Genomic DNA, 230686 nt, shown 5'->3' with positions numbered 1-230686 from the left:
TCGTGCAACTCGATCGGTGCTACGATCGTACCGGTGCTGGTCGGCTACCTGATGGGCGACGTATACAGCGCCTCGATCAGCAAGGCCAACCCGGCGCTTTTCCTGGCGATGGGAATTTTCGCGCTGGCGTTTATCGTACTTTCGTTCGTGAAGATTCCGGAACCGCATCTGGTGACCGCGAAAAAGGAAAAAGAGAAACACAGTCCGTTTTCGTTCCGCCATTTCGTTCTCGGAACGCTGGCGATTTTCTTTTACGTGGGCGTCGAAGTAGGGATCGCCAACTTTGCGAACCTGTTTATGACGCAGAGCGTCGATAAGGGCGGTCTCGCTATCGATACGACGGTCGCCGGGACGATCGCCGGAACCTACTGGTTCCTGATGCTGATCGGCCGTTTGACCGGCGCGTCGCTGGGTGCGAAATTTTCCAGCAAATCCATGCTGACGTTCGTTTCTTCGCTGGGCATCCTGCTGATCCTGCTGGCGATCTTCCTGCCGCTGTCGACGACGGTCAACATGCCGGTGTTCAAATCCGATATCTCGTTCGGTCTGGCTGAAGTGCCGATCGGTATCATGTTGATGATCCTTTGCGGGTTGTGCACCTCGGTGATGTGGGGTAATATTTTCAACCTGGCCGTCGAGGGGCTGGGTAAATATACGGCCGCCGCGTCCGGCATTTTCATGGTGATGGTATGCGGCGGTGGTGTTCTGCCGTTGATCCAGGGCGCCGTTGCAGACGGTTTCGGTTACCTGGCCAGTTTCTGGGTGATTATCGTCGCTCTGGCTTACATCCTGTATTACGCCCAAGTCGGTTCCAGAAACGTGAACAAGGACATTCCGGTCGAATAATTCCGCTGTCCGGAGATATTTAAAAAAAGTAAAATCGGGAGGGCGGCCATAGCCGCCCTCCGCTATTTTCGAGAACGATGAGAAAATTATTTTTTATAAGTATCGTGGCGGCCGCTCTGGTTTTTTGGTCGGAAAGGTCGTCCGCACAGGCGGTCGAGAGCGACCAGTGGGCCGCGACGGACGGTCTCGGCCGCGCTTTGCCCGGGCGGGAACAGACCCGCGCCCGCAGAGACGACCGCAAAGTGGCGATGTTTTACTGGACGTGGCACACCAGTCCGATTACCGACTACCGGCGGATCGGCAACATTACGCAGATTCTCCGCGAACATCCCGAGGCGATCGACGATTACGACCACCCCGCCTGGGATATCGGCGGAAATTCTTATTTCTGGGACGAGCCGCTGCTGGGGTATTACAAGACGACCGACCCGTGGGTGCTGCGCAAACATGCCGAAATGCTGGCCGATGCCGGTGTGGACGTCGTGTTTTTCGACTGTACGAACGCTTCCCTTACCTGGAAATCTTCGTACGACGTATTGATCGACGTCTGGACGAAGGCGCAGGGGGACGGCGTGAATGTGCCGAAGATTGCGTTCATGCTGCCGTTCGGGCCTGTGGATTGGTCGCTCGTTTCGCTGCGCCAGCTTTATGAGGATATTTACAAGCCGGGCCGGGCCGAAAACCTTTGGTTTTACCTGCACGGCAAACCCTGTATCATGGCTTATCCGGACAACCTGACCGATTCGCCCGAAGACCGGGCGATCCGCGATTTTTTCACGTTCCGTCCCGGTCAACCCGACATCGTGGACGGCCCCGGGCGTCCCGACCAGTGGGGTTGGCTCGAAACCTATCCGCAGCATAAGTTTGTCGAACGTCCGGACGGCGGCTGCGAAGAGATGGTGGTCTGCGTGGCGCAAAATGCGAACGATGCCAGCGGCGGCCACTGCTGTGCTTTCAATGCGCCGGGAACTTACGGGCGCAGTTATACCCAACAGCGCGGGCAGGATACCCGCGAGGATGCCTACCTGTACGGATTGAATATCCAGGAGCAGTGGGATTATGCGCTGCAGTGCGATCCCGACCTGATTTTCGTTACCGGCTGGAACGAATTCATCGCCGGGAAGCACATCGGCTGGCATCCCGCCCGCCCCTATTATCCGTTTGCATTCCCCGATCAGTTCGACTGGGAACGCAGCCGCGATATCGAACCGGTCAAGGCGTGGGGCGATAAGGGCGATGCCTATTACATCCAGTTGGTCGACAATATCCGCCGTTACAAGGGCGTTTCGGAGTCGCAGGCGGTGTCGCAGCCCCGGAGCTTCCGGATCGGCCGTTTCGACGGTTGGGACGGCGTATCGCCCGATTTCAGGCATTATCCGGGCAATACGATGCACCGGAATCACAAAGGTCATGCGAACATGTTTTATACCAATACGACCGGGCGCAACGACATCGTGGACGCGAAAGTGGCCCGCGATCGCAGGTACGTTTATTTTTACGTCGAAACCGCCGATAAGCTGACCCCGTCGACCGACCGCAACTGGATGATGCTGTTCATTGACGTCGACCGTGACAAAGCGACCGGATGGGAGGGGTACGATTTCGTGCTGAACTACGAAAAGCCGCAGGACGGCAAATCCGTATTGTCCCGCCATAGCGGCGACGGCTGGAATTGGGAGCGCGCCGCGGAGGCGGATTATGCCGTCGACGGCAACCGGATGGAGATTCGGATACCGCGTTCGTTGCTCGGTGAGTTCGGAAAGTCGCTGAACATCGAATTCAAATGGAGCGACAACATGCAGGAAGAGGGGAATATCATGGATTTTTACGTGAACGGCGATGCGGCCCCGGGCGGCCGGTTCAATTTTGTTTACGACGAGCGTGCCGGGCAGAATCGCTAACGGTTTTCGTAAAGCGTGTTCCATTAAAAAACCGGGTCGGACTGAAGTCCGACCCGGTTTTTAATTCCGGAAACGATTATCCGGCAGTGTTCCGTCTATTTTTCGTAGGTAACGCTCTCGATAACGACGGGGCCCATCAAACCTGCCTTTTGCAGCGGGGAATCCGCTGTCCACGGGCTGCACGGCGTCCATGTCGTGCGTTGTGCTTCGGGCAGTTTTTGGTCGCCGATCAGGCGATTCACCCAAGTGTTTACCACTTCGATTTCCAGTTCGTTGTCGCCTTCTTTGACAAAGTCGGTGATGTCCAGTTCATACGGAGCCGTCCATACGCCGCCGGCATCCTGTCCGTTGACCTTCACGCGGGCCATGGCCACGAAGTCGTTCAGGTTGATCAGGATGTTCTCGTCGGTCGGGGCTTTGTCCAGTTTGAAGTTGGTCTTATAGGTGGCCGTACCGGAGTAATATTTGATCTTGTCGTCGGCGTTGGTCGACCAGTCGGTCAGCGATTCGAATACGACCGGTTCTTGCGGGCCGCGTACCTTGTCGGCGAAATCGACCGTCCACGGGCCTTTCAGATCGGCGATCTGGGCCGGAACCGGGAAGTTGGCTGCCACGTCGGTCGACGAAGCGGCACCCGCTTTGTCCTTGAACACGATGAACATGCTTTCGTACGGAGCCATTTCGAGCGGAACGGCCGTAGCGCCCTGTTTCTGCTCGTAAGCGGGCAGTTTGCGTATCACGCCGGTGGTCGGGGCCCACAGTTCGGGCTGCATACCGGTTACGCGGAATTCCGGCGTAACGACGATCGTTTCGTCGCTCTGGTTGCTTACGAAATAAATTTCGGCATTGTCCAGCGTGCGGTGTCCGTAGTGTACCGGCGCGCCTTCCGGAATGTTGAGGTCGGGGATGCAGTCGATCGTGGCGAAGGCTTCTTCCATCGTCATGCCGTTTAGGATCATGCCTTTGCCCAGTTTGCGCGATTTGACGTTCACGCCGTCCACGTCGCCCCAGATTTCGGCGGCCATCGCTTTCACCTGCTGGTCGGCGGCCGGCTGATTCTGCAGGCTCGGCGAGCGGCTTGGGGCCGGACCCATCACGACGGCGCCTTTCTCGATCAGTTCTTTGATCTTGGCCAGCAGTTCCGGACGCATCGTTTCGAGTTTCGGCAGCACCAGGATGCGGTATTGCGTACCGTGCGGCAACGTGATCTTACCGTCTTTCACGTCCATGTACTTTTCGATCACTTCGGCGTTCATGTAATCGAACTGGTAGCCGGTCGGAAGGGCCGGGTCGACGATGCCGGTCATCTTCGGAGCATCTTCGCCGATGAAATAGGCTGCGTCGGCTACGTTCAGACCCTGTTGCAGCATGAAGTTCGCGCGCTTGAGGTACGTGAGGTAGTTGTCGATCTGCGAGAACCAGGTGTTGTGGCGGTTGAATTCGTTGCCGAACCAGGCGTTGACGCCCGGGAGCCGGTCGTCCGGCTGCGTGATGTAGACGTGCAGCAGCGTGTTGTTGATACCTTCGGCGAAGAAACGGTCGCCGCGCTGTTTGATCACGCCCGGGTAACGGGCGTACGAATTGCCGGCGCAGGTGTTCGATTCGGCCGAGATTTTCGTCTTGCCGTAGATATGGCCGCAGGACGAAGCGGCGCGGTTTTCGATGTCGCCCAGTTCGCCTTCGCTCCAGAACTCGCCGCCGATCTCGTCGGACTGGCCGCCGTACATCAGGAATTCGCCGGGGAAGCCCCAGTGACCGTAGTTTTCGAGCCAGGTATGCAGCCCGTGTTGATGGCTGACGTCGCGCAGACCGCCCACGTAATCATAAGCGACCTTGTCGGCGATCATCCGGCGCACGTCCCACAGGAAACGGTCGGAGGCCTCTTCGCTGCCCACTACGATGCCGTTGTATACCGGCAAGTAGGGGGTCGGGTCGTAACCGTAGCGGGTCTTGAACTCTTCGATCATGCCGTCCGTGAAGTTCTGTCCGCCGGTTTCGTAGCTGTCCTGCACCACGACTTTGAACGTCTTGCGGTCTTCGGCCGGGATGCGGCGTAGGATTTCGCCCATGTGAGCATCGAAATGACTGGCGATGTGTTCGCGGCTCATTTTGTCGGTTTCATAACCGGTCGCTTCGGGCGCGGCGGGAGAATTGGTCGTCCCGGTCGGAGTCATACCCATGCGCAGGATTACCCATTCGCCTTCCGGAACATCCCATGTCAGCGTGCCGTCGGCAGCCAGGTATTGCGAGATGTCCTGTACCTTCGCGGGATCTACCATCAGCGCGGCGTCTTCCACAGCGGGCTGTACCGGCCATTGATAGTCTTTCCAGTACGGCAGCGGAGTCGGGTGCATCTTCGCCAGCGTCTTTTCGCTGAAGCGTTCTACGCGCGGAGCGGCTGCCAGAGCCACTTCGGCCAAGCCGCTGCCTGCATTGGCGCCTTTGATGATTACCCGGAAATCGGTTCCGGTCGTGGCCGGGATCGATACGACCACCGGTGCGAATTGGTCGAATCCGACGTTCAGCGCGGTATTCGTGCGGTTGATGTCGAATTTCGACAGCGTGCGGTAGTTGTCGCCTTCTTTAACTTGCAACTCGCCTTGTGCGCCCAACGGGTGCTCGGTGGGTTTTACGGTCAGGCTGCGCGCCGTAAACGGAGCGTTGGCTTTCAGGTCGATCGTAATTTCGCCGCCCTTCGGGATGGCGATTCCGCTTTTCTGGTCGCCGTCGGTGATTTTCGTCAGGTCGGCCACTTTCGGCGTCGAGGTGATCGTCCCGTTCGACGCGTTCAGCGTGAGCTGGTCGTCTTTCGGCACCGGGTAAGCGATGACGCGTACGTCCTGGAAAGAGTCGGTCGGCTGTACGAGCTTGGCGTTAAACTTTTGCGGGCCTTTGGCGCGCGTTTCCGACGAAGCGAGATAACGCATCGCCTGGTCGGCTTTTACCCACGGGCCGCCGGACTGACTCCAGCCCGGAGAGTTAAAGATTCCGATTTCGATGTCCAGCTCGGTCGCTTTTTTCAGCGCGGCGTGCAGGATGTCCCACCACTCTTCGCTGAGCATTTTCACGTTGCCGTAGGGTACGTCGTCCTGGCCGATGTTGCCGATGAACGCGCGGTTGATTCCGGCTTTTTTCATCGACTCGAGGTCTTTGATAACGCCTTCTTTCGAAATGTTGTTCGAAATCCAATACCAGTAAACGCTGGTTTGGATCGAGTCGGGCGGGGTTACGAATCCCGAAGCGAGCGCTTCGTGGGAAACGTGTTGCGGACCCGACGCCCCTGTTCCGCAACAGGCGGCCAGCGCGGCTCCTGCCAAAGCGCAGGCGGAAAGTTTAAAAAGATTTTTTTTCATAAAATTTTATGGATGATTTATTTCGTGGTATAAACATAGTTGAACCGTCCTCCGGGCGCGGTGTCTCCGTTGACGTAGAAGTCCATGATGTTGCCGTTTTCCTGCATGTTGTCGTTCCATTTGAATTCGATATCGACGTCGTCGCCCGTGAGGTTCATCAGTTGTTTTGCGATAGCCAGTTCGAGCTTGTTGCCGTTGACGGCGAACTTGCTCTCGCCGACGGCTTCCCATTCCCATCGTCCGCCGACGTTTTTTTCGATCACGGCTTTTTTACCGTGCGGACTCGTGCGATTGACGATGAAATCGTATCCGTTCCATCCGGTCGTTTTGTCGCGGTCGACGTCGATAAACAGCATCATCCAGTTGCGGTCGGTCGCCGGGGTCAGCTTGTCGGCGGTTTCGACGTAGAAGTAGACGTTGTCGGCGTCGCGTGCCACTTTCGCTCCGACGATGTCGTTGCGGCCGGTATTGTTGGTGTAGTACTGGTCATACCGTCCGCGGTGGTCGCGGTGCATGGTGTTGCCTTTGTACGATGCGAAGTAGGGAGCCACGTCGTCCCATCCGTCGGCCTTGCCGATCTTGACCGTCTTGGGGGCCGAAGCTTTTTCAGGAGCGTTCATTCCCTTGAATTTACGCACGTTGTCGACCAGTTGCAGGTAATATACGTCTCCTTTGTCGCCCCATCCGGCGTTCGGTTCGATATCGCGGCTGCAGTTCCAGTTGTATTGGTCGACGAACGAGAACGGGAAGCCGTTCCAACTGTGCTCAGGTAGCCATTGTCCGGCGATGAATTCGTTCCATCCGGTGACGAATACCAGTTCCGGGTCGAGTTCGAACGCCCGGCTCCACTGTTCTTGGAAGTTATAGCCGTACAGATATCCGTCCACGCGCGGGTCGAATCCTTTCAGTACGCTGAAATTCCGTCCGTAAGCGTCTTTCACGTTGAAGGCTCCGCAGTGTCCTTTGCGGTCGGGAGAGGTGTTCTGGGCCACGCCGACCGAAACTTGTTCGAACCCGCCGTCGGGCCCTTTTATGTAGCCGTGCTGCGGATAGATTTCAAGCCAGCTCCACTGGTCTTTGCGCGTCGGGAACGGGCCGTCCACGTAATCGGGCTGTCCGGGCCGGAACGTGAAGAAGTCGCGGATCGCCCGGTCTTCGGGCGAATCGGTCAGGTTGTCCGGATAAGCCATGATACAGGGCTTGCCTTTCCACACGAACCACAGGTTTTCGTAACGCCCCGGTTTGTAAACGTCTTTGTAGAGTTGGCGCAGCGATACCAGCGAGTGCGGAGCCGGGCCGAACGGCAGCATGAAAGCGATCTTCGGCACGTTTACGCCGTCCTTTTGCGCCTGATCCCAGGTCTTCATTAACGCTTCGTACGAATCCTCCCAGGTAAGACTGCCGTTCGTGCAATCGAAGAATACGGCGTCCACGCCTGCGTCGGCCAGCATTTCGGCGTGTTTGCGCAATACCCAGGGGTCGGTCGTTTTGTAGTAACCCAGCAACGGCTGTTCCCAGAAGAAAAAGCCCGGACGTTTGTCGCCCCACGCCGGATGGTTGTAATCCTTCATCGCTTCGGGGTATTTGCGGACGATTTCGGAGATATTCTTCACCTGATAGGTGGTGTCGTCATTGCCTTGATGCCATGTCCAGTAGAACATGGCGATGAACTTGTCCTTTTTCTTGTCGCCGGCATCCTTGTATTCGCTGACTTTGCGTCCGAGCGCGTCGGTCGCCGCCCACGAATCGCTGTTGACAGTTTGTCCGAAAGCGCTTCCACCGATCAAGCAGACCGTTCCGAGCGCCACAGTAAATTTGGTTAAGAATTTCATTTCTTGTAGGTTTTATTAAAATTAGGTTTTGATGGTGATTGTTTTGTCTGTGTCGATCCTGTATTATCAATGTTTACTTACTTCGGTTTTGTGGTATAAACATAGTTGAACCGTCCTCCGGGCGCGGTGTCTCCGTTGACGTAGAAGTCCATGATGTTGCCGTTTTCCTGCATGTTGTCGTTCCATTTGAATTCGATATCGACGTCGTCGCCCGTGAGGTTCATCAGTTGTTTTGCGATAGCCAGTTCGAGCTTGTTGCCGTTGACGGCGAACTTGCTCTCGCCGACGGCTTCCCATTCCCATCGTCCGCCGACGTTCTTTTCGATCACGGCTTTTTTTCCGTGCGGACTGGTGCGATTGACTATCAGGTCGTATCCGTTCCATCCGGTCGCTTTGTCGCGGTCGACGTCGATAAATAGCATCATCCAGTTGCGGTCGGTCGCCGGGGTCAGTTTGTCGGCGGTTTCGACGTAGAAGTAGACGTTGTCGGCGTCGCGTGCCACTTTCGCTCCGACGATGTCGTTACGGCCGGTGTTGTTCGTGTAGTAGCGGTCGCAATAACCGTAGTGATCCCGGTGCATCGTGTTGCCTTTGTACGATGCGAAGTAGGGAGCCACGCCGTCCCATCCGTCGGCTTTGCCGATCTTGATCGTTTGGGGCGCCGAAGCCTTTTCGGGCGGAGTCATCCCCTTGAATTTTCGGACGTTGTCGACCAACTGTAGGTAATAGGCATCTCCTTTGTCGCCCCAACTTTTGTTCGGTTCGATATCGCGGCTGTGATTCGAATCGAACAGATCGACGAACGAGAACGGGAAGCCGTCCCATCCGTGTTCGGGCAGCCATTGTCCGGCGATGAATTCGTTCCATTCGGTGACGAACACCAGTTCCGGATCGAGTTCGAAGGCGCGGTTCCACTGCTCCTGAAAATTCCATCCGTACAGGTATCCGTCCACGCGCGGGTCGAACCCGTTCAGCATACTGAAGTTCCGCCCAAACGTCTCTTTCGTGTTGAATGCGTTGCAATGTCCTTTGAATGCGAACGAAGTGTTTTGGGCCAAACCGACCGAGACCTGCTCGAATCCGCCGTCGGGCCCTTTTACGTAGCCGTGCTGCGGGTAGATTTCGAGCCAACTCCACTGGTCGTTCCGGTTCGGGAACGGGCCGTTTACGTAGTCGGGCTGCCCGGGGCGGAATGTGAAGAAATCGGCGATGGCCCGGTCTTCGGGCGAGTCGGTCAGGTTGTCCGGATAGGCCATGATCAACGGTTTGCCTTTCCAGCGGAACCACAGATTTTCGTAACGCCCCGGTTTGTAGACGTCGTTGTAAAGTTGCCTGAGCGATACGAGCGAGTTCGGCACGGCTCCGAACGGCAGTAAAAAGGCGATTTTAGGCACCTTTACGCCGTCTTTCTGCGCTTGATCCCAGGTTTTCATCAGCGCTTCGTACGAATCCGAATAAGTCAGCGTCCCGTTGGTGCAGTCGCAGAAAACGACGTCGATTCCGGCGTCGGCCAGCATTTCGGCGTGTTTGCGCAACACCCACGGGTCGGTCGTCTTGTAATATCCGAACAACGGTTCGTCCCAGAAGAAGATGCCCGGTTTGGAAGTTCCCCAGGCCGGATGGTTGTAATCTTTCATCGCTTCGGGGTGCTGCCGGACGATTTCGGTGATGTTTTTGACTTGCGAGGTCGTGTCGTTACGACCCATGTGCCAGGTCAGATAGAAGATCCCGACGAACTTGTCTTTTTTCTTGTCGCCGGCATCTTTGTATTCGCGAACTTTGCGTCCGAGCGCGTCGGTCGCGGCCCACGAATCGCTGTTGACGGCTTGTCCTGCCGCCGCCGTTGCCAGCAGCAGGAGCATTCCGAGCGACAGACCGATTTTGATTGAGGTTTTCATAGGGTCGGGCGTTTTGCGGGCAAAGATTTATTTCGCGGTATATACGTAGTTGAACCGTCCTCCGGGCGCGGTGTCTCCGTTGACGTAGAAGTCCATAATATTGCCGTTGTCCTGCATGTTGTCGTTCCATTTGAATTCGATGTCTACCCCGTTTCCGGAGAGTCCCATCAGGGCCTTCGTTACGGCGAATTCGAGACTGTTGCCGTTGACGGCGAACCGGCTTTCCCCGGCTTTCTCCCACTCCCAACGGTTCCCGACGTTCTTCTCGATCACGACCAGGCCGTCGTGCGGACTGACTCGGTTGACGATCAGGTCGTACCCGTTCCATCCGGTCGCTTTGTCGCGGTCGACGTCGATCAGCAGCATCATCCAGTTGCGGTCGGTCGACGGGGTCAGTTTGTCGGCTGTTTCGACGTAGAAATAAAGGTTGTCTTTGTCGCGGGCTACTTTCGCTCCGACAATGTCGTTGCGGCCGGTGTTGTTCGTATAGTGCGTGTCGTCGTGTCCTTTGTGGTTCCGGTGCATCGTATTTCCTTTGTAAGAAGCGAAATAGGGCGCCACGTCGTCCCACTCGCCCGCTTTGCCGATCTCGATCGTCTTGGGAGCCGAAGCTTTCTCGGGAGGCGTCATGCCTTTGAATTTTCGGACGTTGTCGATCAGTTGCATATAGTATACGTCGCCCTTGTCGCCCCATCCGGCGTTCGGCTCGATGTCGCGGCTGCAATTCCAGTCGTACTGGTCGGGGAATGCGAACGGTTTATGGGGCTTGCTGGGCGGCCAGTTCTCGTGTTGCCCGGCAGTGAATTCGTTCCATCCGGTAACAAATACGATCTGCGGGTCGAGTTCGAAAGCGCGGCTCCACTGTTCCTGAAAATTCCATCCGTACAGGTAACCGTCCACGCGCGGGTCGAATCCTTTTTGCATCGAAAAACTGCGGCCGAAGGCTTTGGGCGCGTTGAACGCGTAAGCATGTCCTCCGTTCTCGGCGGTAGCGTTTTGCGCGACTCCGACAGTAACCAGTTCGAATTTGCCGTCGGGTCCCTTCACGTAACCGTGCTGCGGATAGTTTTCGAGCCATCCCCACTGGTCGTTGCGGCTCGGGCCGTCCACGTAGTCGGGTTGTCCGGGCCGGAACGTGAAAAATTCGGCGATTTCACGATCCGAGGGAGTGTCCAACAACGATTCGGGATAAGCCATGATACAGGGTTTTCCTTGCCACACGAACCACAGGTTTTCGTAGCGTTTCCGCTTATAAATATCGTTGTATAACTGCCGGATGGATACCTGCGAAGCAGGAAGCGGGGCGAACGGCAGCATGAAAGCGATTTTCGGCACGTTCACGCCGTCCTTCTGGGCCTGATCCCAGACTTTCATCAGCGCATCGTAGGACGATTTCCAGGTGTAGGAACCGTTCGTACAGTCGAAAAATACGACGTCGACTCCTGCGTCGGCCAGCATTTCGGCGTGTTTGCGCAGCACCCACGGATCGGTCGTCCGGTAGTAGCCGAAGAGGGGCTGTTCCCAGAAACAGGTTCCGTGCTTCCAGGCCGGGTGGTTGTAGTCGAAAGCCGCTTCAGGGTATTTCCGGAGCGTTTCGGTGATATTCTGTACCGGTTTTCCGTCTCCGTCCGCGACGAAGTCGGTATGCCACGTCCAATAGAACATCGCTACGAGTTTGTCTTTTTTCTTGTCGCCGGCTTCCTTGTATTCGCGCACCTTGCGTCCGAGCGCGTCGGTCGCCGCCCACGAGTCGCTGTTGACGGTTTGCGCCGGCGCGCCGGCCGCCCATAGGCAGCATATTCCGAGAAGAAGTCCGAGGCAAGTTAGGTTTTTCATGGTTTGTTGGATTTTATTAGGGTTAGATTTTGAATGGGTTATTTCGTGGTATAAACATAGTTGAACCGTCCTCCGGGCGCGGTGTCTCCGTTGACGTAGAAGTCCATGATGTTGCCGTTTTCCTGCATGTTGTCGTTCCATTTGAATTCGATATCGACGTCGTCGCCCGTGAGGTTCATCAGTTGTTTTGCGATAGCCAGTTCGAGCTTGTTGCCGTTGACGGCGAACTTGCTCTCGCCGACGGCTTCCCATTCCCATCGTCCGCCGACGTTCTTTTCGATCACGGCTTTTTTACCGTGCGGGCTGGTGCGGTTGACGATCAGGTCGTATCCGTTCCATCCGGTCGTTTTGTCGCGGTCGACGTCGATCAGCAGCATCATCCAGTTGCGGTCGGTCGCCGGGGTCAGCTTGTCGGCGGTTTCGACGTAGAAGTAGACGTTGTCGGCGTCGCGTGCCACTTTTGCGCCGACGATGTCGTTGCGGCCCGAATTATTTTCATAAACGTTTCCTCCGTATCCTTTGTGCCGCCGGTGCATCGTATTGCCTTTGTACGATGCGAAGTAGGGAGCCACGTCGTCCCATCCGTCGGCTTTGCCGATCTTGATCGTTTGGGGCGCCGAAGCCTTTTCGGGCGGAGTCATCCCCTTGAATTTTCGGATGTTGTCGACCAGTTGCAGGTAATATACGTCTCCTTTGTCGCCCCATCCGGCGTTCGGCTCGATATCGCGGCTGCAATTCCAGTCGTACTGATCGGGGAATCCCATATAATAAGGCCTGTGGGGCGGCCAATCGGCGACTCGGCCGGCGATGTATTCGTTCCATCCGGTGACGAACACCAGTTCCGGGTCGAGCTCAAGCGCGCGGTTCCACTGCTCCTGGAAATTCCATCCGTACAGATAGCCGTCCACGCGCGGGTCGAATCCTTTCAGCATACTGAAATTCCGCCCGAAAGTTTCCGGCTCGTTGAAAGAGCAAAAACGGCCTCCGCTGGCGAAACAGGCGTTTTGGGCCACTCCGACGGGCACTTCTTCGTAACCTCCTTCCGGTAGCGGCGCATATCCGTTCTGCGGGTAGAGCTCCAGCCATCCCCAGTTATCTTTTCGCTGCGGGCCGTTCACATAGTCGGGCTGTCCGGGACGGAAGGTGAAGAAATCGGCGATTTCACGGTCTTCAGGCGTATCGCCGAGGTCTTCCGGCCGTGCCATGATGCACGGCTTTCCTTTCCAGACGAACCACAGTTCCCGGTGCCGTCCCGGTTTATAGATGTCTTCGTAGAGCATGTGCAACTGCGGGCCGCCGTATTCCGGCGAACCGAACGGCAGCATGAATGCGATCTTCGGGGCTTTGACGCCGTCTTTTAGCGCTTCGGACCATACCTCCATCAGTACGTCGTAGGATTCTTTCCAGGTCAGTGTCAGGTTCGTACAGTCGAAAAAAACGACGTCGATCCCTGCGTCGGCCAGCATCTCGGCGTGTTTACGCAACACCCACGGGTCGGTCGTTTTATAGTATCCGAAAAGGGGTTGCTCCCAGTAGTACCGGCCCGGATTATTCCAGGCCGGATCGTCGAACGAGCGGATCGCTTCCGGGTGTTCGCGGAGTATCTCGGTCGTGTTGTTGACCTGGCTGCCCGGGGGCATGTCGTAGATGTGCCACGTCCAGTAGAACATGGCGACGAACTTATCTTTTTTGCGTTCCCCGGTTTCCCCGTATTCCCGAACTTTGCGTCCGAGCGCATCGGTCGCCGCCCAGAAATCGCTGTTTACGGATTGGGCCGCCGTGTTGCCGGCAAGTGCGAGACAGATTCCCGCGCATAGCGTGACACAAAGCAGATAGGTTTTCATAATCAGTCGTTTGGACACCCGATCGGTTTGGTTTTTGTTGCAAACACAACATTTTCTGCCTGAAAACGGTCTGCGTTTGCAGGCAAAAATCGTCCTGTTACGTATATTTTGAGCTACAAATACCTCAATAAAGACAAAGTAAACAAATTTTTCAGACTTTCCCGGCGGTTTATGCGTTTTATTTGCAAATTATTTCGCATGGGATCGTTTGTGCTCTTCCTTCCATTTCTCTTTGTAGTCTTTCGGACTCACCCCGAAATATTTTTTGAATGCGGTCGAGAAATGGGACTGTGTGCCGAATCCGGTCTGGTCGGAAATTTCGGCGATGCTCAGATTTCCTTCGAGGATCAGTTTGGCCGCTTTTTTCATTTTGAAATTCCGGACGTAATCGTTCGGAGCCAGGCCGGTTAGGCTTTTCATTTTGCGGTAAAAACTGGTTCGGCTGAAACCCAATTCGACGGCGATCACGTTGATGTTGATATCCGGATTTTCGATGCTTTTGTCGATGAACGAATGCAATTTTTCCATGAAACGTTGGTCGATCTCCGGCAGGTTTCCCGGTATCCGGTCGTTGTCCCCGAAAGGTTCCTCCTGCTCGGCGTGCAGACCTTTGTCGCTGAAATAGGCTTTCAGCCGGTCCCTGTTGTTCGTTTGGCTGTGGATGACCGAAATCAGGTGGTCGGCGCGGAACGGTTTGTTAATATAGGCGTCGGCGCCGCAGTTGTATCCTTCGATCCGCTCTTCGATCCGGTTCTTGGCCGTCAGCAGGATGAAAATGGTATGGCTGAGTTGCGGATCGTTTTTAATGGTTTTACACAGGGCGATCCCGTCCATTTCGGGCATCCGGATGTCGCTGATGATCATTTCCGGCATCTGTTCCCTGGCCATCTGGACGCCTTCCGTTCCGTTATAGGCGTGCAGTAGATCGTATTCGATGTGCAGAATTTCGTGCAGCAGCGTGTGAATCTGCGGGTCGTCCTCCACGATCAGTATCGTGCGTCCTTTGGGGGGCGAGGGCGTTTGAACGACGGGCGTGTCGAAATCCGCTCCGTCGGATTTTGTATTTTCAGGAAGGTTTCCGGGCGTCTGCTGTTCGAAAATTTCGTCGGCCGGGAACGCCTCTCTACCGATTGGGATCACGAAACTCATAATCAGACCTTCCGTTTCGGAGAAGACGGCTTTTATCGATCCTTTCTGTCGGCAGACGAGCATTTTGGTGTAGTGGAGGCCGATGCCGCTTCCCGGAGTCTCTTCCGTACTTTCCGTATTTTCCAACCGCCTGAACCGGTCGAAGATGTGTTCCAATTGCTGCGGATCGATTGTTTTGCAGGAGTTCACGACTCGAAACTCCAGACATTCGGAACCGGGGGCGTCAAATTCGGGATACCGGTCGACCGCAGTGTTCCGGTCGATTTTCCGAAAGTCGATCGAAATACGACCTTGCCGGGGAGTGTATTTTACCGCGTTCGAAACGAGGTTGGTCAGTATTTTTTCGAGCACGTCTTCATCCGTGTAGATTTGCAGGGAGTCTTCCGTCAGGTGCAGCGAATAATCGATCTCTTTGGTATGGGCGCTGAAACGGAACGAGCCGGCCACATTCCGGATGAGCGGCACGATATCCGTTTGCATGATGTGCAACGGGATCGTTTCGTTACCCATCCGGCTGAAATCCAGCAATTGGTTGACCAGTCGCAGCAGCCGGTTGGAGTTGTAGGACAGAGTCGTTATCAGTTTATGCTCGTTGTCTTCGTTCAGCGCGCCATGCGCCAGCAGTTCGATGTTTCCGTTGATCAGGGTCAGCGGAGTCCGTAATTCGTGGGAGATGTTTCCGTAAAAGTCGATTTTCTGCTGGTTGATCTCCTGTTCGTGGAGTCGCTGTTTTTCGGAGAGGGCGAGCGCTTTTTTATTGTATTTCGTCCTGAAATACAGCTTGGTGACCGTAATAATGAAGGCCAGAACCAGCAGGATATACAGGGCGTAGGCCCAGCCCGTCAGCCATGGGGAAGCTTTTATCCGGATATCGATCCCGGTTTCCGGACTCCATTCCCCGTCCCCGTTCTGCACTTTGAGTTTGAACCGGTACTCTCCCGGCGGAACGTTCGCATAAGAGGCCCGCTTGTTGTTTCCCGCCTCTACCCAGTCTTTATCGAGACCGTCCAGTTTATACGCATAACGAAGTTTGTCCGAGTAATTGTAGTCGATGCCTGCGTAGTCGATACTGAATGAATTTTGCCAGTGGTTCAACGTGATCTTCCGCTCGTAAGCGATGCTTTTGCCGATCGGAGCGTGCTTGCCGCCCGGAGTGACGCTCCGGTTCTGAATCTTAATGTCTTCCAATACGACGGATGGATGGTATCCGTTTTGCTTGACGTCGTTCGGATTGAAACAGTCGGTTCCCAAATTTCCACCGATGTAGATCAGCCCGTCGGATGCGGTCAGCATCGCTCGTTCGAAAAACTGGGTGTTGTTCAGTCCGTCGGTTTCGTTGAAATTACGGAACCGTTTCGTTTTGGGATCGAACCGTGACAGCCCGTTGGAGGTGGCGAGCCAGATACGTCCGTTTCCGTCTTCGGTCAGGGCCAGGATGTCGTTGCTCGGAAGTCCCTCCGTGTAGGTGTACTTTGTGATTTTCCGTGTTTTCGGATCGTATTCGAGCAGCCCTTTGTTGTAGCTTCCGATCCATAGGGAGCCGTTTTCGGATCGGCGGATATCGGTACATGCGTTCAACGCGTGCATGTTGGCGAACTGACCCTCCGGGATCAACGGTTCCGGTTCGAAATCGCGGTGATCGATCGTGAAAACATTTTGCCCGTAGGCGGCGTAAACGATCTGATCGGCTTTATAGGGCTGGATCGTGGTGACCGTCACATTTTTTACGACCTGCGAAGGCTCGGCCGTCACATTTTGACCGAAAAAATAAAGTCCGGAGAATCCCCCCGCCCAGATATTGCCCGACAGATCCTGTCCGATCGCCGTGATCGGCCCGAAATTTTGCAGCGTCGTAATTTCCGAAAATCCGGACGCGTTGAGCTGTCCCACGATCAGGTTACGTCCCGTACTGATCCATATCCTGTTTTGAGAGTCGCAAAACAGGGCCCGTATCGAGTTGTTGCGGATTGAAGCCAATGCAGGATGGTTGTTCTTTGTGAGATTTTTTACGGAACCGTTTTTCGAATAGCAATAGAGTCCGTCGTATTTGGAGCCGAACCAGATCCGGCCGAACCTTTTGTCTTCGCAAACGACGGTTACCGATTTCCCGTTCAGTGTGACCGAAGATATTTCCGGATGGTTGAACGTATTTTCCGCGGCGTTGACTTTGACGATGCCCTGTTCGAAAGTCCCGAGCCATAGATTTCCCTGCTTGTCTTTCAATGCACAGGTGATGTCGTTGTTTTGATCGTTTTTTTCGCTTTTTACCGGGATGACGGCTATTTCGCCTGTACTGATGCAATATTTATATGCATAATGCGTTGATGTGATGATGTAATTATTCTTGTCTATCAGTTTAATGCTGTTTATTTTTGCGGCAGATAGCTCCGGGTGTTTCCGTATGGATGGCGGAACGGAGGTCAGTTTCCTTCCTTTGATACTGTAAGCGAGTATTCCCTGGTCGGTTCCTATCCATATCTGTGAATCGCCGAATTTGGACAGGCAGTTGATTTCGATATAATCCGGGAGCGTGTACAATTCTGCCGTCTGGTCGTCGATGTTGTATCTGCCGAGCGCCGATCCGGTAGAGTATCCGATCCATAGATTCTGTAAGTCGTCTATAAACAGGGTATGCGCCCGTTGGGAAGCCCGGTTGCCGAACGGGAGGGGCATCGGAGACAAAATGCCCGTCGTGCGGTTCATTTTGAGAATTCCGTTGCTGTAAGTCGCGATCCATAAATTACCGGTGGAATCTTCGGCGAGATCGGTTACGAAGTATTCGTCTTGTCCGTTACTGATGGTATAGGGTGTTATTTTGTCGATGGTTAGATCGTATTTACTTAATCCCCTGGATGTCGCTATCCATAGATTTCCCGTTTTGTCCAAATGCAACCTGTTGATCCGGCTGGATTGGATAGACGTTTCGGGAGCCGATTCGTCCCGGAATAATTGCGCGTATTCATAGCCGTTGTACCGGTCTACACCGCGGGCCGTCGCAATCCAGAGATACCCCAGGGAATCCTGACAGATATCCCGTATCTGAAGGTTTGAGATCCGGGGTGAAAAATGAAAATTTTGTTGGGCTTTTACATCCGTTTTTGACGTTATAAAAGCAAAAACGGACGTAAATAATAAAATGTATCTGCAATTCATCGTTGAAGGTTTCGGCAATTTCATATTCTTGATAGCACAAAAATAATCATTCTTTGATAATTTTTTCGTTTTTGTTTCAAAAAACATTTTATCCTTTTATATATTATTGTTAATAAGAGTTTTATGGATTATGCTTTTGACCAGAATTTAAATGAATATAGCCCGCATGGGTACAAGAATGAACAGTTTTTGAAAAAAATTGAAACAAATGAGTCTATTATTAGCTAATATTTGTAGAATTTCGTGCTATCGGAATTTTCTATAAAAATACGCGGGGAAAATTTGGTAAAACAAGAAAATTAAACCTAAATTTTTATCTATGAACAAAACATTACTTTACTTCAAGACATGGATGAAGGCAACAGGACGCAATCTGGTCAGTGCGAAGGTGCTGAGCCTGGTTGTTTTGTTGTCGGCAGTTCCATACGCGGCTTTCTCTGGCAATGGGAGCCTATCTGAAGTTTCGGAGTCTATGCAGGCTGGAACTCAGACTGTTTCAGGTACCGTTCAGGATCAGGATGGCACTCCCCTGATCGGTGTGACGGTTACTTCGAGTCCGTCGAACGGCGTGGTGACCGACGTGAACGGTAAGTTTACGATCAAAGTTCCCTCGGGAGCCGAGTTGACATTCAGCTATCTGGGCTATAAGACAGTGAAAGTGAAAGTTGGCGCTCGTACCACGATCAACGTGAAGATGGAAAGCGATTCTCAGCAGCTCGAAGAGCAAGTCGTGGTCGGTTACGGGACTCAGAAGAAAGTTTCCGTGGTTGCCTCCATATCGTCGGTTAACAGCAAGGAACTTCGTCAGAGTTCTTCGCCGAACTTGGCCAACGCGTTGGCCGGACGTCTGGCCGGTCTGACCTCGTTGCAGTCCGGTGGTTCTCAGCCGGGTTTCGACGATGCCGACCTGTATCTGCGTGGGGCTTCCACTACGAACGGTACGAGACCGCTGATCCTGATTGACGGTGTGCCTCGTGACAATATCCGTACGTTGGATGCAAACGAGGTCGCTACGGTTTCCGTGCTGAAGGACGCCGCGGCTACCGCCGTATACGGTGTGCGTGGCGCGAACGGTGTGATCCTGATCACGACCAAGCGTGGCGAAGTAGGACAGACTAAGTTGGATATCTCTTTCGACCAGAGTTTCCAGGCGTTCACGCGCGAGCCGGAAAGGGTTGATTCGTGGGAATTTATGACTTTGCGTAACGAAGCGAACCGGAACGACGGTATGAACGAAGAATATTCCGGAAAGATGATTTCCCGTTCGTTGAATCCGTTGATGGGGCTGGATCCGAACGATCCGGATTATGCATTGAAAGCGGCCAGAAGGCATTATATGTATCCTAACCACGACTGGTATCGTGAAATTTTCAAAAAATGGTCGCCTCAGAGTCGTGTGAACATCAATATCAGCGGCGGTACCGAAAAGCTGCAATATTTTGTAAATGCCAGCTATTTGCATCAGGGTGGTAACTTGCATACGGAACCGAAAAGCAAGCTCGGCTACGATCCTCAGGCAAGGATGACCCGTTACAGCTTCCGTTCGAACTTGGACTATAACATCACGAAGAACTTCAAGGCTTTCCTGAATTTGGGTAGCTACATTGAAAAAGTGGGCATGCCCGGTACTACGACTTACGGCGGAGACAATAAATGGATGATCCGTGACCTTATCCACTGTACGGTAGGTATGAAGCCGATGACCGTAGGTCCTACCACTCCCGATGCGTCTCTGGGCTACGATGTAATTCCGGATAAAGTGATCCGTCCGGTCGAAACCGACCGTTCGCCTTTCGAATCCGTAAACCGTAAAGGTTACCGGGATGAAACCAGAACGAACCTGAATGCGTCTATCGGAGGCGAGTGGAATATGACCTTTATCACCAAAGGTTTGTCTTTGAAAGGTATGGCTTCGTTCGATGCCGTAGCCAATACGATTCTGGGCGGCGACATTACGGAAATGTCTTTCGCAACTTCGGTTGATGAAGATAACGACCAGATCTATTTTGCGGCCGACCGCGAATTGAACGGTACGTTGAGCCTGAGCAAGAGCGGTTATACCAATTATACGGTCAACCTGCAGGGATCGTTGAATTATAGCAGAACTTTTGGCAAGCACGACGTAGGCGCCATGATTTTGGTACAGCGTGATTTTTGGGAAACCAACGGCGCTCCGCTTAACATGCCTTATAATATGATGGGTATGGCTGCCCGCGTTACTTACGGCTTCGATAACCGTTATCTGTTAGACGCCAATATGGGTTACAACGGTTCCGAGCAGTTCTCTCCGAAAAATCGGTTCGGTTTCTTCCCCTCTTTTGCAGTGGGTTGGGTTGTTTCCAATGAAAATTTCCTGAAAGGCAATAAAGTCATCACCAATTTGAAGTTGAGAGCTTCTTACGGTAAAGTAGGTAGCGATAAGATCGGAGACAACCGTTTCCTTTATTTGAGCAATCATACTTATTCTTCAAGTGGCGGCGTTGCCGTCGGCGGTTACGGTACGATCTATGAGAATCGTCCGGGTAACTACAACCTGCAGTGGGAGGTTTCCAAGAAACAGAACTACGGTATCGATCTCCAGTTGTGGAGCGATTGGTCGATTACTTTCGACTACTTTATCGAACAGCGTTCGAAGATCCTGAAGACCCAGGGAATGGCTCCGCAGTTTGCGGGTGTGCCCCAGTGGCCTTACTTGAACCTCGGCGTGGTGGATAACTCGGGTTATGAACTCGAAATTAACTACAACAAGTCTTTCAACAAGGATCTGTTCCTCTCTGTAAAGGGTAATTTCAGTTATAACCACAATAAAGTGAAATTCTGGGATGAAGTGCCTTATGCGGACGGTTATTATTACAAGTACCGTACTACGGGGCAGTCGCTCGATCAGACTTTCGGTTACAAGATCGACTGGAGCAACGGCAACGGGTATTTCAATACTCAGGAAGAATTGGACAAGTATACGGAAGGATATGTAGACGAGAACGGCGTCGAACACAAGGGAATTACTTACAACCTTTCTACGGCTCCCCAGTTGGGCGACTTCAAGTACATCGACCAGAACGGGGACGGAATCATCGACGAAAAAGACCGGGTGCCCATCGGTTACACGAAAGTGCCGCGCGTATCTTACGGTCTCAACGTTTCTCTTAATTACAAATGGTTCGACTTTACGGTCTTCCTTCAGGGGGTAGGTAAATATTCGAGCTATTACAGCGGTCAGGGTGTGTACGAGAACATCTATCAGGGTACTTTCTTCAAGTATCACAAAACCGCTTGGACCGCCGAACGTTATGCTGCCGGGCAGAAGATCACTTATCCGAGATTGTCTACCGGAGAAACCTGCTCGAAGATCCAAAATGATTTCTTCGTAATGGACCGTGCTTTTATCCGTCTTAAAGCAATCGAATTGGGTTATACTTTGCCGTCGAATGCTCTGCGTGCAATCGGTATTAATAAATTGAGAGTGTATTTCCGCGGTGATAACCTGGTTACGTGGGATCGTCTGAGAACAAGTACGACAGACCCCGAACAAACGGACCAGATCGGTTATCCTATCGTGAAGACGTTCAACTTTGGATTTAACGTAACATTCTAAGCTACTAAAATTCTCATTATGAAAGTGAAATATATATTTTTATCAGCTATAGCGTCGGTCGTTGCATTGAGTTCGTGCTCGGACGCTTTGGATATGGCTCCGGCTGGTTACATCGACATGTCCACGATATGGAAGGATAACGATAGAGTCGGGGCTTACCTGAATGCTATTTACAGTGGAAGTTATGTTACAGACAAAGGAATCGGACAGTGGTATTTTACTACCAATACTCCGGTTGCCATGTCGGATGATGCGTGGGATGCGGACGCAGAAGTAGAAACGGGATTATATTCGGCTCAGGCTTATAATGGAGTGGCTTCGGCCAGCAACCATCCGTTGTTAAGAAGCGGTAATATCAGTTGGGGCAATCTGTATGAAGGCGTGCGTAAATGCAATATCTTTTTGACTCATATCGATTCGGCAACGGTTACCGAAGAGAAGAACCGCGCCCGTTGGAAAGCCGAGGCTTATTTGTTGCGGGCTTATTTCTATGCGGAATTGATTCGTTATTTCGGTTCGATGGCTCCGCTTATAAAGACTGCCACTGCTTATACGGATGATTTTGAACAATATGCGATTAAATCTACTTACCGTGAGTTGGTCGAGTCTATCATTGCCGATTGCGATTCGGCGCTGGCGGAACCGGCAGTTCCTTGGAGAATTACTACCGGCGGAGAATCGAACCGGGTAACGAAAGCGTTGGCTTGCGCTCTTAAGTCCCGTTATTCGCTTTATGCCGCCAGCCCGCTGAACGCGACGAATGCGCTGGATGCGATGACTTGGGAAGAGGCCTATCAGATCAATAAGGAAGCGTTGGCTAGTTTGCGTGAGAACAGCTATGAACTTTATAAAACGTGCAAGAATCCGTCCGAATACGATGTATTCGCTACCAAAGGGCAGGTGAAATGGAAAAAAGGTTCCGACGCTGCGGCGGCAATGCATGAATATTTCTGTTCAACATTGAGTTATGATGCGAATCCGAACGATAAGGAGACGATTTGGCAAGATCGTGGCGCCCGCGGTGATATGTGGTTTATCAACGGAATCGGTTTCCAGGGATATTATAAGTGCGGATTGACGCCGACGCAGGAACTGGTCGATCAGTATGAAAATGTAAAATACAACAGCAGTACTGCCTTGGAAAGTTATCCGGTTGTCGATTTGGCGTTGCCTTACCGGGATAATACGCATTTGAAACCGAATTTTAATCCTGAAAATACGATTTTCGATCAGGTTTCGAATCCTTATGGGGACAGGGATCCGCGTTTCTACGTAACGGTCGTTTACAATGAGTGTGTTCGTACCGCCTTCTGGAAAAACGAAGAGATCGACGGTCGTTCGGGAGTTCATTATGTCGGAAATGCCATCCGTTCCAAAACGATCTGGACGAATAAGGAAGACGATTACACCGGTATCCATAGCAGTCGTCGTCAGAGAACGCGTACCGGTTACTATCTCAATAAATACTTGAAGCCGTCCGAAGGAGAGAACGCAGGCGGTAGTGTAAAGTATAAAATTTTCCGTTTGGCCGAAATTATTCTGAATACTGCCGAATGCGCTATTAATGCCGGTCATATCCAGGAAGGTATGACGTTGGTCAATGAAATCAGAGACCGCGCGGGGATGCCGGCTTGGCCGACAAGTCTTACGCAGGACGAAGCTCTGTTGTATCTGAAACATGAACGCCGTGTCGAAATGGCGATGGAGGATACCCGTTTGGACGATATGCGTCGTTGGCAGAGGCCCGACGGAGATATGTCGGATTATCAGTGGCCGACGGCTATGGAGATTTCATGGTTGGGCGATGATAAGGAAGGTAAGCCGATGTATACTTACACTCGTAAGCATATTCGGAACTCTCCCCGCCGTTGTTATTCCAATAAGTGGTTGTGGGTGCCCATTCCGTTGAGCGATCAGAATCGGTTGGAAACTTTGACCGGACATGCATGGCAAAATCCCGGATGGTAGTATTTACGGGTTGTGTAAACGATTAAATGATAAATAATATGAGACATAAAGTAAATATTAAAATAGCGCTGTTGCTCACATGCATGTTTTTGAGTGCATTCGGGGCTAAAATCAGTGCGCAGTCGTCAACCGTCTATACCATCAAGGGTGTCGTAACGGACGAGTTTGGCAAGCCGCTGTCCGGAGTGGTCGTTAATTCCGAGACGGGAAAGAACGGAACTTCGACAGATATTGAAGGCTCCTATATGCTGACAGTGGACGATGGGAGTAAGGATATCGTTTTTTCTTATCTCGGTTATAAAGATAAGAAGGTGGCCATCGCAGAGAAGGAAACAATCGATGCGAAATTGGAACCCGACGCTTTGAAAAGCGATGAGATTATCGACATGGGTTTCGTTCAGCAACGGCGGGGAGCAATCTCCGGAGCTGTTAGTTCCGTGAAAGGAACTCCGATAGAAGCCGCTCCCGTTTCGAGTTTCGGTGCTGCTATGAACGGTTTTGTGACCAACTTGATGGTACGGCAGAACAATTATGTGCTTGGTAATGAAACGGTCAGTATGTTGATCCGCGGCGCTTCGAATCCGCAGAATGGGTGGCAGACCCCGTTGATTATGATCGATGGCGTGATGTCTTCTTATAATAGTAACGATGTTTTGCGCTATCTGACTGCAAAAGAGGTCGAATCGATTACTTTGTTGAAAGATGCTTCTACGCAGGCTTTGTACGGGGTTAAGGGAAATGCCGGCGTGCTCGTGATTACGACGAAACGAGGAAAGAAAGGGCCGGTTCGGATCGATGTTTCTTATGATCAGTCTGTACAGCAACCGACGATCTCTCCGAGGTTTTACCATTCTTGGGAGTATGCTACGTTTAAAAATGAAGCTACCTATAACGATAACCCGAGTCTGGGTAAAACGCCTGTTTATTCGCCTGTCGATATCGCCAATTATATCTCCGGAGAAAACAGGGAGTTGTATCCGGATAACAACTGGCGCGATATGTTCTATAAGAAGTTGACCACCATGTCCCGGGCCAATATAAACGTTACCGGTGGTTCGGATAAGTTTACCTATTTCACTCAGGTGAATTTCATGCACCAGGGAGGTCAGTTTAAGACGACTAATGAACGTTATAAGTCAGGATTCAATACCAACTGGTTCAATTACCGTACGAACGTGGATATCAAGGTGAACAAATACCTAAGTTCATACCTGCGGTTGAGCGGTAACGTAAGACGCGACCGCGCTCCCGGAAGCGATGCCTTTTATAACGCGCAGCAGGGATTATATGAAGATATGTATTGGCGCGGAGCGAATATTTACGGTCCTTTGACGCCTGCCGTATATGATCAGGCGACCGGAGAGATGTTGGATCCGGGAGGAAAGTTGGTCGTTGAAGAGAAGAATACTTATTCGATTTACGGAGTGTTGAACCGGATGGGTTATAATAAGGCTACTTCCGTGAACATCAATTCCCAGTTCGGATTGGATCTGGATCTGAGTTTCGTGACCAAAGGGTTGAAATTAGGCGGATATATCGCTTACCAGACTTATGGTTACAATTCTCTTACCGCTATTCAGAGCAATGAACTTGTTAAGAGGAAAACGACCGACGATCCGTCCGTACTCGCTTTCGAAACGATCGGTACGACGAAAGATTCCGAACTGAGTTACGGGAAAGGTTATTCTTCTTACTATCATTTGGATTATCGGGCTTATTTGGATTATCAGCGTACTTTTGGAAAACATAATGTACAGGCTACCGCTTTTATTTATTACCAGAACCTGTCTAAGGCGGATATGGGGTCTTCCAATAATGTTTTGCCTTTCAATACGGTGTTGTCCGGCGTCGAGGCTGCCTATGGTTATGACAACCGTTATTTCGTAAAAGTCGATCTGGGTTATTCTGCGACCGAGCAGTTCGCTCCCGATCGCCGTTGGATCGCTACGCCCGCTATTTCCGGCGCGTGGAATCTGGCGAACGAACATTTTATGAAAAATGTGAAATGGCTGAACGAGTTTAAAATCCGTGCTTCTTACGGACGTACTGCCGAGGACGATTTGCAGAACGGACGTCATGGTTACTTGGATGAGAACCAGTTTGGTACTGGCGGTTCGGTTCCCGTGTTGGCTTATTCTACATGGGAAAATAAAAAGGGATATGCTTTGCTTCAGGCACAAACGATGCTCAAACAAAATTACGGTATCGACGTAGGATTGTTCAACGGGTTTACGTTCTCTTTCGACTATTTCAAAGAACGGATGGATAATATGCTGATCCATGCGACCTCGACGATTCCGAGTTATCAGGGTATTCCCATCAACAATTATCCTGCTACGCAAGTCGGTGTTTACGAGAACAAAGGTTATGATCTGTCGGCTAACTACTACAAACGGATCAATGCGGACTGGAGTTTTAACGTAGGCGGTTGGGTTAGCTATGCCCGTAATAAGGTTATTTACAAAGACGAAACCGAACTGGGTGAAAGCTATTCTTACAGACGTAAAGAGGAAGGATTCCCGCTCGGAACTTCTTTCGGATTGATGGTTGATTATAGCAACGGTAATGGTTATTTTAATTCGCAGGAAGAAATCGATCGTTACGAATGTACTTACGGATGGAACATGCCTTCTCCCAGGGTCGGCGATTTGATCTTCAAGGATATAAACGGAGACTATATCATCGATGAGAAAGATCAGGTTCCTTTCGGATACGGTGGCATACCGCAGGTATTCTACGCTTTCAATGGCGGATTCAAATACAAGAATCTGGAGTTTAGCTTCCTTTTCCAGGGCGTAGCCAGAACGGGGGGATTCGAAAGCAGTACATGGCATCTTAACTACGAAGGGATCTATACCCGGTTGCATGAAGGCGCTTGGACGCCTGAAAGGTATGCCGCAGGGAAAGAGATTACGGCTCCGGCTTTGTCCAATAGTCAGACCTCGAGCGATATGCGTAATAATTCCTATAACTGGAACGACCGGGCATTCCTTCGGTTGAAGAATGTGGAGATCGCTTATACATTGCCGTTGAATGTATCGAAGAAGATTTCTGCGGATAAAATTCGGTTCTCGCTTAGCGGACAGAACCTGGTTACCTGGGGCCGCATGAAAAACAAGGATATTGAACCGGAATACGGCGGTTTGTATACCATTCCTGCCTACCGTGTTTATAACGTAGGTGTCAGCGTTCTTTTCTAACCAGTAAAAGTTCTTTTAACGAGTAAAAAAAAATTGTATGAAAAAACATATATATCTTCTTTTTGCAGCATTTGTTGCCGGAGGGCTTTCCTCTTGCAACGATGCACTCGATCTGCCGGATGACGGACGTATCAGTTACGAGAGTATCTGGTCGGATCGGAACAGAACGATCGGTTATTTGAATACTTGCTATAATTACGTTTCCGGTCCGAGCTTTGGAGTGATATCTTATACGGACGATGCGCAGGACGCATATGATTACATGGCGAATTCCGGAGTTACTTACTGGTACTCTGGTTTGGTCAGTGCGACTTCATGGCCGCTGGGAGGATCTTGGAGTAATGCATTTGTCGGGATCCGTTATTGTAACGTTTTTATTCAGGCATTGCCGAATGCGACCGCCTATGCCCAGGAGGAGGAAAAGAAAGGTTGGATCGCTCAAGCCCAGGCATTACGCGCTTATTATTATTTGACGCTGATCAGGGAGTATGGCGGCGTTCCGTTGATTACGGAGCCTTATTCTTATGATCACGATTTTTCTTCCGACAGGCGTGCTAAAGTTTGGGAAATCGTTAAGCAGATTCTACAGGATACCGATGATGCTCTTGCAGCTCCGGGAGCCGAGGATATGTCTTATACGAGTAAAGGATTCCGTTGGGTATTGGGCTCGAACTATGCCAATATGATGCACCGCGCATTAGCCTATGCGATCCGTTCGGAAGCGATTATGCTGGCCGTAAGTCCGCTCCACGCTAATGAAGAAGGAAATCCTTATACTTGGGAAGATGCCGCTAGAATTACGAAGGAAGCGCTCGACCAATGTCTGGCTCACGATTATTCTTTGTTTACCCGTCTGCCGGTCGTCCAGACCGATTCGAAGGGCGCCTATGATTATTATTTCTTCACTCCGTACGATTATGACCGTACGAGTGATAAGGAAACGATTTATGGAGTTGCCGGTATTTCGGTTTGGAATTATTACGGTCTTCCGACTAATTCCAGGCAGTCTTCTGCCGGAATCAGTCCGACTCAGGAGTTGATTGACTCTTATGAAACGGCCGATGGACACCCGATTCTTAAGAAAACTGGGGATGGCAAATATTATAAAGATGACTCTCATTTGCAACCGAACTTCAATGAAGCTGCCGGATACGACGATCAGAATCCTTATGAGAACCGCGATCCCCGTTTCTATCAATCCGTTTATTTCAATGGGGCACAGCGTCATTGGGACGATCCGGACGAACTTGTGAAGATTTATGACAATGCGCCGAGAGACAGTTCCTGCGCAATTGATAAAACGACCATTCGGAATACGAGAACGGGTTATTACATGAGAAAGTACGACAAACATACTTCATCTTATGAAACACCTGTTACCGGATATGTACGGAGATTCCGGTTAGCAGAGCTTTATCTGAACTTCGCAGAAGCGGCCAATGAAGCTTATGGCCCGACTCAGCAGGTAGAAGGATATAGCGGGCAGGCTTCCATGTCTGCCGTAGAGGCAGTCAATGCAGTCCGTACGAGAGCCGATATGCCGAATGTTAGGGATGAATATACTACGGATAGAGATGTGTTCAGGGACAGGATCTGGAATGAACGTCGGGTAGAATTCGCTTTTGAACCGCTTCGTTTCTACGATATTCGGCGTTGGAAGATCCTTGACGAAGCAGAGACGGTCGTAACGGGTATGCGGGCGACCAAGAACGATAGTGACGGTACGTTTACTTATAAACGGTTCGTTGTCAGCGAACGCAAATCGAATGCGGATACTTATCTGCTTTTCCCGTTGCCTACGGACGAAGTGAATAAGATGTATAAACTTACCGGGACGAACTGGCAGAATCCGGGCTACGAATCTCCCGAATAAGTCGATCGTCTACATGATAAAGAAACGGAAACCAACGGGTTTCCGTTTCTTTTATTTTAGGCGTTGTTGATTATTTTCGCTATAATCATTATATTTACTCTCTGAATAGAACATAAACAAAAGCATAAAATGGGAATTAAACAGATTTTATTAAGTGTTGTGGCTATGTGTGGTATCGTCGGTGCCGGGGCAAAGCCTGCGACGGAAGTGGTTGCGCACCGGGGGTATTGGAAGGCGGAGGGTTCCGCTCAGAATTCGGTCGCGTCGTTGAAAAAGGCGATTGAGATCGGAGCCAGGGGATCGGAATGCGATGTGTATATTACGACGGACGGAGTCGTCGTCGTGCATCATGATCCGACGATCGACGGGAAGCGGATCGACGAAAGCACATACGCGGCTTTGAAAGATTGCAAATTATCGAACGGAGAAGCAATTCCGACGCTGGACGAGCTTCTTGCGATTGCGCGTAAACAGAAACATACGAAATTGATTATCGAGATCAAGTCGCATAATACCCAGGAGAAGGAGGCGGCGGCAGTCGATGCTGTGTTGAAACTGGTGAAAAAAAACAAGATGGATAAGTTGGTCGAATATATTTCGTTCAGTCAAAATGTCTGCGAGCGCCTGATCGCGTTGTCGCCGAAAGCGAAGGTGGCTTATCTTGGCAGCGATCTGACCCCGAAACAGCTCTCCGACAAGGGGTATACCGGATTGGATTATCATATAGGTGCGATGCGGGCCCATGAAGAGTGGTTCGACGAAGCGAAACAATTGGGGTTGGAAGTCAATGTTTGGACCGTCGACGACGAGCCGAATATGAAATGGTTGATCGGTAAAGGCGTTACTTATATTACGACGGACGAGCCCGTTATGTTGCAGAAATTGTTGGCCGAATAGCAAAGGATCGTGTCGGATAAACGATCGTCGGTCTTCTTTTTTCGGATTTTTCGGGAAAAAGAGCGGTGGCGAGGTAAAAAAGTCGCAAGATTTTGCGGATAATTCGATTAATTTTACGAAATTTGCACTCGCTAAATCCGGTTGTGGGAGCACGATCGTTTGGATTTGCCACAATAGCTCAGTCGGTAGAGCATTTCATTCGTAACGAAAAGGTCGTGGGTTCGAGTCCCACTTGTGGCTCAAAAGAAAAAGGAACGTGAAAACGTTCCTTCTTCTTTTGTTTTGGCCCGGTAAGTTTGTTCTCCCTGAGGGAAAGCTTTGTTGCCGTTTTTGCGTGGGCAGTTATTTGCCGTTTTTGCTTTCTTCTTCGGAAAAAGCGTCCTGCACCTCTTTCTTTTTTTCTTCGTGGTCTTTCTTCGTGTAATTTTTCACGTTGTCGACGATCTCTTTTACTTCGTTCCAGAAATTTTCCTCACAAGGATCGCATGTGTTACAATTCTCTTTCATGGCTGTTTTATTTTATTAATGAATAATTCTGCATGAAGACATGCAAAATACGTACTACACCGGCTGCGGACAGGGAATATTCTCGGGAAAAGGGTTAGCCGGCCTTTTGCCGGACGGTATCGATTTTTTGCGTTAGCGGTCGATCGGTCGGCGAAGCTGTAATTATGCTATACTCTTATTTTGCATTAAGAATTCGCAAGTCGCCTGTTTTTGCGGATAATATAGTGTACGAAAATCGTGGAGGGGGGGAATTTCCATAATGACGCCGACATCGTTTGGGTCCGTGTGCAGATTTAACTGGCGGTAGTTCGTCCGGCTGAATTTTATCCACGGATTGTTGTGCATCGGAATTTTAAAGTGATAGACATGCTGGAGGCGGCTGTTTTTCGTTTCGTCGATCACGGAATCATCGTCCGCCGATTGGCATATATACACGTCGTTGTCGTCCGAAGAGGTGCAACAGCCGGTTGTTCCGGACGAAGGAAGAGAGCAATTCCATGGTTCGTGGGCGCCCGATGATGTCCAGCCATTTTTTCATGCCTTCGGTCGATTTGCACTCTCTCTGGTCGATGAGTTTGTCGGCTTTCGGTCTGTCTCCCGTGTAGATGTTCATGCTTCGAGGATCTTCTATTTTGTACAGGGTCGAATGTCCGCGCATGTGTCCCAGAAAATTGGATACGTAATATTTTCCTTGAACAGAGACGCTGCTTTCCCGAAAGGTTCCAGCTCTGCCCGCGTTTGTCGAAATACAGGGTTCTGGCTCCTTTGCGGCTACCTATTCGGGCGACGAGCGTGTCGTTCTGACAATGCAGGTAGTGATAGCTGGTAAATACTTGCGAGATGTCGATTTCTGAGAGTTTCTCCCCTGTTTTCGAAAAAGCGTAAAACTTATCTGTCCAGTCTCTGAAATTCGTCATGTCGAACATCCGTCTGGAGAGAATGTAGTAGGTGCCGTCGAGCAGAGTCATCGAACCCAGGTCCAGGTCGCAATCGACATAGACTATACCGAAATTATTCCGCCGATATATAAGGACATTGATTTTTACAAGAATGGGCTGGGCATTATACAGGACTTCGACGACATGTAGGCTCTGGTGTTGAGCAGCGGTGAAATAACGCCTTTTATATATACTTATATCCCGGATGAGAACGGCAATTACTATATCGTCGTTGACGGCGATCCGTATGACGGTAAAAAATTCGGTTTGATGAATGCTAAAGGGAGATATTGATACCGCCCATCTACGACGGGATGGACAACCGGATAACCAATCCTTACTATTCGGATGGGTGGGTAGGGGGAGTCGCCAAGACTTATTCTACATAAGATTCTCAGGTAAACGAGGCGCCGGTTCAAATCAAAGATCTCGTAATACTTTCATAAGACAGACAAGGCTCTCATATATGAGAGCCTTGTCTGTCTTAGTAGCGGGGGAAGGACTTGAACCTCCGACCTTTGGGTTATGAGCCCAACGAGCTGCCAACTGCTCCACCCCGCGGTATTATGGTACAAAGATAACCAAAAAAAACAAATCCGCAAAAAATATCGGCTTTATTTGGCGCGTGCCGAAGGGGTGTTGCGCACAATAGGCTGGTTGTTATTTGTTTATATCGAATATGGAATGATTGCGTGCCGGATTGCCGGATGCGGCGCACCGGTTTCCAGACGCTTTATCCGAAAATCAGGTTCAGTACGTAAGCCAGCCGATAGCCGCCTTTGAGCAGTTGCTTTTCGGCCAGCAGGTTGCCTTCGTAGCGTTCCGGGTCGGAAAGTTCCGTGTCGGGTCTTACGATGTCGTAAGCGACGATGCAGTTGCGGGCATTGTCGCTCACCCACTCCCTGGGAGTCCCGCTGACCATTTCGGCCTTTTCGGCTTTCGAACAGCGATCCAGTTGTTCGCACCATTCCGTAACGCTCCATGCGTGGGGGCCGAGCGAAGGCATGTCGTCCCATACGCTGTGGAACAGAATCGCCTCGCCGTCCACTTTCAGCCAGTAGTTCGACGGGCGGTAATTGTAAATGACGTGAGCCGGACAGTGCATGTCGGGCAGGAAGTGAACCAGGTGTTTGATCAGCAGCAATACGGTCGAATCGTCCATGCTCTTGTACTTGCCATCCTTCATCCGGTCGATCGCTTTTTCTACGGCCATCAGCGCATCGCCTGGGAAGTCGCCTTCCGCGTATTCGAAATCCTTGTTGACCGGAACGCAATGGTCGAACCATTCGTTCGAGTAGCCGCTTTTGGTAACGTAGCCGAGGTAGTCCATCCATGAGGCGTAATAGATGATGTCGTGTCCTTCGAGGTATTTGGCGATGTTCTTTTTCGCTTTTTTTGTCATGTTTTGTTGTGCGATGGCCGCCGAAATGTCGTGGCCCAATTTGTTCCATCCGAACGAAGAGAAAGGAACGGCCGCCAGCAGGAACGCCGCGATCAGAAGTTTCTTCATAGCGCTTTTTATATATTCGGGTTTAACGATGATTTCATCGTAAAGATAGAAATAATTCGGACTGCGACGATGTTTTGCTCGGATTTCCGGCCGAAAAAAAGACATTCCGGTTCCGATATCAGCAGGGAGGATTGCATCCCGGGTCGTCGCACGTCTCTTCCGGCCGTTCGAATTCCAGGGTGGCATGGGTGATTCCCGTGTGTTCGAGCAGGTGTTTGATTCGGTGTTTGAGCGCTGGAATTTGTTCCGTGTCGCGGACGGCGATGTGGGCTGTCAGGGCGTTCTCGGTCGTGCTGATGGCCCAGATGTGCAGGTGGTGGACATTTGCGATTCCGGGGTCCGCATCGAGGATCTCTTTCCGGATCCGCTCGCTGTCGATCCCGGTCGGGACGCCGTCCAGCGACAGACGCAGGCTGTCGTGCAGCAGATGCGCGGTCGAGATCAGGATGACTACGGCGATCACCATGCCGATGATGGGGTCGATGATGTACCATCCCGTAAAACTGATGACGATGCCCGAAATCAGTACGCCGACCGAAACCAGCGTATCGGCCGCCATGTGCAGGTAGGCGCCTTTGACGTTCAGATCTTTCTCCTTGTCTTTGAGGAATAGCCATGCGGTAAAGGCGTTGATGACGATTCCCACGCCGGCGACCCAGGCGACGCTGCCCCCGGCGATCGGAGTCGGATTTTTAAGCTTGTCGATGCTTTCGGCAAAGATGACGCCGACGGCCACCAGCAGGATACATGCATTCAGCAGCGAGACCAGCACCGTGCTTTTTTTGTATCCGTAAGTGTATTTCGGGGTCGGTTTCAGCCGGGCGAGCCGGAATGCCAGCAGCGATAGGACGAGGCTGACGACGTCGCTCAGGTTGTGCCCCGCGTCGGAGATCAGGGCGACGGAGTCCAGAAAGAGTCCCGCGCCGAACTCGACGGCTACGAAAACCAGATTCAGCAGAATGCCCAGCATGAAAGCCCGGTTCAGGTGATCGACCGAATGATTGTGCGTGTGTGCCATGATGTTTTGTTTTATAAGCAGGGCAGCCGGCTCTTCGGAAGAAGGGCCGGCTGCCTGTATGTTTAAGACGGAACAGCCGTCTCCCGTTCCGGTTTAGATCGAAAGCGTTCTCAGCGTATTCAACAGCTCCCGTTTGATCGGTTTCTGGTTTTTGATCGCTTTGCTGAACGGGATGTAAACCAGTTCATCGTTCTGGATGCCGACCATTACGTTGCGCTGGTCTTCGAGCAGGGCGTTGATGGCGGCTTCTCCGAGCCGGCTCGCCAGAATCCGGTCGCTGGCCGACGGCGAACCGCCGCGCTGAATGTGTCCCAGGATCGTTACGCGGACATCGTACTGCGGAAATTCGTTCTTGACCCGTTCGGCCAGTCCGATGGCGCCGCCGGTCAGTTCGCTTTCGGCCACCAGGACGATGCTGCTGTTCTTCGATTTGCGGAATCCCTGTTGGATGAATTCGCCCAGTTGGTCGACTTCCGTCGCGATTTCCGGGATGATGGCCGCTTCGGCTCCCGAAGCGATGGCTCCGTTCAGCGCGAGGAATCCGGCTTCGCGGCCCATGACCTCGATGAAGAAAATGCGTTCGTGCGAGGTCGCCGTGTCGCGGATCTTATCGACCGATTCTACGATGGTGTTCAGAGCGGTATCGTACCCGATGGTCGTATCGGTGCCGAACAGGTCGTTGTCGATCGTTCCCGGCACTCCTACGATCGGGAAATTGTATTCGGAAGCGAAAATCCGCGCTCCGGTCAGCGACCCGTCCCCGCCGATTACGACCAGCGCCGAGATGCCGTGCTTTATGATGTTGTCGTAAGCGATCTTCCGGCCTTCCGGCGTCCGGAACTCCTCGCAGCGCGCAGTTTTGAGGATGGTTCCTCCCTGCTGGATGATGTTGCTGACATTCTGGGTCTGGAACGGAATGATCTCATCGGTTATCAGGCCTTTGTATCCTCTCATGATCCCTTTTACGTCGAATCCGTTGTAAATAGCCGCCCGCGTCACGGCGCGGATGGCCGCATTCATACCCGGGGCGTCTCCGCCCGACGTCAGAATACCCACGCATTTCTTTCCTTCCATAATCGTTCCTCCTTTTCGGTTCAATCTTTATCCGTTACAAAAATAGTAATTAATCAATTCCCCTGCACATTGGATGCCTGATTTTTTGAACGGAAAGAAAAGAAGAAACCGGAACGTTAATTCCGGTTTCTGCGGTTCAGAATAAAGAAAATTCCTGCGAAGATGAAAAGAAGGGGGAAAATGATCTTTTCGAACGGGATATCCAGGCACAGCCGGTCGACCAGCAGCAGCAGGATTCCGATCGCCGTGACGATGCTGCCCGGGATCCACCGGCTCAGCGAAAGCAGGTAGGTTCCGATCAGAACGACCAGCATGTGCCAGGAGAAGATCAGCTCGAATGCGCTGTCGGATAGCAGCCCGAAGTTGTTCAGCAGCCACAGGATGCCTGCGAGGATCAGGATGATCCCGATAAAAAGATTGCGCGGACGGATTATTTCAACCGTTCGGTTGCGTCCGGGTTTGTCGTTTTCGATGATTTCCATGCCGATGGTAGTTATTGGGTTATGTCGGGTCGGCCGTCGGGATCTGCCGACGCGCCCCCCGTTTTCCGTTTTATTCCGTATAATATTCGATGCGAACGGTGTCGGTGGCCGTCGAGTCGCCTATCGAAACCGTTTCGACGCGCACCGTATCGTTGACGATCGTCGGAGTCGGGATGACGGTCACGCTCCGGGTTACATTGAAAAAGAGTTCGATGTTGTCTTTTCGCACCGCTTCTTCCAAGCGGTCGTAATTCCTTACGACGTATACGCCGATATAGATCAGGATCAGGATCCAGATACCGAACAGCACGGACAGGGTCGTTTTCCGACTCGGCAGGTCGAAAACCAGTTTCATCAGCAGGTAGATGACGATGAAAACCGGCAGGACGAACACCAGCAGCAACAGGATCACCAGCAGGACGCTCTGGGTGCCGGCGATGTGGAACGGCATTCCGACGATCGATCCGCCGATCAGGAATGAAATGACGGCGACGACGGCTGCGATGATGCTCAGCGCCAGAATGCCGCCTACGATCAGAACGAAGGCCTTGATGCAAAACAGCAATACCCGGCCCAGAACATAAAGCAACTCGGAAAATACCGAGGCCGTCCGTTCGTTTTTCGGCGAAGGATGGGCGCTGTTCAGATCTTCGCTGATGTTACGGTGGATCGACGAGGCGGTGATTTTTTCCCCGCTCATCTCCAGCCTTTGGCGCGGCGTGCGCGCTTTCGGGATCGAGAACCACAGGATCAGGTAGAGCAGGGAACTGACGCCGATCAACACCCCGAAAAATCCGCAAAACATATTCAGAAACGGGATGACGCTGATGCAGACCAAGATCAACAGCGGCGAGCAGAAAATCAGGCGCACCAGGGTCGGGTCTACCCGGAAATAGGTGGCTATTCCGTTGCACACGCCGCCGAGTTTGGCTCCGTCGGGGTTGCGGTAGAGCCGTCGCGCGAAGTTGTCGGATGGAACGCTGTCTGCCTGAATGTTGTCTGCCGGCGTGCGCGTATCCATGCCGTCGGGCAGACCCAGTTGGCCGATAATGGTACGGATTCGCTCGGCGGTGACCACCGTGTCGGCGTCCTGTTCGTTCAGGATCAGTTCGCTGATGCGGGCTTCGATATCCGACAGGATTTCGGGGCCGTCCGGATTTCCTTTGTATCCTACCTCGATCCGTACCAGGTAGTCTTTCAAAAGCCGGTATCCTTCGTTTTCGAGGATAAAAGCGATGCCGGCGATGCTGACATTGATCGTGTTGTTCATGGCTGTCGGGTTTTAACGGTTTCCGTCGCGGATGATCCGGATCTGCGAGATCAGTTCACTCCATGCGATGTCGAGTTGTTCGAGGCATTCTCGGCCTTTCTGCGTGATCGAATAATACTTGCGGGGCGGTCCTTGCGGCGATTCTTCCCAGCGGTACGAAAGAAGCCCCTGGTTTTTCTGCCGGGTGAGCAGCGGATAGAGCGTCCCTTCCACCACGATCATTTCGGCGGCCTTCAGCTCGGCGATGATCGATGAAGCATAGGCGTCGTTGCGCGATATGATCGACAGGATGCAATACTCCAGGATCCCTTTCCGCATCTGGGCCTTGATATTGTCTATATTCAGTTCTGTCATGGCCTTACCTCCTGTATTCGTTATAGTTCTCTTGTTTTGCCGGTTCCAGCGGGATGATGATCCACATGACGATGTAGACCATCAGGCCGACTCCGAAAATGATGAACAGCGCCATAAGGACCCGGACCAACGTAAGATCGATTTCCGAGTACTCGGCGATACCGCCGCATACGCCGCCGATGATCTTCTCGCGGCGGCTCCGGTAAAGCCGGCGCTGCCGATCGGGTCCCGGTCCGGGTTCTTGGTCCGGGAGACTGCGGCGCGGTTCCCCGAACTCGCGGGCGCTGCCGATGATCGCGATCGCCCGTTTGACCAGCGCCGCGTCCACGACTTGCGACTGGGCCGAAATCGCGCCGTTGAAAATATCGGCGATCCGTATCTCGATGTCCTGCATCGTCTCTTTGTCGTCTACGCCGTCCAGACGGATTTCGATTTCGTTCAGGTATTTTTTCAGCATGCCGTAGGCGTCTTCGTCCACGATGAACGGAGCGCCTCCTATGTTTACGTTTACGGTCTTTTTCATGATGTCGCTTTTTTGAGATTAAACGATATTTGAATGGATACGACAAATATATGGAATAAAATTATACTTTGCAATACAAAGTACCATGTTTTTCTCAATCTATTCCGGTGCGTAAACGACAAAAGCCTTACAATATGCTTATTGTAAGGCTTTTATTTGGAAATGAGATCGGAATTATTTTTCAGAAAAAGAAAATAATTCCCGAATCAGTGCGAGGAACCGGCCGGTTTAGGCCATGTCCCACTGTTCGCGGATCAGTTTCAGCGCAGCCGGAACGCTCTGCGTCCTGTCTCCTTTACAGCCGCATTCGAAGCTGACGTAATTCGGGTAATTCATCGCTTTCAGGGCGCGGAAGCCGTCCACGTAGTTGTCTACGTCGCCGTCTTCGCCGGGCGTGTTGCGGGTGCCGCGGCTGGCGATGTGTACGTGTTGCAGGTGCTCGCCGGCGGAGAAGAAGGCCCCGTAGTCGGAAGGTTCTTCGAAAGTCATGTGCCAGAAGTCGCCCATGCATTTCACGGCGGGATGTTTCGCATCGCGGCAGATCGAGGCGGCGTCGCCTACTTGGCGCAGGTAGAATGCCTCGTTGCGGTTCAACGGTTCGAGAATGACGGTCGTGCCGCACTGTACCGCGTAATCGCCCAACTGGCGGAGCTGGTCTACCAAGTAGTTGCGGGTGTCCATCGTGTGCGGCATTGCGGGAACCTGCCCGTTGAAAGCCGGAACCATGATGACGCCCGTCGAGCCGAGTTCGCCGGCCGCAGCGATGATCTCGCGCATCGTTTGGTCGAACTGTTGCCGCACCGCTTCGTCTTCCGACAGAATGAAGCCCTGGAAACCGGCGCAGATCGCGCTGACCTTGATGTTGCGTCCTTGCAGCAGTTTTTGCAGTTCGCCGACCCGTGCGGCCAAGCCGGCTCCGCCGGGTTCGAAGCCGACCACGCCGTTCTGTTCCATGAAATCGAATTTCTGCTCCAGCGTTTCACCGGGAGCGGTTCCTTCCTGGAACGAGAGTTTCAGTTCCGTTTTTTTCTTTTTAGTGCTGTCGCATCCTGCGAGCATGTTCAGCGGACTGACCGCTGCGACGGCTCCGCCGACCAGCGTCGCCCGTAAAAAGTCTCTTCTTTTCATATTTTTGATTGTTTGTTTCGGTTCGATAATTCGTCCTGCAATCGTTTCAGGTAACGGTCTATTCCCCCGGCATCGCCGGTGCGCGGCGTCCAGGGCGCCAGGTCGGACTCTTGCAGCGGGACGTACGGGCCGGGCTTCACTTCGTAGACGACCGTACCGCTTTCGAGCACCAACAGGCTATGCCACTCGCCGGCCGGAATGTCGAATCCGTAAACGCCTTGCTGCGGGTCGATCACGGCACATTCGGCAATTTCGCCCCGGTCGTCGAAAATGAACGAGGCGACGCTGCCGCGCAATACCACGATCGCCTCGTCCTTGGCAGGATTCAGGTGGCGGTGCGCCGGCAGGTAGCTGCCCGGTTCGAGCGCATTCAACAGCCGGTTTACCGGATCGTCCGGCCGTTCGTGAAAGTTATAATTCTTTCGGAGACGGTCGTCCGTTCTGGCCTGGGCGGAGGTACGGTTCAACAGTTCGGCATCGATGAGTTTCATCTTGTTTCAGGTTGTCTCCCGGAACGAATAAAAACGGGTATAGATGTATATACCCGTTTTATTGCCGGAATCCGGATCGCCGGAGTTCGTTTTATTTGCCTGTGCCCGGGACGGGAACGGTATAGATGCTCATGTCCATCGGGCCAAGTTCCATCTTGGCAGGCGTGAGGTTCAGCGGCGATGCCGTCATTTCGTCCCAAGAGACCGACTTGCCGGTGTAAGCCGATTCCCGGCCCATAATGGCGCACATATTCGATGTGGCGGTCTCTTCGGCCTGTACGATCGGGGTATTGTTGCGGATGCAGGAGATCCAGTTGACATGCTCCAGCGTGTACGGGTCGTTTTGCTGGTGGGCGGCATCTTCGGTCGCGCTGTCGTACTGCCATACGATGTTGCCCTGCAGGTCGCGGATGGCGAAGTCGGTGCTGCTCCACGATCCTTTGGTTCCCTGGATGAATTCGCTGACGTTGGAATCGCAGCCGTCGATCTGGCGGCACATGCTGTGCATATGAACGCCGTTGTCGTATTCGAAATCTACGCTGAAATTGTCGTACTGATCCCCCGTCACGCGGCGCTGGCGGCTTCCGAAAGCGGTGGCTCGTTTCGGCTTATAACCCGAGAACCAGTTGAATACGTCGATATTGTGAACGTGTTGTTCAACGATATGGTCTCCGGAAAGCCATTTCCAGTTCACCCAGTCGCGGATCATCCACTCCATGTCCGACCAACCTTTTTCACGGTTGCGGTACCACAGCATCGGCTGATTCCAGTAGACGTTGCCGCCGGTAATTTCGCCGATCAGACCTTCCTGCACCTTTTTATACGATTCTACGTAGGGGCGTTGATGGTGACGCTGCGTTCCGGTGATAACGCACAGCCCCTTGGCCTGGGCCTGCTTGGCCGCGGCCATTACGGTGCGGTAACCTTCCGGATCGACGCAGATCGGTTTTTCGAGGAAACTGTGTACCCCTTTTTCGGTGGCGTATTTGAAGTGTTCCGGACGGAAAAACGGGGGCGTGGCGATGATTACCACGTCTACGCCGGAATCGATCACGTTTTTATAGGCGTCGAAACCGGTGAAGCATTTGTCGTCGGCTACTTCGATCTGGTATTTGTCTTTCAGCGTGTTTTTCAATCCCTGCAGGCGGTCGTCGAATACGTCACCAAGCGCCGTGATCGTAACTCCGTTGGCGGCCGCCAGAAAGTTCTCGGCCGCTCCCGAACCGCGTCCGCCGCAGCCGATCACGCCGGCTTTCAGTTCTTTTCCGTCGGCCGCTTTGTCGGGCAATTCCGGAATGTAATATTCCCCGGGCGCTTTCAACGGTACGTAAGCCGTCTTTTTGCTGTTTCCGCACGAGGAAAGAAGCGGTGAAAAGCCCAGCGCTCCGGCTACGCCGGCCACTGCCGAATAGGAGAGGAACTCCCTTCTGGTAATTTTGTTATCCTTGCTCATAATAGTTAATGTTTAGGTTTTATTGATTTGGTTTCTTTTTTGTCGGACAAGCTCTGACGATTACGGTTGCTGACCCTCGGCGGGTTCGCATACGACCCGGAACCCGATGCTGCGGATATCCGAGTACCACCAGATACTTTTCGGATTTTGCGGATCGGTTTTCAGCCATTTGTCGTGCTCGGTATGTCCGCGGGCGGCCGATCGCAGATCCGCCGCGTCGTCGGAGAACTGACCGCCGCGCACTACGTGTTCTTTCCCCGATGCGGGGCCTTTCGGATCGACTACGCCGTCGGGCATTTTCGCGTAGGCGTCTTCGGCATACCAGTCCGAGCAGTATTCCATTACGTTGCCGAGCGTATTTTTAAGCCCGAACGGGTTGGCTTGTACGAACGACGGCTCCTGGGTTTTGTTCTTGCTGTTTTTTGTATAGACGACGTAACGGTTTATGTTGGTCGTGTCGGCATCGAAGAATTTCCGCCAGAAGCCCTGATCGGAGAGTTTCTTCGGATCGCCGGCGAAGAAGTAGGGCGTTTCCGTTCCGCCGCGCGTCGCGTATTCCCATTCGGCTTCGGTCGGCAGACGGTATTTCTTGCCGGTTTTTTTCGACAACCACTGGCAGAACGTTTCGGCCGCGTAATGGGTCATCGTGATGGCCGGCCGGTTGCCGCTGCCCCAACCCTGGTCGGGGATGCCGAACGGCGGGGTCGGGCCGCTGATCGCGTCTACTTCCGGGTTCGAATTGTTGGCGTAAACCTTTTCCGGCGGCGTGCGTCCTTCCGACATGGTCTCGGCGTAAAAAGCCCAGTACTGATCCCAGGTCACTTCGGTTTCGCCGATAAAGAACGGCGAAACGGTCACTTTTTTTACGGGGCCTTCGTCGTCCCTGCGGAACGGTTCGTCGTCCGGGCTGCCCATTGCGAAAGTTCCTCCGGGGATCGCTTTCATGTCAAACGATACGGTCGTACCGGGGATGGTTTCGGTAAAATTCTCGAATGCGGTTACGGTAGCCGCTTCGGTGAACGGTTCGCCTTTTTTCGCTTCGGGCTGCGGGATGCCCTGCATTTTCGCATGCGTATAGTTCGGATCGTAATGGCCTACGTCCAGATGGCAGCTGATACACTGCAGGTCGAGTTTCTTTTCGTTTTCTTCGTAGTAGAGATGGGCGGTGATACCTTCCTGACTGAGCCGCGACGGGAACAACTGCTGATGGCACTCCTTGCATGATTCGTTGTAGACGATCGTGACGGCGTGGTCCAGTTCTTTTTTACTTTCCCAGTCGAATTCGGAACTGTCTTTCGTCCAGTAGGCCCACAAATCTTTCAAACCGGTCCGCGCTTTGGCCGTGAAATGCTTGAAAGAGCCTTTCGGGGGCAGGTGGCATTCGGCGCAACCGGTCACTACGCCGCTTTTGCTGTTGTGGTGCGACGACAGTTTCCAGCTTTTATCCGCCTGAGGGTGCACATGGCACGACTGGCACGACTCGTCCGTCGAACTCTGCATGTAAACTCTGTTCAATCCGATCGTGATGCTCGCTCCGACGGCAACCGCCGCTATGACAGTTAAAATGAGTCCTTTACGGCTAAGCCCTATAATTTTTTTCTGATGCTCTTTTTTTTCGGATTTCCCGGACATACAAACTGATAGTTAAAATTTTCAATTAGCCACACTCCGCAGCTTAAATACAAATTTATATAAAATATGCCAGAAAAGCCAAAACATCGCCGAAACTTTTACTAAGAATTTTTATTAAAGTGCGTTCTAAATCACTTCCGGTTGAGGCCGATGTTCTTTCCGGAAAATGTGCGGGGGGTTATTCGGCTGAAATTCCGGTTCGAAATCTACCACCTGGCTCGTTTTTCGCCCCTATAGCGACTCCGAGATGGGCGGACAGCCGGAACTTCTCTTATGATGTTTAGGGGGTAAAATGAAGATCGATAATTCGAAGCGGTCGGCAGCGACGGGATCGTCCCGGTTGCTAAACATGATCGGCCGGGGGCGATCACTGTGTCGGCAGCGTGTATACGAAGCTTTTTCGGGTAATAAAAAACGCCTTCATCGCATGAAGGCGTTTTTGTCGGGTGTGCGATGTCGAAAAATCAGTCGTTGCCGATTTCGCTTCCCATCATATCGAGCAGTTCGTTCGTAATCAACTGCTGGCGTGTTTTGTTATACTGGATCGTAAGTTCCTGGATCAGTTCGATCGCATTGTCCGTCGCCATTTGCATGGCGATTGTCCGGGCGGCATGCTCGGCGGCGTTCGAATCCAGCAACACGGTGAAAATTTTCAGCCCCAGCACCTGCGGGATCAGCGTGTTGACGACCGTCTCGCGATCCGGTTCGACGATATAATCCGTGCTCAGACCTTTCCCTTTCTGCTGTTCGGTGTCGATCGGCAGGTATTCCTCGCGCGTCAGCACCTGTACGGCCGTGCTTTTGAAATGGTTGTATATCAGTTCGACGCGGTCGATCTCGTGATTTGCGAACATCTTCATCAACCGGGCGGCTAGATCGGAAGTTTCTTTGTAAGTCGGTTTCTCAGCCATTTTCTGGTAATCGCCCTGCGGTTCGAAACCCTCTTTGCGGGTCGCTTCGGCGATTTTTTTCCCGATCGGGAAGATCAGAATGTTTTCCCGTTTCAGCTTGCCGTAAGAGGCGATCGTTTCGTGCAGTTTTTTAGCGACATTGGCGTTGAATGCACCGCAGAGCGACGAGTTCGACGAAACGGCCACGATGGCCACCCGCTGCACTTCCCTCTTTTCGGCAAAGGGAGAACTGACCGAACCTTCGGCCGACAGGAATCCCGAGAGGATGCCGTTCAGCTTCCGCTCGTAGGGGAGCATGTTTTCGATGGCTCCCTGCGCGCGGTGCAACTTGGCCGACGCTACCATTTTCATGGCCGACGTGATTTTCAGCGTACTGTTGACCGACGCGATTCTTCCCTTGACCTCTTTCAGCGATGCCATGACTTATGACTTTTTAAGTGCCGAGGCGACTGCTGCAGCCACTTCCTCGATTTTGGCGGTTACCTCGTCGTTGATGATGCCTTTTTTCAGCGTGGCGAGCGTTTCGCTGCCCAGCAGGTTGTTGATCAATGCCGTTTCGAAATCCTGCACCCGATCCAGCGGAACGTCTTTCAGCAGGCCGTGCGTACCGCAGTACAGTACGGCGATCTGTTGTTCGACCGGCATCGGCGAGTATTGCGGTTGTACCAGCAGACGGGTGTTTTTCTGTCCTTTGTCGATCGTCAGCGCCGTCACCGGATCCATGTCGCCGCCGAACTTCGTAAACGCTTCCAGTTCGCGGTACTGGGCCTGGTCGATTTTCAGCGTGCCGGCTACCTTTTTCATCGCCTTGATCTGCGCGTTACCGCCGACGCGCGATACAGAGATTCCGACGTTGATAGCCGGGCGGTTTCCCTGATTGAACAAGTCGGTGTCGAGGAAGATCTGACCGTCGGTGATCGAAATCACGTTGGTCGGGATATAGGCGGCTACGTCCCCCGCCTGCGTTTCGATGATCGGCAGCGCCGTCAGCGAACCGCCTCCTTTGACCTTGCCTTGCAGGCTGGGCGGCAGGTCGTTCATCTGCTCGGCCACTTCCTGCTGGTTGATGATCTTCGCGGCGCGTTCCAACAAACGGGAGTGCAGGTAGAAGATATCGCCCGGATACGCTTCGCGGCCCGACGGGCGGCGGAGAATCAGCGATACTTCGCGGTAAGCTACCGCCTGTTTCGACAGGTCGTCGTAAACGACCAGCGCGTGGCGTCCCGTGTCGCGGAAGTATTCGCCGATGGCGGCCCCGGCGAACGGTGCGAAATATTGCATGGCGGCCGGGTCGGAAGCCGTAGCGGCCACGACGACCGTATAGTCCATCGCTCCTTTTTCACGCAGCGTGTTGACGATCGTGGCTACGGTCGAGCCTTTTTGCCCGATGGCTACGTAGATACAGTAGATCGGGTCGCCCGCTTCGAAATTGCTTTTCTGGTTCAGGATCGTATCGATGGCGATAGCCGTTTTTCCGGTCTGGCGGTCGCCGATGATCAGTTCGCGCTGTCCGCGGCCGATCGGGATCATCGCGTCGACGGCTTTCAGTCCGGTTTGCAGCGGCTGGTTCACCGGCTGCCGGAAAATAACGCCCGGCGCTTTGCGTTCCAGCGGCATTTCGATCGTTTCGCCGCCGATCAGTCCCATGCCGTCCAGCGGATTGCCGAGCGGGTCGATCACGCGACCGAGCATCGCTTCGCTGACGTTGATCGACGCGATGCGCTTGGTGCGTTTCACGGTGTCCCCTTCGCGGATCTGATCCGTCGGGCCCAGCAGCACGGCGCCGACGTTATCTTCCTCGAGGTTCATCACCACGGCCCGGATGCCGTTGTCGAACTCCAACAGTTCGTTGGCCTCAGCATTCTGCAAGCCGTAGATCCGGACGACGCCGTCGCTGACCTGAAGCACCGTGCCGACTTCTTCGAACCGAAGGTCGGTGTCGATTCCCTCGAGCTGCATCCGCAGCACGTCCGAAATCTCGCTTGCCTTTATATTTTCAGACATACCTTCTTTGTTTACTGATTAAAAACACTATACAATCCGTTTGTTCTTTTCGACGAATTGTTTCTTGATATTGCGCAGTTGCGTCGCAATACTGGCGTCCAGCCGTTCCGAGTCCATTTCGAAAACGAACCCGCCGAGCAATTCCGGTCTGACGGACGTTTTGAGTTCCACCTTCCCGTTCGTTTCGGAGGCGATCAGGTCGATGATCTTCCGTTCGGTTTCGGGGGTTACGGGTACGGCCGTTTCCAGCCTGCCGGTGCTGATGCGGTTCAGTTTGCGGTACAGATCGAGGTACATCAGGCTGATCGATTGCAAGTAACGTTCCCTGCGGTTGTGCAGCACGAGCCACACGAACCGGTCGAATACTTCGCTCGTTCGTCCTCCGCCCGCGGTACGGATCAGTTCCGTTTTCTTGTCGACCGGCAGTACGGGATTATCCAGTACCCGGCGCAGCGCGTGTTCGCGTTCGAAACTTCCGGCCACGGCGGACATCTCGGCGTACACCTGTTCCGCGCATTTTTTTTCATACGCGAACTCCAGCAACGCTTTGGCATACCGTACCGGGATCATTCCTGTGTTCATACGCTACGACTGTTTCATGTCGGGCATCTCCTCGAGCAGTCGGTCGATCATCGACATCTGCGCCGGGGTGTTGTCCAGCTTGTTACGGATCACTTTTTCGGCGATATCGACCGACAGCATCGCGATCTGGCTGCGTACTTCGCGTACGGCGGCCTCTTTCTCAAGCCGTATCTGGCGTTTCGCCTCTTCGAGTTGTTTCTGGGCTTCGGCCTGCGCCTGTCCCTTCGCCTCGCTGATGATACGTTCCTTGGCGGCGGCGGCTTCGTTCAGGATTTTCATCTGATCTTCGCGCGCTTGCTGCAGCAGGGCTTCGCTTTCGGTTTTGATATTGTCCAGTTGGGCTTTTGCCTCTTTGGCCGCTTCCAGAGACTTTTCGACGAAAACCCTACGCTCCTCGACCATCTTCGTGATAACCGGGAAACCGTATTTGGCCAGGATCACGAAAACGACGATGAACGACAGCAGCATCCAAAACAGGAGGCCCGATTCGGGTTGTAAGAGTCCCATCGCTTTCCGGATTTAGGATTAAAGCGCGAGGAAACAAACGACCACGGCAAACAGCGCAACGCCTTCGACCAGCGCCGCGATGATGATCATATTCGTACGGATATCGTTCGAAGCTTCCGGCTGGCGTGCGATGGCTTCCATCGCCGATCCGCCGATCTTACCGATACCGATACCTGCTCCGATGGCGGCCAGACCGGCGCCGATCGCTGCGCCCAGTTTTCCGAGGCTCAATTCTGCTGCAACCTGTAACAATAATGTAAGTAACATAACTTTAGGTTTTTAATTGTTATTTGAATTAGTAACTTTTTGAAATTCCGTATCCGGATTAAATTTCCGCTTCTTCGGTTTTATGGTGCTCCACGCGCGCCAGGCCGATGAATACGGCCGACAGCATCGTGAATACGTAGGCCTGGATAAACGCCACCAGAAGTTCCAGCAGGTTCATGAAGATGCAGAACAATACCGATACCACTGTCATCGATCCGTTGACGGCCGGGCCCATGCTGACCGTGACGAATACCAGGCACGTGAGACTCAGGATCACCGCGTGTCCGGCCATCATGTTGGCGAACAGACGGATCATCAGCGCGAACGGCTTCGTGAAAATACCGACCAGTTCGATCGCCGGCATCATCGGAACCGGACATTTGAGCCATACGGGAACCTCCGGCCAGAAAATCTCTTTCCAGTATTCGCGCGTCCCGAACAGATTCACGGCGACGAATGTGCACAACGCCAACACCATCGTGATTGCGATATTGCCGGTCACGTTGGCCCCTCCGGGGAAAATCGGGATCAGCCCCATGATGTTGTTGATGAAGATGAAGAAGAAGACGGTCAGCAGGTACGGCGCGAACCGTTTGTAATCTTTCCCGACGCAGCTTTTGATCAGGTCGTCGTGGATCATCATCACGAACATTTCCATCGCTCCGACGAATCCGCCCGGCGCGGCCGTTTCGACTGTGCGTTTGCGGTACCACCGTGCGACGCCGAGTACGATGCAGACGAGGATCAGGCTGTTCAGCAGCAACGCGAACACCGTCTTCGTGATCGACAGGTCGAGCGGGCGCATCTCCTGTCCGTTGATGCGTTCGACGATCTTGCCGGCGTACGGGCCGTCCTGCGCGATGTAATAGCCGTTATATTCCCCATGTTCCAGGCGCGACGATGAGAATACGTTCCAGTGTCCGGTCTTGCTGCGAACGATCACCGGCAGCGGAACCGTCACGTGCGTTTCGCCCCAGGTCGTGATGTGCCATCCGTAAGCGTCGCCGATGTGTCCGAAAACGATCTCCTTCACGTCTGCATCCTCGCCTTTGGGCAGGTCTTCCGCCGCTGCGGGTTTCGCGATCCCGAACAGCAGCAGACACACGATGGCAACGATATGTCGTAAACTATTCATTCCCTTCGTTTTTTTTCAATTTGTTTTCATAGTGCCAGAAAAACACCGTTTCGAATAGCAGGAAAATCAGGTAGTAGGCGAGAAACGTCACGACGAACTCCGTATTGCGAACATCCACCAGCGACGTGTAAAGCCCGATCAGCAGAACGAAAAGCAACATTTTCGCCACTTTCATGCCGAGGAACAGTCGCGTCATTTTCCGCCCGGTGTTGCGGCGGAAAAGCGCCACGAAAATCAGCCCCCAGAAATAGAAAAACAGCGGCATGTACGGCAGCCATTCCACATAATGTTTCGGGTAAGCGCCCAGCATCAGCGCCGCGCCGCCCCAGCCCGAAATCAGTGTCAGGAGGGTCAGCCCGATCACGTAATGCCTTTTAAATTTACGTTCCCCGTTTTCCATTTTTTCCAGTCGTTTGAGAAAGCCCGACGCTTCCCCGTGTTTTCTTTTTTCTGTCGTCAGACGCTTTCGACGCAGACCGACACTTTGTCTTTTTTCACTTCCGCAAAACCGCTCGCGATCGCCACTTTTTCTTCTTTGCCGTCTTTGAGCAGGTATTTGACCTCCCCTTTGACGAGGGCGGAGATGATCGGAGCGTGTCTTCTGAGCACGGTGAACTCGCCGAGCGCTCCCGGCAGCGTTACGCGCTCAACTTCTCCGCTGTAAAGCGTCCGTTCGGGGGATAAGATCTCGAGGGTCATACGGCAGCCTGTGCTAACAGTTTTTTACCTTTTTCGATCGCTTCGTCGATCGTTCCGACATTCAGGAAGGCCGGCTCGGGCAGGTAATCGACTTCGCCGTCGAGGATCATTTTGAACCCGCGGATCGTCTCCTCGATGGTGACCATCACGCCCGGTACGCCGGTGAACTGTTCGGCCACGGTGAACGGCTGCGACAGAAAACGCTGTACGCGGCGCGCTCGGTTCACGGTCTGCCGGTCTTCGTCCGAGAGCTCCTCCATGCCGAGGATCGATATGATGTCCTGCAACTCCTTGTTGCGCTGAAGGATCTGTTTTACGCGCTGCGCGGTTTCGTAGTGTTCCTTGCCGACCACCAGCGGATCGAGGATGCGCGAAGTCGATTCGAGCGGATCGACGGCCGGGTAGATCCCCAGCTCGGTGATCTTGCGGCTCAGTACGGTGGTGGCGTCCAGGTGCGTGAACGTGGTCGCCGGGGCCGGGTCGGTCAGGTCGTCCGCCGGCACGTAAACGGCCTGTACGGAGGTAATCGAACCTTTTTTCGTCGAGGTGATCCGCTCCTGCATCGCGCCCATTTCGGTGGCCAGCGTCGGCTGGTAACCCACGGCCGACGGCATACGTCCGAGCAGCGCCGATACTTCGGAGCCCGCCTGCGTGAAACGGAAAATATTGTCGATGAAGAACAGGATGTCCTTGGTTCCGGTTCCCGCGTCGCGGAACGATTCGGCTACGGTTAGCCCCGACAGCGCCACCGAAGAGCGGGCTCCGGGAGGTTCGTTCATCTGTCCGAACACCAGCGTGGCCTGCGATTTCTCGACCTCCTTGTAATCCACCTTCGACAGATCCCATTCGCCTTTTTCCATGCTCTCCTTGAACGCCTCGCCGTAGCGGATCACGCCCGATTCGATCATTTCGCGCAGCAAGTCGTTGCCCTCGCGGGTACGCTCGCCGACGCCTGCGAAAACCGAAAAGCCGTGGTGTTTCTTGGCGATGTTGTTAATCAGTTCCATGATCAGCACGGTCTTGCCGACGCCTGCGCCGCCGAACAGTCCGATCTTACCGCCTTTCGAATAGGGTTCGAGCAGGTCGATCACCTTGATACCGGTGTAGAGCACTTCCTGCACGGTGGTCAGTTCGTCGAATTTCGGGGGTTCGCGGTGGATCGGGTAAGCCCCTTTTTCGTCGAGCGGCTTCATGCCGTCGATCGCATCGCCCACGACGTTCATCAGCCGCCCTTTGATCTGCTCGCCGACCGGCATGGTAATCGGGCTGAAGTGCGATACCGCTTCCATTCCCCGGCGCAGGCCGTCGGTGCTGTCCATCGCGACGGTGCGCACGGTGTTTTCACCGATGTGCTGCTGTACTTCGACGATCAGGATTTTTCCGTTGTCGCGCCGGATCTGCATGGCGTCGTGGATGCTGGGCAGAACGACCTCGTTTTCGGGGCCTTCGAACGCCACGTCCACCACGGGGCCGATAATCTGCGAAATGCGACCTGTAATCTGCGACGGATGGGCCGTGTTCGATATGTTTTCCGATTCCATAACTTTTTTCCAATTAAAAAAAACATTTCAAAGGTACGGAGTTGAACGGATCAAAAAAGTCCCGATCCACGGCATTAATGTCCTAAATTTCTTTTTTACTACCTTTTTTTCTCCTTGTCGGAGTTCCGCCGGTTTGTTATCTTTGCCCCTGTCCGGCACATTTATGCCGTTGTGCGAAGATGATGAAAAAAGAAGGATTGCCCGGTATCGGCGTAGCGCAAATCGGGCCGGCGGACGGCCGCGGTTACGTGACCGATCATTTTCTGGTTACCGACCGCAGGTGGAGCGCGCCGGCTCTTTTCGCCGAGCCGGTACGGTTTTACGGTGCGTGCACCGGAATTTGTACGGCGGGGAGTTGTACGATCTCGCTGAACCTGAAAATTTCCGAAATCCGTCCCGGCGATTTAATCTTCATCGTCCCGGGAACGATCGTCCATATTCCGCGCCAAAGCGACGATTTCAGCCTTTGCATGACCGGTTTTTCCGCGGAATTCCTGAAAGGGATTTACCAGGCGATCAATCCGCTTTATCCGTATATTTTCCAGACTCCGGTGCTGCCGCTGGCTGCGGACGACGCCGAAACGCTGCTCGATCTGTTCGATTTGCTGTACGAGAAAGCGCTGCGCAAGGAGCACTGTTATTGTAGGGAGATCGTGCAGAACCTGCTGTTGACTCTTTTTTACGAGATCAGCGCCCTGTATCAGAAAAAATATGCGAAAAGCGACCGGCAACTGACCCGCGACGAGGAGATTTTCCGCAAGCTGATCCGCCTGATTATCCTGCATTATAAAGAGGAGCGGACGGTGGCTTTTTATGCGCGGGAGTTGTGTCTGACGCCTAAATACTTGTCGTCGGTCGTTAAGAAGACCACCAACCGCACCGTTACCGAATGGATCAACGAGACGGTCGTGCTCGATGCGAAAACGCAGTTGAAATCGTCGCAGATGACCGTGCAGCAGATCGCCAACTACCTGAATTTCCCGACGCCGTCGTTCTTCGGCCGTTTTTTCAAGAAGCATACGGGCATGACGCCGAAAGCGTACCGGCTCAGCGAATAAGCACGCACCGGGCTGAAAATCCTGTCGGAATAATTTTTATATTTGGGGGGTATACTGTATATTTGTATAGCAGGGAAGGGAATGATAATATTTAGGGTGAGTTATACAAATCAAACTAATTAATTATGAGAATAATGCGTGAAATTTTGTGTCTTTTGGTTGTGCTTACCTGGGGAAATACGGTCACGAAAGTTTCAGCTCAGGCCCCAACGGATAAGGAGATTACTCTTTTTGAAGTCGGCGCTCCGCTTACGTCGGACGAAAGCAATCTCAGTAATCTGTTTTGTAATTTTTCCCGATACATTGAAAATAGAGCGGGGATTGAATTAGTGTCCTACAAAAAAGTAGGGACCGTCAAAAACCGAAGCCATGCTCGGAAATATTTGAAAAATAATTTCGGGGCATCGAGCAGTATTTTTTGGGATATTATGAGCCATACGGGTAGTACGTCCACCAATATTTCCAAAGAGATTACTAATTCGAGAATATGGCTCGATGTAATGCCGACGGACAATTTTAAGGATTCTTATGAAATGACACGGAGAGAAAAAAGAAAACAGACGGTTGCGTCTATCGACGTCGGAGACAGTATTTACGAAATAACCTTCAATTACGATAATAAACAATATGTATATTTCGTTTTCGTCGATCCCCAAAGTCATGCCGTGGTAACGGAGGGTAATATTTTTGCATTTACAATTCCATATAGTCATATAGTTTATGTCGATACTCAGCATAAGTAAAATGTCGCTATTGAAAATAAATTAGCAGGGAGCGGTTGATTTAACTGTATTTATATGAATGTTTGTCGGGATTTTGTCCAGGCGACCGCTTCCCGTTAAAGTCCTCCCTGTCCTTTGCCCCCGAACAGTTCCGTCGCCGAAACGGCCAGCGTAGCGATGCTGATGCGGCACGAAGGGGCTGCTTTCAGGATGGTTTCGGCGCAGGCGGTCAGCGTCGAACCGGTCGTCAGCACATCGTCGACCAGCAGGATATGGCGTCCGTCCAGCCGTTGCGGACAGCGTACCGAAAAGATGTCCGCCACGTTTTCCCAGCGGTCTTTGCGGTTGCGCATGGCGGTTTGCGAACGGTTGTAAGATTTACGGACGAGACTGCGGCAATCGGTCTCCCTGCCGAGCGCCCCGGCGATGCCGCGCGCGAGGTACTCCGCTTGGTTGTAGCCCCTGCGGAAAAGCCGCCTGTAATGCAACGGTACGGGGACGATCAGGTCGACCGTGTCGTACAGGCCGCTTTCGGACAGCTCCGCGCCGAACATCGCTCCGAGTCGCAGGCAGGTTTTCCATTGTCCGTGGTATTTGAATCCGTGGATCATCGCCCGGTAGCGGCCGTGCCGGGTGAAAAAGAACATCGAGGCCGCCTCTTGCACCGGAACCAGTCCCCAGAATTTACGGGCGACCGGGTTGTCGTGCTCGGCGGCATACCCGGTCAGCGGCATGTCCCAGCGGCAGTGCGGGCACAGCCACCGGACGCCCTCGGGCAACGACCGCCCGCAGGCCGGACACCGTTCCGGGAAGAACAGGCGGAATATTTCCGAAAAATAGGTGCGAAGCATGACGGACGTTCTGGGTTTGGACATCGGCCGTTGCGGCCCTGAAAAAATCGATTATTCGGGAGAACCGGATTGCCAGCGTTTCAGGTGCGGGAAAAACTGTCGCATCTGCTCGCGGGCTTGTTCGCGGGTGTACTGTACCGGGGAATCGCGGTTGAATTCGTCCAGGTAGTTCAGGCAGTTTTCGATCATTTCGTCCATCGTGCATTTCTGCGTGAACGTTCCGTCCCGGAAACAAAAATGACAGTACGTTTCGTTTGGGGTTCGGTCGGCGTTCGTGCCGAATTGGGAGGCGTCCGTAAGCGGCATGCCGCAACTTTGACAGAATTTTTGTTCCATAATTAGGTACATGATATCGGTAAGCTCTAAAGATAGCGTTTTTTCCCGAAAAAACGCTATTGCGGGTCTACGTCTACGACGATGTCGACCGGCCGGAATTCCGGCACGGCATGCAACCGATCGAAAAGTCCGGACAACTCTTTTTTCACGGCGGCGACCGGCAACTGCTTTTCGATTTTCAATAGGAACTGCAACCGGAATTGTCCGCGTATCCGATCTACTGCGGGCGGTTCGGGGCCGAGCAGCCGGCGGCCGAACCGGGTGCGCGCTTCCGTCCCGAACGCCGCAGCCGCTTTCCATAGCAAAGCGTGATCGCGATGGCGCAGCAGGACGGCGATCAACCGGCAGAAGGGCGGGTAAAAAAAGGCGCGGCGTTCGGCCAGTTGCGAGCGGATCATCGCATCGTAGTCGCTGTCGCGCGCCTGCCGAACGACCGGGTGTTCGGGCTGGGCGGTCTGGATAACGACCGTTCCCTGCTCTTCGCGGCGTCCGGCGCGTCCGCCGACCTGCATCATCATCTGGAAAGCCCGCTCCCCGGCCCTGAAATCCGGGTAATTCAGCATGTTGTCGGCGTTCAGGATGCCGACCAACGCGACGCCGCCGAAATCGAACCCTTTCGTGATGATTTGTGTCCCGACCAGGATGTCCGTTTTACGCTGTTCGAACGAAGCGATGATGCGCCGGTAGTTGCGCGACGAACGCGCGGTGTCGGCGTCGAGCCGTTCGATCGCGGCCTGCGGAAAGATCGCCGCCAGTTCCTCTTCGATTTTTTCGGTGCCGAAGCCTTGCGGAAGCAGTTCGCCGGTTCCGCACGACGGACAGGTTTTCGGGATCGGCATGTGGTAGCCGCAGTAGTGGCAGCGCAGCGTTCCGTCGTTTTTATGGTAGGTCAGCGAAACGTTGCAGTCGGGGCAGACGCCCGTCCAGCCGCAATGCCCGCACTCGACATACGGCGAGAATCCCCGCCGGTTCTGGAACAGCATTGCCTGACGACCCCGTTGCAGCGTCCGGTCGATCTGATCGAGCAGGATTTTGTTGAAATGCGAGTACTTTTCGCCGCGTTTGGCGGCGCGCAGCGTGTCCGACACGATCACCTGCGGCAGCGTGACTCCGCCGTAGCGTTCCGAGAGCACGACGTGTCCGTATTTGCCGGTTACCGCATTGTGGAACGATTCGGCGCAGGGCGTCGCGCTGCCGAGCAGCACTTTGGCGCCGCAGACGGATGCCAGCACCACGGCGGTGTCGCGGCCGTGGTAGCGAGGGGCCGAGTCGGTCTGCTTGAAGCTGGTGTCGTGCTCCTCGTCGACGATTACCAGCGACAGGTTGCGCAGCGGCAGCAGTACCGACGAGCGCACGCCGATCACGATCCGTCCGCCGTCGCAGCGCAGCAGTTCGTGGTAGACGGCGGCTCGGCGGTTGTCGCTCAGCCGCGAATGGTAGACCGTGACGGCTTTTCCGAAATAGCTTTCCATGCGCCGGATCAGTTGTGCGGTCAACGCGATTTCGGGCAGCATGTACAGCACGTTGTGCCCGGCTGCCAGCGCTTCGGCCATCAGCCGGATGTAGATTTCGGTCTTGCCGCTGCCGGTTACCCCGTGCAGCAGGACGACCTCTTTCTCCGAAAAACAGGTTTTGATCTGCTCGTAGGCCGCCGTTTGCGCTGCCGAAAGTTCGGGCAGTTTGTCTGGCGCGGCGGGCGCGTCCGATGCCGGGATTTCGGTATCGGCGATCCGGATAAATCCTTTTTCGGCCAACGCTTTGAGGATCGCGGTCGGAGCCGAAAGCCGTTTGCGCGGAATTTCGATCGGTGCGCCGAAGTCGGGATTCCCGGTTTTTTCGAGGTATTCCAGCAGGGCTTTGTACTGGGATTTCGCGCGCGACAGGGAATCCAGCGCGACGTGCAGCCGTTCCTCATTGCGGATGTCCGGATGCAGCGAAACGACCGTTTGCCGCGGCTGCATGTAGCCGCGGCCGAACGTCTCGTCCTCCGAAAAACCGTCGGATTTCAGGCCGGCCGGCAGCGCCGCCCGCAGTACCATTCCCAACGGACACATGTAATATTCCGACAGCCAATGCCACAGCCGCAGTTGTTCCGCCGTGGCGACGGGTTCCGCGTCCGCGATCCGCCCGACCGGTTTGATCCGGTCGAAAGGCGGCCGCTGGCCGTGTAGCCGGTCGACGATCCCGGTGTAGTATTTCCGGGCTCCCAGTTGGACGATCACCCGGCAGCCCGGCACGATCTGCCGCAGCATCGCGTCCGGGACGGCGAAAGTCATGGCCGGCGCGGCCAGAGGCAGGATCACGTCGGCGTAGCGGTCGGCCGTCGCGGGAGATTTGTCGGGTCGTTTTTCCAAAGAAGGATGTTTTTCGACAAAAATAGCGTTTTTTCGGGATTGTTTCCGGGTGAAGCCGGTCGTCGCGGCAAATTCTTCCGGCGGCCGCTCCGGACGGGCCGCAAGTGCAAAAAACTGTTGGCAGATCGAAAAATCTTGCCGATCTTTGTTAATCGGATCGCCGTCGCTCGGGTTGCGCGGCGGGAAACCGAAATAACGATGGAATATGAATGCGGATTTCTCGAAGACGGCTGTTTTAAAGACTATTAAAGAATATACGTTGATTTCGATCGGTCTGGTGATGTATTCTTTCGCATGGACCGGCATCCTGATTCCGGCCGATGTGATGGGAGGCGGAATCAACGGCGTGGGCCTGCTGATCTATTATGCGACCGGCGGGACGAACGGCGGCGTGCCGCTGGGGCTTTCGTTCCTGGTGCTGAACTCGGTGCTGGTGGCGGTCAGTTCGGTGTTGGTCGGGCTGCGGTTCGGCGCGAAGACGATCTATGCGATCGTTTTCATTTCGGCGGCGATGTCGGTGATGCAGGGGTTGATACCGAACAATCTACTCGGACTCGGCAACGACAAGCTGCTGTCGGTAATTCTCGGCGGAGCCGTGGCGGGCGGCGGTATCGGCATCTGTTTCACGCAGGGCGGCAGCACCGGCGGCACGGATATCATCGCGATGATCGTCAACCGTTACAAGACGATCAGTTACGGGCGGATCATCATGCTGTGCGACCTGCTGATCATCGGCTGTTCGATTTTCATATTCAAGAATATTACGGCCGCCATTTACGGTTACGTGATGGTGGCCGTCAACGGGTATACGATCGACGCCGTGATGGCCGGCAACCGGCAGTCGACGCAGGTGCTGATCGTGTCGAAAAAATACGAAGAGATCGCCCGGCTGATTTTCAGCGAGATGCGTAGGGGTGTGACGTTGCTCGACGGCGAAGGGTGGTACACGAAGCAGCCGACGAAAGTGGTGATGGTGGTTTGCCGCAAATACGAAACGGGAACGCTGTTCAAACTGATTAAACGGGTCGATCCGGAGGCCTTTATGACGGTCGGCAACGTGATGGGCGTTTACGGTCATGGCTTCGAAGCGTTGAAAAAATAGGTTAGAGATTTCGGAAAATTTATGCCGGAACGTTATCATATCGGAATGAAAATAAAAGAGAGCGGCGTCGCGTTGTCGCACATCGTCGAGATCGGAGAGAATCTGGCGGCTCTGAGCGCCCGTACCGGGGCGGAATACCTGCGGCTGAACCGGGGGATCAATTCGGTGGTAAATATCGACCTGCGGGAGGTGATCGCCGGGATCGACTTCAATACGGCGCAGATGCAAACCTATCCGCCGGGGCGCGGTTTTGCGGCGTTGCGAGACGCGATTAATGCGGAGTACTTCGGCGGCGAATCGTCGCGTGACAACCTGCTGATTGTGCCGGGGGCGATGAACGGACTCGACCTGCTGGCGCAAAGCGTCGACATCGAGCGGCTGTATCTGCCGGTTTATTACTGGGGGTGCTATTTCAAATTGCTGACCATCCGGGGCGTGCAACGCGCCGAATACCCGTCGCTCGACCGACTCGAGTCGATGATCCCGCGACTGACCGGCTGCGGCGTGCTGATCTGCGATCCGGGCAATCCGCTGGGACAAAAGTACGACGACGCCCGTTTGTTGGCGTTGCTGCGCAAATTGGACGCCGCCGGCGTAACCGTCTTTTTCGACAGCCCCTACCGCCGGGTTTTCCGCGACGCGACGGACACGTTCTACCGCGAAATACGTCCGTTGCGCAACGTGGCGATCGTCGAGAGTTTCAGCAAATCGATGGGGCTCAGCGGGCAGCGGATCGGGTTTATCCATACGACCGATCCGGGACTGTACGCCGAACTCGAAAAGCGGACGATGTACACGAACAACGGCGTCAACGCGTTCGCGCAGACGCTCGTGTTGCGCTTGCTTACGACGCCCGAAGGACGGCGCGCCGTCGCGGATTTCAAAGCGGCGACCGTGCGGGACATCGGGCTGAATATCGCTTACCTGAAAGAAAACGGCCTGCTGGCTACGGAATTTTACCGCGAGTCGATGCCGGTCGGCATTTTCGCGATCGTCGACCGCAGCGAGAAGGAACTGCTCGAACACCGCATCGGCAGCGTGTCGCTGGACTTTTTTACGCGCGACGCGGCGTTGGCCGGTTACGCGTCGAGGTTCAGCCGGATTTGCGTATCGGTTCCGCATACGAAGTTCCGCGAATTTTTCGATCCGCTCGTCCACCGATGATATTTCGGCCTCTTCGGCTGATTAATGGGGCTGCGGCGAACCGTTTTTGACGAAAAATTCATAACTTTGTACGGAATATTGATTTTTGACCTTTACGATGAAAAAGTTTAAACGCTATCTTGTCACATCGGCGCTCCCGTATGCCAACGGGCCGGTGCATATCGGACACCTTGCGGGGGTATACATTCCGTCGGATATTTATGTGAGGTACCTGCGCCTGCGGGGCGCGGACGTGATCTCCGTATGCGGTTCCGACGAGCACGGCGTGCCCATCACGATCAAGGCGCGCCAGGAGGGAGTCAAGCCGCAGGATATCGTTGACAAGTACCACAATATCATCAAGAACGCTTTCAAAGGACTCGGCATGTCGTTCGACATCTATTCGCGGACGACTTCGCCCACGCACCATAAAACCGCGTCGGATTTTTTCCGCGCGCTGTACGACAAAGGAGAGTTCATCGAAAAGACCACGATGCAGTATTACGACGAGGAGGCCGGGCAGTTTCTGGCCGACCGCTACATCGTCGGCACCTGCCCGCACTGTCAGAACGACCGCGCATACGGCGATCAGTGCGAGAAGTGCGGCAGTACGCTGAGCGCGACCGACCTGATCGATCCGCACAGCGCCATTACCGGGTCGGTTCCGGTGATGCGCGAGACGACGCACTGGTTCCTGCCGCTGGACAAGCACGAGGAGTTTCTGCGCAAATGGATACTCGAAGAGCATAAGGAGTGGAAGGTCAACGTGTACGGGCAGTGCAAAAGCTGGCTTGATTTGGGATTGCAGCCCCGCGCGGTGAGCCGCGACCTGGATTGGGGGATTCCCGTTCCGGTCAAGGGTGCCGAGGGGAAGGTGCTGTACGTGTGGTTCGACGCGCCGATCGGTTACATCTCGGCGACCAAGGATCTGACGCCCGACTGGGAAAAATACTGGAAGGACGAGGACACCAAGATGGTGCATTTCATCGGCAAGGACAACATCGTTTTCCACTGCATCGTGTTCCCGTCGATGCTGCGCGCGCACGGCGGTTATATCTTGCCGGAGAACGTGCCGGCCAACGAGTTCCTGAATCTGGAGGGAGAAAAGATCTCGACGTCGCGGAACTGGGCGGTGTGGCTGCACGAATACCTCGAAGAGTTTCCGGGCAAGGAAGACGTGCTGCGCTACGTGTTGTGCGCCAATGCGCCGGAAACCAAGGACAACGATTTCACGTGGAAGGATTTCCAGACGCGCAACAACAACGAGTTGGTGGCCGTGCTCGGCAACTTCGTCAACCGCGCGCTGGTGCTGACGCAAAAATATTACGACGGGAAGGTTCCCGCCTGCGGCGAATTGACCGATTACGACCGCGATATCCTCGGCGAACTGCCGCAGATCAAGAAGGCGCTCGAAGAGAATATCGAGAATTACCGTTTCCGCGAAGCGCTCAAAGAGGCGATGAACATCGCCCGCCTGGGGAATAAATACCTGGCCGATACGGAGCCTTGGAAGCTGTATAAGACCGATCCGCAACGCGTGCAGACGATCCTGAACGTTTCGTTGCAGATCACCGCGTCGCTCGCGATCGCCGTCGAGCCGTTCATGCCTTTTACTGCGGAGAAGATCCTGAGGCTGCTCGACGTCGAAAAGTTCGGCTGGGATCAGCTCGGAAATACGGCCCTATTGAAGCCCGGACACCGGATCGGGACGCCCGCCTTGCTGTTCGAGAAAATCGAAGACAGCGTGATCGAGGCGCAGCTCGAAAAGCTGGCCGCTACGAAACGGGCCAACCTCGCAAAGGAGGCCGGCAAGAAGGTCGAACCGCAGAAAGAGAGCATTGCGTTCGACGATTTCGGAAAGATGGATATCCGCGTGGCGACGATCATCGCCGCCGAAAAGATCGCCAAGACGAAAAAGTTGTTGAAGCTGACTATCGATACCGGGATCGACAAACGGACGATCGTGTCGGGCATCGCCGAGCACTATACTCCCGAATCGCTTGTCGGGCGGCAGGTGCAGGTGCTGATCAACCTGGAGCCGCGCGAACTCAAAGGCGTGCTGTCCGAAGGGATGATCCTGATGGCGCAGGACGCTACCGGAAAGCTGGTGCTGCTGTCCCCTGCCGAGCCGGTCGGCAACGGCACGATGGTGGGGTAGCGGGAATAAAAACGGATTTGTGACGATTGAATAAAAATAGAGTTATGGACTTAGATTGGAAAAACCTATCTTTTGGGTACATCAAAACAGACTATAACATACGGAGTTATTTCCGCGACGGAGCCTGGACAACGCCCGAACTGACAACTGACGAAACGGTCACGATGCATATGGCCGCGACCTGCCTGCACTACGGGCAGGAGGCTTTCGAAGGACAGAAAGCATTTCGCGGCGCCGACGGCGTGATCCGTATCTTCCGTCCCGAAGAGAATGCCAAACGGATGCGCTCCTCGGCCGAATACCTGAAAATGGCTCTGCCGCCGGTCGATATGTTCGTCGATATGATGAAGCGGGTGGTTAAGGCCAACGAACGTTTCGTCCCTCCCTACGGGACGGGCGCTTCGCTGTATATCCGCCCCGTGCTGTTCGGCACCGGCCCGCAGGTCGGCGTAAAGCCCGCCGGGGAATACCTGCTGATCGTTTTCGTTACTCCGGTAGGTCCTTACTATAAGGAAGGGTTCAATCCGATCAAGGTGTTGATCGACCGCGACCACGATCGCGCCGCTCCGCTCGGAACGGGGCACGTGAAGGCCGGCGGGAACTACGCGGCGAGCCTGACTTCGGCCGAGATCGGGCATGAAAAAGGATATCCGAGCGTGCTGTATCTGGATGCAAAGGAGAAAAAGCACATCGACGAATGCGGCGCGGCCAACTTTTTCGGCATCCGCGACGGCGTTTACATTACGCCCAAATCCCATTCGGTGCTGCCGTCGATCACGAACATGAGTTTGATGACGCTGGCCGCGGAGATGGGGCTGAAAGTCGAACAGCGTCCGGTCGATTACGACGAGCTCGGGACGTTCGACGAGGCCGGATCGTGCGGTACGGCGGCCGTTCTGTCACCGATCGGCAGCATTTACGATCCGCAGACCGGACATACTTTCGTTTACAACGACGGCAAGCCGGGCAAATGGAGCGAAAAGTTGTACCACCGACTGCGTGCGATCCAGTATGCCGAGGAACCCGATACGTACGGGTGGATGGCTGCGTTGTAAGGATTCGTTTTTGAAAAACAGGGAACTGCGGACGGGGAATCCCGCTCCGCAGTTTTTAATCCGGGTACGATGACCGAAAAGGAACTGGCCGCCGAACTGAAAGGCAATTTTACCAAAGGGTTTGCCGGGCGTTACGGGAAATTGATTGCGGAAAACGATCTTTTCGGGTTCGCGCTGAACCTCGGACTCGACCGCGATCCGGCCGTCGCGTTTCATGCTTCGTATGCGTTGGAAAGGGCGTTTTTTATCGCGCCGGAGGCGTTCGGGCGGCATATCGGGCATTTCGTCCGGAATTACCTTGCGATCGTCAATCCGAGCGCGTGCCGTCATTATTCGAAGATGATGGCGTGGCTGCTCGACCGGAGGCGGATCGAACTGACCGACAGTCAGCGTCAACAGGTTGCCGAAGCGACGTTCGACCGGCTGATCGACCCGTCGGTGCGTCCGGCCGTAAAAGTGTGGTCGATGGAGATACTCGACAGCCTGTCGGCAGAATTGCCGTGGGTCGAAGAGCAGCTTTACGATACGATCTGTTGGCTAATGCGCGACGACGGTCCGGCGCTGCGGAACCGGGGGACGAAAATCTGCCGCCGCATCCGTGCGCGACGGAAGACTACGCGACGGTGATTGTCGTTTATTCCCGTTTTTTATATCTTTAGGGCATCAATTACTTCGATTATGGCAAAGAAACTGACCGTAGCGCTGATCTACGATTTCGACGGCACGCTTTCGCCGGGCAACATGCAGGAGTACGACTTTATTCCGGCGATCGGCAAAAGCAACCGCGAGTTCTGGGAGGAGAGCAATGAAACCGCCCGCGAACAGGACGGCGACCCGATCCTCGCCTATATGTACCGGATGCTGCACGAAGCCAAGAGTTCCGGCATTTCGCTGCGTCGCGAGTCGTTCGCCCGGTCGGGACAGAATATCGAACTGTACGAGGGCGTTCGCGAGTGGTTCCCGCGGATCAACGCCTATGCCGCCGAACGCGGCATCCAACTGCAGCATTACATCAATTCGTCGGGCCTGCGCGAGATGATCGAAGGGACGCCGATCGCCAAGGAATTCCGGAAGATTTACGCCTGTTCGTTCCTTTACGATATCGACGGCGTGGCTTACTGGCCGGCCGTGGCGGTCAACTACACCAATAAAACGCAGTTCATCTTCAAGATCAACAAAGGGATCGAAAGCGTGTACGACAGCCGGCGGATCAACGAGTATATCGAGGAGGAGCAGCGTCCGGTGCAGTTCCGTCACATGATTTATTTCGGCGACGGGACGACCGATATTCCGTGTATGAAACTGGTCAAACAGCAGGGAGGACATTCGATCGCCGTCTACAATCCCCGTTCGCGCCAGAAACGCATGGAGATGATGGAACTGATCCGCGATAACCGCGTCAGCTATATCTGCGCTGCCGATTACAGTCCCGATAAGGAGATCGACTGTCTCGTCAGGACGATCATCGACAAGATCGAAGCCGACCACAAGTTGAGCAAATTCTATAAAAAGTAATTTGTATTTTTAAAAGCTATGAAAATTATTTTTGCTACCAATAACCGTCATAAGCTGACCGAAGCGCAGGAGATTCTCGGCAGTGGTTATCAGTTGGTAACGCCTTGCGATCTGGGTATTACCGAGGATATACCGGAAGAGCAGCCGACTCTGGAGGGAAATGCTTTTCAGAAGGCCCGCTACTTGTACGACCGCACCGGGCTGGACTGTTTCGCCGACGATACCGGTCTGGAAGTCGATGCGCTCGGCGGCGCGCCGGGGGTTCGTTCGGCCCGTTATGCCGGGGATGGCAGAAATTCGTCCGACAACGTAGCGCTGCTGCTCGAAAACCTTTCGGGACAGGCCGACCGAAAGGCCCGGTTCCGCACGGTGATCGCGCTGATCTTCGGAGGAAAGGAATATCAGTTCGACGGGGTGGTCGACGGTACGATCACGGATACGCCGCACGGCGGGGGAGGATTCGGTTACGATCCGGTTTTCGTTCCGGACGGTTACGACGTCACGTTCGCGGAGATGGATTCTGAAGCCAAAAACGCGATCAGTCACCGCGGCCGCGCCGTCGAAAAATTGGCGGCGTTTCTTTCAGGAGCAAAATAATGCGTACGTACAAAGCCCGCGGCGTGGTGCTGCATACGATCAAATACGGCGACAGTTCGATGGTCGCCTACCTGTTTACCGACTTGTTCGGGCGGATGAATTACATGATCCAGGGCGTGCACAGCAGCCGGGGGCGGGGCAACAAGGCGGCGCTGTTCCAGCCGATGTTCCTGGTCGAATTCGAAGGGATCGAGCAGCCGCAGGCGCGGATGCATCGCATGAAGGAGGTGCGTAGCCTGACGCCGCTTTCGAGCCTGCCGTTCGACGTCCGCAAGAGCACCATTTCGCTGTTTATGGCCGAGGTGCTGTACCGATTGATCCGCGAGTCGGAGGCCAACGAGCCGCTGTTCGATTTCGTCTGCCGGTCGGTCGTGCAGTTGGATCGGATGACCGAAGGGATTTCCAATTTTCACCTGTGGTTCCTCGTGCAACTTTCCGCCTACCTCGGATTCTATCCGGGCAACGAGCCGATCCCGAACGGTTATTTCGATATCCGGGGCGGCGTGTTTACGCCGTCCGTTCCGGCGCATCGGATCTGCATGGACGCTTCCTGTTCCGGCTTGCTCGGCGATCTGATGGATTGCGAAGCCGACCGGCTCGGTAGCCTGCCGTTGTCGCGGACGCAGCGTTCCGCTTTTATGGAGTCGATGCTGCTGTTTTTCGGTTATCATCTGGACGCTATCCGTACCGTCCGGTCGGTGTCGATTTTGCGTGAGATTTTTTGAGACTTGTCCGCGGCGGGCGCTCGTTTGGCTTGCGACCGATCGACGGTCGGGATGGCGTTTGCGACCGGATCGATCGAGCCGCGGGGGCGGCAGGAACCGTTTATTTTGCCGGATAGTCGGCGCCGTTTTTCAGCATACTCCCGGCGCCAAGGAAAATCTGCTGTCTTCGAAAACCGCCTAAAATCTGAAAATTATAGGACGCGTTATTCTTTTTATCGGATTTGCGGCCGGCTTACGTGTAGTTCGGGATGCTGTGAATCTTCCGGTACGGTTCGTTGAATCAAAAGATTTCGACGGCGATGGTTCGCCGGGAGCGGAGAGGCGTTGCAGTAACGAGGCCCGCTGCCCCGACCGGGCCTTATTTCGATAAAAAAGAGGAACGGGTCGATTATCGACCCGTTCCTCTTTTTATAAGAAAACGTCCGGAAAACCGGCTGTTCCTATGCAGTCGTCGATCGCCGCGATTAGCAGCGGAACGCTTTTTTCAGTTTATCGACGGCATCCAGTTTCTCCCATGCGAAAAATTCGATCTCTTTGCTCACTTCTTTTCCTTTTTCGAAAAGGGTTACTTTTTGCGTATAAGGACGGTTGCCGAAGTGTCCGTACGAAGCGGTCGCTTCGAAGATCGGGTTGCGGAGTCCGAATTCGCGGACGATGGCCGCAGGCCGCAGGTCGAACAAGTCGTTGATTTTCGCGGCGATCTGCCCGTCGGTCATTTTCACTTTCGAAGTTCCGTTCGTGTTGACGTAGACGCTCAGCGGTTGTGCGATTCCGATCGCGTAGGACAGTTGTACGAGCACTTCGTCGGCGATACCGGCCGCTACGAGGTTTTTGGCGATGTGCCGGGCGGCGTAGGCTGCGCTGCGGTCGACCTTCGAACTGTCTTTGCCGGAGAATGCTCCGCCGCCGTGGGCTCCGCGTCCGCCGTAGCTGTCGACGATGATTTTGCGGCCGGTCACTCCGGTATCCCCGTGCGGGCCGCCGATCACGAATTTGCCGGTCGGATTCACATGCAGGATGTAGTCGTCGCCGATCAGTTCGGCCAGGCAGTCGCCGGCTCGTTCCAGGCGGGCTTTGGTGCGCGGAATCAGGATGTTTTGGACATCTTCGCGGATTTTGGCGCACATCGCTTTTTCAGCGGCTTTTTCGCCGCCCGCTTCGGCGGCCGTAATGAATTCGTCGTGTTGGGTCGATACTACGATCGTATGCACGCGCTGCGGTTTGTTGTCGTCGCCGTATTCGATCGTAACCTGGCTCTTGGCGTCGGGTCGCAGGTAGGTCATCACCTTGCCTTCGCGGCGGATGGCGGCCAGTTCCTTCAGGATTACGTGCGACAGGATCAGCGTGGCGGGCATCAGCTCCTTGGTCTCCGAGCAGGCGTAACCGAACATGATTCCCTGGTCGCCGGCGCCCTGCTCCTCTTCGGTCTCGCGTACGACGCCCTGGTTGATATCGGGCGACTGTTCGTGGATCGCCGACAGCACGCCGCACGAATTGCCGTCGAAACGGTAATCGGCGTTCGTATAGCCGATCCGGTTGATCACGCGGCGCGCGACGTCTTGTACGTCCACGTACGCTTCCGAACGGACTTCACCGGCCACGACGACCAGCCCCGTGGTGCAGAGCGTTTCGCAGGCTACTTTCGAATTGGAATCGTGACGAAGAAATTCGTCGAGGATTGCATCGGAAATTTGATCCGAAACCTTGTCGGGATGTCCTTCGGACACCGATTCGGAGGTAAATAAAAATCCCATCTTTAAAATTTTTTAATGGTTTAAAATACTTTTAAACAATGGGAAAAACTCAGCTGTTGTAGATGAACACAAATACTATTTTAGCATTTTTTTCCGTGGTTGCAAGCGGCCAAATCTTTCCACAAATTCAGTAACGGCGGCAAAGGTAATAACATTTCGGATATTTGCCAAAAGTTTTCGGCGTATCGCTTTTGCGGAATAGTACGGCGTTGCGTTCGTTTTCGGCGTCCGTCGTCGTCAGAAAGGATAGCCTACGCCGAAATTCAGCGTCGTGTTCTGCATCCGGAAGTTCTGAATCCAGCGCTGTCCGGCCGCTTCGTTCGGGTTGTGCAGTTTGATGCCCCAGTCGATCCGGAATACGAAGAAACTGAAATCGAACCGCGCGCCGAGTCCGGTATTGAATCCCAGTTGTTTGTAGAATCGGTCGATCTTGAACTGCGATTCTTCGCCGTAGCCGCCCTGTCCGAGGAACCAGATGTTGCCGACATCGAAAAAGAGCGCGCCTTGCAAGATTCCCCAGACTGGAAAACGGGCTTCGAGGTTCGTTTCGAGTTTGAAGTTCCCCAACTGAGTGGGATAGTCGCTGACCCAGCGCACTTCGTTGCCCGGGCCGAGCGTCCGGGCCAGCCAGCCGCGCATACTGTTGCTGCCGCCGCAGTAGAACAGCCGCTCGAACGGGATGGATGTCGAATTGCCGTAAGCGTATCCCCATCCGCCGTAGAAGCGATATACGAGACTGGTTTTCGGCCCCAATACGAATTTTCGCGCCAGGTTCAGATCGAACCGGAAATACTGGGCGTACCGGATACCGAACAGTTTGTAATACTCTTCCCCCGACGAACGGCCGAACAGGTGGCTCAGTCCGTCGATCAGGTTACCGTTCGTTTCGAAATTGAACCGTAACGCCAGCGAATTGCGTTCGGTGTTGATCTTCTGGTTGTTGAAGATATACGAGCCGGACAGTCCGGCGATCAGCTGCGATTCGTAGCTGTTCCGCAGGTAGGGATTCTGCAATTGTTCGAGGAAAGCCGTGTCGATCTGCCGCAGTTTCACCACGCTGATGTCCGCCGGCCGCAGGACGAAGGTGCTGTTTTTGCCGTTGCCCCACGTATAGCCCCAGACGCCGCTGGCCAGCGTACGATGGTAGTACGGGCGGCGCTGTACGCTGTAGGAGACTTCTACTTTCGTCCGCGGATTGAAGGCTCGGTTGTAGCGGTCGATTCGCAGCGGCGTGATGAAACGGGGAAACGAAAACGATGTCGATACGCCTAATTCGAACGAGTTGCGCTTCTGTTTGACGCGCATGAATTCGTAGCCTCCGCGCACCTTGATGTCGAACAGTTCGACGCCGCGGAACAGGTTGCGGTTCTGGTAGCCCACCGTGGCGGCGATTCCGAAATAGTCGGCCGACGTGGTTCCTTCGAGTTCCAGCGAGTATCCCTGCCGCAGCGCAGGCGTACAGAAAATAGTGCAGTTCAGGTAGTGTTCGGTGCCGTACGAGGCTTCGCCGATGCCGGTGGAGTCCTGCGACTGCCCGATGTAGGTGATCCGGTTGTCCCGCAGCAGCGTATCGCCTTCCGCTTCCGAAAAGAGGATGCTGGCGCTTTTGTAATAGTCGAGCCGCATGATGTTTTCGTAAGTCCGTTTCACTTCGTCGGCATTATACAGGTAGTTCGGGTAGAGACTGATCGTTCGGCGCAGGATCTCCGCCCGCACTTTCGACCGGGTGTCGTAAACGATTTTCAGGCCTTTGTAGTCGAGCGTGTCGAGCCGGCTTTCGTAAAGAGAATCCGACACGGCTGCCGAGGGGTTGTAATCCGGATAGATATAGATGTTCCGGATGCGGTAAATTCGGTTGTCGTCGAGCGTCGCTTCGCCTTCGGCGGTATATCCGGCCATGTAGCGTTTTACGACCATCGTCAGGTTGACCGTGCGGTTGCCCGCCGTCGAGTCGGCTACATAACTGATGTTGTTGATCGAGAAGTTGTAATATCCCCGGTTTTTCAGGAATGAAGTGATCCGTACCCGTTCGTCGTCCAGCGTATTCGCATCGAAAATGTCGCCCGTATGCAGCAACGTCGAAATCGTGTCGCTGAAAATGATCGATTGCAGCGACCGGTCCCGGAAATCGTATCGGATGCTGCCGATCCGGTACGGTTCGCCTTGCCGGGCGAGGTAGGTGACTTTCGCTTTTTTGCCCGAAGTGTCGACCCGAAATGCCGTCGAAGCGTCCAGGAAGCCTTTGCCGTTTAGGTAAATTTTCATGCCTTCGGCCGAACGGGCCGTCAGTGTCGAGTCGAGCAGCACGGGTTCTTTGCCGATGCGGCGTTTGAAACGGTTCCACCAGTTCGTTTTGTCCGGGTCTGCCGAATTGTAAGCCCACAGATAGAAATTGGTTCCCAGGAAACGTTTGGTCGGATGCTGGCGGATGAATTGTTCCAATTCCGTCCGCGTCGCCCGTTCGTCCCGCGTCAGTTGTTTCTCCCGTTCGATCCGGACGTCGCTTTTGGACAGCAGGTATTGTCCGGACGGAATGTGCCGCGTCGCGCTGCATGCTGCGAGCAAGCAGCCGCAAACGACGACGACCGGCAGCCGCAGCCGCCTTTTTGCCGCCTCTGCAAACGAATCCGACCGGAATATCCTACTCACTCCGCCAACTATTTTACAAATTTGAAACGCACCCGTAGAACGCCGTCCGCGCAGTCGCTCGAGATCAGCCTGACCGGCGGGATCTCCGCCGTGTTCGATACGTGCGCCCCGATGCACGGACAGCTGTCGAAATCGCCGATATGGACAATGCGGACGGTGGTTGCGCCTTCCGGCAGCCGCGACAGGTTGTAACGGGCGGCGGCCTCTGCCGCGGTCAATATTTCGTCCCGCACGTCCGCGTGCGAGGCGATCTGTTCGTTGACCGTCCGTTCGATTCCGGTCAGCTCTTCGGGCGTCAGGTTGCGGTGAAAGCGGAAATCGCATTTCGATTTCTTCTTTTCGATATGGGTCGAAAAGGCCCGGCCGCACCCGAGCGTCCGGGCGATCGCCCCGTTGATCAGGTGCTCGGCCGAGTGCATCGGCTCGAAATAGTCTTTTCCGTTCGGAGTTTGTTCGATCTGATTCATCGTTATTTTAAAACCGATTTTACGAATTTGTCTTCGATGTAAAAAACGCCTTTCCGGGCTTCGAACCGAACCAGGCAGTACTCCGGGTCTTCGACTCCTCCCGGAAAATGTTTGATAAACCACTCTTGCCACATGATTTTTTTGACCGCAGGGTATTCGATCACTTCGGCCGTTCCGGTTAGTGCGACGCTGTCTCCGCGGTCGAAAAAAGAGATGCCGGCGCGCGGGTTCCGGCGCAGATGCGCCGTTTTGTCGGAGCTGGTGCCGGTGGCGAACCAGATCGTAAACGGTTTTTCGGCGCGTATTTTGACGACCGGAACGGGGCGCGGGAAACCCTTTTCGTCCAACGTCGCCACGGTAATCACTTCGCACCGTTGTAACAGCGCGAACGCTTTTTCGTGAATCGTTTCCATATCCGGTCGGTCTTACGGGTTCTTACTGGTTGAAGAACCCCTGTTTTTTCAGCATTTCGAAATATTTCCGCGAAAAAAGACGGTTGTCTTCGCCCTTGTAGCGACGTTCGGTGAAAATACGCGCCAGGTTCGGTAGGTCGTTCGCTTGCAGCAGGCCGGCCGTCTCTTCGGAAGCTTCCTTGTCGGCCCAGATCGCGTCGATCGCTTCGGGCGTGTAATCGTGGTAGCGTTCGCGGTGGATCACCCCTTCCAAGGGCAGGCGGTCGGTCGGCGGCGGCAGTTTGTCGGGGTAGCCCATCGTCACGGTAGTGACCGGGATCACCCCCTCGGGCAGGGCGAGCACCTCGGCGATCCGGTCGGCGTTGTAGGTCGTCGTGCCGAGGTAGCAGATGCCGAGCCCCTCCGACTCTGCTTCGAGACAGACGTTTTGCGAAGCGAGGATCGCGTCGATCGCGCCGTTGACGAACCAGACGAAGTTGTCGTACTGCGGGTCGGCCCCCCGCTGGCGGCACCACAGCGAGAACCGGCGCACGTCGACGCAGAACGTCAGCACGATCGGGGCCTGAGTGACCATCGGTTGTCCGAAATGGCACGGCGACAGTTGTTCCCGGATCTGCGGGTCGGTCGTCACGATGATGCTGTATATCTGCATATTGCCTGTGTTGGAAGCCCTCGTGCCGGCTTCCAGAATCCGTTGCAGCAGGGCCTCGTCCACCGGATCCGGCTTGTAGCTGCGTACCGACCGATGCTCGAATATCGTTTTGATCATAGCTTTCTGTCTTTTTAACGGAAACGCGGATTCCGCATGAATTTATACAAATATCCGCTATTTTTTTGAAAGAGGAAAAGCTTTTTGAAAATTTCGCGATATTTGCACGGATAAGCCGGAAACGATATGAAACAAAAATTTTATAAATACCACGGAGCGGGCAATGATTTCGTGCTGATCGATAACCGTTCGGGCGGATTCGACGTTTCCCGCGCGCATGTGGCCGCCCTGTGCTGCCGCCGCACCGGGGTCGGCGCCGACGGGCTGATGCTGCTGGAAAACGATCCCCGGGAGTTGTTCAGGATGCGCTATTTCAATGCCGACGGCGGCGAATCGACCATGTGCGGCAACGGCGGCCGTTGCATCGTGTTGTTCGCCCATCATTTGGGGATCGGCGGATCGCGTAAGCGTTTTTCGGGGATCGACGGCGTGCACGATGCGCAAATCCTGTCGGCGGACGCGACGGCGGGCGAGATCCGGCTCGGCATGATCGACGTTCCGCGCGTGGAGAAATTCCCCGATCATTATTTTCTCGATACCGGTTCGCCGCACCATGTCGAATTCGTGCCGGATGTCCGGCGGGAGGACGTCGCCCGAAAAGGCGCAATGATACGCCGCAGCGATCCGTACGCCGCCGCCGGAGGGACGAACGTCAATTTCGTGGAGATCGTTTCGGACGGTCGTATCCGGGTGCGTACTTATGAGCGGGGCGTTGAGGCCGAGACGCTTGCCTGCGGAACCGGGGCCACGGCTTCGGCGCTGGCGGCTGCCGTGCGATCCGGAAGCGATTGCCGGAATTACCGGGTCGACGTCGAGGGCGGAGTCCTTTTCGTGTCTTTCGAACGGACAGGAGACGAGCGTTTTACGAATGTGACGCTTACCGGCCCGGCGCAAAAGGTGTTCGAAGGCTGCCTGGCGGAAAAATTTTAAACCCGAAGCGGTTGTTTTTTCAAAAAAAATCTCTATCATTGCAATCGTACAAAGGACGTGAATCCTGCGTACGAAGAACTGAAATCCATGTCAAACGTTTAAACCCTTACGTTTTCACGACCCATGAAATCGACCCATGTTTTCCGGAACAAGGCCCATGATTCCGAACCGGAAGATTCGTTAAAGCGAGCGGCCAAGCTCGAACCTATTAAAAAGAGCGGAAAAGAGAAGCGGGCGATTTACAGCCGACTCGACGAGGATGACGACGACGAGTTACTCTCTTTCAAAAAACGCGAATCGGTTCTCGACTATTTCGACGACGGCGAGGAAGAACAGGACGAACGATAAACGATCGTTTATAAATCGAATGAAACGGGAATGGCTGCCGCAGGGCGGCCATTTTTTACAAAATATCGAACAATCATGGAAAAATTCATCGTTGCCGCCGAAACGGCATTGCGCATCAGCGACTCGCAGCAGGGGGATACGACGCTCGTACTGCTGCACGGCTACCTGGAATCTCTCGAAGTGTGGGAGGATTTCACGAAATTGCTGACGCCCTACTACCGTGTGATCGCGATCGACATTCCCGGTCACGGCATCTCGGAGGTGCGGGGCGAGGTGCATAGCATGGAGTTCGTGGCCGATGTGCTGAAAGGGGTGCTCGACAAGCAGGGCGTCGCGCGCTGTTTCGTGGCCGGGCACTCGATGGGGGGATACGTCGCCGAAGCTTTTGCGGCCCGTTATCCCGAAATGTTGCAGGGGCTGATTTTGTTCCACTCGACGCCGAATGCCGATACCGATGCGAAAAAAGAGGACCGACGCCGCGAGATCGAACTGATCCGCAGCGATAAGAAAGAACTGATCGCCTCGCTTTTCGCTCCGAAAGGTTTTGCCGAGGCGAACCGCAAACGGCTTCGCGGGCGGATCGAACAACTGCAGGAGCTGATCTCGTCGACCGACGACGACGGCATTGTGGCGCTGCTGAACGGGATGATCGGCCGCAACGATATGAACGACATGCTGCACGGTTTGAAAGTGCCGCAACTGTTCATATTCGGCCGGATGGACGAATTTATCCCGGTCGAACGGGCCGAAGCGCTGGTCGCCGCTCATCCGCAGGCCGAAGCGGCGTGGCTCGATCATTCGGGACACATGGGCTTTTTCGAAGAACCCGAGGCCGCCGCGGAAATCATTCGCGGATTTATCGACAGGCACGCGGCTTGCTGAATGTTTCCGGCGCGGCCGTTCCGGGATTCGGGGAATAATAACGGATGTTTCTATTCGGCTAAATAATCTTTTTGTTTCACATGCCGGTAGTATTGCTGTAGGCGCGCTTTCAGGTCGCGTTCGGCGGCTTCCAACGCGGGGGTGCGGATTCCCGAAATATCGTTTTTTTGCAGGGTGTCGCTGCGTAGGTAGGCCGACAGCGTCCGTTCTCCGTCGAAAAAGAGCACCAGCGAATCGGTAATGCCCTGGTAAGTTCCGCCCGCATAATTCGACACCATCGGTTCGCGGTCGGTTTCGCGCAGCACGTCCCGTCCGAAGGCGAAATAGGGCCGGTCGTAGCCGGTCAGCCCGAGCAGCGTCGGCATCAGATCGATTTGCTGGGCGACCGAACGGTTTACGCCGCGCAGCGATCCGTCCGGCGTGTAGATCAGGCAGACGATTTGCGTGTTGCCGGTCGGGGTCAGCGTTTTCGGCGCGAAGGTTTCCGACGATACGTGGTCGGCTACGAAGACGAAAATCGTATTTTCGTACCACGGTTCCCGGCTCGAGGTCTCCATGAAACGGCGCAGTGCGAGGTCGGTGTACGCCACGCCTTTGTGTACCTTGGTTTTTCCTTCCGGCAGCGTCGCGGCGTATTTTTCCGGAACGACGAACGGGTGGTGCGAACTGAGCGTGAAAGCCGATGCGAAAAACGGCTGAGGCGTTTCGGACAGCACGCGGCTCATGTACTGTAGGAACGGTTCGTCCCAGATGCCCCAGTAGCCGTCGAAATCGTCTGTGCCGCACCGTTTTTCATAATCCTCGCGGCTATAATAATCCTGTACGCCGGCCTGCGCCGCATAGGCGCCGAAACCCATCGAACCGCGTCCCGAACCGTTGAAGAACGACGTTTTGTATCCTTTTTCGGCCAGCAGTGCCGGCAGCGCCTTCATCGGGGCGAGCGCCTGCGGCATCAGTACGAACGGCGTCCGGTAAGAGGGGATCGACGACAGCACCGAGGGCAGCGCCTCGATCGATTTGTGTCCATTGGCGAATGCGTTCTGGAAATAGTATCCTTCGCGCATCAGCGAGTCGAGGAACGGAGTGTACCCGTGCCCGTCCGGATAGAGGTCGGGATTCAGCAGCGCCGAATGTTCGCTGCTGAAACTTTCCAGGATGAAAATGACGATATTGCGGTCGCCGAACGCAAGGGAGTCGCCCGCAGCGGCCTCCGGCCGGTGGATCGGGGTGTAAATGGCCTCGAGCGTCCGGTCGTCGAAGAATTCGGTGTACGCGATCGAGCGGTTGCCGAGCGTCCGCAGCATACAGAACGGGTTGCTGAGGATCAGGTTCGCCTTCGGACTCGACGCGGTATACAGCGTGGCGTTGCTGAGCGTGATCGGGCGCGTTTGTCGGCTGAATCCGCCCCGTATGCCCCCGATGGACAGTCCGACTGCGACCAGCAGCGCCGGCAGATGGATCAGCGCGTAGGCCGTGTTCGACCGGATCCGCGACGGAGCGACCCGGATGCGGCGGTAGGCCCAGACGAGGGCGGCGATCAATCCGGCGGCAAACAGCGCGACGTACCAGTTTTCGGCGAGCGCTTTCAGCAGTACGGTTCCGGTATTGTCGTTGTTGCCGAGGTAGGAGAGTTCGTCCGAGGTGAACCTTTTTTTCGCGTAGTGGTAATAGACGCCGTCCGAGACGTTGACGATCAGCGCGAGGGCGTTGGCGACGGAAAAAAGCCAGAACAACATCGTGCCGTACCACCGCCGTTCGCGCAGCCGCAGCGGTACGAGCGACAGCACGATGAACAGCGAGTTGACGTACAGGATCGACACCGTGTCGAACACCAGGCTGCCGTGTAGCAGTCCGGGCAGTTCGCTTGCCGCGAGCGGCCCGATTTCGGCCCGGTTCTGCAGGAAGAATACGATGCGGCACAACAGCCACGCCGCGTACAGCAGTCCCAACCTCAGGACGAGCGCCAGCGCCGGGCAGAATCCGTCGAAATGCCTGCCGTTTTTCCGGTTCATTTTTTCGTGCGTTTTCCTTTGATGACGATTTCGGGTTTGCAGTAGACCGTCGAATGGGGCGGAACCGACTCGGTGAGCCATACGTTACCGCCGATCACCGTGTCGTGGCCGATCACCGTGTCGCCGCCGAGGATCGTGCTGCCGGCGTAGATGATCACGTTGTCCTCGATGGTCGGATGACGCCGGACGCCCGAAAGCTCTTTGTCGACAAACGTGGCGCCCAGCGTGACGCCCTGGTAAATTTTGACGTTCCGCCCGATAACGGTCGTTTCGCCGATGACGATCCCGGTGCCGTGGTCGATGTAGAAGTTCGGCCCGATGGTGGCTCCCGGGTGGATGTCGATTCCGGTCTGGCTGTGCGCGTATTCCGAAATCACGCGCGGCAATACCGGTATTTTCAGTTTGTGCAGCACGTGCGACAGGCGGTACACCATCACGGCGTAGAATCCCGGATAGCACAAGATCACCTCTTCGGTGCAGTAGGCCGCCGGGTCGCAGTTTTTGTAAAGGTTGGCGTCCTGCATCAGCCGGGTGTATATCAGCGGGATTTCGCCGAAAAACCGTTCGGTGAGATGTTCGCAGCAACAGTCCATGTCGGCGCACAGCGGGCTGATGATCTCCAGGAAATCGTGCTGGAGATTCTCCCATTTCAGATCCATTTCCTTCAGCGAGATGTTCCTTTTGTCCCGTACCGGGAACAGCAGGTTGGTCAGCGTGTCGATGAAACGGCGCGTGGCCACCTGAGACGGAACTTCGCGGTAAAACACCTGCGTCATCTTGTGCAGGCGGGACGGGAAATTCTTGATTACGTCGGCCATAGTCTATCTGATTGCCCGATCGTCCGGAGCGTCGGCCGGCCGACGGCCGGCTTCGTCCTCCGCGATCAGTTGTTGAATATACAGTTCGATGTCTTTTTTCAGTTTTTTATACAGGAAACACTCCTTATACTGTTCGTTGTCGAGCAGTACCTCGCGCACGTTGCGCAACGAGTTGTTGTAATTGCTCAGTTCGTTTTTCAATGACACGCCCTGCTTGGTTCCCGAAGTGATCCGTTCGACGGTCATGTCCCGCAGCCGTTCGCAAACGGTGTGCAGAAGGATCAGCACCACGTTGTCCAGCAGCGTATGGCCCTGCATGAAAAAATAGACATTGTCGGTTTCGACGCCGAACTGCCGGATATGGCGCCCGAAAGCGGCCACTTCGCCGATCCAGGTCGGATGGTTGGCTTCCAACGTTCGGAGACGCTTTTCGACCTGACGGCCGAGCCAGTGCAGCGTTTCGGCGCCGTCGTCGCGCAAATCGAGGTAGTTGAGCCGGACGCTGCTGCGGAAGTCGAGCAACGAAAAGGCCTTTTCGCTTTTGCGGCGGGCGGAGTAGGCGTACCACAGGAACAACGGGTAGATCGTCCGCGAATAAGCGGTCATGAACTTTTCGAAGTTGAAGATCAGCGTATCGTTTTTGGTCGCTTTGACGCACACCTTATGCAGCGACGGGGGGTGGCACAGGAAATTTTCGGTCGCATAGGCGTAGGTGTGGAACAGCCTCGGGGTGTTGTTCACCAGCCGCGACTGGTCGTTGAAGTTTTTGAACAGGTAGTCGAAGTCGCTGTCCATGCACAGGATCGTATCCCGGTCGCGCTCGTCGATCATCGCCAGCAGGACTTTTTTGCCTTTTGCCAGGTCGTCGCGCAACGGGACGCTGATTTCGAACTTCAGCCGCTCGGTTTCGTAGTCGTCGAAGATGCTGCGCCAGAACGCCACGTCGTCGTACCCTTCGACGAACACGCGGATCAGCCGATACGCGCCGTTCGCGTAACGGGAAACCATCGGAACCGTTTTGGCCGGTTCCTGGAGTCGTATTGCCTGCCGTTCTTTCCTGCGTTTTTTCATATTCGGGTTCGGTTTGGATAAAGGCCGATGCGTTACCGTTCTTCCGGCAGCGTCACCCGCACCACTTCGATCCCGACGCGCTGCAACAGGTCGAGACCGTCGGTCGAATGGTAGTCGTCGCAGTAGACTACGCGGCGGATGCCGCTCTGAATAATCAGTTTCGAACATTCGATGCAGGGCGACGACGTGACGTACAGCGTCGAGCCTTCGCTGCTGTTGTTCGATTTGGCCACCTTGGTGATCGCGTTCGCTTCGGCGTGCAGAACGTAGGGTTTGGTCTTGCCGGCCTCGTCCTCGCAGATGTTCTCGAATCCGGCCGGCGTGCCGTTGTAACCGTCCGAGATGATCATCTTGTTCTTGACCAGCAGGGCGCCTACCTGCCGGCGGACGCAGTAGGAGTTTTCGGCCCAGATCCGGGCCATTTTGATGTAACGAATGTCGAGCTGACGTTGTTTTTCTTCCTGGTATCCCATAAAAAGATGTCGTGTATGCCGTTTCAGTTTTTATTCGATGTAAATTTCCAGCAGTTTTCCCTGTCCGGTCAGCGTTACCTCCTCGATGCAGGCAGGTACCAGTAGGGTCTCGCCTTTTTTGACGGTTTCGGAGCCGCCTTCCCAGCCGAGCGTCGCCCGTCCTTCGGTCAACATGTAGACGACGAACGAATCGCGCTCCACGTGGTTGCGTTCGACCGCGCCGTCCAGTCCGATCAGGTTGACGGTGAAGTAAGGCGATCTTTTCAGCGGAACCGCTTCGTTCGTCCGCGGTTCGGCGGTGATACGGTACGGGATGTCGTTGTCGAAACGGATCGCGTCGGCGGCCAGGTCGGTATGCAGTTCGCGCCCTTTACCCGAAGCGTCCGTGCGTCCCCAGTCGTAAATCCGGTAGGTGACGTCCGAAGCCTGCTGGATTTCGGCCAGCAGGATTCCCTTGCCGATGGCGTGGATCGTGCCTGCCGGAATGAAGAATGCGTCTCCGGGGCTTACTTTCGGACGAGAAAGAATTTCGGGTAGCGTGCCGCGCTCCACGTGTTCCGCATAGCGTTCGCGCGATACGTCCCCGTCGAATCCCAAGTAAAGCTCGGCTCCCGGATCGCAGTCCAGGACGTACCACATTTCGGATTTACCGTAACCGCCGTACCGTTTCGCCGCCAGGGCGTCGTCCGGATGCACCTGCACCGAGAGTTTGTCCTGCGCATCGATGTATTTGATCAGCAGCGGAAACTGCAGGCCGAATTTCTCGTAAATTTTGTCGCCTACCAGATCGCCCATATAGACTTCGATCAACTCTTCGAGGTTGTTTCCGGCCAGTATGCCGTTGCCGACGACGGATACGTCGCCGTCGAGGCCGGAAATTTCCCAACTTTCGCCGATCGTACGCTCCCGGGGCAGCCGTTTTCCGAGTTTTTCGGACAGCCGCCGCCCCCCCCAGATACGCTCTTTCGGCCGAGGCCTGAATTTTAACGGATACAGCATTCGCAACGTTTTAGCGAGCCCGGCTGCGGACGGTTCCCCGGAACGGAGAACGCAACGGCAGACAAAGCCCTGAATTTTAACGACAAATTTAACAAATTATGGCAACTTTTCATACCTTTGTTCCCGCTGCCGGTTCGCGGCGGCGGGTCGCAAGTGCGGACTTATGTGGCAATCAGCCCGATACCGTGAGGCGTGCCGGCGATTATTTTCGGATTATTTTAACCTCGCATCCGCCATGTGTTTGTTACGGGTAGAACAGGTCACCAAGCGTTACGCCGCTCATACGGCGCTCGACGACGTGTCTTTGGAAGTTCCGCGGGGGGCGGTTTACGGGTTGCTCGGGCCGAACGGCGCGGGCAAGACGACGCTGATCCGCATCATCAACCGGATCACGGCGCCCGATAGCGGCCGGGTGTTTTTCGACGGACGGCCGCTCGCTCCCGACGACATTTACCGGATCGGCTACCTGCCCGAAGAGCGCGGATTGTATAAAAAAATGCGCGTCGGCGAACAGGCGCTCTATTTCGCGCAGCTCAAAGGTCTTTCGAAGCGGGAAGCGACGGAGCGCCTGAGGGCGTGGTTTGAAAAATTCGGGATCGCCGAGTGGTGGGACCGGAAGGTGGAGGAGCTCAGTAAGGGGATGGCGCAGAAGATCCAGTTCATCATCACGGTATTGCACCGACCGGCCTTGCTGATTTTCGACGAACCGTTCAGCGGCTTCGACCCGATCAACGCCAACCTGCTGAAAAACGAAATCCTTGCGCTGCGCGACAGCGGGGCGACGGTGATTTTTTCGACGCACAACATGTCGTCGGTCGAAGAGATCTGCGACCATATCACGCTGATAGACCGTTCGCGCAACGTCCTGAGCGGCGCTGTCGGCGAAATTCGCCGCCGGTACGGCGAATCCGTTTTCCGGATCGATTTCGCGGGCGACCCGGCGGCGCTGTCGCAGCAGGAGCTGCAGCCTTACTGTTCGGTGCTCGGCATAAAACGCGGGGCGCCGTATCATACGGCCGAAGTGCGGCTCGTCTCGCCGGACGCCGTGCGTCCGCTGATCGGGCTGCTGAACGAACGAACCGAACTGCACGGCTTTTCGGAAGTGATCCCCGGGATGAACGACATTTTTATCCGGGCAGTCAACGGACAACTTGAACAAACCGACCATGAGTAAGATAGGATTGATTATCGGTCGCGAATTCAACCAGCGGGTGCGGAAACGGACGTTTATCCTGACGACCGTGTTGACGCCGCTGTTGATGGTCGTCCTGATGGTGGCGCCGGTACTGCTGAACAAGGTCGGCGGAAGCCGGCAGTTGGAGATCCTGGTGCTCGACCGCAGCGGTTGGATCGCCCCGCAGTTGCAAAGCGGCGCGCTGCTGAAGTTGACGCCTACCGACTTGTCCGAAGACGAGCTCGGCGCACCGGGAAACCGGTACAACTACCTGGTTATCGGTGAGGACGTTCTGTCCGATCCCGGGGATGTCCGTCTCTATACGAAAGAAGCCCTGACGTTCGACGTTGAAAACGATCTGAAGTCGCAGTTGGGCAGGATTATCGAAAAGCGGAAACTCGAAGCGCACGATATCCGGAACCTGTCTCAGATCATGCAGGAGGTCAAAACGGACGTTTCGATGCAGACTTTTCAACGGCACGATACCGGGGAACGACGGGCCAGTTCCGGCGTCCTGTCGATGACCGCTTCCTATCTGTTCGGGTTCCTGATCTACATGTTCGTTTTCATGTACGGCGTGATGGTCATGCACGGCGTGATCGAAGAGAAAAACTCGCGGGTGTTGGAGATCATCGTTTCGTCGGTCAGGCCGTTCGAACTGATGCTCGGCAAAATCCTCGGCATCGCGTCGGTCGCGTTGGTGCAGTTCCTGATCTGGGTTGCGCTGATCCTGGCGCTGGGAACGGCCGCCCTGCACCTGCTGACGCCCGACGCGTTGATCCGGAGCGCGGCCGTACCCGGGGTTGTGCCGCAAATGGACGCCGGTACGCTTGCGGCGATCCGGCAGGTAACCGACGGCGGTTTCCTGCTGAAATTGTTCGGCGGTTTCCTGGTTTATTTCGTCGGCGGCTACCTGCTCTATGCGGCGATTTTCGCGGCGGTCGGCAGCGCCGTCGACAACGCGCAGGACGCCCAGCAGTTGCAGATGCCGGCCACGATTCCGCTGGTTTTCGCGATCGTCGTGATGTTCACCACGATGCAGAACCCGAACGGGACGCTGTCCGTTTGGTGCAGCATCATCCCGTTCACCTCGCCGATCGTGATGATGGCGCGCATTCCGTACGGAGTGCCTGCGTGGCAGTTGGCGCTGTCGGTCGCGTTGCTTTACGGCAGTTTCCTTTCGATGGTGTGGGTGGCCGGCAAAATTTACCGGGTGGGGATTTTCATGTACGGCAAGAAGCCCGGATTCGCAGAGTTGTACAAATGGATAAAATATAAAGGATAATTAAATTGTAGTCCAATGAAAGAGTGTGTATTGGTAACCGGCGGAGCCGGGTATATAGGAACCCATACGGCGGTCGAGCTGATCGCGGCGGGGTACGACGTGGTCGTGGTCGACAACCTTTCGAATTCCGAACGGGCGGCGGTGGACGGCGTGCGTGAAATTACCGGCGCGGAGATCCCGTTCGAGCAGGTCGACTGCGACGATAAGGCTGCGCTCGCCGGGGTGTTCGACAAGTACAAATTCAATTCGGTCATTCATTTCGCGGCGTCGAAGGCCGTCGGCGAATCGGTCGAAAAACCGCTGTTGTATTATCGCAACAACATCCTGTCGCTGGTGAACGTGCTGGAACTGATGCGCGAAAAGGGCGTCCGCAACATCGTTTTCTCATCGTCGTGCACCGTGTACGGGCAACCCGAAGTGCTGCCCGTGACCGAGCAGACCCCGCGTCAACCGGCCACATCGCCTTACGGGAATACCAAGCAGATATGCGAAGATATCCTGCGCGACACGACGGCGGCGTACGGGGAGCTGTACGGCATCGCGCTGCGTTATTTCAACCCGATCGGGGCGCATCCGTCGGCGTTGATCGGGGAGCTTCCGAAAGGGATTCCTGGCAACCTCGTTCCGTTTATTACGCAGACGGCGGCCGGGATTCGGCCGTGCCTGAGTATTTTCGGGGACGATTACGATACGTCGGACGGTTCGGCTGTCCGGGACTATATCGACGTGGTCGACCTGGCCCGCGCGCATGTGGTGGCGGTCGACCGGATGGTCGGCGGCAAGAGCCGGTCGAATTACGAGTTTTTCAACGTGGGCACCGGTCGGGGGCGTTCGGTGATCGAACTGGTCGAAACGTTCGAAAAAGTCACCGGAGTCGAAGTGCCGCACAAGATCGTCGGCCGCCGGGCCGGAGATATCGAAAAGATCTGGGCCGACACCACGTTTGCGAACCGGGAACTGGGGTGGAAAGCCACGCGTCCGATCGAGGAGACGCTCGCTTCGGCCTGGGCCTGGGAAAAGCACTTGCGCGGGATGAAGTAGAAGGACGGGATTCGAAAACGAAAAAACCGCCGCATAAAAATGCGGCGGTTTTTTCGTTCGCTGGAGAAGTCCGGTTCGCTATTTGGTGGCGTCGCAGACTCCGCGCAGGTAGCCGATCGATTCGGCCACGCCGGGCAGCGGGTTTTTGCCGTCCTTTTCGAATTCGAGGCTGACCACTCCGGTATAGCCGATCTTGCGCAGCGTTTTGACGATTGCCGGAATGTCCATGATCCCGCGTCCCATTTCCCAGGTCTGGCCCGCTTTCGACGCTTCGGTCTCGTCTTTGATGTGGATGTCGTAGATGCGGTCTTTGTACTTTTTCAGGTCGTTCACGCAGCTCGCTCCGAAGCGCGCCGTGTGTCCCAGGTCGATGCAGATCCCAATGCGCGGGTCGAGGTCTTTGATGTGCGCCATCACGTCGGCGGCGTCCGGGAATGTTTGGGTATCGGGGCCGTGCGTATGGATCGCCATCCGGACATTGTATTCCTTGATCTTTTCGTTGACGTAAGGCAGCAGCTCGTAGGCCGGAACCCCGATGAAAATGTCGGCGCCGTAGCGTTTCACGTATTCGAACGCGCGGTCTGCGTCGGCTTTCGAGTTCATGTAGATCGGGCCGAGGATGTAGCCGTTCACGTCGGCTGCCGCCAGCTTCGCCTTGAAGGCTTCCATCTGTTCGGTAGTGCTGTTCATCGGCAGGTGGAAATCTTTTACGCTCATGTATTTGACTCCCATCTGCTTCATCATCTTCAGGGTTTCGTCGATGTTGAAATTGCGGAACGAAAAGCCGGCGACGCCGATTTTGAAATCTTCCGAACCGTGTTTCGTTACGAATTGGGCCGATGCCGTGCACGTTCCCAGCAGCAGCGCCGCGGCGGAAAATAACGTGATGAAATTGATTTTTTTCATGATTATTTGATTGGTTAAGGTTTTCGGGAATCGGGTTCAGGGGATCGGGACAAACCCTTCGGCCCGGACTTTCCGTTTTCCGTTTTTCGGAAAATCGGGAGCAGCGCTTTCGGAACCGGTACGATCGCCCGCCGTCATCGTTACGGCAGGAGGCGGTGCGGGGATAACCGGAGAGATTTTCATAGCGCGGGTTTTGGGGAATCGTTGCGGATGCGTTAACGTGTTTTGAGCCGGATGTTCCGGAATTCGATCTTCATCGGGGGGCCTACGTGCACCTGCATACCGATCAGTCCTTTGCGGGTGCGTTCGTGCGGATCGCCGTCCACGACAATGCTCATCACCTTTCCGTTGATCAGATGGATCAGCGTGTTGCCTTTGGCGATCACGTGGCACGCGTTCCAGCCGTCGCGGTCGATTTCGGCGAAAAGGGCGTCTTTGTCTCCGGTCGAGCCGATTACGTGCGGTTTTTTTCCGGGTTCGGCCTGCGTCGCCTGTCCGCGCAGCGCCAGAAAGGTGCGGCCGCGTTCCTCGTAATTCTGTCCCGTCCACTGGCCGGGGCCGTCGATATCCAGTTGGTATCCTTTCAGCGCGTGTGCGACGCCGGGCACTTTCACGCTGCGGTAGTTGATTCCGCTGTTGCCCTCCGGGGAGACCCGGTATTCCATTTTCAGTTCGAAATCCGCTGGCGTCCCGCCCTTCCAAACGATGAACGAATTGCGCTCCAACAGCGTTTCCGGCGTCACTTCGCCGACCATGCGGTCTCCTTCGACGCGCCAGTAAACCGGGTCGTATTCCCAGCCGTCCAGCGTTTTGCCGTCAAAAATGGCCAAGAACCCGGTTTCCGGTACATTTTCGTCCGGGAACGGGGATTGTGCGCCGAGCGGTTCCGGCATCCAGCAGAAAGCGGCTATACAGGCCGCAAAAACCGTTTTGTTCGCCGCGTGGCGAAGCGAGAGCGAAATCGTCGTCATTTTGGATCGGTTTGGGTGCGCGGGTCTCAGGTGTGCCCGTGCACGGGTTAGCTTACACGGAAATATCCGTGCCGTTAAATATCGTCGGAATTGAATTTATATCCGAGTCGTTTACCGGTCTGCATTTTCGAGTTCTCGATCTTGGTGTTGAGCTGGTCTACCGTGACCACTTTCACCGCGTCGTACGGCGGAACCAGCAGGTCGAAGTCGACCGTATAGTCGATCGCGTTCTCGATGATGTTCAGCAGCGCCGCCCGGTCGATCCGCTGCGTGCCGAAACTGTTGTGCCGCATGCTGATCTGGCGTTTCCCCTCGACGAAATACTGCATCTCGCGGTTGATGAAGATCCGTCCGATCAGGTATCCTTCGTCGGCGCTCCGGTTGTACCGGAACGAATCGGACAGGAAGTTGTAGATGTTGATCATCCCGCAGTAGGAGTTTTCGCGGGCCTGTTGCACGTAAGAGTTCTGCCAGATGATGTGCTCGCGGTTGAATTCGAAGACGTTGCTGTGCATGCTGAAGATCAGGATGTCGTCCGCGATTTGCAACTGCGCTTCGAATTTTCCGCGGTCGCGGTATTCGATCCGCGCCTCTTTGCCCGCCTCTTCGAGCGTATCGTCGATTTCCGACGACATTTCGTGCAGGACTTCTTTCAGGTTGCCGAACACGGAGAACGTGTTGTCGAACACTTGCTGGTTCAGCGAGGCTTTGTTACTCAGTTTTTCGATGATGCCGTTTCGTATACTGCCAGGGTCACCGTCCATAATTTTGCTAAGGTTATCGTTAAGGTTTGGTATTTTGGGTTTCGTCGTATTTACATGAGTCGGATCTGCTGGCCTTCGGTCACCTGCGAATCGCGGCTGCGGCGGTTGATGTTGCACAGACTCTTCAGTCGGATGCCGTACATTTGCGAAATGCTGTGCAGCGTTTCTCCGTCGCGGGCTACGTGGATCATCTTGCCGTTCGAACTGCGTTTGGCTTTCGGCCGGATGTAGATCATATCGCCGGTTTTGACGTTCGAATGGATGTCCAGGTCGTTGTATTTGACCAGCTTCTTGGGCGATACCCGGAATTCCGACGCTACGCTTTCCAGCTTGTCGCCGTCGCGCACGACGATGAACAGGCTGCCGTTGTTGCGGTACACGGTATGGCCGCCGTTGCGTCCCTGGATGGATACCGAATAATTGTCCACGTCTACCATATCTGCGGGCGACGCCGACGGAATCGGTTCTGCGACGGGCTCTTCGACGGGGGCGGCGTTCTCCGCGATGCGGACGTCTTGTCCTTCGTCGAGCAGGAAGAGCTGGTAGTCTTCGATGATCTTGATCAGTTGCTGGGCGTATTGCGGGTTGGTGGCGTAACCGGCCTTCTGCAATCCGTGGGCCCAGCCTTTATAATCCGTGGGGTCGAGTTTGAACAGGTCCTGATACCGGGCCGATTTGTCCAAGAACTCGGAATGATCCCTGTACGATTCCTCGACCGAAGGGTATTTGCGGAAACATTCGTCCGGGGCGTCGTCGGTATGCGAGATGGTCTGCCCCGTCCAGTTGCTTTTGCACTTGATGCCGAAATGGTTGTTGGCCTCGCGGGCCAGACGGCTATTGCCGTTGTCCGATTCGAACAGCGCCTGGGCCAGTTTGATGCTCGCCGGGATGCCGTAAATATCCATCTGTTCGACCGCCAGCGGTTTATACTTCAGGATATAGGCCTCGCGGGTCAGTTTTTGTTGTCCTTCGGCTGACGCGGTCGTGACGGCGAGCAACGCGAAAGTCAGAACGATTTGTCTGAGATTCTTCATATCGGGGTTCGGTAAATGCTTCCGACAAAAATAATATTTTCTTGGAATTTGCGCAAAAATCTTTAGCTTTGTATGTAACTTTAACGGAAAACCTATGTTTACGACAAAAAGCAATCAGATATTTTCACAAGCCATTGCCGATTATCATCGTTTTGACAAGGTGGATATGCCGATCGACAATCCCTATAAAAACGGGTCGATCGAATATTTGTTGTATTTGAAAAACTGGATCGACACGGTTCAGTGGCACCTGGAGGACATCATCCGCGATCCGCACATCGATCCGGAAATCGCGCTGAAAATCAAACGCCGCATCGACCGTTCGAACCAGGAGCGCACCGACATGGTGGAATACATCGACAGTTATTTTCTCGATCTGTATAAGGACGTTCCCGTAGCGGAAAATGCGACGGTCAATACCGAGAGTCCGGCCTGGGCGATCGACCGCTTGTCGATTCTCGCGCTGAAAATTTATCACATGGCGCAGGAGGTGGCTCGTAAAGATGTATCACTGCAACATGTCGAAGAGTGCGGCCGAAAACTGGCCGTACTGCGGCAGCAGCAGGACGACCTGTCCGCGGCGATCGACCAGTTGCTCGAAGATATCGCCGCGGGGCGTAAGTACATGAAGGTTTACAAACAGATGAAAATGTATAACGATCCGGAGTTGAATCCGGTTCTGTACGCGTCGAAATAACATGGCGGTAATTTCTCGGTCGACTTCCGTGCGTTTGCTGGTGATCCGTTTGTCGGCGATGGGCGATGTGGCGATGGTCGCTCCGGTACTGGTAGCCCTGCGCAGAAACTATCCGAATCTGCGCATTACCGTTTTGACTCCGAAATTTTTGCAGCCGTTTTTCCGGGAAGTCGGAAACATCGAGTTTTTCGCGCCCGATCTGAAAGGGCGGCACAAGGGAGTGGCCGGCCTGTTGCGACTGGGGCGCGATTTGGGCCGTTTCGATATGGTTGCCGATTTGCACGACGTGTTGCGCAGCAAGGGGTTGTGCCGTCTGATGAAACTGCGGGGCACCCGGATCGAACGTATCGATAAAGGGCGGGCCGAAAAAAAAATGCTGACGGCTCCGGAAAACAAGCAGCGGGTGCAATTGAAGACGACCGTCGAACGTTACCGCGAAGTATTCGTCCGGCTCGGGTTCGATTTGCCCGAGATCCCTCTTCCGAGCCGCATCCGTTACCCGATGTCGGAAGCGGTGGCCCGGTTGGCCGGCGCGCATGACGGCACATGGATCGGAGTTTCGCCTTTCGCACAGCACGAAGGGAAAATTTATCCGCTCGACAAGATGCGCGAGGTGATGCTGCGGCTGGCCCGTATTCCCGGCGCACGTATTTTCGTTTTCGGGGGCGGGGATGCCGAAAAAGCGTATGCCGAAGAGGTGGCTGCGCTGCGGGACAATATCGTATCGGTGATCGGGCGCATCCGTCTCGGTCAGGAAATGGAGTTGATTTCGAACCTGGACCTGATGGTGAGCATGGACTCTTCGGGGCTGCACATGTCGTCGTTGGTCGGGCTGCCGGTGGTGTCCGTCTGGGGGGCGACCCATCCGTTCGCGGGATTTTACGGTTTCGGCCAGGACCCGGCGCTGGCCGTTCAAGTCGATATGCCGTGCCGGCCCTGTTCGGTGTACGGCAACAAACCCTGTCTGTTCGGGGATTACCGGTGTATGCGTCAGATTACGCCCGGGATGATCGTAAGCCGGGTATGCGGTCGGTTGGGCGTGGAAATACCCTCCGGGAATGCGGATTAGAAAAACTTTTAAAGCAACGGTTTGGGCGTCGGCCGCGATTTGTGTCGCGGCAGTCCTATTTTTGGGCGTATCGTGGATCGCCGAGTACCGGCCCGACGCCCGGGAAACGGTGATCTACGACACGGCGGAACCCGTTTTTCTGCCCGATACGCTGACCGTCCTCAGTTGGAATATCGGGTATGCGGGCCTGGGCGACGACATGGATTTTTTCTACGACGGCGGAAAGCGGGTCAGGGACAGCCGGCGGCGAACGTTGGAGAACCTGCGGAATATCGTCGCCGAGCTCCGGAAAGCGGACGCCGATATCATGCTGTTACAGGAGGTGGACTGCGATTCGCACCGTAGTTACGGAATCCGGGAGGTGGATTCGCTGCGCGCAGCTTTTCCGGGATACGTGCTGTCGTTCGCTTATAATTACCGGGCGTGGTGGGTGCCTATTCCGCTCCGAAGTCCGATGGGACGCGTCGGGAGCGGGCTCGTGACGCTTTCGCGGGTCGTCCCGCTACAAGCTCAACGGGTGCAGTATCCGTCGGCCTTTCCGTTTCCGGTGCGGTTGTTCAATCTGAAACGCTGCTTGCTGGCCTTGCAGTTCCGGACGGCGGGCGGCGATACGGTGCTGATCGGCAATACGCATAATACGGCTTACGATGCCGGTGGGATGCGCGATGCCGAAATGCGTTTTCTCGGCGGGATGTTGCGACGGGATGCCGCGCGCGGAGTCGTTTCGGTGGTCGGCGGCGACTGGAATCAGTATCCGCCCGGATATACGCCTTCTCCGGAGGAACTTTCCAACGAATTTTTCGTGCCTCAGGCGGTCGATTCGCAGGTTTTCGGGCCGGGATTCCGGTTCGCGTACGACGATTCCGCGCCTTCGCTGCGTTACCTGGACGCTCCGTGGACGCCGGTTCCGGAAGACGGGGAACCTCGGCAGCGGCCGCAGACGACGCTGACCGATTTCTTTCTGGTCTCTCCGGGCGTCCGTGTCCTGTCGGTGCGTACGCTGCCGCTCGGTTTCCGGTCGAGCGATCACAATCCGGTCGTGATGAGGGTTGTGTTCGAAAATACCGCCGGCGCGGGCTCGCAATAATTTGTGTGAAATAATTCACAGTTCGTAGCCTGAATCCGTAAAAAAAACTACCTTTGGGTTCTGGAAATAAAAAGTTTGTTGCCGTTATGAATATACCAGCCAATTTGAAGTATTCGAAAGACCATGAGTGGATACGGGTCGAGGGGGCCGAGGCCTATGTCGGGATTACCGATTTCGCACAGAATCAATTAGGAGATATCGTTTTTGTCGATGTCACGACGGTCGGCGAGACGCTGCCCCAGAACGAGGTGTTCGGTACGATCGAAGCGGTGAAAACCGTTTCCGACGCGTTCCTGCCGGTCGGCGGAGAAATCCTCGAATTCAACGAAGCGTTGAACGACGCTCCCGACCGGGTCAACAAGGACCCTTACGGGGAGGGCTGGATCGTGAAGATCCGGATGACGGACCCCGCCGAGCTGAACGTGCTGCTCGGCGCGGACGATTACGGCAAGCTGATCGGCTGAGACGCCGGTTGCGCGGATACGAATGGATAAGGACTTTTTTAAAAAATAAATTTGAAGTATGAGCAAAGTAACAGTAGTGGGTGCGGGCAACGTGGGTGCGACCTGTGCCAATGTAATTGCTACAAGGGAAATCGCCGACGAGCTGGTTCTCTTGGACATTAAAGAAGGAGTTTCGGAAGGCAAGATGTTGGATATTTTCCAGACGGCCACGCTGATGGATTTCGACACCAAACTGACCGGCGTTACGAACGATTACGCCGCTACGGCGAATTCGGACGTGGTAGTCGTTACGTCGGGGATGCCGCGCAAGCCGGGCATGACCCGCGAGGAGCTGATCGGCGTGAACGCCGGCATCGTCGCTTCGGTAGTGGGCAATATCCTGAAATATTCTCCGAAAGCGATCATCGTGATGATCAGCAACCCGATGGATACGATGACCTACTTGGCGCTGAAAAAGACGGGTCTGCCGAAGAACCAGTTGTTCGGTATGGGCGGCGCGCTGGATTCGGCCCGTTTCAAATGCTATCTGAGCAAGGCGCTGAACGCTAATTCGAACGAAATCGAAGGCATGGTGATCGGCGGTCACGGCGACACCACGATGATTCCGCTTTATTCGAAAGCGAGCTACAAAGGTATGCCGGTAACCGAACTGCTGAGCAAGGAAGAGGTCGAGAAAGTGGTCGCCGACACGATGGTGGGCGGCGCTACGCTGACCAAACTGCTGGGTACTTCCGCATGGTACGCGCCGGGCGCTGCGGGAGCCTATGTGGTCGAGTCGATCATCCGCGACCAGAAAAAAGTCGTTCCGTGCTGCGCTTACCTCGAAGGCGAATACGGCCAGCAGGATATCTGCATCGGCGTACCCGTCGTACTGGGTAAAAACGGCGTCGAGAAAGTGCTCGAACTGAACCTGAATGCCGATGAAAAAGCCTTGTTCGAAAAGAGCGCTGAGGCTGTCCGCAAGACGAATGCGATCCTGAAAGAGATAAAAGCTTTGTAAATATCTTCCGGTTTCGACAGGTAAGGCCGGCAGGAAGCCGGCCTTTATTTTTTAAAAAAAAAGTATCCGTTGTCTGGAAAAAGCATTTACGGAATGCCGCTCCGGATACGCCTAAAACTTAATGAACGATGAAACGAATGATCCTGTGGTTGCAGGCGGTTCTGTTTTGTGCGCTGACCCTGCAGTGTTCCGATGATAAAAACGGAGAATCGTATACCTTTCGGCTGTCGATTAGCGATTGGCCGATAACGCCCGGTTCGCTTTCCCAGCGGGTGGACATTGAGGCTCCCGACAGATGGTCGGCTGCGGTTGCGTATGCCGAAGCGGAGAGCGAACCTTGGTTGACCGTAGAGCCCGCGTCCGGGCGGGCCGGACGCAGTTCGTTCACCCTGAAAGCGAAAACCAACCCGTCGCTCGGTGCCCGTAACGCTACGGTGACGGTAACCTGCGGCGGCGAGTCGCGGACGATTGCCGTAAGTCAGCCTGCCGGGGAAGGGGTCGAGGTAACCCCGACGGAGCACGAGCTGGAGTACTGCGATACGGTGATCCGGGTGACGGTGTCCCATAACGTTTCCTTCCGGGTAGACATTGTCTACCTTTCCGGCGGACAGACGAAATGGATTACGCAGGTTCCTTCGGGCAAGTCCGATGTGGAAAAGTCTGAAGTGAAGTTCAACGTGGCGGCCAATACGAACGGGACTCAAACCAGTACGCCGGAACGCAAAGCCGTTATCCGGATTACCGACGTTTCCGGAAAAGCGACGGACGTGCCAGTGCTTCAACGCGGGTACGACGACGGGACGCGTTCGTTGAAAGTTATGACGTTTAATATTCAGACGACCAACACCCGCCCCTGGGACGAGAGGCGGGAAGGCGTCGTGAAAATGCTGCGGGAAGAGAATCCCGATATGTTCGGCTTGCAGGAGGCGCGGATCGACGTGCTGAATACGCTCGACGAGCGGCTGGGCAACTATGCGCGGGTCGGGATCGACCGGGACGGAAGTCCGCAGAGCAGCGAATACATGTCCGTTTTCTACCGGAAAGACCGTTTTGTATTGGTTGCCAGCGGGAATTTCTGGCTCAGCGAGACGCCCGACCAGATGTCGATCGGATGGGATGCGGCTTACAGGCGGATTGCCACCTGGGTGAAGCTCCGCGAGCGGGATTCCGGCAAAGAAATTCTCTATCTGAATACGCATTTCGATCACAAGTCGGCGACCGCGCGGCGCAATTCGGCGGAACTGATCGTCGCCCGGCTGAAAAAATACGGCGCCGACGATCTGGCGACATTCGTTACCGGAGATCTGAATGTGGCCTATACCAATGCTGCGATGGCCCCGCTGACCGGCTACCTGACCGGGGCCCGCGAGTCGTTCAGCCCGATGGATCAGACCCCGACTTTCCATAACAACGGTTCTTCGGCTGCGTTTATCGACCATATTCTGTACCGCAACATCGACGCCCCGCAGAGTTACCGGGTGCTGACCGACTGTTACGGCGTGCAGAAAGACGGCAAGGATTATTATCTGTCGGATCATTATCCGGTCACGGCCGTTTTTTCCTACATGAAGCCGTAAACGGCGGTTGCACAAACCGGTTTCCCTTATCGGGGGACAGATGCCCTTCCGGGTATTTGCCCCCGTTTTTCGCATACCCTGACGCGCTTTCTTATTGCGTTATAAAATAATACGATAGAAAATAGAAGAAGCAGAGTGCGGTACGAAACGGACGATTCCTGAAAAAGCCGGACTGTTTCGGCTGTGAACGCATTCCGGAATGGATGCCGCGCGCCGAAGTACCGGCGGAGGGTTTCTGTTCGGTAATATGCCGGGACGGCCCGGAGAGATCGTCTCTTTTTGATAAAAAAGATTACTTTTGCATTAAAATGCGTGTGAAATGGCCGAACCAGAAGAAATCGCCGGAGAAGAGCCCGTTGCTGCCGAACCTGCCGCCGCATCGCCGAAACAGCCGGAGCCGTCGACGCGTCCCGTGTCGCGTCCGTCCCGGTTCGAGCGCTATGTGAGGCGGGTGATCTCCGGGAGCATTCTGGCCGATGCGGAGGTGCAGAAGCACTACCCGTACGTGTTGTTTATGGCCGTACTGATGTTTCTGTATATCGCCAACGGGTTTCATACGCAGAAGCTGCACCGGCAGCACGAAAGGCTGACCGCGCGGGTCAAGGAACTGCGTGCGCAGTCGCTGACCATTTCGTCGCAGCGGATGATCGCCACGCGGCAGAGCGAGATCATCCGCGAACTGGAGGAGCGGGGCATTCCGCTCGATGAGTTGGTGAGCCCGCCGAAGATCATCGACAAGTAGCGCCGTATGGAGGAACGCAAACCGGATATCAAAAAAGGAATATTGCATCGCGTGCAGGTGCTCTATGTGTTGTTTTTCATCATCGGCCTGATGATCGTGGGCAAGATCCTGTATCTGCAGTACGGACCCAAAAGCGGGCGGTTGCGCAGCGAAGGGACGACTATCACTTACGAGCGGGTGGCGATGGAAGCCGACCGGGGCGATATCCTCGCCTGCGACGGCCGTATTCTGGCCACTTCGGTGCCGGAGTACGAAGTGCGGATGGACTTCGCCGCCAACGGACTGGTCGATTCGATTTTCCTGCGCGACGTCGATTCGCTGGCTTATTGCCTGTCCGATTTTTTCGGCGACAAAAGCAAGAGCGCTTATAAGCTGAAATTGATCAATGCGTTCCGGGAGCGGAGGAAAAACCGTTACGTGCTGCTGTCCCCGCGACGCGTCAATCATTTGGAAATAAAAGAGATCGCCCGTTTCCCGATATTCCGGCTGGGGCAGAACCGGGGCGGTTTCATCGCTAAGCAGACCAGCCGTCGGCTGCTGCCTCACGGCGATATGGCCAAGCGCACGATCGGCATGGTGAACCAGACCGGGACGAAAGTCGGTATCGAGGGCGCTTTCGATAGCGTGCTGCACGGTATCGACGGAAACGTGCTGATGCAGCGTATTTCGGGAACGTTCCGGGTTCCGGTTCCCGACGAGATGAACGTCGATCCGGTGGACGGTATCGACGTGGTGACGACGCTCGACGTCGATATCCAGGACGTGGCCGAGAAAGCGCTGCGAGAGCAGCTCGAAACGATGCAGGCCGATTGGGGGACGGCGATCCTGATGGAGGTTTCCACCGGCGAAATCCGTGCGATCACGAACCTGACCCGCAAGGGCGAGGGAAACATCGTCGAAGATTACAACTACGCGATCGGGATGAACATGGAGCCCGGTTCCACGCAAAAGCTGGCATCGTTGATTACGCTGCTCGACGATGCCGGGGCCAGTCTCGACGAAAAATACGATACCGGCAACGGTACGGCCATCATCGGTCGCACGAAAGTGACCGATACGCACGGTTACGGCTTGCTGACGTTGAAAGGCGTTTTCGAAAAGTCGTCGAACGTCGGTTTTGCCAAAGCGGTGAATAAGTATTACAAGGACGATCCGAAACGCTTCGTCGAACACCTCTATAAAATGGGTTTGAACGAGCCGCTCCACCTGCAAATCGCCGGCGGCCAGAATCCTGTGATCCGCAAGCCCGGAGACCGCTGGTGGGACGGGACGACGCTGACGAACATGGCTTACGGGTACGCGCTGCTGCTTACCCCGATGAAAACGCTGACGTTCTACAATGCGGTGGCCAACGACGGGCGGATGGTGAGCCCGCTGTTCGTCAAAGAGTTGAGGCAGTACGGGCAGACGTTGCGGACCTACCGGGCGCGAACGATGGTCTCTTCGATCGCCTCGGACGAGACGCTGAAAGAGGTTCGCGCGGCGATGCGCGGCGTCGTGGAAGAGGGAACGGGACGCATCCTGAAAAGCCGTTATTATAAGGTGGGCGGCAAAACCGGTACGGCGCAGATTCCGGTGAACGGGCGCTATACCGACCGCAACGGCGGACGGCACTACCTGGCGACGATGGTGGGCTATTTTCCCGAAGACGATCCGAAGTACAGTTGCCTGGTCGCGCTCAAGACTTACAATGCTCCGGGACACCGGAGATTTTATTACGGGGCTTCGCTGGCCGGGCCCGTATTTCGGGCGATTGCCGACCGGGTGTACGCCAAAAATACCGCTTGGCAGGATCCGTTGTCGCAGCGAAAGGAAAAAACGGATGAAAAGCCCCGGCTCAAGGCCGGTTGCGCCGACGAAATGCGTGAAGTCGCTTATCGTTTCGACGTCCGTTACGAAGGACGGCGCGGACGGACCGACTGGCGGGGAGTGGAAGCCGTCGATTCGGCCGGGATTGCGTATACAAGCTACGAGGGATGGTCGGACGAAGTGCCTTCGGTGGTCGGGATGGGCCTGAAGGAGGCCGTTTATCTGCTGGAACGCCGTGGAATGGTCGTCGCGTTTTCGGGGGTCGGCGGCGTCGAGTTCCAGTCCGTCCCGGCCGGAACGAAAGTGCACCGGGGAATGCTGATTCGGCTGGAACTCGGCTGTACGCCGTTGGAACCGGGGATTTACCTGAAGGAGAAAAAGGCGGACAGCTCGGCAGATTCCGTGGCTTCTTCGGGCCGCGGCGATTGAAAATCGAGCAAGAAGAAATAGCCGATTCGTATAATTCCGGGAAAAAAGATATCTTTGTAACGCAGCGTAAGTTTTATGGGAAGACTGTTTCGATACTTTTTACTGGCAATGGCCCTTTCGGTGATCGTTCCGCGCATTTTCGGCGACGGTCCGGCCGCGGAATGCGCGCCGGCGCTCGAAACGGTTTGCGACCAGATCACCGAAGCCGCTCCGCCGGGAGAGTTGCACCGGTTCGTCTTCGCATCGTTGCAGAGCGATTTGGCGCCGGGGTCTTCCGGTTTCTGTTCTTTCGTAACTAAAACGCCCGTGTCGCGGGTGTCGTCCCTGTTCCGTTTTTGTGCGAATGCGGTGTCTGAGAACCGCGTCGTGAGCAGCGGACCGCTGACGCGGCTGCGATTCCAGCAGCGGTGTTTCGACGGCTGGCTTGCGGCATTGCAGCACACGGGGTATTACGTCTTTTTTCTCAGAAAAATCATTGTTTAGCCGATTCCGATCGAACGTTCGGTGCAGGCGTCCGGCATAGTCGGTTGCGTCGGCCGTACGACGGTTTTCCGGAACGGTTTCCGGTGTTGTTTCCCCCGGCGGAGGGAGCATTCCGCCGCGTATTTTATCAATCACCGAATAAAACAATGAATCATGAACAACGATTTTAAAGTAATCGACGACACGCTGTACAGCGGCGTCGCCGCAGAAGATATCATTCAACGCAGAAAAAGTCCCGTAATCGCCTTGATCGTCGCTCTGGCCGGCAGCGCGCTGGCCGTCTGGAGCCTGACTTCCGATACGATGGTCGATCGCGGCAACCTCTCTTCGATGCTGATGCTCGTCGGGGGGCTGATTGCCATCGTCGGGTTCATCAAGGCCGGGGTGACGTTCAGCTCCGCGGCGCCGGTCTATAAACCGACCGGGGAACGGATTCGCCGGTACGAAATCTATTATCAGGCTGCCGATAAGCCGGCCCTGTGCGCCGCCGTATCGTCGGGCGATATGGAGCGCCTGGTGAATATTCCACGCAACGACAAATCGAGCAGCCTGTTGCTGACGCTGTATGCGACCGAGAGCGGTTCGTTCTCGATGGGGCAGGTGTCGCAGTACGTTCCCCACGCTTTCGAGCCGGTTACCGACGTCGTGCGGTTTTCCGCCGAGCAGGGCAAACTGGCGGTCGGACTGGTCTGACCGCCGTGTAGTCACGGATGCCGGTCCGCCCCGAAAGGCGGGCCGGCTTTTTCTTTTCGGGAGCGTCCGGCGGAAGCTCGGGGCGGAATGTGAAAAAAATGCTAAAAAACGATCGTTTTTTACGGGAAATGAATAAAAATAGTAATTTTGTCCGTTGCTGAATTGTGAGAAACGCCCCATGTTGTTATTCGGGAAATACATTTTGATTGTAATCGTCGCCGTGCTGATGTTGTGCGTGCTGAGTTACATTTCGGTGCCGGTCTATGATTTTCAGTCCGGCCGTTCGTTCTGCGGGGATTCCGTTTACAATCCGTATGCAGGGGCCGATTCGTCCTGTTGGCGGAAAGCCAATTTCCATGCCCATCAAAAAGAGAAACCCCAGTGCGATTATACGGTCGAACAGATGCTCGAAGCCTATCGCAGCAACGGGTACGATATCATGAGCATCTCGGATCATCAGTGCCTGAATACCGAGCATGCCGACCGCCCCGGATTTATCCCGACTTACGAACACGGTTACGGGATCAACGGTTACCATCAGTTGGTGATGGGGGCCGAACGGGTCACGTGGCGCGATTTTCCGCTGATGCTGACCCAGTCGCAGATGCAGTACATGTTGCACTGGCTGCGCCCGCAGGCCGAGGCGCTGGTGCTGAACCACCCGGGCAAGACGCGGATCATCGACCTGGCGGTGTACGGCTGGCTACGCGGGTACGATCTATTGGAAATCAATCCGGAACGGGGCCGCGAGCGTTCCGAGCAGTACTGGGATACGGCGCTTTCGGCCGGGATCTATTCGACCCTGATCGGCGACGACGACGCGCACAATATCCGCAACCGGTCGTCGTGGTTCCAGCGCTGCTTCACAATGGTCAATACGCCGTCGCTACGCCCCGGGGATATTATGAAGTCTTTGAAAAAAGGGGCCGCTTATGCGGTATACGTTCCGCACGACGTTAATAACCGTCCCGATCCGCACGGAGACCTGCCCCGGATGGAGCGCATTTCGATGCAGGGCGATACGATTCGCATCCGGGTCGACCGGCCCGCTTCGGCGATCCGGTTTATCGGACAAAACGGAACGCTGCTTGCAGAGGGAAGCGGGGCCGAGGCCGTTTATGCTTTTCGGAAGAACGATGCCTACGCGCGTGCCGAAGCGCATTTCGACGACGGAACGATCCTGTTTTTCAATCCTTTCGTGCGGACTGCCGACGGTAATCGTCCCGTCAACGTATTCGTTCCGGTGGTGAATTACCCGCTCACGGTGTTGTGCCACCTGCTTTGGTTCGCCTTGTTGGCCGGGCTGACCGCCCTGATGCTGTACCTGTCGGGCGTGCGCCTCGGAAGCTTGTATTACCGGTGGAATCCGTCGGTCGCGCCGGAACGAACGAAACCGGACCGACGGGAGACGACCGCCGGTTCGTAACGACCGGGACTGTCGTAAAAATGAATATGTCGGGTCCGAATGCCGGGCCCGTTTTGGGAATATGACACATCTGGATCCGATCATCTCAGACCTTGCGTTGATCCTCGCCGTCGCGGGGGTTACGACGCTGCTGTTCAAATGGCTGAAACAGCCGGTCGTGTTGGGTTACATCGTCGCCGGGTTCCTGTGTAGCGGAAATTTCCTGTTACAGGGGGTTTCGAACATGGGGAACGTGGACATCTGGGCCGAGATCGGTATCATCTTCCTGTTGTTCTCGCTCGGCCTCGAATTCAGCTTCAAAAAATTGATGAACGTCGGCGGCCCCGCGCTGATGACGGCACTGGTCGTGATCGTCGGGATGATGTGCTCCGGCTTTATGGCGGGACGGGCCCTCGGCTGGACTTCGACGGACAGTATTTTCCTCGGCGGGATGCTGTCGATGTCGTCTACGACGATCATTATCAAGGCATTCGACGATCTGGGGCTCCGCAGCCAGAAGTTCACGTCGCTGGTGTTCGGGGTGCTGGTGGTCGAAGACCTGTTCGCCGTAGTGTTGATGGTGATGCTGTCGACGCTTTTCGTGCAGCGGGCGGTCGAACACGTCGTGATCGCCGAACAGCTTTTCAAACTGATCTTTTTCTTGATTCTGTGGTTCGTCGTGGGGATCTATCTGATTCCTACGTTCCTGAAAAAAATACGGAAATTCCTGAATCAGGAAACGCTGCTGGTGATCTCGCTGGGCCTTTGCCTGATTATGGTCGTGCTGGCGACTTACGCCGGATTTTCGTCTGCGCTCGGGGCGTTCATCATGGGGTCGATCCTAGCCGGGACGGTACAGGCCGAGAGCATCGAGAAGGTCATCGCTCCGGTCAAGGACCTGTTCGGGGCGGTCTTCTTCGTGTCGGTCGGGATGCTGGTCGAGCCGGCGATGCTGGTGCAATACATCGTGCCGATCGTTTTTTTGACGGTGGTCGTGATCGTCGGACAGATATTCTACGGGACGCTCGGTTTCCTCGTGTCGGGACAGAATCTGAAAATCGCGTTGCAGTCGTCGTTCTCGCTGGCGCAGATCGGAGAGTTCGCCTTTATCATCGCGTCGCTCGGACTGTCGATGGGGGTTACCAGTTCGTTCCTTTATCCGGTCGCGGTGGCCGTGTCGGTCGTGACCACATTTACCACGCCGTTTATCATCCGGCTCAGCGATCCTGCCTATCACCGGATCAACCGGTTGATTCCGAAGCGGATGAAAGCGCTGCTGGCCCGGTACAGCGCCGGGTCGCAAACCGTCAACAGCGAGCGGGAGTGGATGTCGCTGCTGAAAAAGTCGCTGTTGAACATGTTTATCTACTGCGTGCTGTTGGGCGGCGTGGTGTGGATCTCTTCGAGTTACTATTCGCCGTTCGTCGAGGAGCGTTTCGAAGGATTCGCCGGCAAACTGATCGCTACGACGACGACCATTCTCTTTATGACGCCGCTGTTGTGGGGGCTTGCGGTGCGGCACCTGAATCGCAGGCTGTTCGTGCCGCTGTGGAACGATCCCCGTTTCAACCACGGGTTGTTGGTGTCGTTGATCGTGCTGCGGATTCTCCTCGCGCTGATGTTCGTACTGACCGTAGTCGCTCACCTGAGTTCGTACCGTTGGGGGGCGTTGATGGCGTTCGCCATTCTGCTGTTGCTGTTGGCGCTGTTCTGGAGACGGATCAAAAGAGGATACCTGCGTTTCGAACAGCGTTTCTTTACCAACCTGAACGAAAAAGATGCGAGCACCGTCGTGACGACCGGGAACTACCGCGCCAAGTTCCTGCATATGGCTAAGATGACGGTTTCGGCCGACAGCCCGCTCGTCGGGCGGTGTTTCAGGGAGTTGGATCTCCGCCTGCGCTACGGGGTGACGGTGGTGTCGGTGCTGCGCGGCAGCCACCGGTACAATGCGCCCGGCGCATCGATGGTGCTGATGCCGTCCGACGAGATTTCGGTCGTCGGGACGGATGCGCAGTTGAGCCAGTTCGCTTCGAAGGTCGAAGTGCCGCTGTCGCCGGTCGATCGGGAAGAGGCGACGATGCAAAAATTTTCGGTCGGCGAGCATTCCGTACTGATCGGTATGACCGTTTCGCAGTTCGGCATGATGTGCCGAGGGGCCTGCTTGATCATCGGGATCGAACGCAGCGACGGCTCGTACGTCAGACCGCTGGGACTGGTGCGTTTTCAGCCGTACGATATGGTTTGGATCGCCGGCGACCGGGAGACGATCGAACAGGTGCTCGTCGGAACGAAGCCTCCCGTACCGAAAACGGAAAAAAAGCTCGTACGGCGGATTCTCCGCAAGAAATGATTTTGTCGATAAGATGTCAATTAAAAGGCATCTTATTTTTTATTTCTCCGGTGTAAAACCTTACTTTTGTACATTGCATAAAGTGTATATGGATGTTACGTGAGCTATTGGTGGACGTGGAGGTGCTTTCGACGTCGGGAGACCTTTCGGTAGAAATTGACAATCTTGAGTTTGACTCGCGCGAGGCGAAGCCGGGAACGCTGTTTTTCGCCATGCGCGGAACGCAGACCGACGGACATCGCTTTATCGGGGCGGCCGTCGGTCTCGGAGCGTCGGCGGTAGTATGCGAAGAGTTGCCGGAAGAGTTGTGCGGTGGGGTGACCTATGTGCGGGTGGCGGATTCGACGGTTGCGCTGGGGCGCATCGCGTCGGCCTTTTACGGACATCCGAGCCGTAATCTGAAACTGGTGGGTATAACCGGAACCAACGGGAAAACCACGACGGCGACGCTGCTGTACCGGTTGTTCCGCCGGCTGGGATATAAGGTGGGATTGATTTCGACCGTAACCTACTGCATCGATACCGAACAGCGCGAATCGACCCATACGACGCCCGACGGCATCCGGTTGAATCGCATGATGGCCGAAATGGTCGAACGCGGATGCGAATACTGTTTTATGGAAGTCAGTTCGCACAGCCTCGTGCAGCACCGCATCGAGGGACTCTCTTTCGTCGGCGCCGTTTTCAGCAACATTACCCACGACCATCTGGATTATCATCATACGTTCGCTGAGTACATCCGGGCCAAAAAAATGCTGTTCGACGCGCTGCCGGAGGGAACGTTCGCGCTGACCAATGCCGACGACCGCAACGGCATGGTGATGGTGCAGAATACCGGCGCGGAGGTCAAGACTTACGCGTTGCAGGCGTTCGCCGATTTCCGGTGCCGGATCGTCGAGATGCATTTCGACGGCATGCTGCTGAATCTGGACGGTTCGGAGGTCTGGGCGACATTCCTCGGGCGTTTCAACGCTTACAACCTAACGGCCGTATATGCGACGGCCCTGCTGCTCGGCGCCGACCGCGACGAGGTGCTGCGTATCCTGAGCGAGCTGACGTCGGTCAGCGGCCGTTTTGAGTACGTTCGTTCGGCGGACGGGGTGACCGCCATCGTCGATTACGCTCATACTCCGGATGCGTTGCAGAACGTCCTGCGGACGATCGACGAGATTCGCCGGGAAGGGCAGCGGATCTATGTCGTCGTGGGGTGCGGCGGCAACCGCGACAAGACCAAGCGGCCCGAAATGGCGCAGATCGCCGTGGCGAACAGCGACCTGGCGATCCTGACTTCGGACAATCCCCGGATGGAAGATCCCGAAACGATTCTCGAAGACATGAAGGCGGGGCTCGATCCGTCGGCGTCGTATCTCGCCGTTACCAACCGCCGCGAGGCGATTCGGACGGCCGTGACGCTGGCCCGGCCGGGCGATATCATCCTGCTGGCCGGCAAAGGGCATGAAACCTATCAGGACATTGCCGGAGTGAAACGTCACTTCGACGACAAGGAAGAGGTTTCGAACCTGTTCGCACTGCGGACGAAGAAGTAAATTCGATTAAGAACCGTATTTATGTTATATCATTTAGTCAAGTATCTTTCATTGCATTTCGACATTCCCGGTGCGGGGATGTTCCTGTCGCTGTCGTTCCGTGCGGCGATGGCGATTATTCTGGCGCTGGCGATCGGAATGATTTTCGGCCGCCGGATCATCCGTTTCCTGCAGCGTAAGCAGATCGGCGAGGAGGTGCGCAACCTCGGCCTCGAAGGACAGTTGCAGAAACGCGGAACGCCGACGATGGGCGGCGTTATTATCCTGATTTCGATTCTGATCCCGACGCTGTTGTTCGGCGACCTGACCAACGTTTATACGCGGCTGATGATCGTTTCGACCGTCTGGCTCGGATTGATCGGTTTCCTGGACGACTACATCAAGGTGTTTCGCAAGAACAAGGAAGGGCTCAGCGGCCGGTACAAGATCGTCGGGCAGGTCGGCCTCGGACTGATCGTCGGTTGCGCGATGTGGCTCAGCCCGCAGATCGTGACCAAGGAGAAACTGGACAGAAACGCGCCGCGCGCGCATGTGGAATATGTCAACGACAACGGGCAGCGCAGCGCGGTCTATATGGCGCCGGCCGAAAAAACCGTCAATACTACGATCCCGTTCGTCAAGAACAACGAATTCAATTACCACTGGCTGGTGCCGGGCGACAGCGAGCGGGCCGACCTGTGGACGTGGCTGGTATACGTCGTGATCGCTACGCTGGTCATTACCGCCGTCTCGAACGGCGCGAATCTGACCGACGGGCTCGATGGACTGGCTTCCGGCGTGTCGGCGACGATCGTCGTCACGCTCGGGATACTGGCCTACCTGTCGGGGAACGTCATTTACGCCGATTACCTGAATATCATGTATATACCGATGAGCGGGGAGCTGATCGTCTATGCGGCGGCGTTTGCCGGGGCGCTGTTCGGCTTTTTGTGGTACAACTGTTATCCGGCGCAGGTCTTCATGGGCGATACCGGCAGTTTGGCGATCGGCGGAATCATTGCCGTATTCGCGCTGCTGATCCGAAAGGAGTTGCTGCTGCCGATCCTGTGCGGGATTTTTTTCATCGAAAGCCTGTCGGTCATCATGCAGGTCACCTATTTCAAATATACGAAAAAACGGTACGGCGAAGGCCGGCGCATTTTTCTGATGTCGCCGCTGCACCACCATTTCCAGAAGAAAGGTTACTTCGAATCGAAAATCGTCGTGCGTTTCTGGATCGTGCAGTTGCTGCTGGCCGCCATCACGTTGGTAACGCTTAAAATCAGATAACGATGCAGAGGATCGTGGTATTGGGAGGAGGCGAGAGCGGTTGCGGGTCGGCGGTGCTGGCGCGCGTAAAAGGATTCGACGTGTTTCTGTCGGATAGGGGGAGTATCGCTCCGAAGTACAGGGAACTGCTGGAGAAATGGGATATTCCTTATGAGGAGGGACGGCATACGGCCGGTAAAATCCTGTCGGCCGACAAAGTCGTGAAAAGCCCGGGGATTCCGGACAAGGCTCCGATGGTGAAGGCCGTCCGGGAGCGGGGAATCCCGGTTATTTCTGAAATCGAGTTTGCGGGGGCTTATACCTCTGCGCGAACGATCTGCATCACCGGCAGCAACGGCAAGACGACGACGACGACGCTGACCTACGAGATTTTGCGGCAGGCCGGCGTGAACGTCGGCCTGGCCGGAAATATCGGCGAAAGTTTCGCGCTGGCGGTGGCCACCGGCAATTACGATTGGTACGTGATCGAGCTGAGCAGTTTCCAGTTGGACGGCTGTTACGATTTCCGGGCCGATATCGGCGTGCTGATGAATATTACGCCCGATCACCTCGACCGGTACGATTACGAGTTGCAGAATTACGTGGACAGCAAGTTCCGTATCCTGCGGAACCAGCGACCGGAAGACCGTTTTATTTATTGCGCCGACGATCCGCTGACGCTCGGAAACCTGCCGAAACATCCGCTTGGGATGCAAACCCTGCCGTTCAGCGTGAAAACCTGCGACGGATGCGCGGCGATGCTGGCCGATGGCGTGATCCGTGCGGAAGTTGCCGGGAAACGGGTGGAGATTCCGGTTGCGGAATTGAAAATTAAGGGAATGCATAATACTTATAATGCGATGGCCGCTTCGCTGGCGGCCTTGTCGGCCGGGGTCGGGCCGGATGCGATATGCCGGACGCTCAGGGCGTTCGAAGGGGTCGAGCACCGCCTCGAAAAGTGCGGGGAGATCGACGGCGTGACCTACGTCAACGATTCGAAAGCGACCAACGTCGATTCGGTGTGGTACGCGCTGGAGAGCATGACCCGTCCGGTGGTGTGGATCGCCGGCGGAACCGATAAAGGGAACGACTATGCGCGGCTTTACGAGTTGGCGGAGGCGAAAGTCAAGACGCTGGTCTGCATGGGCGTCGATAACGGTAAGTTGCTGAAGGCTTTCGATGGTCGGATCGGGAAGATTGTCGATACCCATTCGCTGGACGAGGCGATGGCGGCCGCCCGCCGGAACGCCGGAACGGGCGATGTGGTACTGCTGTCGCCGGCCTGCGCCAGTTTCGACCTGTTTAAAAATTACGAAGACCGCGGACGGCAGTTCAAAGAGTGGGTCGCCGCCGCGCAACGATAACGTATCGATAAAACCGAAAAAACGACGATCATGCAACCGGACGAACCGCACAACGAACAGCAGGGCTTTTTCGACCGCTTTTTCAGCGGCGACCGCGTACTGTGGGTGATCATTGCGATCCTGTCGATCGCGTCGCTGCTGGTGATCTATTCGTCGACCGCGTCGATGGCTTACCGTAAGGCCGGCGGGGATACGGCGCACTATTTCCTGCAGCAGTTGAAGTTCATCGTGCTGGGGTTCGCCGCGATGATCGCCGTGCACCGGATCGATTACCAGCGTTACGCGCGTCCGCGCTTTCTGTCGTTCGTTTTCGTTACGGCGCTGCTGTTCATGCTGTTGACCTTCTTCGTTGGAGTCAACCTGAATAGCGCTTCGCGGTGGATCCGCATCCCGCTGATCGGCGTGACGTTCCAGCCTTCGGATTTCCTGCGGATCGCGCTGATCGCGATCCTGGCGCGGCAGTTGGCCAAGCGGCAAACAAACATTCACCGTATGCCGCTGCTGCCTGCGCTGACGCTGCGCGGGTGGCGTAAAAATCCGGACAAGAATTTCAATATACTGACCAATATCACGATCCCCGTTCTGGGGCCGATCGTGATCGCCTGCGCCGCGATTTTTATTTCCAATTTTTCGACGGCGGCGATCACGTTCTGCACCTGTCTGATCATGCTCTATGTCGGGCGTGTCCGCGTGCGGGAGTTGTGGCGACTGGTCGCGCTGGTGTTCGTGACGATGGTTTGCGCCGTGTCGGTGATGTACGCCTTCAATATCGGGCGGTCGCATACGTGGGTCAACCGGCTTGGGATCGGGGATATGATGAGTAAGACCGAGCAGGTCAAAGCGCAGGGCGAAGACGACGATTTGCAGCAGGAGCAGGCCCGGATCGCGATCGCTTCGGGCGGATTGATGGGCAAAGGGCCCGGAAACAGTACGCAGCGGTCGAACCTGCCGCACTCCTATTCGGATTTCGCGTATGCCTTTATCGTCGAAGAGTACGGACTGATCGGAGCGTCGCTGATGCTTTTCCTGTACCTGTGTATTTTCTTCCGTGGGATCGTTACGTTCCGGCGTTGCGGGACGGCGTTTCCGGGATTGCTGGTGCTGGGGCTTTGCCTGATGATTACGTTCCAGGCAATCTGTAACATGCTGGTTTCGGTGTGCCTGTTCCCGGTGACCGGGCAAACGCTGCCGCTGGTCAGCCTGGGCGGTTCGTCGATCGTGTTTACCTGCCTGGCGCTCGGCCTGATTCTCGGGATCAGCCGACAGGTGAAGGAAGAGTCGCTGGATCGGCCGAGAAAAGAGTCGTTACTGGAGTAGCGGAACGGGCGGCCGTTTTTGCGGCGAATATCGGATCATTGATGTTGTGTTTGAAAATATGGATCGGAAATTAAAAGTCATACTGAGCGGAGGAGGTACCGGAGGGCATATCTATCCGGCGGTTGCGGTGGCCGAAGCGCTGAAGCGGCGGCTCGGCGACGGCGTCGAAATCCTTTTTGTCGGCGCCGAAGGAAAGATGGAAATGGAGAAAATCCCGGAGCTGGGCTACCGGATCGAGGGGCTGCCCGTCGCGGGATTGCAGCGGCGGTTGACGCCGAAAAACCTGGCCGTTCCGTTCAAGGTCGTGCGGTCGGTGCTGCGCGCCCGGCGAATCGTCAAAAAATTCGGGGCCGACGTAGCGGTCGGCTTCGGCGGGTATGCCAGCGCGCCGGTGCTGTGGTCCGCGCAGCGGATGGGAATTCCGACGCTGATTCAGGAGCAGAACTCCTATGCGGGCATGACCAATAAGATGCTGTCCTCGCGCGTCAGGCGTATCTGCGTGGCTTACGAAGGGATGGAACGCTTTTTCCCGAAAGAGAAGATCGTCCTGACGGGCAATCCGCTCCGGGGGCGTTTTTGGCGCAATCCGGATCTGCGCGCGGAGGCGCTTCGGCATTTCGGTTTGGAAGAGGGCAAGCCGGTGACGCTGGTCGTCGGCGGCAGCCTCGGTACCCGGACGCTGAACGAAATGATGAAAGCCAACGTGGATCGGATCGTTGCCGAAGGGAAGATACAGGTGATTTGGCAGACCGGTAAATATTACGAACGGGAGATGACGGAGTTTATGCAGGGGCGCTCCGACCGGGGTATCTGGCGCGGAGCTTTTATCGACCGGATGGATCTGGCCTATGCTGCGGCCGACATCGTCGTGGCGCGGGCCGGAGCCTGTACCGTTTCGGAACTGTGCCTGATCGGCCGGCCGACGATCTTCGTGCCGTCGCCGAATGTGGCCGAGGATCACCAGACCAAAAATGCGATGGCTCTCGTCGGGAAGCAGGCCGCCCGGATGATTCCCGACCGAGATGCGGTGAACGGAGTTTTTCCGGTCGTGGAGGAATTGTTGGCCGATCCGAAGCAACTCGCTGAAATGGAGCGTAATATATTGACTTTAGGGATCGGCGATTCCGCAGATCGGGTTGTGAATGAAGTTATGGATGTTGTAAACGGGAAATAATGAACTTTAGTAAAGTATATTTTTTAGGAATCGGAGGGATCGGGATGAGCGCCCTGGCACGTTATTTCCTGCACGAGGGGAAACAGGTGGCCGGATACGACCGCACCGCGTCGGAACTGACCCGGGCATTGGAGTGCGAAGGAGCGACCGTTACTTATGAGGACGAGGCGGATACGATTCCGGAGCCGTTTCGGGACAAGGCCGATACGCTGGTGGTTTATACGCCGGCGATCCCGTCCGATAGTTTGCAGTTCGGATTTTTCCGGGATGGAGGATTCGAGATCGTCAAGCGTTCGCGGATGCTCGGCGTGATGGCCGAGGGGAAATACCTGATGGCCGTCGCCGGAACGCACGGCAAGACGACGACCAGTACGATGGCCGCGTGGTTCGATCGCGAGGCCGGGGGCGGCGGCAGCGCTTTTCTCGGCGGGATTTCCAAGAATTTCGGTAGTAACCTGGTGCTCGGCCCGGGGGAACGATTGGTCGTCGAGGCCGACGAGTTCGATCGGTCGTTTCTGCAGCTCTATCCGGACGTCGCGGTCGTGACGGCGGTCGATGCCGACCATCTCGACATTTACGGGACGCACGAAGCGGTCAAAGAGGCTTTTTCGGAGTTTGTCGGGCAGATCAGACCGGGCGGCGCGCTGATTCTCAAACAGGGGGTCGAACTGGATATCCGTAACGACCGAATCCGGGTTTACCGGTATGCATACGATACGCCCTGCGACTTTTACGCCGACCGCATCCGGCTTGAGCCGGACGGGCGGCACACGTTCGACCTTGTTTGTCCCGACCGCGTGATCCGGGATTGCACGCCGGGCGTTCCGGGATGGGTGAATGTCGAAAATTGTGTGGCGGCGGCGGCGATGCTGTGGGTGGCCGGGTTCGACGAAGCGAAGCTGCGGGTCGCGATCGCGTCGTTCAGCGGCGTGAAGCGCCGGTTTGATTTTTACGTCAATACGCCGAAGCATATTTATATGGACGATTACGCGCACCATCCGAACGAACTGCGGGCCGCGATCACGTCGGTCAGGGAGATGTTCCCGGCGCGGAAGCTGACGGTGGTGTTCCAGCCGCACCTGTACACCCGGACGCGCGATTTTTACCGGGAGTTCGCCGAGGCGTTGTCTTTGTGCGACGAGGTGTTGCTGCTGCCGATCTATCCGGCGCGCGAGGAGCCGATCGAAGGGGTGGCTTCCGAAATGCTGCTGCCGCTGATCGGTTGTCCGGCACGGGTCGTCCGCAAGAAGGATCTGACGGACGTGCTGAAATCGAAGAACCCGGAATTGCTGGTGACGTTCGGGGCGGGCGATATCGACCGCTTCTGCACGCAGATCGCCGGTTTATTCGCAGAAAAATAAGAACCCGATAAAACGGAGAATCGTGAAACGGTCGCTGGTTATCACCCTGAATCTGCTGACGTGGACGCTGCTTGCGGTCTACCTGTCGTTTTCGTTGCGATATACGTCGCAGCGGAAAAAGGAACAGTTGTGCCGGGAGGTACGGGTGACGGTGCTGGACAGCGCCGAGCGGAATTTCATTACGCCGGCGATGGTCAGGGCGTGGTTCGCAGCCGAAAAGATGAAGTTGGTCGGAACCGAACTGTCGTCGATCAATACCCTCGAACTGGAGCGTTTCGTCCGGCGGCGCGGGTTCGTCCGCACGGCCCGCGTCTACACTTCGATGGATGGGCGGCTGAACGTGGAATTGACGCAACGGCGTCCGGTGGTGCGGTTCAATACGCAAAACGGGTACAATTTCTACGTGACCGACGACGGCTATGTCCTGCCGCAGCAGCGCTATTTCGTGGTCTATGTTCCGGTGGTTACCGGTTATGTGCCGTTCCCGTTCAAACCGGACTATGTCGGCCCGCTCGACCGGTTCGCCGGAAATCCCGAAAAAAAAGTGCAGAAAAATTACTCGTTTTTGGTGAAACTGATTAATTTTGTGAAATTCGTGGATAGTGACGACTTCTGGAAAGCGTTTATCGTTCAGGTTCATGTCGTCGGCTCGCAGGCCGGGGACGGGTACGATCCTGATATCGAGATCGTGCCTAGGGCGGGCGACCAGGTGATCATGCTCGGCAGCGTCGACGGTTACGAACAGAAACTGGCAAAGTTATTGAGTTTTTACCGGCATGCCGTCGCCTACGAGGGGTGGAATTGTTGTAGCTACATAAATTTGAAATATAAAGATCAGATTGTCTGCATCGAATAAACAGGAATGAAAGTGGAAAACGGGGATTATATTGTTGCAATCGATTTAGGGACGAATACCGTGGTCGCGATGATCGGCACGAAAGGCGAGGACGGCCGGATTCGGGTTATCGACCGGGAAGTTTCCGCCGTGCAGGGGGCGGGGATGATCCGCGGCGAAATCAAAAATATCGACCTGGTTTCCAGAAGCATCAAGGAGGCCGTCGATGCGATCGGAGAGCGCCAGGGAATCCGGATCACCGAAGCCTATGCCGGTATATCGGGACAGCACATCCGCAGCGTAAAGCAGCCCTATTACGTATTTGCCAGCCGCGGCGGGGAGATCCGCCAGGAGGACGTCCGCCAGTTGCACGACAGTATGCGCAACGTTCCGGCTCCCGAAGGGGAGAAAATCTTGCAGATCATTCCGCAGAACTACATTGTCGACGACGAGGAGGAGACGGCCAATCCGGTCGGGACGTTCGGCAACAAACTGGCGTCGACGTTCAACATCATATTGGGCGATTCGGTCGCGATCAACCGGTTGGAGATGGCCCTCAAACGGGTGGATATCGTTCCGCTCGGGCTTTTCCTGAATGCGATCGCTTCGGCCGAGGCCGTGCTGACGCCCGACGAAAAGGAGGAAGGCGTCGCCGTGGTGGATATCGGAGCGGGGACGACGGACGTGGTCGTTTATCAGAAAAATATCATCCGTCACGTAGGGATCATCCCGATGGGCGGCAACGTGATCAACAAGGATATCCGCTCGTACGGGATTCTCGAAAAGCATGTCGAGAACCTGAAGACCCGTTACGGGGAAGCCATGCGCGATGCGGCGCAGCCCGACAAATACATTACCACGCCGGGACTGAGCGCGAAGGCGTCGAAAGAGATTTCGTCTCAGAATCTGGCGGCGATCATCGAGGCGAGGATGCTCGACATCATCGACTTCGTGGTCGAGGAACTGAAAAAATCCGGGTTTCAGGATCGGCTTGCCGCCGGGGTGGTGCTGACCGGAGGAGGCGCGCAGTTGAAGCATGTCGAAACCTTGTTTAAAAGTTACACCGGGATGGATGCCCGCGTAGCGGGGGCGGAGAGCACGCTCGACGGGGAGAGTCTCGAAACGGCCGGACAGCCGGCCATGGCGACTGCCGTCGGCATCCTGGCGCGGGCATTCGACGAACGGGCCCAGAACAAGACTTCCCGGTCGAAACAGCAGGTCGTTCGTCCGGCAAGGGAGGAAAAGCCGGTTACCGAGCCCGCTTCGCCGGTCAAGCGGAAGTTGAACGATTTTTACCGGAGCGGGAGCCGGCCGCACGAAGAGGAAGGCGCCGGGTTGCAGGACGACGCTTACGAACCGGAATACAAACCCAAGCGCAAGCCGGGATTGTTCTCGAAGCTCAGGGAGAAAGTGATCAACATGTTTGACGAGGAGATTGAAGATAACGAGATTTAGGTTTATCGGCGCGGGCGGATCGGTTTCGGCCCGCGTCGGTCGTAGTGGAACGAGTGTGAAAAGCGTAAAAGATTTAGTATATGTCTGACGTAAAAGATATAATCGATTTTGAAATTCCGAAGCTGTCGCCTTCGATCATCATGGTTACGGGTGTCGGCGGCGGCGGTAGCAATGCCGTCAACCACATGTTCGAGCTGGAGATCGCCGACGTTTCGTTCATGGTGTGCAATACCGATCCGCAGGCGCTGCGCAACAGTCCCGTCCCGGTAAAGGTGCGTCTCGGACAGAACGGCCTGGGCGCCGGCAACAATCCGGAAAAAGGACGACAGGCGGCTTTGGAGAGCCTCGACGAGATCATCGAGATTTACAAGCGCGAAGGCACCAAGATGGTCTTCATCACGGCCGGTATGGGCGGTGGAACCGGAACCGGCGCGGCGCCGGTGATCGCCCGGGCAGCCAAGGAGCTGGGTATCCTGACGGTGGCCATCGTGACTCTTCCGTTCAAGACCGAGGGCCCGAAACGGATGCGGCAGGCCCAGCAGGGGATCGAGGAGCTGCGCGGCTGCGTCGATTCGCTGCTGCTGATCAACAACGAGAACATTCAGGAGATCTTCGGCAAGCTGACGCTGACCGAGGCGTTCGGCAAGGCCGATGATATTTTGGCTACCGCAGCCCGCGGGATCGCCGAGGTGATTACGCGCGAAAATACGGTGAACGTCGATTTCGCCGATGTGCAGACCGTGATGAGCGACAGCGGCGTAGCGTTGATGGGTTCGGGCCGCGCTTCCGGCGAAGACCGGGCGATGAAGGTGGCCAACATGGCGCTGGAGTCCCCGTTGCTGAACCACAACGACATCGCCGGGGCGAAAAATATCTTGATCAACATCACCTCGGGCGACGAAGAGATCACGCTCGAGGAGACCTATATGATTACCGAGTACATTCAGGAACGCGCCGGGAATAACGCCGATATTATTTGGGGAGCCGGTAAGGACGACGCTCTCGGACAGGATATCGAGGTGACGATCATCGCAACCGGATTCGATTATGCGCAGATGAACATGGTCAGCTATTCGCCTCTGCAGGATTACAAGGATTCGCTTCGCAAGGCGAACGTTCGCGGCGAGTCGGAGAACGATGCGGTTGCCGGCGAACCGGTTGTCGAGTCGCCCGAACCGGCCGAAAAACCGGCGTTCGTGCCGCATGAGCCGTCCGTGCGTCCGGTGTCCGCCGCGCCGGGGGGGCAGCCCGATGCCGCCCGCCGGATCGTGCCGAACCGTCCCGTCCCGGTTCCGCCGAGACCGCAGCCCAAACCGTTCAGCGCGCCGGTTTCGCAACCTGCCATCGAATCCAAGAAGGACGAAGGTTCCGATATCGATATCGAAGAACTGGAGAACCGTCCCGCCTTCGTTCGTCGGAATATCAAGTTCGTCAAAGACACTTCGGCGGAAGGTAACCGCAGTGCGAGGGTCGTGTTGAAAGACGATTCCGCACAGCAGAGCGACAAGGGGCAGAGCAGTTCGTTGTTTGACTAAGCCGTTCCGGTTATGGATCGGGCCGGCTAAATATCTGTAATTTTGACAGCGTGTTTTATCCAAGCCGTGACGTTCAACCCGTTTACGCTGCAGGATTCCGTGATCCTGCTGGTCGTAATTTTGTTGCTGGGCGTTTCGGCGTCGGTTTCGGCTTCTGAAACCGCTTTTTTCTCCCTTTCGCCGCGGGATGTCGTCCGGCTGAAGAACAGCCCGGATCGTAGGAGCAATGCGATCCTGCGGTTGCTGTCGGCGGACGAGTATCTGTTGGCGACGATTCTGGTCGTCAATAACCTGGTCAATATCTGCATCGTGATCCTGTCCAACGGACTGATCGACTCGCTGGTCGGGTTCGCCGGCGCCGCGGGGCTGGAGTTCGTCGTGAAGATGGTGATCGTTACGTTCCTGTTGCTGCTGTTCGGAGAGATCATGCCGAAAATCCTCGCATCGTACCATCCGGTGCGTATCGCGCGGATGATGGCCGTACCGTTGCTGTTGCTCAAGGCGCTGTTCAGGCCGGTTTCGTTCCTGCTGATTCGTTCGGGCGGTTATATCAACCGGAGCGTGACGCGGAAGCGGGAGAACATTTCGATCGACGAACTGTCGAATGCGATCGAGATGACCTCCGGACAGAGCGCCGAGGAGAAGCGGATGCTGTCCGAGATCGTGGATTTCGTTCATACCGAAGTGGTGGAGATCATGAAACCCCGTCTGGACATCGTTTCGCTCGACATCGAGGCCGATTTCGATCGGGTGCGCGAGACGATCGTTTCGTCCGGTTTCTCGCGGATTCCCGTCTACGAAGAGAGTATCGATCATATCAAAGGGGTGCTATATGTAAAAGATATGCTGTCGTATGTCTCGCACGAGCGGGATTTCGAGTGGCAGAATCTGATCCGCAAGCCTTATTTCGTGCCGGAGCACAAGAAAATCAACGAATTGCTCGAGGAGTTCCGGGACAGCAAGATCCACATGGCGATCGTGGTCGACGAGTACGGTTCCACGATGGGGTTGCTGTCGTTGGAAGATATCCTAGAGGAGATCGTCGGCGAAATTTCGGACGAATCCGACCGCGATCAGGCTTTTTATACGAAGCTCTCTCCGAATACGTACCTGTTCGACGGTAAAACCCATATCAATGATTTCCTCGAAGTGTTGGAATTGGACGACGATTATCTCGACGCCATGAAAGGCGGCGCGGAGACGATCGCCGGGCTGATGCTGGAGATCCGGAAGGATTTTCTGCATCGGGGCGAAACGCTGACCTGCCGCGATCTGGTTCTGCAAGTCGAAGAGATGGACGGCAGACGGATCGATAAGATTAAGGTTACGGTGGTTTCTTCCGGAACAGGTAATCTGTAAGGGGGTGTATTTCTGTATATTAAAATTTATACTTCATTAATATTTGTTATTGTTTTTTATAAAACTAAGGAATACGCCCATGAAATACGTTTGCTTGTTTGTCGTTTTATGGCTGGGGGCCGGCCGGCTGGCCGCGCAGTCCGGTTACCAGCCCGCGCCGGAGAATCTCCGCAGCCGGGAAGCGTTTCAGGATAGCCGTTTCGGGATGTTTATCCATTGGGGCATTTACAGTATGCTTGGCGACGGCGAATGGGCGATGACGAACAAAAACATCGATTGCCGCGAGTATGCGAAACTGGCGGGAGGATTTTACCCGTCGAAATTCGATGCGAAGGCGTGGGTGCAGGCAGCTAAAGATGCCGGCATGAAATACATCTGCATTACCTCGCGCCATCACGACGGTTTCTCGATGTTCGGCACCCGGTATTCGGATTACAACATCGTCGAAGCCACCCCTTACGGACGGGACGTTGTCAGGGAACTGGCGAAAGAGTGCCGCAAACAGGGGATCCGGCTGCATTTCTATTATTCATTGCTCGACTGGACGCGCGAAGATTACTATCCGTTGGGCACTACGGGGCAGGGTACCGGGCGTACGGCTCACGGGGATTGGAACGATTACCTCGGTTTCATGAATAACCAACTGACCGAACTGCTGACCGGGTACGGGCCGGTCGGAGCCGTTTGGTTCGACGGTTGGTGGGACAAGGCGGACGCCGACTGGCAACTGGATAAAATTTACGCGACGATCCACCGGTTGCAACCCGGCTGTTTGGTCGGGAACAATCACCATCGCGAACCGTTCCCCGGAGAGGATTTTCAAGCGTTCGAGCAGGATCTTCCGGGACAGAATACCGCCGGGCACTCGGCTGGGCAGACGATCAGCGCCTTGCCGCTGGAAACCTGCGCGACGATGAACGGGACATGGGGTTACAGCATTACCGACCGGAACTATAAGTCAGTCGCTGCGTTGATCCATCTGCTGGTCAATGCCGCCGGACGTAACGCTAATCTGTTGCTGAACGTCGGCCCGCAGCCGGACGGCGAGATACCGCAGGCTTCCCTCGAAAGGCTCCGGGAAGTCGGCCGGTGGATGAAAACTTACGGGGAGACCGTCTACGGAACCCGGGCCGGAGAGATCGCTCCCGGTGCGTGGGGCGTTTCCACCCGCAAAGGCGACCGGCTCTTCGTGCATGTTCTCCGACGCGACGGCGATACGCTTTCCCTGCCGCTGACCGGCGGTGTCGTCCGTTCGGCCGTTCGTTTTGCGGATCGGGCGGAAGTGCCTTTTTCGGTGGCCACAGACTCCGTGTCGCTGGATTTGTCCGGGATACCGGCCGACGAAATCGACAGCGTGATCGAGTTATCCGTACGGCGGTGAATGAAAAAGTTCCGCTCGAGGCGAGACGATATTCTTTTTTAAGTTTTACAGTGTCGGGACGGATTCGTAACGGGGGGAGACTCCTGCCGCCTGTCGCAGCATCCTCCGGAACGTCCGGTATCATAATGCTTGGGCGACGATTTCCGCAAGATCGTAAACAGGCATCGAATTGCCCCGGGCGATTCCTTTCTTGCACAGCGGACAGGCCGTGACGACCGCATCGGCCCCGGTGGCGGCAAAGGCTGCCGCGACGCTTTCGCCGATTTTCCGCTGTCCGTCGTCGTCGATGGCGATGTTCGCCAGGCTCGAACCGCAGCAGAGCGCTTTTTCACGATTTTCGGCCACTTCGGTCAGCCGACCGACTGCGGCGATCACTTCGCGCGGAGCGTCGTAAATGCCCGAACCGCGTCCCAGCTCGCAGGGGTCGTGGTAGGTGAAATTCAGGTCGCCGATTTTCGGGTCGATCCGGTGCGCTTTCAACAATCGCTGGATGTACTCCGAATGGTGTAGCACCTCGATGCCTTCCAGCCGGTAGTCTTCGCGGAAAACGCGCAGGCAGATCGGACACGAAGTAACCAGCGTTTCGATGCCGTGCTGGCGGAAAAGTTCCGTATTGTATTCCATCATTTTCCGTGCGGCGTCCACTTCGCCCGAGAGCTTCAGCGGTCTGCCGCAGCATACGCCCCCCTCTTTGTCGGCCCACCACACTTCATCGCCGGACGCTTTGAAAATGTCGTCCATCGCGCGGAGGATCTTCGGGGTCAGCAGCGTCATGCAGCCGGCGAAGTAGCCGACTTTGCCGTTTCCCTGCGAACGGTCGATTCCCCGGATATATCCGTAACGGTTTTCGCCGACCGGTACGGCCGTCCACTGGCGGCTGTTCAGCCGCAGCGTATTTTGTTCGATACCGACCGGGCAGGCCTGTTCGCAGCGACCGCACATCAGGCAGTTGTTGGCCACCGCATCGGTCAGGTTGCCGCTCCGCAGGTCGCGCAGGAAGTAGACCGACTGCACGCCGTTGATCCCGGCGGCCCGTTGCAACTGGCAGGGGTCGATGCAGATGCCGCAGCGCGAGCAGGCGTTGGTCTGGAAATGGTCGTAGCTCGACGGTTTTTCTTTGCTGCGCAGCCCCGCGTTTCGTAGGAAAATCAGCGGAATCTCGGTAAAAATATGCATATAGCGCGAGAACGGCAGCGCGACGAAAAAGACGCCCAGCGTGATCGAGTAGAACCACCAGGTCGGCAGTTCGCCGGCCATCAGCACGTCGGGCGGCAGTATGCGGGCCAGCAGTTCGCCGGTCGAATTGGTCAGGAAGCTGCCGCAGCCGACTCCCGGGGGAATCAGGTGGTGCTCTTCGCCGAGCGCCCATACGATGCCGCCGAATTTCCAGATTACGCCGCTGGTCATGCTCTCGGCCAGCAGCCGGGCCGGGAAGATCAACCACAGCGCCGACAGGGCGATCCGGTCGCCCGGCGTATGCCGGGTCGTTCGGCGCATACCCATCATCCGCGAACGGATTCGTTTGAACAGCGCCAGGCCGATACCGATCAGGATCAGCAGCAGCAGCGCGTCTTTGATCAGCGAGAAATTGAAATTATGCTCGAAAATAGGGTGTACGTAATAAGAGAAGAAGATATCGACGTACAGCGGAACGTTTTCGCCCTTGAAGTAGACCAGCGTTTCGATCCAGCCGGTCAGGATCAACAGAAACCATCCCAGCGCGAAACTGGTGTGCATGTAACCCAGCAGTTTGTTGGTGCGCCATATCTTGCGGTGCAGCAGCGATTCGCTGATAACCTCCCCGACCGAGCGGAACGTCGAGCGGGTGAACAGCGAACGGACGAATAGACGGCGCTCCGCCGCGGTCAGTCCGACGAACCAGCCGATATATTTATACAGAAGCGTTACCAGCAGGAAGAAGGCTCCCAGCCAGAACGGCAAGACGAATAGTCTGAAATGCTCCATGTTTTATTCCGATAACGGTGCACGCGGTGCCGCGTGCGGTTGTTTACAACTTCGTTTTTCTTCGTCCGGGTTCGCGGAAACGGTCCGTTACTTTTCGGGCACCTCTTTTTTCAGAGTCAGCACCAATTGCCGGATGTTGATTCCGCGCGGGCAGACCAGCCGGCATTTGCCGCACAGCATACATTTGGCCAGTTCTTCGCGGATGCCGCGGTATTCGCCGCGCCGCACCAGCGTTTGCAGTTTACGCACGTTGAACTTGGTCAGATTGCCGGCCGTACAGGTCGCCGTACAGTTGCCGCACGCGATGCAGGTCTGTAGTTCCGGATGTTCGGCCAGCAGCCGGCGGGAGTACTGCATGTCGTTGCGGTCGATGTCTACGCCGCGCGTTTGGCTGATGGAAAATCCCCAGTTCATGGCGTTATTCTTTTAGCGATTCGGCCACCCGGTGTGCGGCGGCGACGGCTTCGTTGATCGACTCCCCGATGTTTTTCGGCGCCGTGATCGTTCCGGCATAGAAGATATGCGGCGACCCCGAGTCGACGCTTCCGGTAAACTGATCTTTCGGCTTGACGAATCCGCTGGGGTATAGGTCGACGCCGTTGCAGCGGCTCCACTGCAGGTTGCATGCTCCGGCTTTCATGCCGACGATCAGCACCAGCATGTCGACGGTCATTTTCAGCGGCAGGCCGATCAGCGTGTCTTCGGCCTTGATCTGCACTCGGTTGTCGATCGTTTGGCTCGCCTCGGAGATGCGGCCGCGGATGAAATGGATATTGAACTCCTGCTGCGCCTGCCGGTAGAGTTCCTCGTAGCCGGGGCCGAACATTCGCATGTCCATGTAAAAGCTGTATACCTCGGCGTCGGGGATCGCCTGTTTCATTTCGATCGCCTGTTTGACGCCGGTGATGCAGCAGACCCGCGAGCAGTGGCGCTGGTTCACCTTCTCGTCGCGCGATCCGACGCAATGCAGAAAGGCGATCGTCTTCGGTATCCGGCCGTCGGCCGTGCGGATGCCGCCGTTGCGGAACATCCGTTCGACGTCTACCGTCGTATATACGTTGTCGTAGATTTTATAACCGTACTCCTCTTTCAGTTCGGCCGGGAAAAGGTCGAAACCCGAAGTGACGACCACCGCGTCGGAGCGAAGCCGGGTGCCGTCGTTCAGCGTTACGTTTTTACCCTCCTGTCCGATCTCCTTCACCTCCCGGGACGTGAGGATTTCGGCGCCGGAAGCGTCGACCTGTTCGCGAAGCGATCCGAGTACTTCGCTCGCGGGGGTCATGGTCGGAAAGAGCCGGTCCCAGCGGTTCAACTTGCCGCCGATCGTCTCCTCTCTCTCGATAATCACCGGGCTGATGCCCAGTTTGCTGAGCGTAATGGCCGTCTGCATCCCTGCGACGCCTCCGCCGATGATAATTACCTTTTTTCCCATAATCCGTTACAGTATGTTTTTCGTGTAGCTTCCGATCGCCGCGGGGGCCGGTTGCCCGATGTATTTTCCATTTTTGCCGAGGTATTTTGCCGACGGGTCGTACTGGACGCCCATCTTGTCGAGCAGCGGTTCGACGGCAACCTGATGCATCTGCATACCGAGTTCCCAGGGATCGTATCCGAGCACCAGCCCGGCCAACTCTTCGTAGGTCAGCACGGGGATGCCGCGGTTGTCCTGCCCGTAAAACGTTCCCTCCATTTCGGAGATCGTGTATTGCCATTTGTCGAGGAACATCGCGCAGCCCGGGCAGTTGGCCAGGATGAAGTCGGGCTTGTACGGGGCCATCGATTCGAACTTTTTCTTGGAGTTGGCGACCGAATAGCCGCGGTTGGCCATCACCAGGTAATTGCGGAATCCGAATCCGCAGCAGTGCCGCCGCTCCGGATAGTCGACCACTTCGCCGCCCCACGCCTCAATCATTCCGGCCAGCACGTACGGGAATTCCGATCCGCCGATACCGACCTTCGGGAAAATCTTCGCATAGTGGCAGCCGATGTGTTCGACGCCGCGCAGCGGTTTTCCGGTTTCGACGTTGACCAATTTGTGTTTGGCTTTCGCGGCGATCTCTTCGCGGTGGTGGAAAATCACGTCGGACGTGTGCGCCAGGTTTTTCGGCTTTTTGAATTCGCGGCCGGTAGCTTTATAAAGGTAGTCGCGGGCCTTCTCTTCCAGTTCCGGGAAGTCGTGCCACATTTCGAGCGCTTCGGAATAGATGCCGAACGACGTGATGCACGACGGGACGAAATTCTCGTACCCCGATTCGGTCATCAGCGAGAACTGCCGCGCCACGACCGTCATGATCGTTTCGAGCGGCACGATGTCGGTATGGTAGCCGATGCCGGTGCAGGAGGTGTGACGCGGGTCTTCGTGGATGTCCCGACCCAGGTCGTTGCGCAGGATATTTAAAAAGGCCGCTTCCGATCCGGGAAAAAAATTCTGCCGGATGCAGCTGCGCGCATAGTAGTAATCGTTGTCGGCGATCTGTTTCTGATACTCTTTCCAGGGTGTTTTCATCGCGTTCGTTTTTTGTTTCGGCCTCTTATTTTCCGGAGTGTTGGCCGCTGTTAGTCGTGAATACGTCGTGGAAATAGTCGTCCCCGGCTTTTTCGTATCCCATTTCCTTCGCTTTTTTATCCGAGCACGTTTCGATGTTCTCGAAAAAACGCATACCCCCGGTCACTTCGAAAATGCTGCGGATCTCCTCCATGCTGCGGTCGTCGATCTTGCGTCCGGCTCCGACGCCTACCTTGCAGTAGTTGTCGCCGAAACGTTCGAAGACGTCTTTGTCGTTGTCGTGGATCCACCGCCATACCGGCCCCTGTTCGGGATGTAGATCCGGATCGACGAAATTCGGCTTGACGCAGTAACCCGACGTCAGGATATTCTGCCCGATGGTGCGTTTGATGGCCAGTTGCTGGCGTCCTTTCTCGGACTCGGTGAAGAAACCGAGTTTTTGCGACAGCGTGCGCAGCGACTGGATGATATATCCGGGCGTATTGCCGCGCGGGCAGCGCGGGCGGCACGACATGCACTCCCCGCAGTACCAGATCGTATCGCTTTTGAGCAGCTTTTCGATGGCGTCGTCGTCCTTGGTTTGCACCATGTTGACGATCTGGCGCGGGTCGTAGTTGTAAAACTCGGCCGCGGGGCAGACTCCCGTACAGATCCCGCAGTTCATGCAGGCCGTCAGGCCCTCTTTCATGCGGACATCCTCCATCAGCATATCGAAATATTTCCCCATAACTCTTGTCCGATAACGTGCATATTTTTACACGTAACAAATTTACATCCAATGTGTAGCACGGAACAGAGAGGATAGACCTATTTTGAATGGGTATAAATACTTAATTTTTCGCCGCGTTCGTCCCGATCGGACGATTCGGGGCGCGGTACGGCCTGGGGGAAGGGTTTACAGGATGCGGCGGCTGGCGGCGTGCGGCAGCAGGGTCAGGGTGTCCCAGTCGATGCCGGTGATCAGTACGGCTCCGGGACGTTTGCCTATGTCGAAACTGCCGGCCCATGCGTCGATTCCGAGCGCTTCGGCGCCGCTGCGGGTGGCCCATTGCAGCCGTTCGGGCAGCGGGATTTCCGGGAACCTTTTCAGTTCGTCGATCATCGACAGCGAATCGTTCGACGCGAGGCTGTCGGTGCCGACGGCGATCCGCCCCGATAACCTATGGAGTAACTCGGCGGGAGGCGTCGCCCTTTCGATAAAATCGTTCGACCGAGGGCACAATACCCATGTGAGCCGGTTCCCGAAACGATGTTGAAGAGTGTCTGCGATTTGTTCGGTGACGAACGTGTTGTGCACCAGCAGCATATTTTTTTCTTTCGGGACCGAGCCTGCGATGCGTCCGGCCGGCGATCCGTATCCGGCGAAATCGATCGTTACGCCTTCCCGGAGGTTCCGTTCGTGAAGGGGCCCCCGTTCTTCGAAAAGTTCCTGTTCGCCGCGGCTTTCCATAAAGTGTACCGACAGCGGGTTTCCCGCTGCGGCGATCGCCCGGAACGCGGCGTCCTGCAGCGAATAGGTGGCGTGCGGGGTGACCGAGGCGGAGAGTCCGAGCGCTTCCGATTCGGCGGCGATTCGGCGTAGGAATGAAAAGTCGGTCGTGCGCAGGCCGAAACCTTCAATGAAATTGTGGTAATGGATGCGGCTATTCCGTTTCAGCTCGAACGTAGACGTGCCGTTGCAAATATCCCCGACGGCCACTATGCCGTCGTGTTCCATCCGGGCGTTCCAATAAGCGGCCGCTTCGATACGTTGTTGCGGGGCGGTTTCGTTGCGCGCCCGCGCGATCGTGTCGGCAAACCCGGCGAACCCGCAGCCGCGGGCGATCCGGCCGCGCAGGTACGACAGTTCCAGATGGCAATGCGCATTGACCATGCCGGGGATCAGCAGGCCGCCGAAAAACTCCACCCGCTGTTGCGAATCGACCGCGTCGGAGGCGGCGATTTCCCGTAGGACGCCGTCAGCGTCGAACGACAGAATCCCGTTGCGCAGCAGTCCCTGTGGTGTCAGGATAAAGTGCGCCGATAATCTCCTTTTTATCTGCGACATGGGAGGCGTTTGAAGGTAAGTTGTACGCTGCCAGGCTCGGGTTGAACCGGAATATTTCGCGGATCAGCGAATCGGCGGCTTCCCGCAGCGGCAGGAAGTAGGTGATCGTCATCGAGTCGATGCGCAGGGCGATGCTCTTTTCCTTGTCGGACGGGGAGGTCGCCAGGCTGATCCGTACTTCGTTCGTTTTCGGATCGGTGACGTCGAAACTGAAAATTTCCTGTTTCTGAGCCCCTTTGATATACCCCAGGTAGTAGAAACTGCCTTTCGTGCCGTCCGTCGTATCGAACTGGTAGTGCGTATAGCGGAGGTTTCCGTTACGACTCGAAGTGTCCAGGTCGTACTTGAATGCGACCTGGTAGCGTCCCGGACGTACCGGAAGGACGATGTCCGGTTTGTCGGGATCGGACAGGCGCCGGAGCCGCCGGGTCGAGTCGGAGTAGACGACGCGTCGGTAGCGGTTCATGGTGCGGCTGTCGACGGTGTCCAGCGTGGCGATCCGCGCTTTCATCAGGGAGTCTTCCCGATCCAGCCGCCGGGCCACTTCTTCCAGAATGTCCGTAAATCGGACGCTTTTGCGCCGCGAAAGGTTGTTGATCGTGTAGCTGAGATCCGAGGGTTTGTATCCGTATTTTTCAAAAATCGGGGTGTAGAAATCCACCGTGTCCGCCTGCGAAAATCCGCTTTTCGGCGAGTCGCGGTAGGCGTTGGCCAGGAAAATCTCGCGGGTGATGGCGATCAATTTCTCGTCCGGTATGTTGCGGGGCCGGTTGCAGGCGGCCGCCGTGACGGCGACGCACAACAGGCAGATCAATCGTTTTATCATGGTCGGTTCTGACTTATCTCTTTTTTCGGTATCATCGCGCGTACCGTCAGCACGGAGATCAGGTAGCTGACCGAAACGAACGTTACGATTACCCACGCCAGGTCGCTCGGATGGACTTCGACCGGATAGGCGTCGATCAGGAACGTCTCTCCGGAGAGTTTGAGGAACCCGAAATGCTGCTGGGCCAGCGCCAGCGCGACGCCGAGCAGCAATCCGCCGCCGGCGCCGATCAGGTAGATCAGCATCCCCTCGGCGACGAAGATCTTACGGAGCAGCTTCGTATCGGCGCCCATCGTGACGAGCGTCTGCGAATCCTTGCGTTTTTCGATGATCAGCATTACCAGCGAACCGATCAGCGAAAACGAAGCGATCACCAGTACCAGCAGGATGATGAAATAGATCCCCCATTTTTCGTACATCATGATGCGGTAGAACGACTCTTTTTGCTGGTAGCGCGACTGGATTTTGTAATCGTCGCCGAGCCATTGCCCGATCTGTTGCTGCACCCGCTGCGGCGAAGCGTCCGCTTCGAGACGGATGGCTACCGACGAAGCTTGTCCCGGATAGTCGAGCAGTTCCTGTGCGAAGTGGAGCGGGACGATCACGTATTTCCCGTCCACTTCGGCTTCCAGCGCGAATACGCCCGACGGGAAAATATTCTGTTTTTTGTAGAAACTGTACGGCAGCAGCGGCGAAACCCGCCCGCGCCGGGGGACGTACACCGAGATCGGGCTGTTCAGGTTGACCCGGATGCCCAGCGCGTAGGCCATGCCCTGTCCGACGTAGGCTTCCGGGAAATCTCCGAACTGCAATTGGAATACGCCTTCGGTTCGCAGGCTGTCCAGCGGCACCACCTGCCGGTAGAGCGAATCGACCCCGCACATCGTGCCGAAAGCCTGCCGGTCGCGGTACTCGAAGACCGCATTGTCTTCGAGCGCATACGCCGCGTCCCGCACTCCGTCGATTGCCAGAAAGCGTTCGCGCGGCAGCGAGTCGATCGGGAATACCTTGCCCCGTACCGGCGTGATCCGGATATCCGGGTCGAACGACCGGTACATGCTTTTGATCAGCCCCTCGAAACCGTTGAATACCGACAGCAGAATCACCATCGCCATCACCGGGATCGCCACGGAAAAGGCGCTCACTCCCGAGACGATGTTGATCACCGAGTGCGATTTCTTCGAAAAAAGGTAACGCCGTGCGAAAAAGAGCGGTAGACGGGGCATGATCCGGATTTTCTATTTCAGCAGTTTGTCGATCGCGCTGATGTATTCCAGCGAGTCGTCGATGTAGAAGGCCAGTTCGGGCACGTGCCGCAACTGGTTCCTAACCCGCGCGCCGAGCGTTTTGCGAATCAGCCAGTTGTTTTCCTGCAGCGAGGCCATCACCTCCGCATGTTTTTCGAACGGGAAGATGCTCAGGTAAATCTTAGCCAGTTCGAAATCCGGACTCATCCGTACCAGCGTTACCGATACCATGGCTCCGCACAGCAGCGAAGCGGCCTCTTTGGAAAAAATTTCGCTGATGTCGCGTTGGATTTGCCGCCCGATTTTTTGCTGGCGGGTGGATTCGATGCGGTCGTTCATTTTTTATCTGTTTTTTGTGATTCCTGTATCGATTCGGTCTCTTTTACCGTCGGTTGGCCGGCCGTTTGTCCGGGCGTTCCGGCGGGTGCGGGATACTCCTTTTCCGTTTTTTCCCGCTTCGTTTTCCGCTTTTCCGGTTTTTGTCGCTGCAAGGAGTCCGGAAGCATTCGTTGCAGGGAGTCCGGGAGCGCTTGCCGTAGTCCGGATGGCAGACTGTCGGCGGAAAGGTCCGCTGCGCCCAGGCTATCCCCGTGCTTTTTCGCTTTTTCGATCAGTCTTTCGGCCCGGCGCATTTCGGCCTCCTGCATCCGTCTCGCGACGCCCTTGCTCGGCTCGGCGCGGATGCCTTCTTTGCTCAGGCGGTAATAGAAGGCCATCGAAACGTTGATGTTGTCCAGCGGCGAATGGGTCGGATTGCCCTGGTATTTGGTTCCGTTCCGCAGAACGTCCGAGTAACCGAAATAGTAGCGGCCTTCGAAAGCCACTTCGAACCGACGGATCAGGAACGAAAGTCCCGCTCCGCCGCAAAGTCCGTATCCCCACCGCGTATCGCGGGTCAGTTTCATCGTATACGGTCCCTGTTCGTAGATCCCCACCCGTTTCGATTTATAATAGTATTTCGAGTCCATGAAATAAGAGAGGTAGACGCCCAGGTTGACGAAGAAACGTCCGTGCCGCTGCATGAAATAGAAATGCGGCTGCCACATCAGCGGCAGTTCGAACGAATTGATCGTGCGGTGGTAGCTCGTGTCGCCTTTGCTTTGCAGGTCGTACATGAATCCGCGTCCCATGTACTGCAAATCGGCCTGGATGGCCCCGACGAATTTTTGCGCGGTATAGAATTTATACGAAATCCCGCCCGAATAGAGCCCCCATTCGGTGCCCGTCTCCCGGGACGGGGTGAACCGTGCGGAACCGCCGCCCCATCCGCCGCGCACGCCGATATAATGCTGGGCCCGGAGCGTTCCGCATCCCAGCAGGATCACGAGTAAAGACAGTTTAGCTATTTTCCACATATTTCGTTTCTTGTTCCGCATTCGTTTGTTCCGCGACAGCTTTCGTTACCGGCCTATCATGCCGCCCATACCTCCCATGCTGCCCATGCCCATGCCGCCGCCGCTGTTATGCTGTTTCTTCTGGTTGGCGGCGTCTTCGGCCCGTTTTTTGGCGATCGCTTTCAGCCGCGCTTCGTTGTCCCGGTTGATTTTCGCCGTCATGCTTTCCATCGTAACGGGGCCGAAAATCCGGTTCATGTCCACGTCGAAGACCAATTCCCAGTTCTCCTTGGTCGTGATCTCCTCCGAATTATTGTCGTCGACGTACATCCCGACCCGTTCGGGCTGCCGTCTTTCGACCAGCGATCCGGTGTCCCATCGGCCGTTCCCGTTGAGATCCTCGATGAAACGGATTTTTACGGTACCTACGTCGATGTATTGCAGCGTATGGCTCCCCGTTTTCAGATGGGCGACCTCTTTCAGAACGGAGCCCTGCGGGGAGATCACCTGTACGACGTATTCGCTTTCGGGCGTTTTACCCTGGATATTCAGCACCAGCGTGGCGTACTTTTCGGGCGATTCGATCGTAAACTCGGATCGCAGCGTATCGTTGCTCTCGCCGTTGGTGTTCTTGAATACGCCGGCCGGGATAAGCAGCCGGTATTTCTGATCGGCTTCCCACGGGGCCGCGAGAGTCCATTTCCGGAGTTTCAGGGTATCCTGCCGGAAAGTCAGCCCGACCGGCGTCGTCTGGTCGCCTTCCCCGAGTTTCAGCAACGACATGGCCGCGCTGTCGACTCCCGTCAGCGGATAATCGAATTCGAAAACGATGTTTTTCTCTGGATTGAGCGTCGTTCCGCCCGCTACGCGGACTTTGAACGGATTGGGTTCCGGAAGGTCGTCCTCTTTTTTCTTTTTCTCCTCTTTTTCTTTTTTCACCGGGGCCCTCCAGCCCAGTTTCAGCAGTTGGGTGTCGGGCTGCAAGCGGAACAGGCTGTCGTGCTTCATGTAAATCAGCTTGCCGCGCAGCGTGTCGGGCAGGTCTTCGGATCTGGAGTCGAACCACAGTTCCATGGTGTCCCGCTTCGAATTTCCGTATTCGGTGACGATCTTTCCGGGGTCGATTCCTTCGAACGAAAGTTCTTTGATGTCGGGATGCGGAGCCGTAAAGGTAAGCACGATCCGGTTGCCGTGCGTGCGCTTCGATCCGGTGTAGGTCTGCCGTCTGAACGGTTTGTCCATGAACATCCGCATCATGACCTGCGGGTCGGCCTGCATGTAGCGGCGCGTGGTGTCGTACCAGATGTCGAATCCCGGCTGGTTCAGCGGGTTGTAGGTCGAGTCGAGGAATGCCACGCGGTCCACTCCCGGTTCGTATTCGAGGTTCCCGTTGTTGTCTTCGAGCGCGTAGATCCGGTAGTCGATCGGTTTCAGGTTCTCAGCGATGAAGATTCCGTTCGGGAAAGATTTCCCGACGGCGATCGGTTTGCTTTTCAGCAGCGTCGAATCGTACTGCGGGATCGAGTCGGTTTTCGCGTCGTAAAAGAGGATGTAGACGTTGCCCACCGTATCCGTCGTCATGGCGTCGGTCGTGTAGCCGGACATCAGCAGCGAGTCGATGTGGTCGCCCGTCGAAAAGACATAGCGCAGGCCGGTATACGGATTCCCCTCGTTGTTGTCCACGACGCTTTTGCCGAAGTTCAGCGAATAGGTCTGGTTCGAATCCAGATCCTCCTTCAGGTCGATCTGGATACCCCGCCCCCGCAGCATGAGGGTCGGTTTTTTCTTCATGAACGGGGAGGTGAAAAACTCCTTCTGCTGGTCTTTGAGCTGGACGTATTCGTTGAACTGGATCGTGATCCGTTTGTCTTTGAAATTGGTCGTCCCGAAAGCGGGGGTCATCATGACGACTTTCGGCGGCAGCGAGTCGCGCGGGCCTCCCTGCGGGGTGCCGACGCTGGCGCAGCGGGCCAGGATCCCGAAGCAGAAAAAAGCCAGGATCCCGAAGCGGGCGATTGTTTTACAGATATTTATTTCGGTCACGCTCATTTTAATCGGAGAATAGGAAACAAAGGTAGTGATTTTTCGTCAGTTTTTCATGCCGTCCGCGCCCGGCGGATTTGCGGCCTGCAGCAGTTCGCGGCGCAGTTGCCGGATCGTTTTCTTCAGCACCGGGTGCACGTAGTCGGGAAGTACCTCTTCGAGCGGCGCCAGCACGAAATCCCTTTCGGCGATCCGCGGGTGGGGAATCGTCAGCCGGTCGCTGTCGACGACCCGGTTGTCGTAGAACAGCAGGTCGATATCCATCGTGCGCGAACCGTACCGCGGCCCGGGCCGGCGAACCCGCCCCAACTGCCGTTCGATCTGCAGGCAGCGCTCCAACAGTTGTTCAGGCGGAAGCGCCGTGGCGACTACGAGCACCTGGTTCAGAAAACGTTCCTCGGCTTCGAATCCCCACGCTTCGGACTCCAGTACGGACGAACATCGTTCGACGACGCCCACCTCGCGGGAGATCGCCTCCCGCGCCGCTTCCAGGTTTTCCGCTACCGACCCGAGGTTTCCGCCGGTGATCAGGACTGCTTTCGACATCAGATTTTACGGATCAATTTGCTGATTGTTAATGCAAAGTGCGGGAATAGGATGCGCGGGTTGCCATTCTGGGCGACCTGTCGGATCGCCAGTTCCATTTCGGCGATCAGTTGCTCGATGTTCCCGTTGTTGACGTACGGAGCAAATTTCCTGCAAAATTCGTATTCGCGGCCGAACAGGTAGGCGATCCGTTCGACGCCGGCCGTCAGCATGTAGCTGTCGCGGAGCAGCCGGATGGCGTTTTCGAGCAGTTGTTTCTGTTCTTCGCGTCCCAGGGCGGCGACCGTTTCGGCCCATTCCAGCAGTTCCATGTGGCGGTCTTCATAGCTGAGCCGCATCAGCCGCACGAACAGTTCGAAATATTCGTCGCTGCTTTCGCGCTGTTCCAGCACCCGCGACGCTTCGAGGATGCTGCCGCGCGCGAGCCGCGCGACTTTGGCCGCATCGTCCGTCGGCAACCCTTTGCGGGCGGCGAGCCACGCCGCCATCCGTTCGTCCGCGATGGCCGGTACGTCGACGACCTGCATCCGCGACAGGATGGTGGGCAACAGCCGTTCGGGCGATTCGGAGACCATCAGGAAGAGGGTCTTTTCCCACGGTTCCTCGATGATTTTCAGCAGTTTGTTCGCCGCCTGCGTGTTCATCCGCTCGGGCAGCCAGATAATGACCGCCTTGTATTCCGATTCGAACGCTTTGAACGACAGTTTGCGGATGATCTCGTCGGCTTCGAACGTGCTGATATTTCCCTGTTTGTTGTCTATTTCGATGGCCGAATACCACATCGGTTCGCTGAAATACCCGCCGGTTTTTTCGAACAGCCGCCTCCACTGCGACAGGAAAGCGTCGCTCAGCGGCTTCTCGCCCGACGATTTTCCTTTCGGCGTGTTGACCGGAAAGACGAAATGGACATCCGGATGGGCCAATTGCGCGATCTGGCGGCAGGACGGGCATTGTCCGCAAGAGTCCCCGTCGCGGCGGTCGGTGCAGTTCAGGTACTGGGCATAGGCGATCGCCAGCGGCAGTGCGCCGACGCCTTCGCCGCCAATGAAGAGCTGGGCATGGCTGATTCGTCCGCGCGTTACGCCCTGAACCAGTTTGGCGGCGGTTTCTTGCTGTCCTGTGATCTCTTTAAACTGCATGGCTTCGTTGTTTGAAAATGACCGGGTTTTCCGTCGCGGCGGCCGTTTCCGCTCCGGTGTGGCGTTTGCGCGGACTGCGGCGGCGCAACCCTCCCTGCAAAGATACGAAAAACCGCGGAGTTTATTATTTGCGTCCGGTCGATCCGAATCCGCCGGCGCCGCGCTCCGTTTCGCTCAGCTCCGACACGCTTTCCCATTCGATGCGCGTGAATTGCGCGACGACCAGTTGCGCGATCCGCTCGCCCGGTTTCAGTTCGAACGGCTCGTTCGACAGGTTGACCAAGATCACTTTGATTTCGCCGCGGTAGTCGGGGTCGATTGTCCCCGGCGCGTTGGCTATTGAAATGCCGTGTTTGGCGGCCAGCCCGCTGCGCGGACGCACCTGGATCTCGTAACCGTCCGGGATTTCGACGTAAAGGCCCGTCGGAACGAGAGCCCTTTGCAGCGGTTCGAGCACGATGCTTTCGGTCGTATTGGCCCGGACGTCGAGGCCGGCCGCGCTGACCGTTTCGTAATGCGGCAGTTCGAATGCCGATCGGTTTATGACTTTTATTTTCATATCGTTAACGTTTAATGATCGAGTGTAATATACCTTTCATGTCGATTTTTTCGAGACGGATCGCATAGAATCCGAAAGCCGCCAGCATCGCGAGGTTCAGCGTGTACTCCAGCGCGGCGGGTAGCGCGGACGTGAGCAGCGACGCCCCGTAAATCGCCCCGCCGACCAGGAAGTAGGTCCCGATCCGGCGCAAGTCGTACGGGACGGGATAGTGTTTCTGGTTCAGGTAATAGCTGACGGCGACCATGGCGGTTTCGCAGCCCAGCCGGGCGAGCGCGGCTCCGAAATATCCCAAGACGGGAGTCAGCGCCAGGTTCAACCCGAGCGTGAAAACGAGCCCCGTTCCGGTGATCCAGATCGCGTATTTCGTTTCGCCGGTCTTTTTGTACCAGAACGACAGGTTCAGCCAGATCCCTGCGAAAATATTCGCCAGCAGGATGACCGGCAGCATGTAAACCCCTTCGCGGAAGTCTTTCCCCATCATCAGCGCGAACAAGTTCGTGAAGAGCGTGATGCCCAGAAACATGAAGATCGACACGATGATGAAATATTTTTGGGCCTCTGCGTTTTGCCGTTTGAAATCGTCGTTTTTAAACCCCGACAGAAAGTAGGGCTCCGCGGCGTAACGGTACATCTGGGTGAATAGGAAGATGATGACGGCTAACTTCGAAACGGCGCCGTAGATGCCCAACGCATCCATCGAGATGCCCGAAGGCAGCAGGTATTTGATCATCTGCCGGTCGATGAACTGGTTCGATACGCCGGCGATGCCGCTGACCAGCAGCGGGAACGAGTACGCCAGAATCGTCCGCAACTGCCGCCACCGGATGCGCGGCATGGCGTCCCGGAAGTCCGGTATCAGTGCGAACAGCAGCACGATGTTGGCCAGCAGGTCGGCCAGCAGCACGTATCCGGCCCCGTATTGCGGGTCGTACCACGATGCGCAGATGCCGAGTCCGGCCAGTCCGGGCAGTCCCGAGTAGAAAAAGAAAGTCAGCGCGAGGTTGACGATCACGAACAGCAGCCGCAGGATCATGAACCGTTTGGCCCGGCCTTGCTGCCGCAACCGCGCCAGCGGGATCGCCGTGACGGTATTCAGCATAACGATGGCGGCGACCAGCCGGATGTACGACGGATGGTCGGTGTATTCCATGACCCGGGCCAGTTGTGGCGTAAACAGCAGCGCGAGTACGAAAAAAACGATGCTGACGGCGGTCACCGCGCCCCATACGTTCGAAAAGATCGTCCGCTTTTCCGCTTCGCTGCCGGCCTTTCCCGCAAAGCGGAAATAACCGGTTTCGAGGCCCATCGTCAGCAGCACCAGCACGAACGGGATCAGCGCGTAGAGGTCGGTGACGACTCCGTACTCGCCGACGGTCATCACGCGGGTCAGGTACGGGAACAGCAGGTAATTCAGGAAACGGGGCACGATCGTCCCTAGCCCGTAGATCGCCGTCTGTCCCGCCAGTTGTTTCAGCATATCGGGTTAATTTTTCACAAAAATAGCGAAATATGCGATACGATGCGATGTCTGCCCGTTTTTAATATTCCGTGTGTTTCGCCCCGGTTTTTTCGGTCGAAACGTCCGGAACGTTCCGCTTCGAAAACAAAAAAGGCTGCCGCACGAAGCGACGGCCTTTCTGGAAAAGGTTTTATCGGCGGTTATTCCTTGCCGATGTTGTCGAGGGCTTCCTGTACTTTTTCGATGAACATGTCGCCGTCGGCTCCTCCGACGATTCGCCCTACTTCCGTTCCGTCCTTATCGAGGATCAGGAAGGTGGGGTAGGCGCGCACGCCGTATTTTTTAGCGACGTCGATGCCTTCGCCCTTTTCTGCGTCGAATTTGGCGTTGACGAACGTCTTATTGAAGTAGTTGCCCACTTTTTCCTGCGGAAAGACCTGCGTGGCCATCGCTTTGCACGGGCCGCACCAGGTGGCGTAAACATCCACGAACAGGTATTTTTTCTCCTTGGCGGCTTTTGCCAGCAACTCTTTCAGCGTCCCTTTTTCGAACACCGTTCCTTTGATCTCCTTGGCGGCCGGGGCTGTCTCCTTCGTGTTATTCTGAGCGAATGCCGCTACCGAGAACAGCGCCAACATCGTCATTGCAATCCATTTTTTCATAATTTTTCGGTTTTTAATGATTCGTATCGGTTGTCGTTTGCAATTGTCGTTCCATAACAGAACGGAAAAACCGTCCGTTTAGTTGTGCATTTCCTTCGTTATTTTGCGTTTCCGGTCGGTCGCTGCCCGGAGCCGGCCTCTCGTTTTTCCCGCTCGCGGGTGGACAGCAGTCCGCAGGCCGCCTGGATGTCTTCGCCGCGCGAAGCGCGGATCGTCGTCGTGATCCCCCGGCGGGTCAGCGCGTCGCGGAAACGGACCAGGGTCGTCTCGTCCGGGCTTTGCATCGGGGCGTCGGGGATGGCGTGGAAGCGGATCAGGTTGATGCGGCATTTCAGCCCCGCCAGCAGTCGGACGAGCGCTGCTACATGCCGGTCGGAATCGTTGATTCCCCGGAACATGATGTATTCGAAACTGATGCGTCGCTGGTGCGAAAAATCCCATTTTTTCAACTCCTTCACCACTTCTTCGATCGGATACCGGTTTTGTACCGGCATCATTTCGAGCCGTTCGGCGGCGAACGGGTTGTGCAGGCTCACCGCCAGGTGCACTTTCGTCTTCTCCAGGAACGTGCGCATGGCCGGGATGACGCCGACGGTCGACAGCGTGATACGGGTCGGACTCCAGGCGTAACCCCAGTCGGCGGTCAGGATTTCGAGCGACCGCAGTACGTTATCCGCGTTGTCGAGCGGTTCGCCCATGCCCATGTAGACCACGTTGGTCAGTTGCGCGCTTTCGGGGATCGACCGGATTTGATTCAGAATTTCGCCGGCGGTCAGGTTGTGCGCGAAACCTTGGCGCGCCGTCATGCAGAAGCGGCAGCCCATCCGGCAGCCCGACTGCGACGAAACGCACAGCGTCGCCCGCTGGCCGTCCGGGATGTAGGCCGATTCGACGAAGCGATCCCGCAACGTCGGGAAAAGGTATTTTTTCGTGCCGTCCGCAGATTGCTGTACGGCAGCCGACGGGATGCGGCCTACTTGATATCTCTCTTCGAGCGCCCGGCGGTTTTTCAGCGAAATGTTCGTCATCTCGTCGATCGACAGCGCTCCCTTCCGGTAAATCCATGCCGCGATCTGAGTGGCCGTGAAGCGCGGCATCCCGAACGAAGCGGCGACTTCGGCGAGCTCGCCGAGCGTTTTGCCGAACAACCATTCCTTTTCCATAGCGCAACGGGTTTGTACAAATAAAAAAAGGCTGTCGCCGACAGCCTGTAAAAGTCAAGGTGGAGAATACCAGGGTCGAACTGGTGACCTCTTGCATGCCATGCAAGCGCTCTAGCCAACTGAGCTAATCCCCCTTCGGGGGACAAATATAGGCATATTTTCAAAATCTGCAAAACCGGATGACGAAAAAAACGGGCGGAGGCTTTTTTTCGACGGTATTTTTTGTAAATTTGTGGTAAATTGAGTCTGGTGCGCGAGAGACGGGGGAGGGTGTTCCGGCCGCGTGGCGAAGCGCCTTTTTTGAATTTATGAAACAGGAAAACGAAACGATAGTTCCCGCCCGCGAAGCCGTGCTGGTCGCGGTGATCCGGGATCAGCAGCAGGAACGGCAGGCCGTGGAATACCTCGACGAACTGGAGTTTCTGGCCGAGACGGCCGGGATCGCTTCGGTCAAACGGTTTACCCAGCGGTTGGCCAACCCTTCGTCGAAAACGTTCGTCGGCGAGGGTAAACTGGCCGAGATCGCGGCTTACGTCGAGGAGCACGAGATCGCCTACGTGATTTTCGACGACGAACTGACTCCGTCGCAGTTGCGCAACCTCGACCGGATTTTCAAAAATAAGATTTACGACCGGACAAGTCTGATTCTCGATATTTTCGTGCAGCGTGCGACCACGGCCTATGCGAAAGCGCAGGTCGAACTGGCCCAGTGTCAGTACTTGTTGCCTCGGTTGACCGGGATGTGGACGCATCTCGAACGGCAGCGCGGCGGAACCGGGACGCGCGGCGGCGCCGGCGAACGGGAGATCGAGACCGACCGCCGCGTGATCCGCGACCGGATCAGCAGGCTGAAAGAGCAGCTCAAAAAGATCGACCGGCAGATGGCCGTGCAGCGCAGCAACCGCGGGTCGCTGGTGCGCGTGGCGCTGGTAGGCTATACGAACGTCGGAAAATCGACGTTGATGAATCTGGTTTCGAAAAGCGAGGTTTTTGCCGAGAACAAGTTGTTCGCGACGCTCGACACGACGGTGCGCAAAGTTGTTTTCGACAACCTGCCGTTCCTGCTGTCGGATACGGTCGGCTTTATCCGCAAATTGCCGCATCAACTGGTCGAATCGTTCAAGTCGACGCTCGACGAGGTGCGCGAAGCCGACCTGCTGCTGCATGTGGTGGATATTTCACATCCGAATTTCGAGGAGCAGATCGACGTGGTGAAGCAGACCCTGCAGGAGATCGGGGCGGGCGATAAACCGGTTTTTCTGATCTTTAACAAGATCGACGCTTACACGTTCGTCCGCAAGGACGAGGACGACCTGACCCCGGCCACGCGTGAGAATCTTTCGCTGGAAGATCTGAAGCAAAGCTGGATCGCAAAAGCCAACACGCCGTGTATCTTCCTTTCGGCGCGCGAGAAAATCAATATCGAAAAGTTCCGGCACGACCTGTACGGCATGGTGCGCGAGATCCATGCAGGGCGTTATCCGTTCAATAACTTTTTGTATTGATCGTATTTCTGTGAAATACAAAAATGTATTTTAATAAAGGATATTGCGAAAATTCACAAAACAGCTACATAAAAAAAAGGGCGGACAGATGATGATACGGGTATTGGATCGGGAAAACACCATTTTCAACAGATTTATCGCGCAGATGCGCGATGTGAACGTGCAGGGCGACAGTATGCGCTTCCGGCGCAACCTGGAGCGGGCCGGCGAGGTGATGGCTTATGAGATCAGCAAGACGCTGCACTATACGAAGCATGTCGTGGAGACGCCGCTCGGCGAAGCCGAAGTGTCGCTGCCGGACGACCAACTGGTGATCGCTACGATCCTGCGGGCGGGGATTCCGTTTCATCAGGGTTTTCTGAATTATTTCGACGATGCGCAGAACGCGTTCGTGTCGGCCTACCGGAAGTATAGCAAGGACGGCAGTTTCCATATCAAGGTCGAGTATATATCGAGTTGCGAATTGACCGGCAAGACGCTGCTGCTCGTCGATCCGATGCTGGCTACCGGGGCGTCGCTGGCGCTGACCTATCAGGCGTTGCTGGAGAAGGCCGGGAAACCCCGCCGGACGATCGTCGCTACGGTGATCGCCAGCGAGGAGGGGATCGAGTTCGCGAAAAAGAATTTTTCGATGCAAGAGGCCGAGATTTGGTGCGGAACGGTGGATGCCGAACTGACGGTGAAATCCTATATCGTTCCCGGGATCGGCGATGCCGGCGATCTGGCCTACGGCGATAAAATGTAATGAACTGTTAGATAGGGCGAATGCCCGATGGGGGAACGATGGAGAATCCGCAGTTGGAACTGGCCGACCGTTTTATCGGGGAGACCGCCGTCAATCTGTTTTTGACCGGACGGGCGGGGACGGGCAAGACTACGTTCCTGCACAGGCTGCGGGAACGCTCGCCGAAACGGATGATCGTCGTGGCGCCGACCGGTGTGGCAGCGATCAATGCCGGCGGGGTGACGATCCATTCGTTTTTCCAGTTGGCGTTCGCACCGTATATTCCCGAATCCGTCCGCGGCGTGAACCCGCAGAACCGACAGGAGCAGTTCCGTTTCAATAAACAGAAAATAGCCATTATTCGCAGCATCGACCTGCTGGTGATCGACGAGATCAGCATGGTCCGCGCCGACGTGCTCGATGCGGTCAGCGACGTGCTCAGGCGGTACCGCGATCCGGGCAAACCGTTCGGCGGCGTGCAACTGCTGCTGATCGGCGACCTGCAGCAGTTGGCTCCGGTCGTGCGCGACGAGGAGTGGAGCTTGCTCGGTCGATTCTATGCGTCGCCGTTCTTTTTCGAATCCCGGGCACTGAAAGAGACATCGTACGTCTGCATCGAATTGCAACATATTTACCGGCAGAGCGACGAACGCTTCATTACGATGCTGAATGCCGTGCGCGAAAGCCGCGTCGATCCTGCGATGCTCGAAGAGCTGAACCGCCGTTACCGGCCCGCTTTCGATCCGGACGAAAAGGACGGATACATTACGTTGACATCGCATAACCATACGGCGCATGGGATCAACGAGGCGAAAATGGCCGCGCTGCCCGGCGCGTCCTGTACTTACCAGGCGGCGCTGGAAGGAACGTTTCCGGAATACCTTTATCCGACCGATGCGTCGCTGACGTTGAAGGCGGGGGCGCAGGTGATGTTCATCAAAAACGATCCGTCGCCCGAGAAACGGTATTATAACGGAAAAATCGGTATCGTGACGGGGTTGGACGACGGGTCGGTCGAGGTGCTGCCGCACGGGGCCGCCGAGCCGATCGCCGTGGAACCGGCCGAATGGCTGAATACCAAATACAAGATCGATCCCGAAACGAAAGAGCTGACCGAAGAGGTCGAAGGCCGCTTCGTTCAGTATCCGCTGAAAGCGGCATGGGCTATTACGATCCATAAAAGCCAGGGGCTTACGTTTGAACGCGCGGTGATCGACGCGGCCGACTCTTTTTCGCACGGGCAGGTGTACGTGGCGCTCAGTCGCTGCAAGAGTTTGGAAGGGTTGGTGCTGCGCGCCCCGCTCGACGCGCGTTGCATGATCTGCGATCCTACCGTCCGCGCGTTTACGGATTACGCCGCGGAACACCGGCCGGACGGCGCGCTGCTGGCCCGTCAGGCCGAAGCTTATTACCGGCGGCTGTTGTTGGAACTGTTCGATTTCGCGGCGGTAGGCAAACGACTGCGGATACTCCGCCGGTTCGTCGACGAACACCTGGGCGCGCTTTATCCGAAATTGTCGGCCATGTGGCAACAGCATACGGTGCGTTTCAGCACCGAGATAAGCGATGTCGGCATTCGTTTCCAAAAACAGATCGACCGTATGATCGGCGGGAGCGCAGGCTACCGCGACGATCCGCGGCTCGCCGAACGGGTCGGCAAAGGACGGGACTATTTCCTGGCCCGATGCGGCGAGATTATCGATCCGCTGTTGGCGGCCTGCGACGTCGAGATCGACAGCAAGGAGCTGCGGAAAGATTTTGCGAAGATGCTGTCGGCGGCCGGGGACCAGGTGCGGATTAAAAAAGCCGTGCTGGAGGCGACCGCTGACGGATTCGACCTGCACCGTTACCTGGAAGCGAAGGCGAAGGCTTCGCTGGAAGAGTCCCGGAGTTCGGTCGGCGCGGAAGCCAAGGTGACGGTTTCCGACGACGTGCTGCATCCGGCGCTTTTCGAAACGCTGCGGAGCTGGCGCAAAGAGGAGGCCGGCCGGCAAAAAGTTCCGGTATACGTGGTGATGAGCCAGAAAGCGCTGCTCGGCGTGTCGAACCTGTTGCCTTCTTCGCTCCGCGAACTGGCGCGTATCAAAGGGGTAGGCGATAAGTTTCTGGAGAAATACGGGGATACGGTACTGGAATTCGTTCGGGAGTTCCGGGCCGAAACGGGAGCCGATATGGATTTCCCGACTCCGGAGGTCGCCGTGAGGCCGGATGCAGGGGGGACGAAACCGAAGAGAAAAGAGCGGGAGGACACGCGGCTGGTTACGCTGGGATTGCTCGAAGAGGGGCTTACCCGCCGCGAAATCGCCGCCGAACGCGGATTGAGCGCAGCTACGATCGACGGGCATATTGCCGACCTGATCCGGCGCGGCGCGCTCGAAGCCGACCGATTCGTGCCGGAAGACAAGATCCGGGCGATTACCCGTTGTCTGAACGAGCATCCCGGAGAGAAATTCGCATTGATCCAGGAAAATCTCGGCAGCGATTATTCGTACAGCGAGATTCGTTTCGTGCACAGTGCGCTCGAACGGGGCGAGTAGTCCGCCGTTGCGGTTTCCGTTTTTGTTATCTGCCGCAAGAGTGTTACCTTTGTTCCGCATAAAACAACGGATCATGGAACAGAATTACGCCAGAGAAGAGGTGTACAATCCCGAAACCATCGAGAAACTTTCCGAACATTACCGAGCGATCCTCGAACTGCTGGGCGAGGATACCGACCGCGAAGGGTTGGTCAAGACGCCCGAACGGATCGCCAAGGCGATGTGTTTCCTGACGCGCGGTTACGATGAAGATCCGCGCGAAATCCTGTTGTCGGCCAAATTTCACGAAGAGTACAAACAGATGGTGATCGTCAAGGATATTGAGCTGTATTCGCTTTGCGAACACCACATGCTTCCTTTTTACGGGAAGGCGCACGTCGCATACATTCCGAACGGCTATATTACCGGACTCTCTAAAATCGCCCGGGTTGTGGAAGCTTATGCGCGCCGTCTCCAAGTGCAGGAACGACTGACCGTCCAGATCCGCGACTGCATTCAGCAGGCGCTCGATCCGTTGGGGGTGGCGGTGGTGATCGAGGCCGGACACATGTGCATGCAGATGCGAGGCGTGCAGAAACAGAGTTCACTGACCACTACTTCCGCATTTACAGGCGTGTTCCTCAGGCAGATGCAGACCCGGGAGGAGTTTATTCATCTGATCCGCCGCGGCTGATCCGTCTTCTGCAAGGGAGATTCCGGTCGAAAAATCAAAGCGGACCGGGAGGAAGATTTTTCCTGATTTATTCTTTCGCCTTCGTCTCTTCGACGTGCGGGCGGGCCACCGCTTCGCCTTCGCGGATAACCGGATAACCGGGTTTTACGGGCGGTTGCTGCGGAGCCTCGGGGGCCGGCGGAGTCCCGGCGACGGAATCCTGCTTCGGAGTCGTATCGACCGTAACTTTTCCTTTTACTTTGCGCATTACGAAATCGTCGAACCGCTCGTTCGATTCGAACCCGTCGGCATAGATGACATCCCCTTTCTGGGTGATTTTCGAATCGACGTTGGAATAGACCCGTTTGGATTTCTGGTTCCAGAACAACTGCTCGGTTTCGAGCTGGTTGCCGTCGGCATTGCTGCCGCGGACATTTCCTTTGGCTTCCCAGAGCTGCTGCCGTTTCATGAAGATCGCGTAATTGGCCGACAGCTTCGCTTCGACAGTCTGGGTCGAGTCGTTGTAGGTCTCGATCTCGATCCCTTTGCGGAATTCGATGTAGGGTTCCTCGGCATATTCGTACTCTTCGAGCAGCGGCGCGGAAAAACGGAAGGAGAGGTTACCTTCCTTCGTCTGGATGACCGTCAGGTTCTCGCTCTGCTGGGTCATCATATTCTGGTTGTTCTCCTCTTCGACGACGGCCGTTTGCCGCGAGCACGAAAACAGCAGCGCCGCACTTCCGAGAAGTGCGGCGACGGCCGTGATATTTCGGTAAAAGCGAATCATTTCGATCGGGGGCCGGTGTTATTGGTACTTGAACCGCTTGAACCAGTCGTCCTCGCCGAACAAGCTCAGCCCGATGGAGAGTTTGATGTAATTCTCCCGGATCATCCGAAACTGCCGCGTTCCCATCGCGCCGTCGGCGGTTCTGCCGCGCTGGCCGAATTCGACTCCGACATTGACGGCGCTCAGTCCCTGGACTTTGATCGGAATGCCCACGCCGAGCGTGATGGCCTTGTCGCGGACGTTGTGCCCGTTGATCCGCATGTAGTAATCGTTGTAACGGAAGCCGAGCCGGTAAGACCACCGGTTCAGGACATGGCGGACATCCATCGGATTCGGAATGTACTGAACGCCGAACTTGATGTACTGGTTGTTTTTGAATTCTATGCCGTTCATCGGATCGTTCGTGTTCACGTTGTTCCACTGTTCCATGGAGTAATCCAGGCCGAGGCTTAACCGTACGGATTGGTAGCTCAGGCCGAACGTGAACGTATTGGGCAGCGAGAAATTCTCTTTTGAAGTCGTATCGGTAATTTTGTCCGACGTAATGCTGGTCGAGTAGATCGAGCGGCTCGTGGTCGGCTTGAGATTCGTCCTGGGCCGGTAAGTCGCTCCGAAGGTCAGCACGCGTTTGTCGCTCTGAATCAGGTCGTATTGCAATCCGATGTTGGCCCCCAGCCGCGAAATGGATTCCCGCGCGGTTCCGTGGGCGTTGACGAAGGTTTCGTTGGACAGCAGCGAAGTGATGTCGGTGTTGAAATACCGCGAGATGCGCCCGTGGTAATAAACCATGTCGGCGCCGACCGACAGACGTTTGGTCAGCAGGATGCCGAATCCCAGCTTGGCCTGCGTGACGTTCCCTTCTCCGGTGTAGTTATACAGCACGTCCATATTATTAGCCAGGAAGAACGGGTCGGTGTCGCGCATTTCGATCCGGTAGCCCACGCTGCTCATCGGGGTGACGCTGATGCCGATTCCCAGCGAACGGGCTATCGGGAACGCAAGTGCGATGTCCCTTACGTTGAACGAATTGTGGCTGGTTTTGGCTGCCGAGGTTTTCGAGTAGGTGTTGTTTCCTTCGATTTCGACGTTGAACAGGAACGTTTTTTGTTTCAGAATGCTGTAAGAGGCCGGGTTCAGGTAGTTTATCTTCAGCGCGTTGCGTAATCCGATACCGGCGCCTCCCATCGAACGCATATACCCGGGACCCTGGGTCGAGAAGTCCCCGATTCCGTAAAACGTATAAGGAGAGAAAGTATTCAGACTGCTGCTCTGAGCCCACGCCGCTGCGGGCAACGCCAGCAACAATGCCAGGACAACCCGGAGAATTCGCTTGTTATTCTGCATTATATTCTAAAATTCGGTTCAGACCGTAAGCCACAAGGTCGTAGGTTGCAAATATCGTATTTTTTAATCGTTTGGCAAAGAAATTACTGTCTCCCCCGGTGAAAATTATCCGCAGGTCGCTGTATTTGCGTTGCAGGTCGCGGATATAGCCTTCGATTTCGTAAACGATTCCGTTGACCACGCCGCATTCGATGGCGCTTACGGAGGTGTTGCCGAACAGTTCGGTCGGGTTATCGTTCAGCGAGCACAGCGGCAGTTTTTTCGTGAAGTGGTGCAGGGCCTTGAAACGGATCGCCGCGCCGGGGGTGATGTTGCCGCCGAGGAATTCGCCGCCCGAGACGACGTCGATCGTAATGGCCGTTCCGAAATCGACGATCAGGATATCGCTGTTCGGGTAGATCGTATTGGCTCCTACGGCTGCGGCCAGCCGGTCGGCGCCCAGCGTGCCGGGCGTGGCGTAGCGGTTGACGATCGGCACCGGGACGTTTTGGTCGAACCTCAGGAACCGCTTCATGCGCTGTTCCAGGAACCGTTCGAGTTCCTCGTCCGTGTCGCGCGACGAGACGATCACCGCGGCGTCGATGCCCGGGTTCGCTTTGAGCAGTTTTTCGATATAGGCCGTGTCGATCTGTTCGGTTTTCAGAAAATCGACGACCTGGCCACCGTCGATGATGGCCAGTTTGGCGAGCGTGTTTCCTATGTCGATAGCAAGATTCATCCGTACAAAATTAGTGATAAAAACCGTTCCCGCAACCTCCCGCCGCTCTCCGCTCCGGTACGAAATCCCGCTAAACGACCCCTTCCCCGCGGACTTTGGCTGCCAGTTCGCAAAGGTTCGCAGTCGCTTCGGATATGTTTTTTATATTTCTAACTACAATAGACAGCTTATTATTGTTCTGTTTGAAAATAAATTTACTGTCGGGGCGCGTCGCGATTTTCAGGATGTTGCCGAATACCGTGCTTTTGTAGTAGGCCGAATGCTGGTTTTCGATGAATTTCAGGATCATGATGCCGTTTTTGACGATCGCTTTCTCGAACCCGAGTTCGATGCATACCCACCGCATCCGAACGATGTCGAACAACTCGCGGGTCGCTTCCGGAACCGGGCCGAAACGGTCGATCAGATTTTTCTCGAAAAGGGCCAGCCGCCGGTCGTCTGTGATGTGGTCGAGTTCGCGGTACAGGCGGATTTTCTCGGCGGAACTGCTGATGTAAGCGTCCGGGATAAAGGCTTCGCGGTCGGTGTCGATCTGCGTGTCGGAGATGTACGTGGCCGGTTGCGGCGGCGCCGTTTCGCCGGGCGTTTCGCCGGTTTTCGCGAATTCTTCTTCGCGCAGTTCGGCGATCGCCTCGTTCAGGATTTTCTGATAGGTTTCGAAGCCGATATCGGCGATGAAACCGCTCTGTTCGCCGCCCAGTAGGTTGCCTGCGCCGCGGATGTCCAGATCCTGCATGGCGATGTTGAATCCCGCGCCGAGGTCGGAGAACTCTTCGATGGCCCGCAGCCTGCGTCGTGCGTCGGACGACAGCATTTCGTCCGGCGGCGTCAGCAGGTAGCAGAACGCCTTGCGGTTCGACCGCCCGACGCGGCCGCGCAATTGGTGCAGGTCGCTCAGGCCGAAGTTTTGGGCATTGTCAATGATGATCGTGTTCGCGTTCGGCACGTCCACTCCCGATTCGATGATCGAAGTGGCTACCAGCACGTCGAACTCCCCGTAAATGAAGTCCATCATCAGTTGTTCGAGCTGTTGCGGGTTCATCTGCCCGTGCCCGACGCCAACGCGCGCTTCCGGGCACAGCTTCCTCACGAGGCGTTCGATGTTGCCGATCGTCTCGACGCGGTTGTGGACGAAATAGACCTGCCCGTTGCGGGAGAGCTCGTATCCGATCGCTTCGCGGATGATCTCCTCGTCGAACAGGTGGCTCTCGGTGGCGATCGGCTGGCGGTTCGGCGGCGGCGTTGAAATGACCGACAAGTCGCGCGAACCCATCAACGAGAATTGCAGCGTACGCGGGATCGGGGTGGCCGTCATCGTCAGCGTGTCGATGTTGGCTTTCAGGTGGCGCAGTTTCTCTTTGGCCGCTACGCCGAATTTTTGTTCTTCGTCGATAATCAGCAGGCCCAGATCCTTGAATTCGATGCTTTTGCCGAGCAGTTTGTGCGTTCCGACCAGAATGTCGATCTTGCCGGCGGCCAGGTCGTCGGCGATCTGCCGCACCTCTTTCGCGCTTTTCACGCGGCTCAGGTGCTCGATCCGCACGGGGAATTCTTTCAACCGGTCGTTGAACGTTCGGTAATGCTGCAAGGCGAGGATCGTGGTCGGAACCAGTACGGCGACCTGTTTCGAGTCGGTGACTGCCTTGAAAGCGGCCCGGATCGCGATCTCGGTCTTGCCGAAGCCGACGTCGCCGCAGATCAGCCGATCCATCGGCGTGCGGCTCTCCATATCCTGCTTGACCAGTTGCGTGGCGGTCTGCTGGTCGGGCGTATCTTCGTAGATGAACGAGGCTTCCAGTTCGTGCTGCAGGTAACTGTCCGGCGAATATGCGAAACCTTCGCTCGCCTTGCGTTTGGCGTACAGCGCGATCAGCTCGCGGGCGATGTCCTTGACCGCCTTTTTCGTGTTCAGCTTCATCCGCTGCCAGGCGCCCGATCCCAGCTTGTAGATTTTCGGCGGTTCGCTCTCCTTATCTTTGTATTTCGAAATGCGGTGCAGCGCGTGTACGTTGACCAGCAGCACGTCGTTGTCGCGGTAGACCAGCTTGATCGCTTCGTGTACCTTGCCGTTTTCGACCGTGCGCGTCAGTCCGCCGAAGCGTCCTACGCCGTGGTCGATGTGTACCACGTAATCGCCTACCTTCAGCGAGTTAAGCTCCTGGATCGTCAGACTTTCGCTGCGGTCCAGTTCGCCGCGGATGCGATAGCGCTGATAACGGTCGAAGATCTGGTGGTCGGTATAAAAACACTTTTGCGAAATGTGGTCGATGAATCCGGCGTGCAGCGTCAACGGCACCGATCCGAACCGGACCTGTTTGGCGCCGATCGAATTGAAAATATTGCCCAGGCGTTCCAGTTGGGCTTTATTTTCGGTCAGGAAAAAAGTTTCGTATCCGTTTTCGCGGTTTCGTGTGATGTCTTCGGCCAACAGTTCGAAATTCTTGTTGAACTGCGGCTGCGGCGAAGTATTGAAGGCGATCCGGACGTCTGCGGCGCGTTCGGTGATGTTGTCGTTGAGCAGGATGAAGGTCGCCTTGCCGCTGTTTTCTAAAAATTCTTTGCGACTGGTGACCATCCGGTCGATTTCGGACGGATTTTCGAGGTCGCCGAGTATTTTGGTGCGGATGTCGTTGAATCGTTTCAGCGTGTATTCGCCGTCGGCGATCCAGTAGACGGCCTGTCCGGCGAACGTGGCGAACGAAACGCGGGCCGACGCATTGGCGATGTCCTTCAGGTTCGGGACGATTTCGACTTCGGCGAGTTTCCCGGTCGAGAGTTGCGTCGAAATGTCGAACGGGCGGATCGAGTCGATCTCATCGCCGAAAAAGTCGATGCGGTACGGCACGTTGGACGAAAACGAAAAAATGTCGATGATTCCGCCGCGTACCGAGTATTGTCCCGGTTCGTAAACGAAATCGACCCTTTCGAAACGGTTCGTCGTGAGGATTTCTTCGACGAATGCCGTCGAGAGACGGTCGCCTCTGCGCAGCGTCAGGATGCTTTCGCGGAGCTGCTGCTGGCCGACGACTTTTTCGGCCAGCGCTTCCGGATAGGTGCAGAGCGCCAGCGCGCCGCCGTCGTTGTTTTTTACGGCGTTCAGCGCCGCCGTTCGCTGTACGATCCCCGACGGATCTTCCTGTCCGAATTGGATCGAACGTTTGTAGCCGGTCGGGAAAAACAGCAGTCGTTCTTCGCCCAGCAGCGGAAACAGATCGTTGTACAAGTAGCCCGCCGCGTCCCGGTCTTCCATGACGAAAACGTGCAGCCCTCCGGTTTGCCGCACGGCTGCCGCCGCGACCAGCGACAGCGACGATCCGGTCAGCGAAGCCAGTCCGACGCTGCGGCCGGGACGGATCTCCGCGGCCAGTTGCCGGTAAGCTTTTTCGCCGGTAAAAAGTTGCAGCAGTTCGTCGGTGGTCATGGTGCGGTTCAGAACAATTCTTCGTCCTTCCGGTTGAAATAACGGGTTTCGATGATGCCGGTGGTCGTGTTTTTAACGATGCGGATGGCGCACCGGTATTTCAGCATCCAGCGCAGCCGCAGCGAGAATACCCCTTTGGTCAGGAAGGCGGCTACGACCGGATTGACTCGGAGCTTGATGTAGTCGAGTTTTTTCTCTTTCGCGTAGTAGGCGATCTGTTTTTCGATTTGCGTATCGAGCAGCGCGGCCGGCGTGACCAGTCCGGTGCCGTGGCAGGCCGGGCAGGTTTCGCGCATGTCGATGTGCGTCTCGGGACGCACCCGTTGGCGGGTGATCTGCATCAGGCCGAATTTCGACAGCGGCAGGATGGTGTGCTTGGCGCGGTCGTTCGCCATCATCTCGCGCATCTTTTCGACCAGCGCCGTGCGGTTTTCGCTTTTGTGCAGGTCGATGAAGTCGATCACGATGATACCGCCCATATCCCGCAGGCGCAACTGCCGCGCGATCTCGGCCGCCGCCGCCAGGTTGACGTCCATGGCCGTCTGCTCCTGGTCGTTGTCCACTTTGGCGCGGTTGCCGCTGTTGACGTCCACCACGTGTAGCGCTTCGGTATGTTCGATGATCAGGTAGGCTCCCTTTTTCAGCGAGACGTATTTGCTGAAAAGCGACATGATCTGTTTCGATACGTCGAAATTGTCGAAAATGGGAACGTTGCCTTTATAGAGCTTGACGATTTTTTCCTTTTCCGGAGCGATCGTGCGAATGTATTCGCGCACTTCTTCGTAGACGGTCTGGTCGTCGATGCAAATGCTGCTGAACGAACCGTTCAGCAGATCGCGTATGATGGTGGTCGTTCGGTTCTCTTCGTTGAGGATCAGGGCGGGAGCCGTACTGTTGCGGACGCCCGATATGACTTTTTTCCAGCGTTCGATCAGCGACAGGATGTCGTGCTTGATCTCTTCGTCCTGCTGTCCCATCGCCGCGGTGCGGATGATCACGCCGTAGTTGTTCGGCAGCACTTCCGATGCGATGCGCTTGAGCCGTTTGCGCTCTTCGGCCGAACGGATTTTCTGCGAAATGGATACCTTGTTCGAAAACGGGATCAGTACGACGTTGCGCCCCGCGAGCGACATGTCGCAGGTCAGACGGGGCCCTTTCGTCGAGATGGCCTCTTTGGCGATTTGTACCAGGATCGATTGTCCGCTGGCGATGAATCCGGATATTTTCCCGTTCTTGCCCATCGCCTTGTCGAGGCGCATGGTTTCGAAGTTCGGGATTTTCTTGTTGTTGGTCAGTATGTTGACCAGCTTCTGCTGGGTGGTGAACTGAGGGCCGAGATCCAGGTAGTGGATGAATGCGTCTTTTTCGTATCCTACGTTGACGAACGCGGCGTTCAACCCGGGCATGATCTTCTTGACTTTTCCCAGATAGATATCGCCGACGGCAAATCCCGTTTTGCATTTTTCCTTGTTCAGTTCGACAAGCTGTTTGTCTTCGAACAGGGCGATGGTGATTTCGTTGGAGGTTACATTGATTATTAATTCTTTATTCATCAGTTGTTTGAGGTTTCGTCACGATCCGCCGTCGTCGCTTGGCGATCCTTTGCGCGGGCGGTCGTGGGGGAGAAGTGATCACTGGCTGTTTATTATGCAATAAACCTAAAGACCCCGAAGGGCTCTTTAGGTTTATAATACTAAAGATGCATAAAATATGCGACCTACTTTTTCTTTTTGTGTCTGTCTTTTCTCAGACGTTTTTTCCGTTTGTGGGTAGACATTTTATGCCTTTTCCTTTTTTTACCGCTTGGCATGATTGAAAAATTTAATAAATAAGGTTACTATTTGGTGTTAGCTTTCACCTTGCCCGCAAAGCTCTTGGCCGGTTTGAACGCCGGGATGTTGTGGGCAGGAATTGTGATCGTCGTATTTTTCGAGATGTTACGGGCTACTTTTTCAGCTCTTTTCTTAACGATGAAGCTGCCGAAACCTCTCAGGTATACGTTCTTATTGGCCGTCAGCGAATCTTTGATGCTTTCCATGAAAGATTCCACGATCTGCTGCACCTGCGCCTTTTCGACGCCCGTGCTTTTTGCGATTTCATTAACGATGTCCGCCTTAGTCATAATTACAAGTATTTTTAGTTTAACTTATTTTCAAAACTCCCGCTGGAGTGCAAAGATACATTTAATTTTTGATTCCAACGATAAAAACAACTTTTTTTTTGGATTTCCGAGCGCGCTAACTCTTTCTGTCCTATTTCGTTTCTATACCCTGAGGTTTCGCAAAAATCAGCCCAAAAATCACGGCCGGCCCGATTTCCGTTTATAAATCTTATTCTGAGACGAATAACCGTTCTGTGGAAGGGTAAGTCGCTGTCTGTTAGATTCGTGTCTTTCGGCGCCTGCCGTAAGTATAACGCGGCAAAACGTTTTATAGTCTTTCAGCGGGCAATAAACGGCTGATTTTTGCATTATAATCGAAACAAACGGCCGCATTACGGACTTTGTATTCGGTGGGTTGGCTGGAAAATAATTATCTTTGTTAGTAAAATTCGGAGGAGTTATGAGCGGTGCTAAAATTTTATGGGTGGACGACGAGATTGATCTGCTGAAACCCCATATCCTGTTTTTGAAGGGAAAAGGTTATGACGTGGAGACCTGCAACAACGGTTACGATGCGATCGACCTGGTGGCTGCGCGGCAGTTCGACCTGGTGATCCTCGACGAGATGATGCCGGGGCTGACGGGGCTCGAAACGCTGCCCCGGATCAAGGAGTTGCGGCCGATGACCCCGGTGATCATGGTTACCAAAAGCGAGGAGGAGAACATCATGGACAAAGCGGTCGGATCGAAGATCGCCGACTACCTGATCAAGCCGGTTAATCCGAATCAGGTGTTGCTGTCGATCAAAAAGAACGTCCACAGCCAGCAGTTGGTCACCGAACAGACCACGGCCGATTACCGCAGCGAGTTCGGGCGCATTTCGTCGTCGTTCGCCGATGCGCGGACGTTCGCCGATTGGGTGCAGATCTATCGCAAGCTGTATAACTGGGAGATGGAGCTCTCCGAATCGACCGATCCGGGCGTCCGCGAGATTCTCTCTTACCAGAAGAACGAAGCGAACAACGAATTTGCCAAATTTATCAAAAACCGTTATCTGGACTGGTTCGCGAAGCCCGACGACGATACGCCGGTGATGTCGCAGAACCTGATTCGCAAAAAAGTGTTCCCGGTGGTGGACGCCGCTCCGAAGACTACGTTTTTTCTGATCGACAATTTCCGGTACGACCAGTGGCGGGTGATCCAGCCGGTGCTGCACAGTCTGTTCGAAGTTGAAAAGGAGGATTTTTACTGTAGCATCCTGCCGACGGCGACACAGTACGCGCGCAATGCGATCTTTGCCGGACTGATGCCGGCCGCGATCGACAAGATCATGCCCGACCTGTGGCTGAACGACGATGAAGAAGGCGGTAAAAACCAGCACGAAGAGGATTTCCTGCGCCGCCAAATCCAGTCGCAGGGGAAGGGATACAGCCTGTTTTTCGACAAGATCGTCAAGACGGATTCCGGGAAACGACTGATCGAGAATATCGACAAGGTACATAATGCCGATTTCTCGGTGATCGTTTACAATTTCCTCGATATTCTGTCCCATGCCCGCACCGAGACGCAGATTATCCGCGACCTGGCCGAGGACGAAGCGGCTTTTCGTTCGCTGACCCGCTCGTGGTTCGAGCATTCCGACCTGTTGGAGCTGATGCGGCTGCTGGCCGAGCGCGGCCATACGATCATCATCACGTCGGATCACGGTACGATCCAGGTGGATAATCCGGTGCGCGTGCAGGGCGACCGCGCGACTTCGTCGAACCTGCGCTACAAGACTGGGCGCAACCTCGGCTTCAATCAGAAAGAAGTTTTTGCGATCACCAAGCCGGAGCTGGCGCACCTGCCGAAGTCGAACATCACGTCGACTTACATTTTCGCCTACAACCGCGATTTCTTCGTTTATCCGAACAATACGAATCAGTTCGTCCGCTATTACAACAATACGTTCCAGCACGGCGGCATTTCGATGGAAGAGATGATCGTGCCGTTCCTGGTGTTGAAACCTCGATAACCGACCGTTTGCCGTTATGGAGAATCCCGATGAATGCGGCGTCGATCTTACCCGCTGCTGCTATGCTGACCTCAGGGGCGGAACGTACCGTCTGGCGGTGTTGCCTTGGGGCGCTACGGAGCCGCACAACCTGCACCTGCCGTATCTGACCGATTGCTTGCTGGCGCAGAGCCTGGCCGTCGACGCGGCGGCGAGGCTGTGGCGCGAACGCCGCGTTCGCGCGGTCGTGCTGCCGCCCGTTACGCTGGGGGCGCAGAATCCGGGACAGTGGGACAAGCCGTTTTGTCTGCATGCCCGCTACGAAACCCAGCGCGCCGTGTTGGGCGACATCGTCGCTTCGCTGCGGCGGCAAGGGCTTTCGCGGCTGATCGTGCTGAACGGACATGGCGGCAATTCGTTCCGTAACATGGTGCGCGATCTGGCGTTCGAATACCCCGATTTCCTGATCGCTGTTTCCGATTCGTTCGGGATCGTTCCGCAGCGGGATTTTTTCGAGGAAAGGGACGACCACGCCGGGGAAATGGAGACTTCGCTGATGATGCATTACCATCCGGAACTGGTGGATATCGAACGCGCCGGCGACGGCCGTTCGGAGCCGTTCGCCGTGGAGTCGTTGAACGACCGGACGGCATGGGTGCCGCGCGATTGGAACCGGGTGTCGGAGGATACGGGCATCGGCAATCCGCTGAAATCTTCGCCCGAAAAGGGGGCGCGTTACGCCGAAGCGGTCGTCGACCGGCTGGTGCGGTTGTTCGCCGACCTCGCCGCGCCCGACGGCATTTACGGAGAGCGACGCCCGGAAACAGATCGTTTTTAACGGATTCGTCCGGAATTTTTCGTAGCTTTGTAAACGGCGGCCGGCGTCGCGCCCGAGGGCGTCGTCGGTTTGCCTACAATCGCTAACCTTTTCCGCTATGAAAAATATTCTGCTTGTCTTTTGCCTGCTGGCGGCCGGAACCGGTTTCGTCCGCGCCGGCGGACTGACGCTCGCCTCGCACGGTAAGAGCGGTTATGTAATTATCATTCCCGAAAAAGCCACCCCGGTCGAGAAAAAAGCGGCCGACGAGTTCCGGCGGCTGTTCGCGCTGAGTTCTTCGGTCGAACTGCCCGTCTGTACCGACGCCCGCCGTCCTTCGGCGCGGGAGATCGTGATCGGCAATACGTCGCGGTCGAATTCCGCCGCCGATACTTCCGGCCTGCAGCAGGACGGGTTCGTGATCCGCACCGACCGCAAATCGCTCTCGATCCGCGGCGGCAGCGAAAAGGGGGTGTTGTACGGCGTTTATACGTTTTTCGACAAATACCTCGGTTACCGCTGTTATTCGCCGACCGTGTTCAAATATCCGACGCTCGCGAAGGTGACGGTCGCAGCCGGGATCGCCGACCGCCAGGTGCCGGTCAACCTCTACCGGAACGTCTTTTACGAAGTGGCCGACGATCCGTTCTATGCGGATTGGCATAAGCTCGATCACATGAAACCCGACTGGGGCATGTGGGTGCATACGTTCGCGCAGTTGCTGCCGCCCGACCGGTATTTTGCGGAACATCCGGAATATTACGCCCTGGTCGACGGCAAACGGGTCGGCATGCAGGCCGACGGTCACCTTTGCGCGCAGTTGTGCTTGACCGACCCGGACGTGCTGGAGACGGTCGTCGAAAACCTCGGCGACAGGATGCGCGAGCAGCCCGACGCCCTTTATTGGTCGGTCAGTCAGAACGACACCTATGCCGAGCACGGCTATAACTGCGCCTGTCCCTCCTGCCGGGAGTTGGACGAGCAGGCCGGCGCTCCGAGCGGTTCGGTCGTCGCTTTCGCCAACCGCGTGGCCGCTCGGTTCCCGGACAAAATGATTTCGACGCTTGCCTACCGTTACAGTCGTACGGCCCCGAAAGGAATTCGCCCGGCCGACAACGTCAATATCATGCTGTGCGACATCGAGTGCAACCGCCATCGGCCGATCGAAACCGATCCGACCAGCCGGGCGTTCCGCACCGATTTCGAGGAGTGGGGGAAAATCGCCAAAAGTATCCTGATGTGGGATTACGTGATTCAGTTTTCGAATCTGATGGCCCCGTATCCGAACCTGCGCACGTTGCAGCCGAACATGCAGTATTTCGTTCGCAACGGCGTGACGGCCCAGTTTCAGCAAGGCAATATCAGCAAAGGCGGTGAATTCTGCGAATTGCGGCCTTACTTGGTGGCCCGGCTGCTGTGGAATCCCGATGTCGATATCCGCGCCGAACTGGCCGATTTCCTGTCCGGGTATTACGAGGAAGCGGGGCCGCATATTGCGGCTTATATCGACCTGATGCACGACGAACTCGAAAAGTCGGGCCTGCCGCTGACTATTTACGGCAAGCCGTACGATCATTACGAGAAGGGATATATGCGTCCGGAGCTTTTTGCCCGTTACGAAGTCCTGTTCGACGAAGCCGAAAAAGCGGTCGTATCGAAACCCGACGTGCTCGAACGGGTGCGGGTGGCTCGCCTGCCGCTGACCTTTTCGCTTTTCGAGATCGCCAAGGCGCGCGGTACCGCCGAAGACCGGGTGTTCGAACAGGCGGACGGCCGCTGGAGGGTGCGTCCCGAAATAACGGTCCTGCTGGACGATTTCCATGCGTTATGCAATAAAGTGAAGATTCGGCATTTCGTCGAAGGAGGCGTGTCGCCCGACGAGTATTGCCGGCAGACCCGTGAGGCGCTGGAAGCGGCGACCCGGAAATAAAGTCGAAACGAATGTTCCGGGAAACCGGAGTTTGTTGTGGAATTCGAAAGGAAACGTTTATCTTTGCCCCGTATCCCGGAAAGTACCGGAAACGGCGAGTCGCTGAATTTTGATAAAACGATTTTATGATACTGAAGATAGGTTCGACGGACGATCTGCCCAAGGCGGCGGCCGCGATTCTGGAGTCGCTCGACGGACGTTCCGTCGTGGCTTTCCGCGGCGAAATGGGAGCCGGCAAGACGACGTTGATCCGTGCGATCTGCGATGCGCTGGGCGTAACCGATACGGTGACCAGCCCGACGTTCGCCATCGTCAACGAATATCGCGGAGAGGGGATTCCGCCGGTGTATCATTTCGATTTTTACCGGATCGACCGGATCGAGGAGGCTTTCGATTTCGGGTACGAGGAGTATTTCTACGGCGGCGACCTGTGCCTGGTCGAGTGGCCCGAAAAGATTGAAAGCCTGCTGCCGGACGATGCGATGACGGTACGTATCGAAGTGACCGGCGAGGATTCGCGGACGATCGAGATCGATCCTCAGGACTGAGACGAATTGAAAGACTGATTAAGGTTAAACTATATGAATATGACAAAGAGTGCGTTTTTGTTCGTCCTGCTGCTTTTCTCCGTCCGGGCTTTCGGACAGACGGATACGATTTTCTCGAACAACGAAAAGATCCCGTGTATCGTCAAGGAGATCAAGGAGAGCTCTGTGGTGTACGTGCATCCGGGGGAAGAGCTTCTGAACAGTATTTATAAAAATGCCGTCCAGAAGATCGTCTTTAAGAACGGCCGGGTTCAGGTTTTTGCCGAGGCGACTTCGTTCAATGCGGTCAAGGGCGTCGACGATTACGAAAAAGTGACCGTGACGGCCGTCGAAAGCGAGGTGAAAGGGCTTTTCAAAGTGGGGGATGTCAGCGCCAAAGCGGTGGGAACCACCGAACTGTCCAATCAGGAGCGAGTGAAGAACCGGGCGTACCGGAAGCTTAAAATGGTGGCTGCGATGATGGGAGCGAACGCCGTCTACCTGACCAACCAGCGCACCGAAGGCAATAAGATCGGTTATTTCTCGTCCAGTTCGGCCGAGACGAACCTTACGGGCGTCGCCTATACGAACCGGCTGCCCGATTTCAACGCCTTCAAGGAGCTGCTCGATCGGCACAAGGGAAAGATGACTCAGGTGCTCGAGGTCAGCCTCGGCGGCAGTTCTACCGAATATGCGAAATTTAAGACCAACAAGCCTTTTACGATCGAAAACTTGACCGGCGAAAACGGGTTGATCGTGATCGACGACAAATACCGCGTGGTCGGGTTCGACCAGCAGGGGTTCAACGTCTATTACCGGAACAAGAGCAAATGGTTCAACGTGCGGGTCGATTTCGGGGAGTAATCCGTATCGTGCCGCCGCCGTCTACGGCTTGATCCGGGCAATGATTTTCGGGTCGGAGAGTTCGCGCAGCGCGTCGCGGCCGATCCATGCAGCCGTCCGGTCGGCGGACGCCCCCAGGCGGCGGCTCAGTGCGACGGCCTGCGTGTGGAGCCGCAGGTTACGCTTGCCGGTTTGCCGCAGCGCCCAGTTGACCGCCTTGCGAACGAAATTTCGGGGGTCGGCGGAAGCGGTTTCGATCAGATCGAAAAGCGGGATGAATTTTTCATCGCCGCTTTTTTTGTCTCCGACGGCCAGCGTGGCGATCAGCGCGAAGGCCGTTCGGCGGACGAACTCCTCTTCGCGGGGAGCATAAGCGTAAATTTTGTCGAATGCGAACGGTGTATGCCGCAGCAGGTTCTGGCAGCACATATCGCAGATGTCCCAAGCGTCGAAACCGTCCGTCCAGCGGTCGGCCAGCTCCGGCGTCGTCCGGGCCGGATCGGCGATCATCGGGGCCAGCAACCGGGCTTCGTGCCAACCGGTCTCCCAAAGACTCAACGCCAATTCGTGCTGTCTTTTGTAAGGCTTGGCGATCTTCCGCAGTTGCGTCACCGGGACGCCCAGCGCCCGTTCGTCCGGGATTCCGAAACGTTTCATTTTTGCCAGGTGGTCGGGCGAGGCGTGCGATTTGAGCAGTTCGATCAATTCGGTCGTTTTGTCCATGAGTTCGGGTTGTGTTATCTTTGGAGCAAAATTAATCATAAAGTGAAAAGGTACGATTGTTTGCTGTTCGATTTGGACAGAACCCTGTGGGATGTGGAGCGGAATCAGAAGGAGGCTCTGCGGGTGTTGTACGACCGTTACCGGCTGGAGCGTTTCTGCCCCGATTTCGACGATTGTTTCGGTTATTACGAAACGAGCAACGCTCGGCTGTGGGAAGAGTACCGCGACGGCAAAGTGAACCGCGAGACCCTGCGCAATGCGCGTTTCGAGGAGATGCTGGCTGCGATCGGCGTATACGATACGGAGTTGGCGCGGCGGTTGGGGGACGATTACGTCCGCCTTGCGCCGACTTTTACGAACCTGATTCCGTATGCCGAGAAGGTAGTCCGGGAGCTGAGCGGACGCTATCCGCTGTACGTCGTGACCAACGGATTCAGAGAGACGCAATATATCAAATTGAAAGAGTGCGGCCTTTACCGTTATTTCCGGGGCGTCGTCTGCTCGGAGGAGGCCGGTGCGAACAAACCGTCGCCGGTAATCTTCGGGTATGCCCTCCGTGCGGCGGGCGTCGGGGCCGATGAGGCCGTGATGATCGGGGACGATCCGCAAACCGATATCCTCGGCGCGTCGAACGCCGGCATCGACTCCGTCTGGTTCAATCCGTTCGGCGAAGTCCGCGAGATTGACGCGACCTACGAAGTTTCGGCCCTGTCGGAATTACTGGGAATATTTTAGAAGACAGTGTTTTCTGCACTCTCCGCCCTCGTTCCGTTGTTATGGGGGAAGGTCAGCGGGAACTGCCGGTCGTTTTCCCGATCCATTCGGCGATTAGGTCGAGCGCTTCCGGAGCGAACGTTTCGTCGATGCTGCCGTATTCGTCCGGTTCTCCCGTTTCGCAGTGCTGAAAAAGGTGGTTCAGCCCGGGGAACCGGCGGAATTCCACGTTCGTTTTACCCGCTTCGCGGCAGCTCTTTTCGAGGCCGTCCATATTCAGGTCGCAGTAGACCTGCATGTCTTTCTCCCCGTTCAGAATCAGCATCGGGCAGCGTATCTGCCCGATCAGCTTGCCCGGATCGGAAGCCATAAAGTACCGGTACCACGGGATGTTCATCGGGCCTACCAGTTTCGTCAGCGAGTCCGGTTCGAGATCTTGTTCGCTTTTGAATGTCGGCATCATCTTTTTCACGGTATTGCTGTCCTGCCCTGAAACCCATTCCTTCAGCCTTCGGGAGTAAATAACCTCCGCTTTTTGCTGCGGGTTTGCAATCAGGTCGGAGAAGATGATCCTGTTCAACGATTGTGACAAATCGATGGTCGTTTGATCCTGTATGATTTTTTTCAGGGCGTGTTCCTGCTGGGACAGGAATATTTCGATACCCGGCACGCCCGGTCCTGCCAGCGAAACGATAAAGGCGATGTCCGGATTGTCCTGCGCGGCGATCAGCGCGATCAGTCCTCCTTCGCTGTGTCCGGCCAGTCCGATCTTCGCCGGGTCGATTTCGGGCCGGTTTTTCAGATAACGGACGCCTTCCAGTACGTCGCGGGCGAAATCCTCGGATGTAGCCTGCCGCAGATCCCCGGTCGTCTGGCCGCATCCGCGGTCGTCCACGCGCAGTACGGCGATTCCGCGGCGTCCCAGGTAGTCGGCGATCACGCGGAACGGCTGGTGATCGAACAGCGTTTCGTTCCGGTCCTGCTGCCCGCTGCCGGTGATCAGCAGTGCGACCGGAAATCGCTCCCCTTTTTCCGGCAACGTCAGCGTGGCGCCGTAGCGGATCGAGGAGTCGCCGTTGTAATAAATGACATCCTGTTCGGCGTAGGGGAAAGGCGGTTGCGGGTATTGCGGGCGCAGTTTGATCCGGTCGACGGATTTGCGGAGCGTCAGCGGGAATTTTTTACCGTAGTTATGCCATTCGCCTACGATGCTGTCCGCCTTTATTTTGCCTTTAAAATAAGCATCTGCGGGTTTCTCTACCCTGAATACCACACTGTCTTGTTCATAACCGACCGTCGCCGGATAATCGAATGTGCCCTGTGCCGGGACATTCATCTTCGCTGAAAAGTTTCCCGAAGGGTCTTTTTGTACGATGAACTGCATCCGGAGCCGGTGGGCTCCGGCGACCGCATCTCCTTCGTAAAAATTTGGTTGCAATGGCTCTGCCGTCCGGCTGACGGCAATTACCGGCGTACTCAGCAGAAATATCAACAATATTTTTTTGATCGGGTACATTTTTCCACTGATTATTTGGCTTTGTAATGGTAGTTGTAACGTCGTTCCGGAGCGGATTCCCCGTTCAGGAAAAATTCGGCGATGTCGTCCGGCTTCCGGATATTGTCGGCCCAATGGAAATAGAAATCCGGCCGATCGCCTTGGCCGAGCAACTTTTTCGGGACGGCGATCTCCATCTCGTTCCCTCGCTGCCGGTACCGGCAGGGCGCAACGGTCGTCCAGCGGTCGCCGTCGCGCCGTTTCAGCATGGTTTTTTCCGGCGACCGGATCTCCAGGTTGACGGCGAAATCGTATCCTTCCCAGCCGGTTTTTTTGTCCCGGTCGCCGTCGATGAAAAGCAGCATCCAGTTCGGCTCCCGCCAGCAGGTCATCGGTTCGACGGTTTTGACATAAAAATAGATGAATTTGTCGTCGCAGGCCACACGCGATTCGGCGATGTCGTTGCGGGCGGTACGGTTGACGTAGCGGATGCCCTGCGGCGCGCCGTCGTTGTCCCGCATTTGAAGCTCCCCGACGAAATCCTCGAAGCGGGGCTGCACGTCGGCCCACTCGTCGAAGCGGCCGTCGATCGCGATCGTCTTGCGGGGCGAGGCTTCCGGAGGCGGTTTCATCCCTTTGTAACGGCGGACGTGGGCGGCCAGTTGGTAGAAATAGTTGTCCGAATTTTTTCCGGCCTGCGGCTCCAGGTCGCGGTTGAACTCCTCGTTGAATTCATCGACGAAGTAGGTCTCGCCCTCGGCCAGTTTCCGGTTCTGGAAAGTGATGCCGCCCGCCACGAGTTCGGCGGTGGCCGGCCATGCCTCGGCTTTCCATTCGTTCCATCCGGTAACGCAGACGATCAGCGGACGGAAACGTTCGGCCCCTTTCCACTGCTCTTCGAAAAACAGGCCTTCGCCGGAGCGTGGGCTGTTCCAGTAGCGGTCGTATGCGGGCGTGCTGTCCCGCGTGGAACTTTTCGAACCGTAGGCCGGGTAGTCCCATAACGGGGCTCCCTTGCCGGCGGCCACGGCGATCTGTTCGGCCACCCCGTCGGGGCGCAGGGCGGGCGTCTGCGGATAGTCGTCGAAATAGTGCCAAAACCCGTCGGCGTCCTTGCCGGCCCACATCCGACGCCATGTAAAGGCGTCGTTGATTTTCCGATCGGAGGGATGCTGTACGGGCGACAGCACCAGCGGTTTCCCGTCGAGTACGAACCATGCGTCCCGGTAAGCGGTGTCGCGGTAAAATTCCGTGTAAAACTCCTCCAGTTTCGGGACGGGATTCGTGTTGAAAAAAGGCACGAGTCGGGGCGGATCGTATCCGTTGCGCCTCATATTGCCCGTCAGCCGTAACAGCAGGCGCAGTTCGTCCTTGTCCATTACCAGGTTCGTGAAGTCGAGAAACAGGAAGTCGATGCCCACGAGGCAGAACAAGCTCAGGTGTTTCTGCATGACGTACGCGTCCGATGAGCGGTAATATCCGAGCTCGGGTTCCCCCCAATAGTAAGCCAGGTGCGGCCATTGCGTGCGATCCGGCTCTTTTCGCAGCGTTTTCGAAATGTCGTAGTCCGGCGTGTCGTTGCGCAACGGCCCGTGCCACAGCCAGTAGAACAGACCGACGTAGCGGTTCGGCTTTTCTCCGCCGGTCTGTGCGTAGTTCGGCAACTCGCGCCCGAGGGCGTCCGTCGCTACCAGCGGATCGCCGAAAGCCGAGACCTGCGGCGAAATCCCCGTTGCGCCGCAAGTTCCGTCCGGCGTTCCGGCCCGGATGCCGTCGTATGCCAGCAGCAGGATTCCTGCCGTCAGTAGGGCCGGGATCGTTTTCATCGGTCGGCGGTTATTTCCGTACCGAGAAGTTGTAGACGCCCGATCCGACGTGCAATACGGTGCGGTCGCCCTTCCGTTCGACGGTAATGCCTTCGATCTTGTCCAGCGGCTGCCCGTTTTCGGAAATGGCTTCCGGATCGGCCGTAGGCAAGTAGACGAGCGCCGAGGCGTTGCCCGGGATTTCGACCGTCTGCCGGAACGTCTGCGGCGTATCGTTCCATTCGCTGCGGATCAGTCCGTACGGCGATTCGAACGCGACGCGGGCGCTGCGGATGTCGCCGACGACCTGCGGGTCGATCACAACCTCTTTATAGCCGACCGATCCCGGAGCCTGCGACAGTCCTCCCAGTCCGTTGAACAGCCACGAATAGAGGTGGCCGAGCATACAGTGGTTGTGCGACAGGTAGTCCTTGCTCATCCACGATTCGGCCAGCGCCGTTTCGCCGCAGGCCAGTTGGTAGCCGTATCCCGGCACGTCGTAGCGGCTGTTCATGTCGAACAGCACGTCCGACGCCCCGTTGTCGAGCAGGGCCTGCACGACGTAGCGGTAGCCGACGTCACCGGCCGTCAGCGCGTTGCCGCGGCTGCGGATGTCGTCAATCAGGTTTTGCAGTACGACCGGTTTGTTTTCGGGTTCGACCAGTCCCATGTAGAGCGCCATGGCGTTGGCCGCCTGGCTGTTTCGGTCGTATTTTTTCGTATTTTTATCGAAATATTTGTCGTTGAACGCCTGCTTGACCTGTGCGGCCAGCGCGTCGTAACGAGCGGCGTCCTCCGTTTTGCCGAACAGTTCGGCGACCCGTTTCATGGTGCAGATGTCGTAGTAGTAGATGGCCGTCGCGCTGACTCCGTTCGACGTGAGTTGCGAGTGCGCCGGTTCGCCGGGGCCGATATCGCACCAGTCGCCGAGGCCGTAGGCGACGATATGACCGTCGGCTTTCGACGACAGGTAGTCTACGTATCGAGCCATTTTGTCGTAATTCTCTTCCAGCGGGCGGGTATCGCCGTACCATTGGTAAAGGTACCACGGGATCAGGATGTAGGCGCTTCCCCATTCCGGAGTGTCCAGGAAACCTTCCGAGAAGACCGTGTATTGCGGGGCGATGGTCGGGATCATGCCGTCCGCGTGCTGCGCCGTCGCCATGTCGCCGACGATCTTCGGGAATGCCCGCGAGATGTCGTAGCCGAACTGCACCGACGGTCCGATCAGGTGAGACTGTTCGAGCCATCCCAGTTTCTCTCGGTGCGGGCAGTCGGTGAACACGCTCGAAAAATTGCTGCGGATCGCCCAATCGATCAACTCGTAAATCCGGTTAAACAACGGGTTCGAGCAGGCGAACGCGCCGACCGGCGCGGCGGAGTTGGTCGTATGCAGACCGGTCAATTCGACGATTTCGGGCAGTCCGTCCGGGTTCGGCTCGCCGGCCGGAACGGCTCCTTCGACTTCTACGTAGCGGAAACCGTAGTAGGTGAACTGCGGCTGCCAGGTTTCCGGCTCGCCGGTACCGAGCGTCGTGTAGCTGAGTATATAAGGGCCTCCCGACGAACGTTGGTTCGCGGTGCTGTCGCCGCCTTGTAATTCGGAAGGGAACATCCGTACCGTATGTTTGCCGTTGGCTTTGACCGTCAAACGGACGATGCCCGACGCATTCTGCCCGAGGTCGTACAGGTAATTGCCCCGGCTGTTTTCATATTTGCGCACGGTCGGCAATGCCTGGCGGATTTTCAGCGGCGTGGTACGCTGCGAGCGCAGCGGGCTGTCGAATTTCGTGAGAACCGCATCCTGCCATCCGCTGTCGTCGAACCCGGCCTCTTTCCAACCTTGCTGCACGAGGTTCGCATCGAAATCCTCGCCGCCGTAGATGCTCGAAAAAGTGATCGGGCTTTGCGTGGTTTTCCACGACGCGTCCGATACGATCGTGTCCGACGTGCCGTCTTCGTACTCGATTTCCATCTTCAGAAGCATTTTCGGAGCGCCGTACGATCCGACGAATTTCGTGTAGCGTTCGTTCGGGATATTGAAAAAACCGTTGCCGAGCATCACGCCTACGGCGTTTTTCCCCTGTTTCAGTCGGTCGGTCACGTCGAACGACACGTACTGCGCTTCTTTATCGAATTTCGTCCAGGCCGGGTCCAGAAAATGATCTCCGGTCTTGGCGCCGTTGAGGAACAGTTCGAACTGACCGAGCCCGCAAACGTAGGCCGTCGCGCGGCGCACCGGCTTGTTCACCGGAAATTCGCGCCGCATTTGCGGCAGTTTGTAGCGGCCGATCACCGGCAGGTGGCGTCCCAATCCGTCGGTCACCGTCAGGCTGTCGATGTCGGGTTCGAATGCGATCCACCGTGCTCCCGACCAGTCGGCCTGCGATAGCAGTCCCATTGCGAAAGATGCGGTGCGCGCCCACGGGGACGCTTTTTTCGTGCCGTCCCATACGCGGACGCTCCAGTAGTATTTTTTTGCCGCTTCAAGCGGTTCGCCTGCGTAAGGGACGAGTAGCGATTGCGACGAAGCGATTTTTTTGCTGTCCCACACGTTGCCCGTGCCGCGTTCGACCGCTTCCGGCGTGTCCGAAACGATGATCTGGTAAGCGGTCTGTACGGCGCCCCGTGTCGGGGCGTACAACTGCCAGCTGAAACGCGGCGTTTGGGTTTCGATGCCGATCGGGTCGGTCTCCTGCTCGCATTTGAGTTTGTCTGCGCCGAAGGATTGTCCTTGTGCTGCGCCCGTTCCGAGCAGCAGCAATATGCCTAAAAGTCCGTATGAACGGATCGCCGAAAAGTTTTTCATTGCTGAAAAGATTGATTCGTGTGCTAAAATACGCTTTTTGTACCGTTTCTCAAAACGGATTTTCCGGGAAGGGGCGTAAAGGGATGTTCAGTTTCGGGAGGGGCGGCAAGCCAGCGCTCCGAAACAGAGCGAAACGACGCTACAGCATACGGTCAGCAGACCGGTCAGCAACAGGATATCGCCCAGACCGGTCAGCGGCGAAACGATCGCGCCGGAGAGGAATTGGAAAAACCCGATCACGGCCGAAGCGCTGCCGGAGTGTTCGCGTTCGATGTCGAGCGCGAGGGCCGTCGAGGTCGGCAGGATCATGCCGATGGCGACCATCAGCAGGAAAAGCGTGGACTCCAGGAATCCGAACGGAAGTCCGCACAGCAGGGTCGTCGCGCACAGGACGCCGGAACCGACCAGGCCCCACAGGCCTGCCGACAGCGCGTTGCTTCCCCTGCGGAACCGGCCGGCCAGCCAGCTGCCGACGATGATGCCCGCTGCGTTGGTAGCGAAGCAGACGCTGTATCCGATCGGGCTGAGGCCGTAATGCTGTTGCAGGATAAACGGCGACGAGGCGATGTAGGTGAAAAATACGCCCATCCCGAAAGCCTGCGTCAGCACGTAATACATGAACCGGCGGTGTCTGAGGATCGGAACGAAAGCTCGGAACGTGCCCCAGACGCTGCCTTGTATCCGTCGGTGTTTCAGCAGCGATTCGCTAATCCGCAGGTTGACGGCGAAAAGCAGGATGCCGATTACGAGCAGCGTCACGAAAATGCCGTGCCAGTCGGTAAAGTTCAGCAGGAATCCGCCGAATACGGGCGCGAGGATCGGGCTCAGTCCGTTGACGACCATCAGCATCGAGAAAAAGCGGCGCAGTTCCTTGCCTTCGTACAGATCGGCCGCGACCGATTTCGACAGTACGATCCCGCCCGCTCCGGCGATTCCCTGGAACAGTCGGAACAGGACGAACGAATAGATGTCCCAGGCGAACAGGCAGGCGACGGTCGCCGCGACGAACAGGCCGAGCGTGATGAGGATCGGCCGTTTGCGGCCGTACTTGTCGCTGATCGGGCCGACCAGCAATTGGCCGCCGGCGAGGCCGAGCATACTTGACGTCAGGCTCAGTTGCACCATCGATGCGGGCACGTCGAAGTAGTCGCCGATCGACGGGAGTCCCGGCAGGTAAAAATCCGTAACGAACGGGCCGAACGCCGACAGCATGCCGAGAATGATCAGCAGGAAAGTGCGGGAGTTGCGGCGATGGATTTTCATGGTCGGATTTTTATCCCGCAAAAATAACCATTTTTTGTAAAAACCGTTCCCCGAAGAGGAAGGGGCTGCGGTACGACGCGTTGCGGCGGATTCCGGCGGTTGCCGGAAAACGAAAGCGGGACGCGCTCCGGAGAGCGTGTCCCGCCTGAAATTCCATGCGGCGGATTACAGGGCCTCGAAAACTTCTTTCCCTTCCTGGCACAACGGGCATACCCAATCGTCGGGCAGGTCTTCAAAAGCGGTTCCGGGTTCGATTCCGTTGTCGGGATCGCCCACTTCCGGGTCGTAAATGTACCCGCATACTTGGCATTTGTACTTTTTCATCGTATTCGATATTTTATTGAGTGAGACATTGCGTCGCGTAAAAACGGTTTTAGTATTTGCACACGCCGGTATAGGTCTGCGGCGAAAGCCTGCGGAGCTCTTCCTTGACTCCTGCCGGCACGTCCAACCCTTCGATAAATGCTTTGATATCGGCTTCGGTGATCGGCTTGTTGGTGCGGGTCAGCGCTTTCAGCGCCTCGTACGGGTTCGGATAGGCTTCGCGGCGCAGAATCGTCTGGATGCCTTCGGCGACGACCGCCCAGTTGTGTTCGAGGTCTTCGTTGATCGCGTCGAGGTTGATGATCAGCTTGTCCATCCCTTTGAGGATCGACTTGAAGGCGATGACCGTATGGGCCATCGGCACGCCGATGTTCCGCAGTACGGTCGAGTCGGTCAGGTCGCGCTGCATCCGCGAGATCGGCAGTTTCGACGACAGGTGTTCGAATACGGCGTTCGCCACGCCGAGGTTGCCTTCGGCGTTCTCGAAGTCGATCGGGTTTACCTTGTGCGGCATCGCCGACGAGCCGACTTCGCCCGCTTTGATCTTCTGTTTGAAGTATTCCATCGAAATGTACGTCCACATATCGCGGCACAGGTCGATCAGGATCGTATTGATCCGCTTGAAGTTGTCGAGGATCGCGGCGATGTTGTCGTAGTGCTCGATCTGCGTGGTGACCTGCGAACGTTCCAGGTGCAGGATGTCGTTGACGAAACGGTTCGCGAATTCGATCCAGTCGATGCCCGGGTAAGCGGCTACGTGCGCGTTGAAATTCCCGGTGGCTCCGCCGAACTTGGCCGGCGACGGAATCGCGCGCGACAGCGCGATTTGCTTGTTCAGCCGTTCGACGAATACGCAAATCTCCTTGCCGAGTTTCGTAGGCGAGGCGGGCTGCCCGTGCGTATGCGCCAGCAACGGGATCTCTTCCCACTCCTTCGACAATGCCGTGAGCTTGGCCACCAGTTGTTCGATCAGCGGATAGTAGACGTCGTTGGTCGCGTCGCGCAGTGTCGACGGAATCGCCGTGTTGTTGATGTCCTGCGACGTGAGCCCGAAGTGCACGAACTCCTTGTGCGCGCCGATACCGAGCTGCTCCATTTTCTCTTTTACGAGGTATTCGACGGCTTTCACGTCGTGGTTGGTCGTCTTCTCGATCTCTTTGACGCGTAGCGCGTCCGCTTCCGAAAAGTCGCGGTACAGGTCGCGCAGCCCTTCGAACGCCGACGCGTCCACGTCGGCGAGTTGCGGCAGCGGCAATTCGCACAGGGCGATAAAATATTCCACTTCGACCATCACCCGGTAGCGGATCAGCGCGAACTCCGAGAAGTAGTCGGCCAGCACTTCGCATTTGCTGCGGTAACGGCCGTCGACGGGCGATATGGCGGTTAATTCAGACAATTCCATCATTTTTTTACGGTTCTTAATCACACAATAGAAAACAAACAAACCAAGGCGCGCCTTGGCGTCCCGGTTTTTTCGATCTGTCATGCAAATATACGAAACCTCCGCGTAATCTGCAATAAATGTGCCTTCAACTTCGTATTGTGTCAAAAAGAGGGCAATTTTATGCAATCCGGAATTAAAATGTTACTTTTGTAAATTCCGGGGACATTCTTTGCAGGGTTTTTGCTCCGGAGAATTTTTAGGTTGACGAAGCTATGCTGACGGTATTGTTTTTTATCATTGTCGGGTTTTACCTGTTCGGATTGCTCGGCCGGTTGTTTTTGAATTATTGGATCCGCAAGAAACAGCGGGAGTTCGCCGAAGGTGGCGGCGGGTTTTCGCGTACCTATATGTGGGGGACGGGTTTCGGCCGCAGCAGCCGTCCGAAGCCGGAAGGCGACGTGACCGTGCGGCAGACCGCTTCCGCGCAGAAAAAAGTGAACCGGAACGTCGGCGATTATGTCGATTACGAGGAGGTGAAGGAGGAGGCGAATTAGGCTTCCGGGCTGTTCGCCGCGACGATTTTGCCGGTGGAAACCGTCGCGGAAGTTACCCGTCGCCGGATATTTTGGATGTTGATTATGAAAAAACTGTTTGAACAGATAGGCCGTTATTTCGTGCTGATGGGGAAGGTTTTCTCGAAGCCCGAGAAGATGGCCATCTACCGGAAGCGGATACTGGCCGAAATCCAGGATTTGGGGCTGAATTCGATCGGGATCGTGGCGATCATCTCCGTTTTCATGGGGGCCGTGATTACGATCCAGATGGCGTTGAACCTCGAGTCGCCGTTCATTCCGAAATACCTGATCGGATATGCCGCGCGGGAGTCGATGCTGCTGGAGTTCAGTTCGACGGTCGTGGCGCTGATCCTGGCCGGAAAGGTCGGGTCGAACATCGCTTCCGAAATCGGTACGATGCGGATTACCGAGCAGATCGACGCGCTGGAGATCATGGGCGTCAATTCGGCGAGCTACCTGATTCTGCCGAAGATCATCGGCACCGTATTCTTTTTCCCGTTCCTGACGATCCTGAGCATGATTATCGGCGTGGCCGGCGGATACGTCGTGAGCATACTGACCGGGGCGGTGAATCCCGATTCCTACATCGTCGGCGTGCAGTACCAGTTCAAACCTTTCTACATCACTTATTCGCTGATCAAGTCGTCCGTATTCGCGTTCATCATCACGTCCATTTCGGGTTTTTACGGCTATTTTGCCAACGGCAACTCGCTCGAAGTCGGGCGGGCCAGTACGCAGGCCGTCGTGGTCAGCAGTATTGTGATTCTGATATTTAACCTGATTCTTACACAGTTACTTTTGACATAGCATGATTCGAGCCGAACATATCGTAAAGTCTTTCGACGGACGCGTGGTGCTGAACGACATTTCCGCCGACTTCGCTCCCGGAATCACCAACCTGATTATCGGACAAAGCGGTTCCGGAAAGACCGTACTGCTCAAGTCGCTTGTCGGGCTGCATAAGATCGACAGCGGCAATATCTACTATAACGACGTTTGTTTTAACCGGCTGCCGTTCAAGGAGCGCAAGGCGATCCGCGAGGAGGTCGGCATGATTTTCCAGGGAGGCGCGCTGCTCGACTCGTCGAACGTCGAGGAGAACGTGCGGCTGCCGCTCGACCTGTTCACGACGATGAGCATGAGCGAGAAGCGCGACCGGGTGAATTTTTGCCTGAAACGGGTCAACCTCGGCGACGTGAACCATCTGTACCCGGCCGAAATCAGCGGCGGGATGATCAAGCGCGTGGCGATCGCCCGCGCCATCGTGCTGAATCCGAAGTACCTGTTCTGCGACGAGCCGAACTCGGGGCTCGATCCGATGACGTCGGTGCTGATCGACAACCTGATCCAGGAGATCACCCAGGAATACAACATCACGACGATCATCAACACGCACGACATGAACTCGGTGATGGAGATCGGCGAACACATTATTTTTATCCATCAGGGGCAGAAATGGTGGGAAGGCACCAAGCACGATATTCTGCATGCCGATAACCGCGAGCTGAACGATTTCGTGTTCGCTTCGGCGATGGCCAAGCGCGCCCGGGAGGTGGAAATGTAGCGGGGCGGGCCGTACCGAACGGACGTTCCGCGGGAGAGGCGGTTTACTAAAAAAATTTAAAATAATTTTGCAGGCTCCCTGTTTTTTATATACTTTTGCAACGGTGTATTATAAGGTATTTTTCGGCAATTGATTAACCTTTCAAAATAAGTAGAATTATGTCAAAGATTAAAATTGGTATCAACGGTTTCGGCCGTATCGGACGCCTGGTGTTCCGTGCCGCAATGGCCAAAGACAATTTGGAAATCGTCGGAATCAACGACCTGATTTCGGTGGATTACATGGCTTACATGCTTCGTTACGACACGATGCACGGTCAGTTTAAAGGCACGATCGAAGTGAAGGAAAACGCACTGGTTGTCAACGGCCACTCGATCCGCGTAACTGCTGAAAAAGATCCCGCAAACCTGAAATGGAACGAAGTGGGCGCCGAATATGTCGTTGAATCGACCGGCCTGTTCCTGACCAAGGAAAAAGCCGAAGCTCATATCAAAGCGGGCGCGAAACGCGTCGTTATGTCGGCTCCGTCGAAAGACGATACCCCGATGTTCGTAATGGGCGTGAACAACAAAACTTACGCCGGTCAGACGATCGTTTCGAACGCATCCTGCACCACGAACTGTCTGGCTCCGATCGCCAAAGTGCTGAACGATAAATTCGGTATGGTAGAAGGTTTGATGACCACCGTTCACTCGACCACCGCTACCCAGAAGACCGTAGACGGTCCTTCGATGAAAGACTGGAGAGGCGGCCGCGCCGCTTCGGGCAACATCATCCCGTCGTCGACCGGCGCCGCTAAGGCCGTAGGTAAAGTGATTCCTGCGCTGAACGGCAAACTGACCGGTATGTCGCTGCGCGTACCGACCCTGGACGTATCGGTCGTAGACCTGACCTGTACGCTGGCTAAGGATACCACTTACGACGAAATCTGCAAAGCCATGAAAGAAGCTGCCGACGGCGAACTGAAAGGCATCCTCGGTTACACCGAAGACGCCGTGGTTTCCTCGGACTTCCTGGGCGACGCGCGTACTTCGATTTTCGACGCGAAAGCCGGTATCCAGCTCTCTCCGCGTTTCGTGAAAGTCGTTTCGTGGTATGATAACGAATGGGGTTACTCGAACAAAGTGCTCGAGCTGATCGAATACATGAACACCGTGAAATAGTTTTATAACAACGGTGTATTTTTGCGGGGGATGCCTTTGGGGCGTCCCCCGCTTTGTTTTCGCGGGCGCTCAGTCTGCGGCGCCCGTTTCGCCGTATGCCGCATAATGTCGGCGCGGATCGCTGGAAGTTCGGGGCTTTTTATTATATTTGTCTTCTTATTGAAGTAATATTCCGAAATGTTATGAAATCACGGATAAGTGTTTTACTGGTCGCCTTCGCGATGCTGTTCGCGGCTGCGATCCCGGAGACGGCGACAGGCAAGTCTCCGAAAGTGCGCAACGGAATGATCGAATTCCCCGAGCCGGCCCGCGCGAAAGGGCAGACCGACGTGCTGCAATTGCGCTGCGATCCGATTCCGGTGGTTCGGGTGGCTTTTATCGGACTCGGGATGCGCGGCTCGATGGCCGTGGAACGTTATACCCACCTGGACGGGGTGCGGATCGTAGCGCTGTGCGACGTGCGTCCGGAATTGGTGGAGAATGCTCAGGGGACGCTGAAAAACGCCGGGCTGCCCGCCGCCGCCGGATATACCGGCGCGGAGGATTGGAAAAAGGTCTGCGAACGGGAGGACGTCGATCTGATCTATAACTGCACGCCGTGGCTGCTACACACTCCGATCGCCGTCTACGCGATGCGACACGGGAAACACGTGGCGCTGGAAGTTCCGGCCGCGATGTCGATCGACGAGTGCTGGCAGTTGGTCAATACGGCCGAGCAAACGCGCCGCCACTGCATGATGCTGGAAAACTGCTGCTACGACTTTTTCGAGATGGCTACGCTGAATATGGCGCAACAAGGGCTTTTCGGCGAGGTGATGCACGTAGAGGGAGCTTATATCCACGACCTGCGCTCGCTGAACCTCGACGACAAAACCGGATATTACGATATGTGGCGGTTGAAATACAATACCGACCATACCGGCAACCCGTATCCGACGCACGGTCTCGGGCCGGTCTGTCAAATCCTGAATATTCACCGCGGCGACAAGATGGACTACCTGGTTTCGGTATCTACCGACCAAAAGGGACTTTCGCTGGCCGCTGCCGGGAAATTCGGGAAGGATTCCGAGTATGCCGAAACCGATTACAAACTGGGCGATATGAACACCACGCTGATCCGTACGGCCAAAGGCAAAACGATCCTGATCCAGCACGATGTGACCAGCCCGCGTCCCTATGACCGCCTGCATAAGATCAGCGGTACGAAAGGTTTCGCGCAGAAATATCCTGTCGAGGGAATCGCTCTCGAACCGAATGCGCATTCGTTCCTGGCGAAGCCGGAGTTCGATCAGTTGATGGCCGAGTACGAGCACCCCATTTCCAAAGAGATCGGCGAGAAGGCGCGTCAGGTCGGCGGGCACGGCGGCATGGACTTTATCATGGATTACCGGTTGATTTACTGCCTGCACAACGGGCTGCCGCTGGATCAGGACGTGTACGATGCCGCCGAATGGTCGTCGCTGGTCGAACTGACCGAAACGTCGGTAAAACATCGCGGGATGCCTGTAAAAGTGCCCGATTTTACACGCGGAGCCTGGAACCGAATCAACGGATTTTCGCATGCCGTCAAATAGCGGCGTCGGCGAATGAAATAAGCAGATTATGGAAAAGATAGATCGGATCGTAACGTTATTTGATATTGCCGGCGAGGTCGTAAAGATCGCTCCGGTAGGCAGCGGATGGATCAACGATACCTACCGTGTTTCGACGGCGGGCGATGTGCCGGATTATGTGCTGCAACGGATTAATCACCGTGTTTTCCAGGACGTTGACCTGTTGCAGCGTAACATCGAGCGGGTTACTTCGCACATTCGCCGCAAGTTGACCGAAGCGGGCCGCGAAGATGTGGAACGCCGGGTGTTGCGCGTCGTGCCGACCAAAGACGGCAAACTCTATTATTTCGACGGGGAAAACTACTGGCGGATGATGGTTTTTATCGCCGGTTCCGTTACGCATGAGAGCATCACCGGCCCGTTGGCTTACCTGACCGGGCAGGCGTTCGGCGAGTTCCAGTCGATGCTCGCCGATATCGGCGAGGGGGCGCTCGGGGAGACGATCCCGAATTTCCACAACATCGAGTTCCGGCTCGAAGGTTTCCGCGAAGTGGCGGCCCGCGATCCGCAGGGACGCCTGGCAGGTGTGCGGTGGATGGTCGACGAACTGCTGGCCCGCGCCGACAGGATGTGCCTCGCGCAACGGCTTTTCCGCGCCGGAGAGCTGCCCAAACGCGTCACGCATTGCGATACGAAGGTCAACAACATCCTGTTCGACGAGCAGGATCGCCCGTTGTGCGTGATCGACCTGGACACGACGATGCCGGGGTTCGTGCTGTCCGATTTCGGCGATTTCATCCGCACGGCGGCCAATACCGGAGCCGAGGACGATCCCGATCTGGACAAAGTGGATGTCGATATGGATATTTTCCGCGCCTTCGCCAAAGGGTATGTCGAGAGCACTGCATCGTTTCTGACGCCCGTCGAGCGCGAGAACCTGCCCTACGGAGCGCAATTGCTGACCTACATGCAGACGGTACGATTCTTGGCGGATTACCTCGACGGCGACAATTACTACAAGATCAAACATCCGGAACACAACTGGCAGCGTTCGAAGGCGCAGTTCAAGCTGCTGCAAAGCATCGAAGCGCAGGAAAAAGCCATGAACGATTACATCGCCGGGTTGTAGATTACTGAAAAAGGGACGGAACCGCAAAAATTTTCCGCGAGGACATCTATGAAAAAACTGTCGATCGTAGTCGCAACGTACAACCGGGCTCCGTACCTGCTCCGGACGCTGGAGAGTCTTGCGCGTCAGACGCTGTCGCCCGGCCTGTTCGAAATACTGGTCGTCAACAACAATTCGTCGGACAATACGCCCGAGGTGGTCGCCGGTTTTGCCGGCAGCCATCCGCAGTTGCAGGTGCGGATGGTGACCGAGACGTCGCAGGGAATTTCCTATGCGCGCAACTGCGGCATCGCTTCGTCGGTCGGGCAGTACATCGTATTCATCGACGACGACGAAGAGGCAAATCCTGAGTTTGCTAAAAGCTATTTTTGTTTTTTTGAAAACAATCCGGGTTTGGATGCTGCCGGGGGGGCGGTTGTTCCGGTTTACGAAGCGCCGTTGCCGGCGTGGTACTCCTACTATATCGAGAAAATGATCACCGGGGCGTTCGATTTGGGCGACCGCATGGTGCCGTTTCGCGGGAAACGGTACCCGGGCGTCGGCAATTCCGGTTTCCGCCGCCGGCTGTTCGATCGGTTCGGTAATTTCAACACGGCGCTCGGACGTTCGGGAGCTAACCCGATGGGGGGCGAGGAGAAAGACTTCTTTATGCGCGTACGGGCGCAAGGCATCCGTTATTACTACGTTCCGGGCGCTGAAATATACCATATTACGCCGGCGTCGAAGCTGACGCGGGCTTATTTCGAACGGTTGACCCGGATGATCGGCGTCAGCGAGCGGGTGCGCACCCGCTCCGAAGGGGGCGTTTCGTTCCCGAAACGTCTGTTGGCCGAGGCGGTCAAATGGGGCGGGGCCTGCGTATTCGCATTCGGCTACCTGTGCCGCCTGCAGCCGCTGAAAGGGTGGTACCTGCTTCGGATGCGGTGGAATATTACCTGCGGTCTGTTGACCGGTAAGTAGGCGTTCTGCCGCGGGAGTTTCGGGACTGAACGGCTCCCGGCGTTTCAAAATCTTTGGTTATGAGCGATTCGAAAAAAATACTGATGGTTTCGGATGCGTGTTATCCGGAGCTTTCGCCTCGGGCGTTCCGCACGACCGAGCTGGCGCGCGAGCTGGCGCGCGAAGGACACCGGGTAACGTTGCTGATTCCGAACCGGCAGGTTTTTCGCGACGATCCGTTGCAGGCGGACGGGTTGCGGGTGATTTTTGCCGACGGTACGGTAGAGGGACGGGGCGGGTCGGCGGTCGCCCGCAGAAATAAGAGCATCCGCCGATTTATCCCGAAATTCGCACAGCGCTGGATTCTCTATTTTTACTGCCACGAGTTTTTCGCCAAATACAATCCGGGGATTTTCCGGCAGTTGGTCGCGTTGGACGAGCCGTTCGACGCCGTGCTGTCGATTTCGTATCCGGCCGCGATCCACCGGGCCGTATCCCGGGCGATGCGGCGGAATCCGAACCTGAGGCATGCCGTGACGATCGCCGAATTCAGCGATCCGCCGTTCCGCGGCGATGTGGCGCCGAACGTGTTTCCTGCCTATTACCTGATCTTGAAATGTTGGGGGCGCCGGTTCGATTATTTTACGATTCCGGTCGAAAAGGCGTTGGGCTGTTACACGCCTTATAAGAGCCGGGAACGGATAAGAATCATTCCGCAGGGATTCGATCTGAACGCCGTGAAACGCCGGCCTTACGAGCCGAATCCGCAGCCGACGTTCGCCTACGCAGGCCGTTTCTACGAGCGGATCCGCGACCCGCGCTTCTTTTTCGATTTTCTGGAGACGCTGGATGCGGATTTTCGCTTCGATCTGTATATCAATTGCCTGGACCCTTGTTTCGCCGAAATGATCCGGCAGGCGCAACAGCGGGTGCGCGGCCGGATCGTGCTGCGCGAAGCGTTGCCGCGCGAACGGCTGATCGAACGGCTCGGCGCGGCCGATTTTCTGATCAATTTCGACAATACTACGTCGAACGCTACGCCGAGCAAGCTGATCGACTATGCGATGACCGGCCGGCCGATCCTGTCGTTCAACGACCGCACGTTCGATCCGGACGGGTTCCGCGCGGCGCTTCGCGGCGATTATCGCGCGCAGGTGCGGGGAATCGACCTGTCGCAGTACGATATCCGGAACGTGGCGGCGCAGTTTATCGATCTGATCGACGCCGGGAAACAAAAGGAATAGGGGCTTTCCGGCCTTTTTCAGCGCGGCTTTGGCTGCCGAAATTGACGCGATTCCGATACGGGATTTGCGGGTGTACGATTTATTTTGAGTCGTGTTGCCGAATAGTCGACACGTGCACCTGACTTCTAATTAACTGCAAATTGTTTGTCGGATGTTTTCAACCGTTAGGAATACGGCCTGTTATTTTTTCTGTTTTCACGATTTTTTTCTATTGTAATGCTTGAAATCGCATATTATATATAAGAGTGCGAATCGTGTAGCCATGTTCCCCGTTTTAAATATCAATAATTCCGATATAATGTCCTTTTCGTATTATTTTAAAGAAGGTGCAGAGGAACGATTTTTTCAGAAAGAGGACGTCCGCTATTATATCAGGTATAAAGATAAGACCTATCATGCGAAAAGAATCAAAAACGACCTGACGGATTTCCCGGCCTATATTTATCTCAATTCGAGTTTCCCGAGTTGTGTTCATCAGGTTTATTATAAAAACTACTTGGTCGATGTGATTATCCCGAGCAGCATGATCGATTTTCCCAGGAACGGTTCTGACAAGATTTTCGTAGAAGGTTTGGGCGAGATAACATCGGACGATAATCCGATAGTTGTAATGATGAGAATGAAGGAATAATGAAAAGAAAAAATCTGTTCGTTTTTGCTGATCGGGTTTCGTTACCGCCGTTGCGGCAGTAACCGTATTTACCGCTCGGTACAAAAATGCGGTCGGCGATTTATTCATGCAAAACGTTGGAGCGTTAACCGAAAATGGAAGCTCCGGTTGCCCGAGAGGACAATGCACCACGACTTATGCTGACGGCGGAAGTTGTATGGCTTGTTGTGCCTCGGGACAATCGCCTTTTTGTGATTCATACGGTTGTTCCTGCATTTAACGGTCGATCTTTTATCCCCGTTTCAGCTTTCGGAGATAGAACCCAATCCGCCGGTTCTCTGTTTTGTCGGTGGATGACGAATTGCGTTTTCGGAAGGCGGTAAAAAAAGCGATGCGGATTCCCGCATCGCTTTTTTGTTCAAGTTCGGTATCGGATTGTAAGGCGGCCGTTACCGGTTTTTTATTTTGTCGTGTCCGTGGCCGTACTGTCGGCGGGGAACATGTGTTTGGCATACTTGTACCCGTAAGCGTCGTACAGCCTGGCCAGCGAAGTTTCGCGTTTCTTGAAACTGTCGAAATCCTTATTGTCGTACGACCAGCCCACTTCGGCCAGCGCCGCCAGGCGCGGCAGCAACATGTATTCGGCATGGTCGAATTCGCTGATGAATTCGGTCCACAGGTTGCCCTGTACGCCCAGGATGTACTGCTGTTCGTCGGCGTTCAGCCCTTCGTACGGGTCGAGCGAGTACACTTTCTCGATCGGAAGATGTCCGCCGATCGATTTCGGTTCGGTTTCGGTCTTGTCGGTCTGGTAGTAATCCAGATAGCAGTGCGAGTTCGGGGCCATGATGACGTGGTTTCCCTTTTTAGCCGCTTCGATACCGCCCGCGGAACCGCGCCATGACATGACGGTCGCCGTTTCCGAGATGCCGCCTTCGAGAATCTCATCCCAGCCGACGATCTTGCGGCCTTTGCCTGCGAGGAATTTCTCGGCCCGCTGCATAAAATAACTTTGCAGTTCGTTCTCGTTTTTTAGCTTTTCGGTTTTGATCCGCTGCTGGCATGCCGGGCATTGCTGCCAGTTGATTTTCGGGCATTCGTCTCCGCCGATATGGATGTATTCCGACGGGAACAGTTCGACCACTTCCGACAGGACGCCTTCTATAAACCGGAACGTCGAATCGTTGCCGGCACAGTACACGTCGGCTTTTACGCCCCAGGTCGACGGAACGACATACCCTTCGCCTTTGCAGCCGAGGTAAGGATAGGAGGCGAGCGCAGCGGAGGCGTGGCCCGGCATTTCGATTTCGGGGATGACCGTGATGAACCGTTTTGCGGCATATTGTACGATGTCGCGGATTTCGTCCTGCGTGTAGAAACCGCCGTAGGGAACCGAATCTTTCGGTGCGTCGGCTTCGGCTTGCAGGTTGCAGCGGTCGCGGAACGCGCCGACCTCGGTCAGTTTGGGGTATTGTTTGATTTCGATCCGCCAACCCTGGTCGTCGGTCAGGTGCCAGTGGAAACGATTGAGTTTGTGCATAGCGAGGATGTCGATGAAAGTTTTCACGTCGTCGGCGGTAAAGAAGTGACGACACACGTCCAGCATTCCGCCGCGGTGGGCGAAGTGCGGCTTGTCGGCGATCTCCGCGACGGGCAATTCGATGACGCCGGCTTTTTCGCCCCGCGCTACGGCTACCGGCAGTAACTGCCGCAGCGTCTGGAAGGCATAAAATACGCCGGCGGGGCTTCCTCCGGTAATGTCGACGCCGTCCGGACGGATATTCAGCGTATATTCCTCGGGTTGCAGGCCGCCCAATCGCACGTTGATCGCGCCCGCTTCGGGCTGCGTGCTTTTAATCACCGGCAGCGGTTTGCCGAACGATTTGTCGAGCAGGCCGTTGAACAGGCGGACGGAGTAGTTCAGCGTCGAGTCGTCCGACAGCAGGCAGATTTTGGTGTTTTTCGTCAGGTCGAACGCCCCGTCGGAGGCGACGACCGATACCGGCTGCGGTACGATGTCGACCGATTCGACGCGGGCGATCCGTTTGCCGCAAGAGCTGCATAAGACGGCCGCGACGCCGCAGAAGAATAGCAGTTTTTTCATAGGTCAGATTTTTAAATTTTGGATTCGGTGGAACAAAAATACGTTTTTTTCGCAAAACCGCGTCGTATCCGTCCGCTTTTTGCCGACCGTCGATCCGGACTCTTCGTGCGATCGCGTAGCCGTATTGTCGCATCGCGTCGGTCTGTTTTCGTAGGGGAAGGGCGAAAATGTCCGGCGGTTTGCCGTCTGTTCGTAAAAAAATTATAACTTTGTATGCATTTGATTTTTCAGATGCGGGGAAAACTAATCTTATCAAATCATAAAACTATGGCAAATAAGGAACAGAAGCTGTTCGCCGAATTTCCGCCGGTTTCGACCGAGCAGTGGGAATCGGTGATCGCGGTAGACCTTAAAGGGGCCGATTATGAGAAAAAACTCGTGTGGAGAACGGCCGAGGGATTCAATGTCCGCCCGTACTACCGCGCCGAGAATCTCGACGGCATCAAGTACCTCGGTTCGCAGTGCGGGGAATTTCCGTACGTACGGGGTACCGGGAAAGACAACAACTGGCGGATCGTCCAGACCATCGAGGTCGGATGTCCGAAAGAGGCCAATGCACAGGCTACCGTCCTGTTGACCAAAGGGGTCGAATCGATCGGTTTCGTGATCGGGGACAAGGAGTTTTCCGCAGCCGACCTCGATACGCTGCTGTCCGGGATTTCGGTAAAAAATACCGAGCTCGTTTTCAGCGGCTGCGCCACCAAAAAAGTAGCGGGCCTTTTTATCGATAAAATGGATAAGGAGGGAGTCGATCCCGAAACGGTGAGAGCCTCTTTCGTGCTCGACCCGATCGTCAAAAAGCTGACGCTGAAAGGAACGATGGCCTGCAAGAACGGGCAGTGCAAGGGTTTTGAGAATCTGGCGTCGCTGATCTCGAAGGGAGCCGCATACAAGAGGATTCGTTTTGTCAACGTCAGCGGCGAGATTTTCCATAACAGCGGTTCCACGATCGTGCAGGAACTGGCCTTTACGCTGGCTGCCGGCCACGAATACGTGGTGAAACTGATGGAGCAGGGCCTGAGCGTCGATCAGGTCGCTCCGGCGCTGCGTTTCTCGATGGCGATCAGTTCGAACTACTTCATGGAGATCGCTAAGTTCCGCGCCGCGCGGCTGCTGTGGGCCAATATCATGGCGCCGTACAATCCTTCGCGCGGCTGCGCAAGCAAGATGAAGGTGCATGCGGTGACCTCGAAATGGAACATGACCGTTTACGACCCGTATGTCAACATGCTGCGCGGCACGACCGAAGCGATGAGCGCCGCCGTATCGGGCGTTCATTCGATCGAAGTGCTGCCGTTCGACACGCCGTACGAAAAACCGACCGATTTTTCGGCGCGTATCGCCCGCAATGTGCAGTTGCTGCTGAAAGAAGAGTCGCATTTCAACCAGGTTTGCGATGCCGCCGGCGGATCGTACTATATCGAAAACCTGACCAATTCGATCGCCGAGCAGGCGTGGAACCTGTTCCGGCAGGTGGAAGAGAAAGGCGGTTACATCGCCGCGTTCGAAGCCGGTTTTATCCAGGATCAGGTCGAAGCTTCCGCCGCCAAAAAGAATTCGAATATCGCGACCCGCCGCGAGACGCTGCTCGGAACCAACCAGTTCCCTAATTTCAATGAAGTGGCCGACGAGGCGATTACCGAAGACGTCGTTACCGGGAAATCGACCTGCAAATGCGGTTGCGCGTCCCAGGCGGCAGACGGCGTACGTCCGTTGAAGCCGTACCGCGGCGCGATGGCTTTCGAACAGATGCGCCTGAAGGTGGACCGCAGCGGCAAACAGCCGAAGGCCTTCATGCTGACCTGCGGAGCGTTGGCTTTTGCCCGCGCCCGCGCGCAGTTCTCGTGCAATTTCTTCGCCTGCGCCGGGATCCGCGTGCAGGACAATACCTATTTCAAGAGCGTCGAAGAAGGCGTGAAAGCCGCATTGGAAGCGAAGGCCGAGATCGTGGTGATCTGCGCGGCCGACGACGACTACGCTACGCTGGCTCCCGAGGCGTTCAAGCTGCTCGGCGACAAGGCGATTTTCGTGGTTGCCGGGGCGCCCGCTTGCAAAGAGGAGCTCGAAGCACAAGGGATCAAGAACTTTATCAGCGTCCGCAACAACGTGCTCGAAACCCTCCAGTATTATCTTAAAGAACTCGGTATTTAAACAGGGATTGTCATGAGAGCAAAATTTTCAGATTTAAAATATGCAGGCGCCGCGGCAAAGTGCTGCAGCGCGAAAGGGTGCAAGGAAAACGAGCCCTGGGTAACTCCCGAGCACATCGCCGTGAAAGGAACCTATACGGCCGAAGACCTCGAAGGCATGGAGCACCTGAATTATGCCGCCGGTATCGCGCCGTTCCTGCGCGGTCCGTACAGTACGATGTACGTGATGCGTCCGTGGACGATCCGTCAGTACGCCGGTTTTTCGACCGCGGCCGAATCGAACGCGTTCTATCGCCGTAACCTGGCTTCCGGCCAGAAAGGGCTTTCGGTGGCGTTCGACCTCGCTACGCACCGCGGTTACGACGCCGATCATCCGCGCGTAGTCGGCGACGTCGGCAAGGCCGGCGTGTCGATCTGCTCGGTGGAGGATATGAAGGTGTTGTTCGACGGCATTCCGTTGAACAAGATGTCCGTCTCGATGACGATGAACGGCGCCGTACTGCCGGTGCTGGCGTTCTACATCGTGGCCGGTCTGGAGCAGGGCTGCACGCTCGACCAGCTCAGCGGTACGATCCAGAACGACATCTTGAAGGAGTTCATGGTGCGCAATACTTATATTTACCCGCCCGAATTTTCGATGAAGATCATCGCCGATATTTTCGAGTACACGTCGAAGAATATGCCGAAGTTCAACTCGATCTCGATCTCCGGCTACCACATGCAGGAGGCTGGGGCTACGGCCGACATCGAGCTGGCTTATACGCTGGCCGACGGTCTGGAGTACCTGCGAACGGGGGTTAATGCCGGCATGAGCGTCGATACGTTCGCTCCGCGGTTGTCGTTCTTCTGGGCTATCGGCATGAATCATTTTATGGAGATCGCCAAGATGCGCGCCGCCCGTCTGCTGTGGGCGAAGATCGTCAAGCAGTTCGACCCGAAAAATCCGAAATCGCTGGCGCTGCGTACGCACTCGCAGACTTCCGGTTGGTCGCTGACCGAACAGGATCCGTTCAACAACGTGGCGCGTACCGCGATCGAAGCGATGGCCGCCGCGCTGGGACACACCCAGAGTCTGCATACCAACGCGCTCGACGAAGCCATCGCGCTGCCGACCGATTTTTCGGCGCGTATCGCGCGTAATACGCAGATCTATATTCAGGAAGAGACCAACATTACCCGCGCGGTCGATCCGTGGGCCGGTTCCTATTACGTGGAATCGCTGACCGACGAGATCGTGCACAAGGCCTGGGATTTGATCCAGGAGGTCGAAAAGCTTGGCGGTATGGCCAAAGCCATCGAAACCGGTATTCCGAAAATGCGTATCGAGGAGGCGGCCGCCCGCAAACAGGCGCGCATCGACTCGGGCAACGATACGATCGTCGGGATCAACCGTTACCGTCTCGAAAAAGAGGATCCGATCGACATTCTCGCCGTCGACAATACGGCTGTCCGCGAAGCCCAGATCAAGCGTCTGAACGAACTTCGCGCCAACCGCGACGAAGCGAAAGTGAAAGCCGCGCTGGCCGCTATTACCGAATGTGTCCGCACGAAGAAGGGGAATCTGCTCGAACTGGCCGTCGAAGCCGCCAAAGTGCGCGCGTCGCTCGGTGAAATCTCGGATGCCTGCGAAGAGGTCGTAGGACGATACAAAGCTGTTATTCGTTCAATATCAGGAGTATATTCAGCAGAAGTGAAAAACGACGAAAGTTTTGCGAAGGCCAAACAAATGGCCGAGCAGTTTGCCAAAAAGGAGGGTCGACAGCCCCGCATCATGATCGCTAAACTCGGTCAGGACGGGCACGACCGCGGCGCGAAGGTAGTCGCTACCGGTTACGCCGACATCGGATTCGACGTCGATATGGGGCCGTTGTTCCAGACCCCGGCCGAAGCCGCCAAACAGGCCGTCGAAAACGACGTGCATGTGGTGGGCGTATCGTCGCTGGCCGCCGGCCACAAGACGCTCGTTCCGCAGATCGTCGCCGAACTGGCGAAGCTGGGCCGCGAGGACATCGTGGTGATCGTCGGCGGCGTGATCCCGCACCAGGATTACGACGACCTGTACAAAGCCGGAGCCGCCGCTATTTTCGGTCCCGGAACTCCGATCTCGACCGCTGCGATCAAAATCCTGGAGATTTTGAATGCCGAATAGGTTGTATGCATAGACGAGGCCGGGCCGTCCTTTCGGGCGGCCCGGTTTGTTTTGCGGGAGGAACGGGGCCTTTCCGGCCGGACCGGGAATCGACAATCGGTTCCGAGTATGGATTCCGGTGCGTCCGTCGAGGCTGCTTTGCCCACCTGTTTCTCCGAATAAAAAAGCGGCCGTCCGGAGTCTCCGGACGGCCGCTTTCGCTTGCGGGAAGGGAACCCCCTGCCTGTTTCCCGAACGATTACTTGGCCGGAGCCCAGCAGGTCAGGTGGTTATTCGGCGTTACGACGGCGAATTTATAAAAACCGTCCGGGTTTGCGGAGAGGTCGTAGGTGAAACTTCCCGCGCCGGCTTTCACTTTGCCGACCTTGACCCACCGATCCGGCGAACCTTGTTTGAAGTTGTTGGAGCGGGCGGCGTATACGGTGGCCGTAGCTTTGTCGTTCAGGCTCGTCCATCCCAGTTCGACGGCGTTGCCTTTGCGGTCGATCCGGATGCCGGCGATGTCCGCCTTGCCGATAAAGGGCATCCCGTCCTGCTCCCACAGCACGTCCGTCGGAACTTCGAAGCCCAGGTAGCGGCAGATCGTCGGGGCGATGTCTACGATCGACAGCAGCGGAGCGGCGAAGTGCGCATTCGGCTGCACGTTCGTGGCGATCCACGAAGTGCGTTCGCGTTCGGACTGCCCGCCGTGGTGGTATCCGTCGGGGCCGCGTCCGTGGTCGGTCGTCACGATGAGCAGCCACTCTTCGTCGTAGTTGGCTTCGCGGTATTTCACGGCTTCCCGGATTCGTTCGACCTGCTTGTCGGCTTTCATCACGTATTCGTCCATGAAATCGCCGTTGCCATAATAGTGTCCCGCGTCGTCCGTGTACCACAGGTAAACCCAGCTCATGTCCGGGGCGTCGTTGCGGATTCCTTCGGCGGCGGCTTCGGAGATCGCTTCGTCGATCTTGAAAATATGGAGGTCGTCTTTCTCTTTCGGGTAATTTTTCGTGTCGAGGTCGAGCCCGTCCGCGACGTAGTCGATCTTCAAATTGCCCGTTTCGGGAAGCCCTTCGCCGAGCAAGACGGTACGGTTGTCCGTCCAGCTCGAATAAAGCCCCGTTTTGAAATTTTTCTTCTGTTCCTTGGCGATCCGGAAAATCGACCAGTAATTATAGTCCGGTTTCGGAGAATTGTCCCAGACTTCGTGCTTGTTGGCCCAGGTGGCCGTCAGGATGCAGTTGTAACCGACGGCCGAAATGGTCGGCGTCTGGTCGTACCGGCCGACGGTTCCGCCGCAGTAGGCGCGCGAGTAACCGCCTTCGGCTGCGACGGCTTTGATGGCCGGCGGATCGAGCCGTTCGATCACGTCGGCCGGAATTCCGTCCAGAATAACGTATACCGCTTTTTTCGTTTTTGCGGAAAAAACCGAGAGCGGCAGCAGCAAGGCGAATGCAAAAGAAAGGAGGGTCAGTCGTCTCATAGTCCGTTTTTAAATGTTCCGGATTCAAAGATACGAAAAATGCGGCAAATATTTTTTGCAAACGGATGGAAGCGAGGAGAAACGGGACGAAGCCCGGTTCGGCGGGGCAATCATTCAGACGATCAGCCGCGAAAGTTTTTTCGAGATCAGCGTCCGTTCCTGGTTCAGAACCGAAATCTGGTGGGTGAGGGTGGCTTGTTCCTCCTCCGGCAGCGACTGGTCGGCCAGTTTCGCCCGCAGCCCGGCGATGATGTCGTCGATCACTTTCGACTTGTACAGGATCACGGCCCGCGGAACCGCCACCGGCAGCCGCTCCTGTTCGCTTTCGACGACGATGTCGAATTTTTTCCACAGTTTGCTGACCATGTAATTGTCGTCGTAGGTCAGCAGGTTTACCACGGCATTGCTGACTTCCGGATCGGGGTGGTTGATGAAATGGTTCATGCCGATTTCTTCGCCGCTCTGTCGTAGCGTTTTGTATTCTTCGTATATTTTGTGCAGTACGGCGTTTTTCATCACGATGCCGTTCTGGTCGAGGTCGTTTATAATCACTTCGGCCACGTTCAGTTCGACGACCTCCTTTCCTTCGACGTACTCGAAGTCGTGCTCGCCGTACTTGAGCAGGTATTTGATCAGTTCGTTTTCCAGTTCTTCGATGCTGCTGCCCGCTTCGACTTGCGCTATGGCGGCCGGTTGGTTTTCCGTGCGCCGGCGGATGATTTCCTGGTTGCGGATAAACTCTTTGGCTTCGTTGCCGGCCGTGTGTTCGACGCGGCGCAGCGCGATCTCGCGCAGCAGGATCTGTTCGTCGATCTCCATTTGCCGCGAACATTCGCGCGTGTAGACCGAACGGGTGATGGCGTCCGGAATCACCGAAATGCTTTGCACGATGTCGGCAATCAGCGCCGCTTTGCGCAACGGGTCGCCCGCCGCCTCGGCCAGCAGCAACCGGGTCTTGAACGAGATGAAATCTTCCTCGTGCGACAGGATGAAATCGCGCAGTTCGGTCGCGTTGTGCTTGCGGGCGAACGAGTCGGGGTCGTCCCCGTCCGGCAGCAGCACGACCCGCACGTTCAGACCGTCTTTCAGGATCATGTCGATCCCGCGCAGCGAGGCTTTGATGCCGGCGCTGTCGCCGTCGTAGATCACCGTCACGTTGCGCGTGAAGCGGCCGATCAACCGGATTTGCCCGTCCGTCAGCGAGGTGCCCGACGAGGCGACCACGTTTTCGATCCCGGACTGGTGCATCGAGATGACGTCCGTGTAACCTTCGACCAGGATGCAGCAGTCCTGCTGCGTGATCGCCCGTTTGGCGAAATAGATTCCGTACAGGACGTCGCTTTTGTGGTAGATCTCCGATTCCGGCGAGTTCAGGTATTTCGCGACTTTCTTGTCGGTGCGCATCGTCCGGCCGCCGAATGCGGTTACGCGTCCGCTGATCCCGTGGATCGGGAACATTACCCGGCCGCAGAAACGGTCGTAATAGCCGCCCGTCTCGCGTTTGATCGTCAGTCCGGTGCCGACCAGGAACTCCTCTTTGTAGCCGTCGGCCAGCGCCTGCCGCGTAAAAGTGTCGCCGCCGTCGGGACAGTAGCCGAGTCCGAATTTCCGGATCGTGGCGTCCGAGAACCCGCGTTCGCGGAAATAGCCGATACCGATGCTTTGTCCTTCGGGCGTGTCGTGCAGCGTCCGGACGAAATAGTCGGCGGCATACGACGAGACGACCATCATGCTCTCGCGGTCGTCGTTGCGGCGCACCTCTTCGGGAGTCTGTTCGCGTTCGGCGACCTCGATGCCGTATTTGCGGGCGACGTATTTCAACGCTTCGGGATAGGTCATGTTTTCGTGTTCCATCACGAAGGTCACGGCATTGCCTCCCTTGCCGCAGCCGAAGCACTTGAATAGCCCCTTCGACGGCGAGACAACAAACGACGGCGTTTTTTCGTTATGGAAAGGACAGCACGCCTGGTAGTTTATCCCCTTCTTTTTGAGGGTGACAAAGTCGCCGACCACCTCGACGATGTTGGCGGCGGCGAAAATACGGTCTATGGTTGCTTTGTCGATCATAGGGATAAACGGTGTTTCCGGAATCCAAAGTTACGATAATTTTCGGATTGTAGGATGCGGCGCGCCGGCCGGAACGCTTTAGCTGAGGTGTTCGATCAGGATTTTGACGCCGATGCCGATCAGGATCAAGCCGCCGAAGATTTCGGCTTTCGGGCCGAGCCGCGACGAAACGCGTTTGCCGATCTTCAGTCCGGCGGCCGAGATCAGGAAAGCCGACAGGCCGATCAGCAGCGCCGCGAGCAGGGTGTTGCCCAGCGGCGGTCCGTCGAACAACCTGATCTTGACCATCCCGAGGCTGAATCCGGTGATCAACGCGTCGATGCTGAGCGCCACGCCGAGCAGCAGCGTATTGCGTAGCGATAACAGGTCGTTGCAGTTGACCGATTCTCCTTCGGCGGAAAGGCCCTCTTTGATCATCTTGCCGCCGACGATCGCCAGCAGCCCGAAGGCTACCCAGTGGTCGTAGTCGGCGATCAGCCGGCTCACGTTTTCGCCGAGGAACCAGCCGGCCATGATCATCAGGAAGTGGAAGATGCCGATGACGATCAGGAAACGCATCCGCTGCCGGTGCGTCGTGCACCCGGCGAATCCCAGCGACAGCGAGACGGCGAACGTGTCGAGACTCAATCCGACTCCCAACAGTAAGACCCCAAGTAAACCCATCCGGAAAAGTGCTAAATTTTATGCAAAAATAGCTATTAATTCCGGTTTTGTGAATAAACGGTACGACGTGACCGGATTTTTAAATCAATTCTTACCTTTGCACCATGGATTTCAAACTGGTATCGGAATACAGCCCCACCGGGGATCAGCCCGAAGCGATCGGGCAGCTCGTGTCGGCGCTGCGGGACGGTTGCCGGCACAATACGCTGCTCGGCGTTACCGGTTCGGGCAAGACGTTTACGATGGCCAACGTGATCGCCGCGCTGAATAAGCCGACGCTGATCATGAGCCATAACAAAACGCTTGCGGCGCAGCTCTACGGCGAGTTCAAAAACTTCTTTCCGGAGAATGCGGTCGAATATTTCGTCTCTTATTACGACTATTACCAGCCCGAGGCTTACCTGCCGACGACGGACACTTTTATCGAAAAGGATCTGTCGATCAACGAAGGGATCGAGAAAATGCGGCTCAGCGCCACTTCGTCGCTGCTGAGCGGCCGTAACGACATCGTCGTCGTATCGAGCGTGTCGTGCATATACGGGATCGGCAATCCCGAGGACTTCCATGCCACGTCGGTTGAGCTGAAAGTCGGCGATGTGATCAGTCGCAACAAACTGCTGTACGCGCTGGTCGATGCGCTCTACACCCGCAGCGAGAACGATTTCCGGCCGGCCACGTTCCGCGTCAACGGCGATACGGTCGATATTTTCGCCGCTTACGGCGAGAAGTGCTATCGGGTGGTTTTCTTCGATAACGAGATCGAGATGATCAGCCTGATCGATCCGGTGACCGGACAACGGCTCGAATCGCTCGAACGCGTGATCGTTTACCCGGCCAATCTGTTCGTGACGACGCGCGAACGCGTCGAGCAGGCGATCCGGATGATCCAGCTCGATCTGGGGAAACAATGCGAGTTTTTTGAGTCGATCGGTAAGCCGACCGAGGCCCGGCGGCTCAAACAGCGCGTCGAATACGACCTGGAGATGATTAAGGAATTGGGTTATTGTCCCGGGATCGAGAACTATTCGCGCTATTTCGACGGGCGTTCGCCGGGCAGTCGGCCCTTCTGCCTGATCGATTATTTCCCGAAAGACTTTTTGTTGATTATCGACGAGAGTCACGTGACGATCCCGCAGATACGGGGGATGTTCGGCGGGGACAGTTCGCGTAAAAACAACTTGGTCGATTACGGCTACCGGTTGCCGGCCGCGTTGGACAACCGACCGTTGAAGTTCAACGAATTCGAATCGCTCGAAAATCAGGTGATCTATGTGAGCGCCACGCCGGCCGACTACGAGCTGATCAAATCGGAGGGTTCGGTGGTCGAACAGTTTATCCGCCCGACCGGGCTGGTCGATCCGCCGGTGGAGGTGCGTCCGACGCTGAACCAGATCGACGACCTGGTCGAGGAGATCGAAATCCGCGCCGAAGCGGACGAGCGGGTGTTGGTGACGACCCTGACCAAACGAATGGCCGAAGAGCTCTATAAATATTTCGACCGGATGGGAATCCGCTGCCGGTACATTCATTCCGACGTCGATACGCTCGAACGGGTGCAGATCCTCGACGATCTGCGCGCCGGATTGTTCGACGTGCTGATCGGCGTAAACCTGTTGCGCGAGGGACTCGATCTGCCCGAAGTTTCGCTGGTGGCGATCATGGACGCCGACAAGGAGGGCTTTCTGAGAAGCGCGCGTTCGCTGACGCAGACCGCGGGGCGCGCGGCGCGAAACGTCGGCGGACGGGTAATTATGTATGCGGATAAGATCACCGATTCGATGCGGCTGTCGATACAGGATACCAACCGCCGCCGAGAAAAGCAGATACATTATAACAACCTGCACGGCGTGGTGCCGCGGCAGGCGATCAAGAGCGGCCGGGCGATCCTTTCCGGCGAAGCGTTGCAGGGCCGCAAAGGGGAAGGCGCACTGTACGACCTGACCGGGGACCGCGGCTTTGCAGTGGCGGCCGATCCGGTGGCCGCCTACATGACCGAGCACGACCTCGAATCGGCGATCAAGATCGCCCGCGAAGCGATGGAAAATGCCGCTCGCGAACTCGATTTTGCCGCCGCTGCCGCTTACCGCGACCAGATGTACGCGTTGCAGGAAAAACAGCAAAACCTGAAAAAGAAATGACGTTCGCCCGGAGACTGACCCGCATCATCGATATTTTCTACCTGCCGCCGTTGCGGCGGCTGGTGCCGTTACAGACGTTCCGTTACGCGGTTTGCGGCGGGGCGAACATGGGGTTCGACCTGCTGCTTTATTTCATTCTTTACAATTTCGTGCTGGATAAGGAGGGCGTCGTGCATCTCGGCGACTTTGTCGCCGTTTCGTCGTATAACGCCGCCTGGATGATCGTTTTTCCGATCACGTTCTTCACCGGGTTCTGGCTGAACCGTCACATCGCGTTTCACGGTTCGCCGTTGCGCGGACGCGTGCAACTGTTCCGTTACCTGATGAGCGTGTGCGGCTCGATCCTTTTGAATTATCTGTGCATGAAACTGTTCGTCGGCGTGATCGGGATCTATCCTACGCCGTCGAACGCCCTCACCAAAGCGATCTCGGTCGCTTACAGCTACCTGATGCAGAAATATTTTTCATTCCGGGGCTGCGTGGACGGCAATTGCCGCTGACGTCAGTAGAACAGGAACAGCATGGCGATCGTCCAGTAGACTCCGGCCCGGATCCAGGCCAGCGTGGCCGGCGGGACCTGCCGTGCGCCGAACCGTGCGGAGACCCAGTCGGCGACCAGGGCCACGATCGTGAAGATCGTAATCGCTACTGCTGCGAACGTCGTGCCGAGGATCAGGATGTCGATGCGCGGCGTTGCGGATGTTTTGTCGAGGAATTGCGGAAAAAACGCGAGGAAGAAAAGGATGATTTTCGGGTTCAGCAGGTTCATCGTGATTCCCGTCCGGTAGAGCTTGCCGAACGTGCCGGCGGATTCGTTTTGCAGGGTGGCCGTGCTGTCCGCGATGGAGACGGATGCGTCGTTACGGCTTCTGAGCGAAACGATGCCCATATAGATCAGGTAGGCGATTCCCGCGTAACGGATGGCGGCGAACAGGATCGGGGAAGAGGCGATGATCAGCGAGATGCCGAGCGCGGCCAGCGCCGTGTGTACGAACAATCCCGAACAAAGCCCCAAGGCCACCGCGATCCCCGTCTTACGTCCCTGGACGATGCTTTGGGCCATGACAAACAAAATATCCGGACCCGGCATCAGGGTCAGTAACGACGAGGCGACGATAAATTCGAGCAGTTTCATGTGCGGAGCGGTTCAAAATCCGCGGACGGCTATTTGACGCGCAATTTCTGTTTGATCTGCAACAGACTGTTCGGCTTGATCCCGTTCAGTGCGCACAACTTCGAGACGGTCGTCGAGTAATTTACCGCGATGTGCGACAGGGTTTCCCCTTTTTTCACATAGTGGTAGGTCGGCGCGGTTTGTTGCGGCGAGTTGTCTCTCTCGGCGGCTGTCGCGGGCGACGATTCCCGGGGGGCCGTTTTATCCGCCGGTTCGAGGGTCTGGGCAAAAATCGGCTGGTTGCCGTCGCTGTCCGGAATATAAGTCGTCGCGCGTTTTGTCGAGACGCGGATCGCTCCGCCCCGGTTATAACAGTAAAGAGTTTGGTCGCTGCGCAGGCAACGGTTGTCCGGATCGACGAGCAGCGTCGGATTGACCGGTTCGCTGGCGACGCGTACTTCGAAATGGACGTGCTCGGTGGTCGCCCGGCCGGTTCTTCCGGCCAACCCGATCGGGTCGCCGGCTTCGACGACGTCGTTCACCCGGACGAGATTCCGGGACTGGTGCGCATAGACGGTCTCGATGCCGTTGTAATGCCGGATCACGACGAGGTTGCCGTATCCGCTGTACGGTTTCGACATCCGCACGACGCCCGGCATCGCGGCCCGGATCGTGTCGTTCGGGATCGCCTTGATGTCGATACCGGTGTGGTTCGAACGTCCGCGTCGCCCGAACGGGGAGATCAGTTTTCCCGGATACGGATAACAGAATTCCGTCTCCAGCTCGCACAGCGGAACGACCAGTTCGCCCGATTCGGGGAACGGATTGTTATAACGCAACGGGATGCGGACGTTCGCGCTTTCGGTTTCGCCGAAACTCATCTCCGGTCGCGCCTTCAGCGGTTTGATCATCGCTTCCGGACGTTCTACGCCCGGAATTGCGCACACGTTGTTATCGGATTTTAAATTTTCAGAGAGCGAATTGCCGTCGGATTCGGATGTCCGTGCGGAAATATTTTCAGCCACGACTTCCGTTCCGGCCTTTTGCCGCTGCTGTTTTTTCGAACTGCCGAAAAACGATTTTACGGACGAACATCCTGAAAGTAAAATGGTTACGACAATAGATAAGATCAATGAACGCAGTCTCATACGGCGATTTGTTTTTTATGGCTATAAAAATAGGCATTTTTTTCGGGAAATCATAATTTCCGCGACGCCGGCTGCGGCCGGGCCCGTCGCGGCGGAACGAATTCGTCCGGATTCGCGCCGTTTCGAAAATATCCTCTATATTTGTATAATCTGTTTGATTTTTGCAGCTACTTACGCAACGATTAAAAATAACGATATGGAGACCGAAAAAACGAAATGCCTGATCGTCGGCAGCGGGCCGGCGGGTTATACGGCGGCGATTTATGTTTCGCGCGCGGGTTTTACGCCTATCCTTTACGAAGGGATGGCCCCGGGCGGACAGCTTACGACCACGACGCGGATTGAGAATTTTCCGGGATTCCCCGACGGGATCGACGGGGGCGTCCTGATGGAGAATATGAAGCAGCAGGCGATCAGATACGGGGCCGATATCCGGATGGGTGCGGTGACCGGGGTGGATTTCACGATGCGTCCGTTTCGGGTGACCGTCAACGGCGAGAAGCGGATCGAGGCGGAAGCGCTGATTATCGCTACCGGGGCGGAAGCCCGCTACCTGGGTTTGGAGTCCGAACAGCGGTTCCGGGGGATGGGCGTGTCGGCGTGCGCTACGTGCGACGGCTTTTTCTATAGGGGACAGGATGTCGTGGTGGTCGGCGGCGGCGATTCGGCCTGTGAAGAGGCGGCCTATCTCGCGACGATCTGCCGGAAAGTGTATATGATCGTGCGTAAGGATCGTTTCCGGGCGTCGAAGGCGATGCAGGAACGCGTGATGACCACGCCGAACATCGAGATCCGTTTCGAGACCACGACGCAGGAGGTGCTTGGCGACGATTCCGGCGTAACCGGGGTCCGCGTGCGCCGTGCCGACGGTCGGGAGGAAGAACTCGGCGTGACCGGCTTTTTCGTGGCGATCGGGCATCAGCCCAATACGGAGATTTTCAGGGGCTCGCTGGAACTTGACGACGAAGGATATATCAAAACGGCGCCGGGGAGTTGCCGCACGAACATTGTCGGCGTCTTTGCCGCCGGCGACGTGCAGGATCCGCATTACCGGCAGGCGATCACCGCGGCCGGGTCGGGGTGCGCCGCCGCGCTGGAATGCGAACGGTTCCTGTTGCAACTGTAAAAGGTCGGGCGATGATCGATCCGAACCGGATTTTTTCTGTCCGCGACGACGAAGAGTTCGACCGGCTGGCGCTGGAAGTGTTCCGCTTCCAGGCGGAGGCTTGTGCGCCGTACCGAGAGTACCTCGGCCTACTCGGGATCGGGCCGCAATCCGTCGGGCGGGTTTCCGAAATCCCTTTTTTACCGATCGGGGTTTTCAAGAACCGTCGGGTTTATGCGGCCGACCGCGAGCCGGAGACGGTCTTTACCAGTAGCAGCACGACCGGTCAGACGCCGGCGAAACATTATGTCGCCGATCTGGAGCTTTACCGGCAGGCTTTTACGCGCGCTTTCGAACGGTTTTACGGGCCGGTCGGCGAGGTCGCCGTTTTTGCGTTGCTGCCCAGCTACCTCGAACGGGAAGGGTCGTCGTTGATATACATGGCCGACCGGCTGATCCGCGACGGGGCCGGCGGCGGTTTTTATCTGTACGACCACGAGGCCCTGTTGCGCGATATGCGGGCGTGTACGGTGCGGAAAGTGTTGTTGGGAGTGAGTTATGCGCTGTGGGATCTGGCCGAACGGCGTCCGGGACCGCTGTACGATACGGTGGTGATGGAGACCGGCGGCATGAAGGGACACCGCGAGGAATTGCCGCGCGAGGCGTTTCACGAACTGTTGTGCCGGGCGTTCTCCGTACCGTCCGTCCATTCGGAATACGGGATGGCCGAGCTGATGTCGCAGGCCTATTCCGCCGGCGAGGGCATCTTCCGGACGCCGTCGTGGATGCGGGTGTCGGTGCGTGATCTGAACGATCCGTTCTGCACGCTGCCTGCCGGGCGGACGGGCGGGATCAACGTCATCGATCTGGCGAACCTTTATTCGTGTTCTTTCGTACAGACCGAAGACCTCGGCGTCGTGTGCGGCGACGGGGCGTTCCGGATGTTGGGACGTATTTCGGGCAGCGAAATCCGGGGGTGCAACCTGCTGGTGCAGTGATCCGCGCCTTCCGGATCGGTCCGTACGGAGACCGTATCCGAAAGATTTCATTCGAATCGTGCTATGTATAAAAATCTGACCGATTATATCGGGGCGCTCGAACGGGCCGGCGAACTGGCCCGGGTCCGCGTGCCGGTCGATCCGCAGTTTGAGATTGCGGAATTGACCGACCGCGAGTCGAAGCGGCCCGGAGGGGGAAGGGCCCTGCTGTTCGAAAATACCGGGACGGCGTTCCCCGTGCTGACCAACATGATGGGTTCCGACCGCCGGATCGCGATGGCGCTCGGCGTGGAACGGCTCGGAGAGCTTACCGAGCGGATCGACGCGCTGTTCGGCGAATTGACTTCGCCGAAGCCGTCGCTGATGGACAAGTTGCGTATGCTGCCGGTGCTGGAAAAGATGTCGCGCTGGCTGCCGCGCAACCGCGGCGGGCGCGGAGCCTGCCAGCAGGTCGTGCTGACAGGCGAAGAGGCCCGTCTCAGTCTGCTGCCGGTGCTCCGGTGCTGGCCGCACGACGGCGGCCGCTTCGTGACCCTGCCTCTGGTGAATACGGTCGATCCGGACAGCGGCGTGCGCAACGTGGGGATGTACCGGATGCAAATCCTGTCGGAGCATACGACCGGAATGCACTGGCACCTGCATAAGACCGGCGAGCGCCACTACCGCAGGTATGCGGAGCTGGGACGGCGAATGCCGGTGGCGGTGTGTCTGGGCGGCGATCCGGCGTACACTTATGCTGCGACGGCGCCGATGCCCGATAACATGGACGAGTACTTGCTGGCCGGGTTTCTGCGTCGCCGTCCCGTCGAACTGGTGCGCTGCCTGACTTCGGATCTGCGGGTGCCCGGAGACTGCGATTTCGTGATCGAGGGCTATGTCGATCCGGCCGAGCCGAAGACGACCGAAGGACCTTTCGGCGACCATACCGGTTTCTATTCGCTCGAAGACGCTTATCCGGTGTTCCACGTCACGGCCGTTACGCACCGCCGGGGCGCGGTCTATCCGGCGACGATCGTCGGCGTGCCGCCGCAGGAGGACGCTTACATCGCCAAGGCTACCGAAAAGATTTTCCTCGCGCCGATCCGCCGGGCTATGCTTTCGGAGGTCAGGGATCTGTATATGCCCGTGCAGGGTGCGGCCCATAACATTGCGGTCGTCGATATCGTGCGGAACTATCCGGGGCAAGCGTTGAAGGTCGCTTCGTCGTTGTGGGGCGCGGGGCAGATGATGTTCAACAAATACATGGCGGTCGCATCGTCTGGCAGGGACGTCCGCGATCCGGAGGTGTTGCGGCAGTTGCTGCGCCGCGTGCGCGTTCCGGAAGACGTCGTGCTGTCGCGCGGGCCGCTGGATGTGCTCGATCATGCCGCTCCCCGGATGGGGCTCGGCGGAAAACTGGCCTTCGATCTGACCGGGGTCGATCCGGACGGCGCCGTACCGCCCGTCGGACTGCCGCAGCGGTGGGAAAACTGTTACGGCGTGGAGAGGGCGGACGATTCGCTGTGCGCGTCGTGGGGCGTGTTGCTGCTCTATGCCGCCTCGTCCGTCGTACCCGATGTTCCGGCGTTTCTGCGACGGAACGGGGTCTCGTACCTGCCGCTGGCCGTCCTGTTGGATGCCGGGGCCTACGGATTTTCCTACGGGGATCTGCTGTGGCTCGCTTCGTCGAACTGCGATCCGTCGCGCGACGTGGCGTTTTCCGGCGGCACGGCGATTTTCGACGCCCGGACGAAAGCCGGCGGAGTGAACGGGTTCGCGCGCCGCTGGCCGAACGTGGTGGCGTCGTCGCCCGAAACGATCGCACGGGTCGACGCCCGCTGGGAGGAGTACGGACTCGGGCCGCGGACGGAGTCCCCGTCGTTGCGCTACCTGAAACTGCAACGGCGCGCGTCCGCCGAATACTGAATCCGATGAAAGAGCGTCTGAAAGCGTTGCTGAAGGCCTGGACGGCCTGCTCCGGCCGCGAAGGGAGGCGGATCCTGCTGCTGATTCCGTTGCTGGTGCTGATCGCGCTGCTGTTTCTGTGGCAAGGCAAACCCCGTTTCGAGCGGAGTTTCACGATGTACGGCGATCGGGCGCTCGATTCGTCGTATCGGGCGAAAAATTCCCGTGCGCGGGCGGCTGAGTACCGGACGGATTCCGTCCGACCGTTTCTTTTCGATCCGAATACGGTCGATCGGGACGGGTTGTTGCGTCTGGGTTTTTCGCCGAAACAGGCCGACGGCATCGTGCATTACCGGCAGGCCGGAGCTGTTTTCCGTACGGCCGCCGACTTCGCGCGCTGCCGTATGGTTTCCGACCGGAAGTTCCGCGAATTGTCGCCTTATATCGCGATCCGCGCAGGAGGAAATTTTTCGAAACCGGAGACGGGGACGGATTCCGTCCGGGAGGGGCGGATTCCGGTGCAGGATTCGCTGTTTCTTTTCGATCCGAACACGATCGACCGGGACGGGTTGTTGCGCCTGGGTTTTTCGCCGAAACAGGCCGACGGCATCGTGCATTACCGGCAGGCCGGAGCCGTTTTCCGCACGGCCGCCGACTTCGCGCGCTGCCGTATGGTGTCGGCCGACCGCTACCGAAAACTGGAACCCTATATCCGGATCGATTCGGTTGTCGGGCGCCGCGAAGAACTTCTGGAGAAGCGCGGTGCGTCGGATTCGGTTTCCGGCCCGGTCGAGTTGAACGGAGCCGATTCGGCCGCGTTAGTCGCGGTGAGGGGGATCGGGCCGCTGACGGCCGGCCGAATCGTGCGTTACCGCGAACGGCTCGGCGGATTCGCCCGGATCGGGCAGCTACGCGAGATCGAGGGGATGACCGATGAAAATTATCGCCGCATTTTGCAACAAATTTGGGTAGACAGTAGTAAAATTCAAAAAATTGATATTAACTTTGCACTCCCGTTGCAGTTGAGGGATCATCCCTACCTGCCGGAACGAGTTTTAAACCGGTTATTGAAATACCGACAATTAAAAGGAGGTTGGCGTAGTATAAGAGATTTGACAGAGCAACATATCATTTCGGAGCAGCAGGCTGAGAAGCTCTCTCCGTATCTCTGTTTCAGAGTGCAGTAAACCCGCGCGGGAGCGTCGGTTTACACCGATTTACGAATTTTGATTACTAAAAAATTTAAAACCATTTTTGCAAAATGATTATCATGCCGATCAAAGAGGGCGAAAACATTGAACGCGCACTCAAAAAATTTAAAAGAAAATACGAAAGAACCGGTGTGCTGAAAGAACTCCGTCGCCGCCAATATTTTACGAAGCCGTCCATTACGGCGCGTGAGAACAAGCTGCATGCGATCTACGTCGAGCAGTTGAAGCGGGAGGAAGAATAGTACGCGTGTTTTTATCATAAACGAGACCGTCCGGAACTACGTTCCGGACGGTTTTTTATTTACCTTTACGGCAATGGACGAATTCCTGACATACCTGCGCGCCGAAAGGCGTTATTCGGAACTGACCGTGAAAGCCTATGGAGACGACATCCGCCGCTTCGCTCGGTTCTGTACGCGGGACGGGGCGGAACCGTTCGACCCGGCGCGGGTGACGGCCGACGATCTGCGGGCTTGGATCGTCTCGCTCGGCGGCACGGAAAAAATGGCGGCACGGAGCATCAACCGGAAAATCTCGTCGGTAAAGGCCTATTTTCGCTACCTTCGCAAGCAACGGATCGTTGAATCGGATCTTTTCGCGCATATCACGGCGCTGAAAACGCCGCAGCGACTGCCGTCGTTCGTCGAAGAAAGCCGGATGCAGCGCATCGTCGCATCGCTGATGCAACCATCCGACGATTTTTCTACGGAACGGGACGCCGTCGTGGTGCTGTTGTTTTACGCGACTGGCATCCGTCTTGCAGAACTGACCGGTATACGGACGGAAGATTTCTCGGACGGATACCGGACGTTGAAGGTGAGGGGCAAAGGAGATAAGGAGCGGATCGTCCCGGTGATCGAGCCGGTAGCCGCGCGGGTACGGCATTATCGGGAGCTGATCGAAGCGCAAAATATTTGTAAAAACGGAAATAATTTCTTAATTTTAACGCAACAAGGAAAGCCGATCGGGCGCAGTGAAGTGTACAATGCGGTGCATGAGGTGCTGAAAGGAGCGGGCGTACAAGGCAAGAGCAGCCCGCATGTGCTGAGGCATACGTTCGCCACTCACCTACTGAACCACGGGGCCGATATCCGAGTGATTCAAGAGCTGCTCGGACACGCCAGTCTCGAAACGACGCAGGTGTACACGCACAACAGCATCGAGAAGCTCAAAGAGATCTATAATCACGCCCATCCGAGGGCTAAAAAAGATAAGGAGGATAATTATGAAAGTGCAGATTCAATCCGTAAAGTTTGATGCCGACCAGAGACTCGTCGACTTCATTCAACACAAAATGGACAAAATGGATCGGTTTGTTGAGGGTGTTCTCTCCGCGCAGGTAAACCTGAAAGTCGACAAAGACGATGAACTGGGCAATAAAGTGGCCGTCGTAAAAATGGATGTCGCCGGCAGCGAATTGGTTGCCGAACGTCGTTGCAAAACTTTTGAAGAAGCGATCGATCAGTGTCTCGACGCTATTAAAAAGCAGATCGATAAGTATAAAGAGAAACACCGTTAGAAAAAACGGACGATATCGTGGCCGTCCCTCCGGATTCCGGGGGGACGGTTTTCGTTTCTGCAGTAAAATCCATATCTTTGTGCAAACGGTTGCATAAGCCGGATGCCTCGCGTATGAGACTAACTTGAATCCGATATTATGAAAAACGATCCGCTGAGATTTTTACTGGTTTTCGCCTGCATTTGCGGGTGTTCCCGCGCTGTCGGGACCGTCCGTCCGTCGGGGAACGATCCGGAAGCGGTAGCGCCGGTACGCTGGGCCCGGTTCGATCCGGATCCGGTAAGCGGGAGGTTGGAAGACCGCGTGAGAACGATTCTGTTGAACAGCAACAAATATGCGCTGAACAAGTGGTACGACCAGGTGAAAAAATTGGGAGCCCAGTCGGGAGAATACCTCGATTTCGGCGGGATCCGCGAACATCATATCCGTCCGGTGGCCAGCGAAGCGCTCGCGTTGGCCGTGTCGTTGAAATTCGGGGTGTACGATCCGGCGGTTACCGGCGTTTCTGAAACAGAAGCGGTCGCCAAGGCGGTGCGAATGACTGCCTCGCTCGCGGCGCGGCATCGGGTGAATGCCGGCGACAAAGGCTGGGGACACGAGTGGCAGAGCGCGCTGTGGGCCAGTTTCGCCGCTACGGCGGGTTGGCTGCTGTGGGACGACCTGACGCCGCAGGATCGGGAGCTGGTACGCCGGATGGCCGTCGACGAGGCCGACCGGCTGATCGACTACGAGGTTCCGTATTACAGGGATGCGAACGGGAAAGTGGTCTTCAAGGGGGACAGCAAGGCCGAGGAAAATTCGTGGAACTCGACGATTCTGGTGATCGCCGCCGCGATGATGCCGGAGCATCCGCATTGGAAGGGTTGGTACGATAAGTCGGTCGAGTTGCAGCTTTCGGCCTACGCCGCACCGCAGGATTTGTGCAGTAAACGGAAGATCAATGGTTTCAGACTGAACGAAATCCTGCGCGGTAGCAATGTGGATGCTTACGGAATCGTGGTCAACCACAATATCCTGCATCCGGATTACATGACCGCTTTCATGCACAACGGGTACAACGCTTGGATCTGGCGGTTGGCGGGCCTGCGGATGCCGCGGACGACGGTTTACAACGGCGATTTGCTGTACCGGACGCTGGCGCTCCGCCCGGTCGGCGACGGTCGCACGATGTACGTGCGCGGCGAGAAAGGGGAGGCGACTCCGCAGATTTACTACCCCGAAGGCAACGACTGGGGGTACGGCCGCCAGGCGAATTTTCTGATGATGGACGTGATGGCGATGGCTTTCGGCTGGGACAAGGGTTTCGACGTCCCGGCGTCGGCCTGGGCGGACGTGCGGGCGCAGGAGATGTTGCGGATGCAGGCCCGCGATACGACGGGACAGTATTACCAGCAGCGACAGGAAGACTTTTATCCGTCGCGCGAGGAGTGGGTCGCCTACCATGCGGCGTTCTGCTACCTCGGTCTGTGGATGAAAGATCGCGGACTGCACCGCTTTACGGACGGGAAAATCCGCTGATCCGCGGTTTCGTACAAATTCTTCCGACTGTTTTGGAAGAATGCGAACTATTTGCCTAACTTTGTACCTGTTTAAAAGAGAGATTATGGCAAAAGGAAAAAAGACCTCCGGCAAGGAAAAAGGTCTGTACACCGATCCCGCAACGCTGATCATGGAGCTGTTCCGCACGTTGCCGGACAAACGTTATTCGGTGAAAAGTCTGAGTGCGGCCGCCGGAGCCGCGACCCGGGAGCAGAAAGATCAGGTGCGCGCGATCGTGCACGACTTTCTCAGGCAGGGAGTGATCCGTCAGGTATCCGAGGGAAAATACAGCCTCAGCGGTTCGCAGCGCGAAACGGTCGAAGGAACGGTCGATATGACCTCTTCGGGCGCGCTTTACGTGATCGTCGAAGGGATGGACAAGGATGTTTACGTCAATGCGTCGCGCGCCGGACATGCGCTGCACGGCGACCGGGTGAAGGTGGCCATTACGCGTAAGGGGCGCGGCGGAAATCCCGAAGGGGAGGTCGTCGAAGTGATCGAGCGCTCGCCGAAAAAGTACGTCGGCGTGGTCGAACGTTCCGATAATTTCGCTTTCGTGCATGTCGACAGCCGTAAGATGGCGCACGATATTTTTATTCCCGAACGTTCGCTGAACGGTGCGAAACAGGGGCAGAAAGTGCTGGTCAACATTGTCGGCTGGCCCGATACGATGAAGAGTCCCGAAGGGGAGATCGTCGACGTGTTCGGCACTCCGGGGAACAACAATACCGAAATGCATGCGATTCTGGCCGAATTCGATCTGCCGTACAGTTATCCGCAGGAGGTCGAACAGCAGGCCGAGAAGATTCCCGATACGATCGATGCGAAGGAGATCGCCCGCCGGCGCGATATGCGCGGCGTGACGACCTTTACGATCGACCCGGCCGATGCGAAGGATTTTGACGACGCGCTTTCGATCCGGCGCCTGCCGAACGGTAATTTCGAAGTCGGCGTACACATTGCCGACGTGACGCACTACGTGCATCCGGGCGATATGATCGACGCCGAGGGACAGTCCCGCGCCACGTCGGTCTACCTGGTTGACCGAACGGTGCCGATGCTGCCCGAACGGTTGTCGAACGGACTGTGCTCGCTGCGCCCGAACGAAGAAAAACTGTGTTTTTCGGCGATTTTCGAGCTGAGCCCCGAAGCCGAAGTGCAGCAGGAATGGTTCGGGCGGACGGTGATTTATTCCGACCGCCGGTTCACTTATCAGGAAGCGCAGGACGTGATCGAAACGGGACGAGGCGATCTGTTCGACGAAATCCTGCTGCTGAACGACCTGGCTCAAAAGTTGCGCGCCGAGCGTTTCCGCAACGGTTCGATCAATTTCGAGCGCGACGAGGCGAAGTTCGAACTGGACGAGAACGGCAAACCGCTGCGCGTTTATTTCAAGGAGATCAAAGAGTCGAACCAACTGATCGAGGAGTTCATGTTGCTGGCCAATCGCAAGGTGGCCGAATTCGTAGGCCGCAAGCGCAAAGGAGTGCAGAACAGCGATCGCACGTTCGTATACCGGATTCACGACAAGCCCAACACCGATAAAATGGCGCAGTTCCGCAGTTTCGTAACGCGGTTCGGCTATCAGATGAAGGCGCAGGGAAACAAGGCCGTGGCGAAGGAGATCAACCGGCTGATGAAGAAAATACACGGCCGTAAGGAAGAGAACATCATTTCGACGTTGGCGATCCGTTCGATGGCCAAAGCGACTTATTCGACCGACAATATCGGGCACTACGGGCTGGCGTTCGACTATTATACGCATTTTACTTCGCCGATCCGTCGTTATCCGGATATGATGGTGCACCGTTTGCTCGCGCACTACCTGGCCGGCGGAAAGTCCGAGGATAAGGAGTATTACGAACGCCTGTGCGAGCATTCGTCGGCGATGGAGGTGCGTGCCGCCGATGCCGAACGGGCCTCGATCAAGTACAAAATGGTCGAATTCATGCTCGACAAGCTCGATCAGGAGTTCGACGGCCATATTTCGGGCATTACCGAGTGGGGCATTTACGTCGAGTTGGAGGATACGAAGATCGAAGGGATGGTCGCGCTGCGCGACATGACCGACGATTTTTACGTGTTCGACGAGGAGAATTACGCGGTTCGCGGGCGCGAGCACAAGCGGACGTTTACCCTGGGCGACGAAGTGCGCATCCGCGTGACGCGGGCCGATCTGCAACGCAAGCAGCTCGATTTCGACCTCGTGGCATCGTATGATTTCGATACGAAAGAGGCGATTCGGGTCGAATAACGGCGCGGGAAGGCGCGCGGTTCCCGAAACGGAACGCAACGCAAACGGCCGGAGCGATATCGCTCCGGCCGTTTGCGTTGCAGGCGGTTTTGTCCGGTTTTCCCGGTCGTCCGTCAGATTTTCAGGGGAAGTCAATGGGCCTCGACCCAGTTCTTCCCGATACCGCAGTCGGCGATCAGCGCTACTTTGAGTCGCGCGGCGTTCTCCATGCAACGGACGACCAGTTCGCGCACTTCGTCTTCTTCGCTTTTCAGCAGGTCGATGACCAGTTCGTCGTGTACCTGCAGGATGATGCGCGACAGCAGTCCGCGTTCGCGCAACTCGCGGTGTACGGCGATCATCGCCAGTTTCATGATGTCGGCCGCGCCGCCCTGGATCGGGGCGTTGATCGCGTTGCGCTCGGCCAGCCCGCGGACGACCGCATTGCCCGAACGGATGTCCGGCAGCATCCGCTTGCGTCCGAACAGCGTGCTGACGTAGCCGGTTTCGCGGGCTTTGCTTACCACGTCCTCCATGTATTTTTTGACGCCCGGGAAGGTGGCGAAATATCCGTCGATGATCGCTTTCGCTTCGGTGCGCGGAATTTGCAGCCGTTGGGCGAGCCCGAAAGCGGAGATGCCGTAAATGATGCCGAAGTTGGCCGTTTTGGCCTGCCGCCGCTGTTCGCGCGTTACGTCGGCCGGAGCGACGCCGAAGATTCGCGCGGCGGTCGCCGTGTGGATATCGGCATCGTGCGCGAAGGCGTCGATCATGACCGCGTCGCCGCTCAAGTGCGCCATCAGCCGCAGTTCGACCTGCGAATAGTCGGCCGAGAGCAGCAGGTGTTCGTCGTCCGACGGTACGAACGCCTTGCGGATCTCGCGGCCCTGTTCGTCGCGCACCGGGATGTTTTGCAGGTTCGGGTTCGTCGAACTGAGCCGCCCGGTTGCGGTGACGGCTTGGTTGAACGAGGTGTGGATGCGTCCGGTCTGCGGATTGATCAGTTGCGGCAGCGCTTCGACGTAGGTCGAAAGCAGCTTGCGCAGGCCGCGGTATTCGAGGATCAGTCCGACGACCGGGTGGCGGTCGGAGAGCATCTGCAGGTACTCCTCGTCGGTGCGATATTGTTTGGTTTTGGTCTTGCGCGGGTTCGGGTCGATCTTCAGCCGGGCGAACAGCGCCTCGCCCAGTTGTTTGGCCGAGTTGACATTCAGCGACGGATCGCCGCACAGTTCCCGGATGCGTTCTTCGAGTCCGACAAGTTGTCCGGAGAGCTCGCGGCCCGAGGCCGCCAGCGCTTCGGCGTCGATCTTTACGCCGGTCATCTCGATGTCGGCCAGCACGCGGATCAGCGGTTCCTCGATCGTCCGGTACAGTTCTTCGAGTCCGGCCTGTTGCAACTGCGGCCATAGGCGCAGTTGCAGCCGCAGCGTCACGTCGGCGTCTTCGGCGGCGTAAGCGGCCGCTTTTTCGATCGGCACGCGGTCCATCGTGATCTGGCGGACCCCTTTGCCGATCAACTCTTCGATCGGTACCGGCGAATAGTTCAGCAGCGTGCGGGCGAGGTGATCCATGCCGTGCCGGGATTCGGGGTCCAGCAGGTAGTGGATAATCATCGTGTCGTAAAGCATACCGCGCACCTCGGTGCCGGCGCTGCGCAGCATCATGATGTCGAATTTGACGTTCTGCCCGATTTTAGCGATTCGCTCGTCTTCGAAAACCGGGCGTAGCGTGTCGATGATTCTTTTCGTGTTTTCCGGGTTGCACGGGATGTACCAGGCTTCGTGCGGTTCGACGGCGACCGAAATACCGACCAGCCGGTCGCCGAATACGTCGAAGCCGGTGGTTTCGGTGTCGAAACAGAATTCACGGACGGCGGCGAGCCGGTCGCGCAGCGCTTCGAGCGCTTGCTGCGTTTCGACGATGTGGTAGGTGTGCGCGACGGTGTCGATCGTTTCGTAGGTGCTTGCGCCGAACAGGTCGGCCTGTCCGGAACTCCCGCCTGCCGTTTGTTCGAGCGCCGAGAACAGGTTCGGAGCCCCGGTCGTCTGGGGTGCGGAAGGCGAAACGCCGGATTTGGGCCGCGCGGGTTTGCCGTCCGTCAGAATGCCGGCGTCGGGATGTCCTTGCCGCATTTCCTGCAGCAGCGAGCGAAACCCCAGTTCCTGGAAAACCTCGGCCAGACGGTCGGCGTCCGGCGATTCCATGACCATTTTTTCGGGTTCGAAAGCCACCGGAACGTGCTGTTCGATGGTTGCCAGCCGTTTGGCCAGCAGGATTTGTTCGCGCAATCGTTCGATATTCTCCCGCTGTTTGCCGGAGAGTTTTTCGGTATTGTCGAGCAGGTTCTCGACCGTACCGTACTGGCAGATCAGCTTCACGGCGCTCTTCTCGCCGATGCCCGGCACGCCCGGGATGTTGTCCGAGGCATCGCCCCACAGCGCGAGAATGTCGATTACTTGTTTTGGGTCGTCGATGCCGTAGTGCTCGCAGACCTGTTCGCAGCCGATGATTTCGACTCCTTCGTTGCCGCCTTTGCGTTGTTTGTAGATATAGACGTTCGGACGGATCAACTGGCCATAGTCCTTGTCCGGTGTGACCATGAACACTTCGAATCCGGCTTCGGCCGCTTCGCGCGACAGCGTGCCGATCACGTCGTCGGCTTCGTATCCGGGGACTTCGATCACCGGGATTCGCATCGCTTCGAGGAACTCCTTAATGTACGGAACCGAGACGATGATGTCCTCCGGCGTTTCGCCGCGGTTGGCTTTGTAGTCGGCGAACAGTTCGTGCCGGAAATTGCCGCCCGGCGGATCGAACGCCACGCCGAGGTAGTGCGGGTTTTCGCGGCGAATGATCTCGTTGATGTAGCGGACGAAGCCGAAAACAGCCGAGGTGTTGACGCCGTCGGCGTTCCGCATCGGACGACCAATGAATGCGTAATAGAATCGGAATATCAGCGCGTAAGCGTCGATCAGGAATAGTTTTTTCATCTTTTCGTTTGCGGGCCGGGCGTCATTCGATTACGATGCCGTATCCGGAGAGCAGTCCGGCCAGGTTATAGGTTGAAAATTTGGCTTTCCGCAGGTTGTTCTGCGCCGGGTCGATCGCGAATTCCGATGCTGAGCGGAAGTCCGCCCCTTTCAGCGTGCAGCGATCGAACACGGTTCCCGGCAAGGAGCAGTCGTCGAACGAGGCGCCCGTCAGGTCGCTTTCGGTGAAAAAGCAGTCGTTCAGGACGCTTTTCGAAAACGGCGTTCCGGACATTTTGCGTTTGCGGAACGAACAGTTGTCCAGTTTCGAATGCCGGAAATCTACCGAGAATCCCAGGGCTTCGCACTGGCCGAAATCCGCGCCGGACAATTGGCACTCTTCGAAAACGGCGCTTTGCAGATGGACTCGTTTCAGGTCGGGAACCACGAAACGGCATAACCGGAAAGCGCATCCGGTGAACAGCGCCCCCGACAGGTTTACGTACGAAAAATCGCACTCCGTAAAGCTGCATCGTTCGAATTCGGCCCCTGACAGGTTTTCGAAAGGGAATTCCTCTTTCGAAAACGTTTTTTGAAGATAGACGACGGGCTGCTGCATGGCGGTCGGAATTAACGGTTGTCCGAGCGGAACCATTCGGCGAACGAGGTGGCCGTTTCGTGCAGGCGGATCGAAAACAGTTCGACCCCTGCCGGCAGCTCTTTTTCGATCGCGGCGGCGAAACGGGCGACCATGTTTTCGCAGGTCGGCTGGTAGTCGACGACTTCGATTTTCGCGTAGTTGCCGCGCAGCGTTCGGATCAGTTCGCCGTTATCGGCGGTTGCCCGCATGACCAGCGCATGGTCGTACCGGTCGACGATCAGCCGTCCCACGATCCGTTTCAACTCGCCGAAATCCATTACCATGCCGTATTTCGGTTCGGCGGCGTCGGCGACCGGCTCGCCTTTTACCGTGACGAACAACTTGTAGGAATGGCCGTGGATTTCGCGGCACGGACCGTCGTATCCGGCCAGCGTATGGGCCATTTCGAACGAAAATTCCTTGGTAAGTCGAATTGCTGCCATCGTGTTATTCCTCCAGATCGGGTATTTCCACCTGCCGGTCGAACGATTCGATCAGCGAGATGAACGTTTCGGTTTGCGAGACTTCGGGCAGTTTCAGGATATGGTCGAAGATCGTATGCATCAGGTGTTCGTTGTTCGTGCAGTAGAGCTTGATCAGGATGTTGTATTTGCCCGTAATGAAATGACATTCGGTGATTTCAGGTATTTTGCGCAGGTGTTCGACCGTCTGTACGGTTTTCGTCGGGTCGGAGATCCGGATGCCGATGATCGCACAGACGTCGTAGCCCATCGCTTTCGGATTTACCTGTAACCGGGAGCCGAGGATGACGCCGGCGTCTTCCAGCTTTTTGACCCGTTGGTGGATGGCTGCTCCCGAAACGCCGCATTCCCGCGCGATCTCGAGGAATGGCATCCGTGCGTTTTTGATCAGAAATCCCAGTATCTTGCGGTCGACTGCATCCAGTGAAATTTTTGCCATATTCCTCCTTCCGTAAATTTCGGGCCTTTCCACCCAAGTTAATTATAAGCAAAGTTACGTTTTTCCCTGAAAAAATTCTAATAAAGTGGAAAAAATATCGAGACATTGCTTAACTTTGGGGAATTCTTAAAGATATTTAAAAAGTTTAACCTAATAATTTTTGGTATTATGCAATCGATCGACAGCTACGATTTCAAGGGCAAGCGCGCGATTATCCGCGTGGACTTCAACGTGCCCCTGAACGAAAAACTCGAAATTACCGACGATACCCGCATCCGTGCGGCGATCCCCACCATCAAGAAGGTGCTGGCCGAAGGCGGTTCCGCCATTCTGATGTCGCACCTGGGACGTCCGAAAAAAGGCCCGGAAGACAAGTTCTCGCTGAAGAACATCATCCCGGGAATCGAAGCCCGTCTGGGCGTGAAAGTCGATTTCGCCGGCGACTGCATGGGCGAAGAAGCTGCCAAGAAGGCCGCTGCGCTGAAACCCGGACAGGTGCTGTTGCTCGAAAACCTCCGTTTCTACGCCGAGGAAGAGGGCAAACCGCGCGGACTGCCGGAGAATGCGACCGACGAGGAGAAAGCCGCTGCAAAAAAAGCGTTGAAGGCGAGCCAGAAAGAGTTTATCAAACGCTTGGCCTCCTATGCCGACTGTTATATCAACGACGCGTTCGGAACGGCGCATCGCGCGCACGCTTCGACGGCGTTGATCGCCGAATACTTCCCGAACGACAAGATGTTCGGTTACGTGATGCTCGGCGAGCTGAAAGCGATCGACAAAGTGCTCGAAGCGCCGGCCCGTCCGTTTACGGCCATTCTCGGCGGATCGAAGGTTTCCACCAAGATCAGCGTGATCGAAAACCTGATGAAACGCGTGGACAATCTGATCCTCGGCGGCGGTATGACCTATACGTTCAAAGCCGCCCTCGGCGGTAAGGTCGGAACCAGCATCTGCGAGCCCGATCAGTTCGAAACGGCGCTCGGCATCCTGGCCAAGGCCAAAGAGATGAACGTCAAGATCTACCTCGCCGAAGACGCCGTTTGCGGAAAAGAGTTCAAGAACGATACCGAAACTCAGATCGCTCCGTCGAATGCGATTCCAGACGGTTGGGAAGGTCTCGACATCGGCCCGAAAGCCATCGCCGAGTTTACGAAGGTGATCGCCGAATCGAAGACGATCCTGTGGAACGGCCCGGTGGGCGTGTTCGAAATGGATAACTTTGCCAAAGGGTCGCGCGCGATTGCCGATGCAATCGTGGCGGCTACCAAGAAAGGCGCTTATTCGCTGATCGGCGGCGGCGACTCGGTTGCCTGCATCAACAAGTTCGGTCTGGCCGACCAGGTAAGCTATGTTTCGACCGGCGGTGGCGCCCTGCTCGAATACATGGAAGGAATCGAACTGCCGGGCGTAGCTGCGATTCGCAAGTAAGTTATCGCGCAGCCTGCCGATTTGAAAAATACCGGAGAGACCGTGTCTTTCCGGTATTTTTCGTTTTGCACCTCCGCGCTTTCGTGTCTTCCGCCTGCGTGCAATCGCTCCTCCGGGCGTAAAAATTTCAAAAAAATCTCCCGGATATTTGGAGGAATAAATATTTTGCCTATCTTTGCACTCGCAATCGGGAATAAGACGGTTGCCGACGTTCATAAGCATTCGGGAGTATAGCTCAGCTGGTTCAGAGCATCTGCCTTACAAGCAGAGGGTCCGGGGTTCGAATCCCTGTGCTCCCACTATCATTGAAACGGGAAAGGTCTAAAGCATGTGCTTTAGACCTTTTTTTGTTTCCGTAGGCGCTTCTTTGCGGTCGATTTCCATTGTCAGATTTTTCGTTTTTTTCGATTTCCGTATAATTCGGTCTTCAGAAGTTTTGGATAGTATATATTTTTTATTAATTTTGGTCCGAGCGATATCAAGTATAGCGAATAAAATAAGACAAAAAGCGGCATCCGTCGGATTATCATTTGTTTGTCAGTGCGTTATGACGGTATGTTTTAAATAACATTTTTTTATTTAACTATTTATTTAATCAGGGTATGGCGATGATCCTGCCGGTGTTGTGTAAGCGCCGGCCGTTCCGGATCGATCCTTTTACCTCGTAATTTGAAAAAGGAGGAATTCAATCGGAAAAAGAAATGCAAACAGCGGGGAGAGTTACGCGCTTTCCATTCCCGTCGCGGGGAACGTCGAACCTTATTTTAAACTCAATTTAACGTATTTTTATGAAAAAATTTTTACCCGGACTGATATGTCTGGCTGGCACTGCGTGTTTATATTGCTGCAGCAGCGAGTACGACATTTTTGAAAACGATGTCGAACAAATTTCAGATCAGTTTTCGGTCGCGGAGGCCCGCGCCTATTTCGAACGGACGGCCGAGGACCTTCGCGGCGTAACCATCGGCGCAGGCCATACGCACGCTCCCGTCACCAAGGCGCTGCCCGGCGCCGACGAAGTCGAGGGCGGCCCGGTGTTGACTCCTCAGTGGTCGAAAGGGCGGCAGACCGACGATAACGGCCTGGCCGTGTCGATCGAAATTCCGCTTGCGGTTCAAGGGACTCCGCTGCAGGCCGCCGTGTCGGAAAAGCGGAACGGTCGCAAGCCGTCGTCCTACCTGTCGACCGGTCTGAGCAAACTGATCCTGAAAAAGAACGTCGAGACCGGCGAAACATTTTATTTTATCGCTACCTTTATCCCCGATTCGGCTTGTTTTGCGAAGCGGAAGCAGGATATTAAAAATTACCGCTACATGAAAGATGCGGATTACAGCGGACTGGTGATTCTTTCCGACGAGCGCGGGGAGTATCTCGGCGCCATTCTCCGCAAAGACGGGAAGCAGCAGCGGGTGAAATTGCGACGCTGTATTCCAGAATCAGAAAAGCCGCAAGATGTAACAGATAATGTCTTGATGAGACTTAACTTGAGTCAAAAAGCTCCAATTGCTTTATTGGCAGGAACTAACGATTCGGAAGAGAGAAACGATGATGAAATCAAAGATGGAATTTGCTTAGGATGTGGTCAGCCGCTGAACGGATTTGATTACTGTCAAAATCCTAATTGTGGAGGTGTTGAGGTAGTTGGACCTCCTCTGCAACCAAGGCCTGATCCTATATGGCCAGGGCTATGTACAAATCCGAATTGCCCGTACGGAGGACATTGTAATGGTTTATGTGACCATGCCGGTATTGGCGGCGGCGGAGACAATGGCGGTGGAACTACAGGGGGAGGAGGTGAAATAGGAAACGATAATTCGGAATCTGTATTTGTTCTTATCCCTCGTGCTAAAATGCTTGATGCCGTCAATAAAGCAGTTCAGCAGATAATAAAATCTTTTCCAGGAAAGACTGCTGCATGTAGTAATGGTGTCCAGACTATATTCAAAAATTTATTTGGTTCTAACGCGTTGGATGGTAAAAGAGCCAATGATATGGTAAAATATTGGGAGGAGACTTCTGCTTCATGGAAACAAATTCCAATGTCTTCGGCTCAACGACTGGCGAATGATGGTTATTTTGTTGTTGCAGGACGATTTGAGTCCAGGCCAGGACATTCTGGACATGTAGTAGTTGTGGTACCGGGAGAAGAAAAACCAGGATGGGGTGGTTTGGTGCCGGTTGTAATGGATACCGGGTATGGAATGAGGTCTGTACAACAAAAGTTAAGTTCGAGTTGGAGAAAAGAGGCTAAAGACGAAATTCAGTTTTATTATTATAAAAACAAAAAATAATTGTTAGAAATGAAAAGGTTTTTCTTAATAATTTTGATATTCCAGGGGATTTGGTGTTCGGACCTTGTCGCTCAGGCATTGTTCACTCCTGTTTTTTCCTATAATGCCGTTGGAAAACCGGTCGCGAATAGTAAGTATTTGAAAATATTTACTTTAGGAAGAGAGTATGATTATATGAGAACATTGAAAACTTTCAGTTGTGCTTTGGCTACGCAAGATAAAAGCGGGAAGTATACGATCAGTCTTTCACGTTATGAGGAGAATGCCGACGATTCCGAGGTCTATAATCTGATATCCGTTTATCCGGACGGAGCGGCTAAGCCCTACGTTTTGAAACAGGCGGATGCATGGGAAAAACTTCCCGACGATTTGCGAAAATACGCCGCGAACGAGTATTTCATTACGATTCCGCTGAAAGATAATGCAGTGGCTTTGTTGTTCATCGGCCGTGCCTATGCCAACGATCCGCATCAACTGACTATTCTCGTTATGAGTAAATCTTATGTATGTACGGTTTACAATCGTCTGACTAATATCACCGAAATCAGGCCTGCAACCGCTACGGCGTCTTTTTCCCTTAAGGGTGAGGCCTGGGGGATTTCTTTTACGATAAAGAATGAAAACGGAATACTGAAAATCAACGAGTAACCTGAATTATTCCGATTGTCGCTGCTTTTTTTGTGTATTTTTGAGGTAGTTGTTTTATTTGTCGTGAAATGAAAAAGTTTTTTTTAAGCGCTTTATTATTGTTTGCATTTGTCGTTGAAAGTACGGCCCAATGGGGAACGATGAAAAGTTTGTTGGAGAGTATTCCCGTGACGGCTCCTCCCACTTCGGATATGTCCAAACAGCTCAAAAAATGGGTAGTTCTTAACGAAGAGAATCGTAAATTTCCGGATGTTATATATCGGGATTTTCAGCGGACTCAACCGGAAGTTTATTCCGATCCGGATCGGGAAGAGTACTGCGCTGCATATTGCCAGTTCCGGAAACCCGGTAATGATAATTATACCGTTTTGGGCGTATCCCTCGGGGAGGCGGATGTGACGTCTACGCTTTTGGTTACTTATGATTTGAATGGAACCCAATTGGATTGGGTCGAGGTTGATGCTAAATTCTCTGATATCAAACTGAAACAATACAAGATCACACCTGAAATGAAACTTTTCGTTTACGAGTTGAAGCCGACTTCGCCGACGCCGATCTATTTTTACGAAGATTATATCCAGAAAAAGATCTCTTCGCTGAATGCCCAGCGGATCGACACGGTTTACCAGATCGACGACGACGGCAAGGTCAATAAGCTGTCCGAAAAGAAATATCAGCCGAAGGACTATTCTATGACGATCCTCGAAACCGCCGATATCTGGAACGGGAACGAAGTACCTCTTCAGTAAACCGACGAGCCTGCAGGCGTTTTCCCGGCGATAATGTAAAAAGAGTGCGGCCGGTGCTTGCCGGTCGCGCTTCTTTTTATATATTATGTAACAGTGTAATTCTTGTTTGTCCTGAAAATGAGAAAGATTTTTTTGATTGTTTTTTTGCTTTTTGCTTTTTTTGTTGAAAGTACGGTTCAGGCGCAAACGATAAAAGAAGTTATTGAAGGCGTTCCCGTTCTTCCTACGCCAACGGCCAACGTGCCTAAACAGTCTCAAAAATGGATTTACATTCAAAAAGAAGACCGTAAATTTCCTGATATAATTTATCAGGATTTTCAACGGACAAAACCAGAGACTTATTCTGATCCGGATAAGGAAGAATTTTGTGTTGGTTGTTTTCAATTCCGTAAACCGGGAAATTCTAATTATACGACATTAGGTGTAAATGTGGGCCAATCGGATGCCCGGAATATGTTGTTGGTTACTTATGATTTTAATGCTAATCAGATTGATTGGGTTGAGGTTGAAGTAAAATTTAGCGATATCAAACTGAAGCAATACAAAATTACGCCAGAGATGAAGCTTTTCGTTTACGAATTGAAGCCGACTTCGCCGACGCCGATCTATTTTTACGAAGATTATATCCAGAAAAAGATCTCTTCGTTGAATGCCCAGCGGATCGACACGGTTTACCAGATCGACGACAACGGCAAGGTCAATAAGCTGTCCGAAAAGAAATATCAGCCGAAGGACTATTCCATGACGATCCTCGAAACCGCCGATATCTGGAACGGGAACGAAACGCCGTTACAGTAACGGAACGCCGGAATATGCGGTAAGGTGCAAAAGAAAGCGCGGTCCGGTTCGCCGGTCGCGCTTCTTTTTTATATCTTTGATTATCTAATCTTTGTCGGATCGGAATGAAAAAAGTACGATACCTGCGGGGGATTCCGGCCGGAATGCATATCGATTTGCTGGATAGGAGTAAATTTGTAGGATATCATCAAACCGGAGATTGCCTGCTTACAGCGAAGGCAATAATGGATAATTATGGATTGAAAGGACAATATGGGGGGGCGGATCATGTGTATCAGTTGATGTGAGAAGAGCGAGGAATGCTTAAACATTATGGAGTGGATTACAAGACTACTTTTGGGTTGGCTTATAAATGTATTAAACGGCATTTAGAGGCGGGGAGGCCAATTATAGTTGGTGTTGATCGTAAATTGGGGCTAAATTCTAACGAAGGAACGACCGATCATTGGATTCTCGTTACCGGGAGGGGGTACGATGACCGCCAAAAAATGTATTATTTTACTTAATATTGAAACGGGAACAGACTTTGTAGATAAAGGTTGTAATAATAGTACGAACAGATTGTATTATGAAATTGAGAAAGTTGTATTATTTAATCCGTCCGCAAATGATAATAAAAGTTGCTATACTGTAAGCCAAGTTAGACCGAATGACGGAAAAAATCTTGAAGAAACCATATCGCAACCGACAAAACCGTAAAGAATAATTAAACTAAAGTTATGAAAAAAATATTTTTAACTGGATTTTTGCTTTTGATTTTTGCAACTCATGGCATAGCCCAATCGGAATGGATGAAAACGGTTATTGACAATATTCCTGTTACGGCTCCTCCATCCTCGGATATAACTAAACAACGTCGAGCTGCTTATAATGTCCCTGGTGAAGACAGGGGTTTCCCGGATTATACTTACAAGGATTTTCAACGTAATCAACGTATTACTTATAAAGATCCGGATCGGGAAACGGATTGTACTGCATATTGTCAATTTCGCAAACCGGGGAATTCCGAATTTACGATTCTGGGGATTAGTATCGACGAAGGGGATTACAGGGACATACTTCTGGCGACCTATGAATTCGACGGTTCTCCGATTGATTGGGTCGATGTGGAGGTTAAATTCGGCGATATCAAACTGAAGCAATACAAAATCACGCCAGAGATGAAGCTTTTCGTTTACGAGTTGAAGCCGACTTCGCCGACGCCGATCTATTTTTACGAAGATTATATCCAGAAAAAGATCTCTTCGCTGAATGCCCAGCGGATCGACACGGTTTACCAGATCGACGACGACGGCAAGGTCAATAAGCTGTCCGAAAAGAAATATCAGCCGAAGGACTATTCTATGACGACCCTCGAAACCGCCGATATCTGGAACGGGAACGAAACGCCGCTACAGTAACGGAACGCCGGAATATGCGGTAAGGTGCAAAAGAAAGCGCGGTCCGGTTCGCCGGTCGCGCTTCTTTTTTATATCTTTGATTATCTAATCTTTGTCGGATCGGAATGAAAAAAGTACGATACCTGGTTTACGGTCTGTTCGGGGGCTTCGTCGTTTTGTGCCCGCTGGTTTTCGATTGCTTTTCCGCGCTGTGCCGTTTCCGGGCGGCGTTCGTCTGCCTGTATGCTCTGGGTTTTATTTTTCTGTTGAAGGCGCTGCTGGTTCCCGGTAGACGGCTCCGTATCGCGCTGCCGGACGTGCTGCTCGCGCTGTACCTGTCGTGGGGCGCGTGCAACCTGTTGTTCGTTAAGGCCGGGGGAACGGACGCCCTGCCGATTTTCGAGTGGATTTCCCTGTTGCTGGGATACCTGTTGGCTCGCAGCGTGCCGGAGCGCGCCGTGCCGCTCGTCCTCGGAGCGATCGTCTGTTCGGGTTGCGTGCAGGCGGCGGTCGGATTTTTACAGTGGCTGGACGTACTTCCGTCCAACCACAACCTTTTTCCGGTTACCGGCAGTTTTATGAATCCGGGGCCTTACGGCGGTTACTTGGCCGTTTGCTGGGTCGTCGGCGCCGGTTTGGCGATCCGGGCGGTACGTCGGAGACGCTGGCCGTCGGCTGCCGGATGGGCGGTTGCCGTGCTGGTCGTCGGCTGTCTGCTGGCTCTGTCCGATTCGCGTGCCGCCTGGCTTGCCGTGCTACTGGCGCTGGCCTGGCTGCTTTGCCGGGCCGCCGGGATTCGATGGACGGGGATTCCCGTCGGACTGAAGATCGCGGCGGCAGTCGTTTTTGCCGGCGTCCTGTGCGCGCTGTACGGGTATAAAAAAGGTTCGGCCGACGCTCGGCTGCTGATCTGGCGGGTCAGTTGCCGGATGTTCGTCGAGTCGCCCGTTACGGGCAGCGGGATCGCTTCTTACGCTTCGCGCTATATGGATGCTCAGAGCGAATATTTTGCGGAGAATCCTCAGTCTCCGTTCCTGGATGTCGCCGGGAACAATCACCGGGCGTTCAACGAGTTTATTCGTGTGGGATGCGAGCAGGGCGCGGTCGGCCTGCTGCTCGCGGGCGGATTCCTGCTGTCCCTTTTCGGAAAATCCCGTGCGGGCCGTTTCCGCGATCCGATCCGGGGCGGGATACTGGCGTTGCTGGTCTTTTCGTTTTTTTCCTATACGTCGGATATTTATCCGCTGAAATTTTATTATGCCCTGTTGCCGGGGCTGTTGCGACTGCGTCCGCTTCGCACTGCGACGGTGCCGGCTGTCGGACGGGGCGTCGCGGTCGCGCTCGTTTTGGCGGTCGCCGGCATGGCCGTTCGGTTTCAGGGACGTTACGAACGCGCTTCCGGCCGTTTGCAGGATTATATGCGGTCTCCTTCCGAAGAGAGCCTGAACCGGGTGAAAGACTGTCTCCCGGACGTGATCTATCATCCCGGTTTCATGTGGGAATACTGCCGGCATCTTTATCTGAACCGGCGGTATTGCGATTGCCTGGGCGTATTCCCCGTTTATCATGCCCATGTGCGGAAGACGTCGGAAACGCTGTGCGATCTGGGAAACGCTTATTTGAACGTTTACGGGTTCCGTGAAGCGGAGGCGTGTTTCGCGCAGGCCCGGCAGATGATTCCGACGCGTATCTATCCGCGGTACTGTCTGTTCCGGCTGTATCGGTCGCAGGGAGATACGCTCCGTGCCCGACAAACGGCCGAAGCGCTCGTCGCCTTTCCCGTCCGGATCATGAATTCCACGTCGATCCGCATAAAAGCCGAAGCCCGGAATTACCTGAAGCATCTCCGGCGGAACGATTGGTGATGCTGCGGAGAATCGGCGCCGGGGCTCTGCTCGCGGCGTTTACCACCAGACCTGTTTGCCGTCCTCGATGGTGAATATGCGTTCCTGAACCCCGCGCGTGTAATCGCGGATGAAGAACAGAGCGTGGGTGGGGATGCTGTCGTAGTGCAGTTTCAGGTTTTCTGCCTTCTGTTTGCCGAGCGAGGCCCAACCGTGTCGGTCTTTCCAGTAGAACAGCTCGTATTCGTCTCCGATCCACACGTTGTTGTCGTCGCTTCGGTAGACGAACAGGATGCGGTCCATCGAAACCGGTTTCCCGTAGTCCATGCCGGCCCATCCGTCGTAAGGGAACGGCGCGTCGAAGAACGTGAACGGATCGTTGTCGAACATGGCCTCCTTGTGGTTTTTCGGGTCCCCGATTCGGGTGCCCGGCGTGCCGATGATTTTACCTGTGTTCGGGACGGTGTCGCCGGCGAGGTAAAAGCGGACTTCGGCCATCTGGTTGTGCCGGTCGGGCGGAGACAGGAAACGCCAGTAGCGGTATTTGGCCGTATCCCGGCTCAGGTCGATCGTCCCGGTCGGATCGTTCCACCCTTCCGGAAATTCGAATACCGTGACCGAATCCCGAAAGTCGGGTCGGTTCGCCGCCTGGAATTTGCCGCCGATCAACCTTTTGGTCGTGTTGTACACGTGGTAATGGGGCGGGTATTTGCGCGTCAGGTCTACCGATTGCAGCCGGGTCGTGTCCGGGATCATATACTCCGCCCGTCCGTTCGCATCGAGCGTGAACGGATAGGAAAACGGGACGACTTTACCGTCGATGTAATACGACGGCAGGTAGGCGACGCTGCGCCCGATGTCTTCGAAGCGGACTTTCGACCGTTTCACTTCGCCCCATGCGATCGGAACCCAGTTCTTGTTGTCGAACATGGAGAGGTAGGCGAACCTGTTCTGCTGTTTCAGGCTGTCCGGAATGGATACCTCGATCGTCTGCGTGGACATGTACTCGGACGTTACGTCCTTGATGAAACTGTTGCGCAGAAACGGAGGAACGTCTTCTCCCGAGCGGTTGATACGGAACAGCAGCGGATTGATGGCGTACCCTTCCCGGAAAGCTTTCGCCATGGTTTCTCCCGGACGGTAGGCTTCGCCCGGAAACCCTTCGAACGGATCGAACTTTTCGTAGTTGCCGCCGGCGGTGGTTAGCACCGCGCACCAGGAGTGGCCCTCGTAACCGGTCGGCCACTGGGGCGTGTAGTCTACGGCCATCGGAATGCCTTTGCTCCGCATGACCGCCATGCAGACGATCCCCTTTTCGCCGCACGAGACGAAGTGTTTTTTTATCCAGGTCGACATCCTGATAGGTTGGTTGCCGTTGTAGGTATAGGGGCCGATGATCCGCATGTTCGGGAGCAGCGCGCTGTTGACGAACCGGGCGGCCCAATGGATCGAGTTTTTGTAATATTGGCAGCGATCCATGTCGCTCAGATCCACGATCGAATCGCAGAATTTCCGGCAGTATTCGCGCCAGTCGTCGGGCAGGAACGGGTCTTGCACTTTGTAGGGGAGGATGAATTCGCAGAAGTGGTCGAAATTCAGATGTGCCGACCACGGCGACGTCTTCCAGGTCGCGAAAGCGCTGTCGATGTTTTTAATCAGGTAATCGGCCTTGATTACCTGGATGTCGGGTCTCAGGGATTCCTGTTTGAAAGGCATCTCTTTCGAAATCTTTTCGAGGGCGGGGACTTTGAACTTTTCCCAGTCCAGATTCCGGGCCATGTTGAAATCCGTTTTCGATAGCTCCAGGAACGACGTGTCCAGCGGGATCGCCATCACCGAGTCGGCCTTGTCGCAAAAACGGTTGGCCAGAACGGAGTCGACGCTGTAATGCCCCGGCATGTTCGTAATCAAGTAGACTGCGGCACGGTATTTCTGGCTGTCGGCCGGATTTTGTTTGTAGTGGTCGAGCACCCGTTCCAGTTCGGCCCGGTTGTCGCCTGCCAGGTTGAGCGCCCATTCCAGCGTAAATTCGCGTTGAGCGCAGCAGCAAAGAAGTATTCCCGATAGGAGTACGACTGATAGATAAAAATGGCGCATTTTTAATATTAAATAGGTTGAGTCTGCGGATCGGCCCGGACACGGCCGGGAACGATCCGGCGGGTACGGGCGGTTAATTGATTGCAAGATAAGAAAAATAGCGAAACGATCGTACATATCGTCGGTTTTATGCGCCGACGGAACGGCGTTCGTGGCGGGGTTCGTTTCGTTTGTCGTGAAATCCCGGTTTCGGAATCCGTTCCGGTTGCCGGATTCCGTCCCTGACCGTCGCGCGTGCGTCTTTGTCCGGGTCGGCTCTTCGCCGCTTCCGCCTTTTTTTTGCGGGAGACGCAAGATGTGCGGTCTGCGTTTTGTAATTTTTGTCGCGCGGCGCTTCCGGATCGGTTTTGCGGGGCTTCCCGGCGGGATTTCTGCCGGAAAACGGAGCCGGTTTTTTCGACGGGAGCGGCGGAGCGAACGAAATTTGCGCAGCGCGTTGAAAAGTGGGATAAAAAGAGCTTTTTATATTTTCGGAAGATTGAATAAATTCAAGACGGTTTGCCGTATTGACCGATTTGTTCTTGAAAAAGAGCGCGTTTTTTCAATTTTTAATGCTATTTTTGCAATATTATCTTGTTATATGTTGCGTCATTTCAGGACAAATGATGTACATTTGCAAAATAAAATAATAATACCGCATGTTGGATACGTGGCATAGACTTGAACGCGTAATAAAGTGGACCGGGTTGTCTGTAAACTCGTTCGCCTTGAATATCGGTTTAAAGAGGAGTGAAAACCTCTACCAGATAAAACGAGGCAATAACGGGATCAGCCGCGACCTGGCGAACCTGATTACGACCAAGTATCCGACGGTAAGCAAGGGGTGGCTGTTGACCGGCGAAGGGGATATGTTTATCGAATCGCAGCCGGCGACCGTCCCCGAAGGAGGCGGAGTGCCTTATTACGGGATGGACGTGCTTTCGGCCGTAGAGTCCGACTTGCGTTCCGAACCGCGTTTCCGGATCAATGTCCCGTTGTTCAACGACTGCGATCTCGCCGCCCTGAATATCGGGACGGCCATGCAACCCGAGATTCCGGCGGGGTCGATCGTCATTCTGAAAAAGTGGACGGTTCCGGCCATTATTCCCGGGGAGGCTTATCTGGTGGTGACCCAGTATTTCCGGGGAATACGCATTATCCGTTTCGGCGAAGATCCGACCGATATCCAGCTGCTGGCGAGTAATACCAAACAGTACGATCCCATTTCGATCCGCAGCAGCGAAATTACGAAGCTGTTTATCGTAAGGGGGATTATCATCAAAAAAAGTTTGTAAGATTATGTTTTCGGGAATTGTAGAGACGACGGGGCGGATCGTGGCGATCCGCGAGGAGCGGGGAAACCGGCATTTCACGCTGGAATGTCCGTTTACCGGGGAGTTGAAGATCGATCAGAGCGTCGCGCATAACGGCGTGTGCCTGACGGTTGTGGAGTTGGACGGCTCCCGCTATACGGTCACGGCGATCCGCGAGACGCTGCTCAAGTCGAACCTCGGAGGGCTGACCGAAGGCGATTTGGTCAATCTGGAGCGCAGTATGCGGCCCGACGCGCTGCTGGACGGTCATATCGTGCAGGGGCATGTCGACCAGACGGCGCGCTGTACGGCGATCCGCGAGGCCGACGGCAGTTGGTACTATACGTTCGAATACGATCCGTCGGCGGGCAATATCACGGTCGAAAAAGGGTCGGTCGCCGTGAACGGGGTCAGTCTGACGGTTGTCAATTCGGCCGAGGGTTCGTTTCAGGTGGCGATTATCCCGTACACGCACGAGCATACCAATTTCCATACTTTTCGGGTGGGAACGGTCGTTAACCTGGAGTTCGATATCGTCGGTAAATACATTACCAAATTGGTGAAACAATATATCAAGGCGTGAGTTTCCCGCCGCCGGAACGAAGCGCCGCGACCCGGGTCGCGGCGCTTTCGCTTTCCGGATAATCGCCAAAGGGCTGCCGGGTGTGCTACTTTGGCTAAAAATAGCTATATTTGTTCGAAATACCGGGTTCGTACGACCCGTAGTAATCCGATCAATTCCTGGAATCGAAATGATGAATTCGCTTTTACTGTTGTTTGTCCGATGGGACGTGCATCCGACCCTGTTTACGTTCGGGCCGGTCGAGATCCGCTATTACGGTCTGATGTGGGCGCTGGCGCTCGGAATCAGCGCCTATATATTCAGTAACCTGATCAAACGCGAGGGGTACAGCGACAAGATGTTCGATTCGATCTTCTGGTACGGCGTCCTGTCGACGATCATCGGCGCTCGTCTCGGGCACTGCTTGTTTTACGATCCGGGTTATTACCTGACCCATCCCGTCGAAATCCTGTATATTCACCAGGGGGGACTGGCCAGTCACGGAGCCGCCGTCGGGCTGCTCGTCGGGCTGTGGCTCTTTTCGCGGAAAAACAAGATGCCTTACATGTGGTCGCTGGACCGCATCGCGATTGCCGTCTGCATTGCCGGCGCGCTGGTGCGGATCGGGAACCTGATGAATTCCGAAATTTACGGCGAGGCGACTTCGCTGCCGTGGGGATTCGTTTTCGTAAGGGCCGGAGAGACCGTGCCGATGCACCCGACCCAGATCTACGAGGCGCTCGCCTACTTGATCCTGTTCGTCGTGCTGTGCTGGATGTATTACCGCAAGGACGTCGCCCGGAAGCGGCCCGGCGTGATGTTCGGTATCTTCCTGATCGCGCTGTTCGGCTTCCGTTTTTTCGTCGAATTCATCAAGAATCCGCAGGAAGAGTTCGAACGTGGCATGTTGTTGGATATGGGACAGTGGTTGAGCGTCCCGTTCGTGATTCTGGGCGTCGTCATCCTGTACCGGGCGTTTAAACGTCCTGCAAAAGAACTTTCTAAGAAAACGAAATAATGGATCAGGTCAGTAATTTGGTGTATAACGCGCTGGCGAAGCGTCAGGGCGTTGTCCTGCCGGGGATCGGAACGCTGTATGCGGTGACGGTTCCCGCAGAAATGCAGAAGCCGGGCGTCGTAACGCCGCCGGTCAACCGGGTGGAACTCGTAACGGACGAACTGCCGGGGATTCCGCACATCGTGGATCTGATCGCTGGGTACGACCAGACCGATCCCGAACAGGCGCGGGAGATCTATAACCGCTGGCTCGCCGAAAACTGCTCGGAGGAGGGAGTGACGATCGGGGCGGTGGGCAATATCCGCGAGGGCGTTTTTACGCCCGATCCCGGCCTGGAGGAGGCGTTGAATCCGGTGGATACGGGCGCGGTGCGCCTGCCCGGGCGGATCGATGCGAAACGGGTGGCGATGTGGGTCGTTTTCGCGGTGCTGATCGGCGTCGGAATTTCGGTCGGCGCGATCGTGTGGTACGAATACAGCGAACAGATGCGGATCGTGCGGCTGTCCGAACAGCCCGTATTGCCGGCGTCTGTCCCGGCCGCGCCGGATTCTCCGGCCGTGAAGGTTCCTGCGGCGGCCGGTTCCGATTCCTCGGCCGGAGAGTCCGGCGCTTCGGCGGGAGTGGATTCGTCTGCCGCCGTGCCTGCGAAACAGCCCGAACCGGTGCGCGAGCCGGCGACCGTTCCTGCGGCAAAATTAGTTCCTGCGACTGCTGCGATGCACTATTACGTGATCGTGGGTACTTACAGCACGGATCAGAATGCCGAGAAGTTCATCGCGTCGGCCCAAAAGAAAAATGATAAACTGGAATATGCGAAAATCCCGATGCCGAACGGAAAGATTCTGGTTTCCGTTTTCGGGGCTACGGCCGAAACCGAGGCGAATCGGATGAAGAACGAGGTGTCCGGCCTGTTCCCGGATGCGTGGGTTTTCAAATCCAAATCCGCACGATAGCTTCCGGTGCGAAGACGAAAACGGCCTGTTCCTTTCGAAAGGAACAGGCCGTTTTCGTTCTTGCGAGCGGGGTTTACAGTCCGAAATGACGCAGCGCTTTGGCGATTCCTGCGCGGTCGACGCCGGTGGTGACGTAGTCCGCCGCCCGTTTGACTTCGTCCGCCGCATTTCCCATCGCGACTCCGATTCCTGCGTGGCGCAGCATCTCGATATCGTTCTGGCCGTCCCCGAAAGCCATCGTTTCGGCGAGGTCGATTCCGTGCGCGCGGATCATCGCGTCGATTCCGAGTCGTTTGCTGCCGCCTGCCGGGACGACGTCGATGAAGTACGGGTTCCAGCGCGTCGAGTCGCAGTGCGGGAGCGAATCCATCAGCGTGCGTTCCTGTTCGGGGCCTACGAACGCCATGAGTTGGTAAATGTCGTTGTGCAACGCGGTTTCGGCCGGGACGACCGGCGGATCGGCGAAATTGATCAGTTTTTGCGAAACTTTCACTTTGTCGTCGATCCGGTTGATGTACATCCGGTGCTCTTCGATGAACAGGCAGCCGAACGGGTCGCGGGCGAGCAGGTCGACAGTCGTTCGGATATCTTCCGCACGGATGCAGTTCTGGTAGATCACGCCGCGGTCGTCGTAACAGTACTGGCCGTTCAGCGTGATGTAACCGTCGAATGCGAGTCCGCCGAGGTTGTTCAGGTCGGCGTGGTGACGCCCGGTGGCGATGAACAACTTGATTCCCCGGGCGCGCAGTCTTTCCAGCGCTTGTACCGTCGACGGGGGAACCCGGTGGGTTTTGAAACTTACCAGCGTGCCGTCGATGTCGAAAAATACCGCTTTAATCATGGTCGTTGCGTGTTTGCCGGCCGGATGCCGGTTTTTATTTGTGCGGCAAAGATAAAGAAATTAATTTTGCCGCAGGATTTTGCCGTTTTACTGTGGCGGACCGATTACGAAATCATGCTGAAAACGAACTATCATACCCATACCGCCCGTTGCCATCATGCCGTGGGCAGCGATGAAGATTACGTGCAGAGCGCCATTGCCGGCGGGTTCCGAGTACTCGGATTTTCCGACCATACGCCGTGGAAATACGATTCTCCTTTTGTTCCGGAAGTGCGGATGATGCTCGACGAACTGCCCGGCTATCTGGCGAGCGTGCGCGCCCTGCGCGAGAAATACCGCGATCGGATTGAGATCAGGGTCGGACTCGAGTGCGAGTATTTTCCGGAATACATGCCCTGGCTTTGGGAGACGATCCGTCGCGAGCGGCTGGATTACGTGATTTTCGGCAATCATTTTTACGAATCGGACGAGCGATATCCTTATTTCGGTATGCACACCCGGACGCTTGAAATGCTCGAAATGTACGAAGAGAGCGTACTCAAAGGGATGGAAGCCGGAATGTTTGCTTACCTGGCGCATCCCGATCTGTTCATAAACAGTTATAAAACGTTCGACGAGCACTGTGCCCGGATCAGCCGCCGGATTTGCCGCAAAGCATACCGGACGGGCCTGCCGCTGGAATACAACGTCAGCCTGCTCGGTTACCGGGAGGAGCGCGGAGAGGTTATGTTCCCGCATCCCGACTTCTGGAAAATCGCGGCCGACGAAGGGTGTACGGCCATCGTCGGCATGGATGCGCACGACAACCGGATGCTTGAGAATACGGTTTTTTACGAACGGGGGGTGCGGGCGCTGCGCGAACTGAATATCAAAACCATCGATACCATTCCTTATTTCAGCTATTGACGCTTTCTATACGAACAGGGCCCGGATCACGTAATAACCCATTGCGAGCGATGCCGCCAGTTTCAATCCGGTACTCAGCAGAAATGCGACGAACGAACCGATCGCTACCCGGACGGCTTTCCGGAGATCGTCGCGGTCGTACAGCAGTTCCCCGATCAGCGCGCCCGCGAAAGCCCCGACGATCAGCCCTGCCGGCGGGAAAAACAGCAGTCCGACGATCATACCCACCGTCGATCCGGTCGCGGCGTATTTCGATCCGCCGAAACGCCTGGCCAGGTAGCCGGGCAGCAGATAATCCAATGCCGAGACGATCAGCGTAACGGCCACCCATATCCACAGGAAGCGGCTGTCGAAACCGGCGTGTCCGCTCCAGCGCATCAGCAGCAGGGCGAGAAAGTTCAGCGGCGGCCCCGGCAATATCGGCAGGATGCAGCCGGCGACGCCGCCCAGCGTACAGAGGATCGCGAGAATGATCAACAGGGTATCCATTTTTTTCGGATTTTGTGATTTTCCGAAATTTGCGGCATTCCTTCCAACGTCGGAGAAAAAGGACTGCCGTAAACGGGTTGAAAATTATGAAAATCTTTTGAAACCGTTGCATTTTCGCGATTATTTTTCTAAATTTAAAGCTGTTTAGTGAATCTGAATCGAAGTCGAACCTAAAACTTTTTTCGATTATGAAGACATACACAACGCACGAGATCAAAAACGTAGTCCTACTCGGCGCCTCAGGCTCGGGAAAGACGACTCTGGCCGAGGCAATGGCTTTTGACGGAAAGGTGATCGACCGCCGCGGCAGTATCGAAAACGACAATACGCTGTCGGACTACACGGAGGTCGAACATCTGTATAAACGGTCGATTTACCCGACGATCCTGTTCGCCGAGTACAACGGGTGTAAGCTGAACATCATCGATACGCCGGGTTCGGACGACTTTTGCGGCGGGCTGTTTTCGGCGTTCAAAGTAGCCGACGTGGGCGTGATGTTGCTGAATGCGCAGAACGGTTTCGAAGTGGGGACGGAAATTCAGGCGCGCTATGCGCGTGCGCACGAGAAACCGATCATCGCCGTGATCAATCAATTGGACAGCGAGAAGGCTTCGTGGGAAAATACGCTCGAATCGCTGAGGGTGGCTTCCGGCGTGAAACCCGTGCTGGTGCAATATCCGGTCAATCCGGGGCCCGGTTTCGATGCGTTCGTCGATGTGCTGTTGATGAAAATGTACAAGTTCAAAGGCGATACCGGGATCCGCGAGGAACTCGAAATCCCCGAATCCGAAATGGAGCGGGCCCGCGAACTGAATCAAATACTGACCGAAGCGGCCGCCGAGAACGACGAGTCGCTGATGGAACTCTATTTCGACAAAGGCGTGCTGACGCAGGACGAAATGCGTTCGGGGCTGAAACTCGGGTTGGCCAAACGCGACTTGGTGCCGGTGTTCTGCGCTTCGGGCAAACGCGATATCGGGGCGAAACGGCTGATGGAGTTTATTATCAACGTGGCTCCCGGCCCGATCAAGGCTCCCGCTTTCCGGAACGTGGACGGCGGCGAAGTCCCGGCCGACAGCAAAGCTCCGACCGCGCTGTTCGTATTCAAAAGCGCCGTCGAACCGCATCTTGGCGAGATGACCTTCTTCCGGGTGGTTTCGGGTCGGGTGGCCGAAGGCATGGAACTGATCAATTCGAAAACGGGAAATAAAGAGAAGATATCGCAGTTGTTCGCCGTGGCAGGCAAAGGGCGCGTCAAAGTGACGGAAATGGAGGCCGGGGACATCGGCTGCACCGTGAAACTGAAGGGCACGCGTACGAACCAGACGCTGGCCGCCGCCGGATCGGGAATCGAGATCGAACCGATCAAATTCCCGGAACCCCGTTACCGGGCGGCCGTCCGGTCGGTCAAGACGGGAGAGGACGAAAAGCTCGGCGAGCTGCTGAATCGGGCTCATTTCGAGGATCCGACGATCCTGGTCGAGTATTCGAAAGAACTGAAACAGACGATCGTGCAGGGGCAGGGCGAACACCACCTGAATATCCTGAAATGGCAACTGGCGAATCAGAATAAGATCGACGTGGAGTTTTTCGCGCCGAAAATCCCTTACCGGGAAACGATTACCAAAGTGGCTGCCGCCGATTACCGCCATAAAAAACAGTCCGGCGGCGCGGGCCAATTCGGCGAGGTGTGGATGATAATCGAGCCTTATTTCGAGGGGATGCCCGATCCCGGGAAATATAAGGTGGACGGTAAGGATTTGGTGCTGAATATCAAAACCAAAGAGGAAGTAGCGCTCCCGTGGGGCGGGAAGCTCGTATTTTGCAGCGCCGTCGTGGGCGGGGCGATCGACGCCCGCTTCATGCCGGCCATCCTGAAAGGGATTATGGAGAAGATGGAAGAGGGGCCGCTGACCGGTTCGTATGCCCGCGATATCCGGGTGGTGGTTTACGACGGCAAGATGCATCCGGTCGATTCGAACGAGCTGTCGTTCAAACTGGCGGGCCGCAATGCTTTCAAGGAAGCTTTCAAAAAGGCCGGCCCGAAGATTATGGAGCCGATTTACAGTGTCGAGGTGCTCGTGCCGTCCGACAAGATGGGCGACGTGATGAGCGATCTGCAGAACCGCCGCGCGATGATCGAAGGGATGAGCAGCGACAAGGGATTCGAGCGTCTCGTAGCCCGGGTTCCACTGGCCGAGATGTATCGTTATTCGACTACGCTCAGTTCGCTGACCAACGGGCGCGCGACCTATTCGATGAAGTTCGCCTCTTACGAGCAGGTGCCGGCCGATGTGCAGGAGAAACTGCTGAAGGCGTATGCCGATACCGATAAAGACGAATAACCGCCGTCGCTTCGACAATTTCGGGGAAGTCTCGCGCGAGACTTCCCCGGTTTGTTGCCGGGCGGCTTTTGGTTTTCCCGCCGTTTGTACGTACCTTGCATCGGTAAACGGATAAATGCCTGATTTATGATTGTCGATACGTTATCAGGATCGGGGCGGTACGACGCCCTGCATCCCCGGTTCAAAAAAGCTTTCGATTATGCCGTCGCCCGAATGGATACGTTGGCTCCCGGGAAATACGCCATCGACGGAGACGATCTGTATATCGTAATCAGCGAAGGGTTGCTCCGGCCGGAGCAGGAAGCTCCTCTCGAAGCGCACGATCGATACATCGACGTACAGATCCCGCTCCGGGTTCGGGGCGAAGAGCGGTTCGGATGGCGTCCGCGCGAACGGTGTATTCTGCCCCGGGGCGAATTCGACGAAGCGGCCGATATTGTTTTTTTCGACGATAAGCCTTCGTGCTATGTGTCGCTGCATCCGGGGGAATTCGTCGTTTTTTTCCCGGAAGACGCGCACGCCCCGCTGATCGGCAGCGGCAATGTCCGGAAAGCGATCCTGAAGATCCGGGCTGTGTGAGAGCCGGCGTTCGCTATTCGAAAAGGCGGACGATCGCCTGTTTTTTCTGCCTTAGGTAGGTGACCGGGAACCGGAAGAAGGACACTTTGTTCCCTGAGACGGAGTATATTTTCAGCGAGTCCGGACAGTTGCCTCTCATCAGTCCGACGGCGGTCTTTTTATCGAAAGCGCTGAAATAGAGTTTACACTCTTTGTCGTCCCGGAGCAGAGCGCTGCGGTACAGGCCGCCGGCATAGAATGAGCCCAGTTTCGGGGACGGGGCGAGCAACAGCCGCCGTTTTTCGAAAAAGAGTCCGTCGCGGCTGCTCCACAAGGTCAGGTTTCGGAAGTCGTAAATCACCATGTAATAGATGCTGTCGATCCGTTGTACGTCGATGTGCCAAGGGACGACGGCGGTGTCCGACAGCCGGCAATACTCTTTTTTCTGCCAATTTCTGCCATCGTCCGAGAACGAACGGCAAATGCTCCGGGATTCCCCGATATCGTTGACATACCACATGCAATACCGGCCGCCGATCTTTTGGATCGCGGGACTGACGATCATGCCTCCGGGGCCTTCGCGGACGACCGCCGGATCTTGGAGATCGATGACCGTTTCCCGTTCCGACCAGTGTATGCCGTCGGCGCTGTATTTTCGCAGGATGTATGTTTCGTCTCGCTGTGTGCGGCTGATGCGGTACCAGCACTCCAGCGTGTCGCCGTTCATCACCAGATGTGTGTCGGAAAAGAAATCCCGGTTCTCGATCTCGGTTTCGTTCAGGTCGTCGATCGGGTTGACCAAGTCGCCCGGCGTTTCCCAGTGTATGCCGTCGTGCGAGGCGTGGATGCACGGGTTTTCCCATCTGGCTCGGTAAGGAGGCAGGCCGTTCCAATCGCCGTCCGGCCCCAACGGGTAGGGCGTTTCCGCCATCCAGTAAGCATACCCGTTCCATCCTCCGGGAATGTATACCACCGAAGGATGGTAAGGTTGAGCGTTTCCTTCCGGCGTTTCGATGTTCAGCGGACTTTGGTTGTACGGTTCGAAAGCGAAATACCGATATACGTAGTCGATGGCGATCAATAGCGTGATTGCGAAAACGATATATCCGTATTTACACTTGGTCCTAATTGGTTGCATGATGCAAAAGTAGACATATTTTCATACGTTGTATGCCGGATATAAGGTAAAATCCAAATAAATTCCGTCCGAAAAATTTGCAGATTCGAAAATTCGATATATATTTGCATTCGATTAATAGTTGTAATTAATACAAAATTGTAGATGATTCAGGATTTGCACCGTTATTTGATGGAATACGGCATCCGGCCTTCGTTGCAGCGGCTCGCGATCATGGAGTATCTCGTGACGCATCCGACGCATCCGACGGCCGACGAGATCCATACGGCGCTCAGTCCGTCGATGCCGACGCTTTCCAAAACGACGGTGTACAATACCCTGAAGTTGCTGGCTGCGCACCGCGCGATCCTGTTGCTCGATATCGACGAGCGGAACAGCCGTTTCGACGGGGATGTTTCTCCGCATGCGCATTTTCGTTGCCGGAGCTGCGGCGCGGTTTACGATCTGCCGTTGGCGGTCGATCCGGAAGCGTTGGAGGTGAGCGATCCGCGTCACGAAGTCGACGAAGTGCAGGTCTATTATAAAGGCTACTGCGAGCGGTGCCGGAAAAAATCGAACTAGTGGGTAAAATGAAATAATAACAGAATCAATCACTTAAAAACTTGATGGCTATGAAAAAGAAATTTATTTGTACGGTTTGCGGTTATGTTCACGAAGGGGATGCAGCTCCCGAATTTTGTCCGCAGTGTAAACAACCCGCGTCGAAATTTAAGGAAGTGGTCGAAGGAGAAGCGCTGACGTGGGCCGACGAACATGTGATCGGCGTGGCCAAAGGCGTAGACGAAGAGGTGCTCGAGGGTTTGAGAGCGCATTTTGCCGGCGAGTGCAGCGAAGTGGGCATGTACCTGGCGATGAGTCGTCAGGCCGACCGCGAGGGATATCCCGAAATTGCCGAGGCGTTCAAGCGTTACGCGTGGGAGGAGGCAGAACATGCGTCGAAGTTTGCCGAACTGCTGGGTGAAGTGGTTTGGGATACCAAGACCAATGTGAAAGCCCGGATGGAAGCCGAAAGCGGCGCCTGCGAAGATAAGAAACGGATCGCTACCCGTGCCAAACAACTGGGACTGGATGCCATTCACGATACCGTCCACGAAATGTGCAAAGACGAAGCGCGTCACGGAAAAGGTTTCGAGGGACTTTACAACCGTTATTTTAAGAAATAACGATTCGAAAACGGATTTGACGGGCGGAACCCTCTGTGGCTCCGCCCGTTTTTCGTGTGCCGCGGGGTCGGATTTATTCGTCGGGGCGGGGGCTGTCCGGGATGCCGGGCACCGGATCGTTCGCACGAATGGAATCGTTGCGGAACGGAGGCGGATTTGTTTCCGAAAAATTATTAACTTTATCGCACGAACCTAACAGGGATGAATATGGAAGAGGTTGAGAAAGAGATTGATCTGGATGCCGAATATTACCAGCCGTTTTTGGATCTGGCGCGTTCGGTATTCGACGACGAGGTTTTCGGGGTGGTGCGTTCGGCATTGTGTCTGGCGGTCGACCGGTTGAAAGGGCTGGTTCGTCACGACGGGACGCCTTTCGTTACCCATTCGATCAATACCGCGATGATCGTGATTCAGGAGGTGGGACTCGGGCGGAATTCGACGGTCTCGACGCTGCTGCACGATGTGGTGCGCCTGCAGTTGATGGATGTTCATAAGCTCGGGAATCATTTCGGAAAACAGTGCGTCGGCATCTTGCAGGGGTTGTGCAACATCTCGGACGTCGATCCGAAAGTGGCCAACGACCAGGTCGATAATTTCCGGGAGCTGATCGTTTCTTATTCGACCGATCCCCGCGTGATTCTGATCAAGCTGGCCGACCGGCTCGAAGTGATGCGCCGTCTGGAGATTTTTCCGCCGGAGAAACGGGCCAAAAAATCGTGGGAAAGCCTGAACCTGTATGCCCAGATCGCGCATAAGCTGGGATTGTACAATATCAAATCCGAACTGGAGGATCTCGCCCTGATGCACCTGGAACCGGACGATTACGAGTACATCCGCAAGCGGTTGAACGAAACGGCCGCCGAACGCGAGGTATTTATCCGCCGGTTCGTGCGCCCGATCGAAGAAAAAATGCGGCATCTCGGGTTCAAATACCATTTGAAAAGCCGTACCAAGTCGATCTATTCGATTTGGCGCAAAATGAAGCGGATGCGAATCGGCTTCGACGAGGTGTTCGACCTGTTCGCGATCCGGATTATCATCGACTGTCCGCAGGAGCAGGAGAAGGCGCAGTGCTGGGCGATCTATTCGATCGTCACCGATTTTTATACGCCGAATCCCGACCGGATGCGGGACTGGATATCCATCCCGAAGTCGAACGGTTACGAATCGCTCCATACGACGGTCGTTTCCAATGAGGGGCGCTGGGTCGAGATACAGATTCGCAGTGAGCGGATGGACGAGGTCGCCGAACGCGGCGTGGCGGCCCATTGGCGTTACAAAGGCGTCAGCGGCGGAACGATGGGAACCGAGGAGTGGTTCACCAAGCTGCGCGAGATCATGGAGACGACTCAGCCGCAGGAGATCGCGCAGAAGTTTGATGCAAAGCTGTCGTCCGGCGAAATCTTCGTGTTCACGCCGAACGGCGACCTGCGCAAACTGAGCGAAGGGGCCACCGTGCTCGACTTCGCGTTCGATATCCATACCAATCTCGGAGCTACCTGCGTCGGCGGTAAGGTGAACCACCGTAACGTGTCGTTCCGCGAAGTGCTGCGCAACGGCGATATCGTCGAGATACTGACGTCGAAAACCCAGAAACCGAAAGCCGATTGGCTGAATATCGTCACCACGAGCAAAGCGCGCAACAAGATCCGGGCCTACATGCGCGAGGAGCAGGCCAAGGCGGCCAGTCTCGGGCGGGAGGAACTCGAACGCAAGATCAAGAACTGGAAACTCTCCATCACGATGGACGACGCCGTGATGGTGCTGAGCAAATACTACAAATTGCGGACGGGAACCGAGCTGTACGGGCAGATCGCACAACAGAAGATCATCCTGCCCGACATCAAGGAGATCCTGACCCGCCACCTGAACGGGACGCTGGACGACGGGCATCCGTTGAAAGCTCCGTCGGCCGCGAAGATCGTTTCGGACAACGACGACGCGCTGATTATCGACAATTCGCTAAGTAATATCGAATACAAACTGGCCAAGTGTTGCAATCCGATCTTCGGGGACGAAATATTCGGTTTCACGACGATCAACAGCGGGATCACGATCCACCGGCAGGATTGCCCGAACGCCCAGCGGCTGAAGGAACGTTACCCTTACCGGGTGTTGCCGGCGCGCTGGCAGCAGAACGCGGCGAAGGGCGCGTTCGTCGCGACAGTGCGTATCCAGGCCGAAGATGCGACCGGCCTGGTGAATAAAATCGCCGAAGTGATCAACCGCGACCTGAAGATCAATATCCGTTCGATGAGCCTGAACTCGTCGGGAGGAATGCTCTCCGGGTTGATCAACATCGAGGTGACCGGTACGCAATTGGTCGATGCCGTCGTCTATTCGCTGATGCGAATTAAAGGGGTGCAGAAAGTGTTCCGGGTAAATAAATAACCGCAGAGATGCCGGCTTCCACGCATATTTCTCTCAGCGAACTGCAGGCGCTTATCAAGCGCGGGATCGACAACGCCCATCCGCTGCCGTACTGGGTGACAGCGGAGATCAGCGAACTGAAGGTGAACTATTCCGGCCACTGTTACATCGAATTGGTCGAAAAAGGCGGGGCGAACCATGTGCCCAAAGCGAAAGCGAGCGCCGTGATTTGGCGCAGCGGTTATCCGATGATCGCGTCCTATTTCCAGGGAGCGACGGGCCAGGTCCTCGCAGCGGGGCTGAAGGTGCTGGTCAAGGTGGTCGTTTCGTACCACGAACTTTACGGATTGTCGCTGCAGATTACCGATATCGACCCGACCTATACGCTCGGCGACATGGAGCGCCAGCGACAGGAGACGATCCGGCGGTTGCGACAGGACGGCGTGTTCGACATGAACCGCGAGTTGCCGCTGCCTGCGGCGATTCAGCGGATTGCGGTGATCTCGTCGCGGAATGCGGCGGGTTATCAGGATTTTATGAAGGAGATTTCATCCTCTCCCTACGGATTCGAAATTACGTTGTTCGACGCTTTCATGCAGGGGGCCGAAGCCGAGGAGTCGATCGTCCGGGCATTGGGCGAGGCGGCCGACCGGGCGGACGGTTTCGATGCGCTGGTGCTGATCCGAGGGGGCGGTTCGCAGAGCGATCTGGGGTGCTTCAACAGCTATCGGCTGTGCTGTTACCTGGCGCAGTTCCCGTTGCCGGTGATCGCCGGGATCGGACATGATAAAGACCAGAGCGTGGCCGATCTGGTTGCGGCCGTTTCGTTGAAAACGCCGACTGCCGTGGCCGTGTACCTGAAAAACGGGATGGCCGAATTCGATGCCGGACTCGACGATATGAGGAAGGAACTGAAGGAGGCGGCACAGGCGTTTTTCCTGCAGCGGCGCAGCGCGTTGAGGGATGCGGCGTTCGCGCTGAACCGGATTTCGACGCAGGGGACGCAGGCGGTGCGGCTGCGGCTGGAACAGTTGCGCGGTGCGCTGCGGCATGGGGCGGCGCAAGCGATCCGCCGCCGGGAAGACCGCACGGCGGCGCTGCAGGCGCAATTGCGACAATCGGCTCGTTTTGCCTTTTCGGACGCGAATTTCCGACTCGATAATTTGTCGGCCATGCTCAGACACCGCAGCCGGGAATACGTCGCATCCCGTACGAAAGCGTTATCTTTGCTGGGCGACCTGGCGGCTACGCGCGATCCGGACCGGATTCTCGACATGGGGTTTGCCGTCGTGCGCAGCGGCGGGAATATCGTGACCGATCCGGTCGGCTTGCAGGCGGGCGATTCGGTAGAGATCGTGATGAAACGCCGGACGATAGAAGCAGAAATCAAAAAAATCAAATAGATGGAAAAATCGAAAATTACATATGCGCAGGCGATCGCCGAAGTGGAGCAGATCCTCGAGCGGTTTAACAATGAGCAGATGAACGTCGACGAACTGGGCGCTCAGGTCAAACGGGCCGCCGAGCTGATCCGGTTGTGCAAGGAACGGCTGCGAAAAGCCGAAAAAGAGGTCGACGAGGCCCTGAAAGAGGAGGAATAGCCCGATGAAGCAATTGATCCGATTCGTATTGCGGCATGTGCCGCGCCGTTATATCCAGCGGGTGGTGCACCTGTGCACGCCGCTTGTGGGGTTATTTTACGCCGGGAGCCGGGTGCAGTGCCCGGTGTGCGGCAACCGTTACCGGAAATTCATGCCCTACGGATACGTCAATTCGCGTGAAAATGCGTTGTGTCCGCATTGCCTGGCGCTCGAGCGGCACCGACTGATGTGGCTGTACCTGCAAAACGAAACCGACTTTTTCGAAGCGCCCGCGCGGGTGTTGCATATCGCTCCGGAGTATTGCTTCCTGAAGCGGTTCGGTCGGCTGCCGCAGTTGGATTACGTGACCGCCGATCTGGAGTCGCCGTTGGCGAAGGTTAAGATGGATGTGCAGCGAATCCCGTTTCCGGACGGGGAGTTCGACGTGATCTTCTGCAACCACATTTTGGAGCACGTCGACGACGACCGGCAGGCGATGCGGGAACTTTTCCGCGTGATGCGTCCGGGAGGCTGGGGGATCATGTTGTCGCCGGTCAATCCCGACCGCGAGACGACTTACGAAGATCCGTCGATCACCGATCCCGTGCAGCGTGAACTCCATTTCGGACAAAAAGATCACCTGCGCGATTACGGCAGGGATTACGGCGAGCGCTTGGCCGAAGCCGGGTTCGATGTCGAAGAGATCGACTACATCCGTTTCCTCAGTCCGGAAGCGGCGGCGTTGTACGGGCTGCGTTCGGAAATGATCTACCTCGTTCGGAAGGAATAAGGCTGGTTCGGGAAAAACGAACGCCTCTCTGCCGGAATGTACGTATCCGGCCGGGAGGCGTTTTTGTATCGGGCGGCGTCTTGCGTCAATCGATCGGTTCTGCGTCGAATTTCTGGATGTCGATGCCGACCGACAGTTTTTCGATCTGCGGCAGCAACGTCGTGAAATGCTTGGTCGCTTCGTGCTCGGCGAGCACTTCGGCGTTCTGCCAGACCTCGATGATCGCCAACCGCATCGGGTCGGTGGGATGCAAGTAAAATTCGTAGGAGATGTTGCCCGATTCCTGCTGCGAGGCTGTCGTAAGCGCTTCCAGCAGCGGCAGTACCTGCGGGCGGTTTTCTTCGGAGACCGTAATGGTTACGATAATGTTGATCATGGTATTTCGTTTTAAGTTAAACGTCGTTTCCGTTTAAACCGGGGCGTTGTTGAACGCCTCGGCGATCTGGTCGGCGATTTGGTCGACCGCCTGGGCCAGCTTGCCGCCGATCATCATCTTCATCATCATGTTCAGTTGCACATGCAGTACGATGCGCATCCGGGTGTCCTGCTCGTCGACGCTGACCAACTGCACCCAGAACGTGAAATCCATCGGGGAGCCGTCTTCGCCGGTCACTTTGACCAGCTTGTGCGGCTCTTTCTCGACGATCCGCAGGCTGACGGGAAACCCCTTCGCCTTGAACGAGCAGGTATTCTCCTCCGCCGTCCAGCCTTCCACTTTGTCGGCCAGTACCGGCGTGAGGTTGTCGAAGCGCGACAGGACGCTGTAAATCATCGAAGCCGGCCGCCGGATCCGGACGTGTTTGCTTTCGTATTTCTCCATTTTCGTGCCGCTTATTTTTTCCAGTTCGCCGGGTCGCGGCGCCACTCCTTCAGGGTCTGCAATTCGTCTTCGTGGACGTAGCCCTGGTTGACAGCCAGTTCGATCATCGTTTTGTAGTTGCTCAGTGTGTCGAGCTTCACGTCCGCTCCGGCGAAATTTTCTTCGGCGGTCGGAAAACCGTAGGTGAAGATCGCGACCATGCCCAGCACGTCGCATCCCCCCTCGCGCAGCGCTTCGACGGCGCTCAGGCTGCTGCCGCCGGTGGAGACCAGGTCTTCGACCACGACCACTTTGGCTCCCGGCCAGTATTCGCCCTCGACCTGGTTGGTCAGCCCGTGCGATTTCGGCGAGCTGCGGACGTAGATAAACGGCTTGCCCATTTTTTCGGCGACCAGTACGCCGTGCGCGATAGCTCCGGTGGCTACGCCGGCGATGATGTCTGCGTCGGGATATTTTTCGGAGATGATCTTTACGAATCCTTCGTAGATTTCCTTCCGGACGGCCGGATAGGAGAGGATCTTGCGGTTATCGCAGTAGATGGGCGAATACCAGCCCGACGCCCAGGTGAAATGATTTGTCGGATTTAATTTAATTGCCTTAATTTGTAACAGACTTTCAGCGACTTTTTTGTCTAAATCACACATTATTACCATGTATAAAGTTTATATTGAAAACAGTGCCGTGCTGTTCGCGCAGCAGCTTCCGGCCGATCCGCAGGGCGAAGTATTCCGGGTGGCTCCCGGCGAAACGCCCGCTATTACAAAGTTCTTGCAAAAACTTCAATTTACCAAAAAGTTATACGTAATATCCGAAAATATTGAGCGTATTTTCGACGAATTCCGGGCATCGCTGCCTTTTATCGAGGCGGCCGGCGGTTTGGTGGTCGACGATGCGGCGAAAGTGCTGATGATTTTCCGCAACGGCCGCTGGGATTTGCCGAAGGGAAAACTCGAACCGGGCGAACGGATCGAAGACTGCGCCGTGCGGGAAGTCAGCGAGGAGTGCGGTCTGCGAATCGAAGAACTGCAACGGAAAGAGCCGATCACGCACACGTTCCACTGTTACCGGATTCGGGAGCAGTGGGTGCTGAAACGGACGGCTTGGTATCACATGCGCTACGTCGGAGGGCAACGACCGCAGCCGCAGACGGTCGAAGGGATTACCCGGGCCGAATGGATCGCGCCCGAACGGGTGCCCGAACTGCTGAGCGGCACCTATTATACGATCGGCGACGTTTTTCGGGAAGCCGGTTATCCGGTGCGGTAGGGCTGCCGGATACTAAACGTTCGAACGATGAAAAGAGGTCTGTTCTTTGTACTGAAAGCCGTATGCTGCGTATGGATGGTTTTGCCGTACGGCTGTTCTTTCCGAAAAAACGATGATAAGATGAGTGCTGACCATGTACTGACCGATGCCGAACGATCGGCGGGGATACTGACGCCCGAGGTAATGTGGAAAATAAAGAGGGTCGGCAGCGCCGTCCTTTCGCCCGACGGCCGTACCGTGCTTTATACGGTTACGACCTACGACATGAAAGAGAACAAGGGAGTGACCAATATCCGTTCGGCGCCGGTATCCGGGGGCAAATGGATCCGGGTCACCGATCCCGGCAGCAACGAGTCGTCGCCTCAGTGGAGCGCAGACGGACGTACGATCTATTTTATTTCCGACCACGGAGGCAGCGACCAGGTTTGGTGTGCGGCTCCGGACGGGAACAACCGTCGTCAGGTGACCGACATCTCCGGCGGCGTCGAGGGCTTTTCGGTCGCTCCGTCGGAGAACCGGCTGATGTACGTCGCCCGGGTGCCGGTCGAAAAGCGCAGTTCGCCGGAAATTTATCCCGATCTGGACCGTTCGAAGGCGAAGATTTACGACGACCTGATGGAGCGCCACTGGAATTATTGGGACGACGGGAGCTACCGTCATATTTTCATCGCTCCGCTGACGGGCGGCGCGAAAGTGACCGGAGGGACGGATATTATGCCGGGCGAGCCGTGGGATGCCCCGACGGCGCCCTATTTCGATATTTCGGAAATCGCGTGGAACCGCGCCGGAACCCAATTGGCCTATACCTGTAAGAAGCTGACCGGGAAAGCGTATGCGCTCAGCACCGATTCGGACGTGTACCTTTACGACCTTGCGTCCGGGCAGACGCGCAACCTGACCGAAGGGATGCCCGGGTACGACAAATATCCGGTTTTCTCGCCGGACGATTCGATGTTGGCGTTCACCAGTATGGAGCGGGCCGGGAACGAGTCGGACAAGAGCCGACTGTTCGTCGAAACGCTGGCTACCGGCGAAAAACGCTACCTGACCCGGAACTTCGATTACAATGCGGGAAACGTGCGTTGGGACGGGAACGGGACGTTGTATTTCATTGCGCCTGTGCGGGGAACCTATCAGGTGTGCCGGGTCGACCTGGCGGACGATTCGGTGCGCGTGCTGACCGCAGGGGCGCACGATGTCAATGCGATTACGCTGAACGGGGGCGAACTGGTCGGCGAAGTGACTTCGCTGTCCGCTCCGACCGAACTTTTCAGGATCGATCCGGCGGACGGAACGATGACCCGGATCACGAATACCAATCCGGAAATCTACGATCATATCCGGATGGGGGAGGTGCGCGAACGTTGGATACGGACTACCGACGGCCGGCAAATGTTGACGTGGGTCGTGCTGCCGCCGGATTTCGATTCGACCGAACGCTATCCGGCGCTGCTGTACTGTCAGGGAGGACCGCAAAGCGTCGTAAGCCAGTTCTGGAGTTACCGTTGGAATTTGCAGTTGATGGCGGCGCAGGGATACGTGGTCGTCGCACCGAACCGGCGCGGCGTGCCTTCGTTCGGACAGCAGTGGCTGGATCAGATTTCGGGCGATTACAGCGGGCAGAATATACGCGATTACCTGAGCGCGATCGACGATGTGGCCGCGGAACCGTGGGTGGACGGCGGCCGGTTGGGCTGCGTCGGGGCGAGCTACGGCGGATATTCGGTGTTTTTTCTGGCCGGGCATCATCAAAAACGCTTCAAAGCTTTTATAGCCCATTGCGGGATGTTCAATCTGGAGAGCATGTACGGGGCGACCGAGGAACTATGGTTTCCGAACAACGATCTGGGCGGTCCGTACTGGAGCGACGACACGACGGCGCAGCGGTCGTATGCCAATTCGCCCCATAAGTTCGTGAAAAATTGGGATACTCCGATTCTGATTTTTTCGGGTCAGGGCGATTTTCGGATTCCGTATACCGAGAGCTTGCAGGCCTTTACGGCGGCCCGGCTGATGGGGGTGCCGAGCCGGTTGGTGTCGTTCGAAGACGAGGCCCACCAGATTTTCAAACCGCAGAATTCTTTGGTTTGGAACCGGGAGTTTTTCGGATGGCTCGATAAATATTTGAAGCATACGGAGACCGATTCGGCGCAGTCCCCCGATTCGTCGAAAAGATAACCCGGAACAGGATTTTTCTCCGGATAATACGGAGAAAGCGAAAAACAAGCGGGGCGGACTTCGAAGTCCGCCCCGCTCGGGTTATAGGATCGGATGTCCGATTCCCGGTTCCGTTAGAAGAATTTCACACGGTTGTCGGTGATCTTGCTCTGTTCGGTCAACGCCTGGTTGACGCGCTCCATAATATAGGCCTGCGCGCTCGCTTCGAGGCGTACCTTTTCGCTTTCCGGGGTTACGTTGTCCACTTTGGCTCTCGAAGTTACGTCGAACAGGAAGACGCCTTTCTGTCCGGCAACGGGTTTCGACAGCGTATTTTCCTTCGCTCCGGTAACGGCTCCGA

The 230686-nt window shown here is 55.8% G+C and carries 192 protein-coding genes, 4 tRNA genes and 1 pseudogene (2 of these 197 cut by a window edge); 102 read left to right on the top strand and 95 right to left on the bottom strand.

Annotation, left to right across the window (positions count from 1 at the left end):
* Together PGR91_RS02060 and PGR91_RS02055 are read left to right on the top strand one after the other, a co-directional pair.
* Positions 1–846, top strand: the 3' portion of a protein-coding gene (locus PGR91_RS02060) for an MFS transporter (protein ID WP_101571925.1). It extends 435 nt beyond the left edge of the window; only the last 846 of its 1281 coding nucleotides appear in the window; its start codon lies off the left edge, out of view; the stop codon is at positions 844–846.
* Between the two features lie 77 nt (positions 847–923).
* A complete protein-coding gene (locus tag PGR91_RS02055) occupies positions 924–2747 on the top strand; it encodes a hypothetical protein (RefSeq protein ID WP_118655523.1) in 1824 nt (607 codons plus the stop codon).
* 95 nt (positions 2748–2842) lie between these two features.
* Here the strand turns inward: PGR91_RS02055 and PGR91_RS02050 are convergent, their stop codons facing one another.
* The 7 genes and pseudogenes from PGR91_RS02050 to PGR91_RS13555 all read right to left on the bottom strand — a co-directional run.
* A complete protein-coding gene (locus PGR91_RS02050; RefSeq protein ID WP_118655521.1) occupies positions 2843–6100 on the bottom strand; it encodes a glycosyl hydrolase in 3258 nt (1085 codons plus the stop codon).
* 17 nt (positions 6101–6117) lie between these two features.
* A complete protein-coding gene (locus tag PGR91_RS02045) occupies positions 6118–7932 on the bottom strand; it encodes a hypothetical protein (protein ID WP_228385739.1) in 1815 nt (604 codons plus the stop codon).
* Between the two features lie 77 nt (positions 7933–8009).
* Positions 8010–9830 (bottom strand): hypothetical protein, encoded by a 1821-nt coding sequence (locus tag PGR91_RS02040; RefSeq protein WP_259336696.1) that lies wholly within the window; start codon positions 9828–9830, stop codon positions 8010–8012.
* 27 nt (positions 9831–9857) lie between these two features.
* On the bottom strand, positions 9858–11666 hold the full coding sequence (locus PGR91_RS02035) for a hypothetical protein (protein ID WP_118655519.1): 1809 nt from the start codon (positions 11664–11666) through the stop codon (positions 9858–9860).
* A gap of 38 nt (positions 11667–11704) precedes the next feature.
* Positions 11705–13510 (bottom strand): hypothetical protein, encoded by a 1806-nt coding sequence (locus PGR91_RS02030; protein WP_259336695.1) that lies wholly within the window; start codon positions 13508–13510, stop codon positions 11705–11707.
* A 189-nt stretch (positions 13511–13699) separates the two neighbouring features.
* Complete coding sequence (locus tag PGR91_RS02025) at positions 13700–17545, bottom strand: two-component regulator propeller domain-containing protein (protein ID WP_259336694.1); 3846 nt, start codon at positions 17543–17545, stop codon at positions 13700–13702.
* A 105-nt stretch (positions 17546–17650) separates the two neighbouring features.
* Positions 17651–17812: pseudogene (locus tag PGR91_RS13555) on the bottom strand (two-component regulator propeller domain-containing protein); the annotation flags it as partial.
* Between the two features lie 319 nt (positions 17813–18131).
* Here PGR91_RS13555 and PGR91_RS02020 point away from each other — a divergent pair.
* The 6 genes from PGR91_RS02020 (at position 18132) to PGR91_RS01995 (ending at position 29585) form a co-directional block, all read left to right on the top strand.
* Positions 18132–21407 carry a SusC/RagA family TonB-linked outer membrane protein gene (locus tag PGR91_RS02020; RefSeq protein ID WP_259336693.1) on the top strand — a complete coding sequence of 1092 codons (3276 nt, stop codon included), beginning with the start codon at positions 18132–18134 and terminating at the stop codon, positions 21405–21407.
* An 18-nt stretch (positions 21408–21425) separates the two neighbouring features.
* A complete protein-coding gene (locus PGR91_RS02015; RefSeq protein WP_055202765.1) occupies positions 21426–23375 on the top strand; it encodes a RagB/SusD family nutrient uptake outer membrane protein in 1950 nt (649 codons plus the stop codon).
* A 38-nt stretch (positions 23376–23413) separates the two neighbouring features.
* Complete coding sequence (locus tag PGR91_RS02010) at positions 23414–26575, top strand: SusC/RagA family TonB-linked outer membrane protein (RefSeq protein WP_182424194.1); 3162 nt, start codon at positions 23414–23416, stop codon at positions 26573–26575.
* A gap of 37 nt (positions 26576–26612) precedes the next feature.
* A complete protein-coding gene (locus tag PGR91_RS02005) occupies positions 26613–28448 on the top strand; it encodes a RagB/SusD family nutrient uptake outer membrane protein (protein WP_101571908.1) in 1836 nt (611 codons plus the stop codon).
* Positions 28449–28577: 129 nt separating this feature from the next.
* Positions 28578–29345, top strand: a complete 768-nt coding sequence (locus PGR91_RS02000; RefSeq protein ID WP_055202759.1) for a glycerophosphodiester phosphodiesterase — start codon at positions 28578–28580, stop codon at positions 29343–29345.
* A gap of 167 nt (positions 29346–29512) precedes the next feature.
* Positions 29513–29585 (top strand) — tRNA-Thr (locus PGR91_RS01995).
* 102 nt (positions 29586–29687) lie between these two features.
* On the opposite strand, the gene PGR91_RS01990 is transcribed toward PGR91_RS01995, so the two are convergent.
* From PGR91_RS01990 to atpD, 22 genes are all read right to left on the bottom strand, one after another.
* Positions 29688–29852: a hypothetical protein gene (locus tag PGR91_RS01990; RefSeq protein ID WP_172970727.1), complete on the bottom strand. Its 165-nt coding sequence runs from the start codon at positions 29850–29852 to the stop codon at positions 29688–29690.
* A 1426-nt stretch (positions 29853–31278) separates the two neighbouring features.
* A tRNA-Met gene (locus PGR91_RS01985) sits at positions 31279–31351 on the bottom strand.
* Between the two features lie 172 nt (positions 31352–31523).
* On the bottom strand, positions 31524–32300 hold the full coding sequence (locus tag PGR91_RS01980; protein WP_182424193.1) for a S1/P1 nuclease: 777 nt from the start codon (positions 32298–32300) through the stop codon (positions 31524–31526).
* Between the two features lie 118 nt (positions 32301–32418).
* Complete coding sequence (locus PGR91_RS01975; protein WP_118655509.1) at positions 32419–33318, bottom strand: cation diffusion facilitator family transporter; 900 nt, start codon at positions 33316–33318, stop codon at positions 32419–32421.
* A gap of 93 nt (positions 33319–33411) precedes the next feature.
* The gene (pfkA, locus tag PGR91_RS01970; RefSeq protein ID WP_055202750.1) at positions 33412–34392 is read right to left on the bottom strand and encodes a 6-phosphofructokinase; all 981 of its coding nucleotides are present in this window, start codon (positions 34390–34392) and stop codon (positions 33412–33414) included.
* 116 nt (positions 34393–34508) lie between these two features.
* The gene (locus PGR91_RS01965; RefSeq protein WP_118655507.1) at positions 34509–34874 is read right to left on the bottom strand and encodes a LiaF transmembrane domain-containing protein; all 366 of its coding nucleotides are present in this window, start codon (positions 34872–34874) and stop codon (positions 34509–34511) included.
* A gap of 70 nt (positions 34875–34944) precedes the next feature.
* Positions 34945–36144, bottom strand: a complete 1200-nt coding sequence (locus PGR91_RS01960; RefSeq protein ID WP_118457080.1) for a PspC domain-containing protein — start codon at positions 36142–36144, stop codon at positions 34945–34947.
* Between the two features lie 12 nt (positions 36145–36156).
* Positions 36157–36498 (bottom strand): PadR family transcriptional regulator, encoded by a 342-nt coding sequence (locus PGR91_RS01955; RefSeq protein ID WP_055202744.1) that lies wholly within the window; start codon positions 36496–36498, stop codon positions 36157–36159.
* A gap of 4 nt (positions 36499–36502) precedes the next feature.
* Positions 36503–37021 carry a PspC domain-containing protein gene (locus PGR91_RS01950; protein ID WP_101571895.1) on the bottom strand — a complete coding sequence of 173 codons (519 nt, stop codon included), beginning with the start codon at positions 37019–37021 and terminating at the stop codon, positions 36503–36505.
* A 228-nt stretch (positions 37022–37249) separates the two neighbouring features.
* A complete protein-coding gene (locus tag PGR91_RS01945) occupies positions 37250–38149 on the bottom strand; it encodes a sugar phosphate isomerase/epimerase family protein (RefSeq protein WP_101571893.1) in 900 nt (299 codons plus the stop codon).
* Positions 38146–38640 carry a WbuC family cupin fold metalloprotein gene (locus PGR91_RS01940; protein ID WP_118655505.1) on the bottom strand — a complete coding sequence of 165 codons (495 nt, stop codon included), beginning with the start codon at positions 38638–38640 and terminating at the stop codon, positions 38146–38148. Before PGR91_RS01940 ends, PGR91_RS01945 begins: the two co-directional genes overlap by 4 nt.
* Before the next feature lie 91 nt (positions 38641–38731).
* On the bottom strand, positions 38732–40093 hold the full coding sequence (locus PGR91_RS01935) for a Gfo/Idh/MocA family protein (RefSeq protein WP_055202735.1): 1362 nt from the start codon (positions 40091–40093) through the stop codon (positions 38732–38734).
* A gap of 60 nt (positions 40094–40153) precedes the next feature.
* The gene (locus PGR91_RS01930) at positions 40154–41725 is read right to left on the bottom strand and encodes an SUMF1/EgtB/PvdO family nonheme iron enzyme (RefSeq protein ID WP_118655503.1); all 1572 of its coding nucleotides are present in this window, start codon (positions 41723–41725) and stop codon (positions 40154–40156) included.
* 464 nt (positions 41726–42189) lie between these two features.
* Entirely contained in the window at positions 42190–43056 is an 867-nt protein-coding gene (locus PGR91_RS01925) for a F0F1 ATP synthase subunit gamma (RefSeq protein WP_055202731.1), read from the bottom strand.
* Between the two features lie 3 nt (positions 43057–43059).
* Positions 43060–44640, bottom strand: coding sequence for a F0F1 ATP synthase subunit alpha (gene atpA / locus PGR91_RS01920; protein WP_055202729.1), 1581 nt, complete (start codon positions 44638–44640; stop codon positions 43060–43062).
* 27 nt (positions 44641–44667) lie between these two features.
* Entirely contained in the window at positions 44668–45222 is a 555-nt protein-coding gene (locus PGR91_RS01915; RefSeq protein WP_101571887.1) for a F0F1 ATP synthase subunit delta, read from the bottom strand.
* 3 nt (positions 45223–45225) lie between these two features.
* On the bottom strand, positions 45226–45729 hold the full coding sequence (gene atpF / locus PGR91_RS01910) for a F0F1 ATP synthase subunit B (protein WP_055202725.1): 504 nt from the start codon (positions 45727–45729) through the stop codon (positions 45226–45228).
* 18 nt (positions 45730–45747) lie between these two features.
* Entirely contained in the window at positions 45748–45996 is a 249-nt protein-coding gene (atpE, locus tag PGR91_RS01905) for an ATP synthase F0 subunit C (protein ID WP_055202723.1), read from the bottom strand.
* A gap of 58 nt (positions 45997–46054) precedes the next feature.
* Entirely contained in the window at positions 46055–47131 is a 1077-nt protein-coding gene (gene atpB / locus PGR91_RS01900; protein ID WP_055202721.1) for a F0F1 ATP synthase subunit A, read from the bottom strand.
* Entirely contained in the window at positions 47124–47531 is a 408-nt protein-coding gene (locus PGR91_RS01895) for a hypothetical protein (RefSeq protein ID WP_101571885.1), read from the bottom strand. The genes atpB and PGR91_RS01895 overlap by 8 nt, the downstream gene beginning before the upstream one ends.
* Before the next feature lie 56 nt (positions 47532–47587).
* Positions 47588–47830, bottom strand: coding sequence for an ATP synthase F1 subunit epsilon (gene atpC, locus PGR91_RS01890; RefSeq protein ID WP_055202717.1), 243 nt, complete (start codon positions 47828–47830; stop codon positions 47588–47590).
* Entirely contained in the window at positions 47827–49371 is a 1545-nt protein-coding gene (atpD, locus tag PGR91_RS01885; RefSeq protein WP_101571883.1) for a F0F1 ATP synthase subunit beta, read from the bottom strand. The genes atpC and atpD overlap by 4 nt, the downstream gene beginning before the upstream one ends.
* A gap of 179 nt (positions 49372–49550) precedes the next feature.
* Here atpD and PGR91_RS01880 point away from each other — a divergent pair, with 179 nt between their 5' ends.
* Both PGR91_RS01880 and PGR91_RS01875 read left to right on the top strand, forming a co-directional pair.
* The gene (locus tag PGR91_RS01880) at positions 49551–50429 is read left to right on the top strand and encodes a helix-turn-helix domain-containing protein (protein ID WP_101571880.1); all 879 of its coding nucleotides are present in this window, start codon (positions 49551–49553) and stop codon (positions 50427–50429) included.
* Between the two features lie 125 nt (positions 50430–50554).
* Positions 50555–51172 carry a hypothetical protein gene (locus tag PGR91_RS01875; protein WP_118655501.1) on the top strand — a complete coding sequence of 206 codons (618 nt, stop codon included), beginning with the start codon at positions 50555–50557 and terminating at the stop codon, positions 51170–51172.
* A 95-nt stretch (positions 51173–51267) separates the two neighbouring features.
* Here the strand turns inward: PGR91_RS01875 and PGR91_RS01870 are convergent, their stop codons facing one another.
* From PGR91_RS01870 to priA, 3 genes are read right to left on the bottom strand one after another with little or no spacing between them, the layout of a single operon-like run.
* Positions 51268–52002 carry a ComF family protein gene (locus PGR91_RS01870; RefSeq protein ID WP_118655703.1) on the bottom strand — a complete coding sequence of 245 codons (735 nt, stop codon included), beginning with the start codon at positions 52000–52002 and terminating at the stop codon, positions 51268–51270.
* 51 nt (positions 52003–52053) lie between these two features.
* Positions 52054–52338, bottom strand: coding sequence for a zinc ribbon domain-containing protein (locus tag PGR91_RS01865; RefSeq protein WP_055203530.1), 285 nt, complete (start codon positions 52336–52338; stop codon positions 52054–52056).
* A gap of 56 nt (positions 52339–52394) precedes the next feature.
* A complete protein-coding gene (gene priA / locus PGR91_RS01860) occupies positions 52395–54692 on the bottom strand; it encodes a replication restart helicase PriA (RefSeq protein ID WP_228385744.1) in 2298 nt (765 codons plus the stop codon).
* A gap of 259 nt (positions 54693–54951) precedes the next feature.
* On the opposite strand from priA, the gene PGR91_RS01855 reads away from it, so the two are divergent.
* The 8 genes from PGR91_RS01855 (at position 54952) to recO (ending at position 62987) form a co-directional block, all read left to right on the top strand.
* Positions 54952–55794, top strand: a complete 843-nt coding sequence (locus PGR91_RS01855; protein ID WP_306345971.1) for a YitT family protein — start codon at positions 54952–54954, stop codon at positions 55792–55794.
* A 45-nt stretch (positions 55795–55839) separates the two neighbouring features.
* Positions 55840–56958, top strand: a complete 1119-nt coding sequence (locus tag PGR91_RS01850) for a pyridoxal phosphate-dependent aminotransferase (RefSeq protein WP_182424192.1) — start codon at positions 55840–55842, stop codon at positions 56956–56958.
* Positions 56959–57055: 97 nt separating this feature from the next.
* Complete coding sequence (gene metG, locus PGR91_RS01845) at positions 57056–59095, top strand: methionine--tRNA ligase (protein WP_055203526.1); 2040 nt, start codon at positions 57056–57058, stop codon at positions 59093–59095.
* Between the two features lie 44 nt (positions 59096–59139).
* Positions 59140–60150 (top strand): branched-chain amino acid aminotransferase, encoded by a 1011-nt coding sequence (locus PGR91_RS01840; protein WP_118457067.1) that lies wholly within the window; start codon positions 59140–59142, stop codon positions 60148–60150.
* A 69-nt stretch (positions 60151–60219) separates the two neighbouring features.
* On the top strand, positions 60220–60777 hold the full coding sequence (locus PGR91_RS01835) for a hypothetical protein (protein WP_101571868.1): 558 nt from the start codon (positions 60220–60222) through the stop codon (positions 60775–60777).
* A gap of 51 nt (positions 60778–60828) precedes the next feature.
* Positions 60829–61665 (top strand): HAD family hydrolase, encoded by an 837-nt coding sequence (locus tag PGR91_RS01830; protein ID WP_055202701.1) that lies wholly within the window; start codon positions 60829–60831, stop codon positions 61663–61665.
* Between the two features lie 18 nt (positions 61666–61683).
* Positions 61684–62262, top strand: coding sequence for an RdgB/HAM1 family non-canonical purine NTP pyrophosphatase (gene rdgB / locus PGR91_RS01825; protein WP_118457065.1), 579 nt, complete (start codon positions 61684–61686; stop codon positions 62260–62262).
* Positions 62262–62987, top strand: a complete 726-nt coding sequence (gene recO / locus PGR91_RS01820; protein WP_101571864.1) for a DNA repair protein RecO — start codon at positions 62262–62264, stop codon at positions 62985–62987. The genes rdgB and recO overlap by 1 nt, the downstream gene beginning before the upstream one ends.
* Before the next feature lie 464 nt (positions 62988–63451).
* On the opposite strand, the gene metK is transcribed toward recO, so the two are convergent.
* From metK to PGR91_RS01795, 5 genes are all read right to left on the bottom strand, one after another.
* On the bottom strand, positions 63452–64741 hold the full coding sequence (gene metK, locus PGR91_RS01815) for a methionine adenosyltransferase (RefSeq protein WP_055202696.1): 1290 nt from the start codon (positions 64739–64741) through the stop codon (positions 63452–63454).
* A 237-nt stretch (positions 64742–64978) separates the two neighbouring features.
* Entirely contained in the window at positions 64979–67390 is a 2412-nt protein-coding gene (locus PGR91_RS01810) for a BamA/TamA family outer membrane protein (RefSeq protein WP_228385745.1), read from the bottom strand.
* 8 nt (positions 67391–67398) lie between these two features.
* Positions 67399–67857, bottom strand: a complete 459-nt coding sequence (locus tag PGR91_RS01805) for a hypothetical protein (RefSeq protein ID WP_055202694.1) — start codon at positions 67855–67857, stop codon at positions 67399–67401.
* Positions 67858–67859: 2 nt separating this feature from the next.
* Positions 67860–68270 carry a pyridoxamine 5'-phosphate oxidase family protein gene (locus tag PGR91_RS01800; protein ID WP_055202691.1) on the bottom strand — a complete coding sequence of 137 codons (411 nt, stop codon included), beginning with the start codon at positions 68268–68270 and terminating at the stop codon, positions 67860–67862.
* A gap of 22 nt (positions 68271–68292) precedes the next feature.
* Positions 68293–69039, bottom strand: coding sequence for a nitroreductase family protein (locus PGR91_RS01795; protein ID WP_101571860.1), 747 nt, complete (start codon positions 69037–69039; stop codon positions 68293–68295).
* A 126-nt stretch (positions 69040–69165) separates the two neighbouring features.
* Between PGR91_RS01795 and dapF the strand changes: the two genes are divergently transcribed.
* The 3 genes from dapF to PGR91_RS01780 all read left to right on the top strand — a co-directional run bounded on the left by dapF (position 69166) and on the right by PGR91_RS01780 (position 71199).
* The gene (gene dapF, locus PGR91_RS01790) at positions 69166–69969 is read left to right on the top strand and encodes a diaminopimelate epimerase (protein ID WP_101571858.1); all 804 of its coding nucleotides are present in this window, start codon (positions 69166–69168) and stop codon (positions 69967–69969) included.
* A gap of 123 nt (positions 69970–70092) precedes the next feature.
* Positions 70093–70317 carry a hypothetical protein gene (locus PGR91_RS01785; RefSeq protein ID WP_055202686.1) on the top strand — a complete coding sequence of 75 codons (225 nt, stop codon included), beginning with the start codon at positions 70093–70095 and terminating at the stop codon, positions 70315–70317.
* Between the two features lie 75 nt (positions 70318–70392).
* Positions 70393–71199, top strand: coding sequence for an alpha/beta fold hydrolase (locus tag PGR91_RS01780; protein ID WP_153497767.1), 807 nt, complete (start codon positions 70393–70395; stop codon positions 71197–71199).
* Positions 71200–71249: 50 nt separating this feature from the next.
* Here the strand turns inward: PGR91_RS01780 and PGR91_RS01775 are convergent, their stop codons facing one another.
* Genes PGR91_RS01775 through PGR91_RS01755 form a run of 5 tightly spaced genes read right to left on the bottom strand, consistent with a single transcriptional unit; the run spans position 71250 to position 76572 of the window.
* On the bottom strand, positions 71250–73211 hold the full coding sequence (locus PGR91_RS01775) for an LTA synthase family protein (protein ID WP_101571856.1): 1962 nt from the start codon (positions 73209–73211) through the stop codon (positions 71250–71252).
* Positions 73208–74029 carry a serine O-acetyltransferase EpsC gene (epsC, locus tag PGR91_RS01770; protein WP_055202682.1) on the bottom strand — a complete coding sequence of 274 codons (822 nt, stop codon included), beginning with the start codon at positions 74027–74029 and terminating at the stop codon, positions 73208–73210. The genes PGR91_RS01775 and epsC overlap by 4 nt, the downstream gene beginning before the upstream one ends.
* Before the next feature lie 3 nt (positions 74030–74032).
* The gene (locus tag PGR91_RS01765) at positions 74033–75100 is read right to left on the bottom strand and encodes a DUF4435 domain-containing protein (RefSeq protein ID WP_118655497.1); all 1068 of its coding nucleotides are present in this window, start codon (positions 75098–75100) and stop codon (positions 74033–74035) included.
* Positions 75101–75132: 32 nt separating this feature from the next.
* Positions 75133–75573, bottom strand: coding sequence for a deoxycytidylate deaminase (locus tag PGR91_RS01760; protein ID WP_055202678.1), 441 nt, complete (start codon positions 75571–75573; stop codon positions 75133–75135).
* A 30-nt stretch (positions 75574–75603) separates the two neighbouring features.
* Entirely contained in the window at positions 75604–76572 is a 969-nt protein-coding gene (locus PGR91_RS01755; protein ID WP_101571853.1) for a type I phosphomannose isomerase catalytic subunit, read from the bottom strand.
* Between the two features lie 235 nt (positions 76573–76807).
* Between PGR91_RS01755 and PGR91_RS01750 the strand changes: the two genes are divergently transcribed.
* The 3 genes from PGR91_RS01750 to galE are packed head-to-tail and all read left to right on the top strand — an operon-like array spanning position 76808 to position 80072.
* Positions 76808–77746 (top strand): ABC transporter ATP-binding protein, encoded by a 939-nt coding sequence (locus tag PGR91_RS01750; RefSeq protein WP_101571852.1) that lies wholly within the window; start codon positions 76808–76810, stop codon positions 77744–77746.
* Complete coding sequence (locus tag PGR91_RS01745; RefSeq protein WP_101571850.1) at positions 77739–79031, top strand: ABC transporter permease; 1293 nt, start codon at positions 77739–77741, stop codon at positions 79029–79031. Before PGR91_RS01750 ends, PGR91_RS01745 begins: the two co-directional genes overlap by 8 nt.
* Before the next feature lie 15 nt (positions 79032–79046).
* A complete protein-coding gene (galE, locus tag PGR91_RS01740) occupies positions 79047–80072 on the top strand; it encodes a UDP-glucose 4-epimerase GalE (protein WP_118655495.1) in 1026 nt (341 codons plus the stop codon).
* 78 nt (positions 80073–80150) lie between these two features.
* Here the strand turns inward: galE and PGR91_RS01735 are convergent, their stop codons facing one another.
* The 4 genes from PGR91_RS01735 to PGR91_RS01720 form a co-directional block, all read right to left on the bottom strand.
* Positions 80151–80978 (bottom strand): sugar phosphate isomerase/epimerase family protein, encoded by an 828-nt coding sequence (locus tag PGR91_RS01735; protein WP_101571846.1) that lies wholly within the window; start codon positions 80976–80978, stop codon positions 80151–80153.
* A 215-nt stretch (positions 80979–81193) separates the two neighbouring features.
* On the bottom strand, positions 81194–81949 hold the full coding sequence (locus PGR91_RS01730) for a 3-keto-disaccharide hydrolase (RefSeq protein ID WP_259336692.1): 756 nt from the start codon (positions 81947–81949) through the stop codon (positions 81194–81196).
* Positions 81950–82023: 74 nt separating this feature from the next.
* A complete protein-coding gene (locus tag PGR91_RS01725; RefSeq protein ID WP_101571844.1) occupies positions 82024–82713 on the bottom strand; it encodes a hypothetical protein in 690 nt (229 codons plus the stop codon).
* Between the two features lie 50 nt (positions 82714–82763).
* Positions 82764–83747 (bottom strand): glucosaminidase domain-containing protein, encoded by a 984-nt coding sequence (locus PGR91_RS01720; RefSeq protein WP_118655493.1) that lies wholly within the window; start codon positions 83745–83747, stop codon positions 82764–82766.
* 94 nt (positions 83748–83841) lie between these two features.
* Between PGR91_RS01720 and PGR91_RS01715 the strand changes: the two genes are divergently transcribed.
* The 23 genes from PGR91_RS01715 to PGR91_RS01605 all read left to right on the top strand — a co-directional run bounded on the left by PGR91_RS01715 (position 83842) and on the right by PGR91_RS01605 (position 112131).
* A complete protein-coding gene (locus PGR91_RS01715) occupies positions 83842–84444 on the top strand; it encodes a DUF4254 domain-containing protein (protein ID WP_055202660.1) in 603 nt (200 codons plus the stop codon).
* Between the two features lies 1 nt (position 84445).
* On the top strand, positions 84446–85513 hold the full coding sequence (locus PGR91_RS01710; RefSeq protein WP_228385747.1) for a glycosyltransferase family 9 protein: 1068 nt from the start codon (positions 84446–84448) through the stop codon (positions 85511–85513).
* On the top strand, positions 85503–86600 hold the full coding sequence (locus PGR91_RS01705) for an endonuclease/exonuclease/phosphatase family protein (protein ID WP_118655491.1): 1098 nt from the start codon (positions 85503–85505) through the stop codon (positions 86598–86600). The genes PGR91_RS01710 and PGR91_RS01705 overlap by 11 nt, the downstream gene beginning before the upstream one ends.
* Positions 86601–86686: 86 nt before the next feature.
* Entirely contained in the window at positions 86687–87064 is a 378-nt protein-coding gene (gcvH, locus tag PGR91_RS01700) for a glycine cleavage system protein GcvH (protein WP_055202656.1), read from the top strand.
* A 58-nt stretch (positions 87065–87122) separates the two neighbouring features.
* Positions 87123–88064, top strand: a complete 942-nt coding sequence (mdh, locus tag PGR91_RS01695; protein WP_055202654.1) for a malate dehydrogenase — start codon at positions 87123–87125, stop codon at positions 88062–88064.
* 128 nt (positions 88065–88192) lie between these two features.
* The gene (locus PGR91_RS01690) at positions 88193–89641 is read left to right on the top strand and encodes a BACON domain-containing protein (protein WP_055202652.1); all 1449 of its coding nucleotides are present in this window, start codon (positions 88193–88195) and stop codon (positions 89639–89641) included.
* Between the two features lie 319 nt (positions 89642–89960).
* Complete coding sequence (locus tag PGR91_RS01685) at positions 89961–90383, top strand: FtsL-like putative cell division protein (protein ID WP_186965846.1); 423 nt, start codon at positions 89961–89963, stop codon at positions 90381–90383.
* Between the two features lie 6 nt (positions 90384–90389).
* Entirely contained in the window at positions 90390–92621 is a 2232-nt protein-coding gene (locus PGR91_RS01680) for a penicillin-binding protein (RefSeq protein WP_118655487.1), read from the top strand.
* Positions 92622–92696: 75 nt separating this feature from the next.
* Positions 92697–93104 (top strand): hypothetical protein, encoded by a 408-nt coding sequence (locus PGR91_RS01675; RefSeq protein ID WP_145996521.1) that lies wholly within the window; start codon positions 92697–92699, stop codon positions 93102–93104.
* Positions 93105–93257: 153 nt separating this feature from the next.
* On the top strand, positions 93258–93797 hold the full coding sequence (locus tag PGR91_RS01670) for a hypothetical protein (protein ID WP_055202644.1): 540 nt from the start codon (positions 93258–93260) through the stop codon (positions 93795–93797).
* A 202-nt stretch (positions 93798–93999) separates the two neighbouring features.
* Positions 94000–95223 (top strand): hypothetical protein, encoded by a 1224-nt coding sequence (locus PGR91_RS01665; protein WP_147387355.1) that lies wholly within the window; start codon positions 94000–94002, stop codon positions 95221–95223.
* Positions 95224–95284: 61 nt separating this feature from the next.
* Complete coding sequence (locus PGR91_RS01660) at positions 95285–97555, top strand: cation:proton antiporter (protein WP_101572058.1); 2271 nt, start codon at positions 95285–95287, stop codon at positions 97553–97555.
* Positions 97556–97647: 92 nt separating this feature from the next.
* On the top strand, positions 97648–99102 hold the full coding sequence (locus PGR91_RS01655; protein WP_182424191.1) for a UDP-N-acetylmuramoyl-L-alanyl-D-glutamate--2,6-diaminopimelate ligase: 1455 nt from the start codon (positions 97648–97650) through the stop codon (positions 99100–99102).
* Positions 99103–99123: 21 nt separating this feature from the next.
* A complete protein-coding gene (gene mraY / locus PGR91_RS01650) occupies positions 99124–100371 on the top strand; it encodes a phospho-N-acetylmuramoyl-pentapeptide-transferase (protein ID WP_055202638.1) in 1248 nt (415 codons plus the stop codon).
* Between the two features lie 2 nt (positions 100372–100373).
* Entirely contained in the window at positions 100374–101714 is a 1341-nt protein-coding gene (gene murD / locus PGR91_RS01645) for a UDP-N-acetylmuramoyl-L-alanine--D-glutamate ligase (RefSeq protein ID WP_055202636.1), read from the top strand.
* Positions 101715–101744: 30 nt separating this feature from the next.
* Positions 101745–103031: an FtsW/RodA/SpoVE family cell cycle protein gene (locus PGR91_RS01640; protein ID WP_081032493.1), complete on the top strand. Its 1287-nt coding sequence runs from the start codon at positions 101745–101747 to the stop codon at positions 103029–103031.
* Between the two features lie 58 nt (positions 103032–103089).
* On the top strand, positions 103090–104205 hold the full coding sequence (gene murG, locus PGR91_RS01635) for an undecaprenyldiphospho-muramoylpentapeptide beta-N-acetylglucosaminyltransferase (RefSeq protein WP_118655481.1): 1116 nt from the start codon (positions 103090–103092) through the stop codon (positions 104203–104205).
* Positions 104205–105566 (top strand): UDP-N-acetylmuramate--L-alanine ligase, encoded by a 1362-nt coding sequence (gene murC, locus PGR91_RS01630; RefSeq protein WP_118655479.1) that lies wholly within the window; start codon positions 104205–104207, stop codon positions 105564–105566. The genes murG and murC overlap by 1 nt, the downstream gene beginning before the upstream one ends.
* Before the next feature lie 22 nt (positions 105567–105588).
* A complete protein-coding gene (locus PGR91_RS01625; protein WP_118655477.1) occupies positions 105589–106422 on the top strand; it encodes a cell division protein FtsQ/DivIB in 834 nt (277 codons plus the stop codon).
* Positions 106423–106428: 6 nt separating this feature from the next.
* On the top strand, positions 106429–107856 hold the full coding sequence (ftsA, locus tag PGR91_RS01620; RefSeq protein WP_101571821.1) for a cell division protein FtsA: 1428 nt from the start codon (positions 106429–106431) through the stop codon (positions 107854–107856).
* An 80-nt stretch (positions 107857–107936) separates the two neighbouring features.
* Positions 107937–109391, top strand: coding sequence for a cell division protein FtsZ (gene ftsZ, locus PGR91_RS01615; protein ID WP_101571819.1), 1455 nt, complete (start codon positions 107937–107939; stop codon positions 109389–109391).
* A 42-nt stretch (positions 109392–109433) separates the two neighbouring features.
* Positions 109434–110750 carry a gliding motility-associated protein GldE gene (gldE, locus tag PGR91_RS01610; protein ID WP_118655475.1) on the top strand — a complete coding sequence of 439 codons (1317 nt, stop codon included), beginning with the start codon at positions 109434–109436 and terminating at the stop codon, positions 110748–110750.
* Between the two features lie 79 nt (positions 110751–110829).
* Positions 110830–112131, top strand: coding sequence for an alpha-L-fucosidase (locus PGR91_RS01605; protein ID WP_118655474.1), 1302 nt, complete (start codon positions 110830–110832; stop codon positions 112129–112131).
* A 120-nt stretch (positions 112132–112251) separates the two neighbouring features.
* On the opposite strand, the gene PGR91_RS01600 is transcribed toward PGR91_RS01605, so the two are convergent.
* From PGR91_RS01600 to PGR91_RS01515, 18 genes are all read right to left on the bottom strand, one after another.
* On the bottom strand, positions 112252–114096 hold the full coding sequence (locus PGR91_RS01600; protein WP_118655472.1) for a (Fe-S)-binding protein: 1845 nt from the start codon (positions 114094–114096) through the stop codon (positions 112252–112254).
* An 87-nt stretch (positions 114097–114183) separates the two neighbouring features.
* Positions 114184–114510 (bottom strand): 4Fe-4S dicluster domain-containing protein, encoded by a 327-nt coding sequence (locus tag PGR91_RS01595; RefSeq protein WP_055202614.1) that lies wholly within the window; start codon positions 114508–114510, stop codon positions 114184–114186.
* Between the two features lie 4 nt (positions 114511–114514).
* Positions 114515–115528 carry an FAD-dependent oxidoreductase gene (locus PGR91_RS01590; RefSeq protein ID WP_055202612.1) on the bottom strand — a complete coding sequence of 338 codons (1014 nt, stop codon included), beginning with the start codon at positions 115526–115528 and terminating at the stop codon, positions 114515–114517.
* Between the two features lie 6 nt (positions 115529–115534).
* Positions 115535–116602 (bottom strand): CoB--CoM heterodisulfide reductase iron-sulfur subunit B family protein, encoded by a 1068-nt coding sequence (locus PGR91_RS01585; RefSeq protein WP_055202610.1) that lies wholly within the window; start codon positions 116600–116602, stop codon positions 115535–115537.
* Between the two features lie 25 nt (positions 116603–116627).
* Positions 116628–117329 (bottom strand): 4Fe-4S dicluster domain-containing protein, encoded by a 702-nt coding sequence (locus PGR91_RS01580; protein WP_055202609.1) that lies wholly within the window; start codon positions 117327–117329, stop codon positions 116628–116630.
* Positions 117330–117497: 168 nt separating this feature from the next.
* Positions 117498–118649: an amidohydrolase family protein gene (locus PGR91_RS01575; RefSeq protein WP_153497777.1), complete on the bottom strand. Its 1152-nt coding sequence runs from the start codon at positions 118647–118649 to the stop codon at positions 117498–117500.
* Positions 118561–119475 (bottom strand): DUF4296 domain-containing protein, encoded by a 915-nt coding sequence (locus PGR91_RS01570; protein ID WP_101571810.1) that lies wholly within the window; start codon positions 119473–119475, stop codon positions 118561–118563. The genes PGR91_RS01575 and PGR91_RS01570 overlap by 89 nt, the downstream gene beginning before the upstream one ends.
* On the bottom strand, positions 119472–120701 hold the full coding sequence (locus PGR91_RS01565; RefSeq protein WP_101571808.1) for an FtsX-like permease family protein: 1230 nt from the start codon (positions 120699–120701) through the stop codon (positions 119472–119474). The genes PGR91_RS01570 and PGR91_RS01565 overlap by 4 nt, the downstream gene beginning before the upstream one ends.
* A 12-nt stretch (positions 120702–120713) precedes the next feature.
* Positions 120714–121061 (bottom strand): 30S ribosome-binding factor RbfA, encoded by a 348-nt coding sequence (gene rbfA / locus PGR91_RS01560; protein WP_182424062.1) that lies wholly within the window; start codon positions 121059–121061, stop codon positions 120714–120716.
* Positions 121058–122077, bottom strand: coding sequence for a porin family protein (locus PGR91_RS01555; protein ID WP_182424190.1), 1020 nt, complete (start codon positions 122075–122077; stop codon positions 121058–121060). The genes rbfA and PGR91_RS01555 overlap by 4 nt, the downstream gene beginning before the upstream one ends.
* 45 nt (positions 122078–122122) lie before the next feature.
* The gene (locus PGR91_RS01550) at positions 122123–124105 is read right to left on the bottom strand and encodes an Ig-like domain-containing protein (protein ID WP_118655468.1); all 1983 of its coding nucleotides are present in this window, start codon (positions 124103–124105) and stop codon (positions 122123–122125) included.
* A gap of 39 nt (positions 124106–124144) precedes the next feature.
* Entirely contained in the window at positions 124145–124645 is a 501-nt protein-coding gene (gene folK, locus PGR91_RS01545) for a 2-amino-4-hydroxy-6-hydroxymethyldihydropteridine diphosphokinase (protein ID WP_118655466.1), read from the bottom strand.
* The gene (locus PGR91_RS01540; protein WP_101571800.1) at positions 124645–125784 is read right to left on the bottom strand and encodes an ATP-binding protein; all 1140 of its coding nucleotides are present in this window, start codon (positions 125782–125784) and stop codon (positions 124645–124647) included. The genes folK and PGR91_RS01540 overlap by 1 nt, the downstream gene beginning before the upstream one ends.
* Positions 125785–125908: 124 nt before the next feature.
* The gene (gene dut / locus PGR91_RS01535; RefSeq protein ID WP_055202594.1) at positions 125909–126343 is read right to left on the bottom strand and encodes a dUTP diphosphatase; all 435 of its coding nucleotides are present in this window, start codon (positions 126341–126343) and stop codon (positions 125909–125911) included.
* Positions 126344–126347: 4 nt separating this feature from the next.
* Positions 126348–127823 (bottom strand): oligosaccharide flippase family protein, encoded by a 1476-nt coding sequence (locus PGR91_RS01530; RefSeq protein ID WP_118655464.1) that lies wholly within the window; start codon positions 127821–127823, stop codon positions 126348–126350.
* Positions 127824–128005: 182 nt separating this feature from the next.
* Entirely contained in the window at positions 128006–128467 is a 462-nt protein-coding gene (locus tag PGR91_RS01525) for a thioredoxin family protein (RefSeq protein WP_055202588.1), read from the bottom strand.
* Between the two features lie 98 nt (positions 128468–128565).
* Positions 128566–129630 (bottom strand): 23S rRNA (adenine(2503)-C(2))-methyltransferase RlmN, encoded by a 1065-nt coding sequence (gene rlmN / locus PGR91_RS01520; protein WP_101571794.1) that lies wholly within the window; start codon positions 129628–129630, stop codon positions 128566–128568.
* Positions 129631–129690: 60 nt separating this feature from the next.
* Positions 129691–129764: transfer RNA gene (locus PGR91_RS01515), tRNA-Ala, on the bottom strand.
* A 174-nt stretch (positions 129765–129938) separates the two neighbouring features.
* On the opposite strand from PGR91_RS01515, the gene hflX reads away from it, so the two are divergent.
* From hflX to folE, 4 genes are all read left to right on the top strand, one after another.
* On the top strand, positions 129939–131135 hold the full coding sequence (gene hflX, locus PGR91_RS01510) for a GTPase HflX (protein ID WP_101571792.1): 1197 nt from the start codon (positions 129939–129941) through the stop codon (positions 131133–131135).
* 88 nt (positions 131136–131223) lie between these two features.
* The gene (gene upp, locus PGR91_RS01505; protein ID WP_055203514.1) at positions 131224–131880 is read left to right on the top strand and encodes a uracil phosphoribosyltransferase; all 657 of its coding nucleotides are present in this window, start codon (positions 131224–131226) and stop codon (positions 131878–131880) included.
* Between the two features lie 20 nt (positions 131881–131900).
* Positions 131901–134396, top strand: a complete 2496-nt coding sequence (locus PGR91_RS01500) for a helix-turn-helix domain-containing protein (RefSeq protein ID WP_259336691.1) — start codon at positions 131901–131903, stop codon at positions 134394–134396.
* Between the two features lie 73 nt (positions 134397–134469).
* On the top strand, positions 134470–135069 hold the full coding sequence (folE, locus tag PGR91_RS01495) for a GTP cyclohydrolase I FolE (RefSeq protein WP_101571788.1): 600 nt from the start codon (positions 134470–134472) through the stop codon (positions 135067–135069).
* A 67-nt stretch (positions 135070–135136) separates the two neighbouring features.
* On the opposite strand, the gene lptC is transcribed toward folE, so the two are convergent.
* From lptC to PGR91_RS01465, 6 genes are all read right to left on the bottom strand, one after another.
* Complete coding sequence (gene lptC / locus PGR91_RS01490; RefSeq protein ID WP_055202580.1) at positions 135137–135835, bottom strand: LPS export ABC transporter periplasmic protein LptC; 699 nt, start codon at positions 135833–135835, stop codon at positions 135137–135139.
* 18 nt (positions 135836–135853) lie between these two features.
* On the bottom strand, positions 135854–137179 hold the full coding sequence (locus PGR91_RS01485; protein ID WP_101571786.1) for a hypothetical protein: 1326 nt from the start codon (positions 137177–137179) through the stop codon (positions 135854–135856).
* A complete protein-coding gene (locus PGR91_RS01480; protein WP_055202574.1) occupies positions 137169–137897 on the bottom strand; it encodes a type III pantothenate kinase in 729 nt (242 codons plus the stop codon). The genes PGR91_RS01485 and PGR91_RS01480 overlap by 11 nt, the downstream gene beginning before the upstream one ends.
* Before the next feature lie 70 nt (positions 137898–137967).
* Entirely contained in the window at positions 137968–141318 is a 3351-nt protein-coding gene (mfd, locus tag PGR91_RS01475) for a transcription-repair coupling factor (protein ID WP_055202571.1), read from the bottom strand.
* 8 nt (positions 141319–141326) lie between these two features.
* Positions 141327–142871, bottom strand: coding sequence for an Rne/Rng family ribonuclease (locus PGR91_RS01470; RefSeq protein ID WP_101571782.1), 1545 nt, complete (start codon positions 142869–142871; stop codon positions 141327–141329).
* Positions 142872–143155: 284 nt separating this feature from the next.
* The gene (locus PGR91_RS01465) at positions 143156–143440 is read right to left on the bottom strand and encodes an HU family DNA-binding protein (protein WP_055202566.1); all 285 of its coding nucleotides are present in this window, start codon (positions 143438–143440) and stop codon (positions 143156–143158) included.
* 439 nt (positions 143441–143879) lie between these two features.
* Between PGR91_RS01465 and PGR91_RS01460 the strand changes: the two genes are divergently transcribed.
* The 5 genes from PGR91_RS01460 (at position 143880) to PGR91_RS01440 (ending at position 149550) form a co-directional block, all read left to right on the top strand.
* Entirely contained in the window at positions 143880–145433 is a 1554-nt protein-coding gene (locus tag PGR91_RS01460; protein ID WP_055202564.1) for a PglZ domain-containing protein, read from the top strand.
* A gap of 16 nt (positions 145434–145449) precedes the next feature.
* Positions 145450–146250, top strand: a complete 801-nt coding sequence (locus PGR91_RS01455) for a creatininase family protein (protein ID WP_118655460.1) — start codon at positions 145450–145452, stop codon at positions 146248–146250.
* Positions 146251–146347: 97 nt separating this feature from the next.
* Positions 146348–148159 (top strand): DUF4838 domain-containing protein, encoded by a 1812-nt coding sequence (locus tag PGR91_RS01450; RefSeq protein WP_118655458.1) that lies wholly within the window; start codon positions 146348–146350, stop codon positions 148157–148159.
* Positions 148160–148284: 125 nt separating this feature from the next.
* Positions 148285–148707: a tRNA (adenosine(37)-N6)-threonylcarbamoyltransferase complex ATPase subunit type 1 TsaE gene (gene tsaE / locus PGR91_RS01445; RefSeq protein ID WP_055202558.1), complete on the top strand. Its 423-nt coding sequence runs from the start codon at positions 148285–148287 to the stop codon at positions 148705–148707.
* 39 nt (positions 148708–148746) lie between these two features.
* On the top strand, positions 148747–149550 hold the full coding sequence (locus PGR91_RS01440; protein ID WP_145996519.1) for a hypothetical protein: 804 nt from the start codon (positions 148747–148749) through the stop codon (positions 149548–149550).
* Positions 149551–149571: 21 nt separating this feature from the next.
* Here PGR91_RS01440 and PGR91_RS01435 read toward each other — a convergent pair whose 3' ends face one another.
* Positions 149572–150252, bottom strand: a complete 681-nt coding sequence (locus PGR91_RS01435; RefSeq protein WP_118655456.1) for a DNA alkylation repair protein — start codon at positions 150250–150252, stop codon at positions 149572–149574.
* A 42-nt stretch (positions 150253–150294) separates the two neighbouring features.
* On the opposite strand from PGR91_RS01435, the gene PGR91_RS01430 reads away from it, so the two are divergent.
* Entirely contained in the window at positions 150295–150987 is a 693-nt protein-coding gene (locus PGR91_RS01430; protein WP_172970731.1) for a YjjG family noncanonical pyrimidine nucleotidase, read from the top strand.
* A 52-nt stretch (positions 150988–151039) separates the two neighbouring features.
* On the opposite strand, the gene PGR91_RS01425 is transcribed toward PGR91_RS01430, so the two are convergent.
* The 6 genes from PGR91_RS01425 to purB form a co-directional block, all read right to left on the bottom strand.
* Complete coding sequence (locus tag PGR91_RS01425) at positions 151040–152482, bottom strand: alpha/beta hydrolase family protein (RefSeq protein ID WP_118655454.1); 1443 nt, start codon at positions 152480–152482, stop codon at positions 151040–151042.
* A gap of 11 nt (positions 152483–152493) precedes the next feature.
* A complete protein-coding gene (locus PGR91_RS01420) occupies positions 152494–154287 on the bottom strand; it encodes a hypothetical protein (RefSeq protein ID WP_118655452.1) in 1794 nt (597 codons plus the stop codon).
* Positions 154288–154297: 10 nt separating this feature from the next.
* Entirely contained in the window at positions 154298–157075 is a 2778-nt protein-coding gene (locus PGR91_RS01415) for a family 78 glycoside hydrolase catalytic domain (RefSeq protein ID WP_118655450.1), read from the bottom strand.
* Between the two features lie 87 nt (positions 157076–157162).
* Complete coding sequence (locus PGR91_RS01410; RefSeq protein WP_101572051.1) at positions 157163–158338, bottom strand: multidrug effflux MFS transporter; 1176 nt, start codon at positions 158336–158338, stop codon at positions 157163–157165.
* 165 nt (positions 158339–158503) lie between these two features.
* Positions 158504–158662, bottom strand: coding sequence for a rubredoxin (gene rd, locus PGR91_RS01405; RefSeq protein ID WP_055202543.1), 159 nt, complete (start codon positions 158660–158662; stop codon positions 158504–158506).
* Between the two features lie 49 nt (positions 158663–158711).
* Positions 158712–160067: an adenylosuccinate lyase gene (gene purB, locus PGR91_RS01400; protein WP_101571768.1), complete on the bottom strand. Its 1356-nt coding sequence runs from the start codon at positions 160065–160067 to the stop codon at positions 158712–158714.
* Between the two features lie 251 nt (positions 160068–160318).
* On the opposite strand from purB, the gene PGR91_RS01395 reads away from it, so the two are divergent.
* The 8 genes from PGR91_RS01395 (at position 160319) to PGR91_RS01360 (ending at position 168213) form a co-directional block, all read left to right on the top strand.
* On the top strand, positions 160319–160600 hold the full coding sequence (locus PGR91_RS01395) for a DUF4834 family protein (RefSeq protein ID WP_118655448.1): 282 nt from the start codon (positions 160319–160321) through the stop codon (positions 160598–160600).
* An 84-nt stretch (positions 160601–160684) separates the two neighbouring features.
* Positions 160685–161428 carry an MlaE family ABC transporter permease gene (locus PGR91_RS01390; RefSeq protein WP_055203506.1) on the top strand — a complete coding sequence of 248 codons (744 nt, stop codon included), beginning with the start codon at positions 160685–160687 and terminating at the stop codon, positions 161426–161428.
* A gap of 1 nt (position 161429) precedes the next feature.
* Positions 161430–162185 carry an ABC transporter ATP-binding protein gene (locus tag PGR91_RS01385; protein ID WP_055202539.1) on the top strand — a complete coding sequence of 252 codons (756 nt, stop codon included), beginning with the start codon at positions 161430–161432 and terminating at the stop codon, positions 162183–162185.
* A 158-nt stretch (positions 162186–162343) separates the two neighbouring features.
* Positions 162344–163348 (top strand): type I glyceraldehyde-3-phosphate dehydrogenase, encoded by a 1005-nt coding sequence (gap, locus tag PGR91_RS01380; RefSeq protein ID WP_055202537.1) that lies wholly within the window; start codon positions 162344–162346, stop codon positions 163346–163348.
* A 182-nt stretch (positions 163349–163530) separates the two neighbouring features.
* Positions 163531–164922 (top strand): Gfo/Idh/MocA family protein, encoded by a 1392-nt coding sequence (locus tag PGR91_RS01375; RefSeq protein ID WP_118655446.1) that lies wholly within the window; start codon positions 163531–163533, stop codon positions 164920–164922.
* 28 nt (positions 164923–164950) lie between these two features.
* Positions 164951–166030, top strand: a complete 1080-nt coding sequence (locus tag PGR91_RS01370; RefSeq protein WP_118655444.1) for a phosphotransferase enzyme family protein — start codon at positions 164951–164953, stop codon at positions 166028–166030.
* Between the two features lie 48 nt (positions 166031–166078).
* Positions 166079–166990, top strand: a complete 912-nt coding sequence (locus tag PGR91_RS01365) for a glycosyltransferase family 2 protein (RefSeq protein WP_055202533.1) — start codon at positions 166079–166081, stop codon at positions 166988–166990.
* Positions 166991–167049: 59 nt separating this feature from the next.
* Positions 167050–168213, top strand: coding sequence for a glycosyltransferase (locus tag PGR91_RS01360; protein WP_118655442.1), 1164 nt, complete (start codon positions 167050–167052; stop codon positions 168211–168213).
* A gap of 1070 nt (positions 168214–169283) precedes the next feature.
* Here PGR91_RS01360 and PGR91_RS01355 read toward each other — a convergent pair.
* Positions 169284–170927 (bottom strand): beta-N-acetylhexosaminidase, encoded by a 1644-nt coding sequence (locus PGR91_RS01355; RefSeq protein ID WP_055202527.1) that lies wholly within the window; start codon positions 170925–170927, stop codon positions 169284–169286.
* A gap of 267 nt (positions 170928–171194) precedes the next feature.
* Between PGR91_RS01355 and PGR91_RS01350 the strand changes: the two genes are divergently transcribed.
* Both PGR91_RS01350 and scpA read left to right on the top strand, forming a co-directional pair.
* The gene (locus tag PGR91_RS01350) at positions 171195–173078 is read left to right on the top strand and encodes a methylmalonyl-CoA mutase family protein (RefSeq protein WP_101571758.1); all 1884 of its coding nucleotides are present in this window, start codon (positions 171195–171197) and stop codon (positions 173076–173078) included.
* A 12-nt stretch (positions 173079–173090) separates the two neighbouring features.
* Positions 173091–175226, top strand: a complete 2136-nt coding sequence (gene scpA / locus PGR91_RS01345) for a methylmalonyl-CoA mutase (RefSeq protein WP_101571756.1) — start codon at positions 173091–173093, stop codon at positions 175224–175226.
* A gap of 238 nt (positions 175227–175464) precedes the next feature.
* Here scpA and PGR91_RS01340 read toward each other — a convergent pair whose 3' ends face one another.
* From PGR91_RS01340 to PGR91_RS01330, 3 genes are all read right to left on the bottom strand, one after another.
* A complete protein-coding gene (locus PGR91_RS01340) occupies positions 175465–176691 on the bottom strand; it encodes an alkaline phosphatase family protein (protein ID WP_055202521.1) in 1227 nt (408 codons plus the stop codon).
* A gap of 114 nt (positions 176692–176805) precedes the next feature.
* Positions 176806–178758, bottom strand: a complete 1953-nt coding sequence (dnaG, locus tag PGR91_RS01335; protein ID WP_118655438.1) for a DNA primase — start codon at positions 178756–178758, stop codon at positions 176806–176808.
* 78 nt (positions 178759–178836) lie between these two features.
* Positions 178837–179421 (bottom strand): manganese efflux pump MntP family protein, encoded by a 585-nt coding sequence (locus PGR91_RS01330; RefSeq protein WP_055202517.1) that lies wholly within the window; start codon positions 179419–179421, stop codon positions 178837–178839.
* Positions 179422–179525: 104 nt separating this feature from the next.
* On the opposite strand from PGR91_RS01330, the gene uvrB reads away from it, so the two are divergent.
* Together uvrB and PGR91_RS01320 are read left to right on the top strand one after the other, a co-directional pair.
* Positions 179526–181559, top strand: a complete 2034-nt coding sequence (uvrB, locus tag PGR91_RS01325; RefSeq protein WP_055202515.1) for an excinuclease ABC subunit UvrB — start codon at positions 179526–179528, stop codon at positions 181557–181559.
* Positions 181556–182059 carry a GtrA family protein gene (locus tag PGR91_RS01320; RefSeq protein ID WP_055202513.1) on the top strand — a complete coding sequence of 168 codons (504 nt, stop codon included), beginning with the start codon at positions 181556–181558 and terminating at the stop codon, positions 182057–182059. The genes uvrB and PGR91_RS01320 overlap by 4 nt, the downstream gene beginning before the upstream one ends.
* A gap of 2 nt (positions 182060–182061) precedes the next feature.
* Here the strand turns inward: PGR91_RS01320 and PGR91_RS01315 are convergent, their stop codons facing one another.
* Both PGR91_RS01315 and PGR91_RS01310 read right to left on the bottom strand, forming a co-directional pair.
* Positions 182062–182694, bottom strand: coding sequence for a LysE family translocator (locus PGR91_RS01315; protein ID WP_118655436.1), 633 nt, complete (start codon positions 182692–182694; stop codon positions 182062–182064).
* 29 nt (positions 182695–182723) lie between these two features.
* Positions 182724–183821, bottom strand: a complete 1098-nt coding sequence (locus tag PGR91_RS01310; RefSeq protein WP_153497792.1) for a peptidoglycan DD-metalloendopeptidase family protein — start codon at positions 183819–183821, stop codon at positions 182724–182726.
* 196 nt (positions 183822–184017) lie between these two features.
* Here PGR91_RS01310 and trxB point away from each other — a divergent pair, with 196 nt between their 5' ends.
* The 9 genes from trxB to rnr all read left to right on the top strand — a co-directional run bounded on the left by trxB (position 184018) and on the right by rnr (position 194331).
* Positions 184018–184947, top strand: coding sequence for a thioredoxin-disulfide reductase (gene trxB, locus PGR91_RS01305; RefSeq protein ID WP_101572049.1), 930 nt, complete (start codon positions 184018–184020; stop codon positions 184945–184947).
* A gap of 11 nt (positions 184948–184958) precedes the next feature.
* Positions 184959–185924, top strand: coding sequence for an acyltransferase (locus PGR91_RS01300; protein ID WP_118655434.1), 966 nt, complete (start codon positions 184959–184961; stop codon positions 185922–185924).
* A gap of 63 nt (positions 185925–185987) precedes the next feature.
* Positions 185988–187829 (top strand): menaquinone biosynthesis decarboxylase, encoded by a 1842-nt coding sequence (locus PGR91_RS01295; RefSeq protein ID WP_118655432.1) that lies wholly within the window; start codon positions 185988–185990, stop codon positions 187827–187829.
* 5 nt (positions 187830–187834) lie between these two features.
* On the top strand, positions 187835–188995 hold the full coding sequence (locus PGR91_RS01290) for a ComEA family DNA-binding protein (RefSeq protein ID WP_118655430.1): 1161 nt from the start codon (positions 187835–187837) through the stop codon (positions 188993–188995).
* 74 nt (positions 188996–189069) lie between these two features.
* On the top strand, positions 189070–189261 hold the full coding sequence (gene rpsU / locus PGR91_RS01285; protein WP_055202501.1) for a 30S ribosomal protein S21: 192 nt from the start codon (positions 189070–189072) through the stop codon (positions 189259–189261).
* Between the two features lie 73 nt (positions 189262–189334).
* On the top strand, positions 189335–190276 hold the full coding sequence (locus PGR91_RS01280; RefSeq protein ID WP_055202499.1) for a tyrosine-type recombinase/integrase: 942 nt from the start codon (positions 189335–189337) through the stop codon (positions 190274–190276).
* Positions 190245–190538 carry a ribosome hibernation-promoting factor, HPF/YfiA family gene (gene hpf / locus PGR91_RS01275; RefSeq protein ID WP_055202497.1) on the top strand — a complete coding sequence of 98 codons (294 nt, stop codon included), beginning with the start codon at positions 190245–190247 and terminating at the stop codon, positions 190536–190538. The genes PGR91_RS01280 and hpf overlap by 32 nt, the downstream gene beginning before the upstream one ends.
* 138 nt (positions 190539–190676) lie before the next feature.
* A complete protein-coding gene (locus tag PGR91_RS01270) occupies positions 190677–192056 on the top strand; it encodes a hypothetical protein (protein ID WP_118655428.1) in 1380 nt (459 codons plus the stop codon).
* Between the two features lie 85 nt (positions 192057–192141).
* Positions 192142–194331, top strand: coding sequence for a ribonuclease R (gene rnr / locus PGR91_RS01265; protein ID WP_118655693.1), 2190 nt, complete (start codon positions 192142–192144; stop codon positions 194329–194331).
* Positions 194332–194462: 131 nt separating this feature from the next.
* On the opposite strand, the gene polA is transcribed toward rnr, so the two are convergent.
* From polA to PGR91_RS01245, 4 genes are read right to left on the bottom strand one after another with little or no spacing between them, the layout of a single operon-like run.
* A complete protein-coding gene (gene polA, locus PGR91_RS01260; protein ID WP_118457005.1) occupies positions 194463–197303 on the bottom strand; it encodes a DNA polymerase I in 2841 nt (946 codons plus the stop codon).
* 22 nt (positions 197304–197325) lie between these two features.
* Positions 197326–197901: a pentapeptide repeat-containing protein gene (locus tag PGR91_RS01255; RefSeq protein ID WP_172970732.1), complete on the bottom strand. Its 576-nt coding sequence runs from the start codon at positions 197899–197901 to the stop codon at positions 197326–197328.
* Positions 197902–197912: 11 nt separating this feature from the next.
* Positions 197913–198365, bottom strand: coding sequence for a 6-pyruvoyl trahydropterin synthase family protein (locus PGR91_RS01250; RefSeq protein ID WP_055202489.1), 453 nt, complete (start codon positions 198363–198365; stop codon positions 197913–197915).
* 4 nt (positions 198366–198369) lie between these two features.
* Entirely contained in the window at positions 198370–198843 is a 474-nt protein-coding gene (locus tag PGR91_RS01245; RefSeq protein ID WP_055202487.1) for an Lrp/AsnC family transcriptional regulator, read from the bottom strand.
* Positions 198844–199011: 168 nt separating this feature from the next.
* On the opposite strand from PGR91_RS01245, the gene PGR91_RS01240 reads away from it, so the two are divergent.
* The 9 genes from PGR91_RS01240 to PGR91_RS01200 all read left to right on the top strand — a co-directional run bounded on the left by PGR91_RS01240 (position 199012) and on the right by PGR91_RS01200 (position 208001).
* Positions 199012–200271, top strand: coding sequence for a phosphoglycerate kinase (locus tag PGR91_RS01240; protein ID WP_118655424.1), 1260 nt, complete (start codon positions 199012–199014; stop codon positions 200269–200271).
* A 224-nt stretch (positions 200272–200495) separates the two neighbouring features.
* Positions 200496–200570, top strand: a tRNA-Val gene (locus PGR91_RS01235).
* A 489-nt stretch (positions 200571–201059) separates the two neighbouring features.
* Positions 201060–202562: a hypothetical protein gene (locus PGR91_RS01230; RefSeq protein ID WP_101571737.1), complete on the top strand. Its 1503-nt coding sequence runs from the start codon at positions 201060–201062 to the stop codon at positions 202560–202562.
* 9 nt (positions 202563–202571) lie between these two features.
* On the top strand, positions 202572–203210 hold the full coding sequence (locus PGR91_RS01225; RefSeq protein ID WP_147387354.1) for a hypothetical protein: 639 nt from the start codon (positions 202572–202574) through the stop codon (positions 203208–203210).
* 368 nt (positions 203211–203578) lie between these two features.
* On the top strand, positions 203579–203959 hold the full coding sequence (locus PGR91_RS01220) for a hypothetical protein (RefSeq protein WP_147387353.1): 381 nt from the start codon (positions 203579–203581) through the stop codon (positions 203957–203959).
* Positions 203960–204076: 117 nt separating this feature from the next.
* Positions 204077–204757, top strand: a complete 681-nt coding sequence (locus PGR91_RS01215) for a hypothetical protein (protein WP_147387352.1) — start codon at positions 204077–204079, stop codon at positions 204755–204757.
* A 104-nt stretch (positions 204758–204861) separates the two neighbouring features.
* Positions 204862–205044: a hypothetical protein gene (locus PGR91_RS01210; RefSeq protein WP_118655416.1), complete on the top strand. Its 183-nt coding sequence runs from the start codon at positions 204862–204864 to the stop codon at positions 205042–205044.
* Positions 205045–205476: 432 nt separating this feature from the next.
* Entirely contained in the window at positions 205477–206157 is a 681-nt protein-coding gene (locus PGR91_RS01205) for a hypothetical protein (RefSeq protein ID WP_147387351.1), read from the top strand.
* A 104-nt stretch (positions 206158–206261) separates the two neighbouring features.
* Entirely contained in the window at positions 206262–208001 is a 1740-nt protein-coding gene (locus PGR91_RS01200; protein ID WP_118655410.1) for an O-antigen ligase family protein, read from the top strand.
* 39 nt (positions 208002–208040) lie between these two features.
* Here PGR91_RS01200 and PGR91_RS01195 read toward each other — a convergent pair whose 3' ends face one another.
* Complete coding sequence (locus tag PGR91_RS01195) at positions 208041–210077, bottom strand: hypothetical protein (protein WP_147387350.1); 2037 nt, start codon at positions 210075–210077, stop codon at positions 208041–208043.
* Positions 210078–210784: 707 nt separating this feature from the next.
* Here PGR91_RS01195 and PGR91_RS01190 point away from each other — a divergent pair.
* The 4 genes from PGR91_RS01190 to PGR91_RS01175 all read left to right on the top strand — a co-directional run bounded on the left by PGR91_RS01190 (position 210785) and on the right by PGR91_RS01175 (position 213902).
* On the top strand, positions 210785–211351 hold the full coding sequence (locus PGR91_RS01190; RefSeq protein WP_257937045.1) for a S24 family peptidase: 567 nt from the start codon (positions 210785–210787) through the stop codon (positions 211349–211351).
* 4 nt (positions 211352–211355) lie between these two features.
* The gene (locus PGR91_RS01185) at positions 211356–211952 is read left to right on the top strand and encodes a riboflavin synthase (protein ID WP_055202471.1); all 597 of its coding nucleotides are present in this window, start codon (positions 211356–211358) and stop codon (positions 211950–211952) included.
* 172 nt (positions 211953–212124) lie between these two features.
* Positions 212125–212949, top strand: coding sequence for a prolipoprotein diacylglyceryl transferase (gene lgt / locus PGR91_RS01180; RefSeq protein WP_118655406.1), 825 nt, complete (start codon positions 212125–212127; stop codon positions 212947–212949).
* Entirely contained in the window at positions 212949–213902 is a 954-nt protein-coding gene (locus PGR91_RS01175) for an SPOR domain-containing protein (protein ID WP_118655404.1), read from the top strand. The genes lgt and PGR91_RS01175 overlap by 1 nt, the downstream gene beginning before the upstream one ends.
* A 73-nt stretch (positions 213903–213975) precedes the next feature.
* Here the strand turns inward: PGR91_RS01175 and PGR91_RS01170 are convergent, their stop codons facing one another.
* The gene (locus PGR91_RS01170) at positions 213976–214743 is read right to left on the bottom strand and encodes a Cof-type HAD-IIB family hydrolase (RefSeq protein ID WP_118655402.1); all 768 of its coding nucleotides are present in this window, start codon (positions 214741–214743) and stop codon (positions 213976–213978) included.
* Positions 214744–214860: 117 nt separating this feature from the next.
* On the opposite strand from PGR91_RS01170, the gene PGR91_RS01165 reads away from it, so the two are divergent.
* Positions 214861–215649 carry a histidinol-phosphatase gene (locus PGR91_RS01165; protein ID WP_101572047.1) on the top strand — a complete coding sequence of 263 codons (789 nt, stop codon included), beginning with the start codon at positions 214861–214863 and terminating at the stop codon, positions 215647–215649.
* A gap of 6 nt (positions 215650–215655) precedes the next feature.
* Here the strand turns inward: PGR91_RS01165 and PGR91_RS01160 are convergent, their stop codons facing one another.
* On the bottom strand, positions 215656–216138 hold the full coding sequence (locus tag PGR91_RS01160) for a DUF456 domain-containing protein (protein WP_118655400.1): 483 nt from the start codon (positions 216136–216138) through the stop codon (positions 215656–215658).
* A 188-nt stretch (positions 216139–216326) separates the two neighbouring features.
* Between PGR91_RS01160 and PGR91_RS01155 the strand changes: the two genes are divergently transcribed.
* Both PGR91_RS01155 and PGR91_RS01150 read left to right on the top strand, forming a co-directional pair.
* Complete coding sequence (locus tag PGR91_RS01155) at positions 216327–218483, top strand: elongation factor G (RefSeq protein ID WP_118655398.1); 2157 nt, start codon at positions 216327–216329, stop codon at positions 218481–218483.
* Between the two features lie 126 nt (positions 218484–218609).
* Complete coding sequence (locus PGR91_RS01150; RefSeq protein ID WP_055202458.1) at positions 218610–219062, top strand: YhcH/YjgK/YiaL family protein; 453 nt, start codon at positions 218610–218612, stop codon at positions 219060–219062.
* Positions 219063–219075: 13 nt separating this feature from the next.
* Here the strand turns inward: PGR91_RS01150 and PGR91_RS01145 are convergent, their stop codons facing one another.
* Positions 219076–220179, bottom strand: a complete 1104-nt coding sequence (locus PGR91_RS01145) for a hypothetical protein (protein WP_118655396.1) — start codon at positions 220177–220179, stop codon at positions 219076–219078.
* 144 nt (positions 220180–220323) lie between these two features.
* On the opposite strand from PGR91_RS01145, the gene PGR91_RS01140 reads away from it, so the two are divergent.
* The 6 genes from PGR91_RS01140 (at position 220324) to PGR91_RS01115 (ending at position 226082) form a co-directional block, all read left to right on the top strand.
* Complete coding sequence (locus PGR91_RS01140; RefSeq protein WP_055202454.1) at positions 220324–220740, top strand: Fur family transcriptional regulator; 417 nt, start codon at positions 220324–220326, stop codon at positions 220738–220740.
* A 50-nt stretch (positions 220741–220790) separates the two neighbouring features.
* Complete coding sequence (locus tag PGR91_RS01135) at positions 220791–221342, top strand: NADH peroxidase (RefSeq protein WP_055202452.1); 552 nt, start codon at positions 220791–220793, stop codon at positions 221340–221342.
* Positions 221343–221549: 207 nt separating this feature from the next.
* The gene (locus tag PGR91_RS01130) at positions 221550–223733 is read left to right on the top strand and encodes a RelA/SpoT family protein (protein ID WP_101572045.1); all 2184 of its coding nucleotides are present in this window, start codon (positions 221550–221552) and stop codon (positions 223731–223733) included.
* Positions 223734–223741: 8 nt separating this feature from the next.
* A complete protein-coding gene (gene xseA / locus PGR91_RS01125; protein ID WP_118655394.1) occupies positions 223742–225115 on the top strand; it encodes an exodeoxyribonuclease VII large subunit in 1374 nt (457 codons plus the stop codon).
* Entirely contained in the window at positions 225116–225313 is a 198-nt protein-coding gene (gene xseB, locus PGR91_RS01120) for an exodeoxyribonuclease VII small subunit (protein WP_055202449.1), read from the top strand.
* Between the two features lie 4 nt (positions 225314–225317).
* The gene (locus tag PGR91_RS01115; protein ID WP_101571706.1) at positions 225318–226082 is read left to right on the top strand and encodes a class I SAM-dependent methyltransferase; all 765 of its coding nucleotides are present in this window, start codon (positions 225318–225320) and stop codon (positions 226080–226082) included.
* A gap of 85 nt (positions 226083–226167) precedes the next feature.
* Here PGR91_RS01115 and PGR91_RS01110 read toward each other — a convergent pair whose 3' ends face one another.
* Genes PGR91_RS01110 through pyrE form a run of 3 tightly spaced genes read right to left on the bottom strand, consistent with a single transcriptional unit; the run spans position 226168 to position 227546 of the window.
* The gene (locus PGR91_RS01110) at positions 226168–226458 is read right to left on the bottom strand and encodes a putative quinol monooxygenase (RefSeq protein ID WP_055202445.1); all 291 of its coding nucleotides are present in this window, start codon (positions 226456–226458) and stop codon (positions 226168–226170) included.
* A 33-nt stretch (positions 226459–226491) separates the two neighbouring features.
* A complete protein-coding gene (locus PGR91_RS01105; RefSeq protein ID WP_055202443.1) occupies positions 226492–226902 on the bottom strand; it encodes a polyketide cyclase in 411 nt (136 codons plus the stop codon).
* 11 nt (positions 226903–226913) lie between these two features.
* Entirely contained in the window at positions 226914–227546 is a 633-nt protein-coding gene (gene pyrE, locus PGR91_RS01100) for an orotate phosphoribosyltransferase (protein WP_055203497.1), read from the bottom strand.
* A gap of 7 nt (positions 227547–227553) precedes the next feature.
* Between pyrE and PGR91_RS01095 the strand changes: the two genes are divergently transcribed.
* Both PGR91_RS01095 and PGR91_RS01090 read left to right on the top strand, forming a co-directional pair.
* A complete protein-coding gene (locus PGR91_RS01095; protein WP_118655390.1) occupies positions 227554–228168 on the top strand; it encodes an NUDIX hydrolase in 615 nt (204 codons plus the stop codon).
* 75 nt (positions 228169–228243) lie between these two features.
* On the top strand, positions 228244–230346 hold the full coding sequence (locus PGR91_RS01090) for an alpha/beta hydrolase family protein (protein ID WP_259336708.1): 2103 nt from the start codon (positions 228244–228246) through the stop codon (positions 230344–230346).
* 113 nt (positions 230347–230459) lie between these two features.
* Here PGR91_RS01090 and PGR91_RS01085 read toward each other — a convergent pair whose 3' ends face one another.
* On the bottom strand, positions 230460–230686 hold the 3' end of the coding sequence (locus PGR91_RS01085) for a peptidylprolyl isomerase (RefSeq protein WP_118655386.1). It continues 1834 nt past the right edge of the window; the window shows 227 of its 2061 coding nt (coding positions 1835–2061); its start codon lies beyond the right edge, outside the window; it ends in the stop codon at positions 230460–230462.

Origin of the sequence: Candidatus Alistipes pullistercoris (assembly GCF_027665465.1) — a bacterium.
Classification (GTDB): domain Bacteria; phylum Bacteroidota; class Bacteroidia; order Bacteroidales; family Rikenellaceae; genus Alistipes_A; species Alistipes_A hominis.
This window is presented reverse-complemented; position numbering and strand designations above follow the sequence as displayed.

Coding starts and splice junctions, on each gene's coding strand:
- PGR91_RS01670 (WP_055202644.1), top strand. CDS start 93,258: ATGAACAACGATTTTAAAGTAATCGACGACACGCTGTACAGCGGCGTC.
- upp (WP_055203514.1), top strand. CDS start 131,224: ATGATGATACGGGTATTGGATCGGGAAAACACCATTTTCAACAGATTT.
- PGR91_RS01750 (WP_101571852.1), top strand. CDS start 76,808: ATGTGTTTGTTACGGGTAGAACAGGTCACCAAGCGTTACGCCGCTCAT.
- PGR91_RS01600 (WP_118655472.1), bottom strand. CDS start 114,096: ATGGAGCATTTCAGACTATTCGTCTTGCCGTTCTGGCTGGGAGCCTTC.
- PGR91_RS01745 (WP_101571850.1), top strand. CDS start 77,739: ATGAGTAAGATAGGATTGATTATCGGTCGCGAATTCAACCAGCGGGTG.
- atpD (WP_101571883.1), bottom strand. CDS start 49,371: ATGGAATCGGAAAACATATCGAACACGGCCCATCCGTCGCAGATTACA.
- PGR91_RS01585 (WP_055202610.1), bottom strand. CDS start 116,602: ATGAAAACACCCTGGAAAGAGTATCAGAAACAGATCGCCGACAACGAT.
- xseA (WP_118655394.1), top strand. CDS start 223,742: ATGCCGGCTTCCACGCATATTTCTCTCAGCGAACTGCAGGCGCTTATC.
- lgt (WP_118655406.1), top strand. CDS start 212,125: ATGAATTCGCTTTTACTGTTGTTTGTCCGATGGGACGTGCATCCGACC.
- hpf (WP_055202497.1), top strand. CDS start 190,245: ATGAAAGTGCAGATTCAATCCGTAAAGTTTGATGCCGACCAGAGACTC.
- rd (WP_055202543.1), bottom strand. CDS start 158,662: ATGAAAAAGTACAAATGCCAAGTATGCGGGTACATTTACGACCCGGAA.
- atpB (WP_055202721.1), bottom strand. CDS start 47,131: ATGAATAGTTTACGACATATCGTTGCCATCGTGTGTCTGCTGCTGTTC.
- PGR91_RS01425 (WP_118655454.1), bottom strand. CDS start 152,482: ATGTACCCGATCAAAAAAATATTGTTGATATTTCTGCTGAGTACGCCG.
- PGR91_RS01370 (WP_118655444.1), top strand. CDS start 164,951: ATGGAAAAGATAGATCGGATCGTAACGTTATTTGATATTGCCGGCGAG.
- PGR91_RS01290 (WP_118655430.1), top strand. CDS start 187,835: ATGAAAGAGCGTCTGAAAGCGTTGCTGAAGGCCTGGACGGCCTGCTCC.
- PGR91_RS01735 (WP_101571846.1), bottom strand. CDS start 80,978: ATGAAAAAAATCAATTTCATCACGTTATTTTCCGCCGCGGCGCTGCTG.
- rdgB (WP_118457065.1), top strand. CDS start 61,684: ATGAAAATTATTTTTGCTACCAATAACCGTCATAAGCTGACCGAAGCG.
- PGR91_RS01755 (WP_101571853.1), bottom strand. CDS start 76,572: ATGCTGTATCCGTTAAAATTCAGGCCTCGGCCGAAAGAGCGTATCTGG.
- PGR91_RS01720 (WP_118655493.1), bottom strand. CDS start 83,747: ATGAAGAATCTCAGACAAATCGTTCTGACTTTCGCGTTGCTCGCCGTC.
- PGR91_RS01150 (WP_055202458.1), top strand. CDS start 218,610: ATGATTGTCGATACGTTATCAGGATCGGGGCGGTACGACGCCCTGCAT.
- PGR91_RS01555 (WP_182424190.1), bottom strand. CDS start 122,077: ATGTGGAAAATAGCTAAACTGTCTTTACTCGTGATCCTGCTGGGATGC.
- PGR91_RS01460 (WP_055202564.1), top strand. CDS start 143,880: ATGAGCGGTGCTAAAATTTTATGGGTGGACGACGAGATTGATCTGCTG.
- rnr (WP_118655693.1), top strand. CDS start 192,142: ATGGCAAAAGGAAAAAAGACCTCCGGCAAGGAAAAAGGTCTGTACACC.
- atpC (WP_055202717.1), bottom strand. CDS start 47,830: ATGACCCTCGAGATCTTATCCCCCGAACGGACGCTTTACAGCGGAGAA.
- PGR91_RS02045 (WP_228385739.1), bottom strand. CDS start 7,932: ATGAAATTCTTAACCAAATTTACTGTGGCGCTCGGAACGGTCTGCTTG.
- PGR91_RS01590 (WP_055202612.1), bottom strand. CDS start 115,528: ATGGGAAAAAAGGTAATTATCATCGGCGGAGGCGTCGCAGGGATGCAG.
- PGR91_RS02000 (WP_055202759.1), top strand. CDS start 28,578: ATGGGAATTAAACAGATTTTATTAAGTGTTGTGGCTATGTGTGGTATC.
- PGR91_RS01420 (WP_118655452.1), bottom strand. CDS start 154,287: ATGAAAACGATCCCGGCCCTACTGACGGCAGGAATCCTGCTGCTGGCA.
- PGR91_RS02030 (WP_259336695.1), bottom strand. CDS start 13,510: ATGAAAACCTATCTGCTTTGTGTCACGCTATGCGCGGGAATCTGTCTC.
- atpA (WP_055202729.1), bottom strand. CDS start 44,640: ATGTCTGAAAATATAAAGGCAAGCGAGATTTCGGACGTGCTGCGGATG.
- pfkA (WP_055202750.1), bottom strand. CDS start 34,392: ATGGAAGGAAAGAAATGCGTGGGTATTCTGACGTCGGGCGGAGACGCC.
- PGR91_RS02050 (WP_118655521.1), bottom strand. CDS start 6,100: ATGAAAAAAAATCTTTTTAAACTTTCCGCCTGCGCTTTGGCAGGAGCC.
- mraY (WP_055202638.1), top strand. CDS start 99,124: ATGTTATATCATTTAGTCAAGTATCTTTCATTGCATTTCGACATTCCC.
- PGR91_RS01975 (WP_118655509.1), bottom strand. CDS start 33,318: ATGGCACACACGCACAATCATTCGGTCGATCACCTGAACCGGGCTTTC.
- PGR91_RS02005 (WP_101571908.1), top strand. CDS start 26,613: ATGAAAAAACATATATATCTTCTTTTTGCAGCATTTGTTGCCGGAGGG.
- PGR91_RS01320 (WP_055202513.1), top strand. CDS start 181,556: ATGACGTTCGCCCGGAGACTGACCCGCATCATCGATATTTTCTACCTG.
- PGR91_RS01315 (WP_118655436.1), bottom strand. CDS start 182,694: ATGAAACTGCTCGAATTTATCGTCGCCTCGTCGTTACTGACCCTGATG.
- PGR91_RS01800 (WP_055202691.1), bottom strand. CDS start 68,270: ATGGAAACGATTCACGAAAAAGCGTTCGCGCTGTTACAACGGTGCGAA.
- PGR91_RS01105 (WP_055202443.1), bottom strand. CDS start 226,902: ATGGAGAAATACGAAAGCAAACACGTCCGGATCCGGCGGCCGGCTTCG.
- PGR91_RS01540 (WP_101571800.1), bottom strand. CDS start 125,784: ATGCAGTTTAAAGAGATCACAGGACAGCAAGAAACCGCCGCCAAACTG.
- PGR91_RS01130 (WP_101572045.1), top strand. CDS start 221,550: ATGGAAGAGGTTGAGAAAGAGATTGATCTGGATGCCGAATATTACCAG.
- PGR91_RS01960 (WP_118457080.1), bottom strand. CDS start 36,144: ATGAACAACACGATCAATGTCAGCATCGCCGGCATCGCTTTTATCCTC.
- dapF (WP_101571858.1), top strand. CDS start 69,166: ATGAAACAAAAATTTTATAAATACCACGGAGCGGGCAATGATTTCGTG.
- PGR91_RS01595 (WP_055202614.1), bottom strand. CDS start 114,510: ATGAACTGGGGATTTTCCATCAGCCAAACGCGCGGCGTAGACATCGAC.
- PGR91_RS01270 (WP_118655428.1), top strand. CDS start 190,677: ATGAAAAACGATCCGCTGAGATTTTTACTGGTTTTCGCCTGCATTTGC.
- PGR91_RS01525 (WP_055202588.1), bottom strand. CDS start 128,467: ATGAAAAAATGGATTGCAATGACGATGTTGGCGCTGTTCTCGGTAGCG.
- PGR91_RS01835 (WP_101571868.1), top strand. CDS start 60,220: ATGACCGAAAAGGAACTGGCCGCCGAACTGAAAGGCAATTTTACCAAA.
- PGR91_RS01730 (WP_259336692.1), bottom strand. CDS start 81,949: ATGACGACGATTTCGCTCTCGCTTCGCCACGCGGCGAACAAAACGGTT.
- PGR91_RS01685 (WP_186965846.1), top strand. CDS start 89,961: ATGGCCGAACCAGAAGAAATCGCCGGAGAAGAGCCCGTTGCTGCCGAA.
- PGR91_RS01175 (WP_118655404.1), top strand. CDS start 212,949: ATGGATCAGGTCAGTAATTTGGTGTATAACGCGCTGGCGAAGCGTCAG.
- folK (WP_118655466.1), bottom strand. CDS start 124,645: ATGTCGAAAGCAGTCCTGATCACCGGCGGAAACCTCGGGTCGGTAGCG.
- PGR91_RS01485 (WP_101571786.1), bottom strand. CDS start 137,179: ATGCAGAATAACAAGCGAATTCTCCGGGTTGTCCTGGCATTGTTGCTG.
- atpF (WP_055202725.1), bottom strand. CDS start 45,729: ATGGGACTCTTACAACCCGAATCGGGCCTCCTGTTTTGGATGCTGCTG.
- PGR91_RS01185 (WP_055202471.1), top strand. CDS start 211,356: ATGTTTTCGGGAATTGTAGAGACGACGGGGCGGATCGTGGCGATCCGC.
- PGR91_RS01170 (WP_118655402.1), bottom strand. CDS start 214,743: ATGATTAAAGCGGTATTTTTCGACATCGACGGCACGCTGGTAAGTTTC.
- rlmN (WP_101571794.1), bottom strand. CDS start 129,630: ATGGAAAAGGAATGGTTGTTCGGCAAAACGCTCGGCGAGCTCGCCGAA.
- PGR91_RS01095 (WP_118655390.1), top strand. CDS start 227,554: ATGTATAAAGTTTATATTGAAAACAGTGCCGTGCTGTTCGCGCAGCAG.
- PGR91_RS01480 (WP_055202574.1), bottom strand. CDS start 137,897: ATGAATCTTGCTATCGACATAGGAAACACGCTCGCCAAACTGGCCATC.
- PGR91_RS01710 (WP_228385747.1), top strand. CDS start 84,446: ATGGCGGTAATTTCTCGGTCGACTTCCGTGCGTTTGCTGGTGATCCGT.
- PGR91_RS01780 (WP_153497767.1), top strand. CDS start 70,393: ATGGAAAAATTCATCGTTGCCGCCGAAACGGCATTGCGCATCAGCGAC.
- PGR91_RS01950 (WP_101571895.1), bottom strand. CDS start 37,021: ATGAAAAAGACCGTAAACGTAAACATAGGAGGCGCTCCGTTCATCGTG.
- PGR91_RS01705 (WP_118655491.1), top strand. CDS start 85,503: ATGCGGATTAGAAAAACTTTTAAAGCAACGGTTTGGGCGTCGGCCGCG.
- PGR91_RS01775 (WP_101571856.1), bottom strand. CDS start 73,211: ATGAACCGGAAAAACGGCAGGCATTTCGACGGATTCTGCCCGGCGCTG.
- PGR91_RS01355 (WP_055202527.1), bottom strand. CDS start 170,927: ATGAAAAAACTGCTATTCTTCTGCGGCGTCGCGGCCGTCTTATGCAGC.
- atpE (WP_055202723.1), bottom strand. CDS start 45,996: ATGTTACTTACATTATTGTTACAGGTTGCAGCAGAATTGAGCCTCGGA.
- rpsU (WP_055202501.1), top strand. CDS start 189,070: ATGATTATCATGCCGATCAAAGAGGGCGAAAACATTGAACGCGCACTC.
- PGR91_RS02035 (WP_118655519.1), bottom strand. CDS start 11,666: ATGAAAAACCTAACTTGCCTCGGACTTCTTCTCGGAATATGCTGCCTA.
- PGR91_RS01955 (WP_055202744.1), bottom strand. CDS start 36,498: ATGACAGAACTGAATATAGACAATATCAAGGCCCAGATGCGGAAAGGG.
- PGR91_RS01690 (WP_055202652.1), top strand. CDS start 88,193: ATGAAACGAATGATCCTGTGGTTGCAGGCGGTTCTGTTTTGTGCGCTG.
- PGR91_RS01935 (WP_055202735.1), bottom strand. CDS start 40,093: ATGAGCAAGGATAACAAAATTACCAGAAGGGAGTTCCTCTCCTATTCG.
- PGR91_RS01255 (WP_172970732.1), bottom strand. CDS start 197,901: ATGCAGCAGCCCGTCGTCTATCTTCAAAAAACGTTTTCGAAAGAGGAA.
- PGR91_RS01140 (WP_055202454.1), top strand. CDS start 220,324: ATGATTCAGGATTTGCACCGTTATTTGATGGAATACGGCATCCGGCCT.
- PGR91_RS01605 (WP_118655474.1), top strand. CDS start 110,830: ATGAAATACGTTTGCTTGTTTGTCGTTTTATGGCTGGGGGCCGGCCGG.
- PGR91_RS01655 (WP_182424191.1), top strand. CDS start 97,648: ATGTTACGTGAGCTATTGGTGGACGTGGAGGTGCTTTCGACGTCGGGA.
- PGR91_RS01830 (WP_055202701.1), top strand. CDS start 60,829: ATGGCAAAGAAACTGACCGTAGCGCTGATCTACGATTTCGACGGCACG.
- PGR91_RS01300 (WP_118655434.1), top strand. CDS start 184,959: ATGATCGATCCGAACCGGATTTTTTCTGTCCGCGACGACGAAGAGTTC.
- murC (WP_118655479.1), top strand. CDS start 104,205: ATGAACTTTAGTAAAGTATATTTTTTAGGAATCGGAGGGATCGGGATG.
- gap (WP_055202537.1), top strand. CDS start 162,344: ATGTCAAAGATTAAAATTGGTATCAACGGTTTCGGCCGTATCGGACGC.
- rbfA (WP_182424062.1), bottom strand. CDS start 121,061: ATGAACGACCGCATCGAATCCACCCGCCAGCAAAAAATCGGGCGGCAA.
- PGR91_RS01500 (WP_259336691.1), top strand. CDS start 131,901: ATGCCCGATGGGGGAACGATGGAGAATCCGCAGTTGGAACTGGCCGAC.
- gcvH (WP_055202656.1), top strand. CDS start 86,687: ATGAATATACCAGCCAATTTGAAGTATTCGAAAGACCATGAGTGGATA.
- PGR91_RS01550 (WP_118655468.1), bottom strand. CDS start 124,105: ATGAGCGTGACCGAAATAAATATCTGTAAAACAATCGCCCGCTTCGGG.
- recO (WP_101571864.1), top strand. CDS start 62,262: ATGCGTACGTACAAAGCCCGCGGCGTGGTGCTGCATACGATCAAATAC.
- PGR91_RS01360 (WP_118655442.1), top strand. CDS start 167,050: ATGAGCGATTCGAAAAAAATACTGATGGTTTCGGATGCGTGTTATCCG.
- PGR91_RS02055 (WP_118655523.1), top strand. CDS start 924: ATGAGAAAATTATTTTTTATAAGTATCGTGGCGGCCGCTCTGGTTTTT.
- PGR91_RS01530 (WP_118655464.1), bottom strand. CDS start 127,823: ATGCTGAAACAACTGGCGGGACAGACGGCGATCTACGGGCTAGGGACG.
- PGR91_RS01240 (WP_118655424.1), top strand. CDS start 199,012: ATGCAATCGATCGACAGCTACGATTTCAAGGGCAAGCGCGCGATTATC.
- PGR91_RS01660 (WP_101572058.1), top strand. CDS start 95,285: ATGACACATCTGGATCCGATCATCTCAGACCTTGCGTTGATCCTCGCC.
- PGR91_RS01340 (WP_055202521.1), bottom strand. CDS start 176,691: ATGAGACGACTGACCCTCCTTTCTTTTGCATTCGCCTTGCTGCTGCCG.
- PGR91_RS01565 (WP_101571808.1), bottom strand. CDS start 120,701: ATGCCCCGTCTACCGCTCTTTTTCGCACGGCGTTACCTTTTTTCGAAG.
- purB (WP_101571768.1), bottom strand. CDS start 160,067: ATGATGGAATTGTCTGAATTAACCGCCATATCGCCCGTCGACGGCCGT.
- PGR91_RS01840 (WP_118457067.1), top strand. CDS start 59,140: ATGGACTTAGATTGGAAAAACCTATCTTTTGGGTACATCAAAACAGAC.
- PGR91_RS02040 (WP_259336696.1), bottom strand. CDS start 9,830: ATGAAAACCTCAATCAAAATCGGTCTGTCGCTCGGAATGCTCCTGCTG.
- dnaG (WP_118655438.1), bottom strand. CDS start 178,758: ATGATCGACAAAGCAACCATAGACCGTATTTTCGCCGCCGCCAACATC.
- PGR91_RS01225 (WP_147387354.1), top strand. CDS start 202,572: ATGAAAAGGTTTTTCTTAATAATTTTGATATTCCAGGGGATTTGGTGT.
- tsaE (WP_055202558.1), top strand. CDS start 148,285: ATGATACTGAAGATAGGTTCGACGGACGATCTGCCCAAGGCGGCGGCC.
- PGR91_RS02015 (WP_055202765.1), top strand. CDS start 21,426: ATGAAAGTGAAATATATATTTTTATCAGCTATAGCGTCGGTCGTTGCA.
- PGR91_RS01195 (WP_147387350.1), bottom strand. CDS start 210,077: ATGCGCCATTTTTATCTATCAGTCGTACTCCTATCGGGAATACTTCTT.
- metK (WP_055202696.1), bottom strand. CDS start 64,741: ATGGGATTTTTATTTACCTCCGAATCGGTGTCCGAAGGACATCCCGAC.
- PGR91_RS01765 (WP_118655497.1), bottom strand. CDS start 75,100: ATGAAAAAACGCAGGAAAGAACGGCAGGCAATACGACTCCAGGAACCG.
- murD (WP_055202636.1), top strand. CDS start 100,374: ATGCAGAGGATCGTGGTATTGGGAGGAGGCGAGAGCGGTTGCGGGTCG.
- PGR91_RS01715 (WP_055202660.1), top strand. CDS start 83,842: ATGTTTACGACAAAAAGCAATCAGATATTTTCACAAGCCATTGCCGAT.
- PGR91_RS01945 (WP_101571893.1), bottom strand. CDS start 38,149: ATGAAAAGAAGAGACTTTTTACGGGCGACGCTGGTCGGCGGAGCCGTC.
- PGR91_RS01875 (WP_118655501.1), top strand. CDS start 50,555: ATGAGAATAATGCGTGAAATTTTGTGTCTTTTGGTTGTGCTTACCTGG.
- PGR91_RS01680 (WP_118655487.1), top strand. CDS start 90,390: ATGGAGGAACGCAAACCGGATATCAAAAAAGGAATATTGCATCGCGTG.
- PGR91_RS01110 (WP_055202445.1), bottom strand. CDS start 226,458: ATGATCAACATTATCGTAACCATTACGGTCTCCGAAGAAAACCGCCCG.
- PGR91_RS01215 (WP_147387352.1), top strand. CDS start 204,077: ATGAGAAAGATTTTTTTGATTGTTTTTTTGCTTTTTGCTTTTTTTGTT.
- PGR91_RS01245 (WP_055202487.1), bottom strand. CDS start 198,843: ATGGCAAAAATTTCACTGGATGCAGTCGACCGCAAGATACTGGGATTT.
- ftsA (WP_101571821.1), top strand. CDS start 106,429: ATGAAAGTGGAAAACGGGGATTATATTGTTGCAATCGATTTAGGGACG.
- PGR91_RS01725 (WP_101571844.1), bottom strand. CDS start 82,713: ATGGACGGTGACCCTGGCAGTATACGAAACGGCATCATCGAAAAACTG.
- PGR91_RS01455 (WP_118655460.1), top strand. CDS start 145,450: ATGGAGAATCCCGATGAATGCGGCGTCGATCTTACCCGCTGCTGCTAT.
- mdh (WP_055202654.1), top strand. CDS start 87,123: ATGAGCAAAGTAACAGTAGTGGGTGCGGGCAACGTGGGTGCGACCTGT.
- PGR91_RS01895 (WP_101571885.1), bottom strand. CDS start 47,531: ATGGAAAACGGGGAACGTAAATTTAAAAGGCATTACGTGATCGGGCTG.
- PGR91_RS01200 (WP_118655410.1), top strand. CDS start 206,262: ATGAAAAAAGTACGATACCTGGTTTACGGTCTGTTCGGGGGCTTCGTC.
- PGR91_RS01310 (WP_153497792.1), bottom strand. CDS start 183,821: ATGAGACTGCGTTCATTGATCTTATCTATTGTCGTAACCATTTTACTT.
- epsC (WP_055202682.1), bottom strand. CDS start 74,029: ATGGCCGACGTAATCAAGAATTTCCCGTCCCGCCTGCACAAGATGACG.
- PGR91_RS01570 (WP_101571810.1), bottom strand. CDS start 119,475: ATGATAAAACGATTGATCTGCCTGTTGTGCGTCGCCGTCACGGCGGCC.
- PGR91_RS01365 (WP_055202533.1), top strand. CDS start 166,079: ATGAAAAAACTGTCGATCGTAGTCGCAACGTACAACCGGGCTCCGTAC.
- pyrE (WP_055203497.1), bottom strand. CDS start 227,546: ATGTGTGATTTAGACAAAAAAGTCGCTGAAAGTCTGTTACAAATTAAG.
- galE (WP_118655495.1), top strand. CDS start 79,047: ATGAAAGAGTGTGTATTGGTAACCGGCGGAGCCGGGTATATAGGAACC.
- PGR91_RS01940 (WP_118655505.1), bottom strand. CDS start 38,640: ATGAAACTCATCGATGCCGAACTGTTGAACCGTACCTCCGCCCAGGCC.
- lptC (WP_055202580.1), bottom strand. CDS start 135,835: ATGATTCGCTTTTACCGAAATATCACGGCCGTCGCCGCACTTCTCGGA.
- PGR91_RS01450 (WP_118655458.1), top strand. CDS start 146,348: ATGAAAAATATTCTGCTTGTCTTTTGCCTGCTGGCGGCCGGAACCGGT.
- PGR91_RS01870 (WP_118655703.1), bottom strand. CDS start 52,002: ATGCTTCGCACCTATTTTTCGGAAATATTCCGCCTGTTCTTCCCGGAA.
- PGR91_RS01865 (WP_055203530.1), bottom strand. CDS start 52,338: ATGGAACAAAAATTCTGTCAAAGTTGCGGCATGCCGCTTACGGACGCC.
- uvrB (WP_055202515.1), top strand. CDS start 179,526: ATGGATTTCAAACTGGTATCGGAATACAGCCCCACCGGGGATCAGCCC.
- PGR91_RS01440 (WP_145996519.1), top strand. CDS start 148,747: ATGACAAAGAGTGCGTTTTTGTTCGTCCTGCTGCTTTTCTCCGTCCGG.
- PGR91_RS01410 (WP_101572051.1), bottom strand. CDS start 158,338: ATGAAAATCCATCGCCGCAACTCCCGCACTTTCCTGCTGATCATTCTC.
- murG (WP_118655481.1), top strand. CDS start 103,090: ATGGATCGGAAATTAAAAGTCATACTGAGCGGAGGAGGTACCGGAGGG.
- PGR91_RS01090 (WP_259336708.1), top strand. CDS start 228,244: ATGGTTTTGCCGTACGGCTGTTCTTTCCGAAAAAACGATGATAAGATG.
- PGR91_RS01205 (WP_147387351.1), top strand. CDS start 205,477: ATGAAAAAAATATTTTTAACTGGATTTTTGCTTTTGATTTTTGCAACT.
- PGR91_RS01965 (WP_118655507.1), bottom strand. CDS start 34,874: ATGGAAATCATCGAAAACGACAAACCCGGACGCAACCGAACGGTTGAA.
- PGR91_RS01760 (WP_055202678.1), bottom strand. CDS start 75,573: ATGGGATACCAGGAAGAAAAACAACGTCAGCTCGACATTCGTTACATC.
- PGR91_RS01145 (WP_118655396.1), bottom strand. CDS start 220,179: ATGCAACCAATTAGGACCAAGTGTAAATACGGATATATCGTTTTCGCA.
- PGR91_RS01155 (WP_118655398.1), top strand. CDS start 216,327: ATGAAGACATACACAACGCACGAGATCAAAAACGTAGTCCTACTCGGC.
- PGR91_RS01250 (WP_055202489.1), bottom strand. CDS start 198,365: ATGGCAGCAATTCGACTTACCAAGGAATTTTCGTTCGAAATGGCCCAT.
- PGR91_RS01925 (WP_055202731.1), bottom strand. CDS start 43,056: ATGGCATCGCTGAAAGAGGTCAAGGGAAGAATCGCGTCGGTCAACAGT.
- PGR91_RS01640 (WP_081032493.1), top strand. CDS start 101,745: ATGCAACCGGACGAACCGCACAACGAACAGCAGGGCTTTTTCGACCGC.
- PGR91_RS01785 (WP_055202686.1), top strand. CDS start 70,093: ATGAAATCGACCCATGTTTTCCGGAACAAGGCCCATGATTCCGAACCG.
- PGR91_RS01805 (WP_055202694.1), bottom strand. CDS start 67,857: ATGAATCAGATCGAACAAACTCCGAACGGAAAAGACTATTTCGAGCCG.
- PGR91_RS01280 (WP_055202499.1), top strand. CDS start 189,335: ATGGACGAATTCCTGACATACCTGCGCGCCGAAAGGCGTTATTCGGAA.
- PGR91_RS01880 (WP_101571880.1), top strand. CDS start 49,551: ATGATGAAAAAAGAAGGATTGCCCGGTATCGGCGTAGCGCAAATCGGG.
- scpA (WP_101571756.1), top strand. CDS start 173,091: ATGAGAGCAAAATTTTCAGATTTAAAATATGCAGGCGCCGCGGCAAAG.
- PGR91_RS01230 (WP_101571737.1), top strand. CDS start 201,060: ATGAAAAAATTTTTACCCGGACTGATATGTCTGGCTGGCACTGCGTGT.
- PGR91_RS01395 (WP_118655448.1), top strand. CDS start 160,319: ATGCTGACGGTATTGTTTTTTATCATTGTCGGGTTTTACCTGTTCGGA.
- xseB (WP_055202449.1), top strand. CDS start 225,116: ATGGAAAAATCGAAAATTACATATGCGCAGGCGATCGCCGAAGTGGAG.
- folE (WP_101571788.1), top strand. CDS start 134,470: ATGGAACAGAATTACGCCAGAGAAGAGGTGTACAATCCCGAAACCATC.
- PGR91_RS01160 (WP_118655400.1), bottom strand. CDS start 216,138: ATGGATACCCTGTTGATCATTCTCGCGATCCTCTGTACGCTGGGCGGC.
- mfd (WP_055202571.1), bottom strand. CDS start 141,318: ATGACCACCGACGAACTGCTGCAACTTTTTACCGGCGAAAAAGCTTAC.
- ftsZ (WP_101571819.1), top strand. CDS start 107,937: ATGTCTGACGTAAAAGATATAATCGATTTTGAAATTCCGAAGCTGTCG.
- PGR91_RS01135 (WP_055202452.1), top strand. CDS start 220,791: ATGAAAAAGAAATTTATTTGTACGGTTTGCGGTTATGTTCACGAAGGG.
- PGR91_RS01390 (WP_055203506.1), top strand. CDS start 160,685: ATGAAAAAACTGTTTGAACAGATAGGCCGTTATTTCGTGCTGATGGGG.
- trxB (WP_101572049.1), top strand. CDS start 184,018: ATGGAGACCGAAAAAACGAAATGCCTGATCGTCGGCAGCGGGCCGGCG.
- PGR91_RS01850 (WP_182424192.1), top strand. CDS start 55,840: ATGAAAATAAAAGAGAGCGGCGTCGCGTTGTCGCACATCGTCGAGATC.
- polA (WP_118457005.1), bottom strand. CDS start 197,303: ATGAAAAAACTATTCCTGATCGACGCTTACGCGCTGATATTCCGATTC.
- PGR91_RS01990 (WP_172970727.1), bottom strand. CDS start 29,852: ATGAAAGAGAATTGTAACACATGCGATCCTTGTGAGGAAAATTTCTGG.
- PGR91_RS01375 (WP_118655446.1), top strand. CDS start 163,531: ATGAAATCACGGATAAGTGTTTTACTGGTCGCCTTCGCGATGCTGTTC.
- PGR91_RS01675 (WP_145996521.1), top strand. CDS start 92,697: ATGGGAAGACTGTTTCGATACTTTTTACTGGCAATGGCCCTTTCGGTG.
- metG (WP_055203526.1), top strand. CDS start 57,056: ATGAAAAAGTTTAAACGCTATCTTGTCACATCGGCGCTCCCGTATGCC.
- PGR91_RS01930 (WP_118655503.1), bottom strand. CDS start 41,725: ATGTCCGGGAAATCCGAAAAAAAAGAGCATCAGAAAAAAATTATAGGG.
- PGR91_RS01470 (WP_101571782.1), bottom strand. CDS start 142,871: ATGAATAAAGAATTAATAATCAATGTAACCTCCAACGAAATCACCATC.
- PGR91_RS01435 (WP_118655456.1), bottom strand. CDS start 150,252: ATGGACAAAACGACCGAATTGATCGAACTGCTCAAATCGCACGCCTCG.
- PGR91_RS01915 (WP_101571887.1), bottom strand. CDS start 45,222: ATGAACACAGGAATGATCCCGGTACGGTATGCCAAAGCGTTGCTGGAG.
- dut (WP_055202594.1), bottom strand. CDS start 126,343: ATGAAAATAAAAGTCATAAACCGATCGGCATTCGAACTGCCGCATTAC.
- PGR91_RS01575 (WP_153497777.1), bottom strand. CDS start 118,649: ATGTCGCAGATAAAAAGGAGATTATCGGCGCACTTTATCCTGACACCA.
- PGR91_RS02020 (WP_259336693.1), top strand. CDS start 18,132: ATGAACAAAACATTACTTTACTTCAAGACATGGATGAAGGCAACAGGA.
- PGR91_RS02010 (WP_182424194.1), top strand. CDS start 23,414: ATGAGACATAAAGTAAATATTAAAATAGCGCTGTTGCTCACATGCATG.
- PGR91_RS01415 (WP_118655450.1), bottom strand. CDS start 157,075: ATGAAAAACTTTTCGGCGATCCGTTCATACGGACTTTTAGGCATATTG.
- hflX (WP_101571792.1), top strand. CDS start 129,939: ATGAAACAGGAAAACGAAACGATAGTTCCCGCCCGCGAAGCCGTGCTG.
- PGR91_RS01980 (WP_182424193.1), bottom strand. CDS start 32,300: ATGAAGAAACTTCTGATCGCGGCGTTCCTGCTGGCGGCCGTTCCTTTC.
- PGR91_RS01795 (WP_101571860.1), bottom strand. CDS start 69,039: ATGATCAAAACGATATTCGAGCATCGGTCGGTACGCAGCTACAAGCCG.
- PGR91_RS01385 (WP_055202539.1), top strand. CDS start 161,430: ATGATTCGAGCCGAACATATCGTAAAGTCTTTCGACGGACGCGTGGTG.
- PGR91_RS01580 (WP_055202609.1), bottom strand. CDS start 117,329: ATGGGGAAATATTTCGATATGCTGATGGAGGATGTCCGCATGAAAGAG.
- PGR91_RS01115 (WP_101571706.1), top strand. CDS start 225,318: ATGAAGCAATTGATCCGATTCGTATTGCGGCATGTGCCGCGCCGTTAT.
- PGR91_RS01295 (WP_118655432.1), top strand. CDS start 185,988: ATGTATAAAAATCTGACCGATTATATCGGGGCGCTCGAACGGGCCGGC.
- PGR91_RS01350 (WP_101571758.1), top strand. CDS start 171,195: ATGGCAAATAAGGAACAGAAGCTGTTCGCCGAATTTCCGCCGGTTTCG.
- PGR91_RS01210 (WP_118655416.1), top strand. CDS start 204,862: ATGAAAAAAGTACGATACCTGCGGGGGATTCCGGCCGGAATGCATATC.
- PGR91_RS01465 (WP_055202566.1), bottom strand. CDS start 143,440: ATGACTAAGGCGGACATCGTTAATGAAATCGCAAAAAGCACGGGCGTC.
- PGR91_RS01330 (WP_055202517.1), bottom strand. CDS start 179,421: ATGGGTTTACTTGGGGTCTTACTGTTGGGAGTCGGATTGAGTCTCGAC.